Here is a 230686-nt window from a genome sequence, read left to right as displayed (position 1 = left end):
CTACGCACGAACACCGATCGCCGACACACCCGCGGATCCCGACGCGGCCCTGAGGGCGTCGCTGCGGACATACGCAGGCTCGCATCCACTGCACGGCTTCCGTCGCGCCTGGGCGCATCTGAGGCACGACCAGGGCATGTCGGTGAACAAGAAGAAGGTGCACCGGCTCTGGAAGGAGGAGGGTCTGCAGGTTCGGATCTATCATCCCCGCAAACGCGCCGGCATCAGCTCCTGCCCGCAGATCGAAGCCGATGCGCCGAAAGTGGTGTGGGCTATGGATTTTCAGTTCGACTCCACGGTGGATGGGAAAGCGATCAAGATCGCGTCGATGATCGACGAACACACCCGGCAGTCCCTGTTGAACATCGTGGAGCGCTCGATCACCGCGCAACGACTGACCGACGAGCTCGACAAGACGTTCGCGCTGTGGGACGGACCGCCGATGGTCCTGAGAATGGACAACGGTCCGGAGTTCATTTCGCATGTGCTGCAACAGTTCTGTCGCGACCGTGTCGGTATCTCCTACATCCCGCCGGGGACGCCGTGGAACAACGGACACATCGAATCGTTCAACAACCGACTACGGAAGGAGTGCCTGAACCGCAATCACTGGACGAGCCTTCTCGAAGCGAGGGTGGTGATCGAGGACTTCAAAGACGACCACAACCATCGACACCGGCACTCATCACTCGGCTACCTCACGCCGTCCGAGTACGCTGCCCAATGCACCCACAACCACCAACCGGTCGAGGGTTGCGAGATCGACTGAAATCAATCACACCGTGGCTCTAGAACACGGTGGCCCGACTATCGGGGACCTGCCAAGTGGCCTCGAAAACCCAGAGCCCACTGGTTGAACTAGGTGTGGGCTACTGCCGCCGAGCGGACACAGTGACGGCGCTCGCTGAAATTCCCTAGTTTCGCTTATCGAAATTCCCTACCCGTGTGGCATCGCCAACGAGGGCGGGTCTCCACCGAAGCTGATGGTCTCTGACCACACACCAGCTATCGAAGGAGACCCGCTCCTCATGCTTACACAGGAGGAAGATGTGGAAATACAGGCCCTGAAGAAACGCGGGTGGACGACCGCTGCGATCGCCCGACACACCGGCCGAGACCCGAAGACGATCCGGTCGTATCTGAACGGCACCACCACCCCCGGAGTGCGCAAACGCAGCATCCCGGACCCGTTCGAGGTGTTCCTCGCCTACGTCACCGCACGGCTACTCGACGACCCCCACTTGTGGGTGCGCACGCTCTGCGACGAGCTCGAGGACCTTGGCTACGCGATGTCGTATCAAACGCTCTCCCGCAAGATCCGCGAGTTGGGACTACGCCCGATCTGCCAAGCCTGCCTGACCGCCACCGAAAGACCCAACGCTGTCATCGAACACCCGCCGGGTGAAGAGACACAATGGGATTGGGTCGATCTGCCCAACCCACCTGCCTCGTGGGGATGGGGATCGATGGCACATCTGTTCGTCGGGACCTTGGCGTGCTCGGGGAAATGGCGCGGAATCCTTGCACCCGAGATGACTCAGCCGCGTGTCGTCGACGGGCTCGACCGGATCTGCCGGGGCCTCGGCGGGGTGAGCAGGGTGTGGCGGTTCGACCGAATGGCGACCGTGTGTCTTCCCGAATCGGGTCGGATCACCGCCAGCTTCGCCGGCGTCGCCAAACATTACGGTGTGTCCGTCGCGATCTGCCCACCGAGGCGCGGGAACCGCAAAGGTGCAGTAGAGAAGTCCAATCACACTGCAGCACAGCGTTGGTGGAGAACACTGGCCGACGATCTGACGGTCGAGCAAGCCCAAGCCAGCCTCGATCGGTTCTGTAGTCTCCGCGGCGATACCCGTCTGCGAGCGACGAAAGACGGCAAAACATCGGTAGCAACGCTCGCCACCTCCGAAGGACTGCACCCGATGCCAGCGACCACCTATCCGGCGATCGTGACCACCGAACGAGTGGTCTCCCGGCAGGCGTTGGTGTCCTATCGCGGCAACCGCTACTCCGTCCCTCCCGAGCTCGCATCGGCCACCGTGACGGTCACCCAAGTCCTCGGAACCGATGTCATCGACATCGTCACCCCCTCGAACATCACCATCGCCAGACACCGGCTGGCAGCAGACGGAACCGGTGCGATGGTCCGCGATCACGGCCACATCTACGCCCTCGAACAAGCGGCGATGGCCGGCGCCAACACCGGTCGCCCGCACCGCCGCAAGGAACGCATCCCACCCGGACCCGAGTCTCTCGCTGCAGCGGACATCCTGCGAACCGCCACCGGAACAGCACACCCCACGCACGCAGAGTTGAACGAGGCCGGCAGTGGTGCAACTGAATCCGACACGAGCGATGCAATCGTCTACGACCTCTCGATCTACGAACGCGCCGCGCACGGAAGGAACACCCTGTCATGACCGACAACAAATCCACCGACCGGATACCGGCACCGAACACCGCCGAAGCAGCGAGCCTCTACCAACGCTTGCGCGGACATCTCGCAGTGCTGAAACTGCACGACGCGGCCGAAGCGCTACCGTCGGTCCTCGACCAAGCCGCAGCCGAGGAACTGTCGATGACCGCGGCGCTGGACCGGTTGCTCTCGATCGAGGTCGAGGCCACCGAAGCCCGCCGGTTGACCGGAAGACTTCGGTTCGCATGCCTACCGACACCAGCCTCGCTCGAGGACTTCGACTACGACGCCGCTGCCGGTGTCGACCGCAAGCTCATCGAGGAGCTAGCGACCTGCCGATACCTCGAAACAGCGACGAACGTGCTGCTCATCGGACCGCCCGGGGTCGGGAAGACGCACCTGTCCGTCGGGTTGGCGAGAGCCGCAGCACACGCTGGGTATCGGACGTATTTCACCACCGCAGCCGATCTCGCCGCCCGCTGCCACCGAGCTGCGTTGGAGGGCCGGTGGGCCACGACGATGCGGTTCTATGCCGGACCGACACTTCTCGTCGTCGACGAACTCGGATACCTACCGCTACCCGGTGAGGCAGCATCAGCGCTGTTTCAAGTTGTCTCGCAACGGTATATGAAGACATCGATCGTGATGACCACCAACCGTGGCGTCGGATCCTGGGGTGAAGTGCTCGGAGACAACACCGTCGCCGCAGCCATGCTCGACCGACTTCTACATCGATCGGTCGTGCTCAACCTCGACGGCGATTCCTACCGCCTACGAGACCACAACGCCAGATCGGAGAAGCTCCGCAAAGCCACCACCGGAACCCGCCAACCACTACAGTGAAGACCGCTCACGGGTAGGGAATTTCATTGAGCACGATCAGGGAAATTCGATGAGCGCCGTCAACAGGACAACATATCGAAAGATCTACGGCGCGCCACCTCCTTGTGGAACTGTCTTGATGCACCGAGATGCTGGTGGATTCGCAAGCGACGCAAAGGATCCTTGTTTGCAAGTCAGGGGGTACTCCGTGGCAGAGTTCGACGACAACATGCCTGCACGGCCGATCCTCGGAATCAAAGATGTTCTGCGGGTGTGGGCACGTGCCGACGTGGGTGGGTGGATGGTCGCGTCGTGGCTGATGACCGAGCAACCCGAACTCGGCGGACGTACGCCCCGGCAGGCACTGCTCGACGGTGACGGGCCGTCGGTCGCCGATCTCGCTCGCGCAGCGACCGAGCAGCTCGCCGCGTGAGCGAGCCGCTACCGCACTGCACCTCCTCTCCCCTCCCCCGCCGGATCACCTCCGTGATCGATTCCCCGCCTTCACAGTTCAGGCCGACATGGAGGTATTCCGTTGCCACAGCGCTGCCCGCGGGCCGTTGTGGTTCGCGAACGGTGGACACGGGCGCTTCGACCTCGCAGGCACCTACGGCACCTGCTTCACCGCCGAGTCCGAACAGATCACCCTTCTCGAAACGTGGGGCGGAATGCGGGTCGTCCCGAGCACCGAGCTCAGCACCCGCGCAGTCAAACGCCTTCAGGCAACCGACACGCGTGTACTCGCGGATCTGACATCGAACAGTGCCGCGCAATTCGGCGTCACCGCAGAGATATTCAGCACCGGGAAATACCGGCTGACACAGCTGTGGGCGTCGGCGCTTCGCAGTGCAGGATTCGCCGGGATCCGATACTGGGCGCGGCACGACCTCGCACATACCCACGCCTGTCTAAGCCTCTTCGACACCGCCGGCGCCCACACATCCGCCGGCGAGAATCCGCAGAGCTATGCGGTGACCGAGACCGACACGCTCTCCGAACGACCAGACCTGATCGAGGCGCTACAACGCGACACCGGCATCACCGTTCTCCCCGTCCCACCGTCTCTCTCAGGCTGACGACCGGGTGGTGGAGCACACACGAGCTCGGCCGCCGTCATTCATTCATTCAACGGTGTACCCGCGCTCCGCCGGAGCCATTCGAACAGCCGACAGTCTCGGCGCAGCAAGCAGTGCGTGAACGACAGTTACCGCAGCGTCAATACATATCTGTTTCGGACCTTCATCTGACCGCCACCGCTCAATCCCGTCGACAAGTTGAAAACCGTCGTGTCGCGCCCCGAGCTACTCAAGCTGGACTACGAATGCAGAGGAGAGGAAGTACACGCCGAACTCGGTCCCCACGATGGACCCGGACACCGTCGAGCCGCTCGCATCGGTCGGCACCGGCCAAACCCATTTATCATCTCCGGTGTCGGCCGCGGACGCGATCACCGAGGAACCCGTGGACGTGTACACGGTCTCCCCCACAGTCGTCGATCCTGCGAACGGCTCCTGAAGGTGCCACACCTCTTTCCCCATTTCGGTGTCGACAACCGATGTATCCGAACGTAGTTCGAGACCGTCGATCGCTGCACCGGTGCGGGGTTCGAAGAACGCCGCCTCGCCGCCGAGGGTGACGACACCATATCCACCGTCGATATGAATCATTGTTTCGTCCAGTCCTTCGTACGGCGCGAACGCGGTGATCGGCAGTGACCACGCGGCGGCCAGGGCGTCGACGTCACCGCCGTGCAGGTTTGATTCGCTGTCCTCCGGGTTGCCTTCCAGGACGTAGATCGAGGTGTCGTCGGATTCGATCGCGTACGGGAACCAGCCCGTAGGAATCGGCACCCGCCGAACCGCACCGTCCCGTACACCGATCGCGACGAACGCCGGACTGTTCGAATACGAATCGAGACAGAGGATTTCGCCCCGAACTGGTGTGCCGGCGCAACTGTTCAGACCGCCGTCCGGCGACACCGACCACAACACAGCTCCGTCCGATGCGGCGATCCCCACCAACCGGGCGTCGTCGAGCAGATACGTGCGGGGGTTTGGTAGGCCGACCGCGGCGACAAGAACATCGCCGGCGTCGATGACTGCGTTGGTGCCGGAGTCGAACTGCAGACTCGTCGTCGGTGCGACGAAGGCCGCGAAGTCGCGCCCGTACACCTCCGCGGAGTCGATCTGCCACCGCGGGTCGTGCTCCGGTGCGGACGACACCTCCGTCGTTGTCGCTGCCTGCTGGGGCGACGACACCGCAGAGGCAGCGTCGGAAGGTTCAGCCGTCGGCCGCTGGTGGGTGACCAACACGATCACCGCCGCAGCGACTGCCACCACCGCAACCGCGACGGCAACCCCGGCACGCACAGTTCCGGCGCGGCCGTACCCCCTGGGTTCCGAATCGGTCACGGCCACATCGCGATCGGTGTTTGCGTCAGCGCGTCTAGTACGTCGTATCCCAGTGGTTCGGGCAGCGAGAGCGGTGCGGTCTGTAGTCCGGGTTCGACGTCGGCTGTCGATCGCGCGGACACCTGCACTCCGTCGGGACGGGTCAGACATCCCAGGGCCGTAATTTGTCAAGCGGCGGTGGGTTGTTGTTCAGTTCGGTGTGCCCAGGCGATGTGTTCGTCGTATTTGGTGCGATGTCGTAGGCAGCCGTGCAGTAGTCCGACGAGTCGGTTGGCGAGCGCGCGGAGTGCTTGGTGGTGGAGGTCCCCGGCGGTGCGGTGTTGGTCGTAGAACGCGCGAGCTCCCGGGCTTTGGCTTATGGCGCAGAATGCCCATTGGTCGATTGCGTCGTAGAGCCGCCGGTTGCGCACGTGCCTGGACAGAACGGCCCGTTTTTTGCCGGACGCGATCGTCAGCGGTGACGTTCCGGCGTAATTTTTGCGAGACTTGGCGGTGGTGTACCGGTTGACGTCGTCACCGAATTCACCGAGCACCCGGGCGCCGAGGATGACACCGAGTCCTGGCAGGGAGAGGTAGATGTCGGCGTCCGGGTGTGCTTCAAAATGGCGTGCGAGTTCGGCTTCGAGGTCGCCGATCTGACGGTTCAGTTCCGCGATCAGCGCTACCGCCGAGCGGGTGGTGGCCGCGAATGCAGCCGCAACGGGCGGCGGTGCTGCGAGGTGCTCGGTGCGTAGCGCAGCTTGGATCTCTGCAGCTCGTGATTCGATATTGCGTTGCCGCCCTGCCCTTTTCAGTATCGCTCGGATGCTCGCTGCACTCAGGTGTGCCGCTTCGGCGGGCGAGGCGGCACGCGAGAGGACGGCGACCGCGTCGCGGTGGTGGAGACTGTTGAATGCTTCGAGTGCGGCGGGGTAGTACTCGAGGAGCGCTGAGCGCAGTGCATTGATTTGTCGGTTGCGGGACCAGATCAGGTTCTGGTGCCCGCGGGCCAACACCTTGATCGCGGCGGCGTCTGCGGTGTCACCGGCGATGGTGCGGTGGTTGTGTCGGTCGGTGCGCACCAGGTCGGCCAAGAGTTTGGCGTCACCGGCGTCGGATTTCGCACCCGAGAGGTGGTGGCGGTCTCGGTAGCGTGCGGCGGCGAGCGGGTTGATCGCGTAGACGGTGTATCCAGCTGCGAGCAGAGCCGATACCCACATGCCTCGGTCGGTTTCGATGCCGACGACGACGTCGGCAGGTTCGCGGGCATGGGAGGCCACCACGTCGTGAAACCCGCTGATGCCTGCCAGACCTTCGGGTAATCGGCGGGACGCCAAACGTTTTCCGTCGGCGTTCATCACGTGGATGTCGTGGTGGTCTTCGGCCCAGTCGTCTCCTACGAAAATCACGGGCAGTTCTCCTCACGTCCGTTTCGGTCACTGGCGGTGAGCCTCGAGGGATCCGGACGGCGACCTAATGGATCAGTGCTCGACTGGCACGACACCCCATCAGCGTTCTGGGAACCCTCGCCGGCCGGTGGGGCCACGATCTAACCTTAGGAGTCGATCTTCTCTCCGGGGCCATATAGTGATCACCCACCAGCGGCTCGGTGATCAGCTTTCTCCGACTAACTTCGCTACTGTCGAAGACTCGCCGATCAAGTCCCATTAGGGTCACCGACCTCGACAGGCGGGTGGTTCCGTCCTCCGACACCAACCCCTCGGTGATCCCGGCGTCCTCGCTCTGCATCACCGACCCGTCGGGAAGCGTCCGCGTCACCGGGAGAGGCCCGTACGCCGCGTTGGGGTCATACGGGTCCACCGGGGCCGGTAGCGGTTGGCCACCGCTCACCGAGACTGACAACCCTATTCGCGCCCCGACGACGTCGAGGTCGGTGCACACGCCGGAGGTGAAACCGTCGGGAACGAGCGAGCCGATCGGCCGGTCCAGGGTCGGCGCGTTCGGTATGGACGCCCACGTCGCGGTCAACGCAGCGTTGGCGGCATCGACGGACTCCCGGCGAATATCTTGAACTGTCCCGGTCGAGGACGCGGCGTAGACCGAGCAATCCTGCCGCGGCGCAGGCGTTCCCGCCGGCGCAAGTGTGGACAGGGCCAGGTCGGGACTGCCAGCGATGGCCGCGGCCTCATCGGCACCGAGGGGCAATGCCGTCAGGTCGTTGCCGGTGAGGCTGACGTGCACTCGGGTGCCGTCGGGGTGATAGGCGGTGGCGCTTCGCCAGTACGTCCGCGACCCCGATTCCTCGTACCACGTGTCCAACGTGTCGACGACGGTTCGGTCCGGCATAGTCGTGCGGGAGTCGAGATCGCCTGCGACACAATCGGGTACACCGGCATCGGCCGGACCGACACCGATGGTGGTGTAGGCGGACACCCCATCCCGGACCAACTGACCGGACGCCGACGTCGTCGGGATCACTCCCTGTGGAACCGTGTCGCCGAAGTCTTCGACAGGCTGGAACACGAGCGAACTCGACGGCGGCGCCAACGCCACGGCGACATCAGCAGGCAGTGCTGCGCGGACGGCGTCCGACATCATGGATGCCTTACCCGCCGTCAGCCACGGATACGACGGGTTGTCATAGCCCTCTCTGCCAGGATCAAGTGAGACACTTACAGCAAACGAAGTGCACACCCTGAGGGCATGACTGGAGCATCACCGATGAGCAGCCCGAAGCCCGTACCGCCGGACAAGTCGATCGACCCCGCACCGAAAGCAACCCGCCGTACTTTCACCACCGAGTACCGCAACAAGATCATCGACGAATACCGCGCAGCCCCGTTCGGCGAGAAATCGGCGGTTCTACGCCGCGAAGGCCTCTACCAGTCGCAGCTGCGTGAATGGTCCGCTACCCGAGACAACACCACGCCTGCAGACACGACTGAGCGACGTAAAGACAAGAGTCGCAATACTATCGACGCAGCCGACCGCAAAGAATTCGACCGACTCAGCAGACGTAACGCGCACCTCGAGAAGCAGCTGACGCAGACGGAGGCCGCGCTGGAGATCATGGGAAAACTGCATGTGCTCTTGGAGTCGATCTCCGAGAGCACGGGCACACCGATGCCGCCGACCACGCCCTTGACACCACCTTCGACGAACTCCGTGCCGCCTCGGTCCCGACGAGAACGGCGTGCACGCTGATCGGTCGCTCCCGCGCCACCCACTACCGCCGCCGGCAACCACCTGTTCTGGGCCCCAAGCAACGCCGCAGCGTCCCCGACAACGGGCAGGCACTCACGGCCGCTGAACGCGCACAGGTGTTGGCGGTGATCAACTCCGACAGCAATGCTGACCTCGCGATCTGTCAGATATACGCCCGCGAACTCGACGAAGGAAACTACTGGTGCTCAACCTCGACGATGTACCGCATCGCCTCCGCTGCCGGGCAGAACCGTGAACGACGACGCCTGGCCACACACCCGCCGAAGGTCAAACCCGAACTCCTCGCAAACGGACCCTCGCAGGTCTGGTCCTGGGACATCACCAAGCTACGAGGACCATCCAAGGGCGTCTGGTTCCACTTGTACGTCCTGATCGACATCTACTCCCGCTACACCCCGTCCTGGATCGTCTCATCCCACGAAAGCGCTGATCTAGCTGAAGAATTCATCGCCGAAGCTATCGAACGCAACGGCGCGACACCACACACCGTCCATGCCGATCGCGGAGCGTCGATGACCTCGGGTCTCGTGTCGGAACTACTGACGTTTCTCGGAGTCGTCCGATCCCATTCACGACCCAGAGTGTCCAACGACAATCCGTTCTCCGAAGCCCAGTTCAAAACGTTGAAGTATCTGCATGACTTTCCGAAATCGTTTGCCACCCTTGATGATGCCCGAACTTTCCTGGAGGGATTCTTCAACGAGTACAACCACATTCATCACCACTCCGGCATCGGATGGCATACCCCGGCATCGGTACACTTCGGGACCGCGGAGGCGATCGACGAAGCCCGCCAGATCACACTCACCGCAGCATTCGCCGCCAACCCTGCCCGATTCTCGACTCGGCCGACACCACCGAAGATCCCGCACGTCGTCTACATCAACGAACCAGCACTCGAAATCCAGATCAACTGAACGCCCGGTGTCTCACTTGACTTGATTTATTCCGTAGTTCGGCGTTCCCCCGCCCATGGTGGCAGTGGAAAAACGTGTGATCTCGTTTTCAACCGGCGGAGGTCGAACAGAGGTGCACCCCGGAATGTCCACTGGGTACTCCACCGGTTCGGACACGATCTGCGCGTTCGGCAACGGCAAATTCGGTTCTGGTGCTTCGCCGGCCTGTGGCAGGAGGCCCGCGACGACGATGCCAATCGATACCGCAGCAATTACGACAGCTGTATCGACGATGAGATCGTGTCGCTTAGCTTCGGTCACGGTCAGACGATACAGACCGTGAAGCCTGATTGATCCGATTACGCGTCGCATCCCCGCGGCCGATCACCAGTTGGGTCCTCAGCACAAGGCGCAGCGACATTGGACATCGGCGCGCTGCGCAGCTCGCGGTCCGCTCCTGGGCCCGAGCTGAACCACCCTGGATCTGATGGAGACCTGGTTCAAGCCACTTCGCGGTCGGAGGTGGCTGTCGAGCATTGTTGACGGTACTCGTTTTCGTAGTCGACGGGCGGTTGGTAGCCGATCGAGGAGTGCAGGCGGCTGGTGTTGATCCCCCGCAAGCGGGAGGTGCCCCCACAATGCACCCACGACGCTGTTTCCCGTTCAACTTCGGAGCGTCCGGACCACGACTTCTGCCGGTCGATCAGCTCGGTCTTGTACAACCCGATCGTCGATTCCATCCACGCATTGTCGAGCGCGTCGCCGACACTACCGATCGATCCGGCGATGCCGGATTCGATCAACGCCTCGGTGAACGCCAGAGACGTGTACTGAGACCCTGCATCCGAGTGGTGCACCAAACCCGTTGCAGTGAAGGCGAAGTCGGACCGACGGCGTGTGAACAACGCTTGCTCGAGTACACCCGAAACCAGCGGTGTCGCCTCCGTGGTCATCACCCGCCACCCGAGAATCCGGCGGGAGAACACATCGACGACGAACGAGGTGTACACGAAACCGGCCAACGTCCAGCAATATGTGAAATCAGCAACCCACCATTGATCCGGTTGAGTCGGTGCGCCCCATTGCCGGGCAATCAGATCCGGATGTCGACGGGCACGATCATCGCGTTCGGTGGTCACCGTACGCCGGCGACCGCGGACGACACCGGACGCGCCGCAGATCGTCATCAACCGAGCGACCTGATCGCGTCCGATATCGTGACCAGCGCGTTTCATCGCATGCCAGATTTTCTGCGCTCCGTAAAGGCGTCTGTTTGCCACGAAGAACCCGTGGACGGTGTTCGTGGCATGCGCCTCCTCCAATGCCGCCGCGGAGACGGTGCCGCGTTTCTTGGCGGCGTAGTAGGTGGACGGGGCGATCTTGATGCCGTGCTCTTTGAGTACGGTGCAGATCGGGTCGACCCCGAAAAGGTGGCGGTGTTGATCGATATATTCGACTACTACCGAAGTCGGCGGTCGACCTCCGCTGCTGCGAGAAACGCCGACGCTGTCTTGAGAATTTCGTTCGCTCTACGTAATTCGGAGTTCCCACGCCGTAGCGCTTTCAGCTCCTCGTCGCGGTCGACCCCTGCGATGGGCCCGTGTGCGTCGGTGGCTGTGGCGTGTCCCCGGTGAACGGGGCCATCTCGTTTTAGAGTCTTGTTGCCCCTGAAGTGGGCGGATAGGACGATGGAGAACATGGCTGGACGGAAGCGCAACTCTGCCGAGGACATCGTGCGCAAACTGCGCCGTGCCGATGAGCTGACCGCTGCAGGCAAGACGCAAGAGGAGATCGCGGCGGAGCTCGAGGTGTCGGCGGCGACGTTGTACAACTGGCGGCGTCAGTACGGCGGGATGGACACCGATGCCGCGAAGGAACTCAAGGAGCTGCGCGAGCAGAACGGCAAGCTCAAACGCCTGCTCGCCGAGGCCGAGCTGGAGAAGGACGCACTGCGGGAGGTAGCGAAGGGAAAATTCTGAGCCCAGCCGCCAAGCGCCGCGCCGTCGACATGCTCGTCAACACCATGAGTCTGTCGAAACGTCTGGCGTGCAAAGCTGTTGGGCTTGCCCGCTCCACCTACGCACGAACACCGATCGCCGACACACCCGCGGATCCCGACGCGGCCCTGAGGGCGTCGCTGCGGACATACGCAGGCTCGCATCCACTGCACGGCTTCCGTCGCGCCTGGGCGCATCTGAGGCACGACCAGGGCATGTCGGTGAACAAGAAGAAGGTGCACCGGCTCTGGAAGGAGGAGGGTCTGCAGGTTCGGATCTATCATCCCCGCAAACGCGCCGGCATCAGCTCCTGCCCGCAGATCGAAGCCGATGCGCCGAAAGTGGTGTGGGCTATGGATTTTCAGTTCGACTCCACGGTGGATGGGAAAGCGATCAAGATCGCGTCGATGATCGACGAACACACCCGGCAGTCCCTGTTGAACATCGTGGAGCGCTCGATCACCGCGCAACGACTGACCGACGAGCTCGACAAGACGTTCGCGCTGTGGGACGGACCGCCGATGGTCCTGAGAATGGACAACGGTCCGGAGTTCATTTCGCATGTGCTGCAACAGTTCTGTCGCGACCGTGTCGGTATCTCCTACATCCCGCCGGGGACGCCGTGGAACAACGGACACATCGAATCGTTCAACAACCGACTACGGAAGGAGTGCCTGAACCGCAATCACTGGACGAGCCTTCTCGAAGCGAGGGTGGTGATCGAGGACTTCAAAGACGACCACAACCATCGACACCGGCACTCATCACTCGGCTACCTCACGCCGTCCGAGTACGCTGCCCAATGCACCCACAACCACCAACCGGTCGAGGGTTGCGAGATCGACTGAAATCAATCACACCGTGGCTCTAGAACACGGTGGCCCGACTATCGGGGACCTGCCAGCTGGATCGATCTTCTCGATCCAGTTTCGGATCGTGGCCGGGTTGATATCGAGCAGGGCTCCGACGTGCTTGCGGGCCGTTACTTTCGGCTCGCCGTACTCAGCGAGCCGGTCGCGATACATCCGAACTGCCCGCTCCCGCGTCTCGGCATCAAACTTCCTTGGTGCACCCATACCTGCATTCTCCTGGTGAGATCACAGTCTCCATCAGTCCCAGGGTGGTTCAGGTCCGGTGTTCCATCACCACGACTTCGACATACAGAACGACGCGTCCGCGGTTGCCCAGCCGAACACTCCTGTTGACGGACCCGGCACCGAGGTGTTCCGGGAGCGATGCACCAAACATGTTCTGAACCCTTACACGTCACCATCCTCGCTATTGTGCGGCCTCCTAGAGTGCCGCCATTCTGGCCTGCGCAACACCTAAGCATGTCAATAGTAAACCGGTAGAGTCACAGCCATGATTGATGAAACCGACGCTGCTCAGACCGAATGGCTAGCTCAGATTGGCGAGAGTGCGATCAAAGCTGACTACACAAATTTCCGCGTGTCCGACTATCTCGGCTGGAGTCGCGACGGAACTCTCGACCTTCGACCACACTACCAACGTGGATCAGTCTGGACCGAGCGTGACAAAAGCTTCCTAATAGATAGCGTAGTTCACGCATATCCCCTCCCACTCATCGTCGTCCAAGACGAGTACGCAGACAACGGCACTCTCATCCGTCGAGTAGTCGACGGGCAGCAGCGACTTAGAACACTTATAGCGTTTATTGACGTTGCTCTAGTCCCAGATCGCGATGAGCGAGATAAATTCAAATATACGCCGCCCGAGCTCAGCAATCACAGAGCCCAGTTTTCTTACGTAGATCTTCCTCGGTCGATTAGAGAACGGATTTTAGAAACCAAGCTTCCCACCGTCAGCCTTGGGGTCAAAACAAACGACAACACTGTTCTGGAGCTCTACGATCGCCTTAACTCAACCGGACTGGGTTTGAATGCACAGGAGCTGCGCTACGCTCGACGCAGCGGGGCATTTTCTGACGCTTGTTACAGATTGACCCGCGCCAACCAAACGCGCTGGACAGACTGGAAACTCTTCAACATTGCCGATATAACCAGAATGCGTGAAGTGGAATTTGCCAGCGAACTCGTTCTGTTAACAATCAACGGAATTGACAAAACCGGGCGGCGTGAGATCGATGAGTCCTACCGCAGGTGGGAATCATCGCTGCCGAATCAAAAACATGTCGAACGCGCTTTCCAGCAAGCCATGGATGCTATGGACCTTTTCCTCGCAATCCCTGAAAAGAACGATCCGTTTACAATCTTCCGAAAGAAGGGTTGGTTCTTTGCCGCGTTCGCGGCGACTCTACGGGTTGCCGGTCACCTTGATGGAACCTGGAGAGTAGTAAAAAATTACTCAGACAAGAGCGTGCACGAGGTCGCGCACGAAACCGAAATACGGCTACGGGAGTCCGCTCAGAACTTTAAGGTTGCAAGAAATACAAATGCTGAGCTCATTAGAGCAATTTCAGGCTCCGCATCGGACCGTGCCTCTCGCCTAGCACGTGCCAACTTCGCGTTCCAGGGCGAGCTTTCCAAGTGACCGCCGGTCAGCTATTCTCCGAATGCGAGCGCGAGCTTAGCGCTCTTACAGCTGCTAATACCAGGGCAAAATCTGCACGTCTAAACGGTCACATCACACTCGCTGACTACGAGTACACACTTGAAGCCCTCGCATTGTCATCCGCGGTCACATTCGAGTCATTCATTCGAAGGTTATTCATATCGGCGGTAGCCGGAACATCGGAAATTCCTCACGTCAAGAGTAGGCTGAAGGATGTAGATGAACAACAGGCCGAACAGATACTTCGAGGGGATCAAAAGTATGTTGATTGGTTTCCATACATAAGAACAATGAATCGCGCCTACAAGCTCTTGCAGAATGGCCAACCGTTCAGTCGTTTGCATTTTCGCATTCAAGCTAATCAGGCGCTAGCCGAGCTCATTACCGTCCGCAACAGAATTGCCCACAGCGGCGAGGAAGCTGAGGCAAAGTATATAAAATCTATCGCACAGGACGACCGGACGTTCGAACGTCCAGCTCGCTGGCTTGCCCACATTCCAAGCGGCAGATCAATTTCTAACTTCGACAGAATCTCTGATCAATTACGACGAGCAGCACGAGGACTTACCGAACCAAAGCCCGACCTTGAGTTGATATTTGGAGAGCCAGAATCAGTAAGCAAGGGAACTTTCGGACCCGCGGGTAGATACAAATGCATGACTTGCGTAGGAGATTTTGCTCAAATGGGCGCCGACGTACTGCCTGGATGTCAATGTTTGACATCCAACGCAAAGTGGCAAATTGAGAAAATCTACGTGAGATAACAGTTCATACTCTGCGAGAGGTCCGCGGTATATGTCACATGCTGCACCAGCTATCCCCAAGCACTAACCAGAATCAGATCGATACACCCGAAGACCACTATCACTGTTTTGGTAAGTTACGTACATATCACCCTCGACAGATGGAATCTAGGCTGCCTTACACCACGGACATTGACACCGAATCGTTCCGCGACGGCGACGATGGGCGATCCGTTGATCGCTTCGGTCACCGCACGCAGGCGAAACTCCACCGTGACTCTGGTGGTCGTGGGGGTTACGTTTCAGTCAAGATTAGACGCCTTCGCCACACTATCAAAGGCTGCAGTCACCGATAAAGCGCAGTCGACAGGACAAGTGTAGTTTCTGCGTCAGTTCTGTTGGACAGCGCGCACACCTTCTCCGAACACACGGGCTGAGTATCCAAAGTTGTTCTTGACGGCTTCGCGTTGTGTTTCTGGGCTTATCCCCAGTTCTTGCATCAACACCAGGTGCAGCAATGCCTTCGTGATGTAAGTTGTCAATGGCCAAGATGAAGTCCCCACTGGTGGCCAAGTAAAAGTCCCCACCCCGTGTTGATGTTTCCGGTTGGTCAGGGGCGGTCCTTTCGGTGTTGTGCGTCTTTCATGCGGTAGGACTCGCCGTCGGTGACGACGATGGTTGCGTGGTGGAGCAGTCGGTCGAGAATCGACGCTGCGGTGGTGTGCTCGGGCAGGAACCGACCCCACTGCTCGAACGGCCAGTGCGAGGCGATCGCCAACGACCGTCGTTCGTAAGCGCCGGCGACGAGCCGGAATAGCAGTTGCGTTCCGGTGTCGTCGAGCGGGGCGAACCCCATTTCGTCGACGATGATCAGATCGACCCGTAGCAGCGATTCGATGATCTTGCCGACGGTGTTGTCGGCCAGACCGCGATACAACGTTTCGACCAGATCCGCGGCGGTGAAGTAACGGACCTTGTGCCCGGCGTGGACTGCGGCGACTCCGAGCCCGATCAGGGTGTGCGACTTCCCGGTCCCCGCGGGCCCGATGAGCGCTAGATTCGATTGCGTCCGAACCCATTCCAAGCTGGAGAGATAGTCGAAGACTTTCGGCTGGATCGATGACGCAGCGACGTCGAACGATTCCAATGTCTTCGTCACCGGAAACGCAGCTACCTTGAGTCGGTTGACGATGTTCGAGGCGTCTCGGGCTGCGAGCTCGGATTCGACCAGCGTCCGCAGCACTTCCTCCGGTGTCCAGCGCTGGGTTTTGGCGGTGAGCAGCACTTCGGGTGCGGTCCTGCGGATCGCAGCGAGTTTGAGTCGCCGCAACCCTGCATCGAGATCGGCTGCCAGTTCGGGAACCTGTTGCGGTGCCGCGGTGGTCGGCTTACCTGCTGTGGCGTTAGCGACGGTGGTGTCGGTCATGACGGCACCTGCTGCCCGCTGGACGGCGGCCTGACCGCGTAGGCATCCAACGACCGAGTCGGAGCGGTCGGCAGATCCAGGATCAGCGCATCACCGGCAGGGCGCGGCTGGGGTGTGCCGGCTCCTGCGGCGAGGATCGAGCGGACATCGGCAGCTCTGAACCGCCGGAACGCCACTGCACGTGTCAACGCCCCGACCAACGCCTCATGGCCGTGCGCGGCGCCGAGCGCAAGAAGCACCTCGAGCTCGGAGGACAACCGGGTGTTACCGATTGCCGCGGCACCGACCAGGAACCGCTCGGCGCTGTCACCGAGTGCACAGAACTGTTGCTCGACAGTGGTTCTCGGACGCGGACCCCTGTTCGGTGCAGGCCGGGCGCCGTCGTAGTGCTCGTCGAGCACCGACGCGGTTCCCGGCTGCGTGAGATCATGTTCGGCCAAGACCTCGCCGGAGGACGAATCGATGATCATCAGCCGTCCGTCGACTTGTCTGAGCATGACCGTGGCCCCGATGAACTTCACCGGCACCGAGTACCGGGCCGAGGCGAACCGCACGCAGGAGAGGCGGTCGACTTTCCTGGTGACCGGCGGTGGCCCGATCTCCAAACGCAAAGATGGCAACGCGAACAGCAGTTCTCGCTCCAAATCGAGTTGTTCGTCGGGGACGGCGCAGGTTTCCGAGTGCACCCGTGCGTTGACTTCTGCGCACCAGATCTTCGCGGCCGCGTTCGCGGCGTGGACATCGACGGTGGTGCCGGCAACGGCCGCTTCGGTGAGCAACGGGACGGCGAGATCTCGTTGGGCGTAGCCGACGAGGTTCTCCACCACACCTTTCGATTGTGGATCGTTGGCGTGGCAGAAGTCCGGCGCGAACCCATAATGGGTGGCGAACCGGACGTAGTCCGGGGTTGGAATGACGACGTTCGCGACGACACCGCCCTTGAGGCATGCCATGCGGTCGGCGAGGACTTTCGCCGGGACACCGCCGACCGCGGCGAGCGCTTCTGCGATCAATGCCATTGTCGTGGTTGCTCTCTCGTCGGTCGCGAACGCTACGAACCGCCAGCGGGAGTAGGCCATGACAGCGCAGAACAGGTGCAGACCGCCGATGGTGGCCCAGTCGATGACCAGGTAATCGCCCGGCGCCCACACCGCGGGGCGGCGGCCGCGGTGATGCGCGGCCTTCCATTTCGCTTTCTCCTCGGCGACCAGGCGGCGGAAGTTGCGGTCCGAGCCGTCGTAGCCGGCAGTGCGGGCGATCGGCAGAATCCGTTTCGCGGAGATCCTGCCTTGGGATTTTTCGACGCGTTCGGTGACCAACTCGGTCACGGCGTCGTAGTTGTGTTCACGTTCGACGCGGGCGGCAGGAGTCTGGCCTGCGTGTTCGGCTTCGAATCGTTCGACGGTGCGTCTGACGGTCTTGTGGGTGGTGCCGCACAGTTCGGCGGTTGCGCGGTACGACCCGACTTGGTTGTAGGTGGAAATGATGTCCATACGGTCCCTCGCAGACTCAGACGAAACTAACTCCCGCCCGACCACGTGACCGAGGCACCTCCGCTGGCGACGGTCAGGCCGCAGGTCCGATCTCGACGCTATAGCCGAGGTCCTTGAGCTGCCGGACCAAGCGGGCCTTCTGAACCTCTGGACTGTTGCGTGGAGTATAGAAATCCGCACCCAAATCGCTGTACTCGACCTCATCATGCAGAATGTGCCAGGCGATCACCAAGATGGTGTGGGCCAGGGCGACAGCGGCTTTCTTCCCGCCGGCCTTGCCGAACCGCCGGTGAAGGCGCCGAAACCGGGCACCCAACCGCGTCTTGGTACGAGAGGCCGACCACGCCGACTCCACCAGCACACTACACAGGTGAGCATTGCCGTTACGGGTTGCCGTCTTCTTCCTTTTGCCCGCGGACTCATTGTTGCCAGGGCACAGCCCGGCCCACGACGCCAGGTGATCAGCGGTAGGAAATCGGGACATGTCCACACCAATCTCCGCGATGATCGTCTCCGCGGCGCGCTTGCCGATGCCGGGGATGGTCATCAGCAGATCTCGCTGCCGAGCGAACGGATCGACGACCTCATCGATCCGCGTTTCCAACCGGGCGATCATCTCGTTCAGGTGATTGATGTGGTCCAAGTGCAGACCAGCCAGCACACCGTGGTGAGCCGCGAATCGCCCCGAGAGCGCTAACGTCAGATCCGGGATCTTCTTCCGCATCAATCCGCGGGCCAGATTGGCCAACACGACCGGGTCGCGCACTCCGTCGATCAGAGCGGTGATCATCGCCCGCCCCGACACCCCAAGGGAATCGGACGCAACCGAATCGAGCTTGATCCCACCGTCCTCGAGGACCTTGTGAAGACGCTGGGTCTCCCGAGTGCGTTCTTCGGTCAACTTTCGGCGATACCGGGTCAGCTCCCGAACGGCTGCGATCTCGGCCGGCGGGATGAAACTGCCCCGCAGCAACCCGACCTCACACAACTGAGCCAGCCACACCGCATCGGTTGCGTCGGTCTTGCGGCCCGGCACATTCTTGACATGGTGCGCGTTGCACAATAGGACTTCGAACCCATCGAACTCCGCCAGTGCATGAAACACTGGCCGCCAGTACACTCCGGTCGCTTCCATCGCGACGTGCGTAACCTGTTCGGCGCGAAGCCATTGCGCCATCTCAAGCAGCGCACCGTAGAAGGTCGCGAACCGGCGCACCCGCTGCGTTCGCTTCTGGCCGCTATCGGCCTCACCCTCCGGAACCCGCACCGCCACAGTGACTTGACGTTTGTGCACGTCGATCCCTGCAACCTTCGAAAATACGATCTCCATCTTCGACGCCTCCTCCGCAGAACTACTAGCCAGGGCGTCACCCGCGAAGTCCGCGAAACGTTCGAAACTCAGACACGCGCTCGCAGCAGCAACCCGGAGTACCTACCGGTGCGGACTCCACCGTCACTCTTCAATACGGACTTGAAGGGTGCCAATCTGCACCGACGTCAGCGGGTGACGCACCACTAAGTTTCATCCACCCGCGAGCGCCCCGCCAGGGGCATCAACCTCTTCAATGGAACTCCCCGGGTGGTGCGGTGTGTGGTTGGCACCTTCACCGTCACCGCTCGGGCCAAAAGTTCCTGATCGACACGACGAACACGGGGTGGGGACTTTTAGTTGGCCACCAGTGGGGACCTCGACCTGGCCACCAGTGGGTACTTTTTCATGGCCACGGACATAAGTGAGCCTGTAGCGAACTTCTTCCGGGACCTTCCGTTCTAACTCTCCGGTGCTCAAGTGTCCAAGAGCATTTCGGGCGTCGCGGAGCCATTTCGCCCAGACCTCAATATCAGTCAGTAGGTCTACCACCGCTTCCTTGTCCGGGATTTGCGCAATCTCAAGTATTCGCTGCTTGAGGCCAGGCCGGTTGTCCCGGAATAAATCAAGTCAAGTGAGACACCGGGCGTTCAGTTGATCTGGATTTCGAGTGCTGGTTCGTTGATGTAGACGACGTGCGGGATCTTCGGTGGTGTCGGCCGAGTCGAGAATCGGGCAGGGTTGGCGGCGAATGCTGCGGTGAGTGTGATCTGGCGGGCTTCGTCGATCGCCTCCGCGGTCCCGAAGTGTACCGATGCCGGGGTATGCCATCCGATGCCGGAGTGGTGATGAATGTGGTTGTACTCGTTGAAGAATCCCTCCAGGAAAGTTCGGGCATCATCAAGGGTGGCAAACGATTTCGGAAAGTCATGCAGATACTTCAACGTTTTGAACTGGGCTTCGGAGAACGGATTGTCGTTGGACACTCTGGGTCGTGAATGGGATCGGACGACTCCGAGAAACGTCAGTAGTTCCGACACGAGACCCGAGGTCATCGACGCTCCGCGATCGGCATGGACGGTGTGTGGTGTCGCGCCGTTGCGTTCGATAGCTTCGGCGATGAATTCTTCAGCTAGATCAGCGCTTTCGTGGGATGAGACGATCCAGGACGGGGTGTAGCGGGAGTAGATGTCGATCAGGACGTACAAGTGGAACCAGACGCCCTTGGATGGTCCTCGTAGCTTGGTGATGTCCCAGTGGCGTGTCCCCGGTGAACGGGGCCATCTCGTTTTAGAGTCTTGTTGCCCCTGAAGTGGGCGGATAGGACGATGGAGAACATGGCTGGACGGAAGCGCAACTCTGCCGAGGACATCGTGCGCAAACTGCGCCGTGCCGATGAGCTGACCGCTGCAGGCAAGACGCAAGAGGAGATCGCGGCGGAGCTCGAGGTGTCGGCGGCGACGTTGTACAACTGGCGGCGTCAGTACGGCGGGATGGACACCGATGCCGCGAAGGAACTCAAGGAGCTGCGCGAGCAGAACGGCAAGCTCAAACGCCTGCTCGCCGAGGCCGAGCTGGAGAAGGACGCACTGCGGGAGGTAGCGAAGGGAAAATTCTGAGCCCAGCCGCCAAGCGCCGCGCCGTCGACATGCTCGTCAACACCATGAGTCTGTCGAAACGTCTGGCGTGCAAAGCTGTTGGGCTTGCCCGCTCCACCTACGCACGAACACCGATCGCCGACACACCCGCGGATCCCGACGCGGCCCTGAGGGCGTCGCTGCGGACATACGCAGGCTCGCATCCACTGCACGGCTTCCGTCGCGCCTGGGCGCATCTGAGGCACGACCAGGGCATGTCGGTGAACAAGAAGAAGGTGCACCGGCTCTGGAAGGAGGAGGGTCTGCAGGTTCGGATCTATCATCCCCGCAAACGCGCCGGCATCAGCTCCTGCCCGCAGATCGAAGCCGATGCGCCGAAAGTGGTGTGGGCTATGGATTTTCAGTTCGACTCCACGGTGGATGGGAAAGCGATCAAGATCGCGTCGATGATCGACGAACACACCCGGCAGTCCCTGTTGAACATCGTGGAGCGCTCGATCACCGCGCAACGACTGACCGACGAGCTCGACAAGACGTTCGCGCTGTGGGACGGACCGCCGATGGTCCTGAGAATGGACAACGGTCCGGAGTTCATTTCGCATGTGCTGCAACAGTTCTGTCGCGACCGTGTCGGTATCTCCTACATCCCGCCGGGGACGCCGTGGAACAACGGACACATCGAATCGTTCAACAACCGACTACGGAAGGAGTGCCTGAACCGCAATCACTGGACGAGCCTTCTCGAAGCGAGGGTGGTGATCGAGGACTTCAAAGACGACCACAACCATCGACACCGGCACTCATCACTCGGCTACCTCACGCCGTCCGAGTACGCTGCCCAATGCACCCACAACCACCAACCGGTCGAGGGTTGCGAGATCGACTGAAATCAATCACACCGTGGCTCTAGAACACGGTGGCCCGACTATCGGGGACCTGCCACCAGGACCAGACCTGCGAGGGTCCGTTTGCGAGGAGTTCGGGTTTGACCTTCGGCGGGTGTGTGGCCAGGCGTCGTCGTTCACGGTTCTGCCCGGCAGCGGAGGCGATGCGGTACATCGTCGAGGTTGAGCACCAGTAGTTTCCTTCGTCGAGTTCGCGGGCGTATATCTGACAGATCGCGAGGTCAGCATTGCTGTCGGAGTTGATCACCGCCAACACCTGTGCGCGTTCAGCGGCCGTGAGTGCCTGCCCGTTGTCGGGGACGCTGCGGCGTTGCTTGGGGCCCAGAACAGGTGGTTGCCGGCGGCGGTAGTGGGTGGCGCGGGAGCGACCGATCAGCGTGCACGCCGTTCTCGTCGGGACCGAGGCGGCACGGAGTTCGTCGAAGGTGGTGTCAAGGGCGTGGTCGGCGGCATCGGTGTGCCCGTGCTCTCGGAGATCGACTCCAAGAGCACATGCAGTTTTCCCATGATCTCCAGCGCGGCCTCCGTCTGCGTCAGCTGCTTCTCGAGGTGCGCGTTACGTCTGCTGAGTCGGTCGAATTCTTTGCGGTCGGCTGCGTCGATAGTATTGCGACTCTTGTCTTTACGTCGCTCAGTCGTGTCTGCAGGCGTGGTGTTGTCTCGGGTAGCGGACCATTCACGCAGCTGCGACTGGTAGAGGCCTTCGCGGCGTAGAACCGCCGATTTCTCGCCGAACGGGGCTGCGCGGTATTCGTCGATGATCTTGTTGCGGTACTCGGTGGTGAAAGTACGGCGGGTTGCTTTCGGTGCGGGGTCGATCGACTTGTCCGGCGGTACGGGCTTCGGGCTGCTCATCGGTGATGCTCCAGTCATGCCCTCAGGGTGTGCACTTCGTTTGCTGTAAGTGTCTCACTTGATCCTGGCAGAGAGGGTCCCCTGTGCGCCCACGGAGCCACTCCCGAGCCTCCAAGTTGTCTGGGAACAACGCTTTTACAGCAACTTTTACGTCCTGATGCAATGCATCTGAGATTCCGACAGATTCAGGTCGCAGAGCCGCATGAAATCCCTCAGTTGCGGACGCTGCGTTGAAGATACGGTTTTGGTAAAATCCGTCCTCGATGTAATCGAGGCTGAACAGCACGTCAAGGGCCAGGCCTACTCTATTTCGGAGTGCCACCCACTCCGGCTTCAACGTAGCCCATTCTATGTCCTCAAGCGTGAAAATAATGTCGTGGACCGAAACGGAGCGCTCGCGTGCCGATCCAGAGTCAAAGTACAGACCGACTGGGTAGTCCCGAGTCTCGCCATCTTCGCGAATCAAGAGGCTCTTTTTTCCCACTCGGCAACCAGCTTGAGTCGCGAGCGTGATCAAATCGCGAACTGCGGAGACGGTTGGGGTGAACCCGCTCCAAGCCCTCCTCTCGTCCGACCGCACAGTCAATGTCGCACGCTCCTCAACCTCGAAGTCTCGATCCCAAGCCCCCTCCTTCGATCCCCAGTTGAGCCGCCACGCCAGCGTTACAGTTTCCGAAGCATCCTCAAGCCGGGCCGACACCTGCTCCAACTTGGTGGGGTTGATTTCTACTCGAGCGAACTTGTAGTGGTCCGTTCCTTCGTCGGGCGTCGTGTAGGCAGTTGTACGAATGATTCCTGATCTGCGTGTCCAGGCAGTCAAATTAGACAGTTCTACTTCAATACCGTTAAAACCAACGTCATCGCCGGCCGCAAGATGGATGCCAACTAGTATTACCGTCGGCCTACCGACCTCGACAACTGTATGCAGCTGTCCCCATGTGATCTTTCCGCCGTTCATCGGCTGGCAGTTTAGAAGGGTCACCGGCCGACCATCAGCGGCCCCGTGCAAGACTGCGTGAAGGGAATCGTTGAGAAGCGAATCTGTCAATTCGAGGCGACTCTGACCATCCGCATCGATCTCGAGTACGCCACCGACCTGGGCGTCCGGTGTTGCCGGAAGCCACCACTTTCCGACCATCCGCAAGTGCTCCATGTGAAAGAGCTTCGCACACCGCAGGACGCCTCGCTTTATCACCGCGCAAGCTGAGCGGAGTGGGAAGTCGACCTGTTTCTTTGGAGGAGCCTCGAAGGCGCACTACACAGCTAAACTACGACAAGGAATAGACGTCAGTCGAATGAATGATTCTGCGTCACAAGTTATCCGGAGCATGCTAATGCGCTAGCAGATCACAGGTCACGACTCTGGTAGACAACAGCAATGACAATCCCGGCCGGATGGCATCCCGATCCCGAAGACTCCGGAAACTGCGGTGGTGGGCCGGACAATGGACCTCCACTACCCAACCCTCAGCACAGCCACTGAACCCGACACCGTCAGCACGTAAACAACCTGCGACACCACAACAGAAGCGTCGGAACCTGATCCTCGCTGGACTCCTCGCGGTCGCATTGGTCACTCTCGCTGTGGTCGATACTTGGCGAGACGCCGACGGCGACACCGAGAACACCGCAGCGTCGACTTCTCAATCCGCGCTGACACGGTCCGCACCGGCAACCACCACCGCACGCCCTTCCCCCCGCGTCTGCATCCGCTGCAGCTGCCCGGATCACGAGGACGACCGAGCCGGTTGCAGAAGTCACCCCCAGTCCCGCACCCCCGTGCGGCCGTGATCTTCGATCCTCGATGCGCACCCGCCGACCCGAGCCTTGTCGATCTCGTCGCTTCCGAACTCTCCGACGCCGCCCTGACCAACAGCACGATCATCGACGCCGACCCCTACACGTTCTTCGGCGCCACCACACTCCGGCAGGACGGATCGATGTCGAACAGGTCGGATGTGTGGATAATCGACGGCGGCGCTTTGTATGCATCGAGCTGCGGAGCGAGAAACGAAGGCACCAGGCCGAAAGCAAGGACAGCCCTTGGCGTCTCCCCCTGCGACGAAGCTGTTCAGGCCGTCGACGGCTGCGTTATTGGCATCACCACAGGGCGGTGACTATCCAGGACTGGTGTCACCACTGGGAGTTGGCAAAGTTACGGAGTGAGGAGACACCTGGCGGATCAACTCGCCCACGACACGAGCTGATTCCGCCGCCTGCTCTGCCTCACGCTGGCGAACGTCGTCCGGCCTAAGATAGTTCTCCATTTTAACGACCGCGTTCGACGCCGATGCAACAGCGACGCGAATTGCTTCGGTTGCCTGTGTAGACCGCTTCTGCAGAGCGTGTGGATCGTCAGACCGTTTCGTGATCAACTCACCTCTTAGTGTTGCGACGTCCAATACAAATTCGTCGGTGTAACGCTCGGCACCCTTGGACCAGAAGTTGGGCCGGTCCGACAACCGAATCGTGACGGTCGCGCACGCGGGTATTGGCTCGTCGTTGACGGACTTGTCACCGTCCTCGGACAGGACTCCCCGGTCAAACCACCACGCATTGCGCATCTGAACCCCGGGCATCATCGTCGTGATCGGGTTGTCGTAGCGTGCGAGCAGTGTCGGTACGAAACTAAGCCTGCCGCTGCGCGTGCCCGTGGACGTGATTCGGGGCGTGAACCACACCTGGACGTTGTAGGCGACGGTATGGCCGTAGTTGCGAATCACCAGGTAGGCGTTCTGGTCCTCGGGATTGCTCCCGAGGACGAGTTCGGCGCCGACCATTGGGCGGGTTCGGTCACGGCTGTCGCGTTTCGTTGCCCGCAACGTTCTCACGGCTGCGATCGCCGCGAACACACCTGCTGTCGCAGCGATCGCAGTTGCCCCGCCGCCGATGATTGCGCCCCATGCAGACATTAGGTCAGTGGTAGAAGCGTAAAACATATTGTTCGACAACTCTTTCAGCTGGATGAATCCATCTTCGGGTTTAACAGTTAGAACTATCAGGCAGCACCGATTGAGGGCGGGGCAGCCGCAAGTGCCCGGCAGCACTCAGCAGTCATCCGAACCACCATGACTCGCGAGAGAACTCTTAGTCTGTCATTCGCTCAAATGATCTTCGGACAGTAAAGAACTCCACGGTTTGCAGACGGCATACCTTTTCTCGTGGTGAACGATTCACAGGCGAACGGGGGCTCATGTCGATAGCCGGCAGCTGCGTTGTAGATCGCCAGTGCACGGTGGCCAGTTTCGAAGCGACCGGGTTCGCGACCTGATGTTCGACTACACCACCATCGACTTCGAAACCGCCAACTCCCACCGAGGATCACCATGCTCGGTCGGACTCGTCCGCGTCCGAAACGGCGTCGCCGTCGACGAACGACACTGGCTGATGCGCCCACCCGAAGCCGTCGACCACTTCTCCACGTTCAACACCGCGCTGCACGGAATTACAGCCGATATGGTCGTGTCCGCTCCACGATGGCGGGAGGTCCTGCCTGCAATCTTGGACTTCATCGACAACGACATAGTGGTCGCCCACAACGCAGGGTTCGACATCGGCGTCCTCCGCCACGCGTGCGCACTCGACGACATCGCGTGGCCCGACATCCGGTTCCTATGCACGATGGTGCTCGCCCGTCGCGCTTTGCCGCTCCCCAGCTACCGCCTACCGTACGTGGTCGAAGCACTGGGAGGACCAGCTGTGAACCACCACGACGCGCTCGCTGACGCCCGCGGTGTCGTAGACATCGTCCGCGGGCTCGCTGCACTGTCCGAATGCCGCGACCTTGTCGAACTCGCCGAATCGGTAGGTGTCACCATCGGACACATGACCGCCGGCCAGCTAGCCCGAAACGCTCCACACCAAAGCAGCATTCAGTCCGTCCTGGTTGGTTCCGACCCGAGCAACCAGGCCGACGCCGACGGATATCTCTACGGCCGAGTCGTTGTCTTCACCGGAGCCCTGTTGTCGATGACCCGCCAGGTTGCGTGGGACGAGTGTGCACGCGTCGGCGCCACCGCCGAGAAGTCGACCACCAAACGCACTAATGTACTCGTTGTCGGCGATATCAACCCGGCAATCCTTCGCCCGGGCTCACAGGTGACCGGAAAAGCCCGCCGGGCCTTCGAACTTCAAGAAGGTGGTCAATCCATCGAGGTGATGACCGAAATCGACTTCCTACGTTGCCTCGACGGGAAACCACTCGAACAACCCGAATCGCTTCTCGCCGACGCTGCTGCCGAGGCGGAATCAGCGCGATCCACACCGTCGAAGTATCGCGGAATACCACTCGAGCAGCGACCACAACCCCAGCCACCGCGGCCCTCGACTCCACCGAAGCCACCGAGACCGTTGCGCCGCTCGGTCGTTGCGACCGATCAGATCTGCTCGCACGAAGCCTGTTCCAGCACCGCGGTGTTCAAAACACGAAGCAAACCCACATGGTGCGAACACCACATCATCGATCACCAACGCCGGGGCGGGCTGAAAGCACTCGAAACATTCACGCACCCCGACGACTGGCAACTGACCGAATGTCTTCGGTGCACCGTTCAGGCTCATTACCGGTTCGCCTACACCCTCGACAAGAACACCTACGGGGAGATGACCTGCCGGGCCTGCTTCTGGCGGGAGTGGGCGGCCGAATCACGGAAACTGCTCGGCGCCGCTGCTTTTACATCTCCCGTCTCCGTAGACGATGCGCGAAAACTCGCCGACGAACACGACCACGACTATCTGGGGCCCTTGACCGCGCCATCGCTACCAGACGACCCCCACCACGTCAGATGCCGCCGATGTGCACGAATCAGCGCTCAACGCTTAAGCGACATCGCCTCAGGGTGCTCGTCCTGCAAACACCGGTAGGCGCGGACCTTTCTCGCTCGGATGGCACTTTCAACGTCGCATAATCCCTCGCCAACGCTCGCACGTATTGATCCGAACAGGAGTCTTCGTGACAACCGCAACGACTAGATACCTCCGTCCGATCGCAGTAGTCGACGAACCCGCGGGCAATATCTGCATCTGGCACGTCGACGTCGGCCCCGACATCGGACTCTCGAGATTGTCTGGAGCATGGGTACTGGATCCTGACAACGCCCCGTCGATCCAGACTCTTATCAAGGACCGGCACGTCGTGCGGTGCGGAGGAACCGACGTCGTCGAACGTTACGACATCGCGATCACCGGCACCGTGGATGTTGACGCCACCTTCACGGCGGTTCTCGCGGAACGCGATTCGCTGCAGGAGCGTTTCGATTCGCACGCGGCTGCGCGCAGGACTCTGGTGGTGCCGTCATGGCCAGACGTCGTGCATCCGGCAGAAACCGCCGCCACCGTCCGCCGCAGTCGGGAGGTCGCGGAACAAACCGGGAACGCATTCCCGTTGGCACGGGGATTCAACGAGCTGGCGCGGGCATGGACGCAGATTGAAAAGCAGCGGCTCGCACGTCCATTCCTGGTTGATCCTGCCGGGCCCGCCACGCGGCCATTACCGTTGGCGCTCCACACCAACGATTAGCGAACGGTTCACAGAAGCGCCGCTAAATAGCCAGGATGATGCGACCGGGAACTCGCCGACGTAGCAGACCGGCAGCTATAGACCTCGCCCGAAAATTGCGTGCGCGCCTGCCATAGAAGCCGACTCCGCGGGGGTCGAGACGCGTCTCACAGGTGGCCTCCCGCACGTTCGCAACCTAGCTTTCGACCGTCCGCGATACGCAAACCGAAGCCGCTGAACCGACAGCGAATGTTGCACCTCACGTGTCCAATTGGTCTGCTGATGGCGCTTACGCTGAGCGCCGTCAACCGCCGGCGGGTCACTTCGACGAGCCCAACGTATGGCGGAGCCGCACGCGAAATAGAGCCAGAGCCATGAATTCCATCCTGCGGTTTCACTCTGCCTGGACCCCTCCGGACTCCATAGCTACTCGACCAGCGATCTGACCGAATCAAGTGGCTTCGTCCACCCAGATCCATTCGCTCGCCCGGTGCCGATTTTCGTATTTCGGTGGTTCCACCTGGACACCGCCTCTGCGCCAGATTCGACCCCATAAGAGATGAGTAGTGACACTCTCACGGCATGCAGACGAAGAAAGCGGTTCCGGACTTCTCCGGAACCGCCTCTGAGCTGCATCTATGTGTCGGGCTGACAGGATTTGAACCTGCGACCACTTGACCCCCAGTCAAGTGCGCTACCAAGCTGCGCCACAGCCCGCCGCGCCCGTTAAGGCGCTCGATGAGATTACCCCAGCCCTACCCCTGGGGCGAAATCGCCTGCTCAGAGGTAGGGCGGGCAATCATCAGCGGTGACCCTTGCCTGCCCGTTCGCGCTTCTCGCGGATGCGGACGGACACGCGGATCGGGCTGCCGTCGAAGTTGAACTCCTCACGCAGACGCCGCTCGATGAAGCGTCGGTAACCGGCCTCGAGGAAGCCGGTGGTGAAGAGGACGAACGTCGGCGGACGCGTCGACGCCTGGGTCGCGAACATGATCCGCGGCAACCGGCCACCACGCATCGGAGGTGGCGTCGCAGCGACGACCTCCTTCAGCCAGGTGTTCAGCCTGCCCGTCGGGACGCGCTTGTCCCAGGACTCCAGCGCAGTCTCGAGCGCCGGAACGAGCCTCTGAACAGCCCGACCGGTGTGCGCCGAGATGTTGACACGCTGCGCCCACGGAACCCGAGCCAGATCGCGGTCGATCTCCTTCTCGAGCTGCAGACGACGATCCTCGTCGACCAGGTCCCACTTGTTGAACGCCAGCACGAGTGCCCGACCTGCGTCGGCGACCATGCTGAGCACACGCAGGTCCTGCTCCGAGATGACCTCGGACGAGTCGAGCAGCAAAATTGCGACCTCAGCAGCCTCGATCGCAGACTTGGTGCGCAACGACGCGTAGAACTCAGCGCCACTGGCGTGGCTGACGCGCTTGCGCAAGCCAGCCGTGTCGACGAATCGCCATGTCTTGCCACCCAACTCGACGAGCGAGTCGACCGGATCGACAGTGGTTCCGGCGACATCGTGCACGACGGAACGCTCGTCACCGGACAGCTTGTTGAGAAGCGAAGACTTGCCGACATTCGGCTTGCCCACCAACGCAACTCGACGTGGTCCGCCGCCGGGGATGCCTTCACGAGGTGTTTCCGGCAGAGCTTCGAGAACGCGGTCGAGCAAATCGCCGGTGCCACGACCGTGTGTCGCCGAGACCGCGTGCGGCTCACCGAGACCAAGCGACCACAGTGTTGCAACCTCGGACTCAGTACGGCCGTCGTCTACCTTGTTGGCCACCAACAAGACCGGAGTCTTGGAACGCCGAAGCACCCGGGCCACAGCCTCATCGGTGGTGGTGGACCCAACTCGTGCGTCCACGACGAGAAGAATCGCGTCGGCGGTATTCATCGCCAGCTCTGCCTGGCGCGCAACGGATTGCTGAAGACCCTTGGCGTCGGGCTCCCAACCACCGGTGTCCTGCACCAGGAATCGACGCCCCGCCCAGTTCGCCTCGTACGAGACACGGTCACGGGTAACGCCGGGCACATCCTCGACCACCGCTTCACGACGGCCGATGATGCGGTTCACCAGAGTGGACTTGCCCACGTTCGGACGACCGACGACAGCGAGCGTCGGGACGGCAACCGCAGCCTCGGCGTCTTCACCGTCGACATAATCGAGAAGGTCCCACTCCCCCTCTTCGCTCCATGTGCCGTCACCCGCAGTTTCGGATACGCCGCTGTAAAATTCCTCGGTCACTGCTTCACTCCAGTTCTGTCGTGCACAACCTGGAGCAACGCGGCGATGACGCCGTCCATGCCCAGATCGCTCGTGTCCACGATCACGGAATCCTCGGCAGGTCGCAGTGGAGACACGGCGCGAGTGGAGTCCGCGTGATCGCGGCGTTGGACGTCGGCGAGAACTGCGTCGTAATCGTCGCCGCGTCCTTCGTCGATGTTCTGCTTGTTTCGTCGCCCGGCACGGGCCTCCGGCGAGGCGGTCAGGAAGATCTTGACGTCGGCGTCGGTCAGTACGACCGTGCCGATGTCACGGCCCTCCACCACGATTCGCGGGGACAGAGCCACGAGGTCGCGCTGCATCTGCACGAGCAACTCACGCACGCGTGGCACAGCGGACACCGCCGAGACGGCTTTGGTGACGGCGTCGCCGCGGATCTCCGCGGAGACGTCCTCACCGCCCATGGTGACCGCTTCGGCCAGTGGATCGGTGCCGATGTCGAGCGGAAGGGTCGCGACGACGTCGGCTACCTTGTCGGCGTCGTTCGGGTCGATCCCTGCACGAAGCACCCACACTGTCGCCACCCGATACATCGCGCCGGTATCGAGGTACGAGGCGTCGAGTGCGGTAGCCAGCTTGCGAGAGACCGTCGACTTTCCGGTTCCCGACGGCCCATCCATCGCGATTACGAGGCCACTCATCACAGACCGACCGACTCGTACAGCTTGCCGATCTCGCCGCGTCCGAGAACGCGGAGCGTGCCGGGCCGCTGATCGCCGAGCGCAACGTTGCCCACATCGGTACGCACGAGGCGACCGACCGGGTAACCGACCTGCTCGAACAACCGTCGCACGATGTGCTTGCGACCCTCGTGCAGAGTGACCTTGACCAACGAGAGCCCGTTGCTGATGTCGAGCAGCGCGAAGCCGTCGACCTTGACCGGACCGTCGTCGAGGGTGACGCCGCTCTTGAGCTTCTTGCCGAGATCGCGCGGAATCGCACCGAACAGAGTGGCAAGGTACGTCTTGGACACCTCGTACGACGGGTGCATCAGGCGGTGAGCAAGATCACCGTCGTTGGTGAAGAGCAACAGCCCTTCGGTGTCGGCATCGAGACGTCCGACGTGGAACAGACGCTGACCCGACTGCACGCGCTCGGAGACGATGTCGCCGACGCACGGGCGTCCCAGATCATCGGACATCGTGCACTGCCATCCGCGCGGCTTGTTCATCGCGAGGTGGACGAGCTCTTCCTTGACGACCACGCGGGTGCCGTCGACGCGCACGACAGCGACATCCGGATCGATCCGAATACCTTGCTCGGTGACGATGCGTCCGTCGACCTCGACACGGCCGTCGGCGATCAGTTCCTCGGCTGCACGACGCGATGCGACGCCGGCCTGCGCGAGCACCTTCTGCAACCGCACACCTTCACCGCGCGGCACGTGGCGACGCTTGGTATCAGGCTCGATGTACTGATGCTTCGCAGGCTTCGCGTTGCTGATGGTGGTCGTCGGAGTCTGCTTCTTCTGCGGCTTCGGCGGCTTGGGCCGTGACGGCTTCTTGCGCGGCACGGCGTCGTTACTGCGATCGTTGATGCCGGTGTCCACCGGCTTGTCTTCGAACGATTTCTGCTGGTCGGCGCCCTTACGAGGGGCCGAGCGTGGTGCTCCTGATCGCGGCGCAGCTGATCGGGGCGCTCCCGACCGAGGTGCTGCGGGGCGTCCGCCTGTCCGAGGCGTGTCGCCACTGCGGCGACCGTCGCGCGGATCCTCCGACCTACCTGTGGTCGGCTTCCTGTGCGGAGCCTGTCGTTTGTTCCTGTCCGGTGTGCCATCACGGCGAGCGGGCTTGTTCACTTCTTTACCTATCAGTCGTCCGAGTCGAGCTCGGCTACCGGATCGGGTTTCGATCCGCGGTTCTTGGTGGAGCGGGTAACTCTCGGGTCGGTATCCATGCTGTCACTGATCTCGTCGATCAGGTCCACACCCGGCAACAACGGCGCCAGTGCAGGCAAGTCCGTCAGTGAAGCCAGGCCGAGCCGTTCGAGGAACAGCTCCGTCGTGGAGTACATGGTGCCGTTCGATTCCGGGTCGACTCCAGCTTCCGAAATCAGACCGCGAGCGAGCAAGGTGCGCATCACTCCGTCTACGTTGACTCCTCGCACGGCGCTGACTCGCGCGCGGGTCAACGGTTGACGATATGCGATAACGGCCAGAGTCTCCAATGCCGCGCGTGTGAGTTTCGACCGAGCCCCGTCGAGAAGCAGCCTTTCGACGTACGGCGCGAAGGCCGTGCGTGTGTAGAAACGCCACCCGTCACCCGCGTACCGAAGGTCGATTCCGCTTCCGCGTTCGGTGAACGCAGCGGACATCCGAGCCAACATCGGCTTCACCCGCGCGGCCTCACAACCGACAGCCGACGCCAACTGCTCGTCCGATGCCGGCGAGTCGACGACGAGCAAGACCGCTTCGAGAGCGGATTCGAGGCTGGCGTCGTCGAGTTCCGATTCCTCGGTAACTTCGTCGAGTTCGGGTGAATCCGTCATCTGTTGTTCCTGATCATCCATAGTCCACCGCCGCGACGATGATCTCGTCTGCCTTGGCCTTGCCCGTCCAGCTCACCATCAACTCCCCCAGCGCCTCGGGCTGGTCGAACGCGAGCACCTGCTCACGAAACAATTCGAGCAAGGCGAGGAATCTGGCGATGATCTCGACGGTGTGTTCGCACCCCTCGGTCAGCTCGGAGAACGGAGTCCACGCCCCCTCGCCCTTGCTCTCGAGCCGGTCCATGACCCATTTTGCCTGCTCGGGAATCGACACCGAATGCTGATGGATGTGGTCGAGGCCGACCTTGGGGATGGGCTTGGGTGCAAACGCTGCCGCAGCGATATCGGCGAACCGCGCCGGATCGACGCCGAGCAGCACCTCGGGTATCAGATCGGCGTACCGGTCCTCGACCGACACCGACCGCGGATAACGCCGCAGCGCAGCAGCTTCCAGCTCGCCGAACAATTGGGCGACCTGCTTGTACGCGCGATACTGCAGCAATCGCGCGAACAGTAGGTCGCGCACTTCCAGCAACGCCAGATCCTCGGCATCCTCGACATCACCGGACGGGAGCAACCGCGCAGCCTTGAGATCGAGCAATGTCGCTGCGACGACGAGGAACTCGGTCGTCTGATCCAGACCCATCTCTTTGCCGAGGGTCTTGGTGAACGAGATGAAGTCGTCGGTGACGGTGTGCAGCGCAACTTCGGTCACGTCGAGGCGATGCTGGCTGATCAGCGTCAACAGCAAATCGAACGGACCCTCGAAGTTGAGCAATCGCACCCGGAAACGCGACGGATCGACATCTTCGGGAACTTCGATGGTGGCCGAATCGGTAGCGGTCTCCGTCATGGTTTACGGGCCGGACCGGTAGATCACCTCTCGGGCCAGAGCCCGATAGGCCTGTGCACCGGAGGATTTGGGAGCCCAGGTGGTGATCGGCTCCCCCGCGACGGAGGTTTCGGGGAACCGGACCGTCCTGGTGATCACGGTGTCGTAGACGACGTCGCCGAACACCTCGACGACACGAGTCATCACCTCACGCGAGTGCAGCGTTCGTGCGTCGAACATCGTTACGACGATGCCTGCCAACTTGAGCCGAGGGTTGAGTCGGTCGCGCACCTTTTCGACCGTGTCGTTGAGCAACGCCAGACCACGCAGGCTGAAGTACTCACACTCCATCGGGATGAGGACTTCGTCGGCACAGGTGAGTGCATTGACGGTCAACAACCCGAGCGAGGGCTGGCAGTCGATCAATACGTAGTCGTATCGGTCGAGCACCGGATGCAGGACGCGACCGAGTGTCTGTTCACGGCCGACCTCGGTGACCAACTGAATCTCTGCGGCCGACAGGTCGATGTTGCTCGGTAGCAGATCGAGATTCTCGACGCGTGTGCGCATCAAGACGTCGTCGGCGGAGACCTTGGACTCGACGAGAAGGTTATACACCGTCAAGTCCAGCTCGTGATGCGCGACGCCCAGCCCTGCGGACAGTGCGCCCTGCGGATCGAGGTCGACCAGCAGCACGCGACGTCCGTAAGCAGCCAACGAGGCACCCAGGTTGATTGTCGACGTCGTCTTGCCGACGCCACCCTTCTGGTTGCACATCGCGATGATCTTGGCCGGGCCGTGGCTCGGAAGAGGCTTCGGCTCGGGAACGTCCCTCGTCTTGCGACCGGTTGGACCTAATTGATCGGCTGGAGGAATGACGTCTTTCGTTTCACGGCTGCTCTCGGGTTGACGCGTGTGGAACAACGCGCCTTCGCTGTGCGGATGCTGCGGCGACAGACCGTCGGGTGTGGCCTCGTAGGTCCGATACGACGAGTCGTGTTTCGGAGTTGAGGGCACGGGAGCTGAGGGCGCTGGAGCTGAAGTCACTGGAGACGGTTCACCCCAGGTCTGCCCGGAGCCTGACTCCGCCGCTGGCGGCTGCGGTGTCGACACTTCTCCTACGCTCCCCTGTCCATTCGTTCTCGGCCCGTTCGTACTCGACCCGTTCGAATCGAAGGCTGCGGTAGCTGCCGACGATCGTTGATCAACGCTACCGCGTGCCGTGACGGCAGCTTCGCCGGACACGCGCAAAACCGCAGCCGAGCGGTCACCGTGCGCGCGGATGCGCCTCCGCCCACACTTCGCGCAGCGTATTGACGGTGACGAGGGTGTAGATCTGCGTCGTCGTCACCGAAGCATGCCCGAGCAATTCCTGTACGACGCGAACGTCCGCGCCTCCGTCGAGCAGGTGCGTCGCGAAGGAGTGCCGCAGGGTGTGCGGTGACACTGCGGTCGCTACGCCCGCGCGTTCCGCCGCCGTTCTAAGCACCTGCCATGCAGTCTGCCTGGACAACCGGCCGCTACGTGCGTTGAGGAACAGAGCGGGGGTCGCCTTCGTCGCCAGCGCCGGCCGACCCCGGATCAAATAGGCATCGACGGCCTCGATTGCCGGTCGACCGACGGGCACGAGCCGCTGCTTGTCGCCCTTGCCTCGCAGCAACACCGATCGAGACTCGGTGTCGATGTCGTCCACATCGAGTCCGACGGCCTCAGAGATTCGGGCGCCGGTCGAGTAGAGCAGTTCGAGTAGAGCCTTGTCGCGCAGACCGCGGGGCGCATCGTCACCCTCGGTGGTCGCCGAGTCGAGGATTGCAATGACCTGATCGAGCGGCAGCGATTTCGGGAGCCGGCGACCAGGAGTCGGAGGTTTGACGGCACTCGCGACGTCGACCTGCGTCATTCCTTCCAGCGCAGCGAACTTGTGGAGCCCGCGCACCGCGATGAGCGTCCGAGCAGCCGAACTTGCCGCCAGCGGCGGAGAGTCTTCGCTGCCGCGACGAAGTTCCATGACGAATTCGCTGACGTCGCCCTCGGAGACTGCGCCGAGATCATCGATACGGTGTCCGGCGAGAAATGCCTCGTACCGCCGGAGGTCACGGCGGTACGAGGACAAGGTGTTCTTCGCAGCACCTCGCTCGACCTCGAGATGGTCGAGGTACGTCGAGATCTGCTCGCGAAGCACTATCCGTGCGTCTTCTTCCGACGCTCGAACGTAGTCGGCAAGTCCGGCCACGGAGCATCGGCGGGGCGCAGGGGTGTCGAACCCGCTCTGGCAGCTGCCAGAGCAAGGATTCCGGACACTGCGGAGGCGTTGACGAACTCGCCGGACAGTGCACGCGCAACCGCATCGTCGAGCGGTACGAACTCGAGCACGATGTCGGCTTCCTCGTCCCGGGCGTCGGGTCGATCCACCGCGGACAGGCTCTCGGCGAGGAAGACTCGAACGCATTCGTCGGTGAATCCAGGCGACGCCATCACATCGACGAGAACCGACCAGTGTTCGGCTGCGAGACCGGTTTCCTCGGCCAGTTCGCGCTTGGCTGCGTCCACCGGCGGTTCGTCGATTTCATCGAGCAAACCGGCGGGCAGTTCCCACAGTCGACGGCCGATCGGGTGCCGATACTGCTCGATCATCGCCACCCGGCCCTGATCGTCGAGCGCCACGACGGCAACAGCGCCGTGATGCTCGACGACCTCACGCTCGGCCACCCGGCCGCCGGGCATCGCGACCTGATCCAGTCGAAGCGCCAGAATGGCTCCCTCGTAGACGGTCTTCGACCCGACGGTCGCGAAGTCGTGGCGCGACGGTGGAACGGTCATCCGACGCTTTCGGCGGTGGCACCGGACACCGGGAACTCCGAATCCTTGGCTGCGTCCTCGCCGTGGATGTCGACCGGAAGCCGTTCCGCTGCCTTGTATACGAGCGCAGCGTTGATCAGAGCGGCGAACAGTGGGTGCGGACGAGTCGGGCGACTCTTGAGCTCCGGATGCGCCTGGGTGCCGACGAAGAACGGGTGCACGGACGCCGGCAACTCGACGAACTCGACGAGGTGCCCGTCCGGTGACGTTCCACTGAAGACGAGGCCACTCTTGGAGATTCGGTCGCGGTAGGTGTTGTTGACCTCATAGCGGTGACGGTGACGCTCGGACACCTCGGTTGTCCCGTAGGCACCGGCGACGACCGATCCCTTGTCCAGCTTTGCGGGGTATGCCCCCAGACGCATCGTGCCGCCGAGATCGGCGTCACCGGCAACGGCGTCCTCTTGATCGGCCATCGTCGAGATGACGGCGTACTTGGTGTCGGGTTCGAACTCGGCCGAGTTCGCGTCGGTGAGGCCGACCGAACGTGCCGCTTCGATGACCATGCACTGCAGACCGAGGCACAGTCCGAGCAACGGAACCTTGCGAGTGCGTGCGAATTCGATGGCGCCGAGCTTGCCTTCGATTCCGCGAATTCCGAATCCTCCGGGGATGAGAACTGCGTCGACGTCACCGAGAGCAGCCTGCGCACCTGCCGGCGTCGCACACTCGTCGGAGGGCACCCACTTGATCTCGACCTTGGAACGATGCGCGAACCCGCCGGCGCGAAGAGCCTCGGTGACCGACAGGTAGGCGTCGGGAAGGTCGACGTACTTGCCGACGAGGCCGACGCGCACAGTCTCCCGTGGCTCGTGGACACGCTCGAGCAGACCGCCCCAGACGGTCCAGTCGACGTCGCGGAACGGCAAGCCGAGCTTGCGGACCACATAGGCGTCGAGACCCTCGCGGTGGAGGACCTTGGGGATGTCGTAGATCGACGGCGCGTCAGGAGTGGAGATGCAGCCGTCGACGTCGACGTCGCACATCAGCGCGATCTTGTTCTTCAGCCCCGGGGGAACGTCGCGGTCGCAGCGCAGGATGAGCGCATCGGGCTGAATACCGATGCTGCGCAGAGCGGCGACGGAGTGCTGCGTCGGCTTGGTCTTGAGCTCACCGGACGGAGCGAGAAACGGAACGAGCGAGACGTGCAGAAAGAAGACGTTCTCGCGGCCGACGTCGTGGCGTACCTGGCGGGCCGCTTCGAGGAAGGGCTGCGATTCGATATCGCCGACGGTTCCACCGATCTCGGTGATCACGACGTCGGGCTGGTGGCCCTGAAGGTCGGGACCGTTCATCGCCAGGATCCGACTCTTGATCTCGTCGGTGATGTGCGGGATGACCTGAACGGTGTCGCCGAGGTATTCGCCGCGGCGCTCCTTGGCGATTACCGCCGAGTACACCTGTCCGGTCGTCACGTTCGCGAAACCGGACAGATCACGATCCAGGAACCGCTCGTAGTGACCGACGTCCAGATCCGTCTCGGCACCGTCCTCGGTCACGAAGACCTCGCCGTGCTGGAACGGATTCATGGTGCCCGGATCCACATTCAGGTAGGGATCGAGCTTCTGCATGGTGACGCGAAGGCCACGTGCTGTCAGTAGCTGGCCGAGGCTGGACGCCGTAAGGCCCTTGCCGAGCGAAGACGCGACGCCTCCGCTGACGAAGATGTGCTTGGTGTCAGATCGCGACTGAAGGCGTGACAATGATGCTCCCGTGACCAATCTGCAGGGCTTGCTCCTACCAGAAAGCTGGCAAGAGAGGTACTCCATCGAAAATGGGCCTGCTGCCCACGGGTCTTCACGGTAACACCAATGGTCCCTCCACCGCGAACGACGCGCCCACTAGGTCGGACGGATCACCGAGCCGGGGCGCCGACGGTGACTGCGGTCGAGTTCGGACCCGTTCCGTACCGGCCCGCGCCGCCGTCCAGTTGCTCCTGCAGCGCCAGCGGCGTCGTGATGCGGCCTGCTTCGCGGTCGATGTTGTCGACAGTGCTCACACCCGACGAGAGCGCCGCATCGGCACGAACGACTGCGACGGGACCGTTGCCGTCCGCAGAACCGGTCCGGCCTGCAAGAACCGTTCCCGCTCCCCTGGCGTCGAGTCCTCCCGCGAATCGAGCGACGATGGCACCACGATTCCCGTCTCCGTCCGCAGAGTTCCCACCGGTGACGACCACGGCAAGCTGAGCCGGTGCCACAGCGCCGTTGTCGTACGCGATGAACCCGCCGCTCCGGAGTGTCTCGAGGGCAAGCGCCAACTCCTCGGGCGAGGACTGCGGCTCCGCAGTCTGCGCATTGAGCAGCAGCACAGACCCAAGCAGGTCGCCGGCCATACTCCCCTGGTCGATGGCACCGGTCCGCAACTGGATACCAGCAGGCACCACATTGGTCAGGCGCGTTCGTAGATCGTCGCCACTCGCTGCCGAGACGAACGAGTCGGTGAGCGACACCCGACCCGTCACCGCAGCGCCCGACGCTTCGATCGACCTGGTGATGCCGTCGACGTCACCTGGATCGGCGTCGGGGGTGGTGATCACGACGACGCTACGGTCGAGCAACGCGTCGCGCACTACGCGACCGGACACCGCAGCATCGAAACCATCGGCCGAATTGAGCTGCTCGCCAAGCTGATTGTTGGTGTTCTGCAGCGCTCCCACCTGGTTCTCGAGATCAGTCTTGTCATCACGCAGCCCGGACACCAGACCACTGGACAGCAGTCCGGAACCGAGCACCACTCCGATCGCCAGAGCAACGAAGATCGCCGCGATCGAAATGGCATGTTGGCGCATCGAAATCACGCGAGCAACCCCTGGACCCACGTGACGAAGGAATTCCACATGGTGACGGCCCAGTCCATGACTTCACCGCCCATGTTGGACACGACCAACGCCACGATGACGGCAACCAGCGCGGCGAGAATCAGCAGCGCGATCGCGCCACCGGATACGCGGCTGCGGTACAGCGTGGCAACGGCTTTCGCGTCGACAAGCTTGGCGCCGACCTTCAACCGAGTCATGAACGCTGCCGGATTGGTGTTGCGTCGTCCACGATCGAAGAACTCGTCGAGACTTGCCGGGCTACCCACAGCGACGATGAGAGATGCGCCGTGGTGGTCGGCAAGCAGCAAGGCCAGGTCGGCCGGGGCACCCGTCGCCGGGAACGTCATGGCTCCGATGCCCAGATCCTGGATACGCTCGAGGCCGTTGGCATGCCCGTCGGAATCTGCGGGGAGGACGACCTCGGCACCGCACTTGAGGGTCTGCGCGGTGATGTCCTCGGGGTCGCCGACGATGAGGTCCGGACGGTGACCAGCTTTCATCGCCGTGTCCGCTCCCGCGCCGACACCGATGATGATCGGTTGGTACTCCTTGATGAACGGCTTGAGATTCTTCAGATCCTCGGCGTGACCGGGTCCGTCGGCAACGATGACGACATGCCTGTCCTGCAGGACGATGTCGATGTCCGGGACGCCGACCCCGTCGATGAGCAGTGGGCTCTCGGTCCGAATGAACTCGATGGTGTTGCCGGAGAACGCCTCGAGATGATCGACGAGGCCGGTCTTGGCTTCGATCATGCGATCGGAGATCTCGGCTTCGCTCTGTTCCTCGCCCTTCGCAAGGCGCCGGTCACCGGTGTAGACGCCGCCTTCGTTGAGGCGAATCTTGGTGCCGTCCTTGATCTTCTTGAAGATCTCGGTGCCAGCGGAGTCGATCAGGATGATGCCGTTTGCGACGATCGCCTCCGGCCCGAGGTTGGGGTACCTGCCCGATATCGACGGGGATGCGTTGACGACCGCGAGCACACCCGCCTCGACGAGCGCATCTGCGGTCAGACGGTCGAGGTCCAGTTCGTCGAGTACGACGATGTCACCCGGACCGACGCGTTTGAGCAGCTTGGCGGTGTTGCGATCGACCCGGGCGATACCACTGATTCCGGGTAGCGAATCCTGACTACGTGATAACAGAGCCGGCATCTTCATGGAACCCATGATGACGCCGACGACACGCCCGACGGTGGAGGCGCGCCGAAACAACTACCACACCGTTCACATAAGTCCCACCAGTCTCGAGCAGTTCCGACTCAGTTCTCGCGATCAGCTCGGGCCGTCGCCAGGAGCTCTTCCGCGTGTGCGCGGCCGGTTTCTGTGTCGTCGAGTCCAGCGAGCATCCGAGCCAGTTCGACGACCCTCTCCGACGACGACAGCGACTTCACTCCGCTGTTGGCCGCGCCCTTCTTTGCGTCCGCCTTGTCGACGACCAGGTGAGTGTCGGCAAATGCGGCGACCTGCGGAAGGTGCGTGACGACGATGACCTGGTGTGTTCTGGCCAATCGAGCCAGCCGACGGCCGACCTCGACCGCGGCCCGGCCACCGACACCGGCGTCGACCTCGTCGAAGACCATCGTTGCGCCCTTGTCCGAACCTGCCAGCACCACTTCGAGTGCCAACATCACCCGTGACAGCTCACCGCCGGACGCACTCTTGCTGATCGGGAGCGCCTGAGCACCGTCATGAGCCGACAGCTTGAACTCGACCTCGTCTACGCCACTCTGACCAGCGTGAAGCTCGACCCCGTCGATAGACAGCGGTGCAGAGTCCTGCGAGCCTGCAGGCACAGTGCGCAAGTCCAGCTGCAGTTTGGCCTTGCCCATGGCGAGCCCGGCCAACTCGGCGCTGACTGCCTTCGCAAGCTTCGCCGCAGCCTTGCTGCGCGCGCTGGTCAATTTCGAGGCAGCGGCGGCAACCTCGGTGGCCGTCTCCTCTACTCGGGCCGACAGGTCGGCCAAGGCATCGGCCGACACATCGATCTTCGACAAACGCTCTCGGGCATCGTCCGCCCACGCAATGACCCCGTCGACGTCGGCTGCGTACTTGCGTGTCAGGCTCTTGAGCTCCGCCTGCCGGTTCAAGATCGTCTCGAGCGCGGACGGATCCGAGGGCAGATCGGCGAGGTAGGACGTGAGGTCGGCGCCGACGTCGGTGACGACGGCCAATGCCTCGTTCAACCGCGGAAGCAGATCTCGCAGAATCGCGTCGTCCGCGCCCTCGAGCCTGGTTCGCGCTTCACCGAGGAAATACAGGGCAGACAATCCCTCCCCTGTGTCGTCCACAGCTCCGACCAGTGCCGCCCCTGCACCCTCGGCGGATTCACGAAGAGAATCAAGGTCGCCCAACCGTCGCACATCGTCCACGATGGCAACGTCCTCACCGGGTTGCGGTGCAACTGCGTCGATTTCTTGCAGGCCGAACTGCAGACGGTCGGCCTCCTGCGCAAGCTCACGGCTGCGTTCGGTTCGATCGATGAGTTCTGTTCTTGCCGCAAGCCATTCGGCTCGCGCAGCGCGATACTTCTTCAGCGGCGTCGACACGGAGTCGCCGGCGAACCGATCGAGCGCGTCCAGTTGACGGTCGGCTCGGAGCAATCGCAGTTGGTCGTTCTGGCCGTGGACAGTCAGCAACGAATCGGTGAATCCTGACAGGATCGCAGCGGGAACACTTCGACCGCCGAGATGTGCGCGGGACCGGCCATCTGCATTCACTGTGCGCAAAGCGATGATCGAATCGTCCTCGTCGCGCTGAGCACCGGCCGACTCGAGCACCTTCTCGACCTCGTCGATGACCTGGGCCGACGCTGTTTCGGTACTGAACCTTCCTTCGACGACTGCCCGGTCCGCCCCCAGTCGAACGCGACCTGCGTCGGCCCGCGCACCGGAGAGCAAGTGCAGGCTCGTCACGACCATCGTCTTGCCCGCGCCGGTCTCGCCGGTCAGAACCGTAAGACCTTCATGGAACTGGGCACTTGCGGACGAAATGACACCGAGGCTGTCGATCCGAATTTCTTCGAGCATGATTACCTCGCTCTCCCCCGCCAACCGGAAGTCGGCAACGCGAACTTGGTCACCATCCGATCAGCGAACGGTGCCGAGTCCAGACGGACCCATTTGATCGGCGCTGCGCCACGGATGACCTCGACGCGTCCCCCGGCCGGTAGCTTCATGGTTCTTCTGCCATCGCAGAACACGAGGGCATCGTGGCCACCCGCGTCGGTCTCGACTGCAATGAGTGATTCCGGACTGGTCACCAGCGGGCGCGCGAACAAAGCATGGGCATTACTGGGTATGACCAGGATTGCCTCGAGCTCGGGCCAGACGACAGGACCGCCGGCGGAGAATGCATACGCGGTGGAGCCGGTCGGTGTTGCGACGAGAACGCCGTCGCAACCGAACGCGGACACCGGCCTGCCGTCCACTTCGAGAACAACTTCGAGAACGCCTAGACGCGAACCGTTCTCGATGCTCGCTTCGTTCAACGCCCAGCCTCGCTCGACCACCTGATCGCCGACACGGATCGCAATGTCGAGCGTCATCCGCTCTTCGATTCGGTAGTCGCGGCTGATGACGCGTGCCAACGCGTCCTCCAAGTTGTCGACTTCGGCTTCGGCGAGAAACCCGATGCGACCAAGGTTGATACCCAGCACGGGAATTCCGGCAGCCTGGGCGAGCTCGGCCGCACGCAAGAACGTCCCGTCACCCCCGAGAACCAGCACGAGTTCACAACCGACAGCGGCTTCCGGACCGAATTCGATGACGTTCAAGGTCAGTTCGGAAGCGAGCTCAGTATCGGTCCTGTCGGCGCCGAGAGCTTCGATCCGAGTCGAGTCGGCCTCGTCGAGCAGCACGCGAAGCCGGATTCCGGCTTCGCCGAATACCTTCGCCACCCGCCGTGCGGTCTCGGCGATATCGCGCCGTCCTGGGTGAGACACCAGCAGGACCTCACGCACCGGAGATGTCACCGGCTCCCCCGCCGTCAGAGGCATCTCCGTCACCGGCACCTCCGTCACTGTGGACCTTCCTCGACTGCGTGCTGCACCAACGCCACCACATCGCGATCGGTGGAATCGTTCGGCACGGCGGGATCGGGGTCGGTCCGAAGGCCCGACTCCCGGTGAGATCGTAGCCACAAAAAGTACTCGACGTTGCCCGAGGGCCCTGGCAGTGGACTTGCGGTCACATCCTGCAACGACAACCCCAGCTCAGCGGCAGCCTCGGCCACCTCGACCACCGATTGCACTCGGAGCGCCGGATCCCGGACGACCCCGCCCGAGCCCACGCGGTCCTTGCCGACCTCGAACTGAGGCTTCACCATCAGGGCCAAATCGGTTCCTGGAGCAGAGCACGCGACGAACGCCGGCAGTACCAACTTGAGAGAGATGAACGACAGGTCCGCGACGACGACCTCCACAGTTCCACCGATCGTCTCCGCATCGATCGAACGCACATTGGTGCGATCGATGACGTGAACTCGCTCATCGGACTGCAACCGCCACACCAGCTGTCCATAGCCGACGTCGACGGCCACCACTTCCTTCGCACCTTTGCTGAGCAGAACGTCCGTGAAGCCACCGGTGGACGCTCCTGCGTCGAGACACCGCTTGCCTTCCACCGAAAGGCCGCCGCGCTCGAATACATCGAGTGCGCCCAACAGCTTGTGCGCCCCACGCGAAGCCCACTGGACCTCGTTGTCCTCCTCGGACACCACCAGCGGAGTACCGGGTTCCACCGCAGTGGCCGGCTTCGTTGCGACCGTGCCGGCAATCTTGACGCGGCCGGAATCGATCAACTCGACAGCATGTTCGCGTGAACGGGCCAATCCTCGACGTACGAGTTCGGCGTCGACGCGTGCGCGCCGGGCCATGTCAGCTGTTGTCCATGTCAGGTTCTGTCCACCGAGGACAGCGCATTGACCAGAACGTCGTGTGCACGTTCGAGAATCTGCGCCTGAAGATCGAGGTCCATCGGCGCATCACGGTCACCGGGGAGACGATTCAACAGCGCATCGACCTCGGATTCGACGGAATCCGGCTCGACCGCAGGGGTCGCTGAATCAGGCGGACGATGCTGCCCGGGAAGTGGAATCGACGTGCTCATCGCTGCTAACGCTATCGGATCGGTCCGGCGCTCGCCCCAGTGCCCGACCCGGGCCCTGACCAAGAGCAAGGCTCAGCGAGTAAGCAGTTCTCTCAGGACGTCGGTGCCGACGCCCTGAACCCTAACGGCCGTCCATTCGGCTGTGTCCTGCCATGCCGTCGCCGCTGCTACGAGAAGTCCGTCGAGTGTGTCTGCGGTGTCGTGACCGGCATAGTGCAACGTGAGTACTCCGTCCGTCACGGACCCGGTCCAACCGTCCTTCTGGCCGACGACAGATCTGGCTGCAGGGAGGTTCAATACATCGAGGTCGAATCCGATGTGTGTGGGGCGCTCGGACTTGACTGCCCGCACAGCATCGAGCGCACTACTGACACCAGTCAGGACCAACAACGACGGAATCTCTGTGGCTGTTGCACCCGCAATGTCGGTGTCGAGACGATCGCCGACGACCAACGGTCGTTCGGCCCCGCTGAGCCGGATCGCGTCCTGCATGATCGGCGCCGCCGGTTTGCCCGCCACCAGAGGTTCGACGCCGGTCGCGGTTCGAACAGATGCAACCATCGATCCGTTGCCAGGGGCCAAACCGCGTTCGGTAGGCAGTGTGGCGTCGGTGTTGGTCGCGACCCAGACCGCGCCGGTTCTGATCGCGAACGTTGCTTCGGCGAGGATCCCCCAGTCCGTGGCGGGGTTGTGTCCCTGAACCACCGCCGCCGGCTCGCCGTCCGCGCTTCGTACCGGCTGCAGGCCGACGAGCGAGATCTCGTTCGCCAAAGCATCGGTGCCAACCACGACGACGGCAGACCCCGCCGGTACACGTTCGGAGAGCATCCTGGCTGCGACCTGAGCACTCGTGACCACGAACTCCTCGGAAGTCTCGAAGCCGAGCTCCTGCAGATGTTCAGCTACGTCGGATGGCGATCGACTGGCATTGTTCGTGACGAAATACTGCTTTTCGACGCCCTGCTTCAAGGCATCGACAGCTCCGATGATCGGATCCTTGCCCTGATAGACAGTTCCGTCGAGGTCGAGAAGCAGAACGTCGTGATGTCCACGAAGAGTCGTCGACGCCTGTGTGCTCACTGCCCGGACAGCTCCTCGACGCGCTCTTCGGCGTCGGTTTCGTTGTCGACGTCGGCAGCTGCCGCGTTGAGGAACCACTTGACGCCCTCTTCGACACGACCGGCCGCGACGAGCGCGTCCGCGTACACGTAGAACAGGCGAGCTGCGGCGGTACCGGAGCGCGAGGAATCGAGGTCGGGTGTCTGCAGGGTGACGACGGCCTGATCGAATTCACTGAGGTCCATGCGGGCACCAGCAACGACAATGCGGAGTTCCGACGCCTCCTCACCGGTCAGGGCTCTGGCTTCGTCGCTTCGACCGAGTTCGATGGCGCGTTCGGGCCGACCGAGGCCACGTTCGCAGTCCGCCATCACTGCGAGGTGCCCGGGGCCACCCGCCATCCGGCGTGCTGCGCGGAGCTCAGACAGAGCTTCCGCCCATTCGCCGGCGTGGTACGCGGTGATGCCCGCAGTTTCGCGTACCACGGCGATGCGACCGGCGCGCTGCCGAGCTGCACGAGCGTGCTGTAACGCCAGCTGCGGATCGTCGTCTACCAGACGGCCAGCCATCACCAGATGGCGAGCGACGGCGGTCGCGTTGTTCTTGTCCAAGCTGAGGAGATCACGGCGCACGGCTGGATCCAGTTCGCTTGCCTCCAACTCGTCGGGAAGGTCGGGCTCATCCGGACGCGGCGGACGGCGGTCCGCAGATCCGCTCGGACCGCGGTCGCCGGAGAATCCGCCTTCGCCCCCGCGCCGTCGCGGAGGACCTCCGGCACGGGGGGCGCCACCTTCCGGGCGACGCGCATTCCCGGAGCGGCCTGCGCCGTCGGGGCGGCCACCGGTCCGACCCCGCGAATCATTGGAGCGAGGGGTCCCGTCACCACGGAAGGAGCGGCGGTCGTTGCTGTCTTCCGGCACAACGGTTCCTTTCGATCGTAAGTTGAAGCTTCTTCATCCAAGCAGACAGTTCATTCGAGCTGACGCTGCATCCGACTTCGAAGCGCTGAAACCGAAAAAAAGGGGACCCACGATGTGGGTCCCCTTCGTTCAAAATGTGTTCGGCGGTGTCCTACTCTCCCACACCCTGTCGAGTGCAGTACCATCGGCGCTGGAGGGCTTAGCTTCCGGGTTCGGAATGGGACCGGGCGTTTCCCCTCCGCTATGGCCGCCGTAACTCTGCGAAACAGTTACACACGGAACACAACAGATGTGTCACCGATCGTGCTGGTGAACATGTTGGTTCATTCAATTGTCGATACAACCTGAAACGTGTGTTGTTTCAGATATTGCACAGTGGACGCGCTTGCATTTTTTTTATGGTAAGTCCTCGGCCTATTAGTACCAGTCACCTGCATCGGTTACCCGACTTCCAGTTCTGGCCTATCAACCCGGTGGTCTGCCGGGGGCCTTACCCCCTCGAGGGGGTGAGAAACCTCATCTTGGAACAGGCTTCCCGCTTAGATGCTTTCAGCGGTTATCCCTTCCGAACGTAGCTAACCAGCGGTGCTCCTGGTGGAACAACTGGCACACCAGAGGTTCGTCCGTCCCGGTCCTCTCGTACTAGGGACAGCCTTCCTCAAGTTTCTAACGCGCGCGGCGGATAGAGACCGAACTGTCTCACGACGTTCTAAACCCAGCTCGCGTGCCGCTTTAATGGGCGAACAGCCCAACCCTTGGGACCTACTCCAGCCCCAGGATGCGACGAGCCGACATCGAGGTGCCAAACCATCCCGTCGATATGGACTCTTGGGGAAGATCAGCCTGTTATCCCCGGGGTACCTTTTATCCGTTGAGCGACACCGCTTCCACATGCCGGTGCCGGATCACTAGTCCCGACTTTCGTCCCTGCTCGACTTGTCAGTCTCACAGTCAAGCTCCCTTGTGCACTTGCACTCGACACCTGATTGCCAACCAGGCTGAGGGAACCTTTGGGCGCCTCCGTTACATTTTAGGAGGCAACCGCCCCAGTTAAACTACCCACCAGGCACTGTCCCTGAACCAGATCATGGTCCGAGGTTGAGGTATCCAATACGATCAGAGTGGTATTTCAACAACGACTCCACAGTAACTAGCGTCACCGCTTCACAGTCTCCCACCTATCCTACACAAACCGAACCGAACACCAATACCAAGCTATAGTGAAGGTCCCGGGGTCTTTTCGTCCTGCCGCGCGTAACGAGCATCTTTACTCGTACTGCAATTTCGCCGAGTCTATGGTTGAGACAGCTGAGAAGTCGTTACGCCATTCGTGCAGGTCGGAACTTACCCGACAAGGAATTTCGCTACCTTAGGATGGTTATAGTTACCACCGCCGTTTACTGGGGCTTAAATTCTCAGCTTCACCACCACAAGGGCAGTTAACCGGTCCTCTTAACCTTCCAGCACCGGGCAGGCGTCAGTCCGTATACATCGTCTTACGACTTCGCACGGACCTGTGTTTTTAGTAAACAGTCGCTTCTCACTGGTCTCTGCGACCCCACCCAGCTCACACTGCAAGAGTGATCACCGAACGAGGTCCCCCTTCTCCCGAAGTTACGGGGGCATTTTGCCGAGTTCCTTAACCATAGTTATCTCGATCGCCTTAGTATTCTCTACCTGACCACCTGTGTCGGTTTGGGGTACGGGCCGTGTGAAAGCTCGCTAGAGGCTTTTCTCGGCAGCATAGGATCACTGAATTCGCCTCAATCGGCTACGCATCACCTCTCAGGCTCGAATGAACGGCGGATTTGCCTACCGTTCGCCCTACAGGCTTACACCAGTACTACCACTGACTGGCCCAGCTACCTTCCTGCGTCACCCCATCGCTTGGCTACTACCAGATCAGGTCCCACGCATCCACCACACCCCTCACTCTCGAAAGAGATCGGTAACGTGGATTCAGGGTGGTTAGTGTCACTGATTCACCATGGGCGCGTTCACACGGGTACGGGAATATCAACCCGTTGTCCATCGGCTACGCCTGTCGGCCTCGTCTTAGGTCCCGACTCACCCTGGGCGGATTAACCTGGCCCAGGAACCCTTGGTCATTCGGCGGACGAGTTTCTCACTCGTCTTTCGCTACTCATGCCTGCATTCTCACTCGCGCAGCCTCCACACCTGGATCACTCCGATGCTTCCACGGCTGCACGACGCTCCCCTACCCACCCACACACCTGGCACACCCCCCGTAAGGGATATGCGGGCTATTGTGTGAGTGCCGCAGCTTCGGTGGTGTACTTGAGCCCCGCTACATTGTCGGCGCAGGATCACTTGACCAGTGAGCTATTACGCACTCTTTCAAGGGTGGCTGCTTCTAAGCCAACCTCCTGGTTGTCTTCGCGACCCCACATCCTTTTCCACTTAGTACACGCTTAGGGACCTTAGCTGGCGATCTGGGCTGTTTCCCTCTCGACTACGAACCTTATCGCCCGCAGTCTCACTGCCACGCTCTCACTCATCGGCATTCGGAGTTTGGCTGATTTCGGTAAGCCGGTAAGCCCCCTAGACCATCCAGTAGCTCTACCTCCGATGAGAAACACGTGACGCTGCACCTAAATGCATTTCGGGGAGAACCAGCTATCACGGAGTTTGATTGGCCTTTCACCCCTACCCACAACTCATCCCCTCAGTTTTCAACCTAAGTGGGTTCGGTCCTCCACGACGTCTTACCGTCGCTTCAACCTGGCCATGGGTAGATCACTCCGCTTCGGGTCTAGAACACGCCACTACACCACATAACATGGATACGCCCTATTCGGACTCGCTTTCGCTACGGCTACCCCACACGGGTTAACCTCGCGACATGCCACTAACTCGCAGGCTCATTCTTCAAAAGGCACGCCATCACCCCCAGCGAACAAGTCACTCGAAGGCTCTGACGGATTGTAAGCGCACGGTTTCAGGTACTATTTCACTCCCCTCCCGGGGTACTTTTCACCTTTCCCTCACGGTACTAGTCCGCTATCGGTCACCAGGGAGTATTCAGGCTTATCGGGTGGTCCCGACAGATTCACAGCAGATTTCACGGGCCCGCTGCTACTTGGGTATCCACTACAACAGTCACAGTATTTTCGTCTACGGGACTCTCACCCTCTACGACAGGCCGTTCCAGACCACTTCGACTAACACCATGATTTCTCACTGTCGGCCGATCCGGCAGAATCGACAAAGCAAACCCCACAACCCTCCATACGCAACCCCTGCCGGGTATCACACGCACAAAGTTTGGCCTCCTCCGCTTTCGCTCGCCACTACTCACGGAATCACAATTGTTTTCTCTTCCTGTGGGTACTGAGATGTTTCACTTCCCCACGTTCCCTCCACACACCCTATATATTCAGGTGCAGGTAACACGACATCACTCGTGCTGGGTTTCCCCATTCGGACACCCTCGGATCACAGCTCGGTTGACAGCTCCCCGAGGCTTATCGCAGCCTCCTACGTCCTTCATCGGCTCCTGGTGCCAAGGCATCCACCGTACGCTCTAAACTACTTACAATAAAGATGCTCGCGTCCACTGTGCAATTCTCAAACAACACACACACTCCCACCCACACTCCACACCATGACCACCACCGAAGTGATGCGGTCTGCTAGAAAGCGAAAGCCTGTATATGTCTTGCCTAGAAAGAAACACTCACGTGTTCTCTCAGGACCCAACAGTGCATCGATATAGCCACCGCCGGACAGTCATTGAAGACTCCCCGATACGCGATGTCTGATTGTCAGTGTTCCACCCGTGAGCTCCCGCCGTTCCACATGTGGGAACGAAACGGGCTCTGCCACACCATCATCTACTGACTGTTCAGCAGTGCACGGCCTGGAGAATGCTCCTTAGAAAGGAGGTGATCCAGCCGCACCTTCCGGTACGGCTACCTTGTTACGACTTCGTCCCAATCGCCGATCCCACCTTCGACGGCTCCCTCCCACAAGGGGTTAGGCCACCGGCTTCGGGTGTTACCGACTTTCATGACGTGACGGGCGGTGTGTACAAGGCCCGGGAACGTATTCACCGCAGCGTTGCTGATCTGCGATTACTAGCGACTCCGACTTCACGGGGTCGAGTTGCAGACCCCGATCCGAACTGAGACCAGCTTTAAGGGATTCGCTCCACCTCACGGTCTCGCAGCCCTCTGTACTGGCCATTGTAGCATGTGTGAAGCCCTGGACATAAGGGGCATGATGACTTGACGTCGTCCCCACCTTCCTCCGAGTTGACCCCGGCAGTCTCTTACGAGTCCCCGCCATAACGCGCTGGCAACATAAGACAAGGGTTGCGCTCGTTGCGGGACTTAACCCAACATCTCACGACACGAGCTGACGACAGCCATGCACCACCTGTACACCGACCACAAGGGGGACCGTATCTCTACGGTTTTCCGGTGTATGTCAAACCCAGGTAAGGTTCTTCGCGTTGCATCGAATTAATCCACATGCTCCGCCGCTTGTGCGGGCCCCCGTCAATTCCTTTGAGTTTTAGCCTTGCGGCCGTACTCCCCAGGCGGGGCGCTTAATGCGTTAGCTACGGCACAGATCCCGTGGAAGGAACCCACACCTAGCGCCCACCGTTTACGGCGTGGACTACCAGGGTATCTAATCCTGTTTGCTACCCACGCTTTCGTTCCTCAGCGTCAGTTGTTTCCCAGAGACCCGCCTTCGCCACCGGTGTTCCTCCTGATATCTGCGCATTTCACCGCTACACCAGGAATTCCAGTCTCCCCTGAAACACTCAAGTCTGCCCGTATCGCCTGCAAGCCCGAAGTTGAGCCCCGGGTTTTCACAAACGACGCGACAAACCGCCTACGAACTCTTTACGCCCAGTAATTCCGGACAACGCTCGCACCCTACGTATTACCGCGGCTGCTGGCACGTAGTTAGCCGGTGCTTCTTCTGCAGGTACCGTCACTCACGCTTCGTCCCTGCTGAAAGAGGTTTACAACCCGAAGGCCTTCATCCCTCACGCGGCGTCGCTGCATCAGGCTTCCGCCCATTGTGCAATATTCCCCACTGCTGCCTCCCGTAGGAGTCTGGGCCGTGTCTCAGTCCCAGTGTGGCCGGTCACCCTCTCAGGTCGGCTACCCGTCGTCGCCTTGGTAGGCCATTACCCCACCAACAAGCTGATAGGCCGCGGGCCCATCCTGCACCGATAAATCTTTCCACCACAACACATGCATGCTGTGGTCATATCCAGTATTAGACCCAGTTTCCCAGGCTTATCCCAGAGTGCAGGGCAGATCACCCACGTGTTACTCACCCGTTCGCCGCTCGTGTACCCCGAAAGGCCTTACCGCTCGACTTGCATGTGTTAAGCACGCCGCCAGCGTTCGTCCTGAGCCAGGATCAAACTCTCCGTAAAAGACTCTCGATCAATGGTCGAAACCACAAATCAGTCATAGACAAAAGAGTCAAATCACTAGCAAAAAAACTCAACTAGCAAAAATAAAACAACACCCGACAACAACCACCACAAGCGGATGACTGATACATCGAATGCATTCACCAAAACAAAAAATTTCGGCACTGACATTCATCGACACACTGTTGAGTTCTCAAAGAACACGCACACACCCAACACCCACAGACACACCGTCTGCAAGCATCGAGGGCAACTGTTCCAGCCTATCCCAGCTTGGTCTCGGACACAAGGCCCGACTCTTGGGGGACAAACCAACACTACACTTCCATCGCCAGAACCCGTACAACCTCGTTGCCACATCCGTGAAGACCTGGTCGGTGTCCGTCGCTCTGACTCGACAAAAGTTACGCGAGCGGGAACGCCGCGTCAAATCCCCAGGTCAGCAGGCCGCACCCCGGCAAACGCCGAGGTAGCGACCCGGTTCGAGCCGTCCTGCCCGCCTGAACCGCACAATTACACGAATGTGACTCGCGGCACTCCAGGACCTGGCCGGCATCAGTTCATGCGAACGCCCGCGAAGTTACGTTTTCCGCGTCGCACGACGAGCCATCGACCGTGCAGCAAGTCTTCGGGCGACGGAGTCCACTCTTCGTCGGCGATCTTCTGGTTGTTGACCGACGCGCCACCTTCCTTCACCGCACGGCGAGCGGCACTCTTGCTCTCCGACAACCCGGTCGCGACAAGCAGATCGACGATGGTCGACGGCTCCCCGACTGACAGCTCCGCGACCGAGGTCTCGCTCAATGCCGCCGCGAGCGTCAGCTCGTCGAGGTCACTGAGCTCCGCGCGCCCGAACAACGCCTGACTAGCCAGCTCCACCGCCCGGGTGTTCGCCTCGCCATGCACGAGCGTCGTCATCTCGGCGGCAAGACGCTTCTGCGCTTCCCTGCCATGTGGACGCTCGCGCGTGGCCTCGTCGAGCTCGGCAAGTTCATCCTGCTCGAGGAACGTGAACCACCGCAGGTACTTCACGACGTCCGCGTCGCCGGTGTTCACGAAGTACTGGTACCAGGCGTACGGGCTAGTCATTTCCGGATCCAGCCACAGGCTTCCGCCACCGGTCGACTTACCGAACTTCTTGCCGTCGGCCGAGGTCACCAGCGGGACGGTCAGCCCGTGCACCGATTCGGCATCCGTGCGCCGGTTCAGTTCCACACCCGCGACGATGTTGCCCCATTGATCGGATCCACCGATCTGCATGGTGCACCCGTAGGTCCGCCGAAGCTGAACGAAGTCATTGGCCTGCAGAAGCATGTAGCTGAACTCGGTGTACGACATACCGTCTGCTTCGAGACGCGTCTTCACCGTGTCGCGGGCCAACATGACATTGATCGAGAAGTGCTTGCCAATATCCCGGAGGAAGTCGATCGCCGTCAGTTCACCCGTCCAGTTCAGGTTGTTTTCCACGATCGCGCCGGTCGGACTGTCGTCGAACTCGACGAAGCGCTCGAGCTGGCCGCGAATGCGATCGGCCCAGTCGGAGACGGTCTCGGCGGAGTTCATGACCCGCTCCCCCACGTCACGCGGATCACCGATGAGCCCCGTGGCTCCGCCCGCCATCACGATCGGCCGGTGACCTGCTCGTTGAAATCTCTTGAGCGCCAACAGCGGAACGAGATGACCTGCATGAAGGCTCGGTCCGGTCGGGTCGAAACCCGCATAGAGAGTGATCGGGCCGTCGGACGTCGCCTTCTTCATGGCGTCCACGTCGGTGGACTGCGCGATCAATCCGCGCCAGGTCAGTTCGTCGATGATGTTCTTGCTCACGACGTCGATCTTCCCGCATCCCTACGCACCTGGGTACGCCAGCCCTGTTGTTGTCGATTGCGAACGGTCAGGCCGGTGCGGCCCGTGGGCTCCGCCGGTAGCTCGATATCGCCGCAGAGCCTCGGATCCAGAACCGCCACGGCCTGTCGGCGGCGGTGCTCACGCCGACTCGCGGACCTTCGGCGATGTCCACGTGCGCGTCGACGTCCGCACAGTCGAACAGCGTGATCGAGGAAGCGGAATCGAGGACATCGATCCCGTTGTCACTGAGCGTGACCCCGAGAGCTTGCCCTAGGTTTCCAGGTCCGCTGGCGAGCTTGGCCACAACCGGTCGCTGTCCCCTCCGCGCTCGGACGGTGTCGAGCCCCTCGACTACTTCTCCTGCACGAAGCAGCACGGCAGCGGCATCACCGTCCGGACCGCACGTGATGTTCACGCACAGGTGCATCCCGTAACTCAGGTAGACGTACAACCGTCCGGCAGGTCCGAACATCACCGAGTTTCGCGGTGTCGGACCGCGAAAAGAGTGCGCTGCCGGATCCGGCCATGCACCAGCATCCGGGCCGCCGTAGGCCTCCACTTCGACGATCCGCATCACCACATCGCCGGCCCGGATCCGAGCGCCGACCAGACGCCGAGCAGCCTCTGTCGGATGGGCTCTCAGGATGTCGACGTCCACATCCACCAATCTTGCCCGCACCCTTGACCGTATCGGCCGGCAGGCTTAAATTCATCACACGATGATTTCATCGACTGATGAATTCCCTAGGAGAGCGTCATGCCTGACCGAGCCGTCGTAGTCGATTCCCTCGTTGTCGAGCGAGGTGGACGCACCGTCCTGAACAACGTGAAACTGTCCATCCCCCAGGGCACCATCACTGGACTTCTCGGCCCCTCTGGGTGCGGCAAAACGACGTTGATGAGATCCATCGTCGGAACACAGAAAGTGGCGTCGGGGACCGTGACGGTACTGGGGTCGACGGCAGGTACGAAAGAACTGCGACACAAAGTCGGCTACGTGACTCAGGCCCCGAGCGTGTACCGCGACCTCACCGTCCGCGACAACGTCAGATATTTCGCCGCTATGTACGGCCGCGGCGCACAATCGGTGACCTCCGCTATCGAGGCCGTCGGCCTTACGGAATACGCGCGCTCGCTCGCCGGCCAACTATCGGGCGGACAGCTGGGACGCGTGTCCTTGGCCAGTGCCCTCGTCGCCGAACCCGAGCTACTTGTACTGGACGAACCGACAGTCGGGCTCGACCCCGTGCTCAGAGCCGAACTATGGGCGCGTTTCGAGGACATCGCCCGCAGCGGCACCACACTTCTGGTGTCGAGCCACGTCATGGAAGAGGCCGAGCACTGCGCGGACCTGGTCCTCATGCGCGACGGTTCCGTGCTGGCCCAGCTCACTCCCGACGAACTGTTGAAGCGCACCGGAGAAACAAATCTCGAACATGCATTCCTCACGCTCATTCGAACCACGCAGAATTTGGAGAACGCGTCATGACCATGCAGATCTATGCTGCGGGCACCGGACGAATCCTCCGTCAGCTACGGGAAGATCAACGGACCGTCGCGATGATTCTTCTCGTCCCATCCCTGCTGATGGTGCTTCTCTATTTCCTCTACCAGAACTACCCGACGGCACCGGGTAGTCCGCCCCTGTTCGATCGAATCGCCATCACCATGCTGGGCATCCTGCCGTTCGTGGTGATGTTCCTGATCACGTCGATAGCCATGCAGCGGGAGCGAAGCTCGGGGACCCTCGAACGTCTGCTGACGACACCCATGTCCAAACTGGACCTCCTGGCGAGCTACGCGTCGGCCTTCTCGATAGCTGCAGTGCTACAGGGGGTCCTCGCGTGCGGTGTCGCGTTCGGCCTACTCGGTTTGTCCACAGCCGGTTCGATCGGATGGGTCATCGTCGTTGCCGTGCTGAATGCGGTTCTCGGCGTGGCAATCGGGCTGCTGTGCAGTGCGTTCGCCCGCACCGAATTCCAAGCCGTTCAGTTCATGCCCGTCGTCGTCGTGCCCCAGCTGTTTCTATGCGGACTGCTCGTTCCCCGCGACCAAATGCCCGACTGGTTGCACGCGATCAGCAACGTACTCCCCCTGAGCTACGCGGTAGATGCACTGCAGCAGATCTCCTCGAACCCCGAGTTCACGGCCCGGATGGGCCTCGACATCGGGGTCGTACTCGGATTCACCGTCGTCGCGCTGTGCGCAGCGGCCGCAACACTGCGACGCCGCACACCGTGACCGAACAGATCCGAACCGGACGTAGACCGGGACGCCCCGGCACCCGCGAGACCATCCTGTCTGTCGCGCGAGCCCGTTTTGCGTCGACAGGATTCGACAAGACCTCGGTCCGGGCTGTCGCCGCAGAAGCGGGCGTGGACTCAGCGCTGGTTCACCACTACTTCGGAACCAAACGAGAGTTGTTCGTCGCCTGCATCGCACTACCCACCGATCCAGCGGTCGTGCTCCGCCCGGTGCTTGCAGCTAACACGGAAGACCTGGGCGAGGCACTCATCACAGCTGTGCTGGCAGTGTGGGAGTCCGAGGCCGGAGACGCTGTCGTCGCTGCATTTCGCGCCATGATCGCGGGGGGCGACACCAGCCTGCTCGGGACGTTCCTGATGCACATCGTCCTGAAGGACATCGCCGAACGCGTCGACCACCCTGCCGGGTCCGGCCAACTCCGCGTCAACCTGGTTGCATCCCAGATGTCCGGGGTCCTGCTCACCCGACACATCCTGAAGCTGGAACCACTCGCATCGACACCGGCAGAGAAAATCGTTGCGTCGGTGGCACCGACCCTGCAGCGCTACCTCACCGGCGAACTTCCCTAGGACTGGGCGCGCGCGAGGATCGACTCGTGCTCGGCGTCATCGACATCCCTCGCGTCATCGGTGAGCAGCACCGGAATTCCGTTCTCGATCGGATACGCGCGGCGAAGACGCGGGTTGTAGAGCAACTCGTTTTCCACCAGCAGCAGTGGTCCCTTGTCGACCGGGCACGCGAGAATGCCGAGGAGTGTCTTGTCGATTGCCACGTCAAAATCCTTCTTTTCGTCCGTTCACTGTCTTGGCGGATACCCGACTCCGCATCGAACAGCTCTATCAGCACAACCTAGCCGACTCCAGTAGTCCGGAATCAGGCCGATCCACCGGCACTGTCGTCCACCCTGCCGAACCGTTCTGCGGCAACAGCTTTGGTCAATCGACGATACGAACTGGATGTGGCGTCGTAGTACCACGCACGAGCGCTCGGGGCCGGAATCCCCTGCTTCTGCAGGGCGGACGCGCGCGGGCGGTAAGCGCGTCCGAGCGGGATGCTGTCGACGATGTGCACAATGTCAGGACGTTGCACGGGAAGCAGCACCGCGACTGCGTCGGTGACGGTCTTGGCGGGCAAGGTGTTGCCTCCGCGCACCGAGATGCCGCACACGGCAATCTCGTCGGCGTGGTCGAGCCGCCGAGCCACACCGGAATCGCCTCCGATGTCCACTCCGTACACGACCACCGACTGCACAGTGGGGAGTTCGCCGAGAGCATCGATGATCGGCTGCGTGAACACAGGCCCGCGAGCGGTCTTGACGACAGTGTCCTTGCGGTCGACAAGCCAGTAATCACCGTCGGAGTCCCGACGGAACAGATTCTCGGTGGGCACCCACGAGTCGCCCGGTTCGAACACACCACGCATCAGCGGGCTCATGACCTCGCCATCGCTGCTCGGGCGGCCGAGGAGAAGGCCGACTTCGCCATCCCTGCACATCCGCACGAAACCGTTGTCGTCTTCTTCGAGCCTGCCGGAGATGGGGTCGTACGCAGCCAACGCAACTCGTGCGCTGCCGGGAAGTGGGCGGCCTTTCGATCCGACTTTCGAACCGCCGACGTTGGCCAGAATCACGTCGTTCTCGGTCGATGCGTAGAACTCCAGTACACGTGCAGGAGCGAACCTTTCAAGAGTTCGCTTCCACAACCCGACGGGCATTCCGGAGCCGATGAACAGACGTACCGGATGACTGCGGTCGAGATCGAGGTGCTCTTCGTCGAGGATGCCCTGCATCATTGCCCACGTGTAGCTGATGACCGTGACGCCGTAGCGCGACACTTCACCGGAGAACCGCGCGGGATCGAGTCCTCGGGACAGCGCGATGCGCGAACCTCCGGCAAGTGCACCACCGACGCTGACGAGCAATCCTGCTGAATGATGAAGTGGGGCCAGGCAGTACACCGTGTCGCCGGCACCGAGAGCTGCTGCAGTTGCAGTGCCGAAGGCCGAAAGCGCCCACCGGTGGTTGGTGACGAAGCGAGGTTCGAGTCCGCGATCCGTTGCGGTGAACAGCACCACCGCCAACTCCCGGGCACGGCCTGGATTCGGCGTGAACCATGCAGGGAGTCGAACCGAATCCGGGTCGATCGCCTCGAGGTCGATGACATCCGAGTCACCGGGAATGTCGAGTTGCCGGGCGTCACCGCCGCCGAGGACGAGAACGTTCGCGGCAACGAGGGTCGCGGACTTCAGATTCTCCGGGTCGGCGATCACGGTATCGACATCGAGAACCGCGAGCGCACTGTCGAGGTCGCCGCCCGGGGGCAACAACACCGCGATCGCGCCGATGCGCGACAGCGCGGCGACCGCAGCCAGTGCGCTCGGCCGCGTCTCCATCAGCACTCCGATACGAGCGGACGGCCTTACCCCCGAAGCAATCAAACCCTTGACCACATTGTCGATTCGGACGTTGACGGCCTGGTACGTATGCACCCGGTCGTCGAACAAGAAGCACTCTCCCGTAGGAGACTTGCGGCCCTGTTCAGCGATCAGCCGTCCGAGCGAGACGGTCGAGTGTGGCTGCATCTGGCCGAGGCGCGCCAAACGAGGCAGAGTCCGAACCGCCTCCGAAGAGATTTCCCGGGTTCCGCGAACCGCACCCGTCGCCGCAGCAGCGAGGCCACGACCGACGCCGACACCGACCTCCGCGATCGACGCCGCCGTGTGGATGATTCGATTGCTGACCGACACTCCGCTCTCCGAATCGGGGTGCTCGTCGTACCTCATCTCGTGTACTGCGGTAGGTCGCTCACCCATTCCTTCACGCCACCGAATCCACTCGCCGGTGGTCGGCCACGTCTGCGCCGTCGCGGTGCTTCCGACAACGAGACCGAAATGCCCTGCGCGCAAAGTGCTTTCGTAAACCTCGGCACGCGGGGCTGCGCGGCGGATTCCGCGAACCGCGAGTGGCTGCCCGATATCGTCGACCTCGCCGACGAACGCCAACACCGGCACCGTCAGATCGGACAACGTCAACAGTCGGTCCTTGATGACGAAACCGCCGGTCATCATTCTGTTGTGCACCACGAATTGTTTGAGCAACTCGGCAACTGCCGGACCCGACCATGCGACCCACCCGTCGAGCGCAAGGAACCGACGTTGCGGTTCACGAGGAAGGAGAGCTTCCCGGTCGTGCAACTGTCGGAGGAAATCGAGCCTCGACCGCACAGTCTTTGCTGGATCGAGCAGCTGGAAACCGGTGCGCGCCATCCAACCCGACACCGCGAGCCTGGTGAACACGTGATCGGCAAGGAACTCCGCACCCCGCGTTGCGACACCGGCGGGAATCCCGAGCGGCAATGCAGCGAGTGTGTCGACCGGGGCACCGAATGTGATGAGACTGGCCAGGTTTCGTCCACCACGATATGCGGCCGCCTGGTAGCAGAACATGCCGCCCTGAGAATATCCACCCAGATGCACGTCGCGTCCGGTGTGTTCGTGGACCTTGTCGACGACTTCGCTGATCGCGACCACGTGATCGGCGAGCGTGCGGCTCCATCCACCTTCCTCGGTGTCGGGCGACCCGAAGTCGATCACCCATGGATCCAGACCCATGTCCCGCAGAATGCCGGCAGCACCGTTCTCGGTGGTGACGTCGTAGACATCCGCCGACACCATCATCGGCGGAACCAACACCACCGGAGGTTTGGACACGCCCTCGCTCTCGTCGGCAAAGTACCGACGTAACCGATACATCGGCTCACGATCGACGACCTTGAAGGGAGAAGGATCGACCTCGGTTTCGAGGCCACCCAGACGGATGACCTCGAGACCGTTCTGTGCAGTCGCGACGGCGCGCCGCAACGGTCCGCGGACCGCGTCTGCATTCAGTCCAACCACTACAACTCCTGCGCTCGATCGCTGCGTTCACGGCCCGGTTCCCGACCGCCCATTCACTGCGTTGCCAGAAGCTTCTCACACCGCCGAACCTGAATCCGGTGAGCCTGATCTATTGGTGCGTCAGCGTGCCGGAATACCGGTGGCAAGCCAGGCTCGTGCAGCCTCCGCGGAGGACCGCACGCCGCCGAGTTGGCGCGCCACCTGCACTGCGGCCGTACCGCCGCGAGAGTCTCGGGACGAAATCGATCCCTCGACCGTCAGCACCTCGCGGACGTCGGGTGTCAACGACGGGTCGATCGAGGCCAGTTCCTCGTCGGTCAGTTCGTCGAGTCCGACACCGCGCGCCTCCGCAACCTTGACGCAGGCGCCTGCCGCTTCGTGCGCGACTCGGAACGCAATGCCCTGACGCACCATCCACTCGGCAATGTCCGTCGCGAGAGTGAAACCCGCCGGAGCCAATTCGGCCAACCGATCGACATGGAACTCGAGAGTGTCCACCAGACCGGCGAGCGCAGGCAACAGCAACTCCAGCTGCGCGACCGAATCGAAGACCGGTTCCTTGTCCTCCTGGAGGTCCCTGTTGTAGGCCAAAGGCTGCGCCTTCAGCGTCGCGAGCAGACCTGTGAGGTTGCCGATCAAGCGCCCTGTCTTGCCGCGAGTCAGTTCTGCGACGTCCGGGTTCTTCTTCTGCGGCATGATCGAACTGCCGGTGGACCACGCGTCGGCGAGGGTGACGTACCCGTATTCGGGCGTGCTCCACGACACGATCTCCTCGGCAAGCCTCGACAGGTCGACCGCAGTCATCGTCAGCACGAACGACGCCTCGGCCGCGAAATCCCGCGAGGACGTGGCATCGATCGAGTTCTCCGCGGAGGAATCGAACCCGAGCTCGGCAGCGATCTTTTCCGGACTGAGCCCGAGTGAGGAACCGGCCAGCGCTCCGGAACCGTACGGCGACACAGCAGCTCGCTTGTCGAAGTCCTGGAACCGCTGCACATCACGTAGCAGGGGGTGAGTGTGTGCCAACAGGTGATGCGCAAGCAGAACCGGCTGTGCTGCCTGCGAGTGAGTCTTTCCGGGCATGACTGCTGCCGGGTGCGCGGCAGCTTGCGTCGCCAACGCGTCGACGACGTCGAGTACTCCGGCCGAGACTCGACGGACCGCGTCGCGCAGCCACATGCGGAACAGCGTCGCTACCTGATCGTTGCGCGAGCGGCCCGCACGCAAGCGTCCACCGACCTCGGGGCCGACCCGGTCGATAAGGCCGCGTTCGAGCGCCCCGTGCACATCCTCGTCGGATTCGGCCGCGACGAACGCGCCGGACGCGACGTCGTCGGCGAGGCGCGTGAGACCGTCGAGCATGGTCTCGAGGTCCTGCGCAGTGAGCAGACCCGCACCGTTGAGGACGCGTGCGTGCGCCATGGATGCCCGGATGTCGTAGGGCGCGAGTACCCAATCGAAGTGGGTCGACTTGCTCAGCGCTGCCATCGCCTCGGCGGGACCGGACGCGAAGCGACCACCCCAGAGCGATCCTTCGTTGGTTCCGTGCTGCTCGCTCACAGGCCCAGGTCCCTCTTCTTCGCAATCTTCGACGACAGACCGTGAAGCTGGACGAATCCCTTTGCCGAGGACTGATCGAACGTGTCGCCCTCGTCGTAGGTCGCAAGATTGAAGTCGTACAGCGATTCCTCGCTGCGCCGACCGTTGACGATGATCGAGCCCGCGTGGAGCGCAAGGCGAATCTCGCCGGACACGTGCTCCTGGGTGTGCGTGGTGAACGTGTCGAGAGCGCCCTTGAGCGGGGAGTACCAAAGACCGTCGTAGACCAACTCGGCCCACTTCTGGTCGGTGTGGCGTTTGTAGCGGCCGAGCTCGCGTTCGAGGGTGACATGTTCGAGCTCTTCGTGCGCACGGATCAGCACCATCGCACCAGGAGCCTCGTAGATTTCGCGGCTCTTGATGCCGACGAGACGGTCCTCGACGACGTCGAGGCGCCCGACGCCCTGCGCGCCTGCACGAGTGTTGAGCTCCTGGATCGCGTCGAGCACGGACACCGGACGACCGTCGATGCTGACTGGGCGACCCTTGTCGAAGCCGATGATCAACTCGTCGGGCGACTGCCAGTTGGCCGTCGGATCCTGGGTGTAGTCGTAGACGTCCTTGGTCGGGGCGTTCCACAGGTCCTCCAGGAACCCGGTTTCGACGGCCCGTCCCCACACGTTCTGGTCGATCGAGAACGGCGACTTCTTGCTGACGTTGATCGGAATCTTGTTCTCTTCGGCGAACGCGATTGCCTTCTCGCGTGTCCACGCGTAGTCGCGGACCGGCGCGAGGACGTCGAGCTCAGGGGCGAGCGTGTTGAAGCCGACCTCGAATCGCACCTGGTCGTTGCCCTTGCCCGTGCATCCGTGAGCCACGACGGTTCCGCCGTGCGAGCGAGCCGCGTCGACGAGATGCTTGACGATCAACGGACGGCTGATTGCCGACACCAACGGGTATCGGTCCATGTAGAGCGCGTTGTTCTGGATAGTGGGAAGGCAGTACTCGTCGGCGAACTCGTTGCGGGCGTCGACGACGACGGACTCCACGGCGCCACAGTCGAGTGCGCGCTGGCGGACGACCTCCATGTCCTCTCCGCCCTGGCCGAGATCGATCGCGACGGCAACGACTTCCTTGCCGGTCTCCTTGCCGATCCAGCTGATGGCGACGGAAGCATCCAGTCCGCCCGAGTAGGCGAGAACGACGCGTTCGGCCATGGTGTGTGCACTCCTTAGTTGGTAAAAGTTCGGTCGCCGCGCTAGTCGGCGCGTCGAGCCAGTTTTTCGATCTTGTCGGCCAAGTCGCCGCCGGTGAACGGTTCCCTGGCGATCACGAGGATGGTGTCGTCCCCGGCAATGGTTCCGACGACTTCTCGAAGCGAGGCTCGATCGAGCGCACTGGCCAGATAACCGGCGGCACCCGGCGGGGTGCGCAGGACTGTCTGATTTCCGCTGAAATCGGTCGATACGAGCAACTCTCCCAGCAAGCGGGTCAAGCGGTCGGTACCGCCGGACACTCCACGGACAGGGTTGCCGTCTTCCGGCACGATGTACACCCCGGCTCCCCCGTCGGCTGCGCGCAACTTCACCGCACCCAGCTCGTCGAGATCACGCGACAGCGTCGCCTGGGTGACATCGATTCCCTCCGAGGCAAGCAGTGTCGCGAGCTCCGGCTGACTACGCACCTGGTGAGTCGACAGCAACGTGACGATGCGTGCTTGTCTCCCCGCCCGGGTCGACGCGGTCAGCGGAACCGACGACACTTCCTCGCTCACGGACGACGCGCCTGCTCGAGCAGCCAGACCAACAGAGCTTTCTGCGCGTGCAACCGGTTCTCGGCCTCGTCCCACACGACGCTGTGCGGACCGTCGAGGACCTCGTCCGTTATCTCTTCGCCGCGATGCGCGGGAAGGCAGTGCAGCACAACCACATCAGCCGCGGCGCGCGACAGCAATTCGGTGTCGATGCGGTACGGCCGGAACGGAGCCACTCGGTCGAGGCCGTCGTTCTCCTGTCCCATCGAGGTCCAGGTATCGGTGACGAGGGCATCGGCACCGGTGGCCGCGTCGTACGGGTCGTCGGTGATCGTGATGCTCGCACCGGTCTCCGCTGCGCGTGCCTTGGCCGCGTCGAGCACGAATCCCAGCGGCGCGAACTCTTTCGGGGCTGCGATCGTCACGTTGACGCCTGCCGTCACTCCCCCGAGGAGAAGCGAATGCGCCATATTGTTGGCACCGTCACCGAAGTACGCGAGGTTCAATCCCGTCAGATCACCCTTCCGCTCGGCCAACGTCTGCAGATCCGCGAGCACCTGGCACGGGTGGAACTCGTTGGACAACGCGTTGACGATGGGGACCGTGGCGCCCGTCGCCATCTGTTCGAGTCGCTTCTGTCCGAAGGTTCGCCACACCACGGCCTCGACGTACCGTGACAGCACTCGGCCCGTGTCCTGCAGTGTCTCCTCCCGCCCGAGCTGTGTGCTCTGACCGTCGACCACGACCGCGTGTCCACCGAGCTGCGCGATCCCGATCTCGAAGGAGAATCGTGTCCGCGTCGAGTTCTTCTCGAAGATGACCCCGACGCCCTGCGGACCTTCGAGCGGCCGCTTGGAGAAGGGTGCACGCTTGAGTTCGGCTGCCAGAGCCAGAACTTCGGCCTGCTGCTGCGGGGTGAGATCGTCGTCGCGAAGGAAGTTCTTCAGTGCCATAGGGGTCAATCCGTTTCGTCGGCAGAATCTAAAATTGCGGGCAATGCCGCGACGAACGACGCCGCCTGCTCCTCCGTCAGGACGAGAGGCGGGGCTATGCGTAGGACGTCGGGCTGGGCGGCGTTGATCAGGAACCCTGCATCACGTGCAGTGGTTTCGGCTTTCGCGGCGATCTTCTTGTTCAGCACGACGCCGAGCAGTAGACCGGCTCCGCGAACGTGATCTACGAGTGGATGGTTCAGATCCTCGATCGAGGTGATGATGACCTTGCCGAGTCGGTCCGCGTGGGATACCAGGTCCTCGTCCGCGACGGTCCGCAGCACGGCAAGAGCTGCCGACGCGCACACCGGGTTCCCACCGAACGTCGTGCCGTGCTTGCCCGGATGCAGCAGATTTGCAGCCTCACCGATGCCGATGCACGCCCCGATCGGCAGTCCACCGCCGAGTCCCTTCGCGAGCGTGATGACGTCCGGCACGATGCCGACTGCCTGGTGTGCGTAGAACCAGCCGGTGCGCCCGATGCCGGTCTGCACCTCGTCGAGAATCAGCAGGGCGCCGTGACGCGCGGTGATCTCGCGGGCAGCCACTAGGTAACCGTCCGGCGGAACCACGACGCCGCCTTCACCCATGATCGGCTCGAGGAACACAGCCGCGGTGTCGGAATCGACCGCAGCTTCGAGTGCCGCAACATCGCCGTAAGGCACGTGCTGCACGCCAGCGGGCATCGGCTCGAACGGTATTCGCTTGTCCGCCTGGCCTGTCAATGCAAGCGCGCCCATGGTGCGCCCGTGGAATGCCTTCTCGGCGGCGATGATCTTCGTCCGGCCGGTGAGGCGCGAGATCTTGAACGCGGCCTCGTTCGCCTCGGTTCCGGAGTTACACAGGAATACTCGGCCGTGCACGCTCGCACCGAGGTGCGCCAGCAACTGCTCGGCCAGTGCGATACCTGGCTCGGTCGCGTACAAATTGGACGTATGACCGAGCGTCGTCAGCTGGGTCGTCACCGCGTCGATGACTGCGGGGTGGGCGTGACCCAGGATGTTCACAGCGATGCCCGCGAGAAGGTCCAGGTATTGCTTGCCGTCGGCATCGGTCACCACCGCGCCCTCACCGCGCACGAGAGCGACTCGCGGCACACCGTAGTTGTCCATCAACGATTTCGACCACCGGGACTGGAGGTCGAGTGTCGAGGTGTGCTCGCTCATGAAGAGACTCCTGATGTCTGGGGTTGGGTGGGCAGGACCACGGGCGGCTGGGTGGGGTAAACCATCGTGCCGATTCCTTCGCCGGTGAAGAGTTCGACGAGTACCGAGTGGGCAACCCGTCCGTCGATGACGTGCGCGGACGGGACACCACCCTGCACTGCTCGCAGGCACGCCTCCATCTTGGGGACCATGCCTGCGTCGAGGGACGGCAGCAGTGCTGCGAGGGTGTTGCTGTCGATTTCCGACGCCAACGACGATCTGTCCGGCCAATCGGTGTAGAGCCCTTCGACATCGGTGAGCACGACGAGCTTCTCGGCTCCGATCGCCTCCGCGAGGGCGGCCGCGGCGGTGTCGGCATTGATGTTGTGCACGACGCCGTCGGCATCGGGAGCGATGGTAGACACCACCGGAATGCGTCCTGCGCCGATCAAATCGAGAACTGCGTCCGGGTTGACCGAGGTGACGTCGCCGACCAGACCGATGTCCGTCGCCGCGCCGTCGACCATCACCGAACGCCGAGTCGCGGTGAACAAGTGCGCATCCTCGCCCGAAATACCTACTGCGTACGGGCCGTGACTGTTGATCAGGCCGACGAGTTCACGACCGACCTGACCGAAGAGGACCATCCTGACGATGTCCATGACCTCGGGCGTCGTGACCCGGAAACCACCACGGAACTCGCCGGTCATGCCGAGCCGGGCGAGCATCGCTGTGATCTGTGGGCCGCCGCCGTGGACGACGACCGGATGCAGTCCCACCGTGCGCAGAAACACCATATCGGCAGCGAAGGCGCGCTTGAGGTCTTCGTCGACCATGGCGTTGCCGCCGTACTTCACGACGACGATCTTGCCACTCAGCCGCTGGAGCCACGGCAGTGCAGCAGCGAGAGTATGTGCCTTCTCGGTCGCGGCGAGGTTCGATTCCGTCACGACGAGTACGCCGAATTCTCTTCGACGTACGCGTGCGAGAGATCGGTGGTCCTGATGCTCACGGTGAAGTCGCCGAGACCGAGATCGATGGTTACCTCGATGTCCTCGCCGGACAGATCGACTTCACGGGCACCGGGCGCCCCGACGCCGTCGACACAGACCGGACTACCGTTGAAGGAGACCGCGATTCGATCGGGATCGAGCTCGATGGGCGCGATTCCGATCGCCGCGAGCACCCGGCCCCAGTTGGGATCCGATCCGAACAGCGCTGTCTTGACCAGACTGTCCCGCGCGACGGTCCGTGCACCGATCAGCGCATCGTCCTCGGACACCGCGCCGGAGACGATGACCCGCACCCGCTTCGTAACACCCTCGGCGTCGGCCATCATCTGATCGGCCAAGTCGTCGCACACAGCCAGAACTGCGGCATTCAAGTCTTCCTGGCTGGGCGTTACACCGGACGCACCGGACGACAGCAGCAACACCGTGTCGTTCGTCGACGTTGCGCCGTCGACATCGAGACGGTCGTAGGACAGGCGCGTCGCGTTGCGCAGGGCGGTGTCGAGCTGGTCTGCGGTCGCCACTGCGTCGGTGGTGATGACGCTCAACATAGTGGCGAGGGACGGTGCGAGCATCCCGGCACCCTTGGCCATACCGCCGACGTTCCACTTGTCCACGTGGTGGAAGGCCGCCTGCTTCGGGACCGTATCGGTCGTCATGATCGCGTACGCGGCGTCGGTACCGCCGGAGATTCCACCGGCGAGTTCGTGGACAACCTCGGTAACACCCGGAAGGAGCTTGTCCATCGGCAGCCGGTCACCGATGAGGCCGGTCGAGCACACGGCTACCTCGCCGGCGCCGGTCTCGGTGCCCCAGTTGCTCAGTGCAGTCGCCACCTCTTCGGCCGTGCGGTGTGTGTCCTGAAATCCGCCAGAACCGGTGCACGCGTTGGCTCCACCGGAGTTGAGGACGACCGCACGAAGCTTTCCGGCACTCAACACTTGCTGCGACCACAGCACCGGCGCCGCCTTGACTTTGTTGCGAGTGAAGACGCCCGCAGCGGCAGTGTCCGGCCCCTCGTTGAACACGAGCGCCAAATCCGACTTGCCGCTTGCCTTGATGCCTGCTGCAATTCCTGCACCGCGGAAACCTGCAGGCGCCGTGACGCCTTGCGTCCGAACAAGTTTGCCCGCAAGCGAGTTCCCCGCGGTCTGGAAAGCGCTGGTCACGGTGCCACTCCTACTGTCGAGAGACCGTCGGTCTCGGGTATGCCAAGTGCAAGGTTCATGGATTGGACTGCCGCCCCGGCGGTACCCTTGGTCAGATTGTCGATCGCGGCGACGACGACCAGTAGTCCCGCGTCGGTGTCGACGGATACGCTCAACTGCACTGCGTTCGATCCGATCACCGCGCCCGTCTGCGGCAGCCGACCCGGGCCGAGGACATGAACGAACGGCTCTGCCGCATAGGCTGTTTCGTACACCTCGACAGCCTGCTCCCGCGTCGCGGTCGTCACCGCAGTGCAGGTGGCGAGGATGCCGCGTGGCATCGGAGCGAGAACAGGAATGAACGACACGATCACCGGTTCCGGTGACAGCGCCGAGAGGTTCTGCACCATTTCGGGGTTGTGTCGGTGTGCACCCGCAACTCCGTACGCGCGAACCGATCCCATGACCTCCGAACCCAGGAGGTCCGCCTTCGGTGCCCGGCCGGCACCCGAGGTGCCGGTGACCGCGACGACGTTCACTCGGGGTTCGACGATTCCGGCGGCAATGGCCGGCGCCAGAGCAAGGCTTGCGACCGTCGGATAGCAGCCAGGAACCGCGATACGCGTTGCGCCGACGAGCTTGTCACGGTGGCCCGGCAACTCGGGCAGTCCGTACGGCCACGTTCCTGCGTGCGGCGACCCGTAGTACTTCTCCCAGGCAGAGGCGTCGGACAGGCGGAAGTCGGCGCCGCAGTCGATGATGACCACAGACTCCGGTAGCTGCTGTGCGATCTCGGCGGACTTGCCGTGCGGAAGACCCAGGAACACCACGTCGTGGCCGTTCAACTCGTCGAGAGTCGTTTCTCCGAGCACCCGATCGGCGAGTGGCAACAGGTGCGGATGAAACTCACCGAGCGTGGCGCCCGCGTTTCCGCCTGCGGTGAGCGAGCCGATGACGAGCCGCCCGGACTGGACGCCCGGATGACCGAGCAACAGTCGCAGAATCTCGCCACCCGCGTATCCGCTCGCTCCGGCTACCGCAATCCGAAGCGGAGACGACCCGGCGTCATCATTCACAGCGTTCATACGATTGATTATGCATCATGATGCAAGCTCATTCATTGTCGGGGTGCATGAAACTCAGCGGTCCTTCATCGACCGTCTGATCTCGTCGAGCTTCTTCCGCCCGGCGGCCTCTCGCTCGTTCCATTGATCGTCGAGCGTGCGGCCGGCGGGCGTCCCATGGTCGAGTTCCTCTTGGCCGAGCGCAGTAGTGGTGCGATTCTCGACTTTTCCGCGGACGCTGTCCCACGTCGGGACACCTTGATCGGTGAAGCCCGTCGGCGACTCGTAATTGGACATGCCCGAGCTGACTCCCCCACCGATCGCCTGATCGATACTGCTGTCGCCGACGAGTTCCGCGTCGAGAATCCCCAGCGACGGGTCACCCGGTGTTCCTCGCAGAGGAGGATCACCCAGAGGTTGATCGATTCGTGGCCGTGTCGTCTGCGGAACATCGACGTCCGGGATGTCGCCCGGCGGCACCACTGCCGGATCTATTGTGGTTCCCCCCGTGTCGAGGTCGGCCAGCAACGCCGCAGCCGCAGCGTGAACCGGCGCGAGCGCCGGGCGCCCACTGACCGACGCCAGCACCTCGCGCAGTACCGCAACATCCGTTCGATCGTCCGTAGTCATACTTCCTCCCGAAATGTAGAAAGCGTCTACCCCCAGGCTACGGACTTCTGCTGGGGACTCGGGCACGTTCAGCTGCGAAGCTCGGCTCCGACCGCAGCCTGCGCAGCAGCAACGGCGGCATCTCGCGCCTCGGTGGCCTGCGCTTCGGTCAGCGTTCCTTCGCTGCCGCGGAACACCAACGCGAACGCCAGCGATTTCCTGTTCTCACCCACCTGGTCACCCTCGAAGACATCGAACAACCGGATGCTCTCGAGAAGATCACCGGCACCGGACTTCAGCGCTGCCTCGACGTCCGCGGCAGGGACCGACGCGTCGACGACGACAGCGACGTCCTGCAGCACCGCAGGGAATGGGGACACGATCGGTGCAGGAAGAACTTCGAGGATCGGCAATGCGTCGAGATCCATCTCCACTGCACACGTGCGTGGCGGCAACTCGGCTCGTTCGAGGACTGCAGGGTGCAGCTCGCCCGCGTGTCCGACGACGACGCCATCGACAAGGATCTCCGCACATCGGCCCGGATGCCAGGGCAGATACTGCGCAGCCCGGAACTCGATATCCACACCGGCAGCCGAAGCGACGGTACGCGCCGCGGCGAAAGCATCGGATGCGTCGCCGATCCGGCCGCGCCCCCAGGGACCCGAAGGATCACGATGACCGGTCAGCACGGCCCCGACATACACCGGCTGATGCGGAAGCGACCCGCGCAGATGCGCGATCTGCTCATCGCTCGGACGCGTGTGCACGGCAATCGCATCTACTGCGACGGTGTGGTCGCCAGGACGAACCACCTGCGCGATACCGAACAGCGACAGATCGCGTTGCCCACGGCTGACGTTGCGGGCCAATATTTCGAGAAGGCCGGGCAGAATCGTGGTCGCTAGGTCCGGGCGGTCGGCCTCGAGTGGATTGAGTACCGACGTCGTGCGACGTCTGACGTCGTCGGCGGGCAGACCCCAGGTGTCGAACACTCCCGTGGGCAGGAACACCGTCGGAAGTACCTCGACATAGCCGGCGAATGCCAACGACTTACCGACTGCGCGCTTGCGCTTCTGGGTGGCAGTCAGGCCTCGCCCTGCCGGTGCCGCAGGCAGAATCGACGGGATCTGTTCGAGCCCTTCCAGCCGCAACACTTCCTCGACGAGATCGGCGGGCTGCTGCAGATCCGGACGCCATGTCGGCGGCGTCACGATCAATTCTCCGTGACCCGATTCGTTGACGCCGACCTCGACCTCACAGCCGATCTGGGTGAGCCTGTGCGAGGACGTGCCGTTCGGGTACGAGACACCGGCGACGCGATCCGGCAGGTCGAGACTCATGCGGACAGCCGGGAAGGAGTGTGGTCCACCGATGTCGGTGAGCAGAGGTTCGATGCGTCCACCCGCGATCTCGACCAGCAGCTGTGCCGCACGGTCCAACGCGGCAACGGGCAACGCAGAGTCGACGGTGCGCTCGAAACGCTTGCTCGCTTCACTGGACAGCTTGTGCCTGCGGCCCGTACGGAACACAGCGAGCGGATCGAACGTCGCAGCTTCGAGGATCACATCGACCGTGTTGTCGTCGACCTCCGTGGATGCGCCACCCATGACGCCGGCCAAGGAGATCGCGCCCGAATCGTCGGCGATCACGACATCCTCGGCGTCGAGCGTGCGTTCGGCGTCATCGAGAGTCGTCAGCTTCTCCCCCGCATGAGCCCGACGAACGACGATGCTGCCGGTCAGCTTCGCTGCGTCGAATGCGTGGAGCGGCTGCCCCAGTTCGTGTAGGACGTAGTTGGTGACGTCCACAGCAGCCGAGATCGGCCTGATCCCCGCGAGGAGGAGTCGGCGTTGCAACCACCACGGGGTCACCGCGGTGGGGTCGATACCGCTGATCTTGCGCAACGCGAATCGAGTGACGTTCGCCTCCGGCGCGACAGTGGTCGGCCACGTGTCGCCCTCGTTGTTCTGCACCGGTCCCGCCGCTGGATCTGCGAACTCCAGATCGAAACTGCTCGCCAGCTCGCGAGCGAGTCCACGCACAGAGAACGCGTACCCACGATCCGGGGTGACATTGAGTTCGATGACCGAGTCATCCAGACCGAGAACCACTTTGGCATCCTCGCCTGGCTGCGCTGTGCCGGCCGGCAACACCAGGATTCCGGAGTGATCGCGACCGAGCCCGAGTTCGAGCGTCGAGCAAATCATTCCGTTCGAGGTCTTGCCGTACGTCTCGCGCGCGGCAATCGCGAACCCGCCGGGCAGTACGCTACCGGGAAGCGCTGCCACGATCAGGTCGCCTTCGGCGAAATTCCTTGCACCACAGACGATTTCCTGAGGCTCGTCGGCACCGACGTCCACCAGACAGAACCTGATCGGCTTCTTGAACTCGGTGAGCTCGGTGATCGTCGTGACGCGCCCGACCACCAGTGGGCCCGTGACATTGTCGAGTGAGTCCAGCTCTTCGACCTCGAAACCGACACGGACGAAGCCTTCGTCGAGCTCCTCGGGTGTCACCTTCCACTGCGGCGCAGTGCGCTGCAGAACCTCGGTCAGCCAGGATTGTGGAACTCGCACGTCTGCTCAGCTCTTTCTAGAGATGGTAAGGAAGGTTCGTCTGGTCGCAACGCAAGGCTGCGCGGGGATCAGGCTCCGACACCGAAGGGCAAAGTGAACCGGATATCGCCCTCGACGATGTCACGCATGTCCGGAATGTCGTTGCGGAACTGCAGCGTTCGCTCGAGGCCCATACCGAAAGCGAAGCCCGAATACACCTCGGGATCGATTCCACTGGCCTGCAGCACCTTCGGGTTGACCATGCCGCAGCCGCCCCACTCGACCCAGCCCGGTCCACCCTTCTTCTTGGGGAACCACACATCGACCTCGGCCGAGGGCTCGGTGAACGGAAAGTAGTTCGGTCGCATCCGCGTGCGGGTTTCCTCGCCGAACAGGGCACGAGCGAATGCATCGAGGGTTCCTCGCAGATTCGCCATCGTCAGCCCCTTGTCGATCGCGAGACCCTCGACCTGGTGGAAGACCGGTGTGTGCGTCGTATCGAGTTCGTCGGTGCGGAACGTGCGACCCGGGCACACAACGTAGATGGGAACCTCACGCGACAGCATGGACCGCACTTGTACCGGAGAGGTGTGGGTCCGCAGCACTTGCCGTGACCCCTCTGGAGCGATGTGGAACGTGTCCTGCATGGTGCGTGCAGGGTGGTCGGGAAGGAAGTTCAGGGCGTCGAAGTTGAAATGCTCGGTCTCGACCTCGGGACCTTCCTCGACTTCCCATCCCATGGCCACGAATACATCGGCAACCTGATCGGCGATGATCGTGATGGGGTGCCGTGCCCCGACCGGGCGGCGATCCGAAGGCAATGTCACATCGATCGTTTCAGCGACGAGAATGGCCGCGTCTCGCTCGGCCAGCAGCACTTCCCGGCGAGCATCGAACGCTTTCTGCACGCGGTCACGCGCACTCTTCACACGCTTGCCTGCGTCGGCCTTCTGATCACCAGGAATGGATCCGAGAGCCCGTTGAGCCAGTGCCAGCGGAGCTCGATTGCCGATGTGCTCGATTTTGACCTTCGTCAGGTCGTCGAGGTCGTGCGCCTCGGCGAATGCCTTCTCGGCCCCGTCGGCGGCAGCATCGAGCGCTGCGGGCTCGAGTACGCTCGGATCGACCGGCTGGGCGTTGTCGGCCTCTTTCTTCGCCACGTGAAGTGCAACTCCTTGGTCGTTCGTGTCACCGTTGGTTCGGGTGTCACCGTTGGTTCGGGTGTCGCTTGACGACACTCGCGATCCTAGGCGACGTGAAAAATCAATTTCGGCGGGACCTGCGCTGAGCGCGCGCGCTCGAGTACAGACAGATTGCAGCAGCGGTGGCGAGGTTCAGGCTCTCTGCGCGACCGTGAATCGGAATTCTGACGCGGTGATCGGCTGCCGCGGCAACGCCAGGCTGTAGGCCGTGGGCTTCGTTGCCGAACAGCCACGCGGTCGGGCCACTCAACAGTTCGTCGGCGTCGTCGAGGTCCACTTCACCGTCGGCGGCCGTTGCGAGGATCGTCGCGCCTGCTCGCCGTAGCGCGTCGATTCCTGACTCCACCGATCTTTCCCGAGCTATCGGGAGATGGAAGATGCTTCCTGCCGACGCACGAACACATTTCCCGTTGTGCGGATCCACGGCGTCGCCGAGCAGGACTACCGCGTCCGCTCCGACGGCATCTGCGACTCGGATGACCGTTCCGGCATTACCTGGTTCGGATACCTCGACGGGAACCGCGACGAGCTGTGGTGTGCCGCCGAGAGCCGTCTCGAGAGCAACGTCGATGGTCCGACAGACAGCGATGATGCCTGGCGGGGTGACGGTGTCGGACAGCCCCTTCGCTGCCCGCTCCGTGATGGCGTGAGAACGGACCCCCGAGGTACGGGCCAAGTCGAGGACTGCGCCGTTGCGTTCGGCCGAGTCCTCGCGGAAGAAGAGCTCGTGCACGACGCCTGCATCCAGCGCCTCGGACACCGAATTGGTCCCCTCGGCGAGGAACAGCCCGGTCTTCCGACGCTCGGCTGCCCGAAGCAGCTTGACAGCCGAAACGACCCGTGGGGTTCGCTCGGTGAGCGGGTCCACGGGCCGTTTCGGATCGAGATCGTCGTGCGTCAGCTTGCTCAGGCTGCTTCTCCGGCAGGAGCGTTGACGTCAGCAGGCAGCGCAGCCTTGGCGATTGCCACCAGGCCGGCGAATGCCGCAGCATCGGAGACAGCGAGCTCGGCGAGGATCTTGCGGTCGACCTCGACGCCAGCGGCCTTCAAGCCCTGGACGAAGCGGTTGTAGGTGATGTCGTTGGCCCGAGCTGCAGCGTTGATACGCGTGATCCACAGCTTGCGGAAGTCACCCTTGCGAGCCTTGCGGTCGCGGTATGCGTAGGTGAGCGAGTGGAGCTGCTGCTCTTTGGCCTTGGTGTACAGACGTGAGCGCTGTCCGCGGTAGCCCTTGGACGCTTCGAGTATCGAACGGCGCTTCTTCTGGGCGTTGACCGCCCTTTTTACGCGTGCCACTGGTAAATCCTGTCGATCTGGGGGCTAAGTACTAAACCCCGAATGGTTTGGGATGGCGCCGACGAATGTCGCCGGCTACGAAGTCCAGATCAGATGCCGAGCAGGCGCTTGATCCGCGGCACGTCGGCCTTCTTGACGACTGCGACACCGTCGAGACGACGGGTCACCTTGGTGGGCTTGTGCTCCAGCAGGTGGCGACGGCCGGCCTTCTGGCGCAGGATCTTGCCGCTGCCGGACACCTTGAATCGCTTCTTGGCGCCACTGTGGGTCTTCTGCTTGGGCATGGAGTCCTCAGTTCTGTGTTGCTCTTCGGTCTTGCTCGGCACAATCGAAAGCCGATGTACACCGACCTTCGATTGTCTTACTGATCGTTCAAGCTTCTAGCTGCTCGGCGGCGTTGTTGCCGCCGGTGCAGCATCCCCGGTAGCCGGAGCCGGCTCTGCAGCCGGAGTCGGAGCTACCGCACGCTGTGCGGGCGGTGCTGCTGCACTTTCCTGCGCCTTGACGCGAGTCTTCGCACCCTTGTGTGGAGCGAGGACCATCGTCATGTTGCGGCCATCCTGCTTCGCGGACGTTTCCACGAAGCCGAGATCGGCAACATCGGCACCCAGTCGTTGCAGCAAACGGAAGCCGAGTTCCGGGCGAGACTGCTCTCGTCCACGGAACATGATGGTGACCTTGACCTTCGACCCTGCTTCGAGGAAGCGAATGACGTTTCGCTTCTTCGTCTCGTAGTCATGTGCGTCGATCTTCGGGCGGAGCTTCTGCTCCTTGATCACGGTGAGAGTCTGGTTCTTGCGCGATTCGCGCGCCTTCTGCGCTGCCTCGTACTTAAACTTCCCGTAGTCCATGATCTTGCAGACCGGCGGACGTGCGTCGGGAGCCACTTCTACGAGATCGAGATCGGCTTCGAGAGCCAAGCGGAGTGCATCTTCAACACGCACGATGCCCACCTGTTCACCGCCCGGTCCAACTAGACGAACCTCGGGAACACGGATGCGATCGTTGATGCGAGTCTCAGTGCTGATGGGGCCTCCTAGGTAGTGCGGTGTGGGGTCGAGCCGACCGCCTGTCTCTGGCACAGCCCGCCTGCCCGAGTCCTTCGACATCGTTGCCGTGGGACACTGTCCCCTTCAACGCAAAAACCCTGCTCCAGCATTCCGCTGGCGCAGGGCCCGATGTCGACCGATCGATCCACAGCCGCAATGGCTGCAGATCTCCTCTCGCGAGGAAGCTCGACGAAGACTCATCCCATTGGACGAATTCTCTCCGAGCGACCGGACCGGTAGTAGCCGTAACACTGCGTACCGGTGGGAGTCGGGCTCCACTTGCTGCCTCCGCGCGAGCCCCGTTCACAAGGAGAGGGCACGTCGAAGACGGTCGTTGAGAGACAGTACCAGCTGAGCAGTCGTTACCGCGAATCGACGCTGGTGCACGCTCGGCATCTTGCGCCGTGACATCCTCGTAAGTATGACGAGCACTCCCGAATCAGGCGCCGAACCGGACGTCCGCGCACTCGCCGACGTGCCGGCTGTCGAAGTGATCAGCCGCGCAGCCGTGATGTTGATGAGTTCGGCGGCCGAGAAGCTCGGCCTGTCCGAGGCAGACCCCAGCACCAGCCCACACCTCGATCTCGACGAAGCGCGACGCGTCATCACGGCCCTCGCCGGACTCGTCACCGCGTCCGTCGAGTACCTCGGCCCGCACGCAGGCCCGATCCGTGATGGCCTGCAGGCGTTGCAGAAGGCGTTCCGGGAGAACTCCGCGTACCCCGACGAGCCCGGGAAGGGTCCAGGAGAGAAGTACACCGGTCCGGTCTACTGACGCCGCACATCTACAGACGCGCGTGGAATTGCCAAGCGCGCGGCTGATTGCTAGCAACTGAGCGCGCACCTGACCATTCGGTGCGCATCTGTGCCATCGACGACTACCCCGTGGGAACGCCCGCCCAGTCCGTGAGGATCGGGCGGGCGTTTCGGTGTTCTGACACCGTCACACGTCGTTCTGGCAAGCGTCAGACGGCGGCGGCTTTGCGAGGACGACGTTTCTTCACCGGCGCCTTCTTCGGCTCGGCGACAACATCCCGCGCGAGCGCTTCCTGCAGGAATTTTCCGGTGTAGCTCTCCGGCACTGCGGCAACCGCCTCGGGATTTCCCTGCGCGACAACCATTCCACCGCCGGAGCCACCTTCCGGTCCCATGTCGATGATCCAGTCGGAGACCTTGATGACATCGAGGTTGTGCTCGATGACGATGACAGTGTTGCCCTTGTTCACGAGTCCGTTGACCACGCCGAGCAACTTGCGGATGTCCTCGAAGTGCAGGCCCGTGGTGGGCTCGTCCAGGATGTACACGGTCCGTCCGGTCGAACGCTTCTGCAGCTCGGACGCCAGCTTCACGCGTTGAGCCTCACCGCCGGACAGCGTCGTCGCCGGCTGTCCCAGCCGGACGTACCCGAGGCCGACCTCGACCAAAGTCTTGAGGTAGCGGTGAATCGACGTGATGGGCTCGAAGAAGTCCGCCGCCTCTTCGATCGGCATGTCCAGAACCTGTGCGATGGTCTTGCCCTTGTAGTGGACTTCCAGCGTCTCGCGGTTGTATCGTGCGCCCTCGCATACCTCACATGGAACGTAGACGTCAGGCAGAAAGTTCATCTCGATCTTGAGCGTTCCATCGCCCGAGCACGCCTCGCATCGACCGCCCTTGACGTTGAAGGAGAACCGACCCGGCTGGTAACCGCGGACCTTTGCCTCGGTCGTCGCAGCGAACAACGTCCGGATCTTGTCGAACACACCGGTGTAGGTCGCAGCGTTCGACCGTGGTGTACGACCGATCGGCGACTGGTCGACGCGCACCAACTTGTCCAGCTGATCGAGCCCGTTGATCCGCGTGTGTCGACCCGGTACCTGACGAGCTCCGTTGAGCTTGTTGGCCATGACGGTAGCGAGAATGTCGTTGACCAACGTCGACTTGCCGGAGCCGGACACGCCCGTCACAGAGGTGAGAACCCCGAGCGGGAAACTGACGTCGATCCCCCGCAAGTTGTGCTCACGCGCGCCGACGACGGTGACCTGACGCTTCTTGTCGACGACCCGACGAAAGTCCGGAAGCGGAATTGCCAACCGCCCGGACAAGTACGCACCGGTCAACGATTCCTCGTTGGTCAGCAAATCCTCGTAGGAACCGCTGTGTACGACGCGTCCACCGTGCTCGCCGGCCATCGGACCGATGTCCACGACCCAATCCGACGTGCGGATGGTGTCCTCGTCGTGTTCGACGACGATCAGAGTGTTGCCCAGGTCGCGCAGACGCGTCAGCGTGTCGATGAGGCGACGGTTGTCGCGCTGATGGAGACCGATCGACGGTTCGTCGAGAACGTACAGAACACCCACGAGACCCGACCCGATCTGAGTCGCCAGGCGAATTCGCTGTGCCTCGCCACCGGACAGCGAGCCTGCCGCACGCGAGAGCGACAGATATTCGAGGCCGACGTCGAGGAGGAACCCGAGCCGGGCCTGTACCTCCCTGAGCACCTGACCTGCGATGGCCTCCTCTTTCTGGCCCAGCGTCAAACTGTTCAGGAAGTCCGCGGTATCGGAAATGGAGAGTCGACACACGTCGGCGATGGACTTCGCTCCGAAGCCACCCGCCTCGATGGTGACGGACAGAATTTCCGGGCGCAGTCGGTCGCCGCCGCACGTCGGGCACGGAACGTCCCGCATGTAGCCGTCGTACCGTTCCTTCATCTGTTCCGACTCGGTCTGTTCGAGCCTGCGATGCAGGAAGGGCATGACCCCCTCGAACTCCGCGTAGTACGAGCGGGTCCGGCCGTACCGATTCTTGTACTTGACGTGGACCTGATGCTCGCTGCCTTCGAGTACCGCCCGCTTGACCTTCGCAGGCAGCTTGCTCCACGGCGCGTCGAGGTCGAATCCCATGGCGTCGGCAAGGCCGGACAAGAGACGACCGAAGTACTCGGAGGTCTGACCCATCGACCACGGTGCAATGGCTCCATCGGCGAGGGACAGATCCGGGTCGGGCACGACCAGGTCTGGATCGACCTCCTTGCGCACACCGAGACCGAGGCATTCCGAACACGCGCCGTACGGCGAGTTGAACGAGAACGAACGAGGCTCGAGATCATCGATCGACAACGCGTGTGCGTTGGGACATGCGAGCTTTTCCGAGAAGCGGCGCTCGCGGTCCGGCGCGCTCTCCTCACGATCGACGAAATCGAGTACGACGATGCCGTCGGCGAGACGCAAGGCAGTTTCGACAGAGTCGGTGAGGCGTTGCTTGGAGCTGGACTTGACGGTGAGTCGGTCGACCACGACCTCGATGTCGTGCTTCTCCTGCTTCTTCAGCTTGGGAGGATCGCTCAGCTGATGGACGACGCCGTCCACTCGAATCCGTGAATAGCCCTGTGTGTTGAGCGATTCGAACAGGTCGACGAACTCACCCTTACGGGTGCGCACGACCGGAGCGAGCACCTGGAACTTGATGCCCTCCTCCATGGCCAGGACCTGGTCGACAATCTGCTGGGGAGTTTGCTTGGCGATCCGCTCACCACAGACGGGACAGTGAGCCGTTCCTGCTCGGGCGAACAGCAGGCGCAGGTAGTCGTAGACCTCAGTGATGGTGCCGACCGTGGAGCGCGGATTGCGGTTGGTCGACTTCTGGTCGATCGAGACCGCCGGCGACAGTCCCTCGATGAAGTCGACGTCGGGCTTGTCCATCTGCCCGAGAAACTGACGTGCGTATGCGGACAAGGATTCGACGTATCGTCGCTGTCCCTCCGCGAAAATCGTGTCGAAGGCCAATGACGACTTACCCGAACCAGACAGTCCGGTGAAGACCACGAGGCTGTTGCGAGGAAGGTCGAGGTCGACTCCCCGCAGGTTGTGTTCACGCGCACCTCGCACGATCAGGCGATCCGCCACAGTGTTCCCTTCTTCTCGGACTAGTCGGACATCGGTGAGTACCACCGACCGGTCCGATCGAACCGAAGCTTGTCTCGATGCACATATGCGCAACGTTTCGATGCATACAAAGTACTGATGCACACACGGTGTTGATGCCGGCGCGAGAGTGAACCTCACGCAGTAGCAATGCTAGGCCGACCCACCGACAGGTTTCCCCGCGCGAGTTCACGACCTTTGGGCTACTCGCCAGGGCCGAACAGGCGCACGACCCGCACCGACGGTAGCCTCCTCGAAATGGACGAGCACCTCATGGTCATCGACGACCAGTACACCGGCGAGGTATCCCAGGGATCGGCGCCGCAGCGACGAACCATCTCCGGTGGGACCATCACAAAGATGTCGGTCGGCCCGATGGACAACAACGCCTACCTGATCGTTTGTTCCGCCACCGGACAATCCCTCCTGATCGACGCGGCCAACGAGGCGGAACGCCTGTCGCAGCTGATCGACGAGAACGCCCCGACACTGACTCTCATCGTGACGACTCACCAGCATGCCGACCACTGGCAGGCGCTCGCGGACATCGCGGGCGGCACGGCATCACCGACGGCCGCACACAGCCTCGACGCCGAGCCCCTGCCCGTCACGCCCGACCGATTGCTCGACGACGAGGAGACGGTGTCGGTGGGTGAACTCACACTGACGACAATTCATCTCCGAGGTCACACACCCGGGTCGATTGCGCTGGCGCTCACCGATAGCGAGTCAGGCGTCACCCATCTCTTCACCGGCGACTCACTGTTTCCCGGCGGCGTCGGAAAGACGTCGGGGCCCGGAGAATTCACCCAACTTCTCGACGACGTATCCGCGAAGCTCTTCGGTGCATACGGGGACGACACAATCGTGTACCCAGGGCACGGCAGGGACACCACGCTCGGCGCCGAACGCCCCCACCTCGACGAATGGCGCGCACGCGGTTGGTGACACCCGGGCAGGCTTGAAACGCGGAACGGCCGGGTATGGCTACCGTGGAACGGCGCGCGGGGTCCGTCATCGGTGATGGGCCCCGCGCCGCCGAACAACGACGTTCACCCAATCAACCAGGAGGCTGTCAATGCTGGTCCGCCGTATCGCTCGTCCGCTGATGTCGACCATCTTCATCGCCGGGGGTATCGACGCGCTCCGAAATCCCACGGGGAAAGCCAAGGTTGCGACACCCTTGATCGAACAGGGACAGGAGACGCTGCCCGACAGCGTGACGGCGAACGTACCGAGCGACCCGGAGACTCTGGTCCGCATCAACGGCGCGATTCAGGTCGGCGGAGGAATTCTCCTCGCGACCGGCAAGGCTCCCCGTATCGCGTCACTCGCGCTGGCCGGAAGCCTCGTGCCGACCACCGTCGCCGGCCACGCATTTTGGAACGAGACCGATCCGGAGGCGAAGGCTGCGCAACGCACCCAGTTCCTCAAGAACGTCAGTTTGCTCGGCGGTCTGTTGATCGCGGCAGTCGACACCGAAGGAAAGCCGTCGATTGCATGGCGCAGCCGTCGCGCAGCTCGCAAGGCGCAGGAGTCCGTCGTTGCGGCACTTCCGGGCTCGCACGACACCGCCGATCATCTCGGTGTTGCTTCGGAGCGAATCAAGGGACTGGCGTCGGTCGCCGCGTCTCGCAGCGCCGAGCTCGCCGAAGCGGCTCAGCCGGTCGTGTCCCACTGGGCCGACGTGGCCGCTGAGAAGAGTTCGGAGCTCGCAGAGGCCGCACAACCGGTCGTGTCCCACTGGGCCGAGGTAGCTGCGGACAAGAGCTCGGACCTCGCCGACGCCGCACAGCCGGTTCTCTCTCGTTGGGCACACAAGGCAGCCGATCGCGGATCCGACATAGCCGAGGTAGCGCAGAAGCGAGGCTCCACTTTCGCTGACAAGGCCGCCGAGCGCACCGAAGAGCTCGCCGAGATCGCATCCAAGCGCGGCTCCACGCTGGCCAAGCAGGCACATAAGCGTGGATCGAAGCTTGCCGACGAGGCAGCCGACCGAAGCGTCGAGCTGGCCGAACTCGCCCAGAAGCGCGGATCCAAGTGGGCCGACACCGCAGCGGGCCGCGGCGCCGAGCTGGTCGAGCTCGCACAGGATCGGAGCGGTAAATGGACCGACGTCGCCGCCGGTCGGGCAGCGGAGTTCGCCGATCTTGCCCAGGAGCGCGGCAGCAAGTGGGCCGGGATCGCCGCCGACCGGACCGAGGGGCTCAGCAAGCGAGCACGCAAGCGGGCCGAGAAGCAGAGTCGTGAATTCGACAAGGCGACCGAGAAGGCACGCGCCAAGCTGGAGAAGAAGGTCGAGAAAGCACGCAAGGATCTCGACAAGCGAGTGCAGAAGTACTCCGCCTAGCAACGCACCATTTCGACGCGGCTGACGGAAGAGCCCCGCCCTGAACTGCGGTTCTGCGGCGGGGCTCTTCTTCGTCGTAGACTGCTCTGGCTTGTTTACGAGCCAGTATTTTGCCGAACTCCCGAGGAGATCCTTTGCCGGACGACGGCCCCTCTTTCCACACCGACACGGCGGACGACCGAGTGGCCGTGACCGACCACGATGTGTCCGACCAGGACCGCGAACAGTCCTACGTCACGATGCTCTACGACCAACTCGACGCACTGCGGAAGTACGCGCAGAACCGCCTCAGCACAGTTCTGCTCGAGACCGGCGGCACACCGCAGGCACGAAGCGAACGCGAATCCTTCACCCACCTCTACACCGACGACATCGCCAAGTACGACGCCGCCGAGAACGGCCTGTGCTTCGGGCGAATCGATCTTGGACCCGGCGACGACGCTCCGGTGCGCTACGTAGGCCGTGTCGGCATCCTCGACGAAGCCAACGACTACGAGACGTTGCTACTCGATTGGCGCGCCCCGATGGCACGACCGTTCTACCTCGCGACACCGGCTGCACCCGAGAACGTTCTGCGCCGACGTCACATCAGAAGCAGGAGTCGACGCGTCACTTCGCTCGCCGACGAGTATCTCGACCTCGCTGCAGCGCGGGAGGCCGGACTGGAGTCCGACGCCACGGGTGTCGCTGGGGAGAGCGCACTGCTATCTGCTCTCGACGCCGCTCGCACCGGCCAGATGAACGACATCGTCGAGACTATTCAGAGCGAGCAAGACGCCATCATCCGCTCGGAACATCGAAGCGTTCTCGTCGTACAGGGAGGGCCAGGAACCGGCAAGACGGCGGTAGCGCTGCACCGCGCCGCATACCTCCTCTACACCTACCGACAGCAACTCGCGAAAAGCGGAGTCCTGATCATCGGACCGAACGCGACATTCCTGGACTACATCGGGCAGGTACTCCCCTCGCTCGGAGAAACGGGCGTTCTACTCTCGACGATCGGCAACCTCTACCCGGGCGTCCGAGCAACCCTCGACGAATCCCCGACCGCGGCACAGGTCAAGGGTTCGACAGCGATGGTGCAGATTCTGACGAAGGCGGTGCGTGACCGCCAGGAGGTGCCCTCCGCGCCCCAGACCTTGCGGTTCGACACCTACGACATCGTGCTCGATCGCAAGATCGTCACTCGGGCACGCGGGCGGGCACGGTCGTCGCGACGTCCGCACAACCTCGCACGTCCACTGTTCGTCGCCTCCGCCATCGACGGCCTCGCGCAGCAGCTCGCTGCACGACTGGGTGAGAACGTCGTCGACGGCGGCAGCCTGCTGAGCCGAGACGACATCGCAGATATGCGCGACGAGATGAAAGAGGACGCGGACGTGATGTCCGCCATCGACGCTCTGTGGCCGGATCTGACTCCTCAGCAAGTACTTCGGGATCTACTCTCGTCCCCTGAACGGATCCTCTCGGCCGCTCCCGACCTCACCGCGGCCGAACGCGAGTCGTTGCTCCGCACAGAGCGCGGATTCTCCTCCGCTGACGCACCATTGCTGGACGAACTCGCCGAACTACTCGGCATCGATGATGCCGCCGAACGCGAACAGGCAAACCGACAGTGGCGCAATCAGATCGCCGATGCTCAAGGCGCACTGGACATCCTGACGGGTTCGGCACCGCAGGACTTGGAAGACGAACTCGATCCGGAAATCTTGATGGCCTACGACTTGATCGACGCAAGTCAGCTCGCGAGCAGACAGGATGCAGGCGCCCGACTGACCACTGCGGAACGTGCTGCGAGCGACCGAACCTGGACGTACGGGCACGTCATAGTCGACGAAGCCCAGGAGCTTTCCGACATGGCGTGGCGGATGGTGATGCGCCGCATTCCGAACCGATGGATGACACTCGTCGGCGACGTCGCACAGACCGGCGACCCAGCAGGTACGACGTCGTGGGCCGAAGTTCTGGAACCGTATGTCGCACAACGATGGAAGCGAACCGAACTGACGGTGAACTACCGAACACCGTCCGAGATCATGACCATCGCCCGCGACGTACTCGCCGCTATCGACCCCGTCCAGTCGGTCCCTCGATCCGTCCGCGATTCCGGCAATGAGCCGTGGGCGCAGTACGTCACCGATGACACTCTGGTACCCACCGTGAGCGATCGACTCGCCGAACATCCCAGGCCCGGAATCAGTGTCGTCCTGGTTCCCCACGCCATGCTGGAGCAGTTCGTGCACCTGCGTTCGAACGTGGTCACCGTATCGACAGTGAAAGATGCCAAGGGGCTCGAATTCGATTCGGTTCTCATTGTGGAACCGAGCGACATCGTCACGGAATCTCCGCGCGGAATGGGAGATCTCTACGTCGCTCTGACCCGTGCGACGCAGCGTCTCGGGGTGGTACATGCTCGCGAGCTTCCGGCCGAGCTATCCGGCCTGGCGGCGTTCGACGTCCTCGTCCAGTAGATCGACGAGTGGCCCGGTAGCTCGCCTCGCGGGAGCTACCGGGCCACTCGACTACGCAGTCTGCTACCGGACGGTGTGCACGATGAGCACGTCGCACGTGGATTTGCGCGCGGCGTCGGACGGCACCGAACCTAGAAGTCGACCGGTGAGCGAGTTGAGTCCACGGTTTCCGACCACCAGCAGATCAGCCTTCACGTCGTCCACCAGCTGCAACAACGACTCGACCGGCGCGCCGACGATCGCACGCTCGTCGATGGTCTTCGCTCCAGCCTTGGTGGCGTGCTCGCGGGCGGTACGAAGGATGTCGTGAGTGGGGGCGGAGCCGGTTATCTGGTAAGCGTCTTCACGGAGCGCGTCGGCGGCCTTGCTGGTGTCCTTCGGATCTGCCGGATAGTAGGCACATGCGATGACGAGCGTCGCGTCGGCGTCACCGGCGAGAGCAGCGGCCTTCTCTACAGCCCGCAAAGACGATTCGGACCCATCGGTTCCGACGACGACGGTGCGGTAGGCACTCATTCATTCCTCCAGTTATAGGTGTTCTGTCACACATTCGGTGACGAATTCGATCTGCATGCTTGTGGTCCGTCATAGGCCCGATGTGCCGGTCCCAGTGACCGTTTCGATGACCTTATCTGCAACGGCCGTTCATAATGCGTAGTTCGCTCACAACGTGAAATCCGCGCCTCACATACATTGGTTCACATGCACATCCCCCGGCCGCTCAGGTCGTCGAAGACCGTCCTGCTTGCGGTCCTTCTGGTTGCGGTTCTCGCAGTCGTGTCGATCTACCTCGTCTCCCGCTCCTCCAGCGAGAACGACGACGTCTCCACGCTCGACACCACGATTACCGTACCGGAGACACCCGGCGATTCCGAGACTGTAGACCTCGATGCTCGGCTGTTCGTGCCGAAGACAACTCCAGCCCCGGCCGTGCTGCTCGCACACGGATTCGGGGGCGACAAATTTTCGGTCGACGACCAAGCCCGGTCGCTGGCGGCCGACGGGTATGTCGTTCTCACCTACAGCGCGCGGGGCTTCGGCGAGAGCACCGGCTCGATCTCGCTGAACGATCCGAATGGCGAAGTCGCCGATGGACGCGCACTGATCGATTGGTTGGCCGATCGGTCCGAAGTACTGCTGGACGGACCTGGGGATCCGCGCGTCGGAGTTGCGGGAGGATCATACGGTGGTGCGCTCGCGCTGAGCGTCGCGGGCACCGACCCCAGGATCGACGCGGTCGCAGCTGCGATCACGTGGAACGATCTGGGCCACGCGCTGTTCCCGAATTACGGCGTCACCCCCGACGAAAACCGCGCGGAACTTGCCGGCATCGACTCACCTGCCGGTTCCGTCTACGGCGGACCGGGTGTACTCAAGCGAGGCTGGGCCGGTGTCTTCTTCGGCGCGGGCAGTGCGCCGGCCGAGAGCAGCGACGAGACCCCGACCCAGGCTGGATGCGGTCGCTTCGCACCCGAGTTCTGTTCGGCATACGCGCAATCGGCTGTCACCGGTGAGCCGTCCCCGGAATTGCTGCAGTTGCTCTCCGAGCACTCCCCCGTCGCCGTCGCCGCGAACATCACCGCGCCGACCCTCCTGGTTCAAGGCATGCAGGACACCCTCTTCGGTCTCGACCAAGCCGATGCCACGGCCAGGCAGATCTCGGAGTCCGGCGGCGACGTCGAAGTCCGGTGGTTCAGTGGCGGACACGACGCCGGCGGAACCAACGGCAGCGCCGACAACGCAATGCGCGACTTCCTCGACGCCCATCTTCGGACCGACGCCGAGCCGACATCGACACCACCGCCGTTCACGTATGCCATGCAAGGCTCGGCCGCCGAGCAGCAACAGACACGTGCCCGACGGATGACCGCACCCGAATACCCGGGATTGGCAACCGATGCCGAACCGACGCGGACTGTGCCTGTCGAACTCGGCTCCGGGGCCGACGCGGACGGACAAGTGGGTCCCGACCAACAGACGATCATTCGGCCGCCGGGAGCATCGCCATCGGCAATCTCGTCGGTTCCAGGATTGGGGTCGGTCCTGTCGACCCTGTCTGCAACCTCTGCGGGGGCACAGCTGTCCGCCGACATCCCGGGCCAGTCCGCGACGTTCACAAGTGAGGCGCTGAACGACCCCCTGACCATCACCGGCTCCTCACGCGTCGACCTGCGGATCGGGGCGTTCGCGCAGCCGCAGGAGGCGGTACTGTTCGTCAAGCTCTACGACGTCGCGCCCAACGGTGGGCGCACACTGCCAGGTAGCGCCGTTGCGGCTGTGCGACTTCCGGATTCGGTCCGTGAAGGACCGATCCCGGTGACGGTGACCCTGCCCGGAATCAGCTACGTCGTACCCGAGGGACACCGCATCGAGATCTCGGTGGCCACGACTGATCAGGCTTACGCGGTCCCCCTCGAGCCCGCCCAATTCGTCGTTTCTCTCGATGATTCCACGCTGTCGGTTCCGTCGGTCGACGGCGTATCCAGGAACGCGAGCTCGGTTCCAACCGCTCCGATAGTCGGAATCGGGGTCATCGCACTGGCGCTGATCACACTGATCGGGATCAACGTGATCAGGGCGCGGCGTCGTGTCGTCGCCGAGGTCGATGAGGACCTCGTCGACACACCGCTCGTCATCACCGACCTCGCCAAGACGTACTCCAACGGTTTCAAGGCGGTCGACGGTGTCAGCTTCGAGGTACGGCAAGGTCAGGTGCTCGGGCTGCTCGGCCCCAACGGGGCGGGCAAGACCACAACACTTCGCATGCTCATGGGACTGATCTCACCGACCAGCGGCGACATCCGAGTGTTCGGGCACAAGGTGTCACCGGGAGCTCCGGTCCTGTCGAGGCTGGGCTCGTTCGTCGAAGGATCCGGGTTCCTGCCGCACCTCAGCGGGAAGGAAAACTTGAACCTGTATTGGCAGGCCACCGGTCGCCCACCCGAGGACGCGCATCTCGAAGAAGCTCTGGAGATTGCCGATCTGGGCACTGCCATCGAACGTAAGGTCAAGTCGTACAGCCAGGGCATGCGTCAGCGCCTCGCCATCGCCCAGGCGATGCTCGGCCTTCCGGATCTCATGGTCCTGGACGAACCGACCAACGGTCTCGATCCCCCTCAGATCAGAACCATGCGGGACGTCCTGATCAACTACGCGAAGACAGGGCGCACGGTGCTCGTGTCGAGTCATCTGCTGGCCGAGGTCGAGCAGACGTGCACGCACGTGGTGGTGATGAACCGCGGGTCGGTCATCAGCGCGGGAACAGTCCGCGACCTGACGGCAGCTGGTGGGCAGACCGAGATCCGAGTAGACGACACGGCGGTGGCGGCGACGGTCCTCGAAGGACTCGGGTGCACACCGACGGTCGTCGACGACTCCATCCTGCGCACCGATCTCGGCAGCATCGACCCTGCCGATGTCACCCGCGCGCTATTCGACGCTGGACTGCGAGTGCGCGGGTTATCACAGTCGACCCGCCTCGAGGACGTCTTTCTCGACCTGGTCCACAACGACGCGCTCCCAGCAGGTCCGATTCCCACAAAGGACGACCGATGAGTACAACGCACAACGCCAAGCCCGACTCCGGGCCACCCGACGGACGGGCCGCGGGGTACTCCGCCGGCAGAACACTGCCGTTCACCACCGAGCTCCGGCGTCAGTTCGGTCGCCGAAGGACCCAGCTCGCGATCGGATTCCTCGCGCTGCTCCCGGTGATCCTGGCGATCGCGTTCGCCATCGGCAGCTCGTCCGAGGACTCCGACGCGGGAGGCCTGATCGAACTCGGCACCCGCGGCGGAGTGAACTTCACCGTGTTCGCGCTGTTCATGTCCGTCGGATTCCTGCTGATCGTCGTCGTCGCGTTGTTCTTCGGGGACTCGGTGGCCAGCGAGGCGTCATGGTCATCGCTCAGGTACTTGCTGGCAATTCCTGTTCCTCGAATACGGCTGCTCGTGCAGAAAGCTCTGGTGTCGGCGACACTGTCGATCGCCGCGATCCTCACGCTCGTCGTAGTTTCGCTCGTGCTCGGCACCGCGCTCTACGGAGCCGAACCTTTGGTGACACCGTTCGGTGACGGGCTGTCCTTCACCGACGCGTTGGGCAGGCTCGTCATCGCGGTGGCCTACATCGGTGTGAACCTGCTGTGGGTTGCAGGTTTGGCCATGCTGCTCTCGGTGCTGACCGACGCACCCCTCGGCGCCGTCGGAGGAGCAGTGATGACGTCGATTCTGATGCAGATACTCGACCAAATCACCGCGCTGGGCTCGCTGCGCAACTATCTACCCGGCCACTATGCGAACTCGTGGATCGACGCGCTGGCACCAACCATCGAATGGAACGACATCGTCGTCGGTTCGTTCTCGGCCGTCGCGTACGCCGCGCTTTTCGGCGTGGTGGCCTGGCAGAGGTTTTCGACGAAGGACATCACCAGCTGAGCGGCGCTGCGCTCAGCGCTCGACGGCTGGCCCGAACACACCGTCCGGGAACACATCCTGCGCGATGACGGTGTCGCGCCACGGTGAAGCGAGCTCGACGAGCCTGGCCGCGCCGTCTTCGCCGAGAGCGGTCCACGGAGCGAGCGCAAGATCGTCGGTGATGTCCTCGACCAGTTTCCGCAGGTCGACTCCGTGTTCGGTGAGTGCACCGTCGGCGTCGAGGATCTCTCGGTCCGTTAGGTTCGAGGCGGCGGCGTTCCATTGCTCGGTCGACCATCCACGACGCTTGCGCGCGAACTCTTTCTCGAAGCCCTTGCCGGTTGCGGTATGGGTGATCAACGCTTCGATACCGTTCAGTTCTGCCGTCTGCAACGCCGCGATGTGCCCGTCACCCCGGTGTTCACGCAGTAGTGTCAGCGCGTGCCAGAAGACGAGGTGTGGCGTGGTAGGCCATTCGAGGTCGGCGTACGCGGCATAGAGGGGGCGACCGTCGTTGCCAGGAATCCCGCGAGCTGCAATCGACGCGAGCTCGGCGGCCTCGGACATCTCCGGAGAACGCAGAACCTCGGCGCCCAGCAGTCGGGTGTACGCCTCGTCGAGCGTCCGATAGCGGATGTCGAGGATCTTCGCCGGTGACACAACGGACCACGCGGCGGGCACCAGAGGCTCGATCAGCTCGCGGTTGAAGTTGTAGAAGGTCGCCGTCACGACCCCCGCACCGACTGCACCCATCGGAGCTGCTCGGCCGGCGAAATAGCACGCACGACCCTGCAGCCCTACCTCACCGAGTGCTTCCTGCGTCTCAGGGATGAAATAGGTCAACGAGTGCAGTAGTTCGAGTGCGCGAGCACTCCGGCCGGCAGTGGAAGCATCCATGGAGAGAACCGTATCGAAGGTCCCCTACTTCAGGCCCGCCGCGTCCATCCCGCGGAGTTCCTTCTTGAGATCTTGGATTTCGTCCCTCAACCGGCCTGCCAACTCGAACTGCAGCTCACGGGCGGCATTCATCATCTGGTCGGTGAGGTTCTGCACAAGCGCCGCCAACTCTGCGCGTGGCATCGACTTGACGTCCTGCCCCTCGTAGACGCCTGAACTGACGGCCCGTCCCTTTTCGCCCTGCGCGCGACGTCCACGACTGGCGTTGCGACCGGAACCACCGACCTCGACCGACTCGTCGGTATCCTCCGCTTCTTCGTAGACCTGATCGAGGATGTCGGCGATCTTCTTTCGAAGCGGTTGCGGGTCGACGCCCTTCTCTTTGTTGTAGGCGATCTGCTTTTCGCGCCTGCGCTCGGTTTCCTCGATGGCGTACTTCATCGAATCGGTCATCTTGTCGGCATACATATGGACCTCGCCGGAGACGTTTCGGGCGGCGCGGCCGATGGTTTGAATCAAGCTCGTACCGCTGCGCAGGAAGCCCTCCTTGTCCGCGTCGAGGATGGCGACGAGGGACACCTCCGGAAGGTCGAGACCCTCACGAAGCAAGTTGATACCGATGAGCACGTCGTACTCGCCGAGCCTGAGCTGCCGCAACAGCTCCACGCGTCGCAGCGTGTCGATGTCGGAGTGTAGGTATCGGACCCTGATGCCCAGCTCCAACAGGTAGTCCGTGAGGTCCTCGGACATCTTCTTGGTCAACGTGGTGACCAGAATGCGCTCGTTCTTCTCGGCTCGTTCGCGGATCTCGTGAACCAGGTCGTCTATCTGTCCTTTGGTCGGCTTCACGACCACCTTCGGATCGACGAGGCCGGTAGGGCGGATGACCTGCTCGACGAATTCTCCGCCGGTCTGACCGAGTTCGTACTTGCCAGGAGTTGCAGAAAGGTAGACCGTCTGCCCGATACGCTGCGTGAATTCCTCCCACGTCAGCGGACGATTGTCGGTGGCAGACGGGAGCCGGAAACCGAACTCCACCAGGTTGCGCTTTCGCGACATGTCGCCCTCGTACATGGCGCCGATCTGCGGCACTGTCACGTGCGACTCGTCGATGACCAGGAGGAAGTCCTCCGGGAAGTAGTCGATCAATGTCGCGGGCGCCGTACCGGGGCCGCGGCCGTCGATGTGCCGTGAGTAGTTCTCGATGCCGGAACAGAACCCGACCTGCTTGATCATCTCGAGGTCGTACTGGGTGCGCATGCGCAGCCGCTGCGCCTCGAGCAGCTTGCCCTTGTTCTCGAGGTCGGCGAGCCGCTCTTCGAGTTCCAACTCGATGTTCGCGACGGCTTTCTCCATCCGTTCCGGACCCGCGACATAGTGCGTGGCCGGGAAAATGCGGACCGCGTCGACCTTGCGCACAGTGTCGCCCGTCAGCGGATGAAGATAGTACAGCGCCTCGATCTCGTCGCCGAAGAACTCGATACGCACGGCAAGTTCCTCGTAGGACGGAATGATCTCCACGGTATCGCCGCGAACGCGAAACGAGCCACGAGTGAAGGCCATGTCGTTGCGCGTGTACTGGACATCCACCAGCAGGCGCAGCAGCGCATCGCGAGGCACTTCGACGCCGACCTGCAGTTCGATGGACCGATCGACGTACGACTGGGGCGTGCCCAGACCGTAGATGCACGACACCGAGGCGACCACGACGACATCGCGTCGCGAAAGCAGGTTGGCCGTAGCCGAATGGCGAAGCCGTTCGACGTCGTCGTTGATCGACGAGTCCTTCTCGATGTAGGTATCGGTCTGCGCGATGTACGCCTCGGGTTGGTAGTAGTCGTAGTACGACACGAAATACTCGACGGCGTTGTTGGGCAGCATGTCGCGCAGCTCGTTGGCAAGCTGCGCCGCAAGCGTCTTGTTGGGTGCCATGACCAGCGTCGGGCGTTGCAGCTTCTCGATGAGCCATGCCGTCGTCGCCGACTTGCCGGTACCCGTGGCACCGAGTAGCACCACGTCTTTCTCGTCGGCCAGAATTCTGCGCTCGAGTTCGGCGATGGCCGTGGGCTGGTCACCGGCAGGCTTGTGCTCGCTGACTACCTTGAACGCGGGACCGGTCCGCTCGATGTCCCCAACGGGGCGGTGCTCGGAGTGAGCCACCACGGGATGTTCGGATGCAAACGCCATACAAACAGGGTAGACGCGAGCACCGACACGTTCGATTCGTGCATGCACGAGCAGCTGCGGGAACAACCGGTAACTTGATCAACCATGGACGATTCTGCTTCGACGGATTTGCCGGGCACTGCCGTTCACGTGCACGCACCCAAGGTCGAATTCTTCGACATCGTCGGGCTCACCAACACCGACCCGAAGGGGTTCGTACGTTCGGTGGACGAATACCGCGTCGAACCGTGGGGTCTGTACATGGCACGGCCGTCGGACCATCCCCAGTTCGACTATCTGCAGTCGTGGCTCCTGCCGAGCCTTGGCCTCCGCGCATCGATCTTCCATTACCTCCCTGGACACGTTCGCGACCAGAACTACTACGTCGACGTCGGTGAATTCGTTCCAGGAATCGACACCTGGACCTCGGTCGACCACTACCTCGACATCGTGGTCAGGACCGGTCGCGGATTCGACTTCCTGGACGCCGACGAGCTCGTCGAGGCACGGGTGGAGAACCACCTCGACACCGCTACCGCGGAACTGGCGATGAACAGGTCCGTTCGCGCGGTCGCAGGCCTCGCCGCGCACGACTACGACCTCGACGCCTGGCTGGCGTCCCTCGGGATGCCGACGACGTGGCGGCCGAAGGGTGGGCGTTAGGGGTAAGGGCGTCAGGGGGCGGGCGTTGAGGGGCGGGCGTTGAGGGTTGCGGTGTGGCTCCCCGGATCGCTTGAATGGTCCATCCATACGATCTGATCGTACGAATGGGCGCATTCAAGCGGTCGGTCCAGCTATGCGGACCACTCTGTCTTCGCTGCCCAGTCCCACGCACGTTCGTACGCCCGATCGAACCAGGGTGCCTTGACGTCCTGGTAGGCGGTCATCGCCTCGACATAGTCGGTGTGTTCGGCCGCCGCAGTCTCGGCTCGCTGTTTGAGCGCGAGATACTCCGCGACCGAGTCCTGGCTGGCGCTCAACCAGTCTCGAAATACCAGGGCGAACTGCTGACCGGGCCAGCCATCGACTCTGATGTGAATGTTGACGGGACGCCCGGGATCCGCTCCCCCATGAATTCGTTTGCCCCACACAGCGGGATCAGCTTCGCCACCCACTCCGTACGCGGGCTTGGGATCGTCTGTCGTGATGTGCTCGATCCGAGGAAAGCCGATCGCACGCAAGGGTTCCGCCAACGTGTCCGCTGACTCGAGACTCGCGACCGTGACCTGAATGTCGATCACGTCCTTGGCATCGAGGCCGGCGACGGCCGTCGATCCGACGTGATCGATTCGGACAGCGGCAGATCCGCACGCGACGGCGATACGCGCGATCAGACGCTGCGCCTGTGCGGGCCAGGTGGGATCGGCAGCAGCGAGCGTCGGATGAGTCCTGACGACGACCCCATCACGAATATTGCGCTCGAACGGAACGAGCCGATCGTGCCACAGCGCGGTGACTACTTGCTCCAGATCACCCGGCGCACCGCTGTTGTCGATCCAGACGTCGGCCGCCGCGCGCCTCTCCTCGTCGGTTGCTTGAGCCGCAATCCGAGCTCGCGCATCGGTCTCGGGCATCTTCCGCTGGTTCACCAGTCGATCGACACGCTCCTCGGCGTCCGCGTAAACCACTGCAACCAACTGGAAAAAGGCCCCCATCTTCCCTTCCACCAACAACGGGATGTCCTGTACGACTATCGCGTCGGCCGGCGCCAGCTCGATCAGCTCCGCTGTGCGCTTCCCGACCAGTGGATGGACGATGGAGTTCAGCTTCGCCCGCGACTCGTCGTCACCGAATGCTCTGTTCGCCAACGCTTGTCGGTCCAATCCGCCTTCCGAATCCAGAACGTCGCCACCGAACGCCTCGACCAGTTGCGCGAGCCCGGTCGTACCCGGCTCGACGACCTCTCGTGAAATCTTGTCGGCGTCGACGAGTACACCACCCAACGCAGAAAGCGTCCTGGACACGGTCGATTTGCCTGCTCCGATGCCTCCGGTGAGGCCAAGTCTCAACATGTCTCCAGTCTGTCATCGAACACGCCGAAGCACACCAGCCCCAAATACACCAGGTTTGGGGCAACGTCCGTTATCTTCGTGCGAGACAAGTATTTGCCGACCCACTTCTAGCGAAAAGGACTTCCGATGCGAAGCAATCAGATCCAACCGGGTCGGCACCGTCTCGGCATGGAATCGGGCGTTCACGTCATCTTGATACCCGAGGTTGCCCTGGCGTTGGCCGACCATCGGCGCAATTGGTTCACTAACCTCCTCAGCCCGGCACGTCACAGCTTCGCCACAATGCGTAAGCGGACCGGCGCCGTCGCCCAGTGGAGTCCCGCCGTCGCAGGTTGAGCCATCCCGTCGATACGACGATGGACCCGAATCCCCACGGATCGGGTCCATTCTTGTATGGATCCGAATTCTTTTGTGAACCAGCCGGACCGAATGACTCATTCGGTCACTCCGCGGGAACGAATGTCTGTTTGAGTCACTCTGAGTGACTCAATGAGTCGTTCGGTCACCCGGCGGTGACCGAAACAGTCATTCGGTCACTCGAGCCCGTGCAACCGAACCTTCGCACGACCGAATCCCCATGCACGACCGACCGTCGCTGAGTCAGCGCAGAAGAAAGCCCCGGCTCCACAAGGGAACCGGGGCTTTGCGGTCACACCCTTTCGGGTGGACATCTTCTATCAGGCGTTGCCCGACAGCTTCTCACGCAGCGCAGCGAGCTGAGCATCGCTGGCCAGTGATCCGCCGGTCGATGCCGGAGCCGACGCTGCGGGAGCGTCTCCTTCTGCTTCGGCGGGCGCCTGACCCGACTCGGAGGAGTAGTTGGTGTTGGCGGCTTCAGCAGCCTCGTCCTTCGCCGTCTTCTCCATCTGAGCGGTGTGCATCTTGTGGCGACGCTCTGCCTCGGCGTAGCGTCCTTCCCACTCTTCACGCTGCTTCTCGTAACCGTCGAGCCATTCGTTGGTCTCGGAGTCGAAGCCCTCGGGGAAGATGTAGTTGCCACCCTCGTCGTACGAGTCGGCCATGCCGTACTTGGACGGGTCGAACTCTTCTGCGTAGTCCTCGTTGGCCTGCTTGAGGCTCAGCGAGATACGACGACGCTCGAGATCGATGTCGATGACCTTGACGAGTGCGTCGTCGCCGACACCCACGACCTGGTCCGGAACCTCCACGTGGCGCTCGGCCAGCTCGGAGATGTGCACGAGGCCCTCGATGCCCTCTTCGACGCGCACGAACGCACCGAAGGGAACCAACTTGGTGACCTTGCCGGGCACGATTTGGCCGATCGCGTGGGTGCGAGCGAACTGGCGCCACGGATCTTCCTGAGTTGCCTTGAGCGACAGCGAAACACGCTCGCGGTCCAGGTCGACGTCGAGAACCTCGACGGTGACCTCGGTGCCGACCTCGACAACCTCGGACGGGTGATCGATGTGCTTCCAGGAAAGCTCGGAGACGTGCACGAGTCCGTCGACGCCACCCAGGTCCACGAAGGCACCGAAGTTGACGATCGAGGACACGACGCCCTTGCGGACCTGGCCCTTCTGCAGCTGGTGCAGGAATTCGCTGCGGACCTCGGACTGCGTCTGCTCGAGCCATGCACGACGCGACAGGACCACGTTGTTGCGGTTCTTGTCGAGTTCGATGATCTTGGCCTCGATCTCCTTGCCGACGTACGGCTGGAGGTCGCGGACACGACGCATCTCGACGAGCGAAGCGGGAAGGAAGCCACGGAGACCGATGTCGAGGATGAGTCCACCCTTGACGACCTCGATGACGGTGCCCTTGACGGCCTCGTCCTTCTCCTTGAGCTCCTCGATCGTGCCCCAGGCGCGCTCGTACTGAGCTCGCTTCTTGGACAGGATCAGACGGCCTTCTTTGTCCTCTTTGGTGAGAACGAGAGCTTCGACCTCATCGCCCACGGAGACGACCTCATTGGGGTCGACGTCGTGCTTGATGGAGAGCTCGCGAGAAGGAATGACGCCTTCGGTCTTGTAACCGATGTCGAGCAGAACCTCGTCGCGGTCGACCTTGACGATGGTGCCTTCGACGATGTCGCCATCGTTGAAGTACTTGATCGTAGCGTCGATAGCGGCGAGAAAATCCTCTGCGGAGCCGATGTCATTGACGGCTACCTGCGGTGAGGTTGTGGTTGAGGGCATGTGTTGAGTTGCTCCGGACGGGTTGGGTATCGGTTGATGGATGTTCGGTCGGACTGTAGATCTCGGTTCTGAACACCACGCGAACCTTCCGTGTCGAAAGACACCGAGGGCCACGAAGCGAAAGAACACACTCAGAACGAATTTGTTCCCACCGCGATTTCGGACCGGACGGACAAATCCCCCGGGATCGAACGCAGCATGAACACACTCGCGTTCAACAGGGTACGCGACCAGGTCACAGGTGGGCAAACGCGACTTGCCATCCCCGACCAGCACCACCAGGGAAGCCGACTAACGTGTCGTCGGTGACCGACAGCGCGCCCTCGTCCGACTGCTCACCTCCTCCCGTTGTACCAGGGCGCGCCCGGATCGGCTCCCAAGCCAGCGACCGCGCCAGCCGCTCCTGGTGGGACTCCGACGCGGACGAATACCACCGCACACACGGTGAGTTCCTCGGCGTCGGATCCGAGAAGGGCGAGTTCGTATGGTGCCCCGAAGGTCTACACGAGGGCGATGTTCACCTCCTGGGCGATGTTGCGGGCAAGGACGTTCTCGAGGTCGGCTGCGGTTCGGCGCCGTGCGCACGATGGCTCGGCACTCAGGGAGCACGCGCCGTCGGGCTCGATATCTCGGCGGGCATGCTCAGCAAGGGAGTCGACGCGATGGCGGCCGCCGGCGACTCTGTCCCTTTGGTTCAAGCGAGCGCTGAGTTCCTGCCGTTCGCCGATACCAGTTTCGATATCGCGTGCTCGGCGTTCGGCGCGGTACCGTTCGTCGCCGACTCGGCACGCGTCATGCGCGAGGTTGCTCGGGTTCTCCGCCCGGGCGGTGTGTGGGTATTCGCGGTCAATCACCCCATGAGATGGATCTTTCCCGACGATCCGGGACCGATCGGCCTGACGGCGACGATTCCGTACTTCGACCGCACCCCGTATGTCGAATTCGACGCCGATGGAACCCCCACGTACGTCGAACACCACCGCACGATCGGAGACCGAGTCCGCGAGATCGTCGCGGCCGGACTAGAGGTCCGCGACATAGTCGAGCCCGATTGGCCCGAATGGCTCGATCGAGAATGGGGGCAGTGGAGCCCTCTGCGCGGACAATTGTTCCCCGGCACCGCGATATTCAGCGCCCGAAAGCCACTGTTGTAGGCATCGAAGTCGGATCGGTCAGACCCGGAGGGTTCGTGCGAGAACAGTTTCGGCGAACTCGCTCGTCGACGCCCGTCCTCCGAGGTCGGCAGTAGCGACTCTGGATTCGAGGGCTCCGTCGACTGCATGCCTGATGCGGCGCGCCGCGCGCGACAAACGAGTATCTCCGTCGTGGTCGCCGAGCCAGTCGAGCATCATCGCTGCCGACAGGAACAAGGCAGTCGGGTTGGCCCTGTTCTTGCCAGCAATATCAGGCGCCGAACCGTGGGCGGCCTGCGCCATGGCCTTGGTCTCGGAACAATTGAGCGACGGTGCCATTCCGAGCGAACCCGACAGCTCGCCGGCCAGGTCGGAGAGTATGTCTCCGAACATGTTCTCCGCGACGATCACGTCGAAGTCCTCTCCGCGTCGAACGAGAAGTGCGGTCAACGCGTCGATATGTTGTTCGTCCACCGTCACGTCGGGAAACTCCTCGGCCACAGTCCTGCACGCATCGCGAAACAAGCCTGTCGTCATGGACAGCACGTTGGTTTTGTGCACGATCGTCACGTGCTTGCGGCGACTGCGGGCCTGCGTGAACGCTTCCCGGGCGATGCGCTCGCACGCCGCGCGGGTGAAGACTCCGACCGCGAGAGCGACGTCCGGTGTCGGCATGAATTCGCCACTACCGAGGAACATGTTGCGATCGGCGTAGAAACCCTCGGTGTTCTCCCGGACCACGACCAGGTCCATGCTCGGCGAGACCGCTCGAACTCCGGGATGTGTCGCGGCGGGCCGGATATTGGCGAAGAGGCCGAATGTCTTCCGTACCACCCCACCAGGTGTGAGCTGTGACCGAAACGGCTCGGGGTACGACGCGCTGTCGTGCGGGCCGAGTATCCATGTATCCAGCGACTTCAGTTCGGCGATGGTCGAATCCGGCGCGGGACTTCCCTCGGACTCGATCGCGTCGCGCCCCAGCGGCAGCACTACCCAGTCGACCCTCAGGTCTTTCTCTACTTCCATCGCAGCCTCGACGACCCGCATCGTCGCGGGGACTATTTCGTGTCCGATGCCATCGCCCAGCATCGATCCGATGCGTACCGTCTTCACTCCGCCGTGTGCCACATCAGCCATCATGACTCACTATGGTTCAGTCTCTGGAATTACTCCTCGACGATTCGCTCGATGCTGCCGTCCGTCGGGAGTGGCACCTGCTGCTCGACGCCGATCTGCCGTCCCAGGGTCGCCACACCGGTCTGTCGAATCGCCCGCACATCACGCTGTCGGTAGCGGACGAGCTCGATGAGCTCGACTCACGAATCGACGAAGAGTTCTTGAACGTCCGCTTTCCCGTGCGTCTCGGTGCGTTCGTGGTTTTCCGGGGCAAGCAGAGCACGCTTGCGCGTCTCGTCGTCCCATCCAAGGAACTACTTGTCGTACATGGCCGGGTGTCCCAATTGGCCGCGAGCGCCGAGGGCTATCGGTCGCACACTTCGACGGGTAGGTGGACACCACATGTCACGCTTGCGCGCAAACTTACCCGCGCGGAACTTGCGGAAGCATTTCTTCGTCTGCATACTTGCCCGTCCGATCTCGTCGGCAACATCTCGTCGATGCGAAGATGGGATGGCGAAAGCAAGAGCGAGTGGCTCGTTCGATGACGCGGCGTCAGAATCGATAGTCACCGAACTGACTCACTTCAGCGTGAGTGTCGGGCGCAAGTCCGACTGCCAAGGCTAGATACATTACGCCGACGACTGCCAGTACGAGAAGTGTGATTGCCATGCCAGCAAGCCTGCAACCAGCAGCTCCGTACCACCAGTGGCAGATATGACATAGTTAGTCGATTTTCTGCCATACTTGGGCGGTGCTGAACCGTGTAGTAGTGCCACTGCTCCCGCTGACCGAACAGTTCGAGATGGGCGTCGCGTGCGAGGTGTTCGGATTCGACCGATCCGACGAGGGTTTGCCCACCTACGACTTCTCACTCGTTGCCGGCGTTGCAGAACCGATCAGGTCGAGGTTCGGGTTCACGATCGACGTGCCGTACGACCTCGACCAGCTCGACGAAGCCGATCTCATCATCATTCCAGCAGGTGGAACCAAGACTTCCGACGATGGCAGCTACGTGTGCGGTACAGGTTACGACGCCGCCATCGAGCCTCTGTTGGTCAAATTGCGCGCTGCCGTGAATCGTGGCGCAAAGGTGGCGAGTCTGTGCAACGGCGCTTTTCTGCTCGGCAAGGCAGGTCTTCTCGACGGCCGTCGCTGCACTACCCACTGGCGGCATTCGGATCGACTGGCCGCTGAGTATCCGCTGGCCGACGTCGATCGCAACGTGCTCTACATCGATGACGGAAACGTGTTCACCAGCGCCGGGACGGCGGCGGGAATCGACCTCTGCCTGCACATCGTCCGCAAGGAGCAGGGCAGTACCGTCGCGAACGGCATCGCACGACGGATGGTCGTGCCGCCGCACCGCGATGGTGGTCAGGCGCAATTCGTCACTACTCCCCTTCCGACCACCGAGGTCGACACGCTCGCCCCGTTGCTCGACTGGATGACCGAGCATCTCGATTCGGACCTGAACGTGCAGGCTCTCTCTGCCCGGGTCAACATGTCCGCACGGACTTTCGCACGTAGATTTCAGGCTGAAACCGGAACTACACCGGCACGTTGGCTCAACGACCAGCGCGTACTAGCTGCCCAGCAGTTGCTCGAAAATTCGGACCTGTCGATGGACGTCATCGCCGAGAGTGTCGGCTTCGGCAATGCGGCCGTCATGCGCCAACATTTCGTTCGAGTGCGCTGCACGACGCCCAATTCCTACCGAAGGACATTCCGCGCTTCACCGCAGCCTGTATGAGCCGGGAAGAATCCAGCTCGGTCGTGCGTTGTGACGGACAGAAGAACACATCGACGAAAGGGCAGGCGTGGCAACACAGACTTTGACTCAGCAGAACTTCGACGAGATCGTCGGCGGCAACGACGTGGTACTGGTCGACTTCTGGGCGTCGTGGTGTGGGCCGTGCCGCCAGTTCGCGCCCACCTTCGAGAAGTCGTCGGAGTCGCACCCGGACGTAGTCCACGCCAAGGTCGACACCGAGGCGGAACAGGGGTTGGCGGCGGCAGCGAACATCCAGTCGATTCCGACGATCATGGCTTTCCGCGAAGGCGTTCTCGTATTCGCCCAGCCGGGTGCGTTGCCTGCAGCGGCGTTGGAGGACCTCGTCGGCCAGATCAAGGCGCTTGACATGGATGAGGTACGCAAGCAACTCGAAGAGCAGAAAGCCAGTGTGGACGCCGAGTAGTTCGGCGCAGCAACCGAATTCGATGGACCGATCGCACAGCGATCGGTCCATCCTTCGTGTCGGATGCTAATGCGCCGCCTTGTCCCAACTACGGCCTGTTCCAACCGAGACTTCGAGCGGAACCGACAGCTCGATCGCAGAGGACATCTTCTCGCGAACCAGCGCTTCTACCTGCTCCCGCTCGGAGTCGACGACTTCGAGCACCAATTCGTCGTGCACCTGCAGAAGCATGCGCGACTTCAGTTTCGAAGCCGATAGCGAGCGGTGCACATCGATCATCGCCACCTTGATGATGTCGGCGGCGGTGCCCTGAATCGGTGCGTTCAAGGCTGCACGCTCGGCTACTTCGCGGCGCTGGCGGTTGTCGCTGTTGAGATCGGGTAGGTACCGACGCCGACCGTACAAGGTGGACGTGTAGCCGACCTTCCGTGATTCCTCGACGGCGTTCCGCAGGTAGTCGCGAACTCCACCGAACCTCGAGAAATACGCCTCCATTTGCTGCTTGGCTTCCTCGGTCGAGATCTTCAGCTGCGCAGCGAGACCGAAGGCGCTCAGCCCGTATGCCAGACCGTACGACATCGCCTTGACTCGTCGGCGCAGTTCAGGAGTGACTTCTTCGATGGGAACACCGAACGCGCGAGCACCGACGAAGCTGTGCAGGTCTTCGCCCGTATTGAACGCCTCGATCAGACCCTCGTCACCGGACAGGTGCGCCATGATGCGCATTTCGATCTGGCTGTAGTCAGCGGTGAGCAGCGTGTCGTATCCCTCGCCGACGACGAACCCGTCCCGGATGTGACGACCTGCCTCGTTGCGGACCGGAATGTTCTGCAAGTTCGGTTCGGTGGACGACAGCCGACCAGTAGCAGCGACCGTCTGGTTGAACGTCGTGTGGATGCGAGCATCGTCAGCGACGGACTTGAGCAGCCCGTCGACCGTGACCTTCATGCGCGTCGCATCTCGGTGGTCGAGGAGGAATCTCAGGAACGGGTGCTCGGTCTTCTCGAACAACCCCTGCAGCGCGTCGGCGTCGGTGGTGTACCCAGTCTTGGTCTTCTTCGTCTTCGGCATGTCGAGCTCGTCGAAGAGTACGACCTGAAGCTGCTTGGGCGAGCCGAGGTTGATCTGCTTGCCGATGACCTCGTACGCGGCGTTCGCGGCCTCGCTGACCTGATCGGCGAATCCGCTCTGCAGTTCCTCGAGATGGGCGCGGTCGACGGCAATTCCGGTCGCCTCCAGGTCGGCGAGCACCGAGAGCAGCGGCAGCTCCATGTCCGACAACAACGACGTGGATTCGATGTTCTCCAGCTCGGTGTCGAGCGCCGCGGCGAGATCCAGAATGGCCTGTGCACGGAGGATTTCGCCCTCGGCGACGGCGGCCTCGGCGACATCTTCGGTGTCGAGGAGCGACATCTGCCCCTCGACCGAATCCTCGGCTCGTAGCTCACGCTTGAGGTACCGAAGTGACAGATCGTCGAGGTTGAAGCTGCGCTGGCCCGGTCGGACCAGATAGGCGGCGAGTGCGGTATCACTCGTCAAGCCGCCCAATGTCCAGCCGCGTCCTCGCAGCGCGTGGATGGCCCACTTCGCTTCGTGCAAGGCCTTGGGCTGCGCGGGGTCCGCCAGCCAGGCAGCTAACGCCTTCTCGTCGGATTCGTCGAGGGCAGTGGTGGTGACGAATCCGCCCTCTCCATCGGAAGCGGCGATCGCAATGGACACGGCGTCGCTGTCGAACGGTCGCCGCGGACCTACCACGGACAGTCCGTGTCGCTCGCCTGTCGACGCGTGAGCGCTGAGCCACGCTGCCAACTCGCCGACGGGCACGGTGCCGCCCTTGACGTCGAAACCCTCTTCGGCCTCCGGTTCCGCGGACGACAGCGTCTCGAAGAGACGGTCACGCAACACGCGGAACTCGAGGTCGTCGAACAGGGCGTGAATCTTCTCCCGGTCCCACGGCGCGAGCTCGAGCTGGTCCGGCGTGTAGGGCAACGGAACGTCGCGCACCATCTCGGTGAGTTCACGATTGAGAACGACCGAGGACAAGTTGGCGCGCAACGCGTCACCGACCTTGCCTTTCACCTTGTCGACGTTGTTGACCAGTTCCTCGAGCGAGCCGTACTCGATGATCCACTTGGTCGCGGTCTTCTCACCGACGCCAGGGATGCCCGGAAGATTGTCGCTCGGGTCACCGCGGAGCGCGGCGAAGTCCGGGTACTGCGCCGGCGAGAGGCCGTACTTGGTCGTGACCTCTTCGGGCGTGAACCTGGTGAGTTCCGAAACGCCCTTCTTGGGGTAGAGAACCGTGACGTTCTCGGTGACCAACTGCAACGAATCTCGGTCACCCGTCACGACGAGCACTCGATAACCGAGCGTCTCCGCCTGCGTCACCAACGTCGCGATGATGTCATCCGCCTCGAACCCGGCCTCGGCCATGACGGGGATACCCATCGCTCCGAGGACGTCCTTCGTGATGTCGACCTGGCCTGCGAACTCGTCGGGAGTCTTGCTGCGGTTGGCCTTGTAGTCCGGGAATCGCTCGGCACGGAACGTTTGGCGCGAGACGTCGAACGCTGCAGCGATGTGCGTCGGTTTCTCGTCGCGCAGCAAGTTGATCAGCATCGATGTGAACCCGTAGACGGCGTTGGTCGACTGACCGCTCGTCGTCTTGAAGTTGTCCACCGGCAGCGCGAAGAAGGCGCGAAACGCGATGGAGTGTCCGTCTATCAGCAGCAGCGTCGGCTGCCGGCCATCGGTGGATGAACCGGACGAGGATGCGGGTAGGGAACTAACTTCAGTTGCGGGGCTCACGGTTGCCCAGTCTATGTAGAGGGTCCGACACCGGCGAAGCGGATGCAGATCTTCCACTGCGCGCCTGCTCGCGAAGTTCGAAACACAAATGATACTTCCCGGAAATTCGAGTCGCCGATTTCGTGCGCTTCCAACGGTTAGAGTCCGACAATTGCAAGCAGCCGAGCCCACTCATGGGCTCACCCCGACAACCGTCCGGAGGACGTGCGTGGCTCCAAATGTTCGATGGACCCGAAGAAAGATCCGAGTTCGGTCCACCAACCGAATCTCGCTACGCTTACTGAGACAGACCCTCATGTTGGCGCTACTTGGATCCATAGCAGCGGTGGCGTTCGGCGGGACTGCCCTGGCGCAGGAACCGACCCCGACTCCCCCGCCCGCAGCATCCACTACAGAATCACCTGCTACCCCTCCCGCCGACGCGGTGTCGGTGAGTGGGAGCCTCAACAACAGCGGTGACCGCCTCGCCGATGTAGACGTGGTCGCGGTCGACGCGGCGGGCGAAGAGGTCGCCAGAACCACATCCGCCGAAGGCGGCCGGTGGACACTCGAAATATCACCCGGCTCATACACATTCGAGGTCGATGCGGAGACACTTCCGGACGGCGTCAGTGTCCAGGGCGAAGTACAACGCGACGTCGAAGCCGGACGGGCCAATACCATCATCTTCTCGTTCGGTGAAGCTCGAACGGCCACCGAGGTGCCCTTCTACGAGAAGTTCATCCGAACCACCGTCGACGGTCTGCGCTTCGGACTCGTCATCGCACTCGCTGCCGTCGGCCTCAGCCTGATCTTCGGCACGACCGGCCTGACGAACTTCGCACACGGCGAGCTCGTCACACTCGGTGCCGTCGCGGCGTGGGTGTTCAACGTCAGTCTCGGCATTCAGCTGATCCCGGCCACGATCCTCGCGATCATCGTCGGAGTCGCGATCGGATGGTTGAACAACGCCGCCATCTGGCGGCCCCTGCGAAAACGCAAGACCGGCTTGATCGCTCAGCTCGTCGTCTCGATCGGTCTGGCAATCGCATTACGATACCTGATCCTGATCTTCTTCTCGGATCGCGCCGAACCGTTCGACGATTATCAGGCGCAGACCCAGAACGAGTGGGGCCCTCTTGCCATCACCAACGTCAACCTCGCCTGCATCATCATCAGCATCGTCGTTCTCGTCGCCGTCGCACTGATGTTGCAACGCACGCGAATCGGCAAGGCGATGCGCGCAGTCGCAGACAACCGCGACCTCGCAGCTTCGTCCGGAATCAACGTCGAACGAGTCGTGACCTTCGTATGGTGCATGGGTGGCGGTCTCGCTGCACTCGGCGGTGTCCTGTTCGGACTCTCCGAGCTCGGTGGGCGCGTCCAGTGGGAGATGGGTTTCAAACTCCTCCTGCTCATGTTCGCCGGAATCACACTGGGCGGGCTAGGCACCGCATACGGAGCACTCCTCGGCTGCGTCATCGTCGGACTCCTCGTTCAGTGGTCCACGATGATCATCAATCCCGATCTCAAATACATCGGAGGACTGCTCGTCTTGATTCTCATCCTCGTCGTCAGGCCTCAGGGCATCCTCGGCTCGCGGCAAAGGATCGGGTGACCTGATGGATATCCTCGGAGCTCTTCAAGTTTCACTGGCCCAGCTGATCGGCCCGTCGGCAATCTTCTACGCATTGCTCGCCATCGGGCTGAATCTGCACTTCGGCTACGCCGGTCTGCTCAACTTCGGCCAGATCGGATTCGCACTGCTCGGCGGCTACGGCGTCGGCATCATGACCATCACCTACCAACAACCCCTATGGCTCGGCATTCTCGTCGGCCTCGGCGCAGCCGGTCTGCTCGCACTCGTACTCGGCATCCCGACCCTGCGTCTACGCGCCGATTATCTTGCGATCGTCACCATCGCGGCCTCGGAGATACTCAGACTGGTCTTCAGGTCGACCGCAACGGATCCGGTGACCAAGTCCACGAACGGAATCTTCGGTTTCGCAGATCCGTTCACCTCGCTCAGTCCGTTCGACTCCGGTAAGCAGTACGCCTTCATCGGCGTCAAGTTCTACGGTGACGATCTGTGGGCGATGGTCGTGGGGTGGACACTCGTCCTACTGCTCTGCGGATTGATCTACCTACTCACACACAGTCCGTGGGGCCGCGTTCTGAAAGCGGTTCGAGAAGACGAGGACGCTGCCCGCTCGCTGGGAAAGAACGTCTTCGTCTACAAGATGCAGGCACTCGTCCTCGGCGGCGTCATCGGCGGCATGGGCGGTGTGTTCAACGCCCTGCAGACCAAGTCCATCAACCCCGATTTCTATTCGACGGCCCAGACGTTCTTCGCGTTCGGTGCCCTCATCCTCGGTGGTGCGGCGACGGTGTTCGGACCTGTGCTCGGTGCGATGCTGTTCTGGTTCCTGCTGTCTATCCCCGACGCCCTCCTCCGGCAGGCGATCTCCGGTCCCGACCCTCTGTTGAATCTCAGTGAACAGCAGGTCGGAGCAACACGATTCGTACTACTGGGCATCCTCATCGCCGTCCTGATGGTCTTCAGACCACAAGGAATCCTCGGCAACAAGCGAGAGGTCCAACTCAATGCCTAGTTCGTCAACAGCAGGGCCCAGTTCCAAGACCGGGCACGGCATCAAGCGAGTACTCAGCGCCGAGGAGCGGTCAACGCTTTTCGCCGCCGTCCCACAGACACCGGGCGCGCCCAAACCGGACGCGACTCTCGTCGTCGACGGGGTGTCCCGTACGTTCGGCGGCCTCAAGGCGGTCGATGTCGCCCACCTCGAAATCCAACGTGGCTGCATCACTGGCCTTATCGGCCCCAACGGTGCAGGCAAGACGACGTTGTTCAATCTGCTCACCGGCTTCGACCGACCCGACACCGGGACATGGTCGATGGACGGTCAGTCGCTCGGCAAGATGCATCCCCACCAGGTCGCACGCAAAGGCGTCGTCCGGACGTTTCAGCTCACCAAGGCGCTGTCGAAGTTGACGGTGCTCGACAACGTCCGGCTCGGAGCTACCGGCCAACGCGGCGAGCGGATCTTCAACACGCTGATGCCGTGGACGTGGAAGAAGCAGGAGAAGGAGATCACCGAACGCGCATACCAACTTCTCGAGAGGTTCAAGCTCGACACCAAAGCCGACGATCTCGCGGGATCGATGTCGGGTGGTCAGCGTAAGTTGCTGGAGATGGCGCGTGCATTGATGACAGATCCTGCGGTCGTCATGCTCGACGAGCCGATGGCAGGCGTCAATCCCGCTCTGACTCAAAGCCTTCTGGGCCACATCAAGTCACTGCGCGACGACGGTATGACCGTGGTGTTCGTCGAACATGACATGGACGTCATCCGTGACATCAGCGACTGGGTCGTGGTCATGGCCCAGGGAAGTGTCATCGCCGAGTCCACCCCCGAAGACCTGTCGAACAACGGCGCCGTCGTCGACGCCTACCTCGGCAGCCACCACGACCAGGCGCTCGAATTCGACGAAAACGGCAATCCAGTCGGCGCGACAGCCGAATTGGCCGAAGCACTGGAGCAGGCCGAAGCCGAGGAACTCGAAGCAGGCGGAGACTTGTCCGGGCCGGAATTCGTGGCTCCGGCCGACATCACGCCGGCGCCGGCCAAGCACGCCAAGGAAGAAGACGGCTCATGAGCGAACCGAGCACAACGAAACTGACCCCGGCGGAATTCGCCGCTACAGCAGGCGAACACGCGCGTCTCGCCGAAGGCGCACTCGTCCGCGCGGACAACTTGGTGGCGGGGTACATTCCCGGCGTCAACATCCTGAACGAGTGCAACTTCTTTCTGAAGGACGGCGAAATCGTCGGCATCATCGGACCCAACGGTGCCGGAAAGTCGACGTTGCTCAAGACCCTGTTCGGACTGATTCCGGTCCGCGAGGGATCGGTGAAGCTGCGTGGGGACAACATCACGTCCGCCGAGGCACACGTGCTCGTCACCAAAGGCGTCGGATACGTCCCGCAGACGCAGAACGTCTTCCCGTCGCTCACCATCGAAGAGAACCTCGAGATGGGTATCTATCTGCGGCCGAAGAAGTTCACGGAACGATTCGAGTTCGTCAGCGAGCTGTTTCCACTGCTCGGCGAACGCAAGAAGGTCAAAGCGGGTGCACTCTCCGGCGGTGAACGCCAGATGGTCGCCATGGGGCGCGCACTGATGATGGAGCCGTCTGTGCTGCTACTCGACGAGCCGTCAGCAGGTCTGTCGCCGATGTTCCAGGACGAAGTGTTCATCCGCTGCAAGAAAATCAACGCGACCGGTGTCTCCATCATCATGGTCGAGCAGAACGCGCGTCGCTGCCTGCAGATCTGCGACCGCGGATACGTGCTCGACCAAGGCCGGAACGCGTACACCGATACCGGAACCAATCTGATGAACGACCCCAAGGTCATCGAGCTGTACCTCGGCACCCTAGCCGGAAGCAAGGAGAAGAAGTAGCTTTCCGTTCGCTCACGAACCCGGGTCTTAGCTCCACAGGCCCGGGTTCTGCGCTGTCCGGGGGTGACCGAATGCCTGATTCGGTCCCAGCGGGTGAGCGAATGTCTGTCTCGGTCACTCTGAGTGAGCGAACGACTCATTCGGTCACCTGAAACCGCCCTGTAAGCGAACGACTCATTCGGTCACCGGCCGGGCACAGAAAACGAAGAACCCCGGGCCGACGGATCGGACCGGGGTTCTTCGTCAATTCAGTACTGCGGATCGATCACTCTCCAACGACGATGTATCCGTCTGTGGTGAGGGTGTTGTCAGGTCCGAAGACCAGGTTGCCGTACGAACCGGTTGCGGGCTCACCTGCGTCGCTGAAGTTCAGCTGACCGGTGACACCGTCGTAGTCGATGTCCGTTCCGGCCTGGACGAGTGGAAGGCACTGTGCGTACGTGGTGCACTTCTCGCCGTCCTTGGTGACGCTGTTGATGCTGGCAGCGATGTCCGTGCCTGCAGTCGACTTGGCCTGCTCCGCGGCGAGAGCAGCGATGATGACTGCGTCGTAGGACTCACCGGCGTAGTTGAAGTCGACCAGAGCGGGATCGACGGTCTTGAGCCGGTCCTGGAAGGCGGTGCCGACGTCGGTGAGCGGAGTGGTTCCGCGCATCGTATCGAGCAGACCTGCAGCAACGGACTCACCGAGCGCGTTACCCATGTTGCCGTCGACGCCGTAGACGAGGGTGCCGTCGGACGGGCCGATGCCGACCTCGTGCATACGGGTGATGATCTTCGCCGACTCCTCGAAGCCGATGATCGCCACAGCGTCGGGAGCGAAGTTCTTCACGTCGTCGACCTCGGCGTTGAACGATTGCGCGTTGGGGTCGTAGATGATCTTCTGGATCTGGTCTGACGGGATACCAGCAGCTTCGAGGTTCTCGACGGTGTTGGTGGCCAGACCGGTTCCGTACGGATCGTTCAGGGCGAGGATGGAGACTCGCTGAGCGCCGTCCTCCGCGATGAGCTGCGACAGAGCCTGCGCCTGCAGGACGTCCGTCGGCGCCGTACGGAAGTACTGGCCCTTGTCCGGGTAGCAGACGAACTGATCCGAGGTGTTGGCGGGCGAAATCTGAACGACGCCTGCGCTGGCGATTTTGTCGATCACCTTGAGCGACACCGAGGACGACGCCGCACCGACGATGACGTCGGCGCCACCGGCGAGCAGTCGGTCGACGGTGGTGTTGGCGGTATCCGTCGTGGTGTCTCCCGAGTCACCCTGGATCAACTGGACGGGCTGACCGAGAACTCCGCCCGATCCGTTGACTTCGTCGACTGCGAGCTGAACACCGGCGACCTCGGGAGGTCCGAGGAATGCAAGGCTGCCGGTTGCCGGCAGAAGTGTTCCGACGACCAATGGCGTCGTGACCGGGGTTGCTCCTGCGGTCGCCTGGTCTGGCGTGCAGTCGGTGCTGACGGTCGTTTCTTCTGCTGCCGAACTTCCACCGCTGGCAGTGCTGGAACTGTCACCCGAGCCGGAATCATCACTCGATGAACAGCCGAACAGTGCCAATGACGCAGCACCCAGCACCGCAGCCGTGCGGACATAGGTCCGTTTTGCCATCTAGGGTCTCCTTGATCGATCTAAATATGGAGCACAGTGATGCGCCCCATGTGTGGATCAGACGCTAGCTGTCCCAATCGATCTGCGATGGACGAGAAGACGGCTCGTGACCTGACTGTGACCTGTGAGCCCAAAGTTTTACATCGCCGTAGCGTTCGAGCGGTCTGCTCACACGTCCGCGGGCTTGTCGAGGGTCTCGATGATGACCTCCGCCACCGCCTTCATCGTTGTACGGCGATCCATCGCGGCACGCTGAATCCACTTGAACGCCTGCGGCTCTGTGAGTGCCTGCGACTCCATCAGCTTGCCCTTGGCTCGCTCGATGAGCTTGCGGGTTTCCAAGCGTTCCTGGAGATCCGCGATCTCGTTCTCCAGCGACGAGATCTCGGTGTATCGACTCGCGGCGAGCTCGACCGCCGGCATCAGATCCGCTTTCGAGAACGGCTTCACCAAGTACGCCATGGCGCCCGCGTCGCGGGCTTTCTCGACGAGCTCGCGCTGGCTGAACGCCGTCAGGATGACTACTGGCGCGATGCGCCTCTCGGCAATTTCGGACGCCGCATCGATGCCATCGCGTCGCGGCATCTTGACGTCCATGATCACCAGATCCGGACGCAGCTCCACCGCGAGATCCACGGCTTGCTGACCGTCAGCGGCCTCACCGACCACCTCGTAGCCCTCTTCGCGCAGCATCTCGACCAAATCCAGCCGGATCAGCGATTCGTCCTCGGCCACCACGACACGCAGAGCGGGCTTGCCACTCTCCTGCGCAACAGGAGCATTCATAGGTACCAGTCTCCTTCGACAGTCATCGACCAGCAGAAATCCTCGCATGCCCATCGAACTCATGCAGACTCCACTGGGCCGTCGAAGCACTTGAAGGGTACCGGTGCGGGGCCCACTCGGCGCATCTTCTAAAGTAGTGAACCGCAAGACAACGCCAGCCCTCGTATCCCAATTGGCAGAGGAAACGGATTCAAAACCCGTGCAGTGTGAGTTCGAGTCTCACCGAGGGCACCACTTCCCTACTCCGAACAGCCCGTTCGACGGTAAAACCGCTGGTAAACAGCCGTTCAAATAGAGGCCTACAGTGGAGTCATGTATATACCCAGCAATCTTCGTTGCCATGACACCGGTGCAGGCACTTTGTGCGCGCAGCGTGTCACCCACCGGTTCGGAGAAGCTGCGGATCCGTCGGAACCTCAATGGGTGTACTACCAGTGCAGCGCCGACACCGAGCACGTCACCGGCTATGTCGATCGTCCGGTGACCGACTGATCGATGTTCGTCGAGCGCGCATACATCCGACCTGAGAATCGCACGCAGGAGTGGCCTTTCACCATCCCCGCAGTCGACCGTCTCGCCACCGACGGGCTGGAGTTCAACGCACCCGTGACCATGATCGTCGGCGACAACGGATCCGGTAAGTCGACGATCGTCGAGGCGATAGCCGAAGGATTCCAGCTCGACTCTCGAGGTGGGCGGGCATCTCGTCCACCCCGTTCGGAGACAGTTCTGACAGCTCTGGGCGAGGTCATCGAACTCGAGACCACACCGCGGGGCGCACGGATGCTCCGCGGCCCGCGACTGCAGAAGAAGGGCTTCTTCCTTCGCGCCGAGACTGCTTTCGAGATGACGGAGAATCTCGGTGGCGTGCCGGGCTATTGGGACGAGAACACCGCCGAGATGAGTCACGGCGAGGGCTTCCTCGCGGTCTTCCGCGCGATGTTCCAAGAACCAGGGTTCTACGTCCTCGACGAACCGGAATCTGCGTTGTCCTTCACCTCGTGCCTTCATCTCGTTGCGTTGATGGACGAATTGGCAGAATCCGGTTCACAGGTTGTCTGCGCAACCCACTCACCGATACTGGCATCGCTCCCTGACGCCGACATCATCGAAGTCGACGAGCACGGTATGCAGCGAACGCCATGGGAGGAACTACAACTCGTGACGCATTGGCGTCGCTATCTCGAAGAACCGGCGTCGTACTTGCGCCACCTACTGGACTAAGCCAAGGCGGATGTACCCGCCCGCGTACGCACACTCCCCGGTGAGACACCGAGTACACGCTTGAATGCCCGCGCAAACGCGGCCTCCGATCGATAGCCACTGCGCTTCGCGAGTTCCGCGACGGTCACGTCCCCGGATCTCAGCACATCGTGCGCACTCCGCATCCGCCACCGCGCGACGTACCGCATCGGCGACTCCCCCACTATGGAGGTGAATCGCGCCGAGAACGCCGAGCGTGACATCGCGACCTCCGCCGCCAGCGACGCAACCGTCCACGGTACGTCCGGGTGGCGGTGAATCCGAGCCAGTGCGGGACCGACGGCCGGGTCCTGCAGCGCGCCAAGCCATCCCACCTTGGCAGCAGGATCATTTTCGATCCACGACCGAAGCGCCTGAATCACGAGAATGTCCGACAACCGCGTAATGACCGCCTCTCCGCCCGGCCGGAGGTACTTGGCCTCGTCGGCGACGAGGCCAAACGTGCTGTGCATCCACGACAAGTGCGGGGCAGGAGCGGATTCGACGACGATCAACGGCGGCAGCGACGTGATGAGCTGCACCGCCGACGGGTGGTCGAGCCGCACAGCGCCGCACACCATCGTCGTCGCCAGGCCGCCACCTCCGTGCCGAATGATTGCGTAGCGGTCCGAAACGTAATCGTGGGGCAGGTTGTGCACGATCGGCACCCTGCGTCCGGACTCTTCGTCACTGGACAGGGTATGGCCCAAACCATGAGGCACAAGCGCGAATTCACCGGGTACGAGATACCTCGGCGTCGCGCCCGCGACGTCGAGTCGGCAACGTCCGCTGGTCACGACGTGGAACCAGAGACAATCCTCCATTTCCGGCATGGCGAACCCCCACGGCTCCGACAGCTCCGACCGGGCATAGAACGCTCCGGTCATGCGAAGAAAGTGCAGCGCCTCACCGAGTGGATCCTCCGAAGCCCATGGGTCCTGTCCGCGCATCTCCGGATTGTAGGCCGAATCTGGACGAATGAGCATGAACAAGCGATCGACGATCATAGATTGTCCAACGATGCACTGGGAAGCTGGACGGAACAGTGAAAGGACACATCGTGATCATCATCGGCGACATCAGTGGCCCGGTACCGCCGAACGCCGGAAACACCACACCGACGAGTTTCGAAGGACATGCGTCGTGATCGAGCGAATCGCCACCGTTGCCACGACGGTGGCGGCCATTGGTTGCGGGCTCACAGCCGGAGTGATGCTCGCATTCTCGGTCGCGGTGATGCCCGCGCTCCGCGTTCGCCCTGCATCGGACGGTGGTGCAACGATGAAGCAGATCAACGTCAGCATCGTTTCGCCCACATTCTTGTCGGTATTCCTCGGCAGCGCAGTTGCTGCCGGCATCGCAGCAACTTCGGCGCTTGTCTCCGGATCGGATACACGCGTGTGGGTTACTGCGGGCGCACTGCTGTACATCGGCGGCTGTGTTCTTGTCACCGTGGCCGTCAACGTGCCGCTCAACGACGCTCTCGCTGCCGTCGACCCGGGGAGCACTGCAGGAGCTGAGGTCTGGTCGAACTATATGACGCAGTGGACGCGGTGGAACCACGCGCGGACGGCGGCGGCAGGGGCCGCGTGCGTCCTGCTGACACTCGCGACGAGGCTCTGAAAGTCGCCAGAACTAGAGGTCAGCAGGCGGATCTTCGTGTCGCCGACGGATCTCTTCCTCGAATCTCTCGATGAGGCGGTCCGCATCGGCGAGGTCCACATCCCGCGCACCTTCATCCATCGAGGCGTCACGACCGCGACGGAGAGCAGCCAGTTCGGCGTCGAGTTCGTGGTTGTCCAAAACACGGGGATCCAACATGCGTCCTATTGTCCGCCACCGACCGCCCCGCGCGCACCTATTTCGCCGATGATGGCAGGCTGCATCGATGACCACCGTGCACAGCTTCGCACCGATCGTCGACGTCTCGGCCCACTCGCTGATCCTCGGGTCCATGCCGGGAATCGCCTCGCTCGACGCGGGCGAGTACTACGCGCACTCCCGAAACGCCTTCTGGCCGATCATGGGAGCACTGTTCGATGCGGGACCGTCGATTCCGTACGAGCAACGGACATCGATACTGACGACCAACGGAATCGCGGTATGGGATGTGCTGAAGTTGTGCACGCGACACGGAAGCCTCGACTCGGCCATCGTCGAATCCTCCATCGACACCAACGACCTCGCCGGCCTCCTCGACGAGCACCGTTCAATCGAACGGATCTTCTTCAACGGGGCCAAGGCCGAGAACAGCTTCCAGCGGTACGTTGCACCGCTTCCGAGAACCCTGACCACAGTGCGTCTTCCGTCCACCAGCCCTGCACACGCGTCCCTGAGCTTCGAACGCAAACTCGACGCGTGGCGCGTGATCGCACCCTGAACCCGCCGTCCAAGATCACAGGCGCCACATACCGAACATTCCGTTTTGCAACCGGATCGTTAGCAGTAGTAAAACAATTCCGTGTCACCATCGAATGATGCACAAGTGGCCAGAGTGGCGTATGGGAACTACCTCGATGCCTCTTGTCGCCCTGTTGACAGTCAGCCTCCTGTGGTCACTCGTCGTCGTAACACCAGTACGAGCACAGTCAGACAAGGACACCCGGATCGTCGGCGACCGTGCGATCACCGACACGCATTCGATACTCGACGTCTATTCACCGTCCATGGACAAGGTGATCTCCAACGACATCCTTCGTCCCGCGTCCGGCGGAGCATTGCCGACGCTGTATCTGCTCAACGGCGCCCTGGGGAACGAAGACGGCGTCGGCTGGCTGAACAATTCCTCGGTCGCAGACTTCTTCGCCGACAAGAACGTCACAGTCGTCATTCCCATCGGAGGCCGGTTCAGTTTCTACACCGATTGGCAAAGTCCGGATCCTGTTCTCGGAACATACAAGTGGCAGACGTATCTGACCGACGAACTACCGCGTGCACTCGAGCAAAGATTCGGATCCACCGGACGCACTGGCGTCGCCGGTCTGTCGATGAGCGGCGGACCTGCTCTCGATCTCGCGGCCCAGGCACCCGAAAGGTTCGACGCCGCAGCATCGTTGAGCGGGTGCCCAGCTCCGTCGAATCCGTTTGCCACGATCGGCATCTCGGCGATGATCGCTGGCGGTATGAACAACCCGTTCAACATGTGGGGTCCACCCGGAAGCCCGGGGTGGGCGGAGCACGATCCGGCAGTCAACGTCGAGAAACTTCGGGGAACCGCCCTGTACGTCAGCGCATCCGCCGGCCGCCCCGGGCCCGTAGACCGTATTCCTGCCGGCGCCGTTCCGCCGTTCGGCGGCATGGCCGTCGAGGCCCTCGTCAACTACTGCACATCGTTGTTCGTCGACGCCGTGCACCGACACGGTGTTCCTGCAACGATTTCGATGCGCGAGCGCGGTGCACACACCTGGCCACTCTTCGAGGACCAACTCCGCGAGGCGTGGATCACGACCATCGGCCCCGCATTGTCCGTCTAGGCCGACGGCTTCCTCGGAAAGTGCCGAATCAAGCCCTCTTGGACGACTGTTGCGAGCAACAGCCCGTCCATCGAGAAGAAGCGTCCGGTCGCCAGTCCACGGGAACCCGCGGCCACCGGTGACTCCGTCGCGTACAGCGCCCAGTCATCGAACCTGAACGGACGATGGAACCAGATGGAATGATTGACCGTTGCCGCGACGATCCGGTCGAATCCCCAGGACAGACCATGGGTGGTGATGATCGAATCCAATACCGTCGTATCCGACGCATACCCCATAGTCGCGGCATGGAAGATCGCGTCGTCCGGCAACGCGCCGTCGGCCTTCATCCACACTCGATTGTGATTGAGCTTCTCACCCGTTCCCTGCAGAATCCATGCGGGATCGTTGGCGTACCTCATGTCGATCGGTTTGAGCGCATCCACGAACATCTGCAGGCGATCCTCGTACCCGACGAAGTGATCCCCGAGTGGCGGCAAGGCATCCGGATACGGCACATCCGGGACCTCGACGCTGTGTTCGAGGCCCTTCCCGAAATCCTGGAACGCGGCAAGCATCACGAAGATCTCGTTGCCGTCCTGATATGCGGTGACCTGCCGGTTCGCGAACGCACGACCGTCCCGATGACGGTCGACGTGATAGTCGATCGGTCTGCTGACGTCGCCGCCCCTGATGAAATGCGCATTGATGGCGTGAACGTCACGCGTCGTACCCGTGACGGTCCGGCCCGCAGCGATAAGCGCCTGCGCGACCATCTGACCACCGAACGTACGACTCCCGACCTGGCGAGGATGCACCCCCCGGAACTTGTCCTCGCCGATCTCCTCGAGCTCGAGTAGCTCGAGCAGCGTCTCCAAATCCGTCTTCACGCTGACGTTCTCGATATCGATACTGCTCGGTGCAGTTGCTGCACCTGTTCCCCCCGCATCGGTCACTTACCGGTCCTCTTCCCCAATTCGGTGCACGTGGATCAAGTTGGTCGAGCCTACTGTGCCGGGAGGAGCACCAGCCACGATCACGACCTGATCACCCTTGTTGTACCGACCGAGTTCCAGCAGCGCTTTGTCGACTTCGAGCACCATGGCGTCGGTCGTCGCAACCTCCGGCACGAGGAACGTCTCGGTCCCCCAGCTCAAGGCCAGCTGCGAACGAACCTCGGGGATCGAGGTGAACGCAAGGAGCGGCAACGACGTGTGCAGCCGAGCGAGACGACGAACCGTGTCACCGGACTGCGTGAACGCAACGAGAGCCTTGGCGTCGAGACGCTCGCCGATGTCGCGTGCGGCGTAGGAAATGACGCCACGCTTGGTGCGGGGAACATGTGTCAATGGAGGAACGCTGTCGCCCTCGGTTTCCACGGTCTCGACGATGCGGGCCATAGTACGGACCGTTTCCATCACGTACTTGCCGACCGAGGTCTCGCCCGAGAGCATGACCGCGTCCGTTCCGTCCAGTACGGCGTTCGCAACGTCCGACGCCTCGGCCCTCGTGGGGCGAGAGTTCTCGATCATCGACTCGAGCATCTGTGTTGCAACGATGACAGGCTTGGCGTTGGCGCGAGCAATCTGGATCGCGCGCTTCTGCACCAGCGGAACCTGTTCGAGCGGCAGTTCCACACCGAGGTCACCACGGGCCACCATCACCGCGTCGAACGCGAGGACGATAGCTTCGAGATTGTCTACTGCTTCTGGCTTTTCGAGTTTTGCGATAACTGGAACTCGACGTCCGACGCGATCCATGATCGCGTGCACCAGTTCGACGTCGGCGGGCGAACGCACGAACGACAGAGCGATGAAGTCGACACCGAGTTCGAGCGCAAACTCCAGGTCGGCAATGTCCTTCTCCGACAGCGCCGGAACCGACACGTCCATACCGGGAAGCGATACGCCCTTGTTGTTGCTGACCGGTCCGCCTTCGGTGACTCGACACAACACGTCGTTGCCCTCGACGCCGGTGACAACGAGACCGACCTTGCCGTCGTCGACGAGAAGACGGTCGCCCTCCCTGGCGTCCTGCGCCAGCTCCTTGTAGGTCGTCGACACGCGGTCGTGCGTTCCCTCGCACTCGTCCACGGTGATTCGAACCAGTTCACCGTTGGCCCACGTGGTCTTGCCCTCGGCGAATCGACCGAGGCGGATCTTGGGACCCTGCAGGTCGGCGAGGATGCCCACGGCTTTGCCGGTGGCATTCGACGCTGCTCGAACCCTCTCGTAGTTCGCCTGGTGATCGGGATGATCACCGTGGCTGAAATTCAGTCTGGCGACATCCATTCCACTCTCGACGAGTTCACGGATTCGCTCAGTAGTAGCGGTCGCAGGTCCAAGGGTACAAACGATCTTAGTACGTCGGCTCACGACCACGAGCCTAGTCGGTACCTTCAACCTTCTCTACGGCAGAGGGACCCGATCAAATCCTACTGAGCAGTAGTAGTGAGTCGCCACAGCTGAGAGCACCTGGATCGGTACAGACTGCGGCCTCACACCACCGCGAGAGGCAGCGCCGTCGGATGCACCGGCGACGGAAGATCCGAGCGTCCGGTGAGATACGCGTCGACCCCGTGCGCCGCCGAGCGTCCCTCGGCGATGGCCCAGACGACGAGCGAGGCACCCCGATGCGCGTCGCCGCACACGAAGACTCCTGGCGCGGTCGTCTGCCAGTCAGGCCCGCACGACAGTGAACCCCGCCGAGTGAGCGACAACTCGTAGTCGTCCAACAGTGGACTGTGTTCGACGCCCTCGAAGCCGATCGCGAACAGCGCCAAGTCACACGGAAGCTCGACTTCCTCGCCGATCGGAGTGATGGTCCGGCGGCCGTCGGCGTCGCGCTGCACCTCGACTTCGGCCAACACCATCGCCCGGACGCGACCGCCTGCGTCACCCAGGAACCGCTGAACCGCTACTTGGTGGCGGACGACGCCGCCCTCGGCGTGCGCCGGTGACGTCCGCAGCACCAGCGGCCACGACGGCCACGGTGACGTCGAATCGTCGCGAGCATCGGGCAGGGCCCTGTTGTAGTCGAGCTGCGTCACCGACGCGGCTCCCTGGCGGTGAGCCGTGCCGAGGCAGTCCGCACCGGTATCACCCCCGCCGATGATGACGACATGCTTGTCCTTGGCCGAGATGGACGTCGGCCCATCCCCCTCGCTTTCTTTGTTGGACGGAACGAGATGTTCCATCGCGAGGTGGATTCCGTCGAGTTCACGTCCCTCGACGGAAGTGTTGTCGCGGGCGCGCAACGCCCCGACAGCAAGTACGACGGCGTCGTACTTGCTGCGTAGCTGTTCGACGGTGAAGTCGATTCCGACCTCGCAGTCGGTCACGAAATGTGTTCCCTCCGCGCGCATCTGCATGAGTCGCTGATCGAGAACGGACTTCTCCAGCTTGAACTCGGGGATCCCGTATCGAAGCAGTCCGCCGAGCCTGTCGTCGCGCTCGTAGACGGTGACATCGTGGCCCGCGCGAGTCAGCTGCTGAGCCGCGGCCAGTCCAGCAGGGCCCGAACCGACGACGGCAACGATCTTTCCGGTGGTGATCGTCGGCGGTTGCGGGACGATGCTGCCTTGATCCCACGCGAGGTCGGCAATGGTCTGCTCGACCCGCTTGATCGTCACGCTGCCCCCGGTCTCGCGTTCGGAGATCGACAGCACACACGCCGACTCGCACGGCGCCGGGCACACACGGCCGGTGAACTCAGGGAAATTATTGGTGGCGTGGAGGCGGTCGCTGGCCGCGTCCCACCGACCACGCCGAACGAGGTCGTTCCACTCCGGAATCAAATTGCCGAGTGGACAACCAGCTGTGCCCGAATGGCAGAACGGAATACCGCAGTCCATGCACCGGCGCGCTTGATCGGACACCTCGTCCGCACGCTGCTGGGCCGGTTGCTGCGAGTAGACATCGTTCCAATCCTTCACTCGCTCGCCGATCGGTCGCTTGACCGCCTCTTGCTTGGCTATTTCGAGAAAACCTCGGGGATCAGCCACGTGCAGCCTCCATGATCGCAGAGTCGACATCGCGCCCCTCGGCGCGCGCCATCGAAGTCGCCTCCAGCACTCGCTGGTAGTCGACCGGCATGATTTTGGTGAACAACGCGGAACGACGGGGCCAGTCGGCGAGCACCGACGCCGCGACCGCGGATCCGGTCCAGACGCGATGGCTCTCCACGGTGTCTCGTAGCCAGGCCAGATCGTCGGGATTCGGCTTCTGCAGCGAGACCATTGCGAGGTTGACGTTGCTCTCGTCCAGTCCGAGGACGTACGCAATTCCCCCGGACATGCCTGCCGCCATGTTGCGGCCGGTAGGACCGAGCACGACGACGCGGCCGCCGGTCATGTACTCGAACGCGTGATCGCCGACGCCTTCGTTGACGGCCGTCGCGCCCGAGTTCCGCACCGCGAACCGCTCGCCCACGCGCCCTCGGAGGAACATCTCACCCGAGGTCGCACCGTACAGAATCGTATTGCCCGCGATGACATTGTCCTCGGCGACGAACGTGGCGTCCGGAGAGGGTCGTACGACGACACGTCCTCCCGAAAGACCCTTGCCCACATAGTCGTTGGTATCACCGATCAGATCGATGGTGATACCGGCCGGGAGGAACGCACCGAGCGACTGACCGGCCGAACCGGTGAGTTCGACGCGGATGGTGTCGTCGGGGAGACCTGCCCCTCCGAACCGTCTGGTGACCTCGGCACCGAGGAGGGTGCCGACGGTGCGATTCACGTTGCGCACAGGTAGTTCGAGTTTGACTGGATGCGCGTCTTCCAACGCACCTTCGGCAAGCTGAATCAGAGTTCGGTCGAGCGCAAGATCCAGCCCGTGATCCTGCGCGCGCAGACGCCTACGCTGTGTCATCGGCGCACCGTGCTGGTCGGTCGGCATCGCGAAGATCGGTGAGAGATCGAGACCCTTGCTCTTCCAATGCGCGATCCCGGCCGCGGTCTCCAGGGCGTCCGCATGCCCGACAGCCTCGTCGATACTGCGGAAACCGAGCTGCGCCAGATACTTCCGCACGTCCTCGGCGACGAACCGGAAGAAGTCCTCCACGAATTCGGGCTTGCCCGTGAAGCGTTTACGTAGCTCGGGATTCTGAGTGGCCACGCCCACCGGGCAGGTGTCCAGGTGACAGACGCGCATCATGATGCAACCGGACACGATGAGCGGCGCGGTAGAGAACCCGAACTCTTCGGCACCGAGGAGTGCCGCGACGATGACGTCACGCCCCGTCCTCAGCCCACCGTCGCACTGAACGGTGATGCGATCGCGAAGACCGTTGAGCACCAACGTCTGCTGGGCGTCGGCGAGACCGATCTCCCATGGGGCACCGGCATGTTTGAGTGAAGTCAGCGGCGCAGCGCCGGTCCCGCCGTCGTAACCCGAAATGAGAACCACGTCGGCGTGCGCCTTGCTGACGCCGGTGGCCACGGTCCCCACACCCACCGAACTCACGAGTTTGACGTGGACACGCGCGTTCTCGTTGGCATTCTTCAGGTCGTGGATCAGCTGTGCGAGATCCTCGATCGAATAGATGTCGTGGTGTGGCGGCGGCGAGATCAGCCCGACCCCGGGAGTGGAGTGCCGGGTCTTGGCAACCCATGGATACACCTTGTACCCCGGAAGCTGCCCTCCTTCACCGGGCTTGGCGCCCTGCGCCATTTTGATCTGAATGTCGGTCGCGTTGACGAGGTAGTCGCTGGTGACGCCGAAACGCCCGCTCGCGACCTGTTTGACAGCGCTCCGCCTGCTCTTGTCGTACAAGCGATCGGTGTCCTCGCCGCCCTCCCCCGAGTTCGAGCGGCCGCCCAGGTTGTTCATCGCGACGGCCATCGTCTCGTGTGCCTCGGCGGAGATGGATCCGTAGCTCATCGCCCCGGTATTGAACCTAGTGACGATCGACTCGACCGGCTCCACTTCGTCGAGAGGTATCGGCTGACGAAGACCCTCTTTGAACTCGAACAGTCCGCGCAAGGCGCCGCCCTCACGCACGAGGCGATCGACCTCGCTGCTGTACTTCTGGAACACGTCGTAGCGACCGGTTCTCGTCGCATGCTGCAGAAGGAACACGGTCTCGGGCGTGAAGAGATGCAGTTCGCCTTCGCGGCGGAACTGATATTCGCCGCCGATGTCGAGGCGACGGTGCACACGGTCGGTGGGATTCTCGGGGTATGCACGTCGATGACGCAGTTTGACTTCCTCGGCGAGCACGTCCAGCCCGACGCCTCCCAACGTGCTGACGGTGCCCTTGAAGTACTCCCGCACGACCTCCTTGTCGAGACCGACTGCCTCGAAAACCTGTGCACCGGTGTAAGAGCTGACGGTCGAGATGCCCATCTTGGACATGACCTTCAGCACTCCCTTGCCCAATCCGTAGAGGTAGTTGCGGACCGCCGCCGAAGATTCGACCCCGGTCAGCTCGCCCTCTGCGACGAGGTCCTCGATGGACTCCATCGCCAGATACGGGTTGACCGCAGCCGCGCCGAATCCGATGAGCAGGGCCAGATGGTGCACCTCGCGCGCATCTCCCGATTCGACGACCAATGCAACCTTGGTCCGCTCCTTGGTTCGGACGAGGTGGTGATGCACTGCGGCCGTCGCGAGCAGAGACGGTATCGGCGCGTAGGTGTGATCGGAATCGCGGTCGGAGATGATCAGTGTCCGGTAGCCGGCAGCGATCGCGTCGCTTGCTCGGCGCCGCAGCTCCTCGATCGCTTCCGCGAGTCCCTCTCCACCGCGTTCGACCTCGTAGAGCCCTCGGAGAACGGTCGCTGACAGTCCCGGATGGTCCCCGTCGAAGTTGATGTGAATGATCTTGTTCAGTTCGTCGTTGTCGAGAACCGGCCACGGCAACACAATCTGACGACACGACGCAGCAGTCGGCTCGAGCAGGTTCTGCTCCGGACCCATGACGCGCGCCAGCGAGGTGACGATCTCCTCACGGATCGAGTCGAGCGGCGGATTGGTCACCTGAGCGAACAGCTCGATGAAGTAGTCGTAGAGCTGTTTGGAACGCTGCGACAACACAGCGGGCGGCGTGTCGGTTCCCATGGAACCCAACGGTTCTCCGCCGGACGCGGCCATCGGCGTCAGTACAACCCGGAGGTCCTCCTCGGAGTAGCCGAAGGCAATCTGCCGGCGAACCACCGAATCGTGGTTGTACTGAATGTGCGCACGCTCGGGAAGAGTCTTTATCTCGAGAAGACCCGCGTGCAGCCACTCCTGGTACGGATGCTCCCCAGCGAGTTGAGTCTTGATCTCCTCGTCGGGGACGACGCGACCCGCGGCAGTATCGATCAGGAACATCTTTCCCGGTTCCAGCCGTCCCTTCGCCACAACCTCGGACGGCGGAACGTCCAGAACGCCGGCTTCACTGGCGAGGATCATCCGACCGTCGACGGTTTGCCACCACCGGCCGGGGCGGAGCCCGTTGCGGTCCAGGACAGCCCCGACGTAGGTTCCGTCCGTGAAGGTCACGCAGGCGGGCCCGTCCCATGCTTCCATGATGGATCCGTGGAACTGGTAGAACGCGCGGACCGTCGGGTCCATACTCGTGTGGTTCTCCCACGGCTCGGGGACCATCATCATCACCACGTGCGGCACGCTGCGACCGCCGAGATGCAGCAGTTCCAGCACCTCGTCGAGCGACACCGAGTCGGAGCCGTCGGGATTGCAGATAGGGTACAGACGTTGCAGATCTCCGGGAATCAGATCGGATGCCAGCATCGCCTCACGCGCACGCATGCGATTGCGGTTTCCCTTGACCGTGTTGATCTCACCGTTGTGCGCCACGTATCGGTGCGGGTGCGCCAGCGGCCACGACGGAAACGTATTGGTCGAGAAGCGGCTGTGAACGATGGCAATTGCGCTCATGCACAGAGGATTGCGAAGGTCGGGAAAGTACAGCGGCAACTGCATCGTGGTGAGCATGCCCTTGTAGACCATGGTTCGAGACGACAGCGACGGAAAGAACAGTCCGGTGCCCGCGTCCTCGATCTCGGGTGTCACACGTTCGGCGCGCTTGCGTAGCCCGTAGACGAGACGATCGAGCTCGATTCCCGACGGCCTGTGACCGTCGACCTCGGGCGCTGCGACGAACAGGTACGACATGTGCGGCATGCATCCGAGCGCAGTGAGGCCGATGTCGGCCTTGTCCGGATCGACGTGCACTTCCTGCCAGCCGAGAATCTCCAGCCCCTCCTCGGCGGCGATCTCTTCGACCCGCCCGACCGCACCGGTCCGCTCGCGAACCCCCTGGGGCAGGAAGCAAATTCCCGCTGCGAAGGCGTTGGTTCCGTCCTCCGCACGCGCAGGCAGCGAGAAATCGACGAGCGACTCGAGCAGTTCCACCGGAAGCTGGATCAGGATTCCTGCGCCGTCACCACTGTTCGGCTCGGCTCCAGCCGCGCCGCGGTGCTCCAGATTCTCCAAGGCAAGTACCCCGTCGGCGACGATCGCGTGCGACCGACGTCCAGCGATGTCCGCGATCATCGCGACTCCGCACGAATCCTTCTCGTGGGACGGGTCGTAGAGCCCTTGTTCTGCCGGCAACTGTGAGAACAGCAAGTCCGCCACCTCCCTCTCGGCCAGGGAGGCACAAGGGAACGAACGGACGCCGAAACCACGACGTCGATTCATTCTTCTCGGCAACTCCGCTAGCGATCAGCTTCGGCGAGAATGATGCTGCTCGCCGAGCTCTTGTTTCACTGAACGGGTCTACCGGGACAACTCTGGCCCGCGAAGGAATTCGGCCCTAGGGCCGAGTGCTCGAAGCTTACCGTAGCTTTCGACGAAGACCGAAACCACGGGGACAGCGTGCGGTATGAGCGGTTCGTCAATCTCGCAGCGGACGTCCGTGTTCGTCGCGAACGCTACCGGTGAGCATCATGATTCCGTCGACCAGCGGCCAAATTCCACCGATCCCGCACGTCAACCACGTCACCGCGATCTGTGCGACAGCTATGCCCGGCTGGTTCAGATAGAAGCGGCCGGCACCGAACGGCCCGAGCAGAATCCCCAGCAGGCCGGCGGTTACCTTGGACTTCTCCGACAGCGGCTCCCCCGTGACCGGGTGGCGACCGAAAGGCGCGGTTGGATCCACACCGTACGGACCTGACGAGTACGGCGCCTGGCCTGCGTACCCGGCCGGCGGCCCATAGCCCTGAAAACCGGAGCCCTGAGGACCGGAGCCCTGAGGACCGTAGCCCTGCGGCCCATAGCTCTGAGAACCGGGGCCCTGCGGCGCACCATCGTATCCAGGCGGCGGCGGATAGCCCTGGTGCTGCGATCCCTCGAATTGTTGCCCTTGGGATTGCTGGTCGTACTGACCGGACTGGCTGTAGTTCGGGTCAGGGGGTCCGTAGACCGGCCCGGCACCGTAGCCCGGGGCAGGGGTGCCGGTCTGATTCGACGACTGACCGTATGGATCGTTGGACACGGACTTGTCGAAGTTGATCGACGGCTGAGGAGTGGTCGACGTTTCCGGCGTAGCGGGAGGCGGATAGCTCGGGCTCTCGCCCCAGCCCGGACCGTTTCCCACGCCGGAATGAACGTTCCAGCCAGGACCTGAACCCGAGCCAGAACCGGTCGCACCCGTCACCGGGCCGATCTCGGAGGTAGCGGGTGGTTCCGACAGCGAAGCTTCTGCTGTCGCGTCGTAGTCGAATGCAGAACCGAATTCCGGCGGCAGCTGCGGTGCATCCGATCCACCAGCAGATTCGGACCGTTCATCCTTGCCGGACTCACCGAGATTCTTGTCGGACTCACTCACCGGGCGCTCCTTGCAACAGGTCTACGTCGAAAACTTAAGTATCGAGATAGGAGAAGTGTGCCACTAGAACGGGGTCAATTCCGAAGTCGGCGGCCTCTGCTGTCCTTGACATTGCCCACCAGCATCATGATGCCGTCCACGATCACCCACACTCCGAGACCCATCAGTATGAGAACACCCACACCGAGGACGGCCGTGAGCCACCCCAGCACGAGAAGGACGAGCTGCGCCACGGCTACGCCGTTGCTGCCGATGTAGAACCGTCCAGCACCGAACCCACCCAAGAAAATCTGAAGCACACCGGCTGTCACCTTGGACTTGTCAGAGAGCGGCTCACCCGTCATCGGATCCCGGCCGAAGGGGGCGTCGACCGTCGCGGCCGGATATCCGGGCCCATACGCGTAGTAGCTCGGCCCCTGACCGGACTGGTGGAAATTCTGGACGGACGCCTGGCCACCGTAATACGGCGGAGGCGAACCGACCGGGTACTGGGCCGGTGGGTACTGGGGCGCGGGGTACTGGGCCGGTGGGTACTGGGGTGCGGAGTACTGGGGTGGGTAAACCGGATACGCCGGAGCTTCCGACCGGTACGTCTCTGTTCCGTATGCGGTGGGATACGCCTGCGTCGGCTGCACTTCCTCTGGATACCCCGGAAGCGGATAGCTTTCGGTCGGATTCGCCGCGTAGGGCACTCCGGCAGTCGGTGCCGTCGAGTCGTGGTCGAAAGGCCGACCGAAATCGACGTCGCCGTCGCGCTCGGGCTTCTTGTCGAAATCAACCACTCGTGGTGCCCTTCTCCCCCGATGCACGAGCGCCGGATTCGTCGTCGGCGGCCGAATCGGTAGCGTCCGTTCCCGCATCCGAGCTTGCAGCTGTATCCGAGCCTGCGTCCTCTTGCGGGTCGACGGCGTCGTTCGACACCAACGATCGAGGATCCTCGCGTCCCTTCGTCGCCAACACGAAGTACAGGATCGCGAGAACGAACACGATTGCCGAGGTGAACGTGTTGATACGGATGCCGGCGATGTGTGTGGCGTAATCGTCGCGAAGCAATTCGACCCAGAATCGGCCGGCGCAGTATCCCGCCACGTACAGCGCGAAGAGTCGTCCGTGGCCGATGACGAAACGCCGATCCACGACCACGAGCAGCACGACAACGACGAGGCTCCACAGCATCTCGTAGAGGAACGTCGGGTGCACGATCTTCTCGATCACACCCGTCGAGACCCCGGTCAGCGGGTCGACACGACCGGCGTCGTTGACGCGTTCATAGATCTCGAGACCCCACGGCCGAGTAGTTTCCCGGCCGTACAGCTCTTGGTTGAAGTAGTTTCCCAGTCGCCCGATCGCTTGGGCCAGCAGAATCGGTGGTCCGACAGCATCCCCCAGTGCCGGCAGCGGGATTCCGCGGCGCCTGCACGCGATCCAGGCGCCGACGCCACCGAGTAGGACCGCTCCCCAGATTCCGAGACCGCCCTCCCATACCTTGAGCGCCCGTATCGGGTCTCCACCAGGTCCGAAGTAGGTGCTCCAGTCCGTTGCCACGTGGTACAGACGACCACCGAGCAGTCCGAACGGCACCGCCCACACGGCCACATCGAGGATCGTGCCCTTCGTACCGCCACGCGCAACCCAGCGGCGATCGCCCCAGACGATTGCGACGACGATGCCGACGATGATGAAGAGCGCATAGGCCCGCAATGCGAGCGGACCGACGTACCACACTCCTTGAGGAGGACTCGGAATGTATGCGAGGACAGCGGTCGAAGCCGAGGTGCCGGAGATCACGACGCCACGTTAGCGGATCGGACGCCCTCGGCGAGTTCGCTCGTGAGTGCGGCGACTGCGCCCAATCCCTCGTCGACTGCGCTGACGAGAGCCGATCCGACGATCACCGCGTCTGCGTAGCGGGCGATCTCGGCGGCCTGCGCGCCGGAGCGAACTCCGAGGCCGACTCCGACCGGAATGTCGGACTGCTTACGAATGCGGGCAGTCAGCTCGGGAGCTGCCGAGGACACCGAGTCACGTGCGCCCGTGACTCCCATTGTCGACGCGGCGTAGACGAACCCGCGGCTTGCGGCAAGGGTGCTGGCGATCCGCTCCTCCGTCGAAGACGGGGCGAGCAGGAAGATGCGATCGAGATCGTGTTCGTCCGAAGCGGCGATCCACTGCCCTGCTTCATCGGGAATGAGATCCGGGGTAATGATGCCGAGGCCACCCGCACCGGCGAGATCGCGTGCGAACGCGTCGATGCCGTAACGCATCACCAAGTTCCAGTACGTCATCACCACCGCTTTGCCGCCGGCAGCCGAGACCTTTTCCACGACGGTGAAGACGTCACGTACGCGAGCGCCCGCCCGCAAAGCGGTGTCTGCCGCCGCCTGGATCGTCGGGCCGTCCATGACCGGATCCGAGTAGGGAATTCCGACCTCGACGATGTCGCACCCATTCGCCACCATCGTCTCGAACACCTCGACCGACTTCGGCACCGTAGGGAAACCGGCAGGCAGGTAGCCGACGAGGGCAGCCCGATTCTCGCTGCGGCAGGCCTCGAACGTGTCGGCAAGCCTGGAACGTCGTTCGGTCATGCCTGCACACCCTTCTCGGTCGCGCTCTGCGCGCTCTCACTCTTGTCTGGATCGCCCTCGACCGCGTCGACGTGCGCGTCACCGTCGCTGTCCACGAGTCCGAACCACTCGGCAGCGGTGTCGACATCCTTGTCGCCGCGACCAGACAGGTTGACGAGGATAATCGCGTCCTTGCCCAGTTCCTGGCCGAGCTTCAGCGCGCCCGCCACCGCGTGCGCGGATTCGATTGCCGGGATGATGCCCTCGGTTCGACTCAACAGTCGAAACGCGTCCATTGCTTCGGTGTCGGTGATTCCGCGGTACTCGGCGCGGCCGATGTCATGGAGGTACGAATGCTCGGGGCCGACGCCCGGATAGTCCAAACCTGCTGAGATGGAGTGTGATTCGACGGTCTGACCGTCCTCGTCCTGCAGCAGGTAGGAATAGGTTCCATGCAAGGTACCCGGCGAACCGCCGCTGATGGTCGCCGCGTGCCGCCCGGTCTCCACACCGTCGCCTGCGGCTTCGAAACCGATCAGCCGCACCGCAGGATCGTCGATGAAGGCGTGGAAGATACCGATTGCGTTGGACCCACCTCCGACGCATGCCGCGATCGCATCCGGCAGACGGCCGGTCGACGAGAGGACCTGCTGACGAGCCTCCAGACCGATGATCCGCTGGAAGTCGCGGACCATGGCCGGAAAGGGATGCGGTCCAGCCACTGTGCCGAAGCAGTAATAAGTGTTGTCGGCGTGAGCAACCCAGTCACGCAAGGCTTCGTTGATCGCGTCCTTGAGCGTGCGCGAACCGGACTTCACTGCCACGACGGAGGAGCCGAGTAGGCGCATACGGGCGACGTTCAGCGCCTGGCGCTCGGTGTCGACCTCACCCATGTACACGACGCATTCGAGCCCGAGCAGCGCGCACGCAGTCGCGGTCGCGACACCGTGCTGGCCGGCGCCCGTCTCGGCGATGATGCGAGTCTTGCCCATTCGCTTTGCGAGCAGAACCTGACCGAGAACGTTGTTGATCTTGTGAGATCCCGTGTGGTTGAGGTCTTCTCGCTTGAGGAGAATTCGTGCACCACCTGCGTGCTCCGACAGGCGAGTGGCCTCGAAGACCGGCGAAGGACGACCGGTGTAATCCCGCTGCAAGCGGTCGAGTTCGGCGAGGAACTCGTTGTCGCTGCGCACCTTGTCGTACTCGGCGGTGACTTCCTCGATCACGCTCATGAGCGCTTCCGGAACGAACCGTCCGCCGTACACGCCGAAATGGCCCCCGATATCGGGATCGTGCTGACTGCGGTCGGTCAACCCGAAGCTGGTCTGAGGTAGATCGCCGCCTTTGAAACGGGGGTTCGATAGCTCGCTGCTCACCCGACCAGTCTGCCTCAGCAGCCCTCGACGACGACCATCGGGGCTGTCGCGAGAGCGCCGGTCCGACGGATCTATGTCAGCGAGCCGGCTTGGGGCAGGACGGGTGCGTTCCGGCGGTCACGAGGTCCGATACTGCAGTGCGTGGGTCACCGCTGGTGACCAGGCCCTCGCCGACGAGAACAGCGTCGGCGCCTGCACCTGCGTAGGCCAGCAAGTCGGCCGTTCCACGGACACCGGATTCCGCGACGCGGATAACCTCGCTGGGCAATCCCGGCGCGATTCGTCCGAAGCTGTCTCGATCGATTTCGAGGGTCTTGAGATTGCGTGCGTTGATTCCGATGACCCGTGCACCGGCTTCGAGTGCGCGATCCGCCTCGGCCTCGGTGTGAACCTCGACGAGCGCGGTCATGCCGAGCGACTCTGTGCGGTCGAGCAGCGACTCCAGCGCATCCTGCTCGAGCGCAGCAACTATCAGCAGAATCATGTCAGCACCGTGCGCCCTGGCCTCATGGATCTGGTAAGGCCCAACGATGAAGTCCTTGCGCAGAACCGGGATACTGACGGCCTTGCGCACTGCGTCCAGATCGGCGAGCGATCCGTGGAAACGCCGCTCCTCGGTGAGAACGCTGATGATCCGCGCGCCACCGGACTCGTACGCCTGCGCGAGCATGGCCGGATCGCCGATATCTGCGAGTGCACCCTTGGACGGACTCGCACGCTTGACCTCGGCGATGACGCCGATTCCGTCCTCGTGGAGAGCCGCAGTCGCATTGAGCGGTGCCGATGCCTTGGAGGCAGCTGCCTTCACACTTGCGAAGTCGATCACCGATTCGCGCGCAGCTACGTCGGCTCGTACACCGTCCAGAATCGAATCGAGAACAGTCATGGTGACCCGAGTCCTTTCCCATCGATGACCTGATGTGAGGAAACTCATTTCAGGTCTGCCCTAGCGTAGTGGGCGGTTTCAGTCTTCTGACTTTCGGGTGCCTGACCGATCGGTGGGGTCCTCCCCCGCATCGAGCGCGTCCCACAGCATTCGTTCGGTCAAGTCTTCCCCATCGACGTTCTCCTCGGCCCGTTCCGACGCCGACTTCGCTCGTTGCGCAACCGCGTCGCGACGGGCAGCAGGTGCGTCGTACCTGGATGAGAGTACCTTCCGCGCGGTTGGTTTCCGCACCAGCATCACTGCGGCACCGAACGCACATCCCGCTCCGATCAGCGCGAGAACCGCGGGCAATGCGAACGCCTGCGCCGTCAGCACCTCTGCCCGTCCAGGCAGCTCCGCCAGGACGGCGGCCTTCGCTTCGTCCACATCACCTGCGAGTGCCTGCGTCGCCGGAACACCCGCCCCGATCGCGACGAGTCCGACGAGCACAGCCAGAACTCTCGACGCCCACCCTTTCACCGCGAACGACGCAGCAACCGCAGCCAGCAACGCCAGAGCCAATGGGGTCGACGCCGGTGCCCAGGTGCTACCCAGCAGGTCCGTCGACCGTGCCTCACCGAGCCCGTCCGACGAGGTGACACCGACCCATGTCATTCGCGAACTACCCCACAGACACACCGCCCCAAGCAGGAGCAGAGCGACCGGAACCGCCGCACGCCCCGAGCGACGTCGCACCGGTGCCTGCGTGCTCACGGCTCGCCGACCGCACGCAGCGACTCGGCTGCAGCCACCGCACCGAGTACTGCCATCGCCTTGTTTCTGGCCTCCGTGTCCTCGTACTCGGCCACAGAATCGGCCACGACGCCCGCACCCGCCTGAACATACGCGGTGCCGTCCTTCATCAAAGCGGTACGGATGGCAATGGCGGTGTCCGCGTCACCGGCGAAGTCGAGGTACCCCACGATGCCGCCGTAGACCCCGCGCCGCGTCGGTTCGAGTTCGTCGATCAGTTCCATCGCACGCACCTTCGGTGCACCGGACAGGGTGCCTGCCGGGAAGCATGCCTTGACCGCGTCGAGAGCCTGTTTGCCCGCCGCGAGGGTGCCCGCAACTGTGGACACGAGATGCATGACGTGGCTGTAGCGCTCGATATGTCGATAGTCGCTCACTCGCACCGTGCCCGGAGTGCAGACGCGGCCGAGATCGTTCCGACCCAGATCGACGAGCATCAGATGTTCGGCGTTCTCCTTCTCGTCGGCGAGAAGGTCCTTTTCCAACAGAATGTCTTCTTCCTCGGAGTTGCCGCGCCACCGCGTTCCGGCGATCGGATGCGTGGTCGCGACACCGTCGACAACGGTCACCAACGCCTCCGGGCTGGAACCGACAATGGAGAAAGCGGTCTCCCCATCGGGCCCCGGCACGTGCAACAGGTACATGTACGGACTCGGATTGGACGCGCGCAACATGCGATACACGTCGAAGGGCGACGCGTCGGTGTCCATCTCGAACCGTTGCGAGAGAACGACTTGGAACGCCTCGCCTGCTTCGATCTCCTCGACGAGTCGGTCGACGTCGCGACCGAAGCCCTCCGAGGTTCGCTGACGGCGGTACTCGGGCGTGGGTCGTTCCATGGTCGATACCGTCGACGGCGCAGGCGCGGCGAGGTCCGCGCACATCCGATCGAGCCTGCGCACTGCATCGTCGTAGGCTTCGTCGACCCGGTCGTCGGTACCGTCCCAGTTGACCGCATTCGCGATAAGAGTGATTGCGCCCTCGTGGTGATCCACGGCGGCCAGATCGGTCGCCAGGAGCATCACCATCTCGGGCACCTGAAGATCGTCCTCGGCATGCTCGGGCAACTTCTCGATGCGGCGCACCGCGTCGTACCCCAGGTAGCCGACCATCCCGCCTGTCAACGGAGGCAACCCGGGCAAGCGCTCCGATCGTAGGAGTTCCAGCGTGCGACCGAGCACGTCGAGCGGATTGCCACCGGACGGCACTCCGGCGGGGACGTTGCCGCGCCAGACCGCCTCGCCGTCGACCGTCGTCAGCGCTGCCGGGGTGCCTGCCCCGATGAACGACCATCTCGACCAAGATCGGCCGTTCTCCGCAGACTCGAGCAGGAACGTCCCCGGCCGGTCACCGCCGATCTTGCGGTATGCCGACAGCGGGGTCTCCGAATCGGCAAGGACCTTGCGGACGACAGGTACGACGCGGTGCTCAGCAGCGAGCCTCCGGAATACCTCTCGGCTGGTGGTCGAATCCGAAATCCCGCGGTCTTGTGCGCCGGGCAGGGTAGTGGTCTCGCCATGCATTCGTTCATCCTCCCAGGTGCCCCGTGCCCGGATCTGCGCGCGGTGGCCTTCGAACTTACTGCGCGGTAGCCTCCGAAGAATGAGACAAGGCGATCGCGTCGAGAACTTCACCCTGCCGGACCAGACCGGAACTCCACGTTCGTTGGACAGCTTGCTCGAGAGCGGACCGCTGGTCTTGTTCTTCTATCCGGGTGCGCTGACCCCCGGATGCACGGTCGAAGCCTGCCACTTCCGCGATCTTGCAACCGAGTTCGCCGAGGTAGGTGCGTCGCGGGCCGGAATCAGCACCGATGCAGTCGCGAAGCAGGCAGAGTTCGCAGACGTGAAATCGTTCGACTACCCGTTGCTCTCCGACGAGAACGGGACCGTGGCCGCCCAATTCGGCGTCAAGCGCGGACTGCTCGGCAAACTCTCCCCCGTCAAGAGATCGACGTTCGTCATCGATACCGACCGCACAGTCCTCGACGTGTACAGCAGCGAATTCAGATTCGAAGAACACGCCGATCACGCTCTTGCGTTCCTTCGGAGCCGCTCGGCGGCGTGAACAGCGGGGCAGCCGCACGAACCTTTCGTCGAGTGAAACACTGTGGTGACTACAACCAATTGTGTGCGCTCGACAGGAAGGCTCTTGTGATGGACGAGTCTGCAGAACACCCCGATCCACTGTGGCTGACGGACCGCCAACAAGCTGCGTGGCGGTCTCTCGTCGCCCTCGTGACTCGGCTGCCTGCAGCTCTCGACACTCAACTACAACGTGACTCGTCGCTGACCCACTTCGACTACTTCGTACTGTCGGTTCTCTCCGAGGACCCGGATCGCCGAATCCAGTTGCGAGATCTGGCGAAGTTCGCCAATGCATCTTTGTCGAGGCTGTCCCACGTGGTGACCAAACTGGAAAAACTCGGCTGGGTGCAACGCGAGAGCATCGAAGGAAGCCGAGGGTCGTATGCCGTACTCACCGATGCCGGGATGGACAAGGTCGTCGCGGCCGCGCCCGGCCATGTCGCCACGGTTCAAGCGCTGTTGTTCGCAGGTTTGAACGACGACGAAGTCGAGCGCTTGGGCACGCTGAGTTCGGTCATGCTGGCCCAGCTCGACAAGGGGATCGCCGAGGGAACAGGCAAGGCCTGACGCTCAGCTCAACAGCACGTCGGCGTCGAAGCAGGTCTTGTCACCCGTGTGGCATGCGCCACCCTCTTGATCCACGACGAGCAACACCGTGTCACCATCGCAATCGAGCCTCACCTCGTGGACGTACTGGGTGTGCCCGGACGTCTCGCCCTTCACCCAGTACTCCTGACGGGATCGCGAGTAGTACGTGCCCTTCCGTGTCTCGAGTGTGCGTGCGAGAGCCTCATCGTCCATCCAGGCCACCATCAGGACATCACCTGAGGATCGTTCCTGCGCGACCGCGCTGAACAGACCTGCCTCGTTGCGCTTGAGACGTGCCGCTATGTTCGGATCGAGAGTCATGTTCTCCGTTGTACCTTTTCCGGACGGTCGAAACGAATCATTCAACGAACGACGATGCCGTCCGCTCGCATCGCATCTTTGACCTGAGCAATCGTCAGATCACCGAAGTGGAAGACACTCGCCGCGAGTACGGCGTCGGCGCCAGCGGTGACTGCGGGCGGAAAATGCTCGACCGCGCCCGCGCCGCCACTGGCGATCACCGGTACATGGACCGCCAGGCGAACCGCGGTGATCATCGGTAAATCGAATCCCGCTTTCGTGCCGTCCGCATCCATCGAGTTCAACAGGATCTCACCGACGCCTAGTTCGGCTCCACGCGTCGCCCACTCCACAGCGTCGATCCCGGTGCCGCGCTTGCCTCCGTGAGTGGTGACTTCCCATCCGGACGGTGTGTCCTGCTGCCCAGCGGGAACCGTTCTCGCATCGACCGACAACACGATGCACTGCGAACCGAAACGCTCGCTCAGTTCACGAAGCAGCTCAGGCCTGGCGATGGCGGCTGTGTTGACGCTGACCTTGTCCGCACCCGCGCGCAGCAATCGGTCGACATCTTCGACAGTACGAACACCCCCGCCGACCGTCAGCGGGATGAAAACCTGCTCGGCTGTGCGGCTGACTACGTCCAACATGGTGCCGCGGTCCGACGTCGACGCCGTGACGTCGAGGAAGGTCAACTCATCGGCGCCCTGTGCGTCGTAGGCAGCCGCGAGGGCAACAGGATCGCCTGCGTCACGCAGGTTCTCGAAGTTGACGCCCTTCACCACTCGTCCCGCGTCGACGTCCAAACATGGAATCACGCGTACTGCGACGGTCATCGAACTCGTCCTTCCAGGAAATCCGCAGGGTCACCGAGGTCGGTGACAACGGACAGCAATTCCGCATGGGCGCTCGGTGAGGCGGCGAGCACCGACTGCGAGTCGATGGTCCATGGCTCGCCCGCCAGATCAGTGACGATTCCGCCCGCGGCCTGCACGAGGAGCGCACCTGCTGCGTTGTCCCACGCGCGGTGGCCGAACACGACGCATCCGCCGAGAACCCCACTCGCCGTGTACGCCAGGTCGACGCCTGTGGCGCCATGCATACGCAGACGTGAGGACACCTTCGAGAGCTCCTCGAGTATCCGTACCCGGTAGAGACCCGGGGTACGTCCGCGGCTGGCGATGTTGAACGCCCCGAACCCGATCATCGAGTCGGACAACGAGCGTTCGGTGAGCTTCGGCAGCGCTTCGCCGTTGAGGAACAGCGGTCCGCCCGCCGCAGCTGTGAATCGTTGCTGCACCAGCGGCAGCCAGGTCAGACCCAGCACCGGGACCCCGTCGTCGAGCAACGCCAACAGCGTTCCCGCAGAGGGCAACCCGGCCGAATAGTTGAACGTGCCGTCGATAGGATCGAGCACCCACACCGTACCGGTACCCAACTCGGGACCACCGAATTCTTCACCGTGCACCGGAATTCCGGTCTGCTCGAAGAGCTCGGCGGCAAGCCGCTTCTCGAGCTCGAGGTCCACCGCCGTCGCAAAATCGTCGGGGCCCTTCTGCACGGCGCTCGGCGCGCCTACCCCTGCGACGAACCGGTCATGGGTGCCGTCGAGCAACCGACCGGCAATCTCCAGCAACCGTTGTGGATCCTCCGGCAGAGTCATCCGTGACTATCCGGATACTGCCGCGAGGGCGTCGGGCAGGGTGAAACGACCTGCGTACAGCGCCTTTCCGACGATCGAACCCTCGACACCTTTGTCGACGAGACCGGCGATGGCGCGCAGATCATCGATGGTGGACACACCGCCGGACGCGATGACCGGCTTGTCGGTCTTCTCACACATCTGGGCGAGCAGATCGAGGTTCGGTCCCGTCAAAGTGCCGTCCTTGGTGACGTCGGTGACGACGTACCGCGAGCAGCCATCACGCTCGAGACGCTCGAGAACTTCCCACAGGTCTCCGCCGTCGCTGACCCAGCCTCGACCGCGAAGACGGCTCTGACCGTCGACGATCAGGACGTCGAGTCCAACTGCAACCCGGTCACCGAACTCGCCGATCGCTCGCGCGCACCACTCGGGGTCTTCGAGCGCCGCCGTGCCGAGGTTCACTCGTGCACAACCCGTCGCCAATGCAGCGCGAAGCGATTCGTCGTCGCGAATTCCACCGGACAGCTCGACCTTCACGTCGAGTTCACCGACGACATCGGCGAGGAGTTCACGGTTCGATCCGCGACCGAACGCGGCGTCGAGATCCACGAGATGAACCCACTCGGCACCGTCGTTCTGCCACGCCAGCGCAGCATCACGCGGAGATCCGTACTTCGTTTCGCTTCCGGCCTCTCCCTGAACGAGACGGACAGCTTCGCCACCTGCGACATCGACAGCAGGCAATAAGACCAGGCTCACGTGCGCTTATGCTACTGCCACCCTCGACGCACAGGCCCGCCAGGGTCTTACTCGTCGTGCTCGTCCTGACGGTCGTCGCGCAGACTGCGTCGCGTCATCGACGTCGAAACGACACCCATGACGGTGATAGCTGCCGCGATCCCGACGGCCACGATTGCCAGACCCACGCCAGGTCCTGGACGGACGAGGCCGACCACAGCAGTAGTTACCACGAGCACCACCGTCGCACTACCCAGAGAGGCGATCGCGAGCCGCCCGAACGAGAACTCCCGATCGGTCACCGGGGCACCCTCACAGAGACTCGACCCAGTTCTTCAGCAGTTCTGCGCCTGCATCACCCGACTTCTCCGGGTGAAACTGCGTCGCCGACAGAGGGCCGTTCTCCACGGCGGCAAGAAAGTCGCCTCCGTGATCGGCCCACGTCAGCAATGGGGCTGCGATGGTGTCCCCTACGGGCATTTCCCACTTCTGAACCGCATACGAGTGCACGAAGTAGAACCGGGTGTCGACGTCGATACCGTCGAAAAGCACGCTCTTCTCGGGCGCTCGCACGGTATTCCACCCCATGTGCGGGAGCACCTCGGCCTGTAGCCGCTCCACCGTGCCCGGCCATTCTCCGCAGCCGTCCGCCTCGACGCCGAATTCGACACCTCGATCGAACATGATCTGCATTCCGACGCAGATTCCGAGTACGGGACGTCCGCCGGCTAGTCGTTGGCCGATGAGACGGTCACCCTTGACCTCGAGCAGACCCTCCATGCACGCCGCGAAAGCGCCGACCCCTGGCACGACGAGCCCGTCCGCGGCAAGCGCGATCTTGGGGTCGGAGGTGACGGTGACGTCGGCACCGACTCGAGCGAGGGCACGCTGTGCCGAGTGAAGATTGCCCGAACCGTAGTCGAGCAGTGCCACAGACTTCATACTTCGAGTCTATCCGGCCGAACGTGCACCGAAGACGCCGACTACCACGGCCATAACGAGTGCAACTGCTGCCGCCATGGCGAAACCCGAGGTGTAGCCGACGGTCCCGACGATCACGCCGAGGGCCATCGCCCCGGCGCCGGTCCCTGCGTCGAACCCGATGTTCCACGCGGCACTCGCCTGACTGAAGCGTTCGGGACCGGCGACCCGGAACGTCATGACCAGGCTGTCGTTCTGGGTGGCGCCGTACCCGATGCCGAATACTGCTGCCGCTCCCATGAACACGACGGCTGGGTGCGAGTCCGCGACCGCGAATGCGAACAGGGCAACCCCAGTGCTGACCAGGACGAGAGCGGGTGTGAGGGCGCGGCCGATGCCGAAGCGGTCTGCAACGGAACCGGCACCGTACCTACCCACCAACATCGATCCACTGACGACGGCAAGAGCGACGCCGATCATGGATTCGCGGCCCGGTTCGGCGATCGGAAGCAGGCTCGACAGTCCGCCGAACGAGGCGGATGCAGCAGCAATCGCCAGACATGGAACCACGAACTGCTTTGCTGCCGAACGTTTCTCGCTAGCTCTCCGCGCCGGCGGTGCCGCCGGATGTGTCGCCGGAAGAAATGCGATGGCGATCAGTCCGATCAGTGGGACCACCGCACCGATCACGAAGACAGAAGTCGGCGAGAGGGCGAACAAGACGAGACCGGCAGGCAGAGTCACCATCTGCGCGAGCGCAACAGCGATCCCCTGTGCCCCGGTTGCGCGGCCCAGCTGATCGTGCGGAGCGAGCTCCGCGACGAGCGCTGCGGAAGCGACGGTCAACAGCCCGAAACCGATGCCACGCACGGCCGACACCGACAGCGCAGGTGCGGCGGCGACCGATACTGCGAACAACACAGCGGGAAGTCCGAGAAAGACACAGCCGGCCGCCAAGACGAGTCGGTGTCCGAAACGGACCAGTAGCTTCGGCACGAACAGCTGGGTGAGGACTGTTGCGGCCATGAACACCGCAGTGCTCGCTCCGGCGAGGGCATCCGAGCCACCGCCCAAGGACACCGCGAGCGGCACTACCGGAAGCAACAGGCCCCACCCACCGAACGCCGCAGCGCCCATTGCCATCGCAGCAGGCAGGCCGCGGATCGACAGAAGCGAGTTGGACCGCGAGGTCACACCTGTGTCACAGACTGCCCTTGGTGGACGGGATGCCGGTGACGCGAGGGTCGTACTCGACCGCTTGTCGCAATGCCCGCGCCACTGCTTTGAACTCGGCCTCGGTGATGTGATGCTGGTCGCGGCCGTACAGAACCCGAACGTGCAGCGCGATCCGCGCGTTCATTGCAAGGGACTCGAACACGTGGCGGTTGATGACCGTGGCGTACGGAACACCCGGATAACCCCCGATGATGGAATGCACCATGTAATCGGGCTCGCCGGTGTGCACGCAGTACGGGCGACCCGATACATCGACGGATGCGTGCACCTGGGTCTCGTCCATCGGGATGAACGCGTCACCGAACCGGGTGATCCCGGACTTGTCCCCCAGAGCCTGCCCGAGCGCCTGTCCGAGCACGATCGCGGTGTCCTCGACGGTGTGGTGCGCATCGATCTCGATATCGCCCTTCGCGTGCACCGTCAGATCGAACCGCCCGTGCGTACCGAGCGCCGTGAGCATGTGATCGTAGAACGGGACACCGGTGGATATATCGACCACTCCGGTGCCGTCGAGGTTCAATTCGACGGTGATGTCCGATTCCTTGGTCGTGCGTTCTATCCGCGCGATTCTCGGTGGCCGGCCTTCGGATGGTGTCGTCATCGGTTCGTCTCCACGTGCTCGTTCGTAACAATCGGCCGTATGTCCTCGAGTTCACTCTGCACGAGTGATGCGCTCACTTCGAGGAACCTGTCGTTTTCGGAGTCGAGTCCGATCGTTGTGCGCAGGTATCCGTCGATGCCGACGTCCCTGATCAACACGCCCTGTTCGAGGTAGCGCTTCCACGTCGCCGCAGCACTCGTGAACCGACCGAACAGCACGAAGTTTGCGTCGCTGGGGATGACATCGAAACCGAGTTCGGTCAAACGTGCCATGACGCGGTCGCGTTCGGCAGACAGCCTTTCGACGCTGCCGAGTGTCTCCGATGCGTGTCGCAACGCTGCCAACGCAGCTGCCTGGGTGACGACGGACAAGTGGTAAGGCAAACGCACCAACAGCATGGCCTCCACGACGGCCGGAGCCGCGACAAGGTAGCCGAGCCGGCCCCCCGCGAAGGCAAATGCCTTGCTCATCGTTCTGCTGACGACGAGCTTCGTCGGATATTCGGCGATCAGCCCGATGGCACTCGGCTGCGCCGAGAACTCGGCGTACGCCTCGTCCAGAATCACGATCCCGCGGGCTGCGTCCAGGATGCGGCGCAGGTCTTCGGTCGGAATGCTGTGGCCGGTGGGGTTGTTCGGGCTGGTGACGAAGACGACATCCGGGTCGCGCTCGGCGATCGACGACACCGCGAAATCGATGTCGAGCGAGAAATCGGCGCGCCTCTTGGCGTCGATCCACTCGGTCTGCGTTCCCGACGCGATGATGGGGTGCATCGAGTACGACGGCACGAATCCGAGCGACGACCGGCCCGGACCACCGAATGCCTGAAGCAATTGCTGCAAGATCTCGTTGGAGCCGTTGGCTGCCCATACGTTGCTGGCGTCGACGTCGAAGCCGGTCTGACCGGTCAGGTATTCCGCCAACGCGGTACGTAGCTCGACGGCATCGCGATCCGGATAGCGGTGCAACTGCGTCGCCGCATGCCGAACCGACTCGGCAACATCGTCCACGAGAGCCTGCGTCGGGGGATGCGGATTCTCGTTCGTGTTGAGCTGCACAGGGACAGTCAATTGGGGGGCGCCGTACGCCGACTTGCCTCGCAGGTTCTCTCTCAGCGGAAGCGAATCCACTGAAACACCCTGCCCGATAACGCCGCTCATGATGACAGTCCTTCGAACCGAAGACGGACGGCTTCGCCGTGCGCAGGCAGATCCTCGGCGTCGGCGAGCGCGATCACGTGAGCGGCAACATCCTTCAGAGCGGCCTCCGAGTAGTCCACCACGTGGATACCGCGCAGGAATGTCTGGACGCTCAAGCCGGAGGAGTGACGCGCACACCCCGCGGTGGGGAGAACGTGGTTGGATCCTGCGCAGTAGTCGCCCAAGCTGACCGGCGACCAGGCGCCGACGAAGACTGCGCCCGCACTACGCACACGCGCGGCCACGCCGGACGGATTCACGGTCTGAATCTCGAGGTGCTCGGCGGCGTACGCGTTCACGACGGCCAAGCCCTGGTCGATGTCGTCGACCAGCACGGTGCCCGACTGCGCACCGGTGAGGGCGGTCAGCACTCGCTCGCTGTGCTTGGTGAAGTCGAGTTGCGCTGCAAGAGCTTCGTCGACTGCATCAGCCAGCTGCACGCTGGTCGTGACAAGCACACTGGCTGCCATGACGTCGTGTTCTGCCTGGCTGATCATGTCGGCCGCAACGTGAATCGGGTCGGCGGACTCGTCGGCGAGAATTGCGATCTCGGTGGGGCCGGCCTCGGAATCGATGCCGATCAGCGAGCGGCACAAACGCTTTGCTGCCGTCACGTAGATGTTGCCCGGACCGGTAATGAGGTCGACCGGTTCCAGTTCGGTTCCGTCGGTATCGGTGCCGCCGTAGGTGAGCAGCGCTATCCCCTGCCCTCCTCCGACAGCCCAGACTTCTTCGACGCCGAGGAGCTGCGCGGCCGCGAGGATAGTCGGGTGCGGCAGACCGCCGAAAGCCTTCTGCGGCGGCGACGCCACCACGAGTGAGCCGACGCCTGCGGTCTGCGCGGGCACGACATTCATCACGACCGAGGACGGGTAGACGGCGTTGCCACCTGGGACGTACAGCCCGACACGCTCGACCGGAACCCACCGCTCGGTGACGGTTCCTCCCGGCACTACCTGCGTGGTGGTGTCGGTGCGACGCTGATCGGCGTGCACGATCCTGGTCCGCTCGATCGCGACCTCCAGCGCTGTGCGCACCGCAGGATCCAACTCGTCCAGTGCCCTCACCATGGCCTCGGCAGGCACCCGAACGCGGTCCGGTCGAACACCGTCGAACTTCTCGCAGAACTCGAGCGCGGCGTCGACGCCGCGGTCACGAACAGCATCGACCACTGGACGAACCTGATGCAACACCGCATCGACATCCACTCCACCTCGTGGGAGCGCGCCGCGTAGTTCGGCGGTGGATGGAGTTCGACCGCGTAGATCCACGCGGGCGAGCTCGATGCGGGCAGGCATAGTTTTCCCTTCGACAAAGCACACTGAGGTCTGGTTACTACGTCCCCAGGATAGTGCGGACGAATTCCAGCTGAACCTGCACGTCCCACACCGAGTGAATCGGGTTACTACCCCGCGTGCAGATCACGCGAACGTGCGGTGCCGAGACCCGTCTCGTTCGACGGGCATTGTTCAATGGGCGAATGAACATGCATCTGTGGGTCGCGTTTCTCGGCGCGAGTGTGGTCATCAGCTTGTCGCCCGGTGCAGGTGCTATCGCGTCGATGTCCACCGGTCTCCGGTGTGGCTTGAAGCGGGGCTACTGGAACATCTTCGGATTGCAGATCGGACTGTTGCTGCAGATCGCCATCGTCGCCATCGGTCTCGGCGCTGTGCTGGCCGAATCCGAAGTCGCCTTCTCGGCCATCAAGTGGTTCGGCGTCGCATATTTGGTCTATCTGGGAATCCGGCAGTGGCGAGCGGCACCTACCGAGATCGCCGAAGCACCACCGATCGCCGACCGGGGCATTTCGATGCTCGGCCGCGGATTACTGGTGAATGCGAGCAACCCGAAGGCAGTCGTCTTCATGCTGGCAGTCCTACCGCAGTTCATCGACACGTCCGCCGCACTTCCGCCGCAGTATCTGATCATCGCTGCGACGATGGTTGCCGTGGATGCGGCGGTGATGACCGGCTACACCTCGCTTGCATCGCGAGTGCTCAAAGTCATGCGCTCGCAGCGGCAGCAGGTGACGATGAACAGGACCTTCGCCGGGCTGTTCTTCTTCGCAGCAGCTTTCCTTGCGACCGTTCGACGCTCGAATCCGATCTGATGGGGGCCTGGACCATGCGCGGGAGCAGTCTGTGCCCATGCTTACGAGGCGAACGATTCGACTCGTGCTGTGGGCCGTTTCTCAGTGGTTCCCGGACGGCTCCGACAGCGGAGCAGTTGATGAGGTCGCGGTACAGCGCGTTCAGCGTCGGTGACGCTCAGTACCTGCTCGACACCTGGCACCCGACCACAAGACCCGCAGTTCTCGAATTGGACCCAGCTCAGCGGTGGTACCGACTCGACATTCACGGCACCGGGGCCGGTGGTCTGCTCGACAGCGACGGCTGGGTCGAATTCAGTGCGTTCTATCGCCATCCCGACGGAGGCGGTGAGCTCCGCGAGCGCAGTCGGTTCGTCCGAGAGGGCGGACGGTGGTTCTATCTCGACGGCAGGGTCAGTACCTGATCACTTGCGGAGCTTCTGTGGCCGATTGCTCGCTGCCCGACGAGCTTCGTCTTTCGCCTTGACGCGCTCGGCCTCCGCGCGGACCTCGTCCTGCGTGCGGCGTTCCTTGACCAGCCAGTCCGGCTTTTCTTCGAGCAGCGAATCGATCTGCTCGGCCGTGAGGGCGTCGGTCACTCCGGAACGAGCAAGACCCGCAATGGAGATGCCGAGCCGGCGCGCAATGACGTCCTTCGGAAACGGACCGTTGTTCTGGAGTTCTACCAACCACTGCGGCGGATCGGCACGCAGCGCATCGAGATCGGCCCTGCTCACGGGAGTGGACTGGAACTCCTCGGGGGCGGCTGGCAGGTAGATGCCGAGCTTGTTCGCCGCGGTCAGGGGCTTCATGTTCTGTGGTTTCTTCTCCGGGCTCACTCGCACAGCCTAACTTCCCGATGGATCGCGAAATGCCACCGTCGTCGAACGATCGATTGTGTCGCCTAGTGTTGGACGCGTGAACTTCGAGGTACAGACTCTCCGCTGGTACATCGCTGTGGCGGAGGAACTGCACTTCGCGCGCGCCGCCAAGTCGTTGAACATCGCCCGCACCACCCTGAGCGCGGCCGTGATCGAACTCGAAACCGAACTCGGTTACCCACTGTTCGTTCGCGGGGCATCGCCCACGCAACTGACCGAGGACGGTATTCAGTTTCTCTCGACGGCTCGCGTTCTCGTCGACGAGGAAGAACGTCGTGTCGCCGAGGAAGCCGCGCTCAGAGCCTCGCAGCTACACACTCTGACAGTCGGATACACCGAGGGTGTCACCCCGACGAAATGGGTTCGGATCTGGGCCGAGCGCTTTCCCGAGATCGCGATCGACCTCGTACCGTCCACACCGGACACCCAGCTCTCGTTGCTGCGGGAGGGTGCCGTGGACGTGGCTTTCGTTCGATTGCCGGTCGACCGCGACGGGCTGAGCGTCATCGGACTGTACGAGGAGGTACCCGTAGTGGTGGTACCCAAGGATCATCCGGTTGCGGCGTTCGATCGAATCTCGGTGTCCGATCTGTCGGACGAGCACCTCCTTCACGATCTCGACGAAGTTCCGGAGTGGACCGCCATCGCCTCGGAGGTGGCGGACGGCACTCGACTTGCGTTACCGCCGATCGAGTCCACCAGCGAACTCGTCGAATACGTAGCTGCTGGGCTGGGAATCGCGATCGTGCCGCAATCGATAGCGCGTCTACACGCACGCAAGGATCTCGTGTACCGGCCGGTCGACGGTGTCGCCGGCTCGCCGATCGCGATTGCATGGCCGAGCCAGGAGACAACCGACAACGTCGAGGAATTCGTCGGTATCGTTCGTGGCCGTTCGGTCCGTAGCTCACGCGGGACGCCTACCGCACCGGACAAGACCAAGAAACCGCGGCCTACCAAACCCGCCAAGAAGGTTCAGCGTCCCGCTACACCTCGGAGCAAGAGGTCTAGGCGCTGACGACCGATCAGAGAGCCAGCCCGCGCAATCTGTCCAGGTCTCGACGCTCACGTTTCGTCGGCCGCCCAGCCCCGCGATCTCGGCGGGGTTGCGAGGCGAGGACTTCTTTCGGCGGCGGTGGCGGGCTTCTGTCGATCATGCACTCGGCCGCGACCGGCGCACCCACACGTTTGGCGACGATGCGGACGACGACGACGATCTTCTCCAGACCGTCGACTCGAAGCCTGATCTCGTCGTCGGGTCCGATGCGCTGACCCGCCTTCGCCGGCGTGCCGTTGACGCGGACATGCCCACCGCGGCAGGCAGCCGCGGCAGCAGATCGCGTCTTGAACAAGCGCACGGCCCAGATCCAGCTGTCGAGGCGAACGCTCTGCATGTCGGACATCGAAACGAATCTACAAGACTCGCCGAACTACATGTCGAGCCCGAGGTCGAGCACAGTGACCGAGTGAGTGAGTCCACCTACCGCGAGATAGTCGACCCCAGTTTTCGCGTAGTCGTGGGCGACGTCGAGAGTCAGTCCGCCCGAAGACTCGAGCCGAGTCTTCGGAGACAGCTTGGCGCGCCGCTGGACGGCCATCTGCGTCTGCCACAGCGGAAAGTTGTCCAGTAGAACCAGACCGACATCCTCGGCCAGCACCTCGTCGAGTTGCTCGAGACTGTCGACCTCGACCTCGCATTCGATGTCCGGGGCCGCGGCCCGCACCGCCTTCAGCGCCGCGACCACCGAACCTGCCGCGGCAACATGGTTGTCCTTGATCAGAGCCGCGTCGCCGAGACCCATACGGTGATTTACGCCTCCCCCGGCCCGTACGGCGTACTTCTGCAACGCGCGCAGCCCGGGCAGGGTCTTTCGACTGTCCCTGATCTTTGTGTCGGTGTCGGCGACCTCTGCAACCCAGGCCGCGGTGGCCGTCGCAATACCGGAGAGGTGACACAGCAAGTTCAGCATCGTGCGTTCCGCTGTCAGGAGCCCGCGAGTGGGACCGGTGATTGTCAGGACGCTCTGGCCAGGCACCACCTCCGTGCCGTCGACCACCCGATCCTCGACTACGTAAGACCCTGCTCCCAGCACCTCGTCCAACACCAGCAGGCCGACATCGATCCCCGCGACGGTTCCGGACTCCCGGGATACGACGGATGCCGTGGCGACCGCGTCGGCGGACACGGTGGCGATAGTGGTGACGTCGGGCCCGTACTTCAGATCCTCGCCGAGTGCGGAGGTGACCAGCGCGCGCACTTCCTCCACGTCCAATCCTTGCGTCGTCAGCGCGTTCACTGTCAGCTCACTCCTGTCATGGTCTGTGCGTGTGTGTCGCCGATCGGGGACGGTCGCGATTCCAGCTCTCCATCGGAGCCGAGACGGATCCGAATGCTGTGTCGCAGGTCCTCCGAGCTCGTCGGGTGATCACGCCGTGTGTGGCAACCGCGGCTTTCTTTGCGTTCGGCAGCCGCAGTCACGAGAGCTGATGCGGTCAGCGTCAACGCCGAGTCCTCGAATGCCGTGACCGTGGGGTCGAGAGCGGACGTCGCGATACCGTCCGCGTCATCCGCCGAAGTCTCGGCGAGTGCGGACAGCGCAGACGCGGCGAACGCGAGCCCGTCGGCGTCGCGAACGACCCCCACATGCTCGGTCATCAGCTGCTGCAGGTCCGGCCGCCGAAGTCGGCGCATCGAAGGAAGGTACACAGCGACGTCGGGAGTCGGTAGCCCGCGACGCTCGGCAGCCGCAGCGCCGGCACGTCGGCCCAGCACGAGGCCTTCGAGGAGACTGTTCGACGCCAACCTATTCGCCCCGTGCATGCCGGTCCTGGCAACCTCGCCAGCCGCATAGAGACCGTCCACGCCCGTTCTCCCCCACACGTCTGTGACGATTCCACCGCACGAGTAGTGGGCTGCGGGAGCGACGGGTACGAGGTCCACGAGCGGATCGATTCCGGCCGCGAGCGCGGATGCCGCCACCGTCGGGAACCGCGTGTGGAAGTCGTCGATCGAACGTGCGTCGAGGAGAACGTGGTCGGTGCCGGTGATCCGCAGCCGCTCGGCAATAGCGCGCGAGACCACATCTCGCGGAGCAAGATCCGCGAGCGGGTGGACTCCCTCCATGAACCTCTGGCCATCGAGGTCGACCAGGTGCGCGCCCTCGCCGCGTACTGCTTCGCTGACGAGCGGTCGCCTACCGGTCGAACCTGCTTCGTACAGAACCGTCGGATGGAATTGCACGAATTCGAGATCGGCGACGTCCGCCCCGGCGTCGAGGGCGAGGGAAATCCCGTCGGCCGTGGCACCGGGTGGGTTGGTGCTGCAGGAGTACAACTGCCCGAGTCCCCCCGTCGCGAGAAGCACGGCCGGGCAGTGAATCACGCCGTATCCGCTTCCCGAGTGCACGAGCAGGCCGACCACTCCTCGGTCGGTTGTCAGGACCCGTACTGCGGTGGTCCCGAACAGCACTTCTCCTGAATGTGCCATGCCAGAGGTGATATCCAGCGCACGTTGGACCTCCGCTCCGGTGGCATCGCCACCGGCATGAATGATCCGCCTGACGCGGTGCCCACCTTCCCTGGTTCGCGCCAGCCCACCGTCGGCCCCGCGGTCGAACTTCGCGCCGAACGACTCCAATGTCGCGACCGCGTCCGGCCCTGCAGCGACGATCGATCGGACGGCCACTGGATCGCACAGTCCACCGCCCGCTTCGCACGTGTCGTATACGTGCGAACCGATGGCATCGGCGCTCGCGAACTCTGCCGGCACGGCGATTCCGCCCTGCGCATACTGAGTGGACGTGTCCGAAGGTCCGGTCTTGGCGACGGTCAGCACTGTCGAGCCGGCCCGAGACGCTGCACGGGCGGCACTCAGGCCCGCGACGCCACCACCGACGACGACGAGGTCAGCCGAGCGTTCCCAATGAACGCTCACCTCGGGTGTCACTCGCCGCCACCAGGGTTACCGATCTCGATCATGCGCTGCACCGACTTGCTTGCGACGTGCGCCGTGTCGAGATCGACGTGCACCTCGTCCTTGCCCTCGACGAGGCATCTCAGCAAGGCCGCCGGGGTGATCATCTTCATATATCCGCAGGATGCGCGGTCGTTGACAGCCATGAAGTCGACGTCGGGCGCGGCGCGGCGCAACTGGTGCAGCATGCCGATCTCGGTGGCCACGAGGACCTGCTTGGCCCCCGTCGTGCGGGCCGCATCCAACATGCCACCCGTCGAGAGGATCTTGACCTTGTCCTCTGCGACGAAGCCTTCGCCTGCCAGATACAGAGCCGATGTCGCACAACCGCACTCAGGATGGACATACAGTTCGGCGTCCGGGTGGACGCGGGATTTCGCAGCCAGTTCATCACCGTTGATGCCTGCGTGGACGTGGCACTCACCGGCCCAGATATGCAGGTTCTCCCGCTTGGTGACGCGCTTGACGTGCGCGCCGAGGAACTGATCGGGCAGGAACAGGATTTCGCGGTTCGGGTCGATCGACTCGACGACCTCGACCGCGTTGGACGACGTGCAGCAGATGTCGGTCAGCGCCTTGATCTCGGCGGTCGTATTGACGTAGGACACGACGATCGCCTGCGGGTAGTCGGCTTTCCACTCGCGCAATTGATCGGCGGTGATGGAATCGGCCAACGAGCATCCGGCGCGCTGATCAGGAATCAGGACCGTTTTGGCCGGACTGAGAATCTTGGCCGTCTCGGCCATGAAGTGAACCCCACAGAAGACGATCTCGTCCTCGGGCACCTCAGCGGCCAATCGCGAGAGCGCCAGCGAGTCACCGACGTGATCAGCGATGTCCTGGATGGCCGGCAGCTGATAATTGTGAGCGAGGATCGTGGCACCACGCTGGCGGGCCAGTCGCTTGATCTCGGCGGCCCACTCCTCGGATGCCTCGACCCCGCTGAATCCACCTGGACCGTCGACGATGTCTGCAGCTCCCGCCCACATCGTGGCCGTCGCCGACCCGTGTGTCACTGCCCTGTCGACTGCTGCTGAACCACTGGTTCCGAGCCGGGTTGCACTGCTCGTCATCGCGGGACTCCTTCATCGTTCGCCCGGTCTGTGCAGTCCTGCTGGGTTGCTCCTGCGGGCTGCTCGTCCGGTCCGGATTTCCTTCGTAGGGGTTTTCGACTTATGATCGAAAACATGCCACATCGTAGCACTGTCCACGAAGTGCTCATCGCGGTATTTCAAGTTAGGACATTCATCGCAGGCCAGCCCCCCGAATTGGGAGTGCTCCTGTGGCAGCGCGCACTCGACCCCGACAAAGGATCCTGGTCGCTGCCCGGCGGAGTGTTGGAAGACGACGAAGACCTCTCGACATCGGCCCGTCGACAGCTCGCCGAGAAGGTCGACGTGCGGACGGTGGCACATCTCGAACAGCTGTCGATCTTCAGCGACCCCGACCGGGTACCGGGGAGCCGCCGAATCGCGTCGAACTTCCTCGGGTTGGTACCGATCTACTCCGAACCGAAACTTCCGTCCGACACCGCATGGCATCCGGTCGCCCGGCTTCCGAGAACGTCGTTCGACCACGGCACCGTCGTACTGCACGCACGGAACAGGCTGGTGGCGAAGCTCTCCTACACGAACATCGCGTTCGCACTCGCACCCGTCGAATTCGCCATGTCGACACTGCGCGAGATCTACGCCGCCGCACTCGGTTATCAGGTCGATGCCACCAACCTCGGCCGCGTCCTCGGCCGCAGAAAGGTGGTCGAGCCGACAGGGCGCACCTCGCCCTCGGGCAAGTCCGGCGGCCGCCCTCCTGCGCTGTACCGGTTCACCGAATCATCGCTTCGGGTGACGGACGAGTTCGCTGCGCTCCGCCCACCGAGCTAGCGGTGGACGTCGATCTCGTCCGACTCGGACAACGGCAGTTCCGGGTCCGGGTTTGGAGTGAACCGAAGGTTGTCGTGCGGGTTCATCGCCGCCAGTAACAGCACGACGAGCGACGCGAGAAGCGGTTGAACCACCAGCACGAGCGGGGATTCGAACCCCGGTGCAACCGACACGACGCTACCTATCTGCGGATTGTCGGGGCTCGGATCGATCAGCCCAGCAAGCCAGATACCGACACCGAGCATTGCCGACGAGCCGAGCGCGGCACCGACGAGTACACCGAGGAACAGAACCGGGCCACGGACCGATGTCCACGTCCACAGGGCAACGGGCACAACGATTCCCGCGACGAACGAAATGCACACGAATATAGCGATTCCGTCGAACCGATGAAGACTCTCCCCCGTCAACGCCGCGCCGCGCCCGGGATCGACAACGACGAACTGTTCCGGCGGCGCCGCTGCGCCCCACACAAGACCGCCCACTATGCCGAACAAGACCGAGACCGCTACCGCTACCGCGAGCACCCTCGCGGACCTGACGTCGCGAGCTTGGGGCGGACCGAGCGTCACCGTTGACCACGTGACGCTGAGTCGACGGCGCCGTGCCTGGAACACACCGAATGCCAGCCGTTGGGCATGACCTGCACGACCAGGCGCCGCCCACAGTCACCGCAGAACCGCGGCGGCTCCAAACCGAGCAGCGCCGACTGCGGCGTGGTGTCGATCGCATTCGGCACGAGGGCCCGACCTGTGTACGGGTTGAACTTGTCACCGCTGGTCGTCACGCCGTCCACCTTAGATGGTCGAATTCAGAGCCTTGATCGGCATACGAAGGGAGTCGAGCAGGTCGAGATCCTGCTCCGCCGGCCTGCCGAGCGTCGTCAGATAGTTGCCGACGATGACCGCGTTGATGCCGCCCAGAATCCCTTGCTGCGCCCCGAGGTCACCAAGGGTGATCTCGCGGCCGCCGGCGAACCGGAGGATCGTTCGAGGCAAGGCCAAGCGGAATGCAGCGACGGCTCGAAGTGCGTCGGAGGCGGGCAACACATCGAGGTCGCCGAACGGCGTTCCCGGACGCGGATTGAGAAAGTTCAGCGGAACCTCATCGGGTTCCAGACGGGCCAGATCGGCCGTGAACTCGGCGCGTTGTTCGAGTGTCTCCCCCATTCCGAGAATTCCGCCGCAGCACACTTCCATCCCTGCATCGCGCACCATGGCCAGTGTCTCCCACCGTTCCTCCCACGTGTGTGTGGTGACCACGTTGGGGAAGTAGGAACGGGAGGTTTCGAGGTTGTGGTTGTAGCGATGGACACCCATCGATACAAGCTGGTCGACCTGCTCCTGGGTCAACATGCCGAGAGAACAGGCGATGTCGATCTCGACCTCGTTTCGGATCGCCTCGATGCCAGCGGCGACCTGGGCGAGCAGTCGGGCGTCCGGCCCACGCACCGCCGCTACGATGCAGAACTCGGTTGCACCCGACTTCGCAGTCTGCTTGGCCGCCTCGACGAGGCTCGGAATGTCCAACCGAGCTGCACGCACGGGTGACTCGAACAGCCCGGACTGCGAGCAGAAATGGCAGTCTTCCGGGCAGCCGCCGGTCTTGAGGCTGATGATGCCCTCGACCTCGACTTCGGGACCGCACCACGCCAACCGAGCCTCGTGTGCCACAGCCAGCAGTTCTTCGAGTCGTTCGTCGGGCAGCCGGAGCACGGTCAACACCTGTTGTTCGTCGAGTCCGACGCCGCCCTCCACCACCTGAGATCTGGCGATGTCGAGAATGTCGGTTCGTACGGATCCCTGCGTCACGGACTGCTCCTGGGGTCGAGTAGGTGGAACTTGGAAAACCTGACTTGAACGACGTTCAAGTTGAACGGCGTTCACGTTAGGCTGAGCGTCGGTTAGTGTCAAAGCCAGGACCGGTCACCACCACGACCAAGGAGTGCGGAGTGCAGCTACGGCGAGCGGACGTCTTGGAGGGCGCGATTGCCATCCTCGACGAGTACGGGCTCGGCGATTTGACCATGCGGCGCGTTGCGACCTCGCTACATGTGCAGCCAGGCGCCCTGTACTGGCATTTCAAGGACAAGCAGACGCTGCTCGGTGCCATCGCGGACTCACTGCTGGCGGACGTCGACTCCCCGACAGAGCACGAGAACTGGGACGGTCAACTGCGCGAGCTTGCACACCGCCTGCGCGACCGACTGCTCTCGCACCGCGACGGGGCCGAACTCGTCGCCGCGACCTATGCCTCGAGGATGGTCACGAACCGAATCCGCGAACGGATCGCCGCCGTCGGTATCCGTGCGGGATTGTCCCGGGACGAATCCGAACTCACAGCCGACACCCTGCTCTACTACATCCTCGGCCACACCGTCGACGAGCAAGCACGAATGCAGATGGACTCCATGGGTGCCCTCGCTGACGGCACGTCACCACTGTTCGAAAAGCCGGATCCTACAAGTCGGTTCGACTTCGGCCTGGCATTGTTGGTCGACGGGGTCCGCTCACGGCTGGGCGCCCGCGCCAGGGCCTAGAGCGTGTCTCCCAAATTTGAGAGGTGCTGTCAGCGATGATATTTCGATGACGCGCGTGGGAGTGATCAGTGACGAGTTCTGGGAGATCGTCGAGCCAGTGATACCCACCGACGTGGGAAAACGTGGGCGGCGGTTCGCCGAGCACCGGCGAATTCTGGAGGGCATCGCATACCGATTCCGTACCGGGTGTCCGTGGCGAGATCTGCCGGAGGACTTCGGTCCGTGGCAGACGGTGTGGAAACGCCACCACCGATGGTCCTTCGATGGCACCTACGACGAGATGCTTGCCGCGGTGGCCGAGGTGTTCGGTCTCGACCCGGAAGAACTCGACGGCGATATCGGGGCGGTGCTCTCGATCGACTCGACCAGCGTCCGGGCGCATCAGCATGCGGCCGGTGCGCGAGCCGACACTCTCACAGGGGGCCTTGTCGAATTACAAGAAATCCGTCGACGAACCCGCTGACCACGCGTTGGGTCGATCTCGCGGAGGATTCACCACGAAGATCCATGCACTGACCGACCTGACGTGCTCGCCGGTGACGATGCTGCTGACCGGTGGGCAAGCCGGGGACAATCCACAGTTGGTGCCGTTGCTCGATGCCCACCGAGCTGCCGGTGGGGACCAGGACTACCGATTGCTCGCCGACAAGGCGTACACCCATCCCAGTACCCGCACCGAACTGCGTCGCCGCAAGATCAAACACACCATTCCCGAGCGCAGCGACCAGAAGCAGCGACGGGCCGACAAGGGGTCCGCCGGTGGTCGTCCACCGGGTTTCGATCCGACGATGTACAAGCACCGCAACACCGTCGAGCGTGGCTTCGGGCGGCTCAAACAGTGGCGTGGTGTGGCCACTCGATATGACAAGTACGCCATGACATTCCTCGGGGGCGTTGTCCTGTGCGCGGCAGTTCTGCACTCCCGCAACCACAACCACCGCCCGGCGATGAAAACGAAAACGGACCCAATTTAAGAGACACGCTCTAGCCGCCGAATACAGGCCCGAGTCCCGCACTGTTGGCCGTGTTCCCGGCAAACGGATTGTCGTGCACCATGTACGTCCACGTCGATGTCGGACGCGCCAACCCGGCGTCGTCCAGATCGATTCCCTCGGCAGTGATTTCGGCGGTCTCGAAGGTCGACGTCGCCAGCTCGACGGCCTTCTCCGACACCGTCTTGAACGCATCGACAGCAATGCGGTGATACTCGTCGAGCGGATTTTCTCGACCGAGCGCGCGCAAGTGAATGCTCTCGCGTACGTCGGCGAGATGAGCGAGGTAGTCCGACCAGGATCGGTCCAAGTGGAACAACACGATTCGGCGCGCAACCACGATCAGGGTCTCCTCCGACACTGTCTCGCGTAGTTCGGCAGCACGATCGGGCGCCGCCGACGACAGCAGGTCGAGCGCTTCGCCCGAGGACAGCAACGCCGCACGACGCTTGTCGAGGATGGCGCGGTGCTGCGCCGTCAGCTGGTTGTACCGCCATGTGCGCGAATGCACTTCGAGCATGACGCCTTCGGCGATGCGCTGCGCGTGATCCATCTTTGCCGCAACGCCACCGGCCGTGATCAGGCCCGAATCGTCATGTTTCTTCGGCTGCTCCTTCGGCGCCAGATTCGCGGTGACGACCTCGTCCTCCCAACTGGAGAAGAACACCGATCGGCCCGGGTCACCCTGGCGCCCGGCCCGTCCGCGCAGTTGATTGTCCAGGCGCTCGGTCGTGTGGCGTCCGACACCGACGACGAGCAGACCGCCCAACTCCGCGACCTCGTCCTTCGCTGCACCCTCCCCTGTCGGTCCGCCGAGTTTGATGTCGGTACCGCGACCGGCGATCTGGGTGGACACAGTGACCGATCCACGCTCGCCGGCGCGGGCGATCACCGCTGCTTCCTCCGCGTCGTTCTTGGCATTGAGCACGACGGCCGAGATTCCGGCCTCCTCGAGGAGCAGCGCCATTTCTTCCGATTCGGCTACGTCGTGCGTTCCGATCAGTATCGGTTGGCCGGTCTCGTGTGCGTCCGCTACGTAGCGGACGACCGCTGCGTTTCTGTTGGCCGCCGTGTCGTAGACGCGGTCCTCCTCGTCGATACGGATGTTGGGCTGGTTCGGCGGAACGACCGACACTCCGAGGCCGTAGAACTTCTTGAGCTGCTCCCCCGCCGCCAGCGCCGTTCCGGTCATACCGCACACCGTCGCGTAGCGGCCGATCAAGGCCTGAACGGTGATCGTGTCCAGAATTTCACCGGTCTCGGTCGGATCGAGGCCTTCTTTCGTCTCGACTGCAGCCTGCAGTCCGTCGGGCCATCTCTGCAGTTCGGCGACACGCCCCCGGGACGCGTTGACCAGTTGGACACGTCCGTCACGAACGATGTAGTGCACGTCGCGCTGGAGTAGGACCTGGGCGTGAAGGGCAACATTGACGGCGACGAGCGTGGTTGCGACGTGGCCCTCTGAGTACAGATCGATGCCGCCGAGCTCGACCTCCAATCGTTCAGCGCCGGCGTCCGTCAGGAATACGTTGCGGCCCTCTGCGTCGGTGTCGAAGTGCGTCCCCCGGTCGAGCGACCGGACAACATCGAACACCTTGTCGGCGGGCACGTCCGTCGATACCGATCCGGCGAGAACCAGCGGCACGAGGGCCTCGTCCACGAGAACCGAATCGGCTTCATCGATCAAAGCAACATCGGGAATCGGAGTCACGAGTTCGGCGGCATCGTCGACGAGATGATCGCGCAGTACGTCGAAGCCGATCTCGTTGACGGAGGCGTACGTGACGTCGCATCGGTAGGCAGCGCGACGTTCGGATGCCGTGGAGCCCTCCGCGACCGAACCGACAGTCAGACCGAGCAGGGAATAGAACGGTCCCATCCACTCGGCGTCGCGACGGGCAAGAAAATCGTTGATCGAGATGACGTGCACCGAACGACCGGACAACACGTAGCCGACAGCAGCCAATGCCCCCGCAAGCGTCTTGCCCTCACCGGTGGCCATCTCGACGACATCGCCCTCACGCATGCGCACAGCGGCGAGGAGCTGAACGTCGAACGGCTTCATGTCGAGCGAACGGGCCGCGGCCTCGCGTACGAGCGCCAAGTAGCGGGGAACGTCGAGAGTGTCGGCGCCTTCGGCCCGCATGTCGGCAGCTGCGGCGGCTATGTCGGCGTCGGACAATGCGGCGGCCCAGTCTGCGTGACCCTCGGCTCGATCGACGCTGGTGCGTGAGCGCGTCTGACCCTTCTGAGCCGAACGCCCGAGTACGCGCCAGAACCGATCAGAAGCCACCGTTGTCCACCAATCCACTGCTATGAAGTCACTGCGGTAAGCACCGCCCCAGTCAGACTACTGAAGTGGAATATCGACGGGTGACCGTTGTTGAGTGATGCGGGGCCGAAATGCCCTTCTTTCAGCAGAAAGGACACGATGACACGCTCGTACCGCAAGGATTCCGCATCGGTGGGCAAGTTGACGCCCGAGCAGTACCGCGTCACTCAGAAAGACGGAACCGAACGCGCCTTCGACAACGAATACTGGGACAACCACGAACCAGGCCTCTACGTAGACGTGGTGACAGGCGAGCCGTTGTTCTCGTCCGCCGACAAGTTCGAGAGCCACTCGGGGTGGCCGAGTTTCACCAAACCGGTGATTGCGACGAGTGTCGTCGAGAAGCGGGATTTCAGCCACCTCATGGTGCGCACCGAGGTCCGCTCGGCGGCTGGCGATTCGCACCTGGGTCATCTGTTCAAGGACGGCCCGAAGGACCAGGGAGGCCTCCGTTACTGCATGAACTCGGCCGCATTGAGATTCGTGCCGGTGGATCGCCTCGAAGCCGAGGGTTACGGTGAATACAGGGCACAGTTCGGCACCGACCGATCCGACAGCACCGCAGGTTCAGACGAAGGAGCGCAGCAGTGAGCAGATCTACCGAGACCGCCATCCTCGCCGGAGGTTGCTTCTGGGGAGCGCAGGAACTGATCCGTCATCGCCCAGGCGTCGAATCCACCCGCGTGGGCTACTCGGGCGGTGACATCGACAACGCCACCTACCGAAACCACGGCACTCATGCCGAGGCGGTCGAGATCGTGTTCGATCCGTCCGTGATCTCGTTCCGCGATCTGCTGGAGTTCTTCTTCCAGATCCACGATCCGTCTACCAAGAACCGCCAAGGCAACGACGTCGGACTGAGCTACCGATCGGCGATCTACTACACCAGCGACGAGCAGAAGCGTGTCGCTCTGGACACCATCGCCGATGTCGACGCGTCCGGGCTGTGGCCGGGCAAGGTCGTCACCGAAGTCACTGCGGCCGGACCGTTCTGGGAAGCCGAACCGGAACATCAGGACTACCTGCAGAATTACCCGACCGGGTACACCTGCCACTTCGTACGTCCTGGGTGGAAGTTGCCGCACCGCGAAACAGCGTCGAGTTAGACCGTAAGCACCCCACTCGACAGCGCCCCCCGGAGCTCGCGCTCCGGGGGGCGTTCTCGGTGTCGAAGAGAAAACGAGCTGATCGACTCTCTTCGCTCGGGCTGGGTGACGACCGGGCCAAAGACAACTCCATGAAAAAATCGTCCAATGACGGCAACATGGGAAGATTTCACGTGGATAGTCGATAAGTACGGGTGGGTTGAAACCAGCGTCTCATTCACGGTTGTGCGGCATGACGACGCGGCAACTGTGCTGAACGCGCTGACCACCGACACGCACGGCACTGTCGTCGGGTTGGAAGGCGTCAACTCCGATGTCGAAACGATCGGCGTCACCCAGCTCGGAGACTGGGTCCTCGCGATTGCGCCCTCTACAGCAGGATTGGACGCAGACCTCATGATGCCGCTGTCGGTCGGCGGTGAAGCACTGACTTACGCCACCACTGTTGGCCCCAATTATTTCGCTCAGTGGGTCGACGGCACCACTACCGCATTCTTCGACCCTCTGCTTCGTATGGGCGACGGTTTCGACAATCCAGACAGCCCGTGGCGAGATCGCATGCGCGCGGCAGGTATAGACCCGGACGGGGAGGGCCCGCTACCTGACGGACGGTTTCACGTCCTCGAAGCTGGACTCGCAATGATCATGAACCACACAGGCGTGGCGATAACACCTGATCTCCTGCGCGACGCTCAATTCGAGGTCGGCGACAGTATCGAATAGCGCAGCTTCCCGGGGGGAGCTCCAAGCCAGCCCACGCGAGTGGCGTCCCGAGATTCGGATGTGATGGGCAGGACCGTCTTCTCGCATAATGAACCCATGGACAACACCGCCTTCGAGGCTGTAAAGCAGCTTCGTCCGCCGGGAAGGGTCCTGGCCATCACCACTCTCGTGCTGTGTGTGGCCGCAATATTTGGTTCGATGAACTACTGGCCACACGCCGGGCGGATCTTCGACATGCTCAATTTTGCAATCCTCGCCGCTGTTGTATTGGCATTCCTCATTGTGGGCATCGTCTGGTGCTCCAAGACTGTGAGATTTCTGCGGTCAGGGCAACCATGGTCATGGATGATCGCCATCGCACCGGCCATCGTCGTATTCGGACTCGTTCTGGCGCTTATCATTCCAGGCCCGTCCTTCGAGCGATCACAGCCGAAGTTCGACGCGTTCGTAGCAACTCTCCCGGTTACCGGGCCTGTGCGACTCCAAAACGTGTCGATCGATGCGTTCGACTTCAAGAGAGTCACCCGGGACCCCGACGACACCGCGATCTACTTCGTGGATGACGACACCGTGTTCTTCGGCTACATTTCCGGATGGATCTACTCGCCAGACCAACCGCCCCAACCACGACAGTCAGGTGAAGACCTGGATTACCAAAGCCTCGGCGGGCCTTGGTACAGATTTTCGCTCAACTTCAACTATTGTTTGGTGCACCGAGCTCGCCACCAGTCAGGAAGCGTCCCAAGTCAACCTTGAGTCCGCGAAACTGGCTGCGGATCTCAGCGCGGCAACCGAGTTTAGGCTCAGCTAGAGCTCTACCGCCGCTCGACGTCAACAGTCCCACAGCAAATGGCCTTCGACGATTTCGTGACGCCATCCTCCGTCGAACGGAGCGCCTGTCTCGAGACTCGTTGCAACGTCGTCGAGCAGCGCGCTGATGGAAATCCATTGCGGCCCAGCGTCGCCGGAGTCCACGTTGTCGAGGACGGTCACGCAGCCGTTCAACTCGCCTGGGCGGGTATCGAAGAACAGAAAGTAGCCGTCCATTCCCGCGATCGGGATGAAGTCGTCGAGGAAGGTCCACGCCGCTTCGCCTGCGGTCCTGGCGATCATCCGGTCGGGATCGTTCTCGGCATCGCCGGGGTGCCAGATGTCGGTCATCATTTCACGTTGGTCGAGCATCGCGTCGAGACCGAACAATTCGTACTTGGGGAACAACGCCATCCACGGCTCACGTGGGAGGCCGTCGACGCAGCGGAAGTGTTCGACGAGCTCGCTCGGCCACTCCAGCCGGGTGTCGACGTCGGGCATGCGATTTGCCATCCAGTGTTGTCGTCGGGGTCCGGTTCAGCGTGCTCGGGTACGTCGACGCGCGTGGGTCGGCCCTTCGGATCGAGCGTCATCGCATGCGTGAGCTCGAAGAGGTGCTGTTCCAGACCGGTGTCTAATTGTGCACTGGCTTACTCAGTGAGCAGACCCATTGGCGTCCTCTCTGGCCTCAGCGGGGCTCAATCTTGCACGACTCCCCCGGCGGCCACGGACCGGCGGTGCCATGCATATTCGACGGTCTTGCGCTGGTTGAACTCGCCTGAGAAAGCCCCGCCTCGGGCGGCATTGAACGCGGCCATGAAGACGACGTATCACTGTCGCCGGTCATGGCTTCGCCGGTCACACAACGACATTCGGATCGAGATTGGCTCAGGACAGGTCCGATTGCGGGTTTCGTTGCCGGAATCGACTCGGCGCGATCCCGGACCAGCGTTTGAACGCGACGCTGAAAGCACTCTCGGACCGGTACCCGAGCTGCGTTGCGAGTTCGGTAATCGATGACGATCCGTCGTCCAATGCACGTTCGGCCAGGCGCATTCGCCACCTGAACAGGTAGGTAAGAGGAGGAACACCGGCGGTCGTGGTGAACCGGTGGGCAAAGCTGCTCCGCGACATCGCGCACGCCGCAGCAAGTTCCGAGATATGCCAATCTCTGCCCACATCGGCGTGCATGAGCTGCAATGCCGGACCCAACCGGTCGTCACCGGCGGCACGGACCCAACCTGATGGCAACTCATCCGCCGCTGCCACCCACGCCCGAAGAACCTGCACCAACAGCAACTGCGTCAGCTGAGCCGAGGCAGCAGTGCGACCGGCACGTTCGTGGGCGAATTCGTCGAAGAGCTCCTCGAGGACCCAGGCCGCAGTCGTCGCCTCGCGCGCTCGACCATGTAGATGCAGGACGGGTGGGATAGCGTCTCGAAGGAAGTCATCGGCGGCCTCGAACAACTCGATGTGTGCGGTGACGCAAACGTGGTCGGCGTCGCGATCGATCGGACGAACCGGATCGGTTTCCCGCAGATGTACCGGCGAATCATGCAGATCGCTTCCCAGGTCGAAAGACGTGCGGCCGTCCACCACCAGAACCTCGCCCGCGTCGACCCGCAGGTCTGCGGGTTCGGAGTCGAGCCGAAACCAATAGGAACCTCGGACTACTCCCAGAATTTTGATCCGTCCCGGGGCCGGCGACCGTGCTGCCCAAGCACCTGATCCGGAGATACCGCCAGACAGCACGCATCGCGCGCGGGAGATCCGGAGAAGATCGGATATGAGATCCATACACACAATCTAGGACTCTGGCGAAGGTATTGCGGTGTCTCGATGATTCACAATCCAAAGACCTGACGTCAGACTGGATGGGACCACCACTTCGCCAATTCGAGCTGCGGCGGGGCAGGCACATAGCAAGCCTGACGGTCATCCATCCACCTCACCGAAAAACCGGAGTTCCTCATGGCCTTCACTGTCATCTTGCACGCCACAGCCAAGCCCGGCCGCAGTCACGATGTCGTCGACTTCTACCGCGAGACCCTTGCCGCCACCCGCTCACGGCCCGGCTGCATCGGCCTACGGGTCGTCCGCAGAGCCGACGACGACACCGAATTCGCACTGATCGAGCAGTGGGACGACAAACGCGACCAAGAGGCCTATGCCGCGTGGCGAGCCGAGACCGGCGGCGATGTCATGGCCCAATTCGGCGAACTACTCGCCGCACCGCTCAGGATCGAGTTCTACGACGAGATCAACGCCTGAGTTCGAACCCGCTGCGGCACCGAACCGCCCAAAGCCGCTACCCCTGCCAAGGTCGGTTGCCGGGCTTCCCTGTCCGAGCCCATCCAATGCAATCGAGCGACACCATCGCTGACGTAAGAAAAGGATCATTGTGCGCATTGTCATCTTCGGAGCCACCGGCATGATCGGGCAGGGAGTACTGGAAGCGTGCCTGCGCGATGAGCAGGTCACCGACATTCTCGCCGTAGGCCGTACTCCCACCGGCCGCACCCACCTCAAGCTCCGCGAACTCCCCCACGATGACTTCGCCGACTTCACCACCGTTCAGAATGATCTGGCCGGTTTCGACGCCTGCTTCTTTTGTCTGGGCACCTCTGCCTTCGGGATGAGTGAGACGGAGTACCGCAGGGTCTCCTACGACTTCCCCCTTGCCGCCGCCCGCGCGCTGCTGATCACCAATCCCGATCTCGTCTTCACCTACGTCTCCGGCGTCGGCACCGACGCCACCGGCACGACCCGCATGATGTGGGCACGGGTCAAGGGCGAGACGGAGAACGCCCTGCTGACGTTGTCCCCACGCGCCTACCTGTTCCGCCCCGCGTTCGTCCTTCCTCTGCCCGGCACCACATCGAAGACTGCGTTGTACGTCTTGCTGTACAAGGCTCTCGGCCCGCTTTACCCCCTGCTGCGGCGAATCGTGCCACGTTACGTCACCACGAGCCTGCAACTGGGTCAGGCGATGATCCGAACCGCAGGCGGCCGCGTTCCCCGTCATGTGTTGGCCACGGCCCACATCAACCAACTCGCCGCCTCCTGACGGCTAACGTAAGTGACCGCCTGGCCGGCAGCGGCGGGGAATGCAAGCAGCAAACCTATTCGGGTGAAGTCAGATCCGCCGCCCTCTCAGCTAGCGGCGAACCTTCGGCGCGTTTACGCTGGTAGTACTCGGACACGCCGGGGTTTAGCCTACGTTTTTCGGCACCGCTCGGACGCTGGTCAGCGAATCGGGTCTGTCAGTTTCAGAAGACGACTGCACTGCTTCAGAAGTGGACTGCACTACTTCACCTCTCGCGACTGTCAGAGCGTCTCGCTCCTCCCGGATGCAGACAGAGAGTTGACCGACTCCGACTTCATCACGGTGCAGGGTTGATCCTGGCCGCCGTGACGATCGCCAGAGTCCGGCGCCGGCCAGCGATCGAGCATCGAATCCTGAGCTGGTACCTCGTTCGTCAGATGTAGTACTGCAGATGGATGTGCAGTCGAGTACCTGCTGATTGACTTTCTCCCGGAAGGGAGTCGTCAATGAGTAGGTCCGTCAACCGAAGCCGCTGGTCGATCGTCGCGTTGTCATGCGCCGGAGCGGCATTGGTGGCCGCGTTCGTTTTGGGCCCGGCCGCGTTGTTACGCGGACGCTATCCGCAGTTCCAGGATCAATCCGTCATGAGTGAGCTGCTCGGCCGCGGCTTGGTCGACTACTGGGGTAGCGGTGTCCGCACCTATCCTCCCGGCTTGGCGGAGATGGTCGACTACTGGTTCGAGTGGCACGCGATCAAGATCGTCATCTCGGTGTTGCTGACCGCGGTCCTGGGTCTGCTCGCGGCGACTCTGTGGCGGCGATCTCTGACGGTCGGCGTAGGTTGCGTGGTCGCGGCGGCCACTACGACTGTGCTGTCATTGTTTTCGGTGTTTCTGGCTGTGCTCAACATCCAGTCGACGGTCGCACCCGTAGTCGCGCTGCTTCCGATGCTCTCCGCTGACAACGCGGACGGGGAGACAGCGCAGTCTCTGATCGAGAACGGTGTGCAGAGCGGAGACTCCAGGCCCCCACTGCTCCAGCTGCTCACACAGGTCGAGCACTACAACTGGGCGGTGATTGTTGCTACCGCCGTGGTGATCGCTGTAGTCGCTACCGGAACCGTCGTCGCATTCCGACGCTACAGAGCGTCGGACACGACAGACGGTGCCCACCGTCGGATGTTCGTCGCCCTCGGATCGCTCGGTGCTGTGATGACCAGTGCGATGGCGCTGCTCTTCGTCGCAGCCGTCGTTGCGGTCGTCGATCCAGGAAAAGCCCTGCTCGGCACGGTCGGCCTGTAACTCTATTGCCGGTCGCGATCGCGGGCACGTGCACGGAACTAGCCGATTGCAAGGACGGTCAACGTGACCCCCACGAGTGGCCATCGCCTGTCACCGACATGGTGGCGCTACGCCGCGGTCTAGGCTGCCGCCAGTACCGGAGCAGCGGACCCGGGTTGGACAAGAATGCGCCCGGAGTGCCACGGTCGAATACGCTCCCATACTGGCTCCCCGCCGGCGCCCGCGTGAACGAGGTCGACGGCGCGCAGGCGTGGGCAGAACTATGCAGACAATGCCCCGACCAGGTCACCGCACTGAAACGACACGATTGGTATCGCACCTGTCAGTTTCAGAAGACGACTGCACTGCTTCAGAAGTGGACGGCACCACACACCTCTGGCGACCTCCAGCCTCCCGTTCTTCCCGCGCCAGGTTGAGGTTGACCTGGAGGACGGATCGCTTCGATCCGGCTTTCACCCTGAAAGTAGGTGTGCCCGCTCTTTTAGGTGTGCACGTCTGCGGGCGACTTTTCATCGTGCCGGCGGTTACGGCGGGACTACCCCCACCGGCGTCAGCGTCGTGCACCAGTGCGATAGGTTCTTGCGATGGCACGTGGCATCGCGGGAACGGTGCGGGGAATCACCCTTCAGCAGCTGCGGTACTTCGTGGAGGTGGCCGCCGAGGGATCCATCAGTGCCGCGGCGGACCTGCTCTATGTCGCGCAACCGACCCTGTCGTCCGCATTGAAAGACCTCGAAAACCGAGTGGGACGTACGCTTTTCGTTCGGTCGACCCGTGGAGTCACGCTCACCGAAGACGGGGCGGAATTTCCCGGCTATGCCCTCTCTGCCAGGATCAAGTGAGACACTTACAGCAAACGAAGTGCACACCCTGAGGGCATGACTGGAGCATCACCGATGAGCAGCCCGAAGCCCGTACCGCCGGACAAGTCGATCGACCCCGCACCGAAAGCAACCCGCCGTACTTTCACCACCGAGTACCGCAACAAGATCATCGACGAATACCGCGCAGCCCCGTTCGGCGAGAAATCGGCGGTTCTACGCCGCGAAGGCCTCTACCAGTCGCAGCTGCGTGAATGGTCCGCTACCCGAGACAACACCACGCCTGCAGACACGACTGAGCGACGTAAAGACAAGAGTCGCAATACTATCGACGCAGCCGACCGCAAAGAATTCGACCGACTCAGCAGACGTAACGCGCACCTCGAGAAGCAGCTGACGCAGACGGAGGCCGCGCTGGAGATCATGGGAAAACTGCATGTGCTCTTGGAGTCGATCTCCGAGAGCACGGGCACACCGATGCCGCCGACCACGCCCTTGACACCACCTTCGACGAACTCCGTGCCGCCTCGGTCCCGACGAGAACGGCGTGCACGCTGATCGGTCGCTCCCGCGCCACCCACTACCGCCGCCGGCAACCACCTGTTCTGGGCCCCAAGCAACGCCGCAGCGTCCCCGACAACGGGCAGGCACTCACGGCCGCTGAACGCGCACAGGTGTTGGCGGTGATCAACTCCGACAGCAATGCTGACCTCGCGATCTGTCAGATATACGCCCGCGAACTCGACGAAGGAAACTACTGGTGCTCAACCTCGACGATGTACCGCATCGCCTCCGCTGCCGGGCAGAACCGTGAACGACGACGCCTGGCCACACACCCGCCGAAGGTCAAACCCGAACTCCTCGCAAACGGACCCTCGCAGGTCTGGTCCTGGGACATCACCAAGCTACGAGGACCATCCAAGGGCGTCTGGTTCCACTTGTACGTCCTGATCGACATCTACTCCCGCTACACCCCGTCCTGGATCGTCTCATCCCACGAAAGCGCTGATCTAGCTGAAGAATTCATCGCCGAAGCTATCGAACGCAACGGCGCGACACCACACACCGTCCATGCCGATCGCGGAGCGTCGATGACCTCGGGTCTCGTGTCGGAACTACTGACGTTTCTCGGAGTCGTCCGATCCCATTCACGACCCAGAGTGTCCAACGACAATCCGTTCTCCGAAGCCCAGTTCAAAACGTTGAAGTATCTGCATGACTTTCCGAAATCGTTTGCCACCCTTGATGATGCCCGAACTTTCCTGGAGGGATTCTTCAACGAGTACAACCACATTCATCACCACTCCGGCATCGGATGGCATACCCCGGCATCGGTACACTTCGGGACCGCGGAGGCGATCGACGAAGCCCGCCAGATCACACTCACCGCAGCATTCGCCGCCAACCCTGCCCGATTCTCGACTCGGCCGACACCACCGAAGATCCCGCACGTCGTCTACATCAACGAACCAGCACTCGAAATCCAGATCAACTGAACGCCCGGTGTCTCACTTGACTTGATTTATTCCGATGCGCGCCAGGTGGTCGAGCAAGCGGAACTCCTGGAACAGCGGTACCTGGGCCGCGGGCCCTCGCGCCGATTGCTGGCCGTGTCTACTCAGCACTACTCATTCGTCGTCGACGCCTTCGCCCGCATGGTCAAAGCCTCTCAAGCCGCAGAGTATGCGTTCAGTCTTCGCGAAACCCGCACATGGGACATCATCGAGGATGTCCGCACGCTGCGAAGTGAACTCGGCGTGCTCTATCGCAACGAATTCAACGCAAACGTGATCAACAAGTTCATTCGCGAAGCAGGGCTGGCTTTCACGCCGTTGTTTCTGGCGTCGCCGCACATCTTCATAGCCCGCACGAATCCTCTCGCAGGGCGACAGAGCGTGACGCTGAGTGACCTCGAGGATCTGCCCCGCCTCACGTTCGACCAGGGTGTGAACAACTCCTTCTACCTGGCTGAAGAGATCCTCTCTACCCGTTCATCGAAGCAAGATATTCGGGTGAGTGATCGAGCGACAATCTTCAACCTCATGATCGGTTTGGACGGTTACACCATCTCTACCGGCATCGTCTCGGACGATCTCGATCCGTCTATCGTCGCTGTTCCACTCGACGTGGATGAGCGCATCGAGATCGGTTGGATCGGTCACACCTCGGTGCCTTTGACCACCCAGGCTCAGCGATTCGTAGCGGAGATGCGCGACGTTGTTTCGGGGTTCGGAGTCGATCTACTGACATAGCCATTGGCTATATTTAGCTATCGCCAGAGGCAATTAGGCTATGGCGGCGCGTCTACTTACACTGACTTCCGCGCCACTTCGCACAGTCGACTCCCGGATGTTGCGGCCTGGAAGGTCTGCCCTGGGCCCATCGAAAATTCGGTTGAAGTGCTGCAAGAACTCAGGCAGTGAACTGTGCGGTGACACGCTCGTCGCTGCACTCACCGCACGTGATTGGGGCAACTCATCAGTATGACGAACGACTGTGTCTTCAGGATTGGTACGACTCGCTTCGACGAGGACTACACCCCGTCGACCAACTCACGCAGCACGACAAATTTCGCGAATCTTGCACGGGGCGAGGGTCGCCGACAGAATCTGCGCAACGCGGTGACGATGATGAACACCCGGGTCAACGAGTTGGTGCACTGGGACAATCCACGTGGTGACCGCTACGCACTCGACCTCGACATCGTCTCGGTAGACCTGCATCTCGTGTCGGCCGGGGACGACTCCGCATTTCCGGTGATCGAAGTGCTCGATATCGACATCGTCGACATCACCACGGGCACCCGCACGGAGGGCATCGTCGGAAACAACTTCTCCTCCTACATTCGCGACTACGACTTCAGCGTTCGGCTCCCGGGGCACCAAACGACGGGGATCCCCGGCGACTTCGGCGATCTGCACGGGCAGGTCTTTCAGCGTTTCGTCGAATCGGACGAGTATCGCGAACGGTTCTCGCAGCCACCAGTCATCTGCATCAGCGTATCGACGTCCATGACGTACCGCCGGCTCACCAATCACCACCCGATTCTCGGGGTGGAGTATACGGCGGATGAGGAATCGCTCACCGACCGATACATCAGGAAAATGGGGCTCGAGGTGCGCTACTTCATGCCTCAGGGGTCCGTCGCTCCACTGGCCTTCTACCACCGTGGTGACTTGCTCAACGACTATTCGTTTCTCGCACTTGCAGGAACGATCGCGACGATGGAGACGTTTCAGAAGATCTATCGTCCCGAAATCTACAACGCGAACACCGCAGCGACGGATGTGTACCAACCGAGTCTCGACAACGGCAACTATTCACTTCCGCAAGTGAGCTACGACCGTGCCGAGCGCGCTCGGCTCGCGACCACGCAAGGAAAATTCACCGAGGTGCATCTGATGAAACCGTATGGCGCTGTTCTCGAACGGTGGGCTTCCAGGCAGTCCGCCTGAGTCCGCGAGACCGAAAGGTACCAGAGATGAACACACTCCTGCCCACCTCGATCGTCGGTAGCCTGCCCAAGCCCTCATGGCTTTCGGAGCCAGAAAAGCTCTGGTCGCCGTGGAAGTTGAGAGACGACGAACTGGGCGATGGCAAACGCGACGCCCAGACACTCGCAGCACATGAGCAGCAACGTGCCGGGCTCGACATCATCAGCGACGGTGAACAGACGCGACAACACTTCGTGACCACGTTCATCGAGCAGCTCGGTGGCGTGGACTTCGACCGACGCGAGACCGTACGAATTCGAGACCGCTATGACGCAAGCGTTCCGACGGTAGTCGGCGCGGTCAGCCGCAAGAACTCAGTGTTCGCAGCGGATGCCGCACGTCTTCGAGCAGCTACCGACCAGCCGATCAAGTGGGCCCTGCCTGGCCCGATGACAATGATCGACACGCTCTACGACGACCACTACAGAAGTCGCGAGAAGCTCGCGTGGGAGTTCGCGACTCTTCTCAACCAAGAGGCAAAGGACTTGGAAGCGGCTGGGGTCGACATCATCCAAATCGACGAGCCTTCGTTCAACGTGTTCTTCGACGAACTGAAAGACTGGGGCGTAGCGACACTCGAGCGTGCGACCGAAGGGCTGAGCTGCGAAACGGCAGTTCACATCTGTTACGGCTACGGCATCAAGGCCAACACCGACTGGAAGGCGACGCTCGGGGCCGAGTGGCGCCAATATGAAGAGTCGTTTCCACTGCTGCAACAGTCATCGATCGACATCGTGTCTCTCGAGAGTCACAACTCGCGGGTACCGGTTGACCTGATCGAACTGCTCCGGGGCAAGAAGGTCATGCTCGGAGCGATCGATGTTGCGAGCAGCACCATCGAGACACCCGAAGAAGTCGCCGCGACCCTTCGCCGCGCACTCCCGTTCGTCGACGCCGACAATCTCTATCCGAGCACCAATTGCGGTATGGCACCACTTGACCGACGCGTCGCACGAGAGAAGATGGGCGCACTCGCCACTGGGGCTGAAATCGTGCGACGCGAGCTGCCTTAGCGGTTCAGACGACTCGGCGGCACCCGAACATTTGTGACATCGGCGCTGCGAGGTTATCCCACGAGGTGGCCAGGAAACTCTCCGAACTCCTGATCTCGGTGGGTGCACCCTCTCTGCAGGTCCTCACCGTGGACTCCGCTCGCCGACTGGCTGCGCGGACGTCTGCGACGTGCCGACCTCCCGCGATCAGCATGAAGGATCTCGATGAGGGGAGCAACAGGGTCAGTGTCCTCAGCATCAGGGTTGAGCGTGCACCATCCGCTCCACGGCGACGACGACCGATTGCCGCCGAGCGGCAACTCCATCACCGCCGGCTGGGTCCTCCTCGAGTCCGGTAAGTCCTCCCGGTGACAGCTGCCAGGCTTGCGCGATGGCGTAGATGAAGACGAGGACGTCGATTGGCGAGAGTGGTCGGGCCGCAACAGTCGCGACGGCGAGCGCCTTGTCCTCGTAGATTTCGCGCGGTTCAGCGCCGGCCTCGGGCCGTTCGAGCTGAGCCCACATACTCAGCCGGAGTACCTCCGGGTAACGCTGGTGATGATCGAACACGTCACCGGCCCAGCCTGCAAGGTCCTGTGGACGAGGTGGGACGTTCTCGGCCATGCGTCGAAGCGCCTCAGCCACGGTCGCATCGAACAGGCCACTCTTGCCGCCGTAGTACGCGTAGATCATCCTTACGTTGCTCTGCGCTCGAGCAGCAATCCGCTCGACCCTGCCACCCGCGAAACCGTGTGCGGCGAACTCGTCGGTTGCCGCAGCGAGGATCCTCACTTTGGTGGCGTCGGCGTCGCGGGCCATAGCTCTCTCCCTGCTTGAAATTGACGGGCACTCCATCGAGAACTACCTTAAAGGTAAGTATTCATTTACTTATCAACTCAGGAGACCACATGTCCCGAATTGCCCTCGTGACCGGAGCCAACCGCGGACTCGGACGAGCGACCGCGTTAGCACTGGCCAAGAACCACATCAAGGTCGTCGCAGCCTCGCGAGGCGACGCGAGTGAAATCGTCGCCGACATCGTCGAATCGGGCGGCGAAGCCATCGCGGTCCAGTTGGATGTCGCGGATCTCACCTCCATCGATACGGCACGCGTCGACGTGCTTGCCGGCATCAGGCACAGGTGGAATGCCAGCACCATCGACGTGCTGGTCAACAACGCCGGGGTGGGGTTGTTCGCCCCGCTCGGTGCCATTACCGCCGAAGACTTCGACACCACCTTCGCCGTCAACGTCCGAGGTCCAATGTTCGTCACGCAAGCTTTCTTGCCCCACCTGTCGGACGGTGCGAGCATCGTGAACGTGTCGAGTTCGCTCAGTCGACACGTCAGCCCGGCCACCTCGGTCTATGCGGCGTCGAAGAAGGCCCTCGAAGCACTTACCCGCAGCCTCGCCCTCGAACTGGGCCCGCGCGGAATTCGGGTCAACTCGATCGCGCCCGGCCCGACCGCAACCGACTTCAACGGTGGAGCCATGCGCGACAACGACGCTATGCGCGAGGCACTCTCCGAACAAACCGCCCTGGGGCGAGTGGGCGCCCCGACTGACATTGCCGACGCGATCTCCGCCCTCGTGTCCCGTGAGTTCCGCTGGGCAACAGGTGAACGCATCGAGGTGTCCGGTGGTGTCTTGCTGTGATTGAGCCGCGACCCCGCCCGGCAACGTCGACACGACCGACGTAGCCGGGACCTCGAAGGGACGACAGATGGATGAACGTTTCCGGCTCACCCTCGCCCTGGAAACCCCGGAACCGTTGGTGACGCGGACACCAGAGCGTCATTGGGGCGTCATCTTTCGTCCGCTATGAAATGAGCGGAAGCGCGAGTCTCGGCGCGCGTTCACCTCGATGAACGACAAATGCATTTCTCTTCTACTCCTTCGCGAACGCTCGACGGATCTGATCGAGCTCGTCGAACAGCTGGTGAACAGTGTCGTCAACACTCCGAAGTCGTTCGAGACCGACATCGACAAGATCGACATTCACAGAGCCCAGTTCCTGGGGGCGGAGGAGTTCGCGCGGAAGGATCTCGAAGCCACCCGACAGTCGGCGGCAGGTGCCACTGCCGGGTTCCCCGCAGGCGCTGCGGTCGCGAGCATGGCACCGACTGCGGCACTGTGGGTTGCCACCACCTTCGGCACCGCATCGACCGGCACCGCGATCTCCGCAATACCCCATCGACCGTGGAGGGCCGACGTCGTCTCATTGAACTCGTGACTACCAGCGCCAAGAACGTTCGTCTCGATAACCGGCCCCGTCGGGTGCTCGCCTGGAGGAGTCAGCGCGGTTTTCGCGGGCTGTAGCGGTTATCGCATGGTGAATGGTGGGTCAAGACGTCGGGGACCGAGCATCGAATGCGTCATCGTAGATTTCGGCCATTTGACCTTGACGTTAGGTCATGGTTGACACTGAAGGCATGCAGATAGGTCAACTCGCTACCGCGGCCGACACCACACCGAGAACCGTGCGCCATTACCATCGCCTCGGTCTGCTCGCCGAGCCGCAACGACGCCGGAACGGCTACCGCGAGTACGCGATGAGCGACGTTGTTCGACTCATGCGTATCCGCTGGCTCGCAAGCAACGGCGTCCCGCTCGGCTCGGTTGCCGTGGTTCTCGCGCGCGACGCCTCTGACGTCGAGGGCACTGACGACACCATCGCTGATCTGCGCGCACTGATCGCGGCTCTCGAGGCCGAACGCGCGAAACTGACACAGGCTAGTCAAGCTCGCCTCGATGGTCGACGATGTCGAGAGCGGTCGACCGCTCTCCGCGCTCCCTCCGAATGTCGCTGGACTGCTGTTCAGCGCTATCGAATCCGCCCCGACACCTGCGGTTCGCACAGCGCTCGAGCGTGAGCGTGATCTGCTCGAGGTGCTCGCCGTTTCGGGCAAAGCACCGGAGGAGTTGCTGTCGTTCTACGCAGCTTCGATCGCCGACGACGAGCAGCGTTCCCGGTACTCAGAGCTTCTGGCCGAGTGGTCGAATCTGGAGGGGAAGACACTGGATTCGGCGGAACCGGAGATCGAACGTCTGTCGCAGACGTTGATGGCGTGGTTCGAGGAGGCAGACCCCTTTGCAGCTGTAGATTTCGATACCACGCAATCGAGTGAGACCAGTGTGCCGATACCACTCGACGAGATCATTCCCGACCCGGCTCAGCGCGAGGTGGTCTCCCGGGTTCAACGCGCGCTCGTGAGCAAGTCAATCCCGGCCAAGGGTGTCTCTTGAATGTAATGACCTTCAAGAGCTTCCACCGGTCCATGCAAGTGCTTGCAGCAACGGTCCTGGTCGTCGACGCGTTCCTCCTCGCCACCGGTTTCCTCAGACCCGGGCAGGCCGTGCTGTTGTTCGCCGCCGTCGAACTTCCCTTGGCAATGATCGTGGCGTTCGGTCTGGTGGCGACGTACCGGGCCCGTCGACGCGACGGAGCGGATGCCAGAGCGGCGGTGGTTGCTACGGCCGGGGACTCGCCGTTCTGGCCGATGATCCGGGCGGAAGCGCGCGCCTACACGTCGTTGTGGTTGTGGGTCCGGGGCCGCGTAGCTGACGTCGAGCCGGGGGCGCTGGTGTTCCGGTCGAACCGCGGGACGATGACGCTACCGGTTGCCTTCGGCGTGGCCACCGTCGTAGAGATCGGTGTGCTTCACTTCGTTCTTCCATGGATGTGGCTGCGTATCGCCCTCGCAGTGCTGTCGGTGTGGTCCCTGTTCGCATTGTTGGGTTATCTGGCAATCCACCGAGTCCGTCCGCACTATTCGACCGACACTCACTTCGTCGTGCGGCAGTCCGGTTCGACAATCGCCGCGATCGAGCGTTCGACCATCGAATCGGTTGTCCTGTCGCGCCGGTACTCCGAAACCAATCCCATCGCCATAGCGGACCGATTACATCTTCCCAATATCGATGGTACAAACGTCGATATCGTTCTCGCCCAACCGATCTCAATTCAACTACCTGTGTTGCTACACAAGCATCGCAAGGCCACGTCCATCAGACATATCAGCGTATACGTCGACGACCCCGCTGCGCTGGTGACCGAACTACAAGGTGGTGCAACACCGGTTGCACGTCGTTGACAAAACGCATCCCGGCCACATCCCCGTCTCAGCCACAAGCTGCGACGCCGACTGTCCGGAGCCGCCAACGCATCCCTCCAGGCTCGAGGTTCCGAACTCGCCAGCTTTGCGTACAGCAGCTATGCCTGTTGATGCGTTGACCGGTTGAGAGCTAGGTCGTTTCTGGGGCGCACCGATCGGCAATCTACCTGCGAGGGATGGCAGTTACATTTCCTTTCGGCGTCTCCAACCCTTCTCGAAACCGGTGTTGCCACTCGGGCGAGCGTCCGGTCCAGGCGGCCATCTCGTCGATGACCTTCACGGCCACCCGATTCCATAGGAGTGCGTCAAATTGACGGGGACTCATTATTCGCGATATCCGGGTCGCGTTCCACGCTCCCAGTCGGCTACACGATTCAAACCCGGCCGTACCGCCTGATTAGTGTCACATCGAGCATGCGGTGAGTTTTCGTGCATGAATCACAAAACGGACATTGAATCCTTCGTCTAAATGTATGTGCTGCAAAGACATTGCAGCCTCCTCCCAGAGTTCAACAGAGCAAACCTCTCGGTTTTCGGCAATTGGCGCAGTCACCGTTCATCATGTGGACAGGTAACGCGGACGCTTTTAGCGCCACTCCTGTTCGTACTCAGCGGTAACGACGAGGGATGTCGATGGCTATTGGAATCATCAGTACCGGGACAGCTTTGCCGCCACGTGTGGTGGGGAATCGTGAGGCCGGCGGCTGGTGCGATTCTCATCCCGACTGGATTGTCGAGCGCACAGGAATCCGAACCCGCCACTACGCAAGCGGCGACGAATCTACGTCCGGTCTTCCGGCTAGGGCTGCGGATCAGGCACTCACCCGGGCCGGTGTGAGCAACTCTCAACTTCACGCACTCGCGGTCGCTACCAGCACTCCCGACCATGTGCAGCGGCTACCTCTACGGTCTCGTTCTGACCATCGCGCTCCTCGAGGACACATTGTTTTCGAACACGGGCGACGTAGCACGAGACAACACACAGCTGGTGTGCCAGGCTCGTCGCCTCATCGCGGATTGTGCATCCGAAAGTGCCGCCAGTCTCTGATAAGCCCGGACCGCTGCCCTGCCTGACGGATCGGCGCCCCAAGAAACGTTCAAGTCACGCTGAGCACGAAGTGGCGCTTACAGGGTTCAGTGCGCCGACTGAGTGTGCAGGTGGATGATCCTGCGGCCCTTGTCCACGCGCTCGCGCTGCACTGCAGTGGCTACGACGAGCACGACAACGGCCGCGACGGTGATGCCGGCACCGGCCCAGATCGGTGAGGTGTAGCCAAGTCCTGCGGTGATCGTGACGCCGCCGATCCACGCGCCGAGGGCATTCCCGAGATTGAATGCGGCGATGTTGGCGCCCGAGGCCATTGTCGGTGCATCTTCGGCGAAGGACATCACACGCATCTGCAAACCTGGAACGGTCGCGAAACCGAAGGCCCCCATGAGGAACAGGGATGCGACCGTCGCGATCTGACTTTCGGCGGTGAACGCGAACAACACGAGGACCGCGGTCAGCGCAACGAGCAGAACGAGCAACGTAGCGGTCAGGTTGCGATCGGCCGCCTTGCCGCCGAGGTAGTTGCCGATGAAGAGGCCTACTCCGAACAGGATGAGCAGCCACGGCACCGAGCTGGATGCGAATCCGCTGACATCGGTGAGAGTGAACGCGATGTAGGTGAACGCGCCGAACATTCCTCCGTACCCCAGCACAGTGATCGCGATGGACAGCCACACCTGGAGTCGGCGAAACGCGCCGAGCTCGGAACGGAGATCTCCACGAACTTCGGCGTCGGACGTTACAGGAACCAGGGCGACGATGCCGACCAGCGCTACGACACCGATGACGGTGATGGCCCAGAAAGTCGATCGCCAGCCGTACGTCTGACCGAGCAGCGTTCCGAATGGGACACCCAGGACGTTGGCCGCAGTAAGTCCGGCGAACATCATGGCGATCGCCCCTGCTTTCTTCTCCGGCGCAACCAGAGACGCAGCGACGACTGCACCGATGCCGAAAAAGGCACCATGGCACAGGGCGGCGACGATCCGACCGAACATCATCGCCTCGTAGGTCCCGGCGAGCGCGGATACGAGGTTGCCCGCAATGAACAGCCCCATCAGTGCGACCAGGACGTTCTTCCTCGGAAACCGTGTGACGACGGCGGTGACTCCGACAGCCCCCACGACGACGCTGAGCGCGTAGCCGGTGATCAGCCATCCGGCTACGCCTTCCGTGATGCCGAAATCTGCGGCAACTTCGGGAAGCAATCCCATGATGACGAATTCGGTGAGCCCGATACCGAACCCTCCGATGGCAAGTGCAAGCAGTCCTAGCGGCATGGTGACAAACTCCCTCGTAGTTGCGTTCGCACATATAAAGCGCATGCATGTAATTGCACACGCCTCACAAATAGTTGCACACGCCTTATAACTGCGCAAGCTGTTAAACTGGCCGTCACCGTTCGGAGTCCGAAGGAGGAACAGTGGGAATCGCCGACGATTCGTCCCTCATCCGTGCTCAGGGCTGGCGCACACTGTCTGCATTGCACGCCCATATCGAGGCCGACCTCGAACGTGCGCTGCAGACCGAGCACAGTTTGTCGGTCGTCGAATACACCGTTCTGGATGCTCTCCATCGGCAGGACGGCTGGCATATGCGAATGCAACAACTCGCACGCGCAACCGCGCTCAGCAGCAGCGCAACCACTCGCCTCGTCAATCGACTCGAAGATCGCGGAATTCTGACGCGAGTCCTGTGCAAGGACGATCGACGCGGGATGTACACCGAGTTGACCGACGAGGGCCGCGCGTTGCTCGACCGAGCACGTCCCACTCACGACGGTGTTCTGGAAACCTCGTTGTCGGCCGCGCAGCAGCTACCGGAGCTCGCCCCCCTCGTCGACGCCATTCACCGATTGCCTGCATCTGTCGGCTGAGTGAACACTCGGGGCGCTCGCACAGTATTGTTTGGCCGAAATACCGCGCATCGTTCCCGATTACTGCCGACCGCCGGAGCCGTCACCCTCTTATGCCCGCCCCGTACCAACCTGCCGGCGTATCCGTAGGCGATGTCCCCGGCGTCGCTCAGACCGCCCCCCGACCACCGCTAAGGGAAGACCTGAACGGGTTGCGAGGCGTGGCGATCGCACTCGTCGTGGTTTTCCACGTCTGGATGGGCAGAGTCTCCGGCGGCGTCGACGTATTTCTGGTCCTGACAGGGTTCTTTTTCACCGCATCGCTGATTCGGACTGCGCAGTCCGGAGGCTCGCTGAATCCGTTCACACGGATCGGACGAGTTCTCCGCAGGCTCGGCCCGCCGCTGGTACTCGTTCTCGTCGGCGTAGCGGTCGCGACGGCCTTGTTGTTGCCGAGAACGCGTTGGGTAGACATCGCGAACCAAGTGGTATCCGGAGTCTTCTTCTACGCCAACTGGGAGCTGGCTTGGACGTCACAGGACTACCTCGCTGCGGACCCCAGCGTCAGTCCCCTGCAGCACCTGTGGTCGGTCGCCGTCCAGTTCCAGTTCTATCTCGTGGCCATCGTCGTCGTATTCGGCCTCGCGGGGGTCCTTCGGCGGTCGAGAGGCGTGCACCGAGCCAGCCCGCCGCCACACGTCTACCTGGTTCTCTTCGCGGGCGCCTCACTGGTGTCGTTCGTCTACGCCGCGGACGGCACGTCGCGGCTGCAGTCCTGGAACTACTACGACACCGGCGCACGGCTGTGGGAGATCCTGCTCGGAGGTGCGGTCGCTGCACTGTTCGCGGCGCGCCATCCGCGACCAACCCACGAACGCAGATCCTCGGAGTTCCGAACCGGTAGAACTGCCCTCGCTGTCCTCGGACTCGCCGCTGTTGTCGCCTGCGGATTTCTTCTCGACGGAGTGAACGAGTTCCCAGGCCCGTGGGCTCTGTTCCCTGTCCTCGCGACGATTGCACTGATCGCCGCGGGTCCCGACACCAGCGTCGGGCACCTGCTGCGCTCACGGTTCGGACTGTGGCTGGGTTCGATCGCCTTTCCGCTCTACCTGTGGCATTGGCCGCTACTGATCTTCACTCTGGCGTACAGCGGAAAGCCGAGCGCAGACCTCGCGACCGGGGCGGCGATCATCGCAGCATCGGTCGTACTCGCGATGGCGACGGTCCGGCTCGTCGAGAAGCCGCTTCAGGCACCTGGCGGTTCCATCCCGAGAATCGCGATCACTGCGACGGCCGCCGTTCTTGCTGCCGCACTGGTGTGCGGGTCCGCCGGATGGAACTTCTACATCCAACGCTCGGTCTCGGATCTTCAGGCCAGTGACGAACTCGACCCCTTCACGTATCCCGGCGCGCGCGAACTGACCGACGGAGCAACGGCGCCCGACGCGGACGTGGTTCCTGCATTGTTCTCGGCACCGGAGGATCTTCCCGTCACGTCCGTCGAAGGATGCATTGCCGACTTCGAAACCCGCGACGCAATCAGCTGCGAGTACGGCGACCTCAGCGCGTCGCGGACCATCGCTCTCGCCGGTAGTTCCCATGCCGAGCACTGGGTGACCGCGCTGGACATGCTCGGACGTGACCGAGGCTTCCGAGTCGTCACGTTCTTGAAAATGGGCTGCCCGCTCACCCTGGGGACAATGCCCATGCTCGGCGAATCCGAGTATCCCGACTGCCTCGACTGGACCCAGACGGTCATGAGTGAAGTCGAACAACTAGGTCCGGACTATGTGTTCACGACATCGACACGGCCGCGAGAGGGCGGGCAGGGGGATTACACCCCCGACTTCTACGTCAACGTCTGGAACGAGCTCACGTCGTACGGCATCCCGATTCTCGCGATGCGAGACACGCCGTGGTTGGTAAAGGACGGGGTCGTGTACCGCGCCATCGACTGCCTCGCCGACGGTGGGAGCGCGATGTCGTGCGGCATGCCGCGAGGCGCCGCTCTCGATCCGATCAATCCGACACTGGCGTCGTCGTTCCGGCTTCCCACCGTCCGACCGCTCGACCTGACAAGTGCTCTGTGCGATGGACCGATCTGCCCGGCGGTCGTGGGAAACGTACTGGTCTACCGCGACGAACATCACCTCACCGCCACCTACGTACGCACTCTGACCAGCGAATTGGGCCGCGAAATCGCCGCCTCGACCGGCTGGTGGTGAGCCGGTTCCATCCGCTCACAGTAGGGTTTCATCCATGTCTGTCGAAGCACCCTCCGAATCGCCCGCGATCGAAGTCTGGCCGGGTTCGGCATATCCGCTGGGAGCCACCTACGACGGCGCCGGAACGAATTTCGCTCTGTTTTCCGAGGTCGCCGAGGCAGTCGATCTGTGCCTGATCAGCGACGACGGCACCGAAACGCGGATCCGATTCGAGGAATCCGACGGCTACGTCTGGCACGCGTACCTGCCGTCGGTCATCCCGGGCCAAAAGTACGGATACCGCGTTCACGGGCCGTGGGATCCCGCACAGGGGCATCGCTGTGATCCGAGCAAACTGCTCCTCGACCCGTACGGCAAGGCATTCGAGGGCGAGTTCGACGGCGACCGCTCGCTCTTCTCGTACAGCCTCGACGCACCCGAGCCGCAGCCTGAGCTCGAACCGACAGCGGACCCGGACACCAAGCCGTTCGAAGACGAGTCCGATCTGATCGATCCCGACGAGGAGATCGTCGAACCCGATCCAATCGCACACGACGAGACACCACGAAACGACTTCCCTCAGTACGATTCGCTGGGCCACACGATGACCACTGTCGTCATCAATCCGTTCTTCGACTGGCAGGCCGACCGCGCACCCCGCCGTCCGTACCACGAGACGGTCATCTACGAGGCCCACGTCAAGGGCATGACCGTCGCACATCCGGACGTTCCGGAATCGCTGCGAGGCACCTACGCGGGGCTCGCGCACCCGTCGATCATCGAGCACCTGAAGAACCTCGGCATCACCGCGATCGAACTCATGCCGGTGCACCAATTCATGCAGGATCAAACGCTCATCGACAAGGGCCTGCGTAACTACTGGGGCTACAACACCTTCGGATTCCTCGCGCCGCACGCCGACTACTCCTCGAACCCCACGGCCGGCGGAGCCGTCACCGAGTTCAAGGCCATGGTGCGCGAATTCCACGCCGCCGGCATCGAAGTGATCCTCGACGTGGTCTACAACCACACTGCCGAGGGCAATCACATGGGTCCGACCATCAGCTTCCGCGGAATCGACAACGCCGCGTACTACCGACTGGTCGACGGTGATTACGCGCACTACATGGACTACACCGGAACGGGCAACAGCCTCAACGCGCGTCACCCGCACACGCTGCAACTGATCATGGACTCTCTCCGATACTGGGTCACCGAGATGCACGTCGACGGCTTCCGCTTCGACCTCGCGTCCACCCTCGCCCGTGAGTTGCACGACGTCGATCGACTCTCCGCGTTTTTCGACCTGGTGCAGCAGGATCCAGTCGTCAGTCAGGTCAAGCTCATCGCCGAGCCCTGGGATGTCGGCGAGGGTGGCTACCAGGTCGGCAACTTCCCCGGTCTGTGGACCGAATGGAACGGCAAATACCGCGACACCGTGCGCGACTACTGGCGCGGCGAGCCGGCCACGCTCGGCGAGTTCGCGTCACGACTCACCGGATCCTCGGACCTGTACGAGGCCACCGGCAGGCGGCCGGGTGCCAGCATCAACTTCGTCATCGCCCACGATGGCTTCACGCTGAACGACCTCGTGTCGTACAACGAGAAGCACAACGAAGCCAACGGCGAGAACAACAACGACGGTGAGAGCCACAACCGGTCGTGGAACTGCGGAGTCGAAGGCCCGACCGACGACCCCGAGATCCTCGATCTTCGCGGACGCCAGATCCGCAACATCATGGCCACACTCCTGCTGAGTCAGGGCACACCGATGATCGCGCACGGTGACGAACTCGGCCGAACACAGCAGGGCAACAACAACGTCTACTGCCAGGACTCGGAACTGGCATGGATGGATTGGTCACTCGCCGAAACCAACGCCGATCTCATCGAGTTCACCAGGGCGGCTATCGCTCTGCGCAACAATCACCCGGTCTTCCGTCGTCGGCGATTCTTCGAAGGACGCCCCATCCGCAGCGGTGAACAGGCCCGCGACATCGCCTGGCTCACACCGGCAGGCGAGGAGATGACACCGGAAGACTGGGACAGTGGTTTCGGGAAGAGCCTCACTGTCTTCCTCAACGGCGAAGGAATCCCCGAGCCCAACCAGCGCGGCGAACGCGTCGTCGACGACTCGTTCCTGTTGTGCTTCAACGCCCATCACGAAGCCATCGAGTTCTTGACGCCGGACGGTGAGTACGCCAACGAATGGACGGTGGCTCTCGACACCGCCGTTCCCACCGGGGCAAGTGAGAATGTCATAGAAGCGGGTACACCAGTCGAAGTGGCCGCCCGGTCGCTACTCGTTCTACGAAAGACGGACTGAAGAATGCCGATCCCCTCCAGCACATATCGACTACAACTGCGAGGGGACCAGTTCACTCTCGACGACGCGCGAGAGATCGTCGACTATCTCGACGACCTCGGCGTCACCCACGCATATCTGTCTCCGATCCTCTCGGCTACAGGGGGTTCCACGCACGGCTACGACGTCGTCGACCCTACGACGGTCTCCGCCGCCCTCGGTGGCCGCGAAGCCTTCGAAGCGTTGGCGGCAGAACTGCACTCACGCGGTATGGGTGTGATCGTCGACATCGTGCCCAACCATGTGGGCGTCGACGACCCGCGGCAGAACGCGTGGTGGTGGGACGTTCTGGGCAAGGGCCGGTTGTCGGAGTACGCAGACTTCTTCGACATCGACTGGGCACCCGACAACGGGGTAGACGGCAAGATCGCCCTGCCCGTCCTCGGATCCGACGAGGACTCGAAGGAACTGACGGTCGATCGCTCCGGCGAAAAGCCGCTGTTGGCCTACTACGAGCACCGGTTCCCGATCGCGGACGGCACCGGTGACGGCGAGCCGGAATCGGTACACGCTCGCCAGGCCTACCGGCTCGTCAGTTGGAAGGCGGGACTCGTCGGCTACCGACGGTTCTTCTCCGTCAACGGACTCGCCGGCCTTCGCCAGGAGGACTTGGACGTCTTCACGCACTCGCACAGCCAGGTGGCGAGCTGGATGACCGACGGTCTCGTCGACGGACTTCGAGTCGATCACCCGGACGGGTTGGCGGATCCCGCGACATATCTCATCGAACTCCGCGAGCTCATCGGCCAGGACCGCTGGTTGGTGATCGAGAAGATCCTCGCGCGCGGGGAGCCACTGGACGAATCGCTGCCGGTCGACGGCACCACCGGCTACGACGCTCTCGCAGACCTCGGTGGTGTGTTCGTCGACGCGTCGGGTGCCGATGCATTGCTGGAGCTGTCGCAGGCTCGCACGGGAACGAGCGACGATGCGTCGTGGCTTCATTCCACCGAGGAAGCTCTCAAGGCCTCGGTCGCACGCGGAGACCTCGCACCCGAGGTCAGACGCCTGGCACGCTGCGTGATCCGCGAATCAGGAACCGCCGTCGACCTCGAACCGGTCATCGACGCGATCGTTGCGGTGGTCGCACGTATGCCGTACTACCGATCCGATTACGCACCTCTCGCAGGAACCATCGCCCGAGTGATCGGAACACTGGCCCAGGAGAAGCCCGATCTGGGCGACGGTATCGATGCCCTCACGTCGGCTTTGATCTCGGATGGCGAATCGGCAGTGCGCTTCGAACAGGTCTGCGGAGCCGTCACAGCGAAGGGTGTCGAGGACTGCCTGTTCTACCGCGCTACCCGATTGGTCTCGTTGCAGGAGGTCGGCGGCGACCCGGGTTCGTTCGGTGTGAGTCCCGCCGCATTCCACCTCGCGAACGCAGATCGAGCGGTGAGGTGGCCTGCTGCCATGACCACACTCTCGACCCACGACACCAAGCGAGGCGAGGACGTACGGGCACGCATCGGCGTTCTGTCGCAGACTCCTCAACTGTGGGCGCGATGCATCGCGGACTGGGAACTACTCGCGCCGAGCCCCGACGGGCCTAGCGGACTGTTTCTGTGGCAGAACCTGTTCGGGGTGTGGCCTGTCGACGGTCGCATCGACGAGGAACTACGCTCACGCATTCACGCCTATGCCGAGAAGGCTCTACGCGAGGCCGGGCTTCGAACCAGCTGGAGCGAGCCGGACGAAGCATTCGAGAAGTCCGTTCACGCATGGTTGGATTCGATTCTGCAGGGCACGATCGCAGACTCGGTCACAATGCTTGTGGCGCGACTCGACCCGCACGGTCGCAGTGATTCATTGGGACAGAAGCTCCTACACCTCGTCGGTCCCGGGGTGCCCGACGTTTATCAAGGCACGGAACTGTGGGAGGACTCCCTCGTCGATCCCGACAATCGACGCCCCGTCGACTACACCGTCCGCCGGCAACGCCTCGCTGACACTTCGGTACCTCTCATCGACATCACCGGCGCGGCGAAGTTCCGGGTCGTGCGCGCAGCACTGCGGTTGCGCCGTGACCGACCGGACAGCTTCGTCGGTGGGACGTACGCACCGGTGAACGCGACCGGATCCGCGTCGACTCACGTGATCGGTTTCGCTCGCGGGCCGGTGACGGGCAACCCGGACGTCATTGCCCTCGCCACACGCCACTCGCTCACGTTGGCCTCGCAGGGTTGGGGATCGACATCGGTGGTACTCCCCGAAGGTCGCTGGCGAGACCGGTTGACCGACACGGTGTACAGCGGTGACATACAGGCGGACACAGTGTTTGCCGCATTGCCGGTAGCACTGCTGGTTCGCGAGATATCCGAAGGCGAGATCTTAGGAGAGCACGACGCATGATGCATCGCTTCGAAGTCTGGGCACCGACGCCGGACACCGTTCGCCTCGACGTCGACGGTTCTCTGCATCCGATGCACCGGGGCGAGAGCGGATGGTGGTCTGCCGACGTCGACGCCTCCCCCGATGCCCGCTACGGTTTCGTGCTCGACGACGACACCACCGTCCTGCCCGATCCCAGATCGCCGCGGCAGCCGGACGGCGTGCACCAGCCCTCGCAGTTGCACCGACTCGACGAGTCGGTGTGGACCGACTCGTCATGGACCGGCCGTCAACTGCAGGGTGGCGTGATCTATGAGCTGCACATCGGAACCTTCACTGCGGAAGGGACTTTCGACGCAGCGATCGAGCGGTTGGATCACCTCGTCGATCTCGGGGTGACGTTTGTGGAGGTCATGCCGGTCAACGGTTTCAACGGAACTCACAACTGGGGTTACGACGGGGTGCTCTGGTACACCGTCCACGAGCCATACGGCGGTCCCGACGGTCTGCAGCGGCTCGTCGACGCCTGCCACAGTCGCGGTCTCGCAGTGATCCTCGACGTCGTGTACAACCACCTCGGTCCGTCGGGCAACTACCTCGAGCGATTCGGTCCGTACATGGCTCAGGGCGCCAACAGCTGGGGTCAGGCGATCAACTACGCCGAGGCCGACTCCGGCGTCGTACGACGGTACGCGATCGAGAACGCACTGCGGTGGTTCGACGAATTTCATATCGATGGCCTCCGGCTCGATGCCGTACACGCCATCGTCGATCACACTGCGGTGCATCTGCTCGAGGAACTGGCCGTCGACACCCGCAGGTTGGCGGCCCATCTCAGGCGGCCGCTGTCGCTGATCGCGGAAAGCGATCTGAACGATCCGAGCCTGGTGACGGCACGGTCGGGCGGCGGGTACGGACTGGATGCGCAGTGGGATGACGACATCCACCACGCGATCCACGCCGCGGTCTCCGGTGAGCGGCAAGGCTACTACGGAGATTTCGGGTCGCTGCAAGGTCTCGCGAACACGTTGCGCCAGGGCTTCTTCCACGCTGGTACGTACTCCAGTTTCCGTGGCCGCACCCATGGCCGTCCCGTCGACACGAGGCGTATTCCAGCGAGTTCGTTCGTTACGTACACGACGACGCACGATCAGATCGGTAACCGCGCAATCGGAGATCGACCCGGGTTCTACCTCTCGCCCGGCCAGCTCGCCGTCAAGGCCGCGTTGGTGTTGGCGTCGCCGTACACGCCGATGCTGTTCATGGGCGAAGAATGGGGAGCATCGACGCCGTTCCAGTTCTTCACCTCGCACCCCGAACCCGAGCTCGGCAAGGCCACTGCCGAGGGCCGTAAGGCCGAGTTCGCCGAACACGGCTGGGACAAGGCGGACATCCCCGACCCACAGGATCCGGACACGTTCACTCGATCCAAACTCGACTGGTCCGAGCTCGGAACTGGTGATCACGCACGGCTTCTCGATGCCTACCGTGGATTACTCGCACTGCGCCGCGAGTACGCGGACCTGACCGATCCTTCGCTGGACCACGTGCGGATCGACTACGACGAGGACGCGCGCTGGATCGTGATGTACCGGGGTTCGCTCCGGGTGGTGTGCAACCTGTCCGAGAACGAGGTCACCGTGCCCGTGGGCGGATCGACACTGCTCGCGTGGGAGGTGCCGATCTCGGACGAGACCGGCTCCTCGACAAGGATTCCCGGGCATTCGTTCGCGATTCTGTCCGCACGTCGGTAACCGAAGCGGGTGGTCGTTGCTCGCAACGACCACCCGCTGTCTCTCTTCGCCTACTGGCGACGAAGCCGTACCAGTACGACGATCGCGGTAAACGCCATTGCGACGGCCGTCGCAATCGACGCGGCATGCATGCCGTCGACGAATGCCAGGTGTGCGGAATCCGCCAGCGCATCCCCCACGTTGCCCGGCAACGTGTGTGCGAGCGCGATGGCGCCACCGAGCGTTTCCTGCGCCGACGCCGCTTGCTCGCCGCCCAAGTTCGACACATCGAGCCCACGCCGGAAGAACGACATCACTACGGTGCCCAGGACTGCGACACCCAATGCGATACCCAGTTCGTACGCGGTCTCGGACACTGCCGACGCCGCTCCTGCTCGTTCGGGTTCGACCGCGCCGACCACGAGATTCGACGTCAGCGTCAGCGCGATACCTGCGCCTGCGCCGACCAGAACGAATCCGAGAATGAACAGAGTCGGCCCGCTGTCCACCCGAAGCCCGAACAACAACGCAGCACCGACGGCTGCCGCTGCGAGTCCTGCCCCCAGCACCGTTCCCGTGGACCAGATTCGAATCAGGTAGGCAGCCACGAGTGATGTCACGATGCTCGACGCCGTACCGGGCAACAAGAGCAGTCCTGCTTCGAGCGGGGTGTTGCCGAGGACCAGCTGCAGGTACTGGGCACCGAAGAACAGCACTCCCGCCAAGGCGAACACCGACAGGAAGTTGGTGAACACCGCAGTCGAGAACGCCGGGTTGGCGAACAACCGTAGGTCGATCATCGGATCGGTCAGCCGCTTCTGCCGCCGCACGAACGCGATACCCGCGACGATTCCCACGACGGCAGCGGCCATGTTGGCCACACTGAAGCCGTGCGCGGCAGTTTCCTTGACCGCGTAGACCAACGGCACCAGGGCGAGCATCGACAGACCGGAACTGATCAGATCGAATTTGCCGGGGTTCGGGTCTTTCGACTCAGGAATCACCAACGGCCCGACGGCGATCAGCGCAAGCATGACCGGAATGTTGATCAAGAACACCGATCCCCACCAGAAGTGCTCGAGCAGCCAGCCGCCGACGAGCGGGCCCGCAGCCGCTCCGCCGCCTGCCATTGCACCCCACAGTCCGATAGCCATCACCCGTTGTCTGGGGTCGGTGAAGATCGTTCTGATCAATCCGAGAGTTGCCGGCATCAAGGTTGCGCCCGACACGCCTTGCAGCACGCGGGCCGCGATCAGCATCTCCGGGCTCGTCGAGAATGCAGCCACGACAGACGCGATACCGAATCCGGCCGCGCCGATCAGCAGCAGTTTGCGTCGGCCGACACGGTCGCCGAGGGTACCCATCGTGATGAGTAGACCCGCGAGCACGAACGAGTACACGTCGATGATCCAGAGCAATTGGTTGCTACTGGGCGCCAGATCCGAGCTGATGAACGGCAGTGCCAGGTCAAGGACCGTGCCGTCGACTGCGATCAGCAATACCGCGAACGCAAGAACGACGAGTCCGAGCCAATCCTTGAGCGTCGCCGCTCCCTGTACCTGTGCGGACTGTGGCTGTCCGGACTGTGGCTGCATGCTGTGCAACTCACTCACGTGCTTCTCCTTATAACTTCCCGACTGCTGAACCGTCCAGCCGGTACAGCGGACAGACTACAGTGAACCGTCCAGCCGGTAAAGCGAATTATGTAGGGTGGGCATCATGTCGTCCGACACCCGAGACCGAATCCTCGACGCCCTGGAAGAGATGCTGCTCGACCAGGGCCTGACCAAAGTGACGCTCGAGAACGTCGCGGCGAAGGCCGGAGTATCCAAGGGCGGTTTGCTCTACCACTTCAACACCAAGGACGCGATGATCGCCGCGATGGTGCGACGCCTCGGCGAACGTTCCGACGAGCAGCGCGCCTTGGCAGGTGAGGGCGGCACCTCCGTCGCTCAGTGGTATCTACAGCCCCCTGCGTCGATCTCCGACAAGGAAACTGCGCTCTACAGGTCCACGCTCGCGGTTCTGCGTAGCGTCGACGGCAATCCCGGGGAGATTCACCAGGCCGTCACCGAGGTCATGCGCCTGTGGGACGAAGGACTACGTGCCGAGATCAGCGATCCGGTGACAGCCGAAATCGTCCGACTCGTCGGCGACGGAATCTATCTCGGTGCGTTGCTCGATCTGCCGCCTGTCGACTCCGATCTGCACCAACGGGTCGTCGAGCGGCTGCTCGGGCCTGATCACGTCAAGTAGCGGTAGGCCGGCGAACCCGGCTCCAGTTGCTCGACCCCGAGATGGGACGCACGCATGCGTTCGAGCAATGCACTCAAACCCGTAGCGACCCCGAGTTCGATTCCGACGAGCGCCGCACCGGTCTCCCGATTGTTGCGTTTGACGTACTCGAACAGCGTGATGTCGTCGTCCGGACCGAGTACCTCGTCGAGAAACTTCCGTAGGGCTCCGGGTTCCTGCGGAAAGTCGACCAAGAAGTAATGCTTGAGCCCCAGGTGCACCAAAGATCGCTCGAGAATCTCCCCGTAGCGCGACACATCGTTGTTGCCGCCCGAGATCAAGCACACCACCGTGCTGCCCGGTGTAACCGAGATCTGCTTCAGCGCAGCGACACTCAGCGCGCCCGCAGGCTCGGCGATCACACCTTCGTTCTGGTACAGCTCCAGCATTGCAGTACAGATCGCACCCTCGTCGATCTGCGTCATCAAGAACGGTCCGAACGCGCCATTGCGCGCGGGGAACGTCGGCACGGCCACCAGCGGCAGCGACGCGTGCGACACCACTTCCGCGCCGAGCAGCCGAAGAGCTTCGTAGGGAACATCGCCGATCCGGCGGACGGCGGCACCGTCGACGAAGGGATCGATATCGGACAATGTCACCGGTCCGCCCGCAATCAACGCCGCAGTCATCGACGCCGCACCCGAGGGCTCGACGCCGACCAGAGCAGTAGCGGGTGAACGCTCCCGGAGGTAGGTCGAGATCCCCGCGATGCATCCACCGCCGCCGACCGGCATGACCACCGTGTCCGGTGCCGCGCCCAGTTGCTCGACGATCTCGGCGGCGATAGTTCCTTGCCCAGCAACAGTCCGTTCGTCGTCGAACGGCGGGACCATCGTCGCACCGGTGCGAGCGACATCCTGCGCTGCCGCCGCGGCCGCGTCGTCGAAGGTTTCACCCACGACGATGAGCTCGACGAACGAGCCGCCGTGCACCCGGATTCGGTCGCGCTTCTGCTTCGGAGTGTTGGCGGGCACGTAGATTCGCCCGCGTACCTGCATCGAACGGCACGCGAATGCGACGCCCTGTGCATGGTTACCTGCGCTCGCAGTGACGACTCCGGTAGCCAACTCCTCAGGCGTCAGTTGCGCCATCAGGTTGTATGCACCGCGGATCTTGTACGAGCGCACGATCTGCAGATCTTCACGCTTGAGGTAGACGTTCGCGCCGGTGGCAGCGGACAGGCGCTCGCAGAACTGCAGCGGCGTTGCCGCGACGACGTCCGAAATTCGACGAGCAGCCACATCGATGTCGTCCGCAGACACTGCGAACGATCGATTGCTGGACACGACGTCAGACGAGTTGGACACCCGTCCATGCTGCCACCAGCAACGATTCGGCTTCTAACCGGGACTAGCCACGGGGCGAAAACTGTGATGGAAGCGGCACGTTCCGCAGATTCGACTTCGCCATCTGGACCGCTTCGCCGACGCCTCCGTTCATCACCATCCTCGACATGGCAAGGGCGAACCCCTTCACTTGCTCACCGGTGATGCTGGGCGGCAACGACAGAGCATTGGGATCGGTGACGATGTCCACCAGCGCCGGGCCGTCGTGATCGAGTGCGGCACGAATACCGGATTCCAGATCACCCGGCTGTTCGATCCTTCGCGAGAAGATGCCCAGAGCTGCCGCCACGGCCGCGTAATCGGTAGCGGGGACGTCCACACCGAAGTCAGGAATACCGTCGACCAGCATCTCGAGCTTCACCATCCCGAGCGTCGAATTGTTGAACACGACGATCTTGAGGGGCAACCGATACATCGCCACCGTCACCAGCTCGCCCAGCAGCATCGACAGCCCACCGTCGCCGGACATGGAGACCACCTGACGCGAAGGGAATGCCACTTGGGCACCGATCGCGTGCGGCAGCGCGTTGGCCATCGAGCCGTGCAAGGCCGACGCGATGAAGCGCCGCTGCCCGTTCGGGTTGAGATAGCGAGCGGTCCACACGTTGCACATGCCGGTGTCTGCAGTGAAAATCGCGTCCTCGGCGGCGAGATCGTCGAGAATGGACGCCGCGTACTCGGGGTGAATGGGCGTGCGCTGCTTCACCGGCTTGGTGTACGCACCGACGACCTTCGTCATGAGCTTGTCGTGCCGATCGAGAGTCCGCTCCAGAAACTTGCGGTCTGTCTTTCGCTCCACCAATGGCAGCAGTGCAGCCAACGTGGCCTTCGAGTCGCCATGAACCGCGAGGTCGAGACTCGTTCGGCGTCCCAACTTCTCGGCGGCGCTGTCGATCTGAGCGGTGCGGACATCGTCGGGGAGGAACTGGTCGTACGGAAAGTCTGTCCCGATCAGCAGGAGTAGATCGGCACCGTGGATTCCGTCGTGGGCTGCGCCGTAGCCGAGCAAGCCGGTCATGCCGATGTCGAACGGATTGTCGTACTGAACGAACTCCTTGCCGCGCAGCGAATGTCCGATCGGCGCGCCCACCTTCTCGGCAAATTCGAGCAGTTCCGGCCGAGCGTCGCGAACACCCGCGCCGGCAAAGATAGCCACGGTCCCAGCCGAGTTGACCGCTGCGGCCAGCGTCTCTACATCCTCGGCCGCAGGCACCAGCGATGGTGTCGCAGTGCGGACATACGCCGGAGCCGCCCGGCCGATCGGCTCGTCGGCGATGTCACCGGGCAGCGTCACCACCGCCACCCCGGACCTGCCGACCGCATGTTGCACAGCCGAATGCACCACCCGCGGAGACTGCTCGGGCGTGCTGATCAACTCGGCGTAAACCGAACACTCGACGAACAAGCGGTCAGGGTGAGTTTCCTGGAAGAAGCTCGAACCGATCTGCTTGCTCGGGATGTGTGAGGCGATCGCCAGCACCGGCGCACCCGAGCGATTGGCGTCGTACAAGCCGTTGATGAGATGCAGGTTGCCTGGACCACAGGACCCAGCACACACCGCAAGCTTGCCCGTCAGCTGAGCCTCCGCAGCCGCTGCGAATGCTGCCGCTTCCTCGTGGCGAACGTGTATCCAGTCGAGCCCGCCGGCCTTCGCTCCCCCACTTCGACGGACCGCATCGACGATCGGATTGAGACTGTCTCCGACTATTCCGTAGATCCGCTCTACACCCGCCTCGATCAGCTGCGTGACGATTTGGTCGGCGACGGTCTCGGTTCTCAACTTTTCTGTCTCCCTCAGGATCTGGTCAATACGAACACGGGAATTTCACGATCGGTCTTCTTCTGATATTCGGCGTAGTCGGGGTACGCCTCGACTGCACGCTCCCACCACAGTGCCTTTTCGTCACCGGTGACTTCGCGGGCGATGTAGTCGGCTTTTTCGGTGCCGTCCTGCAACTCGACGTGTGACTCGGCTTTGATGTTGAAATACCACACAGGATGCTTCGGGGCACCGCCCAGCGACGCGACCACTGCGTATTCGCCGTCATGTTCGACGCGCATCAGCGGTGTCTTCCGCAGCTTGCCGGACTTGTTGCCCTTCGTGGTCAACAAGACCACTGGCATTCCGTTGAGGCTGGTTCCCTCGGTACCGCCGGAACCTTCGAGAAGTTCGGCTTGTTCGCGGGCCCAGTCCGATGTACTCGGTTCGTACTCTCCGGTCAATGGCATGACATCCAGTCAACACCCGACAACCGAGCCGCGCCACCGACCCTCGCGCCCGCAGCAGCCCGAATTTGGAAGTTCGGTGGACCTAATCTTCTCGTGCGTATACCCTGACGAGGGTACGCAGCATTGCCGAACGGAGCGAACTCGATGATCCACGCAACTCTCAGCACATCGACTCGTCGACGCGCCAGCACAAGCACCGTCGACATCGCAGGTACCGACTGGCCGGTCTACAAGATCGAGGCTCTCGTCCTCGGCGTACTCGTCTTCCTCGGCGCGCTCGCGCTCACCACATCGCTGCAGGTAGCCGTCCTCACCAGTGCGGCATCGACCGTGGTCGCCTGGTGGGCGTTGCTTCTCCTCGAGCGTCGGGCGGACAGGTAGCGTCGGGTAGGGCCATTGCGCTGCAACCTGCGCGTTCAGTCACCCCCACGGTGACCGAACGAGTCATTCGGTCCCAAAACTCGCCGCCCGCGCACCTTTCAGCCCACGCGCAGGTTGCAACACGCGCCTGCGCTGCAACCTGCGCAACCCGACGCCCACGGTGACCGAACGACTCATTCGGTCCCGAAAACCCGTCGAACGCGCACCTTCCAGCCACCGCGCAGAGCCAGGGGGCAGATCAACCGGTGAGGCATCCTGGCCCGAGCAGAGCTTTCAGATCACCCATCAGCGCCGAGGTCGGGGTTACACGCAGACTGTCGTCGAGCTTCATCGCCGTGACTTTGTCACCACTGACCAGTCGCAGGTGAACGTCGGAGGTGCCCGGGTGGCTCATCAGGATCTTCTTGAGGGCACCGACCTTGTCTGCGGTGCATTGACGCGTCGGAAGGCTCACGGCAAGGGGCTTCGCGACGCCCACGGCCGAAAGATCGGGCACAGCAAGGTCGTTGGCGATGAGTGAGATGCGATCGTCTCGTACCGACACCCTCCCCTTGACGAGTACCACCGAGTCCTCGGTGACGTCTGCGCCGAACACCGAGTACGACTGTGGGAAGAACAGCACTTCGATCCCACCCACGAGGTCTTCCAACTGAGCTGAGGCCCACGTCAGGCCGCTCTTGTTTATCCGACGGTTGACCGAGGCGAGAATGCCACCGATGGTCACCTGCGTACCGTCCTTGACGTCACCTTCGAGAATTGCCGGGATGTTCGTGTCCGACTGAGCGGCGAGCATGTGTTCGACACCGAGTAGCGGGTGACCGGACACGTACAGGCCCAGCATCTCGCGCTCGAGTGCCAGGCGGTGCTTCGATTCCCATTCCTCGTCGGGCACGCGGACGTTGAAGACGGCCGAAATGGACTCGTCCGCGTCCTCACCTCCGAAGAGGTCGAACTGACCGATGGCTTCGGCCTTCTTCGTTCCCATCACTGCATCGATCGCGTCGGCGTGGATGAGCATCAAACCCTTGCGAGGATGCTCGAGCGAGTCGAAAGCTCCCGATTTGATCAGTGATTCGGTGACCTTCTTGCTGCAGGCGGTCGCATCGATCTTGTTCAGGTAGTCGGAGAAGTCGGTGTACTTGGACTTTTCTTCTCGCGCACGAATGATCGACGCCACGACGTTGGTACCGACGTTTCGGACGGCTCCGAGACCGAAGCGGATGTCTTTGCCGACGGAGGCGAAGTTGAGCTCGGATTCGTTGACATCGGGTGGAAGCACGGTGATTCCGAGCTTGCGGCAGTCGGCGAGGTAGATGGCCGACTTGTCCTTGTCGTCTCCGACGCTGGTGAGCAGACCGGCCATGTATTCGCCGGGATAGTTCGCCTTGAGGTATCCGGTCCAGTACGACACGAGCCCGTATCCGGCCGCGTGCGACTTGTTGAACGCGTAGCCGGCGAACGGTAGAACGGTATCCCACAGCGCCTTGATTGCTGCTTCGGAGAAGCCGTTGTCCAGCATTCCCTGCCGGAACCCGGCGTACGCCTCTTCCAGCACCGAGAGCTTCTTCTTGCCCATGGCGCGTCGCAGCAGATCGGCCTGGCCGAGCGAATACCCGGCGACCTTCTGCGCGATCTGCATGATCTGCTCCTGGTACACGATCAGGCCGTACGTGTCCTTCAGGATTTCGGCGAGCGGTTCCTCGAGCTCCGGGTGAATCGGCTTGACTTCTTGGCGACCGTTCTTGCGGTCGGCGTAGTCGTTGTGCGCGTTCATGCCCATCGGGCCCGGGCGGTACAGCGCCAGGACGGCGACGATGTCCTCGAATCCGGTCGGCTGCATCCTGCGAAGAAGATCGCGCATAGCGCTACCGTCCAACTGGAACACGCCGAGTGTGTCTCCGCGGGCCAACAATTCGTACGTCGCGGGGTCATCGAGGCTGAGCGTGTCGAGGTCGACTTCGACCCCGCGATTGCTCTTGATGTTGTCGATAGCGTCACCGATGACGGTGAGGTTGCGCAGCCCGAGGAAGTCCATCTTGAGCAGGCCGATGGCCTCGCACGACGGATAGTCCCAGCCGGTGATGATCGCGCCGTCCTGCGCGCGCTTCCACACCGGAATGGCATCGGTCAGCGGCTCGGAGGACATGATGACCGCGCAGGCGTGAACGCCGGCGTTTCGAATCAGCCCTTCCAACCCGCGCGCGGTCTTGTAGATCGTGGCGACGTCAGGATTCGAGTCGATGAGCGCTCGGACCTCGGTTGCTTCCTTGTACCGCTCGTGCGACGGGTCGGTGATGCCGGCGACCGAGATGTCCTTGGCCATGATGGGCGGTGGCAGTGCCTTGGTGATCTGGTCGGCGATCGCGAATCCCGGTTGGCCGAACTGCACTCTCGCGGAGTCCTTGATGGCGGCCTTGGTCTTGATGGTGCCGAAGGTGATGACCTGCGCGACGCGGTCGCTGCCCCATTTCTCGGTGGCATAGCGCACCATTTCGCCACGGCGACGGTCATCGAAGTCGATATCGATATCGGGCATGGACACGCGCTCGGGGTTGAGGAATCGCTCGAACAGCAGACCGTGCGGCAGCGGATCGATGTTGGTGATGCCCATCGCGTATGCAACGAGTGATCCTGCTGCCGATCCACGACCCGGTCCGACGCGGATCCCGACCGAACGTGCATACGCGATGAGGTCGCCGACGACGAGGAAGTACGCGGGGAAACCCATCTCGAGAATGACGGAGATCTCGTACTTGGCGCGATCACGGTATTCCTGGGGAACCCCGCCGGGGAAACGCCACTCGAGGCCGCGGTCGACCTCCTTGGTCAGGAACGAACCCTGGGTGTCACCTTCCGGGACAGGGAAGATGGGCATGCGATCGCGGTGCGCCCACACGTCGTCGTAGGACTGAACGCGCTCGGCGATCAGCAGCGTGCTGTCGCACGCGCCGGGAACCTCGTCATCCCACAGCGCCCGCATCTCCGCTGCGGACTTGAGGTAGTAGCCGTCGCCGTCGAATTTGAAGCGTGTCGGGTCGCTCAGGGTCTTGCCGGTCTGAATGCAGAGCAGCGCTTCGTGGTTCTCCGCCGCGTCTTTGGTGACATAGTGGCAGTCGTTCGTGGCGAGAGGAGGGATCGACAGCTTCTTGCCGATGTCGATCAGCCCTTCGCGCACGCGCCGCTCGATCGACAGTCCGTGGTCCATCAGCTCGAGGAAGAAATTCTCCGGGCCCCAGATCTCTTGCCACTTGGCTGCAGCCTCGAGTGCCTCCCGATCCTGGCCGAGACGCAGCCGCGTCTGTACCTCACCCGACGGACACCCGGTGGTGGCGATGATCCCTTCGGCATGCGTGGCGATGATCTCCTCGTCCATGCGCGCCCACTTGCCGAGCTGACCCTCGATCGAGGCCAACGACGACAGCTTGAACAGGTTCCGAACTCCGGTCGCGTTCTCGGCAACCATCGTCATGTGCGTGTACGCGCCGCTACCTGAGACGTCGTCCGATTTCTGGCTGCGATCGCCCCACAGCACGCGCTTCTTGTTGAATCGCGACTCGGGAGCGATGTACGCCTCGATACCGATGATCGGTTTGATTCCGGCCTTCTTGGCCTCGTTGTAGAACTCACTGGCGCCGTACATGTTGCCGTGGTCGGTCATTCCGACTGCCGTCATCTCGAGACGCGCAGCCTCTGCGAACATCGGCGCGATCTTGGCGGCCCCGTCGAGCATCGAGTACTCGGTGTGGTTGTGCAGATGAACGAACGAGTCAGCCACGAAGTTGTCTCCTGAAGGTCGAGCGGGTCGATATGTCGAGACGCGAAGTGCACCTCACTCTAGGCGTTGGAACCGACAGATATTTCCGCACTCTCGGTGTGTCACGCCCACCTGCGTGTCGCGCCTGGGCGCGTCGTGACAGGTGTGACGGAAGAGACCTCTGGGAGCGCCGCGACCGCGAATTGACACTCGCCTCACGGCGGTGGGATGGGTCCGTCATCGGGTAGCGCGCCCACGACATCGACGTAGTCCGGTAGAAACGCCCGGACTGCGAAACGCCCGGCGATCGCGTCGGACGGTAGCGCCTCGACCGCGCGAACACCGGACGTCGCTTGCATCGACCGCAACGAGACCCCGGTCGCATGCACCACCAGGCCTACGACGCAGTCGCACCCGGCGGCCAGCCGAGGCAACGACGCCGCGTCGATCTGTGACTGCCGATCCCACTGGCCGGTCGAACCGTGCAGCCCGGACGCTGCAGCGTCCTCGGACGCCAGGACCGACTGTTCGGTGCCGGAAACACCCACTGCAACGGTCGGGGTCTGGACCCGGTCCATCGGAACACGGATCAGTACCTGCGCGATACGCGAACCACCCGCAGATCGATACGCCGTCGCGGGTGACGTCTCGTCCGCAAACGACACGAGCGCCCAATGAAGGTCGTCGTCGGCCGCCGCTTGCTGCACGCTCAGTATGGAACGTGAGGTGTAGTCACCGACCGTCTCACCGCTGTCCGGTCCGAGTCGGTCGGTGTTCACTCCCGGCCGTGGTAGCGGGTTCATGACACCGACAACCGCGAACAGAACAAGAGTCACCACGACGAGCGCGCACGCCTCGGCAACCCCCCGCACCCATCTCATGCCGAGCGCAGCACCTCGAGCGCATGTTCGAGATCGGCCGGATACTTGCTCTCGATCTCCACCCAGCGGCCGTCCGACGGGTGGGTGAACGCCAGCGATTTGGCGTGCAGCCATTGGCGTTCGAGGCCGAGGCGTTCAGCGAGGCGTGGGTCGGCACCGTAGGTCAAGTCGCCGCAGCACGGGTGCCGTAGGGCGGAGAAGTGAACCCTGATCTGATGGGTGCGCCCGGTTTCGAGATGGACGTCGAGGAGGCTGGCGGCCTGGAACGCCTCGATCGTGTCGTAGTGCGTCACACTCTCTTTGCCGTCGGCTCGGACGGCGAACTTCCAGTCGTTGCTGCCGTGTCTGCCGATGGGCGCATCGATGGTGCCGCTGCTCGGATCCGGATGCCCCTGCACGAGAGCGTGATACCGCTTCTCGATGGTCCGCTGCTTGAACGCACGCTTGAGCAGGGTGTATGCCCGCTCCGAAGTCGCCACGACCATCACCCCCGAGGTGCCGACGTCGAGACGGTGCACAATTCCTTGACGCTCGTGCGCTCCCGACGTCGAGATGCGGAAGCCGGCTGCGGCCAGACCACCGATGACCGTCGGCCCCGTCCACCCGACACTGGCATGAGCCGCGACACCCACGGGTTTGTCGACGGCGACGATGTCGTCGTCGGCGTACAGAATCTCCATGCCGTCCACTGGTACCGCTTCGACGGTGAGTTCACGCGCAGGCTCGGGAAGAATCACTTCGATCCACGACCCGGCCGACAACCGTTCCGACTTGCCGACTGCTGCGCCGTCGACCGCAACCGAACCTTCCTCCGCCAGCGTCGCCACGACGGTGCGTGAGAGTCCGAGCAGTCTGGACACACCCGCATCTACCCGCATACCGTCCAGGCCGTCGGGAACCGGCATCGAGCGCGACTCTCTCACTTTCGTTCCGCCGCACCGGAATTAGCGACGTCCTTCTTCGACGACGCCCGTTCTCCGTTGGGCTCGAAACCGAGCAGGCTCACTACGACCAGCAGGATCGCCCCGCAGACGATGGATGAATCGGCGACGTTGAACACCGGCCACCATCCGACGGACACGAAGTCCACGACGTGGCCCTGCAACGGTCCTGGCGAACGGAAGAAGCGGTCGATCAGATTGCCCAGAGCGCCGCCGAGAACAAGACCGAGTCCGATCGCCCACCACAGCGAACGCAGAGTCCGGCCGATCCGAATCACGGCAATCACGACGCATACCGCAACGATGGTCAGGAGCCATGTCATTCCGGTTGCCATCGAAAAGGCGGCGCCCGGATTACGTACGAGCCGAAGCGTGACCACATCCCCGATGATCTCGATCGGCCTACCCGGCGCAACGAAGTGCACAACGGCAATCTTGGTGACGAGGTCGAAGGCGAGAACGACGAACGCGATCACGATCAGCATCCGAGTGCGCAGCGGTCGCCGAGCCTGATCCCCTCCGGCGGGCGAGACTTCGTCGGCCTCGGCGGCCGGTGCGGGGTCGGCGGCAGATGCGCCTGCAGCGGTCTCCGGCCTTTCGGCACCGGTATCTGGGCTGGAATCTGGACTGGGCGAATCGGTCGGGCGGTCGTCACTCACACCCCTATCATGTCGCATCGAAGCCCCGCACCTGTCACCCGGATCTGCTGGGCTGCGCACGCCTGCGTGCGCTGTCGTCGAGCATCCGTAGCCTGGTCCCGTGATCTTCACTTCCGAAACCCCGTTGCGACGCCTTCGTGCCCTAGCCGCCGCGGTCGCCGTGACTGCGCTTCTGGCCGGTTGCGGAACCTCCGATGACGATGCGCCGTCCGACACGGCTACGTCGTCGACGACCTCAGGAGTGGCGCTTCCGGTCACCCCCGTGACGGTTGCCGTCGTGGACGCGGGAGCAGAGCCACGGAGCCCGCTCACGCAGGACCTGACCGGGGAGCAGTCGATTCTGCTGACCACCCGGTCGACCGTCACCCAGCAGATCGACGACCAAGCGGTTCAGGACTTCTCCACCCCGGAATTGACGGTCCCGCTCACGGCCCAGCCGGCCGACTCCGATTCGGACCGCACGGTGGACCTGCGGGTCGGTAGTGCCACCTCCGCTGACCAGCGGCTGACCGAGGCGCTGGCAGCAGCGGACGGCTCGGAAGCCGGGTTGACGGTCACCGACACCGGCGCGGTGACAGCACTGTCGATCGCACCCGCCGAGGCAGCACAGGACTCTGCGCGCGCGGCCATCGAACAGGCTCTCAATCAAGCCGTGTATCGATCGATTTCTTTCCCAGAGGGCGATGTGGGTGTCGGTGCGGTCTGGACTGCAGATCAGCAGGTCATCAGCGGCCTCACACTCAACCAGCGAACTACCGCGACACTCCGGGAGCGGAACGGGGATCGTCTGACGATCGACCTACGAATCGAGCAGACGCCCGAGTCGACGACGCTGGAACTACCCGACGACGCGGGTCAGTTGGCGATCGACTCGTACACCATGACCGGCACGGGGACACTCGAGATCGATCTGACGAAACCGCTGCCCATAGCCGGAGAGGTCACGGTCGGCGGCAACCAGCAGTACAGCGATCCCGAGGGCACCACAGTCCTCCGTCAGGACATCAGCGACACGCTTCGGTGGACGACGCCATGAGGCACCCCCGCGTGATCTGGACGGCGACGCTGTCGGCTGTCGCCATCACTGTCCTCACTGCCTGCGGTGCCGCCGAGGACAGCCCTGACGACGCCCCGCTTGCCGACCTGGAACCTCGGGTAGTCGCACCGCAACCGCTGAGCGGCTCGCCCATCACCGACTCGACCGTTCTCAGCGCGAGGATGCTGCTCGTCGAGGACGTGCCCGACGGCTTCGCCGTGGTCCCGGATCCAGTCCGCGACCTCGGACTCGATCCGGCTCCCGACTACGACGCACAGGATCGTTCCGGGACCGACCCTCAGGCGTGCGCCGACGTGCTCGCAACCGTCACACAGCAGTCTCCCGGTGCATCCGCCGACTCCGAGGTCCGGTACTCGGGGCCCGAGTTCTCCTCGATCGACGAGGATGCCGCCAGCTATGCCGACAACGGCGCTGTCGCAGCCTTCGACGCGGTTCAGAATGCGTTCGCCCAGTGCACCGAGTACACGGGAACCGACGCCGACGGTGTCGGCGTCCAGTACCGGCTCGGCGCGCGCGAGCAGGAAACGATCGGCGATGCATCCACCTCGGTGCGTCTCGAGACGACAAGCGAGGGATACACATTGGTGGCGGACGCCGTCGTGGCCGTGGTCGACCACACGGTCGTCCAACTGGTGGTGACCAGCCAGGAGGGCGTGGATCCAGCCTCTTTCACTGCTCTCGCGAAGACCGCGGCGGACAGGATCAGAGGTATCGACGCGGGCGTCTAGGGCCGAGAAACGCACCGGTGCCGGTCTTGTGCTCCTCGTCGGAGTACAAGACCGGCACCGGGAACCACACACAATCGCGTGTGCAGCAGCGAACCAGTCGAACTATGCGCAGGCGGGCGACGTCAGCTGCGCGAGCGTAACGAAACCACACGCGTTGTCCTTGGACAGCTTCCAGACACCGTTCTCAGCGACGAAGACGAAGCTTCCCGGGTTGGCCTGACCGTTGATGGACAGCGTGGCGCCTGCGTTCAGGGTTCCATCGCCGAGGTCGTCGACGCTGGTGATCTCGATCTGTGCGCCGTTCTGGACGGCAGCGGCCGCGACCTGGTTGATGAGCTCCGGATCGGCCTCGGCGCCCTGGATCAACTGCGCCTTCTCCTCGACCGGAACAGCCGGATCCAAGCCGCGCGCCAGTTCCGCATTGAGCTCTTCGGGAGTTGGCACGGGCGGGTAATCGCCTGACGGCTCGGGGGCGGTGGACGCCGAGGAGGCGGCGGATGCCGACGTGGTCGTCGGAGTCTCTTCGTCCCCTCCGGAGCTGCACGCCGTCATGGTCAGCGCGGCGGCGATCGCGACGCCGGCAACTACGGCCTTTCGGGTGTTACGAAGCTTCAAGTGCTCTGTCCCTTCGGTCTTACTTCTCGCGGTCTGTACTTCTCGGTCATTTGCTGTTGCTCTTACGAGCAACGTCGGCCTGAGTTCGTCCCGGCCGCTCCACTATGCCATCCGTCCACTCGGGCGGAAAGGAGCCAGGCTACTCACCGGTAGGAATCACTGTCATTCCATGCTGTCGAGGGCATCCGCCACAACGAGCATGTCGTCGTCCTCTGCGAACGTTCGTGCTCGCCCCGGACCGGTGGAGCGGGTCTCGAAGCGAACTGTCACCACTGAGTGTCCCGCCCCCTGAATCCACCCGTGCCCGTATTCAGGATGCCTTACATCCACGCCGGGATGCCACTTCGGCCCGTACTCACGCGCAGTCGGCGGCGTTTCCATCGCGGTCCCGTCGCCCGCGAGCACGTCTTCGGAGTGGTAGTCGAGCTCGGGAAACAACGAACCCTGCTGCACCGCGGACAGACCCGCGAGTGAGACACCGACCAAGCGGATCGGTCCGAGTTCCACCGGATCGAGCACCTGCCGCTGGGCAGTGGCCACGAGGGTCTGCTTGTCCACGGTCGCGTACGGCAGCGTCACCGACCGTGTGACGATACTCATGTCCGACTTGCGAAGCTTGAGCACCACTGTTCGCGCGCCGCGGCCGTCTTTGAGCAGACGTCGATGGGCCGCATCCGCGCTTGCTTCCACTGCTGCTCGCAGCTGCGCGAGAGTGACCAGGTCATGCGCGAAGGTCGTCTCCGCGCTGACCTGCTTTGCCTCCGCTCGCTCTGCCACGACGCGATCGTCGATTCCCCGCGCTAGCTTGTGCAGACTCGGTCCGATCCTCGCGCCGAGGATGGATGCGATCTCGGACTCATCGGTCGCAACGAATTTCCCGATGGTGTCGATGCCGAGCCGTCGAAGCTTCTCGTCGGCGACAGGTCCTATCCCCCACAGCTTGCGGACAGGCAAGCCGGCCATCAGTGCCGTCTGCTCGGCAGGGGTGACCACCTTGACACCGTCCGGCTTGGCAAGTCCGGAGGCGATCTTGGCGATCTGCTTGCCCGAGCCGGCACCGAGCGAGGCCACGAGACCGGTTTCGGCGAGGACCAGGCTGCGCAGCATCTCGCAGAACTCGATCACCTCGGCGGCGGTCGCGCCCGCGAGTTCGGTGGGTTCACCGAATGCCTCGTCCATCGACAACTGCTCCAGCACCGGCATTCTCGCGCGCAATCCGTCGAACACACGTCGACTCAGAGCCTGATAGAGCGCACCACGCGGCGGCAGAACCACTGCGCCCGCGCCCACGAGTCGACGCGCCTGATGCATCGGCATTGCCGAACGAGCTCCGAAAAGGCGCGCCTCGTAGCTGCAGCCGGCCACCACGCCGCGGCCTCCCGCACCGCCGACGAGCACTGGTCTACCACGCAGTGTGGGCCTGGTGAGCTGCTCGACCGAGGCGAAGAACGCATCCATGTCGAGGTGCAGCACCCAGCGCCTACTGCGAGAGTCGATCACAACCGAAAAATACCCGTGCGCACGTTTCGCGTCACATGCCTTCGAGGTCGAAATCCAGAGCGGCAGCCGCACGAGACGGTGACGGCTCGGCCCAGAGCTCGGCATAGACGTCGTTGGCCGCCAACGACCGAGTGATTGCCTTGTCCACGTACACGGTGCCGTCGAGATGGTCGGTCTCGTGCGCAACGATCCGGGCGGGCCACCCGTGGAACACCTCGTCCGTCTCAACGCCGTCGACGCTGGAGCACCGCAGTCGTACCGACTCGGCTCGCGCGACCACCGCCTGATACCCCGGCACACTCAGGCATCCCTCGTAGAAAGCCACACGCTTCTCGCCGACCGCCTGATAAAGCGGGTTCACAAGAGCCCGAAACGGCAACGGTGTTCGCCGACGTGTGCGTGCAAGCTCCTCGCCGATGTCGTACATGTCCTCGACCACAGCGATACGCAACGGAATGCCGATCTGCGGTGCGGCCAGACCGACACCGGGCGCGTCGTGCATGGTCGCGCGCATCACCTCGATCAATGCACCGAGGGTACGGCGCTCGAGTTGGCCGGTCAGCGGCGCAGCAGGCGTCCGAAGAACCGGCTCACCGACAACCGCGATGGGCACGACGCCGTCGCGAGCTCCCGACAGGAGCTCCCGAACGGCGTCCTCCAGCGATGCCGAGTTCGTCATGTCGCGCGGCTGATCTTCGCCCGCACGCCCTCTCCGAGCTCCACCGCATCGACGCCCGGGTCTCCGTCGGCCAACGTCAGCGCCAAGACCTCTCCTGCGATCAGATCGCGGTGAGTATCGAGCCACTCCTGCCGTTCTTCCGGTACTCGGACGACGATGTCGATGCGGTCCGACACGTTCAGCCCCAGGCTACGACGCGCCTCCTGGAATTCGCGGATGCGGTCTTTGGCCCACCCCTCCGCCTCCAGCTCGGCAGTGACGCTGGAGTCGAGGACCACAAGACCGGAGTTTCCTGGCAGTGCAGCCGTCGAATCGGGTTCGGCAGCAACCAACTTGCGAGTGAACTCGGCGGGAAGCAATTCGATACCGGCAGCGCTGACGACACCGGATCCGTCCTCACTCCACTCCCCCGCCTTGACGGCCTTGATGACCTTCTGGACGTCCTTGCCGATTCTGGGGCCCGCGGCTCGCGCATTCACGACCAGCTCGAACTTGCCATGCACTGCAACGTCGTCGGTGAGATCGACCTTCTTCACGTTGACCTCGTCGGCGATGATGTCGGCGTACGGACGCAGCCGCTCGGCGCCCTCGGCAGCGACAGTCACCTCCGGCAGGGGCAGCCGCACACGCAGGTTCTGTGCTTTCCTCAAACCCAACACCGTCGAGCACACGCTACGCACTTCGTCCATCGCACTGACCAACTCGGGATCGGACGGCAGATCGGAAGCCGCAGGCCAATCCGTCAGGTGAACCGAGCGTCCACCGGTCAAACCACGCCAGACGACCTCGCTGACGAGCGGAAGCAACGGCGCGGCAATTCGAGTCAATACTTCGAGCACCGTGTGCAGCGTGTCGATTGCGTCGGAGTCCTCGCTCCAGAAACGCGAACGTGACCGTCGGACATACCAGTTCGTCAGAGCGTCGCAGAAGGTCCTCAGCTCGTCACACGCACCGGCGATGTCGTTGCCTTCGAGCGCATCGGTGATCGCGTCCCGGGTCACCGACAATTTCGCCAGTACGTACCGGTCCAGCACGTTCGGCGAGTCGGTTCGCCACTGACCGGGCTTGCCTGCGTACAACTGCAGGAAGCTCCACGCGTTCCAGATCGGAAGCAACGCCTGGCGCACACCCTCGCGGATGCCTTGCTCGGTGACGATCAGGTTGCCGCCGCGCAGGATCGGCGAGGACATCAGGAACCAACGCATGGCATCGCTGCCGTCGCGGTCGAAGACTTCCTTTACGTCGGGATAGTTGCCTTTGGACTTGCTCATCTTCAAGCCGTCCTCGCCGAGCACGATGCCGTGTGCAGCAACGGTCTTGAACGCCGGGCGGTCGAACAGTGCAGTCGCGAGCACGTGCAGCGTGTAGAACCAGCCGCGGGTCTGCCCGTTGTACTCGACGATGAAATCGCCCGGATTGTGCCCAACTGTCGTAGCTGTCCCGTTGAACCACTCTTCGTTCTCGAACGGGTAGTGCACCTGCGCGTACGGCATCGACCCGGATTCGAACCAGCAGTCCAGAACCTCGGGCACCCGACGCATCATCGACTTGCCGGTCGGATCGTCCGGGTTCGGACGCGTCAGATCGTCGATGTACGGACGATGCAGATCGTCCGGCCGCACACCGAAGTCTCGCTCGAGCTCGTCGAGGCTGCCGTAGACGTCGAGCCTCGGATACTCCGGGTCGTCCGACGTCCATACCGGGATAGGGCTGCCCCAGTAACGATTACGGCTGATGTTCCAATCTCGCGCACCTTCGAGCCACTTCCCGAACTGCCCGTCCTTGATGTGCTCCGGGACCCAGGTGATCTCCTGGTTGAGTTCCACCATCCGGTCACGGAACTTCGTCACCGCGACGAACCACGACGGAACCGCCATGTAGATCAACGGCTGACCGCTCCGCCAGCTGTGTGGGTAGGAGTGCTCGATCGTTTCGTGGCGCAGCAGGCGCCCTGATGCCTTCAGGTCCTTGATGATGACGGGGTTGGCGTCGAACACCATCAGGCCCTCGTACGGCGGAACGAGGGAGGTGAACTTTCCACCCGGATCGAGCGGTTGCACCACCTCGATGCCGTTGGCTGTCGCGACGTCCATGTCCTCTTCACCGAAAGCCGGTGCGAGGTGCACGATTCCGGTTCCCGAGTCGGTGGTGACGTAATCGGCCTGCAGGACCCGGTGCGCGTTCTGGTGACCGAGGAAGAAGTCGAACGGCGGCGCATAGGTCAGTCCGACGAGATCGGCCCCGGCGTGCTCGGACAGCACGTCCGGTTCTTCGCCGAGTTCGCGCGAGTAGTGGGCCAGACGTGCGGACGCCAGTACGTACCGCTCTCCGTCGGTGCCCCGCACCTGCACGTAGTGAACCTCTGGGTTGACTGCGATCGCCAGATTCGACGGCAGTGTCCATGGGGTCGTCGTCCAGATCAGCGCATTCGCGCCGTCTACGGGTGAGCCAGGTGCCACCAGCGGCATCGTGACGGTGACCGCAGGATCCTGACGCATCTTGTACGCGTCGTCGAGGCGCGTTTCCTGGTTGGACAGCGGGGTCTGCTCGTACCAGGAGTACGGCAGAACTCGATAGCCCTGGTAGATGAGGCCCTTGTCGTACAGGGCCTTGAATGCCCACATGACCGACTCCATGAAGTCGATGTCGAGGGTCTTGTAGTCGTTGTCGAAGTCGACCCACCGCGCCTGCCTGGTGACGTAGTCACGCCACTCGCCGGTGTACTGCAGCACCGACTGCTTGCAGTAGGCGTTGAACTTGGCCAGACCCATCTCGTCGATCTCGGACTTGTCCTTGATGCCGAGCTGCTTCTCCGCCTCGAGTTCAGCGGGCAGTCCGTGGCAGTCCCAGCCGAACCGGCGCTCGACCTTCTTGCCTCGCATGGTCTGAAAGCGCGGAACGAGATCTTTGACATACCCGGTAAGAAGGTGGCCGTAGTGCGGGAGACCGTTCGCGAAAGGTGGCCCGTCGTAGAAGACGAATTCCTCGGCGCCCTCGCGGTTCTCCACGCTCGCGCGGAAGGTTCCGTCGGCCTCCCACTCGTCGAGAACTTTCTTCTCGAGTTCGGGGAACGAGACGCTGCCGGCCCGTGGTCCCGCGATGTCGACGAGTGGATACGCGTCGCGGGGGGCCGGTGTGCTCGTGGAATCGGTACTCATGTGCGGCGCTCCTACCGTGCCGACCACCTCGATACGCATGAGGCGGTACTGGACAGACTCGGCACGGGGACGACAACCGGCGTGTGGGACGCCGGCACCGCGGTACCACCCCGCTTGCGCCGACTTCTCTTTCGAGACCCCGACGCCGCTCGCACAGCTGTGACGGGCTTACCCGTTCGGTTCTACTGAGTGTCGGCGCATCTGGTTGGACACGCGCACCGTTCTTCCGAAGGCTCCCCGGTGATGGCCGGATCGACACCTGTACTCGTTTTCTCAGCCCATACTAACGGGCGTGCCGAACTGCTCTACTGCTCGGGCGGTGTCTTGCGCCCCATCAGAGCGCCTGCCAACAGCAGCACAGCTCCAACGACGCACACGGCAATGCATCCCCAAGCCCACAGCACCGACCCGGTCATCAATGAGATGACCAGCAGCGCGAACCCAACTGCTGCCGCGCCCAACGTCAGGACAAGCACGCCACTCCTCGTTCCGAATACGCCTTGCGGCGGTCGTCAGACCCAGGGTGCGCCGTCACGCATTGCGCGCGGGGCAGACGATCGTCAGTTGTTTCCCTTGGCATACGACTGGCTGTATCCGGAGGACTGGTCGTTCTGGCTGAAGTTGTCGGAACCATTGTCGACCGGCAGAGCGGACGAGCGATTCTCCAGTTCTTCGAGCTGGGATTCCAGGTACGACTTGAGTCGCACACGATATTCGCGCTCGAACGTCTTGAGCTGCTCGATACGCCCCTCGAGCACTGAACGCTGCTCGTTGATGGTCGCCATGATCTCGGTGTGCTTGCGCTCGGCATCTGCCTGGAGAGCATCGGCCTTCTCCTTGGCCTGACGCAGCTGGGTCTCGGATCGCGTCTGCGCGTCCGACAACAGCGACTCGGACTTCTGGCGGGCATCGGACACCATGGCCTCGGACCGCGTACGTGCATCCGTCACCAGACGCTCGGCGTTGGTGCGAGCGTTTCCGAGTAGCTGCTCCGACTCGGTCTTCGCGTCGTTGGTGAGCCGGTCTGCCATTTCCTGGGCGAGACCCAGGATCTTCGCGGCCTGCATGTTGGAGTCGCCACTCTGCGAGGGCGCTGCAGCAGCGACCGGAGCGGGCGCTACTACCGGCGCCGGCTTCGGCGGCTCGACAGGGCGCTGCGGCTCGGGAGCCTTCTGCTGGATTGGAGCAGCCTGCTGCGCGCCACCCTGGCGGGCGGAGCTCTTCGCATCGGCAAGTTCCTGGTCGAGCTCCCCGACCCGCTGGCGCAGGTCGGCGTTCTCCTCGATCAATCGCGACAACTCTTGCTCGACGAGATCGAGGAATGCATCCACCTCGTCTTCGTTGTAGCCGCGCTTACCGATAGGCGGCTTGCTGAACGCGACATTGTGCACATCAGCTGGAGTCAGCGGCATGGAAGGATCCCTTCACGCATCTTAGGGCGGTAGAGCAAGCATTCAGTTATATCCCATTCCGCACGAACCGGAACAATCAAACTGTAACTGGCGTCCATTCTGTCACATCGGTCGCGCTGGTCGCACACGTCCGACGAGGTCTTTCGGCAATGACATTGTGTTCACGATCCCAAACCCCGCACCACAGTCATCAGGATGAATACCCCGAAGAGCAGAACCATGATCGACAGATCGAGTCGAACCCCGCCGAGATTCACCGGCGGAATCAGCCGTCTCAGCAGCTTGACGGGCGGATCGGTCACCGTGAATATCGCTTCGAGCAATATCACGACAATTCCCGACGGGCGCCAATCTCGCGCGAACGTTCTGATGAATTCGACGATGATGCGGCCGATGAGCAGAAGCCAGAAAATGAACAGTATGAAGTAGATCACCGCGAACAAGGCCACAGGTCATACTCTGCCCGAAAAGATCGGCTCGATCAAAGCGACCAGGTCAGAGGCCTGCTCAGTTCGATCGAGCCGATATGGGTCAACGCGTCGATCAACGGTCATTGCTGACTGTAGAACCCGGTCTCGGCGATCCGACGGCGCTCCTGGGGAGACACATCGATATCGGCCGGTGACAGAAGGAACACCTTCGTTGCCACCTTGTCGAACGATCCACGAAGCGCGAACGCCAATCCGGCGGCAAAATCGACCAGGCGCTTTGCATCGGCGTTGCTCATCTCGACGAGATCCATGATGACGGGCGTTCCGTCGCGGAACCGCTCGCCGATAGTGCGAGCTTCGCTGTAATCACGCGGGCGTAGCGTGGTGATCTTCGACAACGGTCCGCCATCGTCGACCACCGGGCTCCTCCGAGTTTCCGCGCGCACATCCATTCGAGTGTCGACGGCCAGGTTGCCCCGGGTGGACGCGCCACGGCTTGCCATCGAAGGTGTGCGCGATGCACGGCCACCTATCGGAGCGAGCGTCGGTGCCGACCTCGGCGCCTCGTACTCGTCGTAGTCGTCGTCCATCTCGTCGAGTTCCGCGCGAGCAGGCCTACGGGACGAGAACGACGGCTTGGCGAACTCGCGATCGTCGATATCGCCGTACGGGTCACGCCCGCGTGAAGACCTGTGCGAGTCTGGCTCGTCGAGGTAATCGTCTTCGTAGTCCGCGAGCGGAACCATGCCGAAGTACGCCTTGAACTTGTGCAGGGTGCTCATCGATCTACCTTCCGTCCAAAAGCTGGATCGTTCCGTGTTCTGCGCTGCCGCTGTCCAGGTTCACGATGTGTCAGTTGTGACTGATGTGATCCGTGGACTGTACTGGCGAGGCTATCGGCCGCGAACCGAGTATTGCGGTACCGACACGCACACACGTCGATCCATGTCGCACCGCTGCCTCGAGATCACCCGTCATGCCCGCTGAGAGCTCCGTCGCATCAGGGTGTCGACTCAGCAGACCCTCGTGAATCTCCGCGAGGTCTGCGAATGCGGCGTCCGGGTCCGCTCCGAGTGGTGGCACAGCCATCAACCCTGCAAGCCTCAACCCATCCGAGCCTTCGACGAGCTCCGCCAGCGCAGCGAGATCCTCTCGCTCGACTCCGCCTCGATGTGTGTCCCCGTCGAGACTGACCTGAATGAGCACTTCGAGTTCGCTCGACCGCTCGCCCACCTCGAAAGCGTGGCCGACGGCCTTCTGAAGTGCAGTGACCAGACGCTCACTGTCCACCGAATGGATCGACGATGCCCAGCGTGCGACCGACTTCGCTTTGTTTCGCTGCAGATGTCCGATCATGTGCCACCGAACCGGCTCGGTTCCGATGCTCGCGCCGAGTTCGTCGACCTTTCTCGACGCCTCTTGTTCCCTGGATTCGCCGAAATCGCGGCACCCGAGTTCGAACAGAATCTCGACATCAGCGGCTGGGAAGTACTTGGTGACCGGCAGCAATGCCACGTCGTCGGGATCGCGTCCGGCTGCGGCACACGCGGCGCTCAAGCGCTCGCGGACCGAGGCGAGCGCCGTTGCGATCTGCGCTGCTCTGTCAGGGGATGTCATGGCTCCAGTGAAGCAGGCTCGGTGTCCATCCAGATCACGCTGGCCAACCTGCCGGTCGGCGCGCCACGTCGATGGCTGAACAGAGTTCGGTCCTCGATGGTGCAGCGGGGATCCGTCGCCACCGCCGGTACTCCAGCGTCGACGAGTTGCCGCCTGATTCCGGCACGAATGTCGAGACCTGGCGTTTTCCTGACCGTCGTACTCGCACTGCCGGGGAGATGCCGTTCCACGTCCGCCTGCATGTGCGCGGGAACCTCGTACTGTCGCCCACTTGCAGCAGGCCCGAGGAACGCCCCGATTCGGTTCAGCACTGCTCCCTCGGCAACCATCGCGTCGAGCACACGCGGCACGATCCCGATGCGGGCACCGACTCGACCCGCATGCACTGCCGCGATGACACCGGCTTCGGAGTCGGACAGCAGAACGGGCACACAATCGGCGGACAGAACCACCAGTGCCAGATCGCGCACCCTCGTCACCACCGCGTCGGTGACCGCGATCGGCTCGGTCACCGGTCCGTCGACGACGGTCACGGTGCGGCCGTGGACTTGCTCCATCCACACCAACCGATCGACGCCGACGCCGATCTCTCGACCGAGCCGTTCTCGATTGGTCGCAACCGCCGCCGGGTCGTCTCCGACATGATCACCGAGATTGAAACTGTCGTACGGAGGCGCCGAGACGCCACCCGTCCTGGTCGTGGTTACTCGACGAACCCTGAAATTCGACGTTGTGTCGATCGAACGCATCTGCGATCAGCGACGCATGAACGATGGCACGTCGACGTCGTCGTCGCCATCGTCTTCGGTGACCGGGACGCGACGGCCGGCACTACCTTGACTGCTCGACCCTCCGTTCGATCCCGACGACTGCAGGGGTGGCAGGCTGCTGGCACTTCCGGCGCCGACCGGATCACGGAACACTCCACCGGACTCGGACTTGTCGGATGACCGCGACGAAGATACTTCACCGGAACGCGCAGAACCGATCGATCCGCGCGCGGCACCCGGAGCGGCCTCGACCGGGCGACGTGTCGGCGTTCCACCATCGAAGCCCGCCGCGATCACCGTGACGCGTACCTCGTCGCCGAGTGAGTCGTCGATCACGGTGCCGAAGATGATGTTCGCGTCGATGTGCGCAGCTTCCTGCACGAGCGAGGCTGCCTCGTTGATTTCGAACAGTCCGAGATCGGAGCCACCGGCGATCGACAGCAAGACGCCGCGGGCGCCTTCCATCGAGGCTTCGAGCAGCGGCGAGTTGATCGCCGATTCGGCCGCCTTGATCGCGCGACCCTCACCGCGTGAGGATCCGATGCCCATCAAAGCACTGCCCGCGCCGGACATGACGCCCTTGACGTCGGCGAAGTCGACGTTGATCAGGCCGGGGGTGGTGATCAGGTCGGTGATGCCCTGTACGCCGTTGAGAAGAACCTCGTCGGCGCTGCGGAAAGCGTCCATGAGGCTGACCGCTGCGTCGCCGAGCTGCAACAAGCGATCGTTCGGGATCACGATGAGCGTGTCGCAGGACTCACGAAGCTGCTGGATGCCCGTATCGGCCTGTCCCCCGCGGCGCTTGCCCTCGAACGAGAACGGACGCGTCACGACGCCGACTGTCAACGCTCCGAGCTTGCGTGCGATGTTGGCCACCACCGGTGCACCGCCGGTGCCGGTGCCGCCACCTTCGCCTGCGGTGACGAACACCATGTCGGCGCCCTTGAGTACCTCTTCGATCTCGTCTTTGTGATCGTCGGCAGCTCGCCTGCCCACTTCCGGATCGGCGCCTGCGCCGAGGCCACGGGTGAGTTCGCGACCGACGTCGAGCTTGACGTCTGCGTCGCTCATCAGCAGGGCCTGGGCGTCGGTGTTGACCGCGATGAACTCGACTCCTTTGAGTCCTTGTTCGATCATGCGGTTGACCGCGTTAACGCCGCCGCCGCCGATGCCGACGACCTTGATTACGGCGAGGTAGTTGTGCGGGGGCGTCATTGGCTCTCGCCTTCCGTGGTTGTGTTCTGGTCTGTCTGACTACTCGAGCGGGTTCCGATACTCGAGTCGATGAAATTTGATTACTGCGAGTCGAGCAAAACTCTCAACCTAAACCACAGGCTTAGAGTTATGTCAAGTACTCGATGCACGGAACGCTATGCACCGGTGCGCCGATGCGCCATTAGGCGCGCCGACGACGTTGCAAAGATTTTCAGGACCGCGTCGGTACTACTTGGTGGTGGGAAGTTCAGGGCTCGACACATCCAGAATCTGTCCTGGTTGCGACAACAGCGCAAGCGCCACAGCCGATTTGCGCTCCGAGTTGTCTCGGTCGCCCCAGATGAGGATACGTCCGTCGAGAAGTGACAGCGACACATCCGACGCTGAGTTCGCCCGAATCTCACCGACCTGGCTTCGTAGCGACGTCGGCATCGAATCGAGTACCGCGAGAGCGCTTTCGGTAGCCGGATCGCCGGGCACCGGGTTGTCCGTCACCAGTCGTATGACCCCTGGCGGTGGAACTGCAACAGCGAAATCGACCGCGTCCGCGTCCAAGAGATGAGTGCCATCGCGTTCGTCGACGAAGACGACGGGAACTCGCTCGGTGACAGTGACTCTGACCGTCGACGGGTACATCCGCTGGACCCGAACGGACGCCAACGCCGGGATGGCAGCAACACGCTGCGCTGCCGAGCCCGCATCGACACGAACGAGCTTCTCCCCCAGCGGTACCCCGAGTTCGCCGACGATCTGCTCCTCGGACACCGACACGGCACCGTTGACATCGATCTTGCGCACCGACAGCAGCGGAGTGAGGTACACGATCGCGAACCCTGCAACTATCACCGCGACGACTGCCGCCGCGATCGTCGCGGCACGCCGACGTGAGCGGGATACGCGGCGTCGCTCGTCCTCTCTCGCCTGACGCCTGACCTCACGCTCGGAGTGTCCCGCGTCATCGGAGAGATCGTCCACGGCCGAGCTTTTCGACCGACCCGGACGCGAAGTCACGTCGATGCCCGGCGTTGCCCGATCCGAAAGTCCGTCTTGGAACGGAGAGCGTCGAGAATCGGTCCGGCAAGCATCGTCACGTCGCCCGCACCCATCGTGATCACCACGTCGCCTGGACTGACGAGACCCGCGACCTGCTTCGCAACGAGCGAGAGGTCCGGTTGGTAGATGACGGGTGCGGTGACCGCCGACGCGACGAGTGCCCCCGTCACGCCTGGTAGAGGCTCTTCTCTGGCGCCGTAGACGTCGAGAACGACCACCTCGTCGGCGATACTCAGGGCCTCACCGAACTCCGCCGCGAACGTCTCCGTCCTCGAATACAGATGAGGTTGGAACACCACGACGACGCGACCTCGCTCCTCGTCGCCCGCTGTACCAGCGACAAGCTGCTGTGCTGCGCTGAGCACAGCCCTGACTTCGGTCGGATGGTGGGCGTAATCGTCGAACACTCGAATGCCGTGCTCACGGCCGCGGATCTGGAATCTTCGGTGCACACCGCCGAAACCGGCAAGTCCTTCGAGGAGGTCCGTCACGCCGGCACCGGCCTGCAGGCCCGCGGTGAACGCTGCGAGAGCGTTCAGCGCTGTGTGCCGCCCCGGTACACCGAGACGCAGCGTGCGGGGCGTGTCCTCGCCGTCGACAAGCAACTGGGCGACGCCGCCGACGTCCTCGGGTTCCCACTGCAGCAACCGGACCGCCATCTCGACGCCACCGGTCTCGGTGTCCGCGGAGCCGTACCCGAGGACTCGGACCCCCGGAAGATCACGCGCGCGAATTCGCTGGGCAAGTGCTGCAGACCCGGGATCGTCCATGCATGCGACCAGTACACCGCCAGGTCCGAGCAGCGCAGCGAAGTCGTCGAACACCTGGACGTACGCCTCTTCGGTACCGAAGTGGTCGAGGTGATCAGCCTCGATGTTGGTGACGACCACGACATTCGGGAGGTACTGGAGCAACGAGCCGTCGCTTTCGTCGGCTTCCGCGACGAACACGTCCCCACTTCCGTGGTGGGCATTGGTTCCAGCCTCGTTGAGTTCACCGCCGACCGCGAACGAAGGATCGAAGCCGCAGTGTTGCAATGCGACGATCAACATCGACGTCGTCGACGTCTTGCCGTGCGTACCGGACACGAGAAGCGTGCGATAACCCTGCATCAACGACGAGAGCACCGTGGGCCGAAGCACGATCGGGATACCGCGTCGTCGCGCTTCGACCAGTTCCGGATTGGTCTTCGGAATGGCTGCATGCGTGGTGACGACAGCCGTCGGCCCGCCAGGAATGAGGTCGAGTGCGGAGGCATCATGGCCGACCCGCACCTGCGCGCCACGCGCTCGCAACGCCAGGACACCCCGGCTGTCCTTGGCGTCCGATCCGGAGACCTGGCCGCCGCGCGCAAGCAGAATACGGGCGATGCCGGACATTCCAGCGCCGCCGATGCCCACCATGTGCACCCTCGCGAGCTCTGCGGGAAGCTCGGCCATGTCCGTCCTTTCACACGTCACGTCGGTGAAGTTTCGTTTCACGTCGTCGACTGTTCGTTCTGTTTCCTCGACGCGACGTCGAGGACGATCCGGGCCACGGCGGTAGCCGCGTCTCGATGGCCTGCACCCGCGGCACCCGCGGACATCTGCTTCAACCGGTCGACGTCGGTGATCAGATCGACGACGTCTGCGCCGACGTAGTCAGAAGTCAGATTCGCATCCGCCACGAGTATGCCTCCCCCGGCGTCGACGACGGGTCTTGCGTTCAATTCTTGCTCACCGTTTCCGTGCGGAAGCGGAACATAGATCGCGGGCAAACCAGTCGCTGACACTTCGGCCACCGTCATCGCGCCGGACCGGCAAATAGCCAGGTCGGCTGCAGCGTAGGCCAGGTCCATCCGAGTCAGGTACGGCACCGCGACATAGGGCGCATTCGGCTCGTCCGTGGACACGTCGACGGAGTTCTTCGGGCCGTGCGCGTGAAGCACCGACACGCCGGCCGCTGTGAGTGCAGCCGCTGCGCCCGAGACTGCCTCGTTCAGCGATCGCGCCCCCTGGGATCCACCGAACACGAGCAGCACCGGTCCTTCGTCCGGAAGTCCGAAGTGACGCCGTGCTTCGGCGCGCACAGCCGCCCGGTCGAGGCCGGTGATCGTCGGGCGAACCGGGATGCCGACGATCTCGGCGTCCTCTCGGCCACGGGCACTCACTCCCGAACCGGACACCGCGGCCAGCACACGCGTCGCCAGTCTTGCACCGACCTTGTTCGCAATTCCGGCCCTGGCGTTCGCTTCGTGCACGATGACGGGGATCGCGCGAGAGCGACCGAACACTCGCCGCGCGGCCAGATACGCCGGAAGTGCCACGTACCCCCCGAAACCGATGAGAACGTCTGCCTCTACGTCGGCGAACACCGCACGAGTCTCGCGCACCGACGAGAGCACTTTTGCCGGCAAACGCAACAGATCCAGCGTCGGCTTCCGCGGTAGCGGGACCGGAGGTATCAGAGCGAGTCGGTATCCGCGGGCCGGTACCAACGTCGTCTCGAGTCCGCGCGCGGTACCGAGCGCAGTGACTCGGACGGTGTCGTCGAGTTCACGCAGGGCATCGGCGACAGCGAGCGCCGGCTCGATGTGACCGGCCGTGCCCCCGCCGGCGACGACGACGGACAGCGGTTTTGTTCGTGCATTCACCGTCGATATCCTCGCCCATCCGGGTGGCGAGAGGTACCAGTGGGTTGCCCGCGAGTGCGACGAGGAGGCTCGGACGATCGCTGAGCACCACCGGAGCGTCGATCACGGTTGGATCTGGTGCCGACATCCGCGTAGTCACGGTCCGGACGTCGCCGCGCAGCCGCCTCACGGGTTTCCAGCCGACGCCTGTCCTCACGATCGAGGGCTGGTCTGGTGGACTTGGACCTGGCTGCGGCGGCACGAAGCGGCGAGAAGGACGCAGGCATCGGAAGCCGAAGGACCCGATCGATTCGGGAGTCCTGCCCGGCGTGCAGCGCTGCGATGGCCTCGGGTTCGTGACGAGCCGCGTTGGCGATGATCCCGAACATCAACAGCGTGATCGCCGTCGACGAGCCGCCGTAGGACACGAGTGGCAGCTGCAGCCCGGTGACCGGAAGCAGTCCGACGACGTAACCGATGTTGATCATGGCCTGCGCGAAGATCCACGTCGTAGATCCTGCGGCAAGGAGTCGAAGGAACGGATCGACCGAACGCATCGCGATGCGCAGTCCGGCGTAGACGAACAACGCGAACAGCCCGAGTACCGCGAGACACCCGATGAAGCCGAGTTCTTCGCCGATGATGGCGAAAATGAAGTCGTTGTGCGCATTGGGGAGATAGCTCCACTTGGCGCGGCTCTGGCCGAGCCCGACACCGAAGGGCCCGCCGTCGGCGAGTGAGAACTTCGCCTGGTTGGACTGGTAACCCAGACCTTGAGGATCGTCGCCGGGATTGAGCCAAGCCTTGATTCGGTTCGACCGATAACCGGCAGTGAACGCCAACACCGTCGCTGCCGCGAGTCCGCCGCCCACCAGAATCGCGAACAGGCGAGCATCTAGGCCTGCGAACCAGAGCAGGGCGACCAGAATGATGCCGATTGCGATGGCGGTACTGAGGTTGGGTTGCAGGACCACCAATCCCGCCATCAACAGCGCCGCCGGGACCAGCGGAATCAGCAGCGACTTCAGGCTGGCGTGCTCGCTTCGTCGCGATGCCAGCAAATGAGCGCCCCACAGGACGAGCGTGACCTTGGCGAGCTCGGAGGGCTGGAACGACACCCCAGCGACGTTGAACCACCGTCGCGCACCGTCCGCGCCTTCGGAGCCGACGCCCGGGATCAGAACCATCATCAGCATGATGACGGACAGCACGAACAGTGGAAACGACAGCTTCCGAAGTACCCGCACCGGCGTCCGCAACGCGAAGTAGAACGCGACTATGCCGAGCCCGACACCGATCAATTGCTGGGTGAAGAGCGAGTAGGCGGATCCGTCCGTCGCGTACGCTTCCGCGGCCGAGGACGACAACACCATCACCAAACCGAGGATCGTCAGCAGCGCGGCCACGGTCACGATGAGGTGGAACGACGCCAACGGCCGACCGAGCCACATTCCGATGCGAGTGCGTGGAGACGAGGGCACGCCCTCGGTCTTGCTCATCAGGATTGCTCGTCCGTGTGGCCGATTTCGGCTTCGGTGAGCGACTGAACGGCGGTAGCGAAGCTGCGACCACGGTGGCCGTAGTCGACGAACATGTCGAGTGAGGCGGCTGCAGGCGCGAGAAGCACGGCGTCACCAGGTTCGGCGTGTCGCGCAGCGTCTCGAACCGCCGCACGCATCACGACTTCAGCATCTTCCGCCACATGAGTCACACCAGTATCGTCTCCCGGCGCATACGTCACGACGGGAACATCCGGGGCGTGTCGCGCCAAAGCCTGAGCGATCTGCGTCCCATCACGGCCGATCACGACCGCAGCAACGAGTCGTGGCGCGATTTCGGCCACCAGTTCGTCCACCGACGCGCCCTTGAGCAGTCCACCGGCGATCCATACGACCCGCTCGTACGCGAGCAGCGAAGATCTGGCAGCGTGCGGATTGGTCGCCTTCGAGTCGTCGACGAAGGTCACCCCGTCGACGACTCGGACGACTGCTGCTCGATGCGGACCCACCTGATACGTCCGCAACCCGTCGGCCACCGCTTCCGCGGACACCCCGATCGAGCGGGCGAGCGCAGCCGCCGCCAGTGCATCCATACATCCCGCGGGCCCGGAAGGCAGCACCTCGTCCGCACGCACCAGTCGTTCTGCTTCGCCGAACGCGTGGTCGACCAGGTAGCCCTGCATGATTCCGAGTTCGCCCGTCGCGGGCTCGCCGAGGCGGAACCCCACGACACGATCTGCGCCCGCGGCAGGGGCGAGAGCCGCTGCGCGCGCATCGTCCAGCCCGACCACCCCGACTCCCCCGGTCAGCGCACGTGCCTTGGACTGTGTATAGCCATCCATACCGCCGTGCCAGTCCAGATGGTCCTCGGCGATGTTGAGTACGACGCCCGCCGCAGGCCGAACCGAAGGCGCCCAGAAGAGCTGAAACGACGACAGCTCGACGGCGAGCACGGTTGGGTGCGGAGTCGAGCGCAGCGCGTCGAGGATAGGCACGCCGATGTTCCCACACGCCGCCCCGGCAAGACCGGCTGAATCGAGGATCGACGCCAACATCGACGTCGTGGTCGTCTTACCGTTCGTTCCGGTGACCACAAGCCACTGAGTAGGTGGACCGTACAGTCCTGCCCGGTCGACTCGCCACGACAGCTCGACGTCACCCCAGATGGGTACGCCTCGTCTCGTTGCAGCCGCGAGCACCGGTGCATCCGGGCGTAATCCGGGGCTGGTGACCACGAGCGCAATGGCGTCGAATGCGACGTCGTCTGCCAACAGGTCGTCCTGCAGTATGCCTCCGACGCCCAGCGCCCGAGCCTTCTCTACAGCTCCGGCGTCGGAATCGGTGACGAGGACCTCGGCGCCGAGGTCGAGTAGCGGGCCAACAGTCGCGAGGCCCGACACTCGGCCACCCGCGACGAGAACAGTTCTTCCATGAAGCGATCGGAGGTCGTCGAACACGGTTGCCTACCCACCGACTGCGGCGAGGTACTCGCTGTAGAACAACGCCAGTCCCACCGCCGACGCAATCGCGGCCAGCAGCCAGAACCGAATGATCACCGTGGTCTCTGCCCAACCTGCAAGTTCGAAGTGATGGTGGAAGGGCGCCATCCGGAACACCCGCCGTCGACTCGACCGGAACACCGCGACCTGGATGACCACCGATGCCGCTTCGGCGACGAACAGGGCTGCGATGACGACCATGATCAGTTCGGTACGCGTGACGATGGACAGACCGGCGATCAGTCCACCGAGCGCAAGCGAACCAGTGTCACCCATGAAGATCTTCGCAGGCGCGGCGTTCCACCACAGAAAACCGATGCAGGCGCCCGCTGCAGCCGCGCAGATCAGGGCGAGATCGAGCGGATCGCGTACGTCGTAGCAGCCGGGGCCCGGGTTCGTGGAGCAGGACTGCCGGTACTGCCAGAAGGTGATCACCGTGTACGCGCCGAGAACCAACGTCATCGAACCCGCCGCGAGACCGTCCAGCCCGTCGGTCAGGTTCACCGCGTTCGACCACGCGGTGACCAGGAAGTAGCACCACACGATGAACACAATGGGTCCGAGACTCACAGTCGCGATATCGCGAACGTAGGACAACTGCTGGCTCGCGGGTGTCAACCCGTTCGGCCCCTTGAACTGCAGCGCGAGGATTCCGAAGAGAACTGCGGCAACCAGCTGACCGACCAACTTGGCAGTCTTGTTGAGACCGAGATTGCGTTGCTTGCGGATCTTGATGAAGTCGTCGAGAAATCCGACCAGCCCGAGCACGGTCGTCAGACCCAGTACCAGAAGGGCGGATGCGGACGGTCCGTCCGCGTCGTACCCGATGCCGATCAGGTGTGAGCCCCAGTAGCCTGCCCACAGTCCCGCGAGAATGGCGACGCCACCCATCGTGGGCGTCCCCCGCTTCGACTGATGACTCGCCGGTCCCTCGACCCTGATTTCCTGGCCGAAACCCTGCTTGGAGAAGGTCTTGATCAACACAGGCGTCAATAGAATCGCCACTGCGAGCGCGATGCCTCCCGCGAAGAGGATCTGTCTCACTGCGATTCCTCCGGTGTCATGATGTCCCTCTCCCCGTCCGTACCGTTCGCCTGCTGTTCTTCGTCGGATCGCAACAACGCACTCTCGTCGAGAAGTGCATCGGCGACCGACCACAACGCCACCGACTTCGACGCTTTCACCAGCACGATGTCGCCCGGCTCCACTTCGGCGCGCAACACTGCCACTGCGGACTCGTGGTCGGGAACGAGCATCGATTCTTCGCCCCAGGAGCCTTCCATGACAGCACCCTGATGCAGCCCTCTGGTCGGCCGACCGGAGTCGACGATGATCAACCGACTGACATCCAGCCGCACTGCAAGCCTGCCGATCGCGTCGTGTTCGACGACAGATTCCGGCCCTAGCTCCGCCATCTCGCCCAGCACTGCCCAGGTGCGGCGCGGAGGGCCGGTTCCGGACCTCGACATCGACACCAAAGCTTTGAGTGCAGCACGCATGGAGTCGGGGTTGGCATTGTAAGAATCGTTGACGACGGTAACTCCGTCCGACCTGGTGCGCACGTCCATCCTGCGCACCGACGCCGCAGCCGAACCGGCGAGCGCGTCCGCGATCTGATCCAGAGTGGCACCACATTCGAGTGCGACGGCCGCAGCGGCGAGCGAATTCCCGATCTGGTGCTCGCCGTGCACTGCCAACGCGATATCGACACGTCCGATCGGCGTCACCATCGTGAATCGGGCGCGAGCGTCGGCGTCGAGAGACACGTTCTCCGCACGAACATCCGCATCCGGCGACATACCGACAGTCACCACCCGCGCCGAAGTCCGCGACCGCATTTCCTTCACGAGTCGATCGTCGGCGTTCAGCACCGCAACTCCACCATCGGCCGCGCTCGGCAACGCTTCGACGAGCTCACCCTTGGCCAGCGCGATTCGATCGCGTGACCCGAATTCACCGAGATGCGCGGTACCCACGTTGAGGACGACGCCGATTCGAGGCGGCGCAGCGTGCGCCAGCGCAGCAACATGACCCACACCGCGCGCAGACAGTTCGAGAACCAGAAAATCGGACGATTCGTCGGCGCGCAACACGGTCCACGGATGACCGAGCTCGTTGTTGAACGAACCGGGCGGTGCGACCACGGAACCGAGTGGTCGAAGCACCGAATACAAGAGATCCTTCGTCGAGGTCTTCCCCGAGGACCCGGTGACGCCGACGACCGTCAGCCCGGAACTCGCCGTGAGTTCCAGAGCCGACGCTCGTGCCAATGCACTGAGCGCAGCCAACACTGCCGCGCCCGAACCGTCCGAGTCGTGCTCGAGCGCCATCGCACGTCCGTCGTGCGGGGCCGGTTGGACCACCACCGCCGGTACGCCGACCGGTCGCGCCGCAAGCACAAGAGCTGCCCCTGCATCGATTGCGGCCCGCGCGTGCTCGTGTCCGTCGACGCGAGCACCGGGCAGCGCGAGAAAGAGTCCGCCGGCACCGATCTTGCGTGAGTCGAACTCGACCGAGCCGTCGACCAGACGTGTCGGGTTGTCGACGTCGTGCAGTTCACCACCGACGATGTCGGCGATCTGCTGGATTGTCAGTGCTTTCACGAACCGGCCCTTGCTTGTTCGGCGATCCTGCGATCGATGGCGTCGGCCAGTACGACCCTGTCGTCGAAGGGATACTTCACTCCGCCGATGTCCTGTCCGATTTCGTGGCCTTTACCCGCCACGAGAACGACGTCTCCTTCGCGTGCCCACTGGACCGCCTCGGCAATTGCGGACCCTCGACCGGCAACGTTTCTGACTTCGGCTCGAACGTCCTCATCCACCTCCAGAGCCCCGGCCTGCACTGCGTCACGGATGACGTCCGGGTCCTCGGAGCGCGGATTGTCATCGGTGATGACCAGCAGATCTGCGCCTCTGGCGCCTGCGGCACCCATCAGCGGCCGCTTGGCCTTGTCACGATCACCGCCGGCTCCGAGGACGACGGCGATTCTTCCTTCGGTCTGTTCGCGAAGCGTCTCGATCACTGCCTCCACCGCGGCTGGCTTGTGTGCGTAGTCGACGACCGCCAAGAAGCCCTGGCCTCGTGAGATTCGCTGAACGCGCCCAGGAACGTCGACTTCCGCCATTCCGTCGATCGCTCGCCGCACGTCGACACCTGCGGCCGCACAGATCGCCGCGGCAAGGACGGCGTTGGCGACGTTGTAGCGGCCGGGCAGACGAATCGATGCCTCGTGACGACTCCCCGAGGGCTCGACGAGCGTGAAGTTCTGATTGCCGGTCGGGTCTTTCGACCAGTCCGCCACTGTCCAGTCCGATTCAGCGTTCACCGACACGGTGAGCAGGATCGATCCGGCAGAGTCGGCGATCTCCGCCATTCGCCTGCCCCAGACATCGTCGACACACACCACGGCCGATCGCGTCCGTACCCGTGAATCGACTGCGAACAGCCTGCTCTTGGCCAGGAAGTACTCCTCGAGCGTGCCGTGGAAGTCGAGGTGATCCTGCGACAAATTAGTGAAAGCACCGACCGAGAAGACAGTGCCGTCCACCCGGCCGAGGGAGAGAGCGTGACTCGAGACTTCCATCACGACGGTGTCGAGGCCGCGTTCGACCATCAATGCGAACAAGGCATGCAGGTGCGGTGCTTCCGGGGTCGTGAGCGCACTCGGTACCCGCATGCCCGCGATCCTGGTTTCGATGGTGCCGATCAACCCGGTGCGCCGACCGGCTGCACTCAAGGCGGCTTCCAACAGATACGCCGTCGTGGTCTTTCCCGAAGTACCGGTGATTCCGATGACCGTCATCTTCTCGGACGGATTGCCGTAGACCAGCGCGGATACTCGACCGAGCACGGTTCGCGGATGCTCGTGCACCAAGACGGGCACCGGGAGCCTGTCGAACTTCTCTCGCACAATGCCGAGGCCGGCCCTGTCGGTGAAGATAGCGACGGCACCCCGCTCTATCGCGTCGGACGCAAAGGATGCGCCGTGTGCCGACGATCCGGGCAGCGCCGCGAACAGGTCCCCGGCAAGGATTCCCTGAGCACGAAGTTCGACACCCGTGACGAGCCCTCGAGCCCCGTCCGCCGCAGGCACCAACTCTGCTGCCGCAGCGGCAGCGATGTTCTCGACCGGGGTCTGTGGCGGTCTCGAAGGACGAGACGACGACGGAGCAGGCTGCGGGTCTGCTGGCACGGACACTGTGCTCCTTTCTGCTCGGCTACGAAAGTAGGCTGCGGTTCGCGCGCGGACGAGCCGAGCACGCCTTCCACTGCATCGGTTAGGCGCGCAAGGCCGACGTGTCAGGTTACCGGCGAGTGTTCGGCGGTCGGACCCCCGACCCACGCCTGAGGGTGCGGGTGGGGTCAGTCGGCCTGCAGCACCAGTTTCGGACTCGCTGCTGACAACGGAACACTGTCACGCTGAAGCATCCAGCTTGCGATGTTGTGGAACAGAGGCGCTGCCGACTGGCCGCCGGAACCGTCGGCGCTTCGAGTGGGTGCGTCGAGCATGATTCCGATCACGTAGCGCGGATCATCCGCGGGTGCGATTCCGGCGAAGGTGATCCAGTAGTTCGAGTTGGAGTAGCACTTGCATGCCGGGTCCACCTGCTGTGCGGTGCCGGTCTTGCCACTGATCTGATAACCGGGAATTCCTGCGGCGACTCCTGTGCCGCGCTGATTTCCGTTGTCGTCCTGAGTGACCGCACGAAACATGTCGCGAACCGTCGATGCCGTCTGCGGGCTCACGACGTACACACCCTCCGGCTGTTCGGTCTCGGTCCTGTTGCCCCCTGGGTCCACCGTCGACTTGACGATTCGAGGAGGTATACGCATTCCGTCGTTCGCGATCGCCTGGTACATCGCGGTCATCTGCAGCAACGTCATCGACAGGCCCTGCCCGATGGGCAGATTGGCGAACGTGCCACCGGACCACTGGTCGCGGCTGGGCACACTGCCGGCACTTTCACCGGGCAGTCCGACATCGCTTCGCTGCCCCAGCCCGAACCGCGCGAGCATATCGGCGTACCGGTCCTCGCCCACTCGCTGAGCGAGCATCAGGGTGCCGACGTTCGAAGACTTCCCGAACACTCCGGTCGATGTGTAAGGGGCGACGTTGTGGTCCCATGCATCCTTGACCGAGACACCGGACATGAAGATGTTGCCGGGCACCTGGAGGACTTCGTCGGGAGTAGTCAGTCCGTACTCGATCGCTGCAGCAGCTGTGATGATCTTGTTGACCGAGCCAGGTTCGAACGGCGTGGAAACAGCAAGATTACCCATTTCCTTGTTCGCGTCGTTGTTGCCGACTCCGATGCCAGGATTGAACGTGTTGTCGTTGGACATTGCCAACACTTCGCCGGTGTGCGCGTCCTGCACGAACGCTGACGCATTCTTCGCGCCGGACAAGTCCTTTGCGAGTTGAACCTGCTGCTGCACGTAGTACTGAAGGTCTGCATCGATGGTCAACTCGACGCCCGATCCGTTGACCGCGGTCTGCTTGTCTCGCCAACTGCCCGGGATGACAGCCCCGTCGGAACCCCGATCGTAGGTCTGGGACCCATCGGTTCCGGCCAGTGTCGAATCGAGCGAATCTTCCAACCCGAGCAGACCGTGTCCGTCCCAGCCGGTCGCGCCGACGATGTTGGCGGCGAGCGATCCACCCGGGTATTCACGGATGTCCTGGCGTTCGAGACCGACTTCGTTGAACTTCTCGCTGATGTCGGTGGCGATCGTCGAATCGACCCCACGCACGAGGTACGTAAACGTGTCGTTGCTCTTCAACTTCGCGAGAATGTCCTTCTCGTTCGCGATGTCGCCCAATTCGTCGTGAATTCCCGCGGCGATTTCGGCAAGCCTGTCGTCCGTCGCAGGCTTGGTCGGATCCTTCGCCCGCGCCTCTTCCAGTTCTTTGCGCACTCGAACTGGTTGGAATGTAAGCGCTTTCGCTTCCATCGTGAATGCGATCGGCTTGCCGTTTCGATCCGTGATGGAACCGCGAGTGGCTGGGTCGACGAGTGTCGTCGTGCGCTGGGACGCCGCCTCGGCGGACAGACGATGTCCGTCGACGCCCATGATCCACAGCAGCTGAAGGGCAACGACGGCGAGCACTCCGAACATGACGATTCGGCCGAAACCGTTTCGGAATACGAAGGACGATGCATCGAACCGGCTGCGCGGACGCGGACGAACGGGGTGACTTCCCTGCCTGCGGGACGCTGCGGGGCGACGACCCTGAGCCGCTGCATTCCCACTCGCCGAGTTTCGAGGCAACGGACTACGACGAGGCGTCCCGGTGGTCGGCCTGGTCACTGCCGACTACCCGAAGGACTTGCCGACGGGATGCTCATGGGAACCAATTGTTCACCGAGGGCTGCGCTTGGCGCGTTATTCGATGCGTTCGGCGTGGCGGAAGTGACTGGTGGGGTTACGGTCCCCGAGTTACCGCTCGCCGGGGCGCCGCCTGGTGCCGATGCGGATCGGGCCGGGCTCGACGTCTGGTTCCGCGGCTGCAACGAGTTTCGCGCTTCGGAGTTCGACGATTGTGAGGTCCCCTGCGACTCGACCGGATCCAACGGGGCGACAGGGTTGCCCTGCGCAGGGGCTGGAGTACCTACCACCTGAATCGCTCCGTCTTCACCCACGACGATCCGGGCAGCGTTCAACGCCGGGATCATGCCTTGTTCAGCAGCTTTGCGCGCCAACTCGGGTGCGGAGTCGGCCAGCTCGACATCACGCTGCAGGGAAGCGCGTTCCTGCACGAGACGCTCGTTCTGCGACTTGGCTTCCGAGAGGTCGTACGAGTCCCCCGCCGATCTCGTCGTGAGCAGCAGAGTCAAGCCAAGACCGAGCGACAACAAACCGATGATCAATGCCACGAACGGGATGCGCGCAGTGATTGCCGTGGTCGACAGTCCGGTGCGCGCAGTTGCATGACTATTGGAAACCGATTCTCCACCAAGCGATATGGCACGCTGCTGCCGACGCTCGTATGCACGGGCGGCGGCTCCTGAGCGAGAAGATCCTGGCGTGGATCCGTTGGACCGGGGCCGACGCTTCGTACGCGGCGAACTCGAGGTAATTGTCATGCCGATCTCCTCGCAATTCGCTCGGCGGCGCGCAAGCGCACAGGTGCCGAACGCGGGTTCTCTTCTATCTCTTGCTCGGACGCGCGTTCCGCGCCCTTGGTCAGGAGCCGGAACTCCGGACCCATTCCCGGGAGCTCGACTGGAAGACCCTCCGGGCTACGGGATTTGACCCGCGGGGCCAGTTCCTTCTTCACGACCCGGTCTTCGAGCGACTGATACGACATGAACACCACCCGTCCGCCTACGGTCAACGCGTCGAGACCGGCAGGTACCGCTGTTTCCAGCGAATCGAGTTCGCCGTTCACTTCGATCCGCAATGCCTGGAAGGTTCGCTTCGCCGGATGCCCACCCGTACGCCGCGTGGCTGCTGGAATGGATGCGTAGAGCAGTTCCACCAAAGCCGCACTGGTAGTGAACGGCTCCGATTCACGCCGCCGAAGAATCGCCGACGCGATACGACCCGCGAAGCGTTCCTCGCCGTAGGTGCTGAGCACTCGCGCAATCTCTCCATGGGTGTACGTGTTGAGCACATCTGCGGCCGTGAGACCGACGGTCGGGTCCATGCGCATGTCCAGCGGAGCATCGACGGAATACGCAAAACCTCGGTCCGCCTCGTCGAGCTGCATCGAGGAGACACCAAGGTCGAACAGGATGGCGTGCACCGAATCGATCGACTCGAGCCCAGCGTTTTCCAGCGCGTCAGCGATTCCGTCGTATGTCGTATGCACGAAAGTCGTTCTGTCCGAGAACTCGGACAGTCGAGCTCGCGCCCGTTCGAGGGCGTCGGGATCGCGATCGAGTCCGATGAGCCGCACAGTTGGATACGACCGAAGAAAGTGCTCCGAGTGCCCACCGAGACCGAGGGTGGCGTCGATCATCACCGGCGATTCGCCGAGATCGACTGCAGCGGTCAGCGCCGGGCCGAGCAATTGGTCCGCGCGCTCGAGGCGCACTGGAATGTGTTTGGGCTCCGAGCTTCCGGCTGCTCCGGACTTCCGGGGAGCGCTATCCGGGACGGGCGATGTCGATTCGCCTTCCACAATGATTCCTCCCGGTCGAGCTTCTGCGCGTCCGCCGGCTCGACGCGCAGTAGAAAAGATGATGGTGTCGAATGCTTCGAGGTCCCTGTCCGATAGGAACCTGGCGTTGGGGAAGAACGTCAGGGTCCTGATCTTCGAAACCTGGCGTTGGGGAAGAACGTCAGGGTTCTGATCGGGCAGAGGCCTCGCGGCACTCGACTGGTGACCGAAGGCGGGCTACAAGATTCCTTCCAAGGACTCGTCCATCGCGTCCGAGAAGCTCTGCTCACTCTCGGCCGAGTAGCGAGCCCAAGCCTCGTCGTTCCAGATTTCGATGAACTCGATCGAACCGTTCACGACGACATTGCGTTCCAGATCCGCATACCGCCGATGGTCGGGACTGAGAGTGATGCGTCCCTGCCCATCGAGCTTCTGCTCGTCTGTACCTGCACCCAATTGCCGTATGTACGAGCGGGCAACCGGATTGGAGCGTGATGCTTCGGTCAGCTTCCTGACCTTCTCGGCGAAGGCCTCTCGGGTGTAGATGGCGAGGCTGTGATCCTGCCCTTTGCTCACCATCACTCCGTCCTCCAACGCCTCGCGAAACTTCGCCGGCAACGTGAGCCGACCTTTCTCGTCGAGCTTGGGCGTGTAGGTACCGAGAAACACTCGACACCTCCCACTCTCTCCGCTGTCACCACTTTACCCCACTTTCCCCCACTTTCAATCCCGACGAGAGGGAAATCTTGGGACCTGCACCAAAATCTCCAGGTCAGCATAGTGGTTCATTGTGGAGAAACTTTTCCCTGCAGCGGCTCAGCCACTCGATGCCTGGCAACGTGCCATCGGCCCAACACGCAAAACTCCAGCTCATAGGCTCGTTCTGCATATCGACGGCCGCAACACGTAGTTCGGGTGGGTGAAAGTGGGGATGAGGGGTTCCGCGTCGCCATCGAGTGGGGACGGGTGGGAGAAGGTGCCTGAATCAGAAGGTGTCACCGCACCGCGCACCGGACGCAGACACAGAAACCACGAGAGCGGTGCCTACCCGTAGGTAGGCACCGCTCTCGTGGTTTGGTGCTTGTAGCTTGGCGCTCGCTACCGAGCACCCGATATGTACTTCATGCTTCTTGTATGTCGCCTAGCGACGGTTGCAGTCGGCCGAGCTGGGCCGACTACTCTTGTTCGAATCGCCGTCGGAAACGATCCTCCATCCGCGATGTGAAACCGCCACCTTTGCGCCCGGGCTTGGGCTTGGACTTCTGGCCCGAACTCTTGGAGTCGGCTGCGCCGCTCGACGCAGCGTCTTCCTGTGGTGCTGATCCGCCCTTCCCAGGCCCACCGAGTAGAAACAGAACCCCGGCCCCGAACATGAAGGCGAAGCCGACGAGACTGACGACCGGGAATCCGCCGGGCTTGAACGGCAGCGCCAACCCGGCAACAAGTAAAACAAGCCCCAAAACGAACAAAGCTGCCGCTTGAAAGCGACGCTTGCTCGAAGCCGTACGCATACGGCCGCTTCTCACGTGAGACGCGAATTTGGGATCCTCGGCGTAGAGAGCGCTCTCGATCTGGTCGAGCATGCGCTGCTCGTGCTCGGAGAGTGGCACGGTACCTCCCCCTGCACAGATATTGAAAGTCATTTCGGGTGCGAAACGACGGGAAGCTGACCTTGGCGGCTACCTGTTGTCAATAATACGAGCAGAATCGACTGCTTACCACCTACTCGGTCGATGTGTTCCTGAGAATGTCCAAATTTTCCCTGTACAGCGATCAAGTCCCACCCAAGAACCGGATGCTTCTGGCGAACCTCGGGAGGCCGATTCGACATCAGGGGCTACCGAACACACCACTTCGGAACGAATTACGCCGACATCGATCGTGGATAGGACGCCACTCGGTCCAACCGAGACTCGGCACCGATGAAGTCCTCGACAAGATGAAGGAATCGCCCGACCTCCCGGTAGAACTCGTCCGCTGCGCTCGCGTCGATCGAACGTGACACACCAGCTTGCAACGCAGCCCTCGTGGAGGAGAACCCAGAGAAGTACTCGGCCCAGGATTCGAGTTCAGGAGCTGCCTTGGCCAGGAGCACCCACGCGCTACGCGACCGGGCGCGCGAGGTGGAGATCGGCGCCGCCTCCAGGATCGCGGCAGCACCCCGCAAAGCAGCCATGTAGCAATCGAGAAATTGATCGGAGACGGTGTCCGCGCCGACAGAGCCGGACAGCAATACATCCGCTCGGCCCAGTAGGACTCGCGCGCGCGGCGACACCGGCGGACGCATTTCGGCAAGAACTTTCGTGGCCATACTCGAACACCTCCCGTTGGAGTCGCCGTTCGGTACTGCTAGATCCGACACGTCCGGACGTCGACGACGATCTATGGTCGGAATCCGGCGAGCCCCGCTTCCCTCGGGTTCATCGCCGGATCACCGACATCGAACATCCGTTCGACATATTCAATATAGCTGTGCACACCGACAAGTAGTCAAGGAAAGGTTGAGAACAGTCGCTACCGATGCGGAAACGACCCCGTACCTGGTCGATCTGTCCGCCCAGGAGATCCGCCGACGACTCCCCGAGGCGCTGGCGATCTATGTCGACGCGATGGGATACCCACAGGGCACCGAATACCACCGTGCGCCGATGTGGTCCGAACACGTGCTGCGACCCGGGTGGCGGGGCGTCGGCGCCATCCTCCCCACCGAGGAGTCACCGCTCGTGGCCGTCGCATACGGGTACCGAGGAGCGCGCCATCAGTGGTGGCATCAACAAGTCCGAGACGGCTTGCTGAGGTCGGGAGCAAGTGCTGAGCACGCCGACTTCATCCTCGCCGACTACTTCGAGCTGACCGAGCTACATGTGTCTCCGAGCGCTCAGGGACACGGACTCGGCGACGCATTGACCCGCCGTCTGCTCTCCGACCGGCCCGAACGCAGCGTGCTGCTGTCCACACCCGAGGTCGAGGGCGAGAACAATCGCGCCTGGCGCCTGTACCGCAGACTTGGTTTCGAGGACGTTCTACGAAATTTCACATTCGCCGGAGATCGGCGGCCGTTCGCCGTCCTCGCTCGCGCATTGCCGTTCGAATGAGCCTCCACCTCGTTGTTCGGCAGTGACCTATAGCCTGGAGCGGTGATCGACGTTGTGGTTGTTGGCTCCGGCCACAACGCCCTGACCTCAGCCTGCTACCTCGCCGCTGCAGGATTGTCCGTCGAGGTCCTCGAGAAGGATTCGATCATGGGCGGCGGAGTCTCCTCGGTCGAGCGTTTTCCCGGCCATCGCGTCGACAGGGGTTCCTCGGCGCACATCATGGTTCGACATACCGGGGTCATCGAAGAATTAGGACTCTCCGACCACGGGTTGCGGTACATCGAATGCGACCCGTGGGCATTCGCGCCGGGTGCACCGGGAACGGATGAGCCCGCCATCGTCTTTCACCGAGACCTCGACGCCACGTGCGAATCCGTGGCGCGCGCGTGCGGCGGTGCCGATGCTCGCGCTTACCGCCGATTCGTCGACAAATGGGGACCACGTAGCGCGCGGACGATGCGAGCATTCTCGGCGCCACCGACAGGCGGGAATCTACTTCGCTCGTTCTGGGGACTCGACGCCCCGTCCGGCGGCAGTGCCTTGTCCCGCGAATTCCTGACAACCGGCGACGCCCTGCTCGACGAGGCGTTCTCGTCCGAACGACTCAAGGCCGCGCTGGCGTGGTTCGGTGCGCAATCAGGTCCACCGATGTCCGAGCCGGGTACAGCTCCGATGGTCGGGTTCGCCGCCCTGATGCACACTGTCCCGCCAGCACGCGCGGTCGGTGGCAGCGGCGCACTGGTCGAGGCGCTCGTATCGAAGCTGCAGTCGGACGGCGGCCAGGTCACGGTCGACGACGGCGTCGAATCGTTGACGCCCTCCTCTGGCCACTGGACTACGCGAACCCGATCGGGACGCATGGTTCGTAGCAAGATGATCGTCGCGGGATGTCACATTCTGACCACGTTGGACCTCCTGGCGGCCGGTGGTCACGATCGAAGACAGATCGAATCATGGCGTCGTGGAATCCGCGTCGGCCCGGGACTCGGGATGGCTGTACGGCTCGCAACCTCAGCACTCCCCCGGTACCCGGGTGCCGAGTCTGCGACCTCCGGCCTGCAACTTCTCGTCCGTGACCGTGCCCAGTTGCGGCTCGCCCACGGCAGCGCTCTCGCCGGCGAGTTGCCCCCACAACCGGCGGTTCTCGGAATGTCCTTCACCGCAATCGAACCCAGCGTTGCCCCGGAAGGCGAGCATCAGATTTCGCTATGGTCGCAATGGCACCCGCATACATTGTCGGGAGGAAGGCGATGGCGCACCTCCGAGAGCGGGGTGCATCCACGCGACCTCGCCGAAACCGAGGCCGACCGAGTCGTCGACCAGCTGGAGTCGCACGCTCCCGGCTTTCGCGACTCGATACTGCACCGCCACGTCCAGTCCCCCGCCGATATCGAACGCGAACTGGGGATGATCGGAGGCAACATCATGCACGTCGAGATGTCGTTGGATCAGATGATGATGTGGCGCCCGATCCCGCAGCTGGCGCAGCACCGGGTCCCTGGTGCTCGCGGCCTGTATCTCACCGGCGCATCGACTCACCCAGGTGGCGGCGTCTCGGCCGCGAGTGGACGCAGCGCAGCAAGAATCGCTATTGCGGACAGCCGCGCAGGCCGTGTCCGTCGATGGCTCGGCGAACGCGTCCGATGAACAAGGTTGTCGTAGCCCTCGCCGGATGTGCGATCGGCGCGCAGATCGTCTACCCGCTTGTGTCGGGGTCGGCCCGCGATTCGGTCACTGTCGCCGTCGTCGGCTTCCTGGCCGCGGCAGCGATCACGCATGCCGCGGTTGCGCGCGGCCCGAAGTGGGCGGCTGCCATGTTTCTCGTCACTGCTGGCATCGGTCTGGCAGCGGAAATGATCGGAACGGCAACAGGCTTCCCGTTTGGGAGCTATTACTACGCCACCGACCGCCTCGGGCCTGGAATCGTCGGAGTACCCGCCGTGGTTCCGCTGGCATGGACTGCCGGTTTCTACCCGGTCTGGTGTGCAGTGACCTACGTGTTGAAGAGAACAGGCGCATCGCCGACGAAGACTGCGATCCACCGGGTGATCTTCACTGCGATCGGCATGGTCGGTTGGGACCTGTACCTCGACACCCAGATGGTGACCGACGGGCAGTGGACGTGGACGTCGCCGATCGCCGGACTTCCCGGCCTGCCGTCGATTCCGATCAGTAACTACCTCGGATGGTTCCTGGTTGCTCTTCTGATGGCCGCAATCCTGGAGTCCGTCAGCGAGCGCGACACTGCAGCTCCGCTCCGTCCGACGCGCCGGACGCAGCCCAAAGAGTCCGACACCGTGCCCATCGTTCTCTTCGTGTGGACCTGGCTCGGATCCGCGCTCGCGCATGCCGTTCTACTTACCGGACCCGAGCTGCGGTTCTCTGCCGTGTACGGGTTCGTCGTCATGGGCGTCGTCGGTGTCCCGCTGCTGTGGGCGTGGATCGTCGAACGGAGATCGAGCCCGGCCACGCCTGCGCTCTGAGCACCTCCGTGACGTCGAAGTCGTCGCTCGTCTGGCACGATGTCGCTGTGCAGTCGACATCCCGTGAAGGTAGATCCCGTAACCGTCGCCGACTACTGTCCGCGTTCGCGCTGGCACTGTTCATCGCGCCGTTGCTGACCGGTTGCCTCCGGGCGCAGGTGTCGATGGGCGTCTCGGCCGACGATCGGGTCTCGGGTCAGATTGTCGCGGCGACCATTCCTACATCGGATTCCGACACTGGGCCCCAGTTGTCGGCTCCGTCGTCGCTGGCGAACAAGATTCGTATCAGCGAGTACCGACAGGATGGGTACGTCGGTAGCGAGGCACGGTTCAGCGACCTGTCCTTCGGTGACGTGCAGACCCTCGGTTCGATGTCCGAGCAGGCGATCGGCAGCTACCAGCTGGTGCTGCAGCGGTCCGGAGACACGGTGACTCTCGACGGTAAGGCGGACTTGCAGTCCGTTCCGGTCCAGGGCACCGACGTGCAGTTCACCATTGCCTTTCCCGCTCGTATCGGAACGACGAACGGCACTCGCGACGGCGACAACATCATCACTTGGAAGCTCCCCGCCGGTGAAGTGACCTCGATGCGTGCAGAGGTCAACTACCCGGATCCGAACACACGCAGCTTCGCGGGTTGGGCGGGAATCGTAGGAGGTGTCACCATCGGCGTTGCCGCGATCGTCGGCGCGATGGCCTGGGTGACGCGCAATCCTCCCGTCCGACGCCGGGATTCGGCGACCTCGGAAACAGTTCCGAGCCGCGACACTTCTGCGTGATCGATGTCTCGGTGCTCGCGCGGCGAGCAGTCGTTGCCGGTGCCGTCCTGTCCGGCTTGTCCGCGGCGACGACCGTGGTCAATGCCCGCACACTCCGCGCGCTGAGCCGCCCCGAGGGAGAAGTCGATGCCTCCGTCGTCGTCTGCATACCGGCCAGGAACGAAGCCCCGAGACTACCCAACCTGCTCCGCGACCTACGTGACCAAGTCCAGTGCCGCACACTGCGCGTCATCGTTCTCGACGACGGATCGACCGACGGCACGTTCGATGCCGCCGCCTCCGTGATCGGAGCGGACCCACGGTTCCTTCTCGTCCGTTCCGTATCCGAACCCCCTGCCGGGTGGACCGGCAAAGCGGCCGCATGTCGCAAGCTCGCCGATCTCGCGGTCGCCGAATCCGCCGACTGCATAGCGTTCGTGGACGCCGATGTCCGACTCGATCCGGCTGCAGTTGCAGCTTCCGTAGCGGAATTGCGTTCCAGCCGAGCATCTCTCGTCAGCCCGTGGCCGAGACAGGAGACCGGAACCCTCGCCGAAGCACTCGTGCAACCGTTGCTGAGCTTTTCCTGGATGTCGACGCTCCCCGTGCGCGCGGCCAACGCGTCATCGATGCCGTCGATGGTGGTGTCCTGCGGTCAATTCTTGATGTTCGACGCGGCGGACTACCGCTCGATCGGCGGCCACGACTCCGTCGCGAACAGTCCCACCGAGGACCTCGACATCGCACGCGCACTGCGCCGATCCGGGAAGCGCACCGTGCTGGTCTCCGGCGGCGGATTCGTTCGTTGCCGCATGTACGACGGCTGGTCGGCTGTGCGCGACGGATACTCGCGCTGGCTGTGGAGTGCGTACGGTGGGCCGGCAGGAACTGCCGCGGTCCTCGGCGCAGTCTCGGTGGCATATCTCGCCCCTCCGGTGGCTGCCGTATTCGGATCGGGGGCGACAAGAGTGTGGGGAATCGGCGGCTACCTCGCCGCGGTCCTCTCGCGGGTGGTGTCCGCCCGCGCGGAATCAGGTACCGAGGTCTCGCTGCTGCGGACTACGATCACCTCGAGTGCGCATCCGATCTCGGCCGCGATCTATGCAGCGCTCACCGTGAACTCGGTGCGACGACACCGAAACGGATCGACCAGCTGGAAGGGCCGGCCCCTGCCGAGGCCTCGACACGGGCCCGCTTGACCACGAGGGGCGCTCAGACCCTCGCTGCGCAGAGACCGAGATTGGTCAGAACCTCACGAGTGGCCCGCGCGAAGTTCAACGTGATGAAGTGCAGCGCCGGAGCACCCTCGGCGATGAGACGCTCGCCCATTTCGGTCGCCAGGGCGATGCCGACTTCGCGCACCGCTGCTCGGTCTTCCTCCGCCCCGGTCCCTGCTGCCGCAGTGAACCGGTCGTCGAGCGACTTGGGCAGTGCGGAACCGGACAGTGCGAGTGCACGACGGACGGTACGCAGCGATGTGATCGGCATGATCTCCGGAATGATGGGCTTCGCGCCCTGCTCCGGATCGCACGCCACCACTCGATCGCGGAGGCGCAGGTAGTCGTCGACATCGAAGAACATCTGCGTGATCGAGTACTCGGCGCCAGCGCGAAGCTTGTCCACCAGCACTCGCGTGTCCTGGTCGAGATCGACCGCCCGATAGTGCCCCTCGGGGAACGACGCAACGCCGACATGGAAGTCGCCCAGGTCTCGGACGAGACTGACCAGCTCCTCCGCGTACTCCACACCGTGCGGGTGCTTCTCCCAGTGTCCGAGGGGATCACCCGGTGGGTCGCCGCGAAGGACCAGAATGTTGGAGATGCCGCGGTCCGCATATGCGCCGACCATCGACCGGAGCTCGTCGACACTGTGCGACACCGCGGTGAGGTGGGCGACAGGCAGCAGAGTCGTTTCTTCTGCGATCTGTCCGGTGACGCGAACTGTTCGGTCGCGCGTCGACCCACCGGCGCCGTAGGTCATGGACACGAACGCGGGCCGCATCTGCTCGAACTCGCGCACCGCTCGCCACAGTCTGGCCTCTGCGGCTTCGTCTCGAGGGGGTGAGAACTCCACCGAAAAAGGAATCGGCGCCGACGCGTCAGTGCGTAGACGGTCGACTATGGAGGGAGTTCGAGTCTCCCACCCGTCGCTCGACCGCCCCCTG

The 230686-nt window shown here is 62.9% G+C and carries 203 protein-coding genes, 2 tRNA genes, 3 rRNA genes, 7 pseudogenes and 1 other annotated feature (2 of these 216 cut by a window edge); of the genes and pseudogenes, 78 read left to right on the top strand and 137 right to left on the bottom strand.

Going from position 1 to position 230686, the window contains the following annotated elements; translation table 11 throughout:
- The 5 genes from WDS16_RS08340 to WDS16_RS08320 all read left to right on the top strand — a co-directional run.
- Positions 1-769, top strand: a protein-coding gene (locus WDS16_RS08340) for an IS3 family transposase (RefSeq protein ID WP_422395690.1); it begins 379 nt to the left of the window's first position. Within the gene, positions 1-769 belong to an annotated coding region that runs on past the window's edge; the region does not span the whole gene.
- Between the two features lie 259 nt (positions 770-1028).
- Complete coding sequence (locus tag WDS16_RS08335; protein ID WP_338886009.1) at positions 1029-2420, top strand: Mu transposase domain-containing protein; 1392 nt, start codon at positions 1029-1031, stop codon at positions 2418-2420.
- Positions 2417-3259: an IS21-like element helper ATPase IstB gene (gene istB / locus WDS16_RS08330; RefSeq protein WP_338886008.1), complete on the top strand. Its 843-nt coding sequence runs from the start codon at positions 2417-2419 to the stop codon at positions 3257-3259. The genes WDS16_RS08335 and istB (WDS16_RS08330) overlap by 4 nt, the downstream gene beginning before the upstream one ends.
- A gap of 187 nt (positions 3260-3446) precedes the next feature.
- A complete protein-coding gene (locus tag WDS16_RS08325) occupies positions 3447-3671 on the top strand; it encodes a hypothetical protein (RefSeq protein ID WP_338891927.1) in 225 nt (74 codons plus the stop codon).
- Positions 3672-3759: 88 nt separating this feature from the next.
- A complete protein-coding gene (locus WDS16_RS08320; protein ID WP_338891925.1) occupies positions 3760-4314 on the top strand; it encodes an RES family NAD+ phosphorylase in 555 nt (184 codons plus the stop codon).
- 225 nt (positions 4315-4539) lie between these two features.
- Here the strand turns inward: WDS16_RS08320 and WDS16_RS08315 are convergent, their stop codons facing one another.
- From WDS16_RS08315 to WDS16_RS08300, 4 genes are all read right to left on the bottom strand, one after another.
- Complete coding sequence (locus WDS16_RS08315) at positions 4540-5649, bottom strand: PQQ-binding-like beta-propeller repeat protein (RefSeq protein ID WP_338891923.1); 1110 nt, start codon at positions 5647-5649, stop codon at positions 4540-4542.
- Complete coding sequence (locus WDS16_RS08310) at positions 5646-5771, bottom strand: hypothetical protein (protein ID WP_338891922.1); 126 nt, start codon at positions 5769-5771, stop codon at positions 5646-5648. Before WDS16_RS08310 ends, WDS16_RS08315 begins: the two co-directional genes overlap by 4 nt.
- Before the next feature lie 45 nt (positions 5772-5816).
- Positions 5817-7037 carry an IS110 family transposase gene (locus WDS16_RS08305; protein WP_338886216.1) on the bottom strand — a complete coding sequence of 407 codons (1221 nt, stop codon included), beginning with the start codon at positions 7035-7037 and terminating at the stop codon, positions 5817-5819.
- 64 nt (positions 7038-7101) lie between these two features.
- A complete protein-coding gene (locus WDS16_RS08300) occupies positions 7102-8187 on the bottom strand; it encodes a hypothetical protein (protein ID WP_338891920.1) in 1086 nt (361 codons plus the stop codon).
- Between the two features lie 105 nt (positions 8188-8292).
- Between WDS16_RS08300 and WDS16_RS08295 the strand changes: the two genes are divergently transcribed.
- Entirely contained in the window at positions 8293-8793 is a 501-nt protein-coding gene (locus tag WDS16_RS08295; protein WP_338891043.1) for a hypothetical protein, read from the top strand.
- Between the two features lie 125 nt (positions 8794-8918).
- Positions 8919-9731, top strand: a complete 813-nt coding sequence (locus WDS16_RS08290) for a DDE-type integrase/transposase/recombinase (RefSeq protein ID WP_338888726.1) — start codon at positions 8919-8921, stop codon at positions 9729-9731.
- Positions 9732-9743: 12 nt separating this feature from the next.
- On the opposite strand, the gene WDS16_RS08285 is transcribed toward WDS16_RS08290, so the two are convergent.
- The gene (locus tag WDS16_RS08285; protein ID WP_338891918.1) at positions 9744-10031 is read right to left on the bottom strand and encodes a hypothetical protein; all 288 of its coding nucleotides are present in this window, start codon (positions 10029-10031) and stop codon (positions 9744-9746) included.
- 179 nt (positions 10032-10210) lie between these two features.
- Positions 10211-11325, bottom strand: a pseudogene (locus tag WDS16_RS08280) (IS3 family transposase); the annotation flags it as partial.
- Positions 11081-11212: a sequence feature (AL1L pseudoknot), on the bottom strand. It overlaps the preceding pseudogene by 132 nt.
- Positions 11326-11407: 82 nt before the next feature.
- Here WDS16_RS08280 and WDS16_RS08275 point away from each other — a divergent pair.
- Positions 11408-12555, top strand: a protein-coding gene (locus WDS16_RS08275) for an IS3 family transposase (protein WP_422395690.1) whose coding sequence is annotated in 2 segments (ribosomal slippage) — positions 11408-11675 and positions 11675-12555 — 1149 coding nt in all. Because the reading frame shifts where the segments join, the coding sequence is not laid out codon by codon here.
- A gap of 33 nt (positions 12556-12588) precedes the next feature.
- On the opposite strand, the pseudogene WDS16_RS08270 reads toward WDS16_RS08275, so the two are convergent.
- Positions 12589-12783: pseudogene (locus WDS16_RS08270) on the bottom strand (IS3 family transposase); the annotation flags it as partial.
- Between the two features lie 286 nt (positions 12784-13069).
- Between WDS16_RS08270 and WDS16_RS08265 the strand changes: the two are divergent.
- The gene (locus tag WDS16_RS08265; RefSeq protein ID WP_338891916.1) at positions 13070-14218 is read left to right on the top strand and encodes a DUF262 domain-containing protein; all 1149 of its coding nucleotides are present in this window, start codon (positions 13070-13072) and stop codon (positions 14216-14218) included.
- Positions 14219-15592: 1374 nt separating this feature from the next.
- On the opposite strand, the gene istB (WDS16_RS08260) is transcribed toward WDS16_RS08265, so the two are convergent.
- The 5 genes and pseudogenes from istB (WDS16_RS08260) to WDS16_RS08245 all read right to left on the bottom strand — a co-directional run.
- A complete protein-coding gene (gene istB / locus WDS16_RS08260) occupies positions 15593-16408 on the bottom strand; it encodes an IS21-like element helper ATPase IstB (protein WP_338890862.1) in 816 nt (271 codons plus the stop codon).
- Positions 16405-17901: an IS21 family transposase gene (gene istA / locus WDS16_RS08255; protein ID WP_338890864.1), complete on the bottom strand. Its 1497-nt coding sequence runs from the start codon at positions 17899-17901 to the stop codon at positions 16405-16407. Before istA ends, istB (WDS16_RS08260) begins: the two co-directional genes overlap by 4 nt.
- 73 nt (positions 17902-17974) lie before the next feature.
- Positions 17975-19231 (bottom strand): IS110 family transposase, encoded by a 1257-nt coding sequence (locus WDS16_RS08250; protein ID WP_338890521.1) that lies wholly within the window; start codon positions 19229-19231, stop codon positions 17975-17977.
- 192 nt (positions 19232-19423) lie between these two features.
- A pseudogene (locus tag WDS16_RS28225) lies at positions 19424-19819 on the bottom strand (HEPN domain-containing protein); the annotation flags it as partial.
- A gap of 41 nt (positions 19820-19860) precedes the next feature.
- Positions 19861-20466 (bottom strand): annotated as a pseudogene (locus WDS16_RS08245) (transposase); the annotation flags it as partial.
- Between the two features lie 81 nt (positions 20467-20547).
- Between WDS16_RS08245 and WDS16_RS08240 the strand changes: the two are divergent.
- Positions 20548-21695 (top strand): IS3 family transposase gene (locus WDS16_RS08240; protein ID WP_422395690.1). Its coding sequence is split into 2 segments (ribosomal slippage): positions 20548-20815 and positions 20815-21695, totalling 1149 coding nucleotides; the frame shifts between segments, so codons are not numbered across the junction.
- Between the two features lie 19 nt (positions 21696-21714).
- Here the strand turns inward: WDS16_RS08240 and WDS16_RS08235 are convergent.
- The 3 genes from WDS16_RS08235 to WDS16_RS08225 form a co-directional block, all read right to left on the bottom strand.
- A complete protein-coding gene (locus WDS16_RS08235) occupies positions 21715-21960 on the bottom strand; it encodes a hypothetical protein (RefSeq protein WP_338891915.1) in 246 nt (81 codons plus the stop codon).
- A gap of 125 nt (positions 21961-22085) precedes the next feature.
- Positions 22086-22586, bottom strand: coding sequence for a hypothetical protein (locus WDS16_RS08230; RefSeq protein ID WP_338891043.1), 501 nt, complete (start codon positions 22584-22586; stop codon positions 22086-22088).
- A 4-nt stretch (positions 22587-22590) separates the two neighbouring features.
- Positions 22591-23721 carry a hypothetical protein gene (locus WDS16_RS08225; RefSeq protein WP_338891914.1) on the bottom strand — a complete coding sequence of 377 codons (1131 nt, stop codon included), beginning with the start codon at positions 23719-23721 and terminating at the stop codon, positions 22591-22593.
- Positions 23722-24355: 634 nt separating this feature from the next.
- Here WDS16_RS08225 and WDS16_RS08220 point away from each other — a divergent pair.
- Entirely contained in the window at positions 24356-24685 is a 330-nt protein-coding gene (locus WDS16_RS08220) for a hypothetical protein (protein WP_338891912.1), read from the top strand.
- On the opposite strand, the gene WDS16_RS08215 is transcribed toward WDS16_RS08220, so the two are convergent.
- Positions 24686-25480 carry a hypothetical protein gene (locus tag WDS16_RS08215; RefSeq protein WP_338891909.1) on the bottom strand — a complete coding sequence of 265 codons (795 nt, stop codon included), beginning with the start codon at positions 25478-25480 and terminating at the stop codon, positions 24686-24688.
- Between the two features lie 358 nt (positions 25481-25838).
- Between WDS16_RS08215 and WDS16_RS08210 the strand changes: the two genes are divergently transcribed.
- Together WDS16_RS08210 and WDS16_RS08205 are read left to right on the top strand one after the other, a co-directional pair.
- The gene (locus WDS16_RS08210) at positions 25839-27431 is read left to right on the top strand and encodes an exonuclease domain-containing protein (RefSeq protein WP_338891907.1); all 1593 of its coding nucleotides are present in this window, start codon (positions 25839-25841) and stop codon (positions 27429-27431) included.
- Between the two features lie 88 nt (positions 27432-27519).
- Positions 27520-28086, top strand: a complete 567-nt coding sequence (locus WDS16_RS08205; protein WP_338891905.1) for a hypothetical protein — start codon at positions 27520-27522, stop codon at positions 28084-28086.
- Between the two features lie 622 nt (positions 28087-28708).
- Here the strand turns inward: WDS16_RS08205 and WDS16_RS08200 are convergent.
- The 23 genes from WDS16_RS08200 to WDS16_RS08090 form a co-directional block, all read right to left on the bottom strand.
- A tRNA-Pro gene (locus WDS16_RS08200) sits at positions 28709-28782 on the bottom strand.
- Positions 28783-28867: 85 nt separating this feature from the next.
- Positions 28868-30313 carry a ribosome biogenesis GTPase Der gene (der, locus tag WDS16_RS08195; RefSeq protein ID WP_068369695.1) on the bottom strand — a complete coding sequence of 482 codons (1446 nt, stop codon included), beginning with the start codon at positions 30311-30313 and terminating at the stop codon, positions 28868-28870.
- Entirely contained in the window at positions 30310-30993 is a 684-nt protein-coding gene (cmk, locus tag WDS16_RS08190) for a (d)CMP kinase (protein WP_338891902.1), read from the bottom strand. Before cmk ends, der begins: the two co-directional genes overlap by 4 nt.
- On the bottom strand, positions 30993-32150 hold the full coding sequence (locus WDS16_RS08185; protein ID WP_338891900.1) for a pseudouridine synthase: 1158 nt from the start codon (positions 32148-32150) through the stop codon (positions 30993-30995). Before WDS16_RS08185 ends, cmk begins: the two co-directional genes overlap by 1 nt.
- 11 nt (positions 32151-32161) lie before the next feature.
- Entirely contained in the window at positions 32162-32839 is a 678-nt protein-coding gene (gene scpB / locus WDS16_RS08180; protein WP_338891898.1) for an SMC-Scp complex subunit ScpB, read from the bottom strand.
- A gap of 13 nt (positions 32840-32852) precedes the next feature.
- On the bottom strand, positions 32853-33692 hold the full coding sequence (locus WDS16_RS08175; protein ID WP_338891896.1) for a segregation and condensation protein A: 840 nt from the start codon (positions 33690-33692) through the stop codon (positions 32853-32855).
- Between the two features lie 3 nt (positions 33693-33695).
- A complete protein-coding gene (locus tag WDS16_RS08170; protein WP_422395821.1) occupies positions 33696-34595 on the bottom strand; it encodes a ParA family protein in 900 nt (299 codons plus the stop codon).
- A gap of 343 nt (positions 34596-34938) precedes the next feature.
- Entirely contained in the window at positions 34939-35853 is a 915-nt protein-coding gene (gene xerD / locus WDS16_RS08165; RefSeq protein WP_338893298.1) for a site-specific tyrosine recombinase XerD, read from the bottom strand.
- Positions 35853-36491 (bottom strand): NUDIX hydrolase, encoded by a 639-nt coding sequence (locus WDS16_RS08160; protein WP_338891894.1) that lies wholly within the window; start codon positions 36489-36491, stop codon positions 35853-35855. The genes xerD and WDS16_RS08160 overlap by 1 nt, the downstream gene beginning before the upstream one ends.
- Entirely contained in the window at positions 36488-38233 is a 1746-nt protein-coding gene (locus tag WDS16_RS08155) for a CTP synthase (RefSeq protein ID WP_338891892.1), read from the bottom strand. The genes WDS16_RS08160 and WDS16_RS08155 overlap by 4 nt, the downstream gene beginning before the upstream one ends.
- Positions 38234-38385: 152 nt before the next feature.
- The gene (locus WDS16_RS08150) at positions 38386-39330 is read right to left on the bottom strand and encodes a copper transporter (RefSeq protein ID WP_338891890.1); all 945 of its coding nucleotides are present in this window, start codon (positions 39328-39330) and stop codon (positions 38386-38388) included.
- Positions 39327-40511 carry a putative cytokinetic ring protein SteA gene (gene steA / locus WDS16_RS08145; protein ID WP_338891888.1) on the bottom strand — a complete coding sequence of 395 codons (1185 nt, stop codon included), beginning with the start codon at positions 40509-40511 and terminating at the stop codon, positions 39327-39329. The genes WDS16_RS08150 and steA overlap by 4 nt, the downstream gene beginning before the upstream one ends.
- A 101-nt stretch (positions 40512-40612) precedes the next feature.
- On the bottom strand, positions 40613-42379 hold the full coding sequence (gene recN, locus WDS16_RS08140; RefSeq protein WP_338891886.1) for a DNA repair protein RecN: 1767 nt from the start codon (positions 42377-42379) through the stop codon (positions 40613-40615).
- 2 nt (positions 42380-42381) lie between these two features.
- Positions 42382-43347, bottom strand: a complete 966-nt coding sequence (locus tag WDS16_RS08135) for an NAD kinase (protein WP_338893297.1) — start codon at positions 43345-43347, stop codon at positions 42382-42384.
- Between the two features lie 20 nt (positions 43348-43367).
- The gene (locus WDS16_RS08130; protein WP_338891884.1) at positions 43368-44225 is read right to left on the bottom strand and encodes a TlyA family RNA methyltransferase; all 858 of its coding nucleotides are present in this window, start codon (positions 44223-44225) and stop codon (positions 43368-43370) included.
- Positions 44226-44242: 17 nt separating this feature from the next.
- Complete coding sequence (locus WDS16_RS08125; RefSeq protein WP_338891882.1) at positions 44243-44458, bottom strand: hypothetical protein; 216 nt, start codon at positions 44456-44458, stop codon at positions 44243-44245.
- Positions 44459-44530: 72 nt separating this feature from the next.
- Entirely contained in the window at positions 44531-45538 is a 1008-nt protein-coding gene (locus WDS16_RS08120; protein ID WP_338891880.1) for an HAD-IIA family hydrolase, read from the bottom strand.
- Positions 45535-46437: a hypothetical protein gene (locus WDS16_RS08115; RefSeq protein WP_338891878.1), complete on the bottom strand. Its 903-nt coding sequence runs from the start codon at positions 46435-46437 to the stop codon at positions 45535-45537. Before WDS16_RS08115 ends, WDS16_RS08120 begins: the two co-directional genes overlap by 4 nt.
- Positions 46438-46575: 138 nt before the next feature.
- A 5S ribosomal RNA gene (rrf, locus tag WDS16_RS08110) occupies positions 46576-46692 on the bottom strand.
- A 142-nt stretch (positions 46693-46834) separates the two neighbouring features.
- Positions 46835-49996: ribosomal RNA gene (locus WDS16_RS08105) — 23S ribosomal RNA — on the bottom strand.
- A 339-nt stretch (positions 49997-50335) separates the two neighbouring features.
- Positions 50336-51853 (bottom strand): 16S ribosomal RNA (locus tag WDS16_RS08100).
- Together the 16S, 23S and 5S rRNA genes form the textbook arrangement of a ribosomal RNA operon.
- A gap of 555 nt (positions 51854-52408) precedes the next feature.
- The gene (gene tyrS, locus WDS16_RS08095) at positions 52409-53680 is read right to left on the bottom strand and encodes a tyrosine--tRNA ligase (RefSeq protein ID WP_338891876.1); all 1272 of its coding nucleotides are present in this window, start codon (positions 53678-53680) and stop codon (positions 52409-52411) included.
- A gap of 67 nt (positions 53681-53747) precedes the next feature.
- Positions 53748-54368 (bottom strand): DNA-3-methyladenine glycosylase, encoded by a 621-nt coding sequence (locus WDS16_RS08090; protein ID WP_422395820.1) that lies wholly within the window; start codon positions 54366-54368, stop codon positions 53748-53750.
- Positions 54369-54458: 90 nt separating this feature from the next.
- Between WDS16_RS08090 and WDS16_RS08085 the strand changes: the two genes are divergently transcribed.
- Genes WDS16_RS08085 through WDS16_RS08075 form a run of 3 tightly spaced genes read left to right on the top strand, consistent with a single transcriptional unit; the run spans position 54459 to position 56535 of the window.
- The gene (locus WDS16_RS08085; RefSeq protein WP_338891874.1) at positions 54459-55190 is read left to right on the top strand and encodes an ABC transporter ATP-binding protein; all 732 of its coding nucleotides are present in this window, start codon (positions 54459-54461) and stop codon (positions 55188-55190) included.
- Positions 55187-55942 (top strand): ABC transporter permease, encoded by a 756-nt coding sequence (locus WDS16_RS08080; protein ID WP_338891873.1) that lies wholly within the window; start codon positions 55187-55189, stop codon positions 55940-55942. Before WDS16_RS08085 ends, WDS16_RS08080 begins: the two co-directional genes overlap by 4 nt.
- Positions 55939-56535 (top strand): TetR family transcriptional regulator, encoded by a 597-nt coding sequence (locus tag WDS16_RS08075; protein ID WP_338891871.1) that lies wholly within the window; start codon positions 55939-55941, stop codon positions 56533-56535. The genes WDS16_RS08080 and WDS16_RS08075 overlap by 4 nt, the downstream gene beginning before the upstream one ends.
- Here WDS16_RS08075 and WDS16_RS08070 read toward each other — a convergent pair.
- The 17 genes from WDS16_RS08070 to infC form a co-directional block, all read right to left on the bottom strand.
- Positions 56532-56738, bottom strand: a complete 207-nt coding sequence (locus WDS16_RS08070) for a Trm112 family protein (RefSeq protein WP_338891869.1) — start codon at positions 56736-56738, stop codon at positions 56532-56534. The genes WDS16_RS08075 and WDS16_RS08070 overlap by 4 nt on opposite strands.
- A 101-nt stretch (positions 56739-56839) precedes the next feature.
- The gene (locus WDS16_RS08065) at positions 56840-59860 is read right to left on the bottom strand and encodes an AMP-binding protein (RefSeq protein WP_338891867.1); all 3021 of its coding nucleotides are present in this window, start codon (positions 59858-59860) and stop codon (positions 56840-56842) included.
- 120 nt (positions 59861-59980) lie between these two features.
- Positions 59981-61420, bottom strand: a complete 1440-nt coding sequence (argH, locus tag WDS16_RS08060) for an argininosuccinate lyase (RefSeq protein WP_338891865.1) — start codon at positions 61418-61420, stop codon at positions 59981-59983.
- Complete coding sequence (locus WDS16_RS08055; RefSeq protein ID WP_338891864.1) at positions 61417-62616, bottom strand: argininosuccinate synthase; 1200 nt, start codon at positions 62614-62616, stop codon at positions 61417-61419. Before WDS16_RS08055 ends, argH begins: the two co-directional genes overlap by 4 nt.
- Before the next feature lie 41 nt (positions 62617-62657).
- Positions 62658-63173: an arginine repressor gene (locus WDS16_RS08050; protein ID WP_338891863.1), complete on the bottom strand. Its 516-nt coding sequence runs from the start codon at positions 63171-63173 to the stop codon at positions 62658-62660.
- Positions 63170-64105 carry an ornithine carbamoyltransferase gene (gene argF, locus WDS16_RS08045; protein ID WP_338891861.1) on the bottom strand — a complete coding sequence of 312 codons (936 nt, stop codon included), beginning with the start codon at positions 64103-64105 and terminating at the stop codon, positions 63170-63172. The genes WDS16_RS08050 and argF overlap by 4 nt, the downstream gene beginning before the upstream one ends.
- 5 nt (positions 64106-64110) lie before the next feature.
- Positions 64111-65310 carry an acetylornithine transaminase gene (locus tag WDS16_RS08040; RefSeq protein ID WP_338891859.1) on the bottom strand — a complete coding sequence of 400 codons (1200 nt, stop codon included), beginning with the start codon at positions 65308-65310 and terminating at the stop codon, positions 64111-64113.
- Positions 65307-66239 carry an acetylglutamate kinase gene (argB, locus tag WDS16_RS08035; protein ID WP_338891857.1) on the bottom strand — a complete coding sequence of 311 codons (933 nt, stop codon included), beginning with the start codon at positions 66237-66239 and terminating at the stop codon, positions 65307-65309. Before argB ends, WDS16_RS08040 begins: the two co-directional genes overlap by 4 nt.
- Complete coding sequence (argJ, locus tag WDS16_RS08030; RefSeq protein WP_338891856.1) at positions 66236-67468, bottom strand: bifunctional glutamate N-acetyltransferase/amino-acid acetyltransferase ArgJ; 1233 nt, start codon at positions 67466-67468, stop codon at positions 66236-66238. The genes argB and argJ overlap by 4 nt, the downstream gene beginning before the upstream one ends.
- Positions 67465-68532, bottom strand: coding sequence for an N-acetyl-gamma-glutamyl-phosphate reductase (gene argC, locus WDS16_RS08025; protein ID WP_338891854.1), 1068 nt, complete (start codon positions 68530-68532; stop codon positions 67465-67467). Before argC ends, argJ begins: the two co-directional genes overlap by 4 nt.
- 54 nt (positions 68533-68586) lie before the next feature.
- Positions 68587-69141 (bottom strand): hypothetical protein, encoded by a 555-nt coding sequence (locus tag WDS16_RS08020; protein WP_338891853.1) that lies wholly within the window; start codon positions 69139-69141, stop codon positions 68587-68589.
- Positions 69142-69209: 68 nt separating this feature from the next.
- Entirely contained in the window at positions 69210-71696 is a 2487-nt protein-coding gene (gene pheT / locus WDS16_RS08015) for a phenylalanine--tRNA ligase subunit beta (protein ID WP_338891851.1), read from the bottom strand.
- A gap of 68 nt (positions 71697-71764) precedes the next feature.
- Positions 71765-72835 carry a phenylalanine--tRNA ligase subunit alpha gene (pheS, locus tag WDS16_RS08010; protein ID WP_338893295.1) on the bottom strand — a complete coding sequence of 357 codons (1071 nt, stop codon included), beginning with the start codon at positions 72833-72835 and terminating at the stop codon, positions 71765-71767.
- Positions 72836-72938: 103 nt separating this feature from the next.
- Positions 72939-73745 (bottom strand): RNA methyltransferase, encoded by an 807-nt coding sequence (locus tag WDS16_RS08005; protein WP_338891849.1) that lies wholly within the window; start codon positions 73743-73745, stop codon positions 72939-72941.
- 38 nt (positions 73746-73783) lie between these two features.
- Positions 73784-74173, bottom strand: coding sequence for a 50S ribosomal protein L20 (rplT, locus tag WDS16_RS08000; protein ID WP_068376203.1), 390 nt, complete (start codon positions 74171-74173; stop codon positions 73784-73786).
- A gap of 89 nt (positions 74174-74262) precedes the next feature.
- On the bottom strand, positions 74263-74457 hold the full coding sequence (gene rpmI, locus WDS16_RS07995; RefSeq protein WP_008715923.1) for a 50S ribosomal protein L35: 195 nt from the start codon (positions 74455-74457) through the stop codon (positions 74263-74265).
- A 96-nt stretch (positions 74458-74553) separates the two neighbouring features.
- Positions 74554-75282, bottom strand: coding sequence for a translation initiation factor IF-3 (infC, locus tag WDS16_RS07990; RefSeq protein ID WP_338891829.1), 729 nt, complete (start codon positions 75280-75282; stop codon positions 74554-74556).
- Between the two features lie 361 nt (positions 75283-75643).
- Between infC and WDS16_RS07985 the strand changes: the two genes are divergently transcribed.
- Positions 75644-75997 carry a DUF1844 domain-containing protein gene (locus WDS16_RS07985; protein WP_338891828.1) on the top strand — a complete coding sequence of 118 codons (354 nt, stop codon included), beginning with the start codon at positions 75644-75646 and terminating at the stop codon, positions 75995-75997.
- Between the two features lie 190 nt (positions 75998-76187).
- Here WDS16_RS07985 and uvrA read toward each other — a convergent pair whose 3' ends face one another.
- Positions 76188-79112, bottom strand: coding sequence for an excinuclease ABC subunit UvrA (gene uvrA / locus WDS16_RS07980; protein ID WP_338891826.1), 2925 nt, complete (start codon positions 79110-79112; stop codon positions 76188-76190).
- 276 nt (positions 79113-79388) lie between these two features.
- On the opposite strand from uvrA, the gene WDS16_RS07975 reads away from it, so the two are divergent.
- From WDS16_RS07975 to WDS16_RS07965, 3 genes are all read left to right on the top strand, one after another.
- A complete protein-coding gene (locus tag WDS16_RS07975) occupies positions 79389-80078 on the top strand; it encodes an MBL fold metallo-hydrolase (protein ID WP_338891824.1) in 690 nt (229 codons plus the stop codon).
- A gap of 130 nt (positions 80079-80208) precedes the next feature.
- The gene (locus WDS16_RS07970; protein ID WP_338891821.1) at positions 80209-81480 is read left to right on the top strand and encodes a DoxX family protein; all 1272 of its coding nucleotides are present in this window, start codon (positions 80209-80211) and stop codon (positions 81478-81480) included.
- 239 nt (positions 81481-81719) lie between these two features.
- Positions 81720-83951, top strand: a complete 2232-nt coding sequence (locus WDS16_RS07965) for a HelD family protein (RefSeq protein WP_338893294.1) — start codon at positions 81720-81722, stop codon at positions 83949-83951.
- A 63-nt stretch (positions 83952-84014) separates the two neighbouring features.
- Here the strand turns inward: WDS16_RS07965 and WDS16_RS07960 are convergent, their stop codons facing one another.
- Positions 84015-84467 carry a universal stress protein gene (locus WDS16_RS07960; RefSeq protein ID WP_068376218.1) on the bottom strand — a complete coding sequence of 151 codons (453 nt, stop codon included), beginning with the start codon at positions 84465-84467 and terminating at the stop codon, positions 84015-84017.
- A 186-nt stretch (positions 84468-84653) separates the two neighbouring features.
- Here WDS16_RS07960 and WDS16_RS07955 point away from each other — a divergent pair, with 186 nt between their 5' ends.
- Positions 84654-87506, top strand: coding sequence for an alpha/beta fold hydrolase (locus tag WDS16_RS07955; RefSeq protein ID WP_338891819.1), 2853 nt, complete (start codon positions 84654-84656; stop codon positions 87504-87506).
- On the top strand, positions 87503-88384 hold the full coding sequence (locus tag WDS16_RS07950) for an ABC transporter permease (RefSeq protein WP_338891817.1): 882 nt from the start codon (positions 87503-87505) through the stop codon (positions 88382-88384). Before WDS16_RS07955 ends, WDS16_RS07950 begins: the two co-directional genes overlap by 4 nt.
- Before the next feature lie 12 nt (positions 88385-88396).
- On the opposite strand, the gene WDS16_RS07945 is transcribed toward WDS16_RS07950, so the two are convergent.
- Together WDS16_RS07945 and uvrB are read right to left on the bottom strand one after the other, a co-directional pair.
- Positions 88397-89260 (bottom strand): SCO6745 family protein, encoded by an 864-nt coding sequence (locus WDS16_RS07945; RefSeq protein WP_338891815.1) that lies wholly within the window; start codon positions 89258-89260, stop codon positions 88397-88399.
- A gap of 24 nt (positions 89261-89284) precedes the next feature.
- Entirely contained in the window at positions 89285-91447 is a 2163-nt protein-coding gene (uvrB, locus tag WDS16_RS07940) for an excinuclease ABC subunit UvrB (protein WP_338891814.1), read from the bottom strand.
- 129 nt (positions 91448-91576) lie between these two features.
- On the opposite strand from uvrB, the gene WDS16_RS07935 reads away from it, so the two are divergent.
- Complete coding sequence (locus WDS16_RS07935) at positions 91577-92089, top strand: DUF402 domain-containing protein (RefSeq protein ID WP_338893293.1); 513 nt, start codon at positions 91577-91579, stop codon at positions 92087-92089.
- A 131-nt stretch (positions 92090-92220) separates the two neighbouring features.
- On the opposite strand, the gene coaE is transcribed toward WDS16_RS07935, so the two are convergent.
- Complete coding sequence (coaE, locus tag WDS16_RS07930) at positions 92221-93438, bottom strand: dephospho-CoA kinase (RefSeq protein WP_338891812.1); 1218 nt, start codon at positions 93436-93438, stop codon at positions 92221-92223.
- A gap of 126 nt (positions 93439-93564) precedes the next feature.
- Here coaE and WDS16_RS07925 point away from each other — a divergent pair, with 126 nt between their 5' ends.
- Positions 93565-93774 (top strand): hypothetical protein, encoded by a 210-nt coding sequence (locus WDS16_RS07925; protein WP_068376234.1) that lies wholly within the window; start codon positions 93565-93567, stop codon positions 93772-93774.
- A 341-nt stretch (positions 93775-94115) separates the two neighbouring features.
- On the opposite strand, the gene rpsA is transcribed toward WDS16_RS07925, so the two are convergent.
- Entirely contained in the window at positions 94116-95594 is a 1479-nt protein-coding gene (gene rpsA / locus WDS16_RS07920; RefSeq protein ID WP_338891809.1) for a 30S ribosomal protein S1, read from the bottom strand.
- 368 nt (positions 95595-95962) lie between these two features.
- On the opposite strand from rpsA, the gene WDS16_RS07915 reads away from it, so the two are divergent.
- A complete protein-coding gene (locus tag WDS16_RS07915) occupies positions 95963-96748 on the top strand; it encodes a class I SAM-dependent methyltransferase (protein WP_422395819.1) in 786 nt (261 codons plus the stop codon).
- An 18-nt stretch (positions 96749-96766) separates the two neighbouring features.
- Here the strand turns inward: WDS16_RS07915 and WDS16_RS07910 are convergent, their stop codons facing one another.
- Complete coding sequence (locus tag WDS16_RS07910) at positions 96767-97864, bottom strand: isocitrate/isopropylmalate dehydrogenase family protein (protein ID WP_338893292.1); 1098 nt, start codon at positions 97862-97864, stop codon at positions 96767-96769.
- Between the two features lie 11 nt (positions 97865-97875).
- On the opposite strand from WDS16_RS07910, the gene WDS16_RS07905 reads away from it, so the two are divergent.
- The 3 genes from WDS16_RS07905 (at position 97876) to trxA (ending at position 100041) form a co-directional block, all read left to right on the top strand.
- Positions 97876-98391, top strand: coding sequence for a 2'-5' RNA ligase family protein (locus WDS16_RS07905; protein ID WP_338891806.1), 516 nt, complete (start codon positions 97876-97878; stop codon positions 98389-98391).
- A 206-nt stretch (positions 98392-98597) separates the two neighbouring features.
- A complete protein-coding gene (locus WDS16_RS07900) occupies positions 98598-99596 on the top strand; it encodes a helix-turn-helix domain-containing protein (protein WP_338891804.1) in 999 nt (332 codons plus the stop codon).
- A 67-nt stretch (positions 99597-99663) separates the two neighbouring features.
- Positions 99664-100041: a thioredoxin gene (gene trxA / locus WDS16_RS07895; RefSeq protein WP_338891802.1), complete on the top strand. Its 378-nt coding sequence runs from the start codon at positions 99664-99666 to the stop codon at positions 100039-100041.
- Positions 100042-100107: 66 nt separating this feature from the next.
- Here the strand turns inward: trxA and polA are convergent, their stop codons facing one another.
- The gene (gene polA / locus WDS16_RS07890; RefSeq protein ID WP_338891801.1) at positions 100108-102849 is read right to left on the bottom strand and encodes a DNA polymerase I; all 2742 of its coding nucleotides are present in this window, start codon (positions 102847-102849) and stop codon (positions 100108-100110) included.
- A 295-nt stretch (positions 102850-103144) separates the two neighbouring features.
- On the opposite strand from polA, the gene WDS16_RS07885 reads away from it, so the two are divergent.
- From WDS16_RS07885 to WDS16_RS07870, 4 genes are read left to right on the top strand one after another with little or no spacing between them, the layout of a single operon-like run.
- Complete coding sequence (locus tag WDS16_RS07885; protein WP_338891799.1) at positions 103145-104446, top strand: branched-chain amino acid ABC transporter permease; 1302 nt, start codon at positions 103145-103147, stop codon at positions 104444-104446.
- A gap of 4 nt (positions 104447-104450) precedes the next feature.
- The gene (locus tag WDS16_RS07880) at positions 104451-105440 is read left to right on the top strand and encodes a branched-chain amino acid ABC transporter permease (RefSeq protein WP_338891797.1); all 990 of its coding nucleotides are present in this window, start codon (positions 104451-104453) and stop codon (positions 105438-105440) included.
- Complete coding sequence (locus WDS16_RS07875) at positions 105433-106503, top strand: ABC transporter ATP-binding protein (RefSeq protein WP_338891795.1); 1071 nt, start codon at positions 105433-105435, stop codon at positions 106501-106503. Before WDS16_RS07880 ends, WDS16_RS07875 begins: the two co-directional genes overlap by 8 nt.
- Positions 106500-107309, top strand: coding sequence for an ABC transporter ATP-binding protein (locus WDS16_RS07870; protein ID WP_338891794.1), 810 nt, complete (start codon positions 106500-106502; stop codon positions 107307-107309). The genes WDS16_RS07875 and WDS16_RS07870 overlap by 4 nt, the downstream gene beginning before the upstream one ends.
- 265 nt (positions 107310-107574) lie before the next feature.
- On the opposite strand, the gene WDS16_RS07865 is transcribed toward WDS16_RS07870, so the two are convergent.
- Positions 107575-108915 carry an ABC transporter substrate-binding protein gene (locus tag WDS16_RS07865; protein ID WP_338891793.1) on the bottom strand — a complete coding sequence of 447 codons (1341 nt, stop codon included), beginning with the start codon at positions 108913-108915 and terminating at the stop codon, positions 107575-107577.
- Positions 108916-109083: 168 nt separating this feature from the next.
- A complete protein-coding gene (locus tag WDS16_RS07860; protein WP_338891792.1) occupies positions 109084-109701 on the bottom strand; it encodes an ANTAR domain-containing response regulator in 618 nt (205 codons plus the stop codon).
- A gap of 157 nt (positions 109702-109858) precedes the next feature.
- Between WDS16_RS07860 and WDS16_RS07855 the strand changes: the two genes are divergently transcribed.
- The 3 genes from WDS16_RS07855 to WDS16_RS07845 all read left to right on the top strand — a co-directional run bounded on the left by WDS16_RS07855 (position 109859) and on the right by WDS16_RS07845 (position 110925).
- Positions 109859-109935 (top strand) — tRNA-Leu (locus WDS16_RS07855).
- A 78-nt stretch (positions 109936-110013) separates the two neighbouring features.
- Positions 110014-110193 (top strand): hypothetical protein, encoded by a 180-nt coding sequence (locus tag WDS16_RS07850; protein WP_068380971.1) that lies wholly within the window; start codon positions 110014-110016, stop codon positions 110191-110193.
- Between the two features lie 3 nt (positions 110194-110196).
- Complete coding sequence (locus WDS16_RS07845; RefSeq protein ID WP_338891789.1) at positions 110197-110925, top strand: AAA family ATPase; 729 nt, start codon at positions 110197-110199, stop codon at positions 110923-110925.
- Here the strand turns inward: WDS16_RS07845 and WDS16_RS07840 are convergent.
- A complete protein-coding gene (locus tag WDS16_RS07840; RefSeq protein WP_338891787.1) occupies positions 110922-111950 on the bottom strand; it encodes an AraC family transcriptional regulator in 1029 nt (342 codons plus the stop codon). The genes WDS16_RS07845 and WDS16_RS07840 overlap by 4 nt on opposite strands.
- Before the next feature lie 136 nt (positions 111951-112086).
- Here WDS16_RS07840 and WDS16_RS07835 point away from each other — a divergent pair, with 136 nt between their 5' ends.
- Positions 112087-112566: a DUF1772 domain-containing protein gene (locus tag WDS16_RS07835; RefSeq protein WP_338891786.1), complete on the top strand. Its 480-nt coding sequence runs from the start codon at positions 112087-112089 to the stop codon at positions 112564-112566.
- Positions 112567-112578: 12 nt separating this feature from the next.
- On the opposite strand, the gene WDS16_RS07830 is transcribed toward WDS16_RS07835, so the two are convergent.
- Positions 112579-112764 carry a hypothetical protein gene (locus WDS16_RS07830; protein WP_338891784.1) on the bottom strand — a complete coding sequence of 62 codons (186 nt, stop codon included), beginning with the start codon at positions 112762-112764 and terminating at the stop codon, positions 112579-112581.
- Positions 112765-112831: 67 nt separating this feature from the next.
- Here WDS16_RS07830 and WDS16_RS07825 point away from each other — a divergent pair, with 67 nt between their 5' ends.
- Together WDS16_RS07825 and WDS16_RS07820 are read left to right on the top strand one after the other, a co-directional pair.
- Positions 112832-113323: a DNA-deoxyinosine glycosylase gene (locus tag WDS16_RS07825; protein WP_338891782.1), complete on the top strand. Its 492-nt coding sequence runs from the start codon at positions 112832-112834 to the stop codon at positions 113321-113323.
- A gap of 136 nt (positions 113324-113459) precedes the next feature.
- Positions 113460-114416 carry an alpha/beta hydrolase family protein gene (locus WDS16_RS07820; protein ID WP_338891780.1) on the top strand — a complete coding sequence of 319 codons (957 nt, stop codon included), beginning with the start codon at positions 113460-113462 and terminating at the stop codon, positions 114414-114416.
- Here WDS16_RS07820 and WDS16_RS07815 read toward each other — a convergent pair.
- The 12 genes from WDS16_RS07815 to WDS16_RS07760 all read right to left on the bottom strand — a co-directional run bounded on the left by WDS16_RS07815 (position 114413) and on the right by WDS16_RS07760 (position 131322).
- Positions 114413-115300, bottom strand: a complete 888-nt coding sequence (locus WDS16_RS07815) for an acyl-CoA thioesterase II (RefSeq protein ID WP_338893291.1) — start codon at positions 115298-115300, stop codon at positions 114413-114415. The genes WDS16_RS07820 and WDS16_RS07815 overlap by 4 nt on opposite strands.
- 51 nt (positions 115301-115351) lie before the next feature.
- Positions 115352-116770, bottom strand: a complete 1419-nt coding sequence (gene pyk / locus WDS16_RS07810) for a pyruvate kinase (RefSeq protein ID WP_338891779.1) — start codon at positions 116768-116770, stop codon at positions 115352-115354.
- A 122-nt stretch (positions 116771-116892) separates the two neighbouring features.
- Positions 116893-118398 carry a glutamate synthase subunit beta gene (locus WDS16_RS07805; protein WP_338891778.1) on the bottom strand — a complete coding sequence of 502 codons (1506 nt, stop codon included), beginning with the start codon at positions 118396-118398 and terminating at the stop codon, positions 116893-116895.
- A complete protein-coding gene (gene gltB, locus WDS16_RS07800) occupies positions 118391-122974 on the bottom strand; it encodes a glutamate synthase large subunit (protein ID WP_338891776.1) in 4584 nt (1527 codons plus the stop codon). Before gltB ends, WDS16_RS07805 begins: the two co-directional genes overlap by 8 nt.
- A gap of 268 nt (positions 122975-123242) precedes the next feature.
- Positions 123243-124178 (bottom strand): NINE protein, encoded by a 936-nt coding sequence (locus tag WDS16_RS07795; protein WP_422395767.1) that lies wholly within the window; start codon positions 124176-124178, stop codon positions 123243-123245.
- 74 nt (positions 124179-124252) lie between these two features.
- On the bottom strand, positions 124253-124960 hold the full coding sequence (locus WDS16_RS07790) for a TM2 domain-containing protein (RefSeq protein ID WP_338891775.1): 708 nt from the start codon (positions 124958-124960) through the stop codon (positions 124253-124255).
- On the bottom strand, positions 124953-125963 hold the full coding sequence (lgt, locus tag WDS16_RS07785; RefSeq protein WP_338893289.1) for a prolipoprotein diacylglyceryl transferase: 1011 nt from the start codon (positions 125961-125963) through the stop codon (positions 124953-124955). The genes WDS16_RS07790 and lgt overlap by 8 nt, the downstream gene beginning before the upstream one ends.
- Complete coding sequence (gene trpA, locus WDS16_RS07780; protein ID WP_338891774.1) at positions 125963-126766, bottom strand: tryptophan synthase subunit alpha; 804 nt, start codon at positions 126764-126766, stop codon at positions 125963-125965. Before trpA ends, lgt begins: the two co-directional genes overlap by 1 nt.
- A complete protein-coding gene (gene trpB, locus WDS16_RS07775) occupies positions 126763-128121 on the bottom strand; it encodes a tryptophan synthase subunit beta (protein WP_338891772.1) in 1359 nt (452 codons plus the stop codon). Before trpB ends, trpA begins: the two co-directional genes overlap by 4 nt.
- A gap of 76 nt (positions 128122-128197) precedes the next feature.
- Positions 128198-129007: an indole-3-glycerol phosphate synthase TrpC gene (gene trpC, locus WDS16_RS07770; protein WP_338891770.1), complete on the bottom strand. Its 810-nt coding sequence runs from the start codon at positions 129005-129007 to the stop codon at positions 128198-128200.
- Between the two features lie 78 nt (positions 129008-129085).
- Positions 129086-129760 carry a TIGR02234 family membrane protein gene (locus WDS16_RS07765; protein WP_338891768.1) on the bottom strand — a complete coding sequence of 225 codons (675 nt, stop codon included), beginning with the start codon at positions 129758-129760 and terminating at the stop codon, positions 129086-129088.
- Positions 129757-131322, bottom strand: a complete 1566-nt coding sequence (locus WDS16_RS07760) for an anthranilate synthase component I (RefSeq protein ID WP_338891767.1) — start codon at positions 131320-131322, stop codon at positions 129757-129759. The genes WDS16_RS07765 and WDS16_RS07760 overlap by 4 nt, the downstream gene beginning before the upstream one ends.
- 79 nt (positions 131323-131401) lie before the next feature.
- Here WDS16_RS07760 and WDS16_RS07755 point away from each other — a divergent pair, with 79 nt between their 5' ends.
- Both WDS16_RS07755 and WDS16_RS07750 read left to right on the top strand, forming a co-directional pair.
- Entirely contained in the window at positions 131402-131866 is a 465-nt protein-coding gene (locus tag WDS16_RS07755) for a peroxiredoxin (RefSeq protein WP_338891765.1), read from the top strand.
- An 89-nt stretch (positions 131867-131955) separates the two neighbouring features.
- Positions 131956-132453: a MarR family winged helix-turn-helix transcriptional regulator gene (locus WDS16_RS07750; protein ID WP_338891763.1), complete on the top strand. Its 498-nt coding sequence runs from the start codon at positions 131956-131958 to the stop codon at positions 132451-132453.
- Positions 132454-132456: 3 nt separating this feature from the next.
- Here WDS16_RS07750 and hisI read toward each other — a convergent pair whose 3' ends face one another.
- The 10 genes from hisI to hisD are packed head-to-tail and all read right to left on the bottom strand — an operon-like array spanning position 132457 to position 140412.
- Entirely contained in the window at positions 132457-132795 is a 339-nt protein-coding gene (gene hisI / locus WDS16_RS07745; protein WP_338891761.1) for a phosphoribosyl-AMP cyclohydrolase, read from the bottom strand.
- A 41-nt stretch (positions 132796-132836) separates the two neighbouring features.
- Entirely contained in the window at positions 132837-133610 is a 774-nt protein-coding gene (gene hisF / locus WDS16_RS07740; RefSeq protein WP_338891759.1) for an imidazole glycerol phosphate synthase subunit HisF, read from the bottom strand.
- The gene (locus WDS16_RS07735) at positions 133607-134437 is read right to left on the bottom strand and encodes an inositol monophosphatase (RefSeq protein WP_338891757.1); all 831 of its coding nucleotides are present in this window, start codon (positions 134435-134437) and stop codon (positions 133607-133609) included. Before WDS16_RS07735 ends, hisF begins: the two co-directional genes overlap by 4 nt.
- Before the next feature lie 6 nt (positions 134438-134443).
- A complete protein-coding gene (gene priA, locus WDS16_RS07730; protein ID WP_068381215.1) occupies positions 134444-135178 on the bottom strand; it encodes a bifunctional 1-(5-phosphoribosyl)-5-((5-phosphoribosylamino)methylideneamino)imidazole-4-carboxamide isomerase/phosphoribosylanthranilate isomerase PriA in 735 nt (244 codons plus the stop codon).
- 47 nt (positions 135179-135225) lie between these two features.
- Complete coding sequence (locus tag WDS16_RS07725; protein WP_338891754.1) at positions 135226-135459, bottom strand: hypothetical protein; 234 nt, start codon at positions 135457-135459, stop codon at positions 135226-135228.
- A gap of 10 nt (positions 135460-135469) precedes the next feature.
- Positions 135470-136099: an imidazole glycerol phosphate synthase subunit HisH gene (gene hisH / locus WDS16_RS07720; protein WP_338891752.1), complete on the bottom strand. Its 630-nt coding sequence runs from the start codon at positions 136097-136099 to the stop codon at positions 135470-135472.
- Between the two features lie 9 nt (positions 136100-136108).
- Positions 136109-137272, bottom strand: a complete 1164-nt coding sequence (locus tag WDS16_RS07715) for an MFS transporter (RefSeq protein WP_338891751.1) — start codon at positions 137270-137272, stop codon at positions 136109-136111.
- 7 nt (positions 137273-137279) lie between these two features.
- Positions 137280-137915: an imidazoleglycerol-phosphate dehydratase HisB gene (hisB, locus tag WDS16_RS07710; protein WP_338891750.1), complete on the bottom strand. Its 636-nt coding sequence runs from the start codon at positions 137913-137915 to the stop codon at positions 137280-137282.
- Positions 137912-139075: a histidinol-phosphate transaminase gene (locus WDS16_RS07705; protein ID WP_338891749.1), complete on the bottom strand. Its 1164-nt coding sequence runs from the start codon at positions 139073-139075 to the stop codon at positions 137912-137914. Before WDS16_RS07705 ends, hisB begins: the two co-directional genes overlap by 4 nt.
- A complete protein-coding gene (gene hisD, locus WDS16_RS07700) occupies positions 139072-140412 on the bottom strand; it encodes a histidinol dehydrogenase (RefSeq protein WP_338891747.1) in 1341 nt (446 codons plus the stop codon). Before hisD ends, WDS16_RS07705 begins: the two co-directional genes overlap by 4 nt.
- Before the next feature lie 182 nt (positions 140413-140594).
- Here hisD and WDS16_RS07695 point away from each other — a divergent pair, with 182 nt between their 5' ends.
- Together WDS16_RS07695 and WDS16_RS07690 are read left to right on the top strand one after the other, a co-directional pair.
- A complete protein-coding gene (locus WDS16_RS07695; protein ID WP_338891745.1) occupies positions 140595-141224 on the top strand; it encodes a LysE family transporter in 630 nt (209 codons plus the stop codon).
- Between the two features lie 14 nt (positions 141225-141238).
- Entirely contained in the window at positions 141239-141628 is a 390-nt protein-coding gene (locus WDS16_RS07690; RefSeq protein WP_338891743.1) for a YchJ family protein, read from the top strand.
- Here the strand turns inward: WDS16_RS07690 and WDS16_RS07685 are convergent, their stop codons facing one another.
- Positions 141629-142042, bottom strand: coding sequence for a DUF5997 family protein (locus WDS16_RS07685; protein ID WP_338891741.1), 414 nt, complete (start codon positions 142040-142042; stop codon positions 141629-141631).
- A gap of 79 nt (positions 142043-142121) precedes the next feature.
- Here WDS16_RS07685 and WDS16_RS07680 point away from each other — a divergent pair, with 79 nt between their 5' ends.
- Complete coding sequence (locus WDS16_RS07680) at positions 142122-143102, top strand: LysR family transcriptional regulator (protein WP_338891739.1); 981 nt, start codon at positions 142122-142124, stop codon at positions 143100-143102.
- 7 nt (positions 143103-143109) lie between these two features.
- Here the strand turns inward: WDS16_RS07680 and WDS16_RS07675 are convergent, their stop codons facing one another.
- The 4 genes from WDS16_RS07675 to nadA are packed head-to-tail and all read right to left on the bottom strand — an operon-like array spanning position 143110 to position 147046.
- Positions 143110-143487 (bottom strand): RNA-binding S4 domain-containing protein, encoded by a 378-nt coding sequence (locus WDS16_RS07675; protein ID WP_338891737.1) that lies wholly within the window; start codon positions 143485-143487, stop codon positions 143110-143112.
- 27 nt (positions 143488-143514) lie between these two features.
- The gene (nadC, locus tag WDS16_RS07670; RefSeq protein WP_338891735.1) at positions 143515-144381 is read right to left on the bottom strand and encodes a carboxylating nicotinate-nucleotide diphosphorylase; all 867 of its coding nucleotides are present in this window, start codon (positions 144379-144381) and stop codon (positions 143515-143517) included.
- A 2-nt stretch (positions 144382-144383) separates the two neighbouring features.
- Positions 144384-146030: an L-aspartate oxidase gene (locus WDS16_RS07665; RefSeq protein ID WP_338891733.1), complete on the bottom strand. Its 1647-nt coding sequence runs from the start codon at positions 146028-146030 to the stop codon at positions 144384-144386.
- Complete coding sequence (gene nadA / locus WDS16_RS07660; RefSeq protein ID WP_338893288.1) at positions 146027-147046, bottom strand: quinolinate synthase NadA; 1020 nt, start codon at positions 147044-147046, stop codon at positions 146027-146029. Before nadA ends, WDS16_RS07665 begins: the two co-directional genes overlap by 4 nt.
- A gap of 198 nt (positions 147047-147244) precedes the next feature.
- Between nadA and WDS16_RS07655 the strand changes: the two genes are divergently transcribed.
- On the top strand, positions 147245-147940 hold the full coding sequence (locus tag WDS16_RS07655; RefSeq protein ID WP_338891731.1) for an NUDIX hydrolase: 696 nt from the start codon (positions 147245-147247) through the stop codon (positions 147938-147940).
- Here the strand turns inward: WDS16_RS07655 and WDS16_RS07650 are convergent.
- From WDS16_RS07650 to bioB, 3 genes are read right to left on the bottom strand one after another with little or no spacing between them, the layout of a single operon-like run.
- Entirely contained in the window at positions 147937-148512 is a 576-nt protein-coding gene (locus WDS16_RS07650) for a DUF2567 domain-containing protein (protein WP_338891728.1), read from the bottom strand. The genes WDS16_RS07655 and WDS16_RS07650 overlap by 4 nt on opposite strands.
- Positions 148509-148727, bottom strand: a complete 219-nt coding sequence (locus tag WDS16_RS07645; protein ID WP_338891726.1) for a hypothetical protein — start codon at positions 148725-148727, stop codon at positions 148509-148511. Before WDS16_RS07645 ends, WDS16_RS07650 begins: the two co-directional genes overlap by 4 nt.
- Before the next feature lie 10 nt (positions 148728-148737).
- Positions 148738-149751 carry a biotin synthase BioB gene (gene bioB, locus WDS16_RS07640; protein WP_068381257.1) on the bottom strand — a complete coding sequence of 338 codons (1014 nt, stop codon included), beginning with the start codon at positions 149749-149751 and terminating at the stop codon, positions 148738-148740.
- Between the two features lie 140 nt (positions 149752-149891).
- Between bioB and WDS16_RS07635 the strand changes: the two genes are divergently transcribed.
- Together WDS16_RS07635 and WDS16_RS07630 are read left to right on the top strand one after the other, a co-directional pair.
- On the top strand, positions 149892-150479 hold the full coding sequence (locus WDS16_RS07635) for a TetR/AcrR family transcriptional regulator C-terminal domain-containing protein (protein ID WP_338893287.1): 588 nt from the start codon (positions 149892-149894) through the stop codon (positions 150477-150479).
- Positions 150480-150525: 46 nt separating this feature from the next.
- Positions 150526-151453 (top strand): annotated as a pseudogene (locus WDS16_RS07630) (IS5 family transposase).
- A 10-nt stretch (positions 151454-151463) separates the two neighbouring features.
- On the opposite strand, the gene secA2 reads toward WDS16_RS07630, so the two are convergent.
- Positions 151464-153788, bottom strand: a complete 2325-nt coding sequence (gene secA2, locus WDS16_RS07625; RefSeq protein ID WP_338893286.1) for an accessory Sec system translocase SecA2 — start codon at positions 153786-153788, stop codon at positions 151464-151466.
- A gap of 114 nt (positions 153789-153902) precedes the next feature.
- On the opposite strand from secA2, the gene msrB reads away from it, so the two are divergent.
- The 4 genes from msrB (at position 153903) to WDS16_RS07605 (ending at position 156388) form a co-directional block, all read left to right on the top strand.
- Positions 153903-154394 (top strand): peptide-methionine (R)-S-oxide reductase MsrB, encoded by a 492-nt coding sequence (gene msrB, locus WDS16_RS07620; protein ID WP_338891723.1) that lies wholly within the window; start codon positions 153903-153905, stop codon positions 154392-154394.
- Positions 154391-154909: a peptide-methionine (S)-S-oxide reductase MsrA gene (gene msrA, locus WDS16_RS07615; protein ID WP_338891720.1), complete on the top strand. Its 519-nt coding sequence runs from the start codon at positions 154391-154393 to the stop codon at positions 154907-154909. The genes msrB and msrA overlap by 4 nt, the downstream gene beginning before the upstream one ends.
- Before the next feature lie 147 nt (positions 154910-155056).
- A complete protein-coding gene (locus WDS16_RS07610) occupies positions 155057-155632 on the top strand; it encodes a DUF6461 domain-containing protein (protein ID WP_338891718.1) in 576 nt (191 codons plus the stop codon).
- Positions 155633-155728: 96 nt separating this feature from the next.
- Complete coding sequence (locus WDS16_RS07605) at positions 155729-156388, top strand: hypothetical protein (protein WP_338891716.1); 660 nt, start codon at positions 155729-155731, stop codon at positions 156386-156388.
- Between the two features lie 75 nt (positions 156389-156463).
- Here the strand turns inward: WDS16_RS07605 and WDS16_RS07600 are convergent, their stop codons facing one another.
- Both WDS16_RS07600 and WDS16_RS07595 read right to left on the bottom strand, forming a co-directional pair.
- Positions 156464-156943: an SMI1/KNR4 family protein gene (locus tag WDS16_RS07600; RefSeq protein WP_338891714.1), complete on the bottom strand. Its 480-nt coding sequence runs from the start codon at positions 156941-156943 to the stop codon at positions 156464-156466.
- 387 nt (positions 156944-157330) lie between these two features.
- Positions 157331-158239, bottom strand: a complete 909-nt coding sequence (locus tag WDS16_RS07595; RefSeq protein ID WP_338891713.1) for an AraC family transcriptional regulator — start codon at positions 158237-158239, stop codon at positions 157331-157333.
- 174 nt (positions 158240-158413) lie between these two features.
- On the opposite strand from WDS16_RS07595, the gene WDS16_RS07590 reads away from it, so the two are divergent.
- The 9 genes and pseudogenes from WDS16_RS07590 to WDS16_RS07550 all read left to right on the top strand — a co-directional run bounded on the left by WDS16_RS07590 (position 158414) and on the right by WDS16_RS07550 (position 166117).
- Positions 158414-158713 (top strand): antibiotic biosynthesis monooxygenase family protein, encoded by a 300-nt coding sequence (locus tag WDS16_RS07590; protein WP_338891711.1) that lies wholly within the window; start codon positions 158414-158416, stop codon positions 158711-158713.
- A gap of 130 nt (positions 158714-158843) precedes the next feature.
- The gene (locus tag WDS16_RS07585) at positions 158844-159509 is read left to right on the top strand and encodes an epimerase (protein ID WP_338891709.1); all 666 of its coding nucleotides are present in this window, start codon (positions 158844-158846) and stop codon (positions 159507-159509) included.
- Positions 159510-159994: 485 nt separating this feature from the next.
- Positions 159995-160789: a hypothetical protein gene (locus WDS16_RS07580; RefSeq protein ID WP_338891707.1), complete on the top strand. Its 795-nt coding sequence runs from the start codon at positions 159995-159997 to the stop codon at positions 160787-160789.
- Positions 160790-161373: 584 nt separating this feature from the next.
- Positions 161374-161610 (top strand): annotated as a pseudogene (locus WDS16_RS07575) (LysR family transcriptional regulator); the annotation flags it as partial.
- Positions 161611-161667: 57 nt separating this feature from the next.
- Positions 161668-162168: a hypothetical protein gene (locus WDS16_RS07570; RefSeq protein ID WP_338891043.1), complete on the top strand. Its 501-nt coding sequence runs from the start codon at positions 161668-161670 to the stop codon at positions 162166-162168.
- A gap of 125 nt (positions 162169-162293) precedes the next feature.
- Positions 162294-163106 carry a DDE-type integrase/transposase/recombinase gene (locus WDS16_RS07565; protein WP_338888726.1) on the top strand — a complete coding sequence of 271 codons (813 nt, stop codon included), beginning with the start codon at positions 162294-162296 and terminating at the stop codon, positions 163104-163106.
- Positions 163107-163127: 21 nt separating this feature from the next.
- Positions 163128-163862 carry a LysR family transcriptional regulator substrate-binding protein gene (locus WDS16_RS07560; protein ID WP_338891706.1) on the top strand — a complete coding sequence of 245 codons (735 nt, stop codon included), beginning with the start codon at positions 163128-163130 and terminating at the stop codon, positions 163860-163862.
- Between the two features lie 231 nt (positions 163863-164093).
- The gene (locus tag WDS16_RS07555) at positions 164094-165065 is read left to right on the top strand and encodes a putative oxygenase MesX (RefSeq protein WP_338891705.1); all 972 of its coding nucleotides are present in this window, start codon (positions 164094-164096) and stop codon (positions 165063-165065) included.
- 26 nt (positions 165066-165091) lie between these two features.
- Positions 165092-166117 (top strand): methionine synthase, encoded by a 1026-nt coding sequence (locus tag WDS16_RS07550; RefSeq protein ID WP_338891703.1) that lies wholly within the window; start codon positions 165092-165094, stop codon positions 166115-166117.
- Positions 166118-166354: 237 nt separating this feature from the next.
- On the opposite strand, the gene WDS16_RS07545 is transcribed toward WDS16_RS07550, so the two are convergent.
- Complete coding sequence (locus WDS16_RS07545; protein ID WP_338891702.1) at positions 166355-166915, bottom strand: TetR family transcriptional regulator; 561 nt, start codon at positions 166913-166915, stop codon at positions 166355-166357.
- Positions 166916-167004: 89 nt separating this feature from the next.
- Here WDS16_RS07545 and WDS16_RS07540 point away from each other — a divergent pair, with 89 nt between their 5' ends.
- From WDS16_RS07540 to WDS16_RS07520, 5 genes and pseudogenes are all read left to right on the top strand, one after another.
- On the top strand, positions 167005-167751 hold the full coding sequence (locus WDS16_RS07540) for an SDR family NAD(P)-dependent oxidoreductase (RefSeq protein WP_338891701.1): 747 nt from the start codon (positions 167005-167007) through the stop codon (positions 167749-167751).
- 208 nt (positions 167752-167959) lie between these two features.
- Positions 167960-168328, top strand: a complete 369-nt coding sequence (locus WDS16_RS07535; protein WP_338891699.1) for a hypothetical protein — start codon at positions 167960-167962, stop codon at positions 168326-168328.
- 181 nt (positions 168329-168509) lie between these two features.
- Positions 168510-168671: pseudogene (locus tag WDS16_RS07530) on the top strand (MerR family DNA-binding transcriptional regulator); the annotation flags it as partial.
- A 175-nt stretch (positions 168672-168846) separates the two neighbouring features.
- Positions 168847-169341, top strand: a complete 495-nt coding sequence (locus WDS16_RS07525; RefSeq protein WP_338891697.1) for a hypothetical protein — start codon at positions 168847-168849, stop codon at positions 169339-169341.
- Between the two features lie 5 nt (positions 169342-169346).
- Positions 169347-170189 (top strand): hypothetical protein, encoded by an 843-nt coding sequence (locus tag WDS16_RS07520; protein WP_338891695.1) that lies wholly within the window; start codon positions 169347-169349, stop codon positions 170187-170189.
- A 1155-nt stretch (positions 170190-171344) separates the two neighbouring features.
- On the opposite strand, the gene WDS16_RS07515 is transcribed toward WDS16_RS07520, so the two are convergent.
- A complete protein-coding gene (locus WDS16_RS07515; protein WP_338891693.1) occupies positions 171345-172541 on the bottom strand; it encodes an MFS transporter in 1197 nt (398 codons plus the stop codon).
- Between the two features lie 143 nt (positions 172542-172684).
- On the opposite strand from WDS16_RS07515, the gene WDS16_RS07510 reads away from it, so the two are divergent.
- The 5 genes from WDS16_RS07510 (at position 172685) to treZ (ending at position 181770) form a co-directional block, all read left to right on the top strand.
- Complete coding sequence (locus tag WDS16_RS07510; protein ID WP_338891691.1) at positions 172685-173137, top strand: MarR family winged helix-turn-helix transcriptional regulator; 453 nt, start codon at positions 172685-172687, stop codon at positions 173135-173137.
- A 92-nt stretch (positions 173138-173229) separates the two neighbouring features.
- Positions 173230-175341, top strand: coding sequence for an acyltransferase family protein (locus WDS16_RS07505; RefSeq protein WP_338891689.1), 2112 nt, complete (start codon positions 173230-173232; stop codon positions 175339-175341).
- Between the two features lie 34 nt (positions 175342-175375).
- Positions 175376-177646, top strand: a complete 2271-nt coding sequence (glgX, locus tag WDS16_RS07500) for a glycogen debranching protein GlgX (RefSeq protein WP_338891688.1) — start codon at positions 175376-175378, stop codon at positions 177644-177646.
- A gap of 3 nt (positions 177647-177649) precedes the next feature.
- The gene (gene treY / locus WDS16_RS07495; protein WP_338891686.1) at positions 177650-180037 is read left to right on the top strand and encodes a malto-oligosyltrehalose synthase; all 2388 of its coding nucleotides are present in this window, start codon (positions 177650-177652) and stop codon (positions 180035-180037) included.
- Positions 180037-181770, top strand: coding sequence for a malto-oligosyltrehalose trehalohydrolase (treZ, locus tag WDS16_RS07490; protein ID WP_338893285.1), 1734 nt, complete (start codon positions 180037-180039; stop codon positions 181768-181770). The genes treY and treZ overlap by 1 nt, the downstream gene beginning before the upstream one ends.
- A 50-nt stretch (positions 181771-181820) precedes the next feature.
- Here treZ and WDS16_RS07485 read toward each other — a convergent pair whose 3' ends face one another.
- Positions 181821-183344 (bottom strand): MFS transporter, encoded by a 1524-nt coding sequence (locus tag WDS16_RS07485; RefSeq protein WP_338893284.1) that lies wholly within the window; start codon positions 183342-183344, stop codon positions 181821-181823.
- A gap of 124 nt (positions 183345-183468) precedes the next feature.
- On the opposite strand from WDS16_RS07485, the gene WDS16_RS07480 reads away from it, so the two are divergent.
- Positions 183469-184005 (top strand): TetR/AcrR family transcriptional regulator, encoded by a 537-nt coding sequence (locus tag WDS16_RS07480; protein WP_338891684.1) that lies wholly within the window; start codon positions 183469-183471, stop codon positions 184003-184005.
- On the opposite strand, the gene ilvA is transcribed toward WDS16_RS07480, so the two are convergent.
- From ilvA to WDS16_RS07465, 3 genes are read right to left on the bottom strand one after another with little or no spacing between them, the layout of a single operon-like run.
- Positions 183993-185351, bottom strand: a complete 1359-nt coding sequence (ilvA, locus tag WDS16_RS07475; protein ID WP_338891682.1) for a threonine ammonia-lyase IlvA — start codon at positions 185349-185351, stop codon at positions 183993-183995. The two genes, WDS16_RS07480 and ilvA, sit on opposite strands and share 13 nt — an antisense overlap.
- A gap of 43 nt (positions 185352-185394) precedes the next feature.
- Complete coding sequence (locus WDS16_RS07470; protein ID WP_338891680.1) at positions 185395-187170, bottom strand: pyruvate dehydrogenase; 1776 nt, start codon at positions 187168-187170, stop codon at positions 185395-185397.
- Positions 187171-187184: 14 nt separating this feature from the next.
- Positions 187185-187619: a nitroreductase family deazaflavin-dependent oxidoreductase gene (locus WDS16_RS07465; RefSeq protein ID WP_338891678.1), complete on the bottom strand. Its 435-nt coding sequence runs from the start codon at positions 187617-187619 to the stop codon at positions 187185-187187.
- 144 nt (positions 187620-187763) lie between these two features.
- Here WDS16_RS07465 and WDS16_RS07460 point away from each other — a divergent pair, with 144 nt between their 5' ends.
- Entirely contained in the window at positions 187764-188000 is a 237-nt protein-coding gene (locus WDS16_RS07460) for a hypothetical protein (RefSeq protein ID WP_338891677.1), read from the top strand.
- A gap of 238 nt (positions 188001-188238) precedes the next feature.
- Here the strand turns inward: WDS16_RS07460 and dnaE are convergent, their stop codons facing one another.
- The 4 genes from dnaE to lspA all read right to left on the bottom strand — a co-directional run bounded on the left by dnaE (position 188239) and on the right by lspA (position 194253).
- Entirely contained in the window at positions 188239-191775 is a 3537-nt protein-coding gene (gene dnaE / locus WDS16_RS07455) for a DNA polymerase III subunit alpha (protein WP_338891675.1), read from the bottom strand.
- A gap of 194 nt (positions 191776-191969) precedes the next feature.
- Positions 191970-192635 (bottom strand): hypothetical protein, encoded by a 666-nt coding sequence (locus WDS16_RS07450; protein WP_338891673.1) that lies wholly within the window; start codon positions 192633-192635, stop codon positions 191970-191972.
- Complete coding sequence (locus tag WDS16_RS07445) at positions 192632-193558, bottom strand: RluA family pseudouridine synthase (RefSeq protein WP_338891671.1); 927 nt, start codon at positions 193556-193558, stop codon at positions 192632-192634. Before WDS16_RS07445 ends, WDS16_RS07450 begins: the two co-directional genes overlap by 4 nt.
- Positions 193555-194253, bottom strand: coding sequence for a signal peptidase II (gene lspA, locus WDS16_RS07440; RefSeq protein WP_422395766.1), 699 nt, complete (start codon positions 194251-194253; stop codon positions 193555-193557). The genes WDS16_RS07445 and lspA overlap by 4 nt, the downstream gene beginning before the upstream one ends.
- 82 nt (positions 194254-194335) lie before the next feature.
- On the opposite strand from lspA, the gene WDS16_RS07435 reads away from it, so the two are divergent.
- Both WDS16_RS07435 and WDS16_RS07430 read left to right on the top strand, forming a co-directional pair.
- Entirely contained in the window at positions 194336-195271 is a 936-nt protein-coding gene (locus tag WDS16_RS07435; protein ID WP_338891670.1) for a hypothetical protein, read from the top strand.
- The gene (locus WDS16_RS07430) at positions 195268-196020 is read left to right on the top strand and encodes a hypothetical protein (protein WP_338891668.1); all 753 of its coding nucleotides are present in this window, start codon (positions 195268-195270) and stop codon (positions 196018-196020) included. Before WDS16_RS07435 ends, WDS16_RS07430 begins: the two co-directional genes overlap by 4 nt.
- A gap of 102 nt (positions 196021-196122) precedes the next feature.
- On the opposite strand, the gene WDS16_RS07425 is transcribed toward WDS16_RS07430, so the two are convergent.
- From WDS16_RS07425 to WDS16_RS07305, 25 genes are all read right to left on the bottom strand, one after another.
- Complete coding sequence (locus tag WDS16_RS07425; protein WP_338891667.1) at positions 196123-196635, bottom strand: hypothetical protein; 513 nt, start codon at positions 196633-196635, stop codon at positions 196123-196125.
- A gap of 162 nt (positions 196636-196797) precedes the next feature.
- The gene (locus WDS16_RS07420; protein WP_422395818.1) at positions 196798-198108 is read right to left on the bottom strand and encodes a DNA polymerase IV; all 1311 of its coding nucleotides are present in this window, start codon (positions 198106-198108) and stop codon (positions 196798-196800) included.
- 58 nt (positions 198109-198166) lie between these two features.
- Entirely contained in the window at positions 198167-198814 is a 648-nt protein-coding gene (locus WDS16_RS07415; protein ID WP_338891663.1) for a peptide deformylase, read from the bottom strand.
- Positions 198811-201972 carry an isoleucine--tRNA ligase gene (gene ileS / locus WDS16_RS07410; RefSeq protein ID WP_338891662.1) on the bottom strand — a complete coding sequence of 1054 codons (3162 nt, stop codon included), beginning with the start codon at positions 201970-201972 and terminating at the stop codon, positions 198811-198813. The genes WDS16_RS07415 and ileS overlap by 4 nt, the downstream gene beginning before the upstream one ends.
- A gap of 305 nt (positions 201973-202277) precedes the next feature.
- Positions 202278-202448 carry a hypothetical protein gene (locus tag WDS16_RS07405; protein ID WP_338891660.1) on the bottom strand — a complete coding sequence of 57 codons (171 nt, stop codon included), beginning with the start codon at positions 202446-202448 and terminating at the stop codon, positions 202278-202280.
- 84 nt (positions 202449-202532) lie between these two features.
- A complete protein-coding gene (locus WDS16_RS07400) occupies positions 202533-203384 on the bottom strand; it encodes a DivIVA domain-containing protein (RefSeq protein ID WP_338891658.1) in 852 nt (283 codons plus the stop codon).
- Positions 203385-203545: 161 nt separating this feature from the next.
- The gene (locus tag WDS16_RS07395) at positions 203546-203833 is read right to left on the bottom strand and encodes a YggT family protein (RefSeq protein WP_068381366.1); all 288 of its coding nucleotides are present in this window, start codon (positions 203831-203833) and stop codon (positions 203546-203548) included.
- 101 nt (positions 203834-203934) lie between these two features.
- Positions 203935-204597: a cell division protein SepF gene (locus WDS16_RS07390; protein ID WP_338891657.1), complete on the bottom strand. Its 663-nt coding sequence runs from the start codon at positions 204595-204597 to the stop codon at positions 203935-203937.
- A gap of 70 nt (positions 204598-204667) precedes the next feature.
- The gene (locus WDS16_RS07385; protein WP_338891656.1) at positions 204668-205432 is read right to left on the bottom strand and encodes a YggS family pyridoxal phosphate-dependent enzyme; all 765 of its coding nucleotides are present in this window, start codon (positions 205430-205432) and stop codon (positions 204668-204670) included.
- Positions 205429-206181, bottom strand: coding sequence for a peptidoglycan editing factor PgeF (gene pgeF, locus WDS16_RS07380; protein WP_338891655.1), 753 nt, complete (start codon positions 206179-206181; stop codon positions 205429-205431). The genes WDS16_RS07385 and pgeF overlap by 4 nt, the downstream gene beginning before the upstream one ends.
- 6 nt (positions 206182-206187) lie before the next feature.
- Positions 206188-207417: a cell division protein FtsZ gene (ftsZ, locus tag WDS16_RS07375; RefSeq protein ID WP_338891653.1), complete on the bottom strand. Its 1230-nt coding sequence runs from the start codon at positions 207415-207417 to the stop codon at positions 206188-206190.
- 228 nt (positions 207418-207645) lie between these two features.
- The gene (locus tag WDS16_RS07370; protein WP_338891651.1) at positions 207646-208392 is read right to left on the bottom strand and encodes a cell division protein FtsQ/DivIB; all 747 of its coding nucleotides are present in this window, start codon (positions 208390-208392) and stop codon (positions 207646-207648) included.
- 32 nt (positions 208393-208424) lie between these two features.
- Positions 208425-209909, bottom strand: a complete 1485-nt coding sequence (gene murC, locus WDS16_RS07365) for a UDP-N-acetylmuramate--L-alanine ligase (RefSeq protein WP_338891649.1) — start codon at positions 209907-209909, stop codon at positions 208425-208427.
- A 38-nt stretch (positions 209910-209947) separates the two neighbouring features.
- The gene (murG, locus tag WDS16_RS07360; RefSeq protein WP_338891648.1) at positions 209948-211102 is read right to left on the bottom strand and encodes an undecaprenyldiphospho-muramoylpentapeptide beta-N-acetylglucosaminyltransferase; all 1155 of its coding nucleotides are present in this window, start codon (positions 211100-211102) and stop codon (positions 209948-209950) included.
- Positions 211099-212580, bottom strand: coding sequence for a putative lipid II flippase FtsW (ftsW, locus tag WDS16_RS07355; RefSeq protein WP_338891647.1), 1482 nt, complete (start codon positions 212578-212580; stop codon positions 211099-211101). The genes murG and ftsW overlap by 4 nt, the downstream gene beginning before the upstream one ends.
- Positions 212580-214037 (bottom strand): UDP-N-acetylmuramoyl-L-alanine--D-glutamate ligase, encoded by a 1458-nt coding sequence (gene murD, locus WDS16_RS07350; protein ID WP_338891645.1) that lies wholly within the window; start codon positions 214035-214037, stop codon positions 212580-212582. The genes ftsW and murD overlap by 1 nt, the downstream gene beginning before the upstream one ends.
- A gap of 6 nt (positions 214038-214043) precedes the next feature.
- Entirely contained in the window at positions 214044-215123 is a 1080-nt protein-coding gene (gene mraY, locus WDS16_RS07345) for a phospho-N-acetylmuramoyl-pentapeptide-transferase (protein WP_338891643.1), read from the bottom strand.
- A complete protein-coding gene (locus tag WDS16_RS07340; RefSeq protein ID WP_338891641.1) occupies positions 215120-216682 on the bottom strand; it encodes a UDP-N-acetylmuramoyl-tripeptide--D-alanyl-D-alanine ligase in 1563 nt (520 codons plus the stop codon). Before WDS16_RS07340 ends, mraY begins: the two co-directional genes overlap by 4 nt.
- The gene (locus WDS16_RS07335; protein ID WP_338891639.1) at positions 216679-218280 is read right to left on the bottom strand and encodes a UDP-N-acetylmuramoyl-L-alanyl-D-glutamate--2,6-diaminopimelate ligase; all 1602 of its coding nucleotides are present in this window, start codon (positions 218278-218280) and stop codon (positions 216679-216681) included. Before WDS16_RS07335 ends, WDS16_RS07340 begins: the two co-directional genes overlap by 4 nt.
- A 164-nt stretch (positions 218281-218444) precedes the next feature.
- Positions 218445-220391: a penicillin-binding protein 2 gene (locus WDS16_RS07330; protein WP_338891637.1), complete on the bottom strand. Its 1947-nt coding sequence runs from the start codon at positions 220389-220391 to the stop codon at positions 218445-218447.
- Positions 220388-221167 (bottom strand): hypothetical protein, encoded by a 780-nt coding sequence (locus tag WDS16_RS07325; RefSeq protein WP_338891635.1) that lies wholly within the window; start codon positions 221165-221167, stop codon positions 220388-220390. The genes WDS16_RS07330 and WDS16_RS07325 overlap by 4 nt, the downstream gene beginning before the upstream one ends.
- Positions 221164-222126 carry a 16S rRNA (cytosine(1402)-N(4))-methyltransferase RsmH gene (rsmH, locus tag WDS16_RS07320; RefSeq protein ID WP_338893282.1) on the bottom strand — a complete coding sequence of 321 codons (963 nt, stop codon included), beginning with the start codon at positions 222124-222126 and terminating at the stop codon, positions 221164-221166. The genes WDS16_RS07325 and rsmH overlap by 4 nt, the downstream gene beginning before the upstream one ends.
- Before the next feature lie 297 nt (positions 222127-222423).
- A complete protein-coding gene (gene mraZ / locus WDS16_RS07315) occupies positions 222424-222855 on the bottom strand; it encodes a division/cell wall cluster transcriptional repressor MraZ (RefSeq protein WP_068381401.1) in 432 nt (143 codons plus the stop codon).
- Between the two features lie 506 nt (positions 222856-223361).
- Positions 223362-223796, bottom strand: coding sequence for a DUF3040 domain-containing protein (locus WDS16_RS07310; RefSeq protein WP_338891632.1), 435 nt, complete (start codon positions 223794-223796; stop codon positions 223362-223364).
- A 254-nt stretch (positions 223797-224050) separates the two neighbouring features.
- Entirely contained in the window at positions 224051-224497 is a 447-nt protein-coding gene (locus WDS16_RS07305) for an SAV_6107 family HEPN domain-containing protein (protein WP_338891630.1), read from the bottom strand.
- Between the two features lie 190 nt (positions 224498-224687).
- On the opposite strand from WDS16_RS07305, the gene WDS16_RS07300 reads away from it, so the two are divergent.
- The 5 genes from WDS16_RS07300 to WDS16_RS07280 are packed head-to-tail and all read left to right on the top strand — an operon-like array spanning position 224688 to position 229721.
- Complete coding sequence (locus WDS16_RS07300; RefSeq protein WP_338891629.1) at positions 224688-225281, top strand: N-acetyltransferase; 594 nt, start codon at positions 224688-224690, stop codon at positions 225279-225281.
- 42 nt (positions 225282-225323) lie between these two features.
- Positions 225324-226928 (top strand): NAD(P)/FAD-dependent oxidoreductase, encoded by a 1605-nt coding sequence (locus tag WDS16_RS07295; protein ID WP_338891627.1) that lies wholly within the window; start codon positions 225324-225326, stop codon positions 226926-226928.
- Positions 226925-227764: a carotenoid biosynthesis protein gene (locus WDS16_RS07290; protein ID WP_338891625.1), complete on the top strand. Its 840-nt coding sequence runs from the start codon at positions 226925-226927 to the stop codon at positions 227762-227764. The genes WDS16_RS07295 and WDS16_RS07290 overlap by 4 nt, the downstream gene beginning before the upstream one ends.
- 47 nt (positions 227765-227811) lie before the next feature.
- Entirely contained in the window at positions 227812-228543 is a 732-nt protein-coding gene (locus WDS16_RS07285) for an LppM family (lipo)protein (protein ID WP_338891623.1), read from the top strand.
- Positions 228540-229721, top strand: a complete 1182-nt coding sequence (locus WDS16_RS07280; protein WP_338891621.1) for a glycosyltransferase family 2 protein — start codon at positions 228540-228542, stop codon at positions 229719-229721. Before WDS16_RS07285 ends, WDS16_RS07280 begins: the two co-directional genes overlap by 4 nt.
- Positions 229722-229734: 13 nt before the next feature.
- Here the strand turns inward: WDS16_RS07280 and WDS16_RS07275 are convergent, their stop codons facing one another.
- Positions 229735-230686, bottom strand: partial view of a methylenetetrahydrofolate reductase gene (locus tag WDS16_RS07275; RefSeq protein ID WP_338891619.1) — the 3' portion only. Its footprint extends 17 nt past the window's final position; only the last 952 of its 969 coding nucleotides appear in the window; its start codon lies off the right edge, out of view — the gene reads right to left on this strand; the stop codon is at positions 229735-229737.

The sequence above is a fragment of the Rhodococcus sovatensis genome, from assembly GCF_037327425.1.
In the GTDB taxonomy this organism is placed as follows: Bacteria; Actinomycetota; Actinomycetes; order Mycobacteriales; family Mycobacteriaceae; genus Rhodococcoides; species Rhodococcoides sovatense.
The sequence above is the reverse complement of the archived record's forward strand: the minus strand, read 5'-3'. Positions and strand labels throughout refer to the sequence as shown.

Bases quoted from the DNA above. Each gene is read 5' to 3' on its own strand.
- WDS16_RS08335 (WP_338886009.1), top strand. From the start codon at position 1,029: ATGCTTACACAGGAGGAAGATGTGGAAATACAGGCCCTGAAGAAACGC.
- istB (WP_338886008.1), top strand. From the start codon at position 2,417: ATGACCGACAACAAATCCACCGACCGGATACCGGCACCGAACACCGCC.
- WDS16_RS08320 (WP_338891925.1), top strand. From the start codon at position 3,760: ATGGAGGTATTCCGTTGCCACAGCGCTGCCCGCGGGCCGTTGTGGTTC.
- WDS16_RS08300 (WP_338891920.1), bottom strand. From the start codon at position 8,187: ATGATGTCGGACGCCGTCCGCGCAGCACTGCCTGCTGATGTCGCCGTG.
- WDS16_RS08295 (WP_338891043.1), top strand. From the start codon at position 8,293: ATGACTGGAGCATCACCGATGAGCAGCCCGAAGCCCGTACCGCCGGAC.
- WDS16_RS08265 (WP_338891916.1), top strand. From the start codon at position 13,070: ATGATTGATGAAACCGACGCTGCTCAGACCGAATGGCTAGCTCAGATT.
- istB (WP_338890862.1), bottom strand. From the start codon at position 16,408: ATGACCGACACCACCGTCGCTAACGCCACAGCAGGTAAGCCGACCACC.
- istA (WP_338890864.1), bottom strand. From the start codon at position 17,901: ATGGACATCATTTCCACCTACAACCAAGTCGGGTCGTACCGCGCAACC.
- WDS16_RS08250 (WP_338890521.1), bottom strand. From the start codon at position 19,231: ATGGAGATCGTATTTTCGAAGGTTGCAGGGATCGACGTGCACAAACGT.
- WDS16_RS08230 (WP_338891043.1), bottom strand. From the start codon at position 22,586: ATGACTGGAGCATCACCGATGAGCAGCCCGAAGCCCGTACCGCCGGAC.
- WDS16_RS08225 (WP_338891914.1), bottom strand. From the start codon at position 23,721: ATGGAGCACTTGCGGATGGTCGGAAAGTGGTGGCTTCCGGCAACACCG.
- WDS16_RS08215 (WP_338891909.1), bottom strand. From the start codon at position 25,480: ATGTCTGCATGGGGCGCAATCATCGGCGGCGGGGCAACTGCGATCGCT.
- WDS16_RS08210 (WP_338891907.1), top strand. From the start codon at position 25,839: ATGTTCGACTACACCACCATCGACTTCGAAACCGCCAACTCCCACCGA.
- cmk (WP_338891902.1), bottom strand. From the start codon at position 30,993: ATGAGTGGCCTCGTAATCGCGATGGATGGGCCGTCGGGAACCGGAAAG.
- scpB (WP_338891898.1), bottom strand. From the start codon at position 32,839: ATGACGGATTCACCCGAACTCGACGAAGTTACCGAGGAATCGGAACTC.
- WDS16_RS08175 (WP_338891896.1), bottom strand. From the start codon at position 33,692: ATGACGGAGACCGCTACCGATTCGGCCACCATCGAAGTTCCCGAAGAT.
- WDS16_RS08160 (WP_338891894.1), bottom strand. From the start codon at position 36,491: ATGACCGTTCCACCGTCGCGCCACGACTTCGCGACCGTCGGGTCGAAG.
- steA (WP_338891888.1), bottom strand. From the start codon at position 40,511: ATGAAGATGCCGGCTCTGTTATCACGTAGTCAGGATTCGCTACCCGGA.
- recN (WP_338891886.1), bottom strand. From the start codon at position 42,379: ATGCTCGAAGAAATTCGGATCGACAGCCTCGGTGTCATTTCGTCCGCA.
- WDS16_RS08135 (WP_338893297.1), bottom strand. From the start codon at position 43,347: ATGCCTCTGACGGCGGGGGAGCCGGTGACATCTCCGGTGCGTGAGGTC.
- WDS16_RS08130 (WP_338891884.1), bottom strand. From the start codon at position 44,225: ATGGCCCGGCGCGCACGCGTCGACGCCGAACTCGTACGTCGAGGATTG.
- WDS16_RS08125 (WP_338891882.1), bottom strand. From the start codon at position 44,458: ATGAGCACGTCGATTCCACTTCCCGGGCAGCATCGTCCGCCTGATTCA.
- WDS16_RS08085 (WP_338891874.1), top strand. From the start codon at position 54,459: ATGCCTGACCGAGCCGTCGTAGTCGATTCCCTCGTTGTCGAGCGAGGT.
- WDS16_RS08080 (WP_338891873.1), top strand. From the start codon at position 55,187: ATGACCATGCAGATCTATGCTGCGGGCACCGGACGAATCCTCCGTCAG.
- WDS16_RS08055 (WP_338891864.1), bottom strand. From the start codon at position 62,616: ATGGCCGAACGCGTCGTTCTCGCCTACTCGGGCGGACTGGATGCTTCC.
- argF (WP_338891861.1), bottom strand. From the start codon at position 64,105: ATGGCACTGAAGAACTTCCTTCGCGACGACGATCTCACCCCGCAGCAG.
- WDS16_RS08040 (WP_338891859.1), bottom strand. From the start codon at position 65,310: ATGAGCGAGCACACCTCGACACTCGACCTCCAGTCCCGGTGGTCGAAA.
- argC (WP_338891854.1), bottom strand. From the start codon at position 68,532: ATGAACGCTGTGAATGATGACGCCGGGTCGTCTCCGCTTCGGATTGCG.
- WDS16_RS08020 (WP_338891853.1), bottom strand. From the start codon at position 69,141: ATGACTACGGACGATCGAACGGATGTTGCGGTACTGCGCGAGGTGCTG.
- rpmI (WP_008715923.1), bottom strand. From the start codon at position 74,457: ATGCCCAAGCAGAAGACCCACAGTGGCGCCAAGAAGCGATTCAAGGTG.
- infC (WP_338891829.1), bottom strand. From the start codon at position 75,282: ATGTCGAAGGACTCGGGCAGGCGGGCTGTGCCAGAGACAGGCGGTCGG.
- WDS16_RS07985 (WP_338891828.1), top strand. From the start codon at position 75,644: ATGACGAGCACTCCCGAATCAGGCGCCGAACCGGACGTCCGCGCACTC.
- WDS16_RS07975 (WP_338891824.1), top strand. From the start codon at position 79,389: ATGGACGAGCACCTCATGGTCATCGACGACCAGTACACCGGCGAGGTA.
- WDS16_RS07970 (WP_338891821.1), top strand. From the start codon at position 80,209: ATGCTGGTCCGCCGTATCGCTCGTCCGCTGATGTCGACCATCTTCATC.
- WDS16_RS07965 (WP_338893294.1), top strand. From the start codon at position 81,720: ATGCTCTACGACCAACTCGACGCACTGCGGAAGTACGCGCAGAACCGC.
- WDS16_RS07960 (WP_068376218.1), bottom strand. From the start codon at position 84,467: ATGAGTGCCTACCGCACCGTCGTCGTCGGAACCGATGGGTCCGAATCG.
- WDS16_RS07955 (WP_338891819.1), top strand. From the start codon at position 84,654: ATGCACATCCCCCGGCCGCTCAGGTCGTCGAAGACCGTCCTGCTTGCG.
- WDS16_RS07950 (WP_338891817.1), top strand. From the start codon at position 87,503: ATGAGTACAACGCACAACGCCAAGCCCGACTCCGGGCCACCCGACGGA.
- WDS16_RS07945 (WP_338891815.1), bottom strand. From the start codon at position 89,260: ATGGATGCTTCCACTGCCGGCCGGAGTGCTCGCGCACTCGAACTACTG.
- uvrB (WP_338891814.1), bottom strand. From the start codon at position 91,447: ATGGCGTTTGCATCCGAACATCCCGTGGTGGCTCACTCCGAGCACCGC.
- coaE (WP_338891812.1), bottom strand. From the start codon at position 93,438: ATGTTGAGACTTGGCCTCACCGGAGGCATCGGAGCAGGCAAATCGACC.
- WDS16_RS07925 (WP_068376234.1), top strand. From the start codon at position 93,565: ATGCGAAGCAATCAGATCCAACCGGGTCGGCACCGTCTCGGCATGGAA.
- rpsA (WP_338891809.1), bottom strand. From the start codon at position 95,594: ATGCCCTCAACCACAACCTCACCGCAGGTAGCCGTCAATGACATCGGC.
- WDS16_RS07910 (WP_338893292.1), bottom strand. From the start codon at position 97,864: ATGGCTGATGTGGCACACGGCGGAGTGAAGACGGTACGCATCGGATCG.
- WDS16_RS07905 (WP_338891806.1), top strand. From the start codon at position 97,876: ATGGTTCAGTCTCTGGAATTACTCCTCGACGATTCGCTCGATGCTGCC.
- WDS16_RS07885 (WP_338891799.1), top strand. From the start codon at position 103,145: ATGTTGGCGCTACTTGGATCCATAGCAGCGGTGGCGTTCGGCGGGACT.
- WDS16_RS07880 (WP_338891797.1), top strand. From the start codon at position 104,451: ATGGATATCCTCGGAGCTCTTCAAGTTTCACTGGCCCAGCTGATCGGC.
- WDS16_RS07875 (WP_338891795.1), top strand. From the start codon at position 105,433: ATGCCTAGTTCGTCAACAGCAGGGCCCAGTTCCAAGACCGGGCACGGC.
- WDS16_RS07870 (WP_338891794.1), top strand. From the start codon at position 106,500: ATGAGCGAACCGAGCACAACGAAACTGACCCCGGCGGAATTCGCCGCT.
- WDS16_RS07865 (WP_338891793.1), bottom strand. From the start codon at position 108,915: ATGGCAAAACGGACCTATGTCCGCACGGCTGCGGTGCTGGGTGCTGCG.
- WDS16_RS07860 (WP_338891792.1), bottom strand. From the start codon at position 109,701: ATGAATGCTCCTGTTGCGCAGGAGAGTGGCAAGCCCGCTCTGCGTGTC.
- WDS16_RS07850 (WP_068380971.1), top strand. From the start codon at position 110,014: ATGTATATACCCAGCAATCTTCGTTGCCATGACACCGGTGCAGGCACT.
- WDS16_RS07845 (WP_338891789.1), top strand. From the start codon at position 110,197: ATGTTCGTCGAGCGCGCATACATCCGACCTGAGAATCGCACGCAGGAG.
- WDS16_RS07840 (WP_338891787.1), bottom strand. From the start codon at position 111,950: ATGATCGTCGATCGCTTGTTCATGCTCATTCGTCCAGATTCGGCCTAC.
- WDS16_RS07830 (WP_338891784.1), bottom strand. From the start codon at position 112,764: ATGTTGGATCCCCGTGTTTTGGACAACCACGAACTCGACGCCGAACTG.
- WDS16_RS07825 (WP_338891782.1), top strand. From the start codon at position 112,832: ATGACCACCGTGCACAGCTTCGCACCGATCGTCGACGTCTCGGCCCAC.
- WDS16_RS07820 (WP_338891780.1), top strand. From the start codon at position 113,460: ATGCCTCTTGTCGCCCTGTTGACAGTCAGCCTCCTGTGGTCACTCGTC.
- trpA (WP_338891774.1), bottom strand. From the start codon at position 126,766: ATGACCGAACGACGTTCCAGGCTTGCCGACACGTTCGAGGCCTGCCGC.
- trpC (WP_338891770.1), bottom strand. From the start codon at position 129,007: ATGACTGTTCTCGATTCGATTCTGGACGGTGTACGAGCCGACGTAGCT.
- WDS16_RS07760 (WP_338891767.1), bottom strand. From the start codon at position 131,322: ATGCATGGCGAGACCACTACCCTGCCCGGCGCACAAGACCGCGGGATT.
- WDS16_RS07755 (WP_338891765.1), top strand. From the start codon at position 131,402: ATGAGACAAGGCGATCGCGTCGAGAACTTCACCCTGCCGGACCAGACC.
- WDS16_RS07750 (WP_338891763.1), top strand. From the start codon at position 131,956: ATGGACGAGTCTGCAGAACACCCCGATCCACTGTGGCTGACGGACCGC.
- hisI (WP_338891761.1), bottom strand. From the start codon at position 132,795: ATGACTCTCGATCCGAACATAGCGGCACGTCTCAAGCGCAACGAGGCA.
- hisF (WP_338891759.1), bottom strand. From the start codon at position 133,610: ATGACCGTCGCAGTACGCGTGATTCCATGTTTGGACGTCGACGCGGGA.
- WDS16_RS07735 (WP_338891757.1), bottom strand. From the start codon at position 134,437: ATGACTCTGCCGGAGGATCCACAACGGTTGCTGGAGATTGCCGGTCGG.
- hisH (WP_338891752.1), bottom strand. From the start codon at position 136,099: ATGAAGTCTGTGGCACTGCTCGACTACGGTTCGGGCAATCTTCACTCG.
- hisB (WP_338891750.1), bottom strand. From the start codon at position 137,915: ATGACGACACCATCCGAAGGCCGGCCACCGAGAATCGCGCGGATAGAA.
- WDS16_RS07705 (WP_338891749.1), bottom strand. From the start codon at position 139,075: ATGAGCGGCGTTATCGGGCAGGGTGTTTCAGTGGATTCGCTTCCGCTG.
- hisD (WP_338891747.1), bottom strand. From the start codon at position 140,412: ATGCCTGCCCGCATCGAGCTCGCCCGCGTGGATCTACGCGGTCGAACT.
- WDS16_RS07695 (WP_338891745.1), top strand. From the start codon at position 140,595: ATGAACATGCATCTGTGGGTCGCGTTTCTCGGCGCGAGTGTGGTCATC.
- WDS16_RS07690 (WP_338891743.1), top strand. From the start codon at position 141,239: ATGCGCGGGAGCAGTCTGTGCCCATGCTTACGAGGCGAACGATTCGAC.
- WDS16_RS07675 (WP_338891737.1), bottom strand. From the start codon at position 143,487: ATGTCCGACATGCAGAGCGTTCGCCTCGACAGCTGGATCTGGGCCGTG.
- nadA (WP_338893288.1), bottom strand. From the start codon at position 147,046: ATGTGGGCGGGAGCTGCAGACATCGTCGACGGTCCAGGTGGATTCAGC.
- WDS16_RS07655 (WP_338891731.1), top strand. From the start codon at position 147,245: ATGCCACATCGTAGCACTGTCCACGAAGTGCTCATCGCGGTATTTCAA.
- msrB (WP_338891723.1), top strand. From the start codon at position 153,903: ATGACACGCTCGTACCGCAAGGATTCCGCATCGGTGGGCAAGTTGACG.
- WDS16_RS07610 (WP_338891718.1), top strand. From the start codon at position 155,057: ATGACGGCAACATGGGAAGATTTCACGTGGATAGTCGATAAGTACGGG.
- WDS16_RS07605 (WP_338891716.1), top strand. From the start codon at position 155,729: ATGGACAACACCGCCTTCGAGGCTGTAAAGCAGCTTCGTCCGCCGGGA.
- WDS16_RS07600 (WP_338891714.1), bottom strand. From the start codon at position 156,943: ATGCCCGACGTCGACACCCGGCTGGAGTGGCCGAGCGAGCTCGTCGAA.
- WDS16_RS07595 (WP_338891713.1), bottom strand. From the start codon at position 158,239: ATGGATCTCATATCCGATCTTCTCCGGATCTCCCGCGCGCGATGCGTG.
- WDS16_RS07590 (WP_338891711.1), top strand. From the start codon at position 158,414: ATGGCCTTCACTGTCATCTTGCACGCCACAGCCAAGCCCGGCCGCAGT.
- WDS16_RS07580 (WP_338891707.1), top strand. From the start codon at position 159,995: ATGAGTAGGTCCGTCAACCGAAGCCGCTGGTCGATCGTCGCGTTGTCA.
- WDS16_RS07570 (WP_338891043.1), top strand. From the start codon at position 161,668: ATGACTGGAGCATCACCGATGAGCAGCCCGAAGCCCGTACCGCCGGAC.
- WDS16_RS07555 (WP_338891705.1), top strand. From the start codon at position 164,094: ATGACGAACGACTGTGTCTTCAGGATTGGTACGACTCGCTTCGACGAG.
- WDS16_RS07550 (WP_338891703.1), top strand. From the start codon at position 165,092: ATGAACACACTCCTGCCCACCTCGATCGTCGGTAGCCTGCCCAAGCCC.
- WDS16_RS07545 (WP_338891702.1), bottom strand. From the start codon at position 166,915: ATGGCCCGCGACGCCGACGCCACCAAAGTGAGGATCCTCGCTGCGGCA.
- WDS16_RS07540 (WP_338891701.1), top strand. From the start codon at position 167,005: ATGTCCCGAATTGCCCTCGTGACCGGAGCCAACCGCGGACTCGGACGA.
- WDS16_RS07535 (WP_338891699.1), top strand. From the start codon at position 167,960: ATGAACGACAAATGCATTTCTCTTCTACTCCTTCGCGAACGCTCGACG.
- WDS16_RS07525 (WP_338891697.1), top strand. From the start codon at position 168,847: ATGGTCGACGATGTCGAGAGCGGTCGACCGCTCTCCGCGCTCCCTCCG.
- WDS16_RS07520 (WP_338891695.1), top strand. From the start codon at position 169,347: ATGACCTTCAAGAGCTTCCACCGGTCCATGCAAGTGCTTGCAGCAACG.
- WDS16_RS07515 (WP_338891693.1), bottom strand. From the start codon at position 172,541: ATGCCGCTAGGACTGCTTGCACTTGCCATCGGAGGGTTCGGTATCGGG.
- WDS16_RS07505 (WP_338891689.1), top strand. From the start codon at position 173,230: ATGCCCGCCCCGTACCAACCTGCCGGCGTATCCGTAGGCGATGTCCCC.
- glgX (WP_338891688.1), top strand. From the start codon at position 175,376: ATGTCTGTCGAAGCACCCTCCGAATCGCCCGCGATCGAAGTCTGGCCG.
- treY (WP_338891686.1), top strand. From the start codon at position 177,650: ATGCCGATCCCCTCCAGCACATATCGACTACAACTGCGAGGGGACCAG.
- treZ (WP_338893285.1), top strand. From the start codon at position 180,037: ATGCATCGCTTCGAAGTCTGGGCACCGACGCCGGACACCGTTCGCCTC.
- WDS16_RS07485 (WP_338893284.1), bottom strand. From the start codon at position 183,344: ATGCAGCCACAGTCCGGACAGCCACAGTCCGCACAGGTACAGGGAGCG.
- WDS16_RS07480 (WP_338891684.1), top strand. From the start codon at position 183,469: ATGTCGTCCGACACCCGAGACCGAATCCTCGACGCCCTGGAAGAGATG.
- WDS16_RS07465 (WP_338891678.1), bottom strand. From the start codon at position 187,619: ATGCCATTGACCGGAGAGTACGAACCGAGTACATCGGACTGGGCCCGC.
- WDS16_RS07460 (WP_338891677.1), top strand. From the start codon at position 187,764: ATGATCCACGCAACTCTCAGCACATCGACTCGTCGACGCGCCAGCACA.
- WDS16_RS07450 (WP_338891673.1), bottom strand. From the start codon at position 192,635: ATGAGATGGGTGCGGGGGGTTGCCGAGGCGTGCGCGCTCGTCGTGGTG.
- lspA (WP_422395766.1), bottom strand. From the start codon at position 194,253: ATGCGACATGATAGGGGTGTGAGTGACGACCGCCCGACCGATTCGCCC.
- WDS16_RS07430 (WP_338891668.1), top strand. From the start codon at position 195,268: ATGAGGCACCCCCGCGTGATCTGGACGGCGACGCTGTCGGCTGTCGCC.
- WDS16_RS07415 (WP_338891663.1), bottom strand. From the start codon at position 198,814: ATGACGAACTCGGCATCGCTGGAGGACGCCGTTCGGGAGCTCCTGTCG.
- ileS (WP_338891662.1), bottom strand. From the start codon at position 201,972: ATGAGTACCGATTCCACGAGCACACCGGCCCCCCGCGACGCGTATCCA.
- WDS16_RS07400 (WP_338891658.1), bottom strand. From the start codon at position 203,384: ATGCCGCTGACTCCAGCTGATGTGCACAATGTCGCGTTCAGCAAGCCG.
- WDS16_RS07390 (WP_338891657.1), bottom strand. From the start codon at position 204,597: ATGAGCACCCTGCACAAGTTCAAGGCGTACTTCGGCATGGTTCCGCTC.
- WDS16_RS07385 (WP_338891656.1), bottom strand. From the start codon at position 205,432: ATGACATCCCCTGACAGAGCAGCGCAGATCGCAACGGCGCTCGCCTCG.
- pgeF (WP_338891655.1), bottom strand. From the start codon at position 206,181: ATGCGTTCGATCGACACAACGTCGAATTTCAGGGTTCGTCGAGTAACC.
- ftsZ (WP_338891653.1), bottom strand. From the start codon at position 207,417: ATGACGCCCCCGCACAACTACCTCGCCGTAATCAAGGTCGTCGGCATC.
- murC (WP_338891649.1), bottom strand. From the start codon at position 209,909: ATGGCCGAGCTTCCCGCAGAGCTCGCGAGGGTGCACATGGTGGGCATC.
- ftsW (WP_338891647.1), bottom strand. From the start codon at position 212,580: ATGAGCAAGACCGAGGGCGTGCCCTCGTCTCCACGCACTCGCATCGGA.
- WDS16_RS07325 (WP_338891635.1), bottom strand. From the start codon at position 221,167: ATGACAATTACCTCGAGTTCGCCGCGTACGAAGCGTCGGCCCCGGTCC.
- WDS16_RS07305 (WP_338891630.1), bottom strand. From the start codon at position 224,497: ATGGCCACGAAAGTTCTTGCCGAAATGCGTCCGCCGGTGTCGCCGCGC.
- WDS16_RS07290 (WP_338891625.1), top strand. From the start codon at position 226,925: ATGAACAAGGTTGTCGTAGCCCTCGCCGGATGTGCGATCGGCGCGCAG.